The sequence below is a fragment of the Paenibacillus sp. NPDC093718 genome (assembly GCF_050279985.1).
Classification (GTDB): Bacteria; Bacillota; Bacilli; order Paenibacillales; family Paenibacillaceae; genus Paenibacillus_AQ.
The window spans coordinates 230,686-461,371 of the sequence record NZ_JBNNUS010000005.1; the positions used below are offsets into that span (position 1 = coordinate 230,686).

At 50.3% G+C, this 230,686-nt stretch carries 193 protein-coding genes, 1 pseudogene and 1 riboswitch (2 of these 195 running past the window's edge); of the genes and pseudogenes, 138 read left to right on the forward strand and 56 right to left on the reverse strand.

Annotated features, from left to right (window positions below; all coding sequences use genetic code 11):
- The 9 genes from ACQKPA_RS16840 to ACQKPA_RS16880 form a co-directional block, all read left to right on the forward strand.
- Positions 1 to 218: the end of a carbohydrate ABC transporter permease gene (locus tag ACQKPA_RS16840; protein WP_427493739.1), read on the forward strand. It extends 694 nt beyond the left edge of the window; the window shows 218 of its 912 coding nt (coding positions 695–912); the start codon falls outside the window, past its left edge; the stop codon is at positions 216 to 218.
- Positions 219 to 228: 10 nt separating this feature from the next.
- Positions 229 to 1,689: a gluconolactonase gene (locus ACQKPA_RS16845; RefSeq protein WP_427493740.1), complete on the forward strand. Its 1,461-nt coding sequence runs from the start codon at positions 229 to 231 to the stop codon at positions 1,687 to 1,689.
- On the forward strand, positions 1,670 to 2,290 hold the full coding sequence (locus ACQKPA_RS16850; protein WP_427493741.1) for a YIP1 family protein: 621 nt from the start codon (positions 1,670 to 1,672) through the stop codon (positions 2,288 to 2,290). The genes ACQKPA_RS16845 and ACQKPA_RS16850 overlap by 20 nt, the downstream gene beginning before the upstream one ends.
- Before the next feature lie 14 nt (positions 2,291 to 2,304).
- Positions 2,305 to 4,881: a DUF5696 domain-containing protein gene (locus tag ACQKPA_RS16855; RefSeq protein ID WP_427493742.1), complete on the forward strand. Its 2,577-nt coding sequence runs from the start codon at positions 2,305 to 2,307 to the stop codon at positions 4,879 to 4,881.
- The gene (locus ACQKPA_RS16860) at positions 4,878 to 5,777 is read left to right on the forward strand and encodes a carbohydrate ABC transporter permease (RefSeq protein ID WP_427493743.1); all 900 of its coding nucleotides are present in this window, start codon (positions 4,878 to 4,880) and stop codon (positions 5,775 to 5,777) included. The genes ACQKPA_RS16855 and ACQKPA_RS16860 overlap by 4 nt, the downstream gene beginning before the upstream one ends.
- A gap of 43 nt (positions 5,778 to 5,820) precedes the next feature.
- A complete protein-coding gene (locus ACQKPA_RS16865) occupies positions 5,821 to 6,816 on the forward strand; it encodes a carbohydrate ABC transporter permease (protein WP_427493744.1) in 996 nt (331 codons plus the stop codon).
- 269 nt (positions 6,817 to 7,085) lie between these two features.
- A complete protein-coding gene (locus ACQKPA_RS16870; RefSeq protein WP_427493745.1) occupies positions 7,086 to 8,102 on the forward strand; it encodes a glycosyl hydrolase in 1,017 nt (338 codons plus the stop codon).
- A gap of 151 nt (positions 8,103 to 8,253) precedes the next feature.
- Positions 8,254 to 10,812 carry a beta-mannosidase gene (locus ACQKPA_RS16875; protein WP_427493746.1) on the forward strand — a complete coding sequence of 853 codons (2,559 nt, stop codon included), beginning with the start codon at positions 8,254 to 8,256 and terminating at the stop codon, positions 10,810 to 10,812.
- Between the two features lie 340 nt (positions 10,813 to 11,152).
- Positions 11,153 to 11,695 carry an alpha/beta fold hydrolase gene (locus tag ACQKPA_RS16880; RefSeq protein ID WP_427493747.1) on the forward strand — a complete coding sequence of 181 codons (543 nt, stop codon included), beginning with the start codon at positions 11,153 to 11,155 and terminating at the stop codon, positions 11,693 to 11,695.
- A 353-nt stretch (positions 11,696 to 12,048) separates the two neighbouring features.
- Here ACQKPA_RS16880 and ACQKPA_RS16885 read toward each other — a convergent pair whose 3' ends face one another.
- The 3 genes from ACQKPA_RS16885 to ACQKPA_RS16895 form a co-directional block, all read right to left on the reverse strand.
- Positions 12,049 to 13,869 (reverse strand): ABC transporter substrate-binding protein, encoded by a 1,821-nt coding sequence (locus ACQKPA_RS16885; RefSeq protein ID WP_427493748.1) that lies wholly within the window; start codon positions 13,867 to 13,869, stop codon positions 12,049 to 12,051.
- Positions 13,870 to 13,948: 79 nt separating this feature from the next.
- The gene (locus tag ACQKPA_RS16890; RefSeq protein WP_427493749.1) at positions 13,949 to 15,457 is read right to left on the reverse strand and encodes an ABC transporter permease; all 1,509 of its coding nucleotides are present in this window, start codon (positions 15,455 to 15,457) and stop codon (positions 13,949 to 13,951) included.
- A gap of 13 nt (positions 15,458 to 15,470) precedes the next feature.
- A complete protein-coding gene (locus ACQKPA_RS16895; RefSeq protein ID WP_427493750.1) occupies positions 15,471 to 16,913 on the reverse strand; it encodes an ABC transporter permease in 1,443 nt (480 codons plus the stop codon).
- A gap of 147 nt (positions 16,914 to 17,060) precedes the next feature.
- On the opposite strand from ACQKPA_RS16895, the gene ACQKPA_RS16900 reads away from it, so the two are divergent.
- From ACQKPA_RS16900 to ACQKPA_RS16955, 12 genes are all read left to right on the forward strand, one after another.
- On the forward strand, positions 17,061 to 18,803 hold the full coding sequence (locus ACQKPA_RS16900) for a dipeptide ABC transporter ATP-binding protein (protein ID WP_427493751.1): 1,743 nt from the start codon (positions 17,061 to 17,063) through the stop codon (positions 18,801 to 18,803).
- Between the two features lie 330 nt (positions 18,804 to 19,133).
- Positions 19,134 to 19,769, forward strand: a complete 636-nt coding sequence (locus ACQKPA_RS16905; protein WP_427493752.1) for an SGNH/GDSL hydrolase family protein — start codon at positions 19,134 to 19,136, stop codon at positions 19,767 to 19,769.
- A gap of 310 nt (positions 19,770 to 20,079) precedes the next feature.
- Positions 20,080 to 21,201: a sugar ABC transporter substrate-binding protein gene (locus ACQKPA_RS16910; protein WP_427493753.1), complete on the forward strand. Its 1,122-nt coding sequence runs from the start codon at positions 20,080 to 20,082 to the stop codon at positions 21,199 to 21,201.
- A 144-nt stretch (positions 21,202 to 21,345) separates the two neighbouring features.
- A complete protein-coding gene (locus ACQKPA_RS16915) occupies positions 21,346 to 22,836 on the forward strand; it encodes a sugar ABC transporter ATP-binding protein (protein ID WP_427493994.1) in 1,491 nt (496 codons plus the stop codon).
- Positions 22,833 to 23,828 (forward strand): ABC transporter permease, encoded by a 996-nt coding sequence (locus ACQKPA_RS16920; protein WP_427493754.1) that lies wholly within the window; start codon positions 22,833 to 22,835, stop codon positions 23,826 to 23,828. The genes ACQKPA_RS16915 and ACQKPA_RS16920 overlap by 4 nt, the downstream gene beginning before the upstream one ends.
- Before the next feature lie 235 nt (positions 23,829 to 24,063).
- Positions 24,064 to 24,519: an acyl-CoA thioesterase gene (locus tag ACQKPA_RS16925; RefSeq protein WP_427493755.1), complete on the forward strand. Its 456-nt coding sequence runs from the start codon at positions 24,064 to 24,066 to the stop codon at positions 24,517 to 24,519.
- A 50-nt stretch (positions 24,520 to 24,569) separates the two neighbouring features.
- Entirely contained in the window at positions 24,570 to 25,568 is a 999-nt protein-coding gene (locus tag ACQKPA_RS16930) for a Gfo/Idh/MocA family protein (RefSeq protein ID WP_427493756.1), read from the forward strand.
- 128 nt (positions 25,569 to 25,696) lie between these two features.
- On the forward strand, positions 25,697 to 26,773 hold the full coding sequence (locus ACQKPA_RS16935; RefSeq protein WP_427493757.1) for a fatty acid desaturase: 1,077 nt from the start codon (positions 25,697 to 25,699) through the stop codon (positions 26,771 to 26,773).
- Positions 26,774 to 26,867: 94 nt separating this feature from the next.
- On the forward strand, positions 26,868 to 28,001 hold the full coding sequence (locus tag ACQKPA_RS16940; RefSeq protein ID WP_427493758.1) for a sensor histidine kinase: 1,134 nt from the start codon (positions 26,868 to 26,870) through the stop codon (positions 27,999 to 28,001).
- Complete coding sequence (locus ACQKPA_RS16945) at positions 27,998 to 28,600, forward strand: response regulator transcription factor (protein WP_071221199.1); 603 nt, start codon at positions 27,998 to 28,000, stop codon at positions 28,598 to 28,600. Before ACQKPA_RS16940 ends, ACQKPA_RS16945 begins: the two co-directional genes overlap by 4 nt.
- A 352-nt stretch (positions 28,601 to 28,952) precedes the next feature.
- Entirely contained in the window at positions 28,953 to 30,173 is a 1,221-nt protein-coding gene (locus ACQKPA_RS16950; RefSeq protein ID WP_427493759.1) for a cation:proton antiporter, read from the forward strand.
- An 81-nt stretch (positions 30,174 to 30,254) separates the two neighbouring features.
- Positions 30,255 to 30,743, forward strand: a complete 489-nt coding sequence (locus ACQKPA_RS16955) for a cation:proton antiporter regulatory subunit (RefSeq protein WP_071221197.1) — start codon at positions 30,255 to 30,257, stop codon at positions 30,741 to 30,743.
- A gap of 215 nt (positions 30,744 to 30,958) precedes the next feature.
- Here ACQKPA_RS16955 and ACQKPA_RS16960 read toward each other — a convergent pair whose 3' ends face one another.
- The gene (locus ACQKPA_RS16960) at positions 30,959 to 31,705 is read right to left on the reverse strand and encodes a class I SAM-dependent methyltransferase (RefSeq protein WP_427493760.1); all 747 of its coding nucleotides are present in this window, start codon (positions 31,703 to 31,705) and stop codon (positions 30,959 to 30,961) included.
- Positions 31,706 to 32,177: 472 nt separating this feature from the next.
- On the opposite strand from ACQKPA_RS16960, the gene ACQKPA_RS16965 reads away from it, so the two are divergent.
- The 13 genes from ACQKPA_RS16965 to ACQKPA_RS17025 all read left to right on the forward strand — a co-directional run bounded on the left by ACQKPA_RS16965 (position 32,178) and on the right by ACQKPA_RS17025 (position 49,008).
- Positions 32,178 to 33,362, forward strand: coding sequence for an acyltransferase (locus ACQKPA_RS16965; RefSeq protein WP_427493761.1), 1,185 nt, complete (start codon positions 32,178 to 32,180; stop codon positions 33,360 to 33,362).
- A gap of 156 nt (positions 33,363 to 33,518) precedes the next feature.
- A complete protein-coding gene (locus ACQKPA_RS16970; protein ID WP_427493762.1) occupies positions 33,519 to 34,211 on the forward strand; it encodes a response regulator transcription factor in 693 nt (230 codons plus the stop codon).
- A 30-nt stretch (positions 34,212 to 34,241) separates the two neighbouring features.
- Positions 34,242 to 35,450: a sensor histidine kinase gene (locus ACQKPA_RS16975; RefSeq protein WP_427493995.1), complete on the forward strand. Its 1,209-nt coding sequence runs from the start codon at positions 34,242 to 34,244 to the stop codon at positions 35,448 to 35,450.
- A gap of 245 nt (positions 35,451 to 35,695) precedes the next feature.
- Entirely contained in the window at positions 35,696 to 36,019 is a 324-nt protein-coding gene (locus ACQKPA_RS16980; protein ID WP_427493763.1) for a hypothetical protein, read from the forward strand.
- Between the two features lie 191 nt (positions 36,020 to 36,210).
- Positions 36,211 to 38,472: a PQQ-binding-like beta-propeller repeat protein gene (locus ACQKPA_RS16985; RefSeq protein WP_427493764.1), complete on the forward strand. Its 2,262-nt coding sequence runs from the start codon at positions 36,211 to 36,213 to the stop codon at positions 38,470 to 38,472.
- Positions 38,473 to 38,531: 59 nt separating this feature from the next.
- Positions 38,532 to 38,873: a hypothetical protein gene (locus tag ACQKPA_RS16990; RefSeq protein WP_427493765.1), complete on the forward strand. Its 342-nt coding sequence runs from the start codon at positions 38,532 to 38,534 to the stop codon at positions 38,871 to 38,873.
- Positions 38,874 to 39,049: 176 nt separating this feature from the next.
- A complete protein-coding gene (locus ACQKPA_RS16995; protein WP_427493766.1) occupies positions 39,050 to 41,008 on the forward strand; it encodes a copper amine oxidase N-terminal domain-containing protein in 1,959 nt (652 codons plus the stop codon).
- A gap of 221 nt (positions 41,009 to 41,229) precedes the next feature.
- Complete coding sequence (locus tag ACQKPA_RS17000; protein ID WP_427493767.1) at positions 41,230 to 43,545, forward strand: helix-turn-helix domain-containing protein; 2,316 nt, start codon at positions 41,230 to 41,232, stop codon at positions 43,543 to 43,545.
- Between the two features lie 188 nt (positions 43,546 to 43,733).
- The gene (locus ACQKPA_RS17005) at positions 43,734 to 44,654 is read left to right on the forward strand and encodes an ABC transporter permease (protein ID WP_427493768.1); all 921 of its coding nucleotides are present in this window, start codon (positions 43,734 to 43,736) and stop codon (positions 44,652 to 44,654) included.
- 12 nt (positions 44,655 to 44,666) lie between these two features.
- The gene (locus ACQKPA_RS17010; RefSeq protein WP_216534668.1) at positions 44,667 to 45,527 is read left to right on the forward strand and encodes a carbohydrate ABC transporter permease; all 861 of its coding nucleotides are present in this window, start codon (positions 44,667 to 44,669) and stop codon (positions 45,525 to 45,527) included.
- A gap of 60 nt (positions 45,528 to 45,587) precedes the next feature.
- Positions 45,588 to 47,138, forward strand: a complete 1,551-nt coding sequence (locus ACQKPA_RS17015) for an extracellular solute-binding protein (RefSeq protein WP_427493769.1) — start codon at positions 45,588 to 45,590, stop codon at positions 47,136 to 47,138.
- 29 nt (positions 47,139 to 47,167) lie between these two features.
- Positions 47,168 to 48,223: an amidohydrolase family protein gene (locus tag ACQKPA_RS17020; RefSeq protein ID WP_427493770.1), complete on the forward strand. Its 1,056-nt coding sequence runs from the start codon at positions 47,168 to 47,170 to the stop codon at positions 48,221 to 48,223.
- A gap of 428 nt (positions 48,224 to 48,651) precedes the next feature.
- Positions 48,652 to 49,008: a Rieske (2Fe-2S) protein gene (locus ACQKPA_RS17025; protein ID WP_427493771.1), complete on the forward strand. Its 357-nt coding sequence runs from the start codon at positions 48,652 to 48,654 to the stop codon at positions 49,006 to 49,008.
- A 584-nt stretch (positions 49,009 to 49,592) separates the two neighbouring features.
- Here ACQKPA_RS17025 and ACQKPA_RS17030 read toward each other — a convergent pair.
- The 4 genes from ACQKPA_RS17030 to ACQKPA_RS17045 all read right to left on the reverse strand — a co-directional run bounded on the left by ACQKPA_RS17030 (position 49,593) and on the right by ACQKPA_RS17045 (position 51,969).
- Positions 49,593 to 50,141 (reverse strand): hypothetical protein, encoded by a 549-nt coding sequence (locus tag ACQKPA_RS17030; protein ID WP_427493772.1) that lies wholly within the window; start codon positions 50,139 to 50,141, stop codon positions 49,593 to 49,595.
- A gap of 179 nt (positions 50,142 to 50,320) precedes the next feature.
- Positions 50,321 to 50,863: a chromate transporter gene (locus tag ACQKPA_RS17035; RefSeq protein ID WP_009589696.1), complete on the reverse strand. Its 543-nt coding sequence runs from the start codon at positions 50,861 to 50,863 to the stop codon at positions 50,321 to 50,323.
- Positions 50,863 to 51,432, reverse strand: coding sequence for a chromate transporter (locus tag ACQKPA_RS17040; protein ID WP_427493996.1), 570 nt, complete (start codon positions 51,430 to 51,432; stop codon positions 50,863 to 50,865). Before ACQKPA_RS17040 ends, ACQKPA_RS17035 begins: the two co-directional genes overlap by 1 nt.
- Before the next feature lie 54 nt (positions 51,433 to 51,486).
- The gene (locus ACQKPA_RS17045) at positions 51,487 to 51,969 is read right to left on the reverse strand and encodes an Lrp/AsnC family transcriptional regulator (RefSeq protein ID WP_427493773.1); all 483 of its coding nucleotides are present in this window, start codon (positions 51,967 to 51,969) and stop codon (positions 51,487 to 51,489) included.
- A gap of 499 nt (positions 51,970 to 52,468) precedes the next feature.
- On the opposite strand from ACQKPA_RS17045, the gene ACQKPA_RS17050 reads away from it, so the two are divergent.
- The 6 genes from ACQKPA_RS17050 (at position 52,469) to ACQKPA_RS17075 (ending at position 65,734) form a co-directional block, all read left to right on the forward strand.
- The gene (locus ACQKPA_RS17050; protein ID WP_427493774.1) at positions 52,469 to 53,509 is read left to right on the forward strand and encodes a CapA family protein; all 1,041 of its coding nucleotides are present in this window, start codon (positions 52,469 to 52,471) and stop codon (positions 53,507 to 53,509) included.
- 480 nt (positions 53,510 to 53,989) lie between these two features.
- The gene (locus tag ACQKPA_RS17055; RefSeq protein ID WP_427493775.1) at positions 53,990 to 60,040 is read left to right on the forward strand and encodes a phosphodiester glycosidase family protein; all 6,051 of its coding nucleotides are present in this window, start codon (positions 53,990 to 53,992) and stop codon (positions 60,038 to 60,040) included.
- A 232-nt stretch (positions 60,041 to 60,272) separates the two neighbouring features.
- Positions 60,273 to 60,599 (forward strand): antibiotic biosynthesis monooxygenase, encoded by a 327-nt coding sequence (locus tag ACQKPA_RS17060; RefSeq protein WP_339222277.1) that lies wholly within the window; start codon positions 60,273 to 60,275, stop codon positions 60,597 to 60,599.
- Between the two features lie 38 nt (positions 60,600 to 60,637).
- Positions 60,638 to 61,633 (forward strand): Gfo/Idh/MocA family protein, encoded by a 996-nt coding sequence (locus ACQKPA_RS17065; protein ID WP_427493997.1) that lies wholly within the window; start codon positions 60,638 to 60,640, stop codon positions 61,631 to 61,633.
- Positions 61,634 to 61,967: 334 nt separating this feature from the next.
- The gene (locus ACQKPA_RS17070; protein WP_427493776.1) at positions 61,968 to 64,904 is read left to right on the forward strand and encodes a family 10 glycosylhydrolase; all 2,937 of its coding nucleotides are present in this window, start codon (positions 61,968 to 61,970) and stop codon (positions 64,902 to 64,904) included.
- 206 nt (positions 64,905 to 65,110) lie between these two features.
- Positions 65,111 to 65,734 (forward strand): TVP38/TMEM64 family protein, encoded by a 624-nt coding sequence (locus tag ACQKPA_RS17075; protein WP_427493777.1) that lies wholly within the window; start codon positions 65,111 to 65,113, stop codon positions 65,732 to 65,734.
- Between the two features lie 9 nt (positions 65,735 to 65,743).
- Here the strand turns inward: ACQKPA_RS17075 and ACQKPA_RS17080 are convergent, their stop codons facing one another.
- Together ACQKPA_RS17080 and ACQKPA_RS17085 are read right to left on the reverse strand one after the other, a co-directional pair.
- Entirely contained in the window at positions 65,744 to 67,417 is a 1,674-nt protein-coding gene (locus ACQKPA_RS17080; protein WP_427493778.1) for a PH domain-containing protein, read from the reverse strand.
- A complete protein-coding gene (locus ACQKPA_RS17085) occupies positions 67,410 to 67,892 on the reverse strand; it encodes a PH domain-containing protein (RefSeq protein WP_427493779.1) in 483 nt (160 codons plus the stop codon). Before ACQKPA_RS17085 ends, ACQKPA_RS17080 begins: the two co-directional genes overlap by 8 nt.
- Positions 67,893 to 68,134: 242 nt before the next feature.
- Here ACQKPA_RS17085 and ACQKPA_RS17090 point away from each other — a divergent pair, with 242 nt between their 5' ends.
- Both ACQKPA_RS17090 and ACQKPA_RS17095 read left to right on the forward strand, forming a co-directional pair.
- A complete protein-coding gene (locus ACQKPA_RS17090; RefSeq protein ID WP_427493780.1) occupies positions 68,135 to 69,085 on the forward strand; it encodes a helix-turn-helix transcriptional regulator in 951 nt (316 codons plus the stop codon).
- Positions 69,086 to 69,139: 54 nt separating this feature from the next.
- Positions 69,140 to 69,646, forward strand: a complete 507-nt coding sequence (locus ACQKPA_RS17095) for a GyrI-like domain-containing protein (protein WP_427493781.1) — start codon at positions 69,140 to 69,142, stop codon at positions 69,644 to 69,646.
- Positions 69,647 to 69,785: 139 nt separating this feature from the next.
- On the opposite strand, the gene cpaA is transcribed toward ACQKPA_RS17095, so the two are convergent.
- The 5 genes from cpaA to ACQKPA_RS17120 all read right to left on the reverse strand — a co-directional run bounded on the left by cpaA (position 69,786) and on the right by ACQKPA_RS17120 (position 74,734).
- Positions 69,786 to 70,271 carry a capreomycin N-acetyltransferase CpaA gene (gene cpaA / locus ACQKPA_RS17100; protein WP_427493782.1) on the reverse strand — a complete coding sequence of 162 codons (486 nt, stop codon included), beginning with the start codon at positions 70,269 to 70,271 and terminating at the stop codon, positions 69,786 to 69,788.
- A gap of 152 nt (positions 70,272 to 70,423) precedes the next feature.
- Positions 70,424 to 71,248, reverse strand: a complete 825-nt coding sequence (locus tag ACQKPA_RS17105; RefSeq protein WP_427493783.1) for a carbohydrate ABC transporter permease — start codon at positions 71,246 to 71,248, stop codon at positions 70,424 to 70,426.
- A 1-nt stretch (position 71,249) separates the two neighbouring features.
- A complete protein-coding gene (locus ACQKPA_RS17110) occupies positions 71,250 to 72,203 on the reverse strand; it encodes a carbohydrate ABC transporter permease (RefSeq protein ID WP_427493784.1) in 954 nt (317 codons plus the stop codon).
- 88 nt (positions 72,204 to 72,291) lie between these two features.
- Complete coding sequence (locus ACQKPA_RS17115; protein ID WP_427493785.1) at positions 72,292 to 73,599, reverse strand: ABC transporter substrate-binding protein; 1,308 nt, start codon at positions 73,597 to 73,599, stop codon at positions 72,292 to 72,294.
- Between the two features lie 202 nt (positions 73,600 to 73,801).
- Positions 73,802 to 74,734: a helix-turn-helix domain-containing protein gene (locus ACQKPA_RS17120; protein WP_427493786.1), complete on the reverse strand. Its 933-nt coding sequence runs from the start codon at positions 74,732 to 74,734 to the stop codon at positions 73,802 to 73,804.
- 180 nt (positions 74,735 to 74,914) lie between these two features.
- On the opposite strand from ACQKPA_RS17120, the gene ACQKPA_RS17125 reads away from it, so the two are divergent.
- On the forward strand, positions 74,915 to 76,114 hold the full coding sequence (locus tag ACQKPA_RS17125; RefSeq protein ID WP_427493787.1) for an acyltransferase family protein: 1,200 nt from the start codon (positions 74,915 to 74,917) through the stop codon (positions 76,112 to 76,114).
- Between the two features lie 132 nt (positions 76,115 to 76,246).
- Here the strand turns inward: ACQKPA_RS17125 and ACQKPA_RS17130 are convergent, their stop codons facing one another.
- Complete coding sequence (locus ACQKPA_RS17130) at positions 76,247 to 78,514, reverse strand: helix-turn-helix domain-containing protein (RefSeq protein WP_427493788.1); 2,268 nt, start codon at positions 78,512 to 78,514, stop codon at positions 76,247 to 76,249.
- 362 nt (positions 78,515 to 78,876) lie between these two features.
- Here ACQKPA_RS17130 and ACQKPA_RS17135 point away from each other — a divergent pair, with 362 nt between their 5' ends.
- The 13 genes from ACQKPA_RS17135 (at position 78,877) to ACQKPA_RS17195 (ending at position 97,674) form a co-directional block, all read left to right on the forward strand.
- Positions 78,877 to 79,767 carry an ABC transporter permease gene (locus ACQKPA_RS17135; RefSeq protein WP_233355163.1) on the forward strand — a complete coding sequence of 297 codons (891 nt, stop codon included), beginning with the start codon at positions 78,877 to 78,879 and terminating at the stop codon, positions 79,765 to 79,767.
- 15 nt (positions 79,768 to 79,782) lie between these two features.
- A complete protein-coding gene (locus ACQKPA_RS17140; protein ID WP_427493789.1) occupies positions 79,783 to 80,664 on the forward strand; it encodes a carbohydrate ABC transporter permease in 882 nt (293 codons plus the stop codon).
- A gap of 33 nt (positions 80,665 to 80,697) precedes the next feature.
- Positions 80,698 to 82,317 (forward strand): extracellular solute-binding protein, encoded by a 1,620-nt coding sequence (locus ACQKPA_RS17145; RefSeq protein WP_427493790.1) that lies wholly within the window; start codon positions 80,698 to 80,700, stop codon positions 82,315 to 82,317.
- 607 nt (positions 82,318 to 82,924) lie between these two features.
- Complete coding sequence (locus tag ACQKPA_RS17150; protein WP_427493791.1) at positions 82,925 to 88,045, forward strand: choice-of-anchor I family protein; 5,121 nt, start codon at positions 82,925 to 82,927, stop codon at positions 88,043 to 88,045.
- A gap of 165 nt (positions 88,046 to 88,210) precedes the next feature.
- Positions 88,211 to 88,579, forward strand: coding sequence for a hypothetical protein (locus ACQKPA_RS17155; RefSeq protein WP_427493792.1), 369 nt, complete (start codon positions 88,211 to 88,213; stop codon positions 88,577 to 88,579).
- Positions 88,580 to 88,812: 233 nt separating this feature from the next.
- Positions 88,813 to 88,979: riboswitch (FMN riboswitch) on the forward strand.
- A 135-nt stretch (positions 88,980 to 89,114) separates the two neighbouring features.
- Positions 89,115 to 90,095, forward strand: a complete 981-nt coding sequence (locus ACQKPA_RS17160) for a DMT family transporter (protein WP_427493793.1) — start codon at positions 89,115 to 89,117, stop codon at positions 90,093 to 90,095.
- 203 nt (positions 90,096 to 90,298) lie between these two features.
- Positions 90,299 to 90,841, forward strand: coding sequence for an RNA polymerase sigma factor (locus tag ACQKPA_RS17165; RefSeq protein WP_427493794.1), 543 nt, complete (start codon positions 90,299 to 90,301; stop codon positions 90,839 to 90,841).
- Between the two features lie 62 nt (positions 90,842 to 90,903).
- Positions 90,904 to 91,905: a hypothetical protein gene (locus tag ACQKPA_RS17170; RefSeq protein ID WP_427493998.1), complete on the forward strand. Its 1,002-nt coding sequence runs from the start codon at positions 90,904 to 90,906 to the stop codon at positions 91,903 to 91,905.
- Positions 91,906 to 92,446: 541 nt separating this feature from the next.
- On the forward strand, positions 92,447 to 93,412 hold the full coding sequence (locus tag ACQKPA_RS17175; RefSeq protein WP_427493795.1) for an ABC transporter permease: 966 nt from the start codon (positions 92,447 to 92,449) through the stop codon (positions 93,410 to 93,412).
- Positions 93,413 to 93,424: 12 nt separating this feature from the next.
- A complete protein-coding gene (locus ACQKPA_RS17180; RefSeq protein WP_427493796.1) occupies positions 93,425 to 94,297 on the forward strand; it encodes a carbohydrate ABC transporter permease in 873 nt (290 codons plus the stop codon).
- 47 nt (positions 94,298 to 94,344) lie between these two features.
- Complete coding sequence (locus tag ACQKPA_RS17185) at positions 94,345 to 95,970, forward strand: extracellular solute-binding protein (protein ID WP_427493797.1); 1,626 nt, start codon at positions 94,345 to 94,347, stop codon at positions 95,968 to 95,970.
- Positions 95,971 to 96,080: 110 nt separating this feature from the next.
- Entirely contained in the window at positions 96,081 to 96,881 is an 801-nt protein-coding gene (locus ACQKPA_RS17190; protein WP_427493798.1) for a Nif3-like dinuclear metal center hexameric protein, read from the forward strand.
- A 118-nt stretch (positions 96,882 to 96,999) separates the two neighbouring features.
- Entirely contained in the window at positions 97,000 to 97,674 is a 675-nt protein-coding gene (locus ACQKPA_RS17195; protein WP_427493799.1) for a GntR family transcriptional regulator, read from the forward strand.
- 78 nt (positions 97,675 to 97,752) lie between these two features.
- Here the strand turns inward: ACQKPA_RS17195 and ACQKPA_RS17200 are convergent, their stop codons facing one another.
- The gene (locus ACQKPA_RS17200) at positions 97,753 to 98,526 is read right to left on the reverse strand and encodes a sporulation protein (protein WP_427493800.1); all 774 of its coding nucleotides are present in this window, start codon (positions 98,524 to 98,526) and stop codon (positions 97,753 to 97,755) included.
- Between the two features lie 230 nt (positions 98,527 to 98,756).
- Here ACQKPA_RS17200 and rlmD point away from each other — a divergent pair, with 230 nt between their 5' ends.
- From rlmD to ACQKPA_RS17215, 3 genes are all read left to right on the forward strand, one after another.
- A complete protein-coding gene (gene rlmD / locus ACQKPA_RS17205; protein WP_427493801.1) occupies positions 98,757 to 100,358 on the forward strand; it encodes a 23S rRNA (uracil(1939)-C(5))-methyltransferase RlmD in 1,602 nt (533 codons plus the stop codon).
- Positions 100,359 to 100,635: 277 nt separating this feature from the next.
- Positions 100,636 to 101,211: a 50S ribosomal protein L25 gene (locus ACQKPA_RS17210; protein WP_427493802.1), complete on the forward strand. Its 576-nt coding sequence runs from the start codon at positions 100,636 to 100,638 to the stop codon at positions 101,209 to 101,211.
- A gap of 203 nt (positions 101,212 to 101,414) precedes the next feature.
- Entirely contained in the window at positions 101,415 to 102,119 is a 705-nt protein-coding gene (locus ACQKPA_RS17215) for a DNA alkylation repair protein (protein WP_427493803.1), read from the forward strand.
- Between the two features lie 63 nt (positions 102,120 to 102,182).
- On the opposite strand, the gene ACQKPA_RS17220 is transcribed toward ACQKPA_RS17215, so the two are convergent.
- On the reverse strand, positions 102,183 to 102,611 hold the full coding sequence (locus tag ACQKPA_RS17220; protein WP_427493804.1) for a GNAT family N-acetyltransferase: 429 nt from the start codon (positions 102,609 to 102,611) through the stop codon (positions 102,183 to 102,185).
- A gap of 346 nt (positions 102,612 to 102,957) precedes the next feature.
- Here ACQKPA_RS17220 and erm point away from each other — a divergent pair, with 346 nt between their 5' ends.
- The 8 genes from erm to ACQKPA_RS17260 all read left to right on the forward strand — a co-directional run bounded on the left by erm (position 102,958) and on the right by ACQKPA_RS17260 (position 110,032).
- A complete protein-coding gene (gene erm / locus ACQKPA_RS17225; RefSeq protein WP_427493805.1) occupies positions 102,958 to 103,824 on the forward strand; it encodes a 23S ribosomal RNA methyltransferase Erm in 867 nt (288 codons plus the stop codon).
- Positions 103,825 to 103,951: 127 nt separating this feature from the next.
- On the forward strand, positions 103,952 to 104,329 hold the full coding sequence (locus tag ACQKPA_RS17230) for a MerR family transcriptional regulator (protein WP_427493806.1): 378 nt from the start codon (positions 103,952 to 103,954) through the stop codon (positions 104,327 to 104,329).
- On the forward strand, positions 104,326 to 104,646 hold the full coding sequence (locus tag ACQKPA_RS17235; RefSeq protein WP_427493807.1) for a thioredoxin family protein: 321 nt from the start codon (positions 104,326 to 104,328) through the stop codon (positions 104,644 to 104,646). Before ACQKPA_RS17230 ends, ACQKPA_RS17235 begins: the two co-directional genes overlap by 4 nt.
- Positions 104,647 to 104,787: 141 nt before the next feature.
- A complete protein-coding gene (locus ACQKPA_RS17240; RefSeq protein ID WP_427493808.1) occupies positions 104,788 to 105,465 on the forward strand; it encodes a CPBP family intramembrane glutamic endopeptidase in 678 nt (225 codons plus the stop codon).
- 100 nt (positions 105,466 to 105,565) lie between these two features.
- Positions 105,566 to 106,570, forward strand: coding sequence for a phosphotransferase family protein (locus tag ACQKPA_RS17245; protein WP_427493999.1), 1,005 nt, complete (start codon positions 105,566 to 105,568; stop codon positions 106,568 to 106,570).
- Between the two features lie 267 nt (positions 106,571 to 106,837).
- On the forward strand, positions 106,838 to 107,224 hold the full coding sequence (locus tag ACQKPA_RS17250) for a MerR family transcriptional regulator (protein WP_427493809.1): 387 nt from the start codon (positions 106,838 to 106,840) through the stop codon (positions 107,222 to 107,224).
- Positions 107,211 to 107,951: an SDR family oxidoreductase gene (locus ACQKPA_RS17255; protein ID WP_427493810.1), complete on the forward strand. Its 741-nt coding sequence runs from the start codon at positions 107,211 to 107,213 to the stop codon at positions 107,949 to 107,951. The genes ACQKPA_RS17250 and ACQKPA_RS17255 overlap by 14 nt, the downstream gene beginning before the upstream one ends.
- Before the next feature lie 152 nt (positions 107,952 to 108,103).
- Positions 108,104 to 110,032 carry a PAS domain S-box protein gene (locus ACQKPA_RS17260; protein WP_427493811.1) on the forward strand — a complete coding sequence of 643 codons (1,929 nt, stop codon included), beginning with the start codon at positions 108,104 to 108,106 and terminating at the stop codon, positions 110,030 to 110,032.
- A gap of 176 nt (positions 110,033 to 110,208) precedes the next feature.
- On the opposite strand, the gene ACQKPA_RS17265 is transcribed toward ACQKPA_RS17260, so the two are convergent.
- From ACQKPA_RS17265 to ACQKPA_RS17280, 4 genes are all read right to left on the reverse strand, one after another.
- Positions 110,209 to 111,921 (reverse strand): cellulase family glycosylhydrolase, encoded by a 1,713-nt coding sequence (locus tag ACQKPA_RS17265; protein WP_427493812.1) that lies wholly within the window; start codon positions 111,919 to 111,921, stop codon positions 110,209 to 110,211.
- Between the two features lie 352 nt (positions 111,922 to 112,273).
- A complete protein-coding gene (locus ACQKPA_RS17270; RefSeq protein WP_427493813.1) occupies positions 112,274 to 115,750 on the reverse strand; it encodes a stalk domain-containing protein in 3,477 nt (1,158 codons plus the stop codon).
- Between the two features lie 173 nt (positions 115,751 to 115,923).
- Positions 115,924 to 116,889, reverse strand: a complete 966-nt coding sequence (locus ACQKPA_RS17275; protein ID WP_427493814.1) for a proline dehydrogenase family protein — start codon at positions 116,887 to 116,889, stop codon at positions 115,924 to 115,926.
- A gap of 82 nt (positions 116,890 to 116,971) precedes the next feature.
- Positions 116,972 to 117,805, reverse strand: a complete 834-nt coding sequence (locus tag ACQKPA_RS17280) for an AraC family ligand binding domain-containing protein (protein ID WP_427493815.1) — start codon at positions 117,803 to 117,805, stop codon at positions 116,972 to 116,974.
- A gap of 117 nt (positions 117,806 to 117,922) precedes the next feature.
- Here ACQKPA_RS17280 and ACQKPA_RS17285 point away from each other — a divergent pair, with 117 nt between their 5' ends.
- The 8 genes from ACQKPA_RS17285 to ACQKPA_RS17320 all read left to right on the forward strand — a co-directional run bounded on the left by ACQKPA_RS17285 (position 117,923) and on the right by ACQKPA_RS17320 (position 128,183).
- A complete protein-coding gene (locus ACQKPA_RS17285) occupies positions 117,923 to 118,240 on the forward strand; it encodes an ArsR/SmtB family transcription factor (protein ID WP_427493816.1) in 318 nt (105 codons plus the stop codon).
- A gap of 66 nt (positions 118,241 to 118,306) precedes the next feature.
- Positions 118,307 to 118,789, forward strand: coding sequence for an SRPBCC family protein (locus ACQKPA_RS17290; RefSeq protein WP_427493817.1), 483 nt, complete (start codon positions 118,307 to 118,309; stop codon positions 118,787 to 118,789).
- Between the two features lie 129 nt (positions 118,790 to 118,918).
- Entirely contained in the window at positions 118,919 to 119,926 is a 1,008-nt protein-coding gene (locus ACQKPA_RS17295) for a C45 family autoproteolytic acyltransferase/hydolase (protein ID WP_427493818.1), read from the forward strand.
- A 374-nt stretch (positions 119,927 to 120,300) separates the two neighbouring features.
- A complete protein-coding gene (locus ACQKPA_RS17300; protein WP_427493819.1) occupies positions 120,301 to 121,002 on the forward strand; it encodes an ABC transporter ATP-binding protein in 702 nt (233 codons plus the stop codon).
- Between the two features lie 10 nt (positions 121,003 to 121,012).
- Positions 121,013 to 121,228 (forward strand): hypothetical protein, encoded by a 216-nt coding sequence (locus tag ACQKPA_RS17305; protein ID WP_427493820.1) that lies wholly within the window; start codon positions 121,013 to 121,015, stop codon positions 121,226 to 121,228.
- 140 nt (positions 121,229 to 121,368) lie between these two features.
- The gene (locus tag ACQKPA_RS17310) at positions 121,369 to 124,320 is read left to right on the forward strand and encodes an FtsX-like permease family protein (protein WP_427493821.1); all 2,952 of its coding nucleotides are present in this window, start codon (positions 121,369 to 121,371) and stop codon (positions 124,318 to 124,320) included.
- A gap of 280 nt (positions 124,321 to 124,600) precedes the next feature.
- Complete coding sequence (locus ACQKPA_RS17315) at positions 124,601 to 126,343, forward strand: ABC transporter ATP-binding protein (RefSeq protein WP_427493822.1); 1,743 nt, start codon at positions 124,601 to 124,603, stop codon at positions 126,341 to 126,343.
- Entirely contained in the window at positions 126,324 to 128,183 is a 1,860-nt protein-coding gene (locus tag ACQKPA_RS17320) for an ABC transporter ATP-binding protein (protein WP_427493823.1), read from the forward strand. The genes ACQKPA_RS17315 and ACQKPA_RS17320 overlap by 20 nt, the downstream gene beginning before the upstream one ends.
- Before the next feature lie 578 nt (positions 128,184 to 128,761).
- Here the strand turns inward: ACQKPA_RS17320 and ACQKPA_RS17325 are convergent.
- From ACQKPA_RS17325 to ACQKPA_RS17340, 4 genes are all read right to left on the reverse strand, one after another.
- Positions 128,762 to 129,682, reverse strand: coding sequence for a class I SAM-dependent methyltransferase (locus tag ACQKPA_RS17325; protein WP_427493824.1), 921 nt, complete (start codon positions 129,680 to 129,682; stop codon positions 128,762 to 128,764).
- Between the two features lie 203 nt (positions 129,683 to 129,885).
- Positions 129,886 to 130,014, reverse strand: coding sequence for a hypothetical protein (locus ACQKPA_RS17330; protein WP_427493825.1), 129 nt, complete (start codon positions 130,012 to 130,014; stop codon positions 129,886 to 129,888).
- Positions 130,015 to 130,162: 148 nt separating this feature from the next.
- Positions 130,163 to 130,459, reverse strand: coding sequence for an epoxide hydrolase N-terminal domain-containing protein (locus ACQKPA_RS17335; protein WP_427494000.1), 297 nt, complete (start codon positions 130,457 to 130,459; stop codon positions 130,163 to 130,165).
- 28 nt (positions 130,460 to 130,487) lie between these two features.
- On the reverse strand, positions 130,488 to 131,879 hold the full coding sequence (locus ACQKPA_RS17340; protein ID WP_427493826.1) for an MFS transporter: 1,392 nt from the start codon (positions 131,877 to 131,879) through the stop codon (positions 130,488 to 130,490).
- Between the two features lie 116 nt (positions 131,880 to 131,995).
- Here ACQKPA_RS17340 and ACQKPA_RS17345 point away from each other — a divergent pair, with 116 nt between their 5' ends.
- The 20 genes and pseudogenes from ACQKPA_RS17345 to pepT all read left to right on the forward strand — a co-directional run bounded on the left by ACQKPA_RS17345 (position 131,996) and on the right by pepT (position 153,298).
- Positions 131,996 to 132,907 (forward strand): LysR family transcriptional regulator, encoded by a 912-nt coding sequence (locus tag ACQKPA_RS17345; protein WP_427493827.1) that lies wholly within the window; start codon positions 131,996 to 131,998, stop codon positions 132,905 to 132,907.
- Positions 132,908 to 133,004: 97 nt separating this feature from the next.
- A complete protein-coding gene (locus tag ACQKPA_RS17350; RefSeq protein WP_427493828.1) occupies positions 133,005 to 133,982 on the forward strand; it encodes a cupin domain-containing protein in 978 nt (325 codons plus the stop codon).
- 278 nt (positions 133,983 to 134,260) lie between these two features.
- Positions 134,261 to 135,037, forward strand: a complete 777-nt coding sequence (locus ACQKPA_RS17355) for an ABC transporter permease (protein ID WP_427493829.1) — start codon at positions 134,261 to 134,263, stop codon at positions 135,035 to 135,037.
- Positions 135,034 to 135,834, forward strand: a complete 801-nt coding sequence (locus ACQKPA_RS17360; RefSeq protein ID WP_071223555.1) for an ABC transporter permease — start codon at positions 135,034 to 135,036, stop codon at positions 135,832 to 135,834. Before ACQKPA_RS17355 ends, ACQKPA_RS17360 begins: the two co-directional genes overlap by 4 nt.
- A gap of 15 nt (positions 135,835 to 135,849) precedes the next feature.
- Entirely contained in the window at positions 135,850 to 136,836 is a 987-nt protein-coding gene (locus tag ACQKPA_RS17365) for an ABC transporter ATP-binding protein (protein ID WP_427493830.1), read from the forward strand.
- 102 nt (positions 136,837 to 136,938) lie between these two features.
- The gene (locus ACQKPA_RS17370) at positions 136,939 to 137,439 is read left to right on the forward strand and encodes a DUF3995 domain-containing protein (protein WP_427493831.1); all 501 of its coding nucleotides are present in this window, start codon (positions 136,939 to 136,941) and stop codon (positions 137,437 to 137,439) included.
- Positions 137,440 to 137,644: 205 nt separating this feature from the next.
- Positions 137,645 to 139,615 (forward strand): tetratricopeptide repeat protein, encoded by a 1,971-nt coding sequence (locus ACQKPA_RS17375; protein WP_427493832.1) that lies wholly within the window; start codon positions 137,645 to 137,647, stop codon positions 139,613 to 139,615.
- A gap of 219 nt (positions 139,616 to 139,834) precedes the next feature.
- The gene (locus tag ACQKPA_RS17380; RefSeq protein WP_427493833.1) at positions 139,835 to 140,584 is read left to right on the forward strand and encodes a methionine ABC transporter ATP-binding protein; all 750 of its coding nucleotides are present in this window, start codon (positions 139,835 to 139,837) and stop codon (positions 140,582 to 140,584) included.
- 4 nt (positions 140,585 to 140,588) lie between these two features.
- On the forward strand, positions 140,589 to 141,287 hold the full coding sequence (locus ACQKPA_RS17385; protein WP_427493834.1) for a methionine ABC transporter permease: 699 nt from the start codon (positions 140,589 to 140,591) through the stop codon (positions 141,285 to 141,287).
- A gap of 57 nt (positions 141,288 to 141,344) precedes the next feature.
- On the forward strand, positions 141,345 to 142,181 hold the full coding sequence (locus ACQKPA_RS17390) for a MetQ/NlpA family ABC transporter substrate-binding protein (protein WP_427493835.1): 837 nt from the start codon (positions 141,345 to 141,347) through the stop codon (positions 142,179 to 142,181).
- Between the two features lie 450 nt (positions 142,182 to 142,631).
- Positions 142,632 to 142,742: pseudogene (locus tag ACQKPA_RS17395) on the forward strand (LacI family DNA-binding transcriptional regulator); the annotation flags it as partial.
- Positions 142,743 to 142,835: 93 nt separating this feature from the next.
- Complete coding sequence (locus ACQKPA_RS17400; protein WP_427493836.1) at positions 142,836 to 143,660, forward strand: substrate-binding domain-containing protein; 825 nt, start codon at positions 142,836 to 142,838, stop codon at positions 143,658 to 143,660.
- Between the two features lie 119 nt (positions 143,661 to 143,779).
- Positions 143,780 to 144,955 (forward strand): Gfo/Idh/MocA family protein, encoded by a 1,176-nt coding sequence (locus ACQKPA_RS17405; protein WP_427493837.1) that lies wholly within the window; start codon positions 143,780 to 143,782, stop codon positions 144,953 to 144,955.
- A 53-nt stretch (positions 144,956 to 145,008) separates the two neighbouring features.
- Positions 145,009 to 145,968 (forward strand): ABC transporter permease, encoded by a 960-nt coding sequence (locus ACQKPA_RS17410; protein WP_427493838.1) that lies wholly within the window; start codon positions 145,009 to 145,011, stop codon positions 145,966 to 145,968.
- Between the two features lie 37 nt (positions 145,969 to 146,005).
- Positions 146,006 to 146,863, forward strand: coding sequence for a carbohydrate ABC transporter permease (locus ACQKPA_RS17415; protein WP_427494001.1), 858 nt, complete (start codon positions 146,006 to 146,008; stop codon positions 146,861 to 146,863).
- Between the two features lie 53 nt (positions 146,864 to 146,916).
- Positions 146,917 to 148,518 carry an extracellular solute-binding protein gene (locus ACQKPA_RS17420; RefSeq protein ID WP_427493839.1) on the forward strand — a complete coding sequence of 534 codons (1,602 nt, stop codon included), beginning with the start codon at positions 146,917 to 146,919 and terminating at the stop codon, positions 148,516 to 148,518.
- Between the two features lie 11 nt (positions 148,519 to 148,529).
- Entirely contained in the window at positions 148,530 to 150,896 is a 2,367-nt protein-coding gene (locus ACQKPA_RS17425; protein ID WP_427493840.1) for a glycoside hydrolase domain-containing protein, read from the forward strand.
- A 73-nt stretch (positions 150,897 to 150,969) separates the two neighbouring features.
- On the forward strand, positions 150,970 to 151,095 hold the full coding sequence (locus ACQKPA_RS17430; protein WP_427493841.1) for a hypothetical protein: 126 nt from the start codon (positions 150,970 to 150,972) through the stop codon (positions 151,093 to 151,095).
- Positions 151,092 to 151,799 carry an MBL fold metallo-hydrolase gene (locus tag ACQKPA_RS17435; protein WP_427493842.1) on the forward strand — a complete coding sequence of 236 codons (708 nt, stop codon included), beginning with the start codon at positions 151,092 to 151,094 and terminating at the stop codon, positions 151,797 to 151,799. Before ACQKPA_RS17430 ends, ACQKPA_RS17435 begins: the two co-directional genes overlap by 4 nt.
- A 266-nt stretch (positions 151,800 to 152,065) precedes the next feature.
- The gene (gene pepT / locus ACQKPA_RS17440) at positions 152,066 to 153,298 is read left to right on the forward strand and encodes a peptidase T (RefSeq protein WP_427493843.1); all 1,233 of its coding nucleotides are present in this window, start codon (positions 152,066 to 152,068) and stop codon (positions 153,296 to 153,298) included.
- Positions 153,299 to 153,391: 93 nt separating this feature from the next.
- On the opposite strand, the gene ACQKPA_RS17445 is transcribed toward pepT, so the two are convergent.
- On the reverse strand, positions 153,392 to 154,276 hold the full coding sequence (locus ACQKPA_RS17445) for an AraC family transcriptional regulator (RefSeq protein ID WP_427493844.1): 885 nt from the start codon (positions 154,274 to 154,276) through the stop codon (positions 153,392 to 153,394).
- 191 nt (positions 154,277 to 154,467) lie between these two features.
- On the opposite strand from ACQKPA_RS17445, the gene ACQKPA_RS17450 reads away from it, so the two are divergent.
- A complete protein-coding gene (locus ACQKPA_RS17450; protein ID WP_113056501.1) occupies positions 154,468 to 155,766 on the forward strand; it encodes an alpha-glucosidase/alpha-galactosidase in 1,299 nt (432 codons plus the stop codon).
- 174 nt (positions 155,767 to 155,940) lie between these two features.
- Positions 155,941 to 156,285, forward strand: a complete 345-nt coding sequence (locus ACQKPA_RS17455; protein WP_427493845.1) for a hypothetical protein — start codon at positions 155,941 to 155,943, stop codon at positions 156,283 to 156,285.
- Positions 156,286 to 156,353: 68 nt separating this feature from the next.
- Here ACQKPA_RS17455 and ACQKPA_RS17460 read toward each other — a convergent pair whose 3' ends face one another.
- The gene (locus tag ACQKPA_RS17460) at positions 156,354 to 157,607 is read right to left on the reverse strand and encodes an ATP-binding protein (protein ID WP_427493846.1); all 1,254 of its coding nucleotides are present in this window, start codon (positions 157,605 to 157,607) and stop codon (positions 156,354 to 156,356) included.
- A 241-nt stretch (positions 157,608 to 157,848) separates the two neighbouring features.
- On the opposite strand from ACQKPA_RS17460, the gene ACQKPA_RS17465 reads away from it, so the two are divergent.
- The 12 genes from ACQKPA_RS17465 (at position 157,849) to ald (ending at position 173,273) form a co-directional block, all read left to right on the forward strand.
- A complete protein-coding gene (locus tag ACQKPA_RS17465) occupies positions 157,849 to 159,666 on the forward strand; it encodes an ABC transporter substrate-binding protein (protein ID WP_427493847.1) in 1,818 nt (605 codons plus the stop codon).
- Positions 159,667 to 159,769: 103 nt separating this feature from the next.
- Entirely contained in the window at positions 159,770 to 160,780 is a 1,011-nt protein-coding gene (locus ACQKPA_RS17470) for an ABC transporter permease (protein WP_113056503.1), read from the forward strand.
- A gap of 1 nt (position 160,781) precedes the next feature.
- On the forward strand, positions 160,782 to 161,618 hold the full coding sequence (locus ACQKPA_RS17475; RefSeq protein ID WP_071223543.1) for an ABC transporter permease: 837 nt from the start codon (positions 160,782 to 160,784) through the stop codon (positions 161,616 to 161,618).
- Positions 161,619 to 161,626: 8 nt separating this feature from the next.
- The gene (locus ACQKPA_RS17480; RefSeq protein WP_071223652.1) at positions 161,627 to 162,637 is read left to right on the forward strand and encodes an ABC transporter ATP-binding protein; all 1,011 of its coding nucleotides are present in this window, start codon (positions 161,627 to 161,629) and stop codon (positions 162,635 to 162,637) included.
- A complete protein-coding gene (locus ACQKPA_RS17485; RefSeq protein WP_427493848.1) occupies positions 162,624 to 163,424 on the forward strand; it encodes an ABC transporter ATP-binding protein in 801 nt (266 codons plus the stop codon). Before ACQKPA_RS17480 ends, ACQKPA_RS17485 begins: the two co-directional genes overlap by 14 nt.
- Positions 163,425 to 163,685: 261 nt before the next feature.
- Positions 163,686 to 166,118: a PAS domain S-box protein gene (locus ACQKPA_RS17490; protein ID WP_427493849.1), complete on the forward strand. Its 2,433-nt coding sequence runs from the start codon at positions 163,686 to 163,688 to the stop codon at positions 166,116 to 166,118.
- A gap of 55 nt (positions 166,119 to 166,173) precedes the next feature.
- Entirely contained in the window at positions 166,174 to 166,839 is a 666-nt protein-coding gene (locus tag ACQKPA_RS17495) for a response regulator transcription factor (protein ID WP_427493850.1), read from the forward strand.
- A gap of 215 nt (positions 166,840 to 167,054) precedes the next feature.
- Positions 167,055 to 167,177: a hypothetical protein gene (locus ACQKPA_RS17500; protein WP_256720554.1), complete on the forward strand. Its 123-nt coding sequence runs from the start codon at positions 167,055 to 167,057 to the stop codon at positions 167,175 to 167,177.
- A 6-nt stretch (positions 167,178 to 167,183) separates the two neighbouring features.
- Positions 167,184 to 169,181: a methyl-accepting chemotaxis protein gene (locus ACQKPA_RS17505; protein ID WP_427493851.1), complete on the forward strand. Its 1,998-nt coding sequence runs from the start codon at positions 167,184 to 167,186 to the stop codon at positions 169,179 to 169,181.
- 153 nt (positions 169,182 to 169,334) lie between these two features.
- Positions 169,335 to 170,255 carry an AraC family transcriptional regulator gene (locus tag ACQKPA_RS17510; RefSeq protein ID WP_427493852.1) on the forward strand — a complete coding sequence of 307 codons (921 nt, stop codon included), beginning with the start codon at positions 169,335 to 169,337 and terminating at the stop codon, positions 170,253 to 170,255.
- 107 nt (positions 170,256 to 170,362) lie between these two features.
- Positions 170,363 to 171,868 carry an alpha-glucosidase/alpha-galactosidase gene (locus ACQKPA_RS17515; RefSeq protein ID WP_427493853.1) on the forward strand — a complete coding sequence of 502 codons (1,506 nt, stop codon included), beginning with the start codon at positions 170,363 to 170,365 and terminating at the stop codon, positions 171,866 to 171,868.
- A gap of 286 nt (positions 171,869 to 172,154) precedes the next feature.
- A complete protein-coding gene (ald, locus tag ACQKPA_RS17520; protein WP_427493854.1) occupies positions 172,155 to 173,273 on the forward strand; it encodes an alanine dehydrogenase in 1,119 nt (372 codons plus the stop codon).
- Between the two features lie 144 nt (positions 173,274 to 173,417).
- On the opposite strand, the gene ACQKPA_RS17525 is transcribed toward ald, so the two are convergent.
- Both ACQKPA_RS17525 and ACQKPA_RS17530 read right to left on the reverse strand, forming a co-directional pair.
- Positions 173,418 to 174,110 carry a pseudouridine synthase gene (locus ACQKPA_RS17525; protein ID WP_427493855.1) on the reverse strand — a complete coding sequence of 231 codons (693 nt, stop codon included), beginning with the start codon at positions 174,108 to 174,110 and terminating at the stop codon, positions 173,418 to 173,420.
- A 193-nt stretch (positions 174,111 to 174,303) separates the two neighbouring features.
- Positions 174,304 to 174,864, reverse strand: a complete 561-nt coding sequence (locus ACQKPA_RS17530) for a DUF1273 domain-containing protein (RefSeq protein ID WP_071223534.1) — start codon at positions 174,862 to 174,864, stop codon at positions 174,304 to 174,306.
- Positions 174,865 to 174,989: 125 nt separating this feature from the next.
- On the opposite strand from ACQKPA_RS17530, the gene ACQKPA_RS17535 reads away from it, so the two are divergent.
- On the forward strand, positions 174,990 to 175,865 hold the full coding sequence (locus tag ACQKPA_RS17535; RefSeq protein ID WP_427493856.1) for a DUF6612 family protein: 876 nt from the start codon (positions 174,990 to 174,992) through the stop codon (positions 175,863 to 175,865).
- A gap of 158 nt (positions 175,866 to 176,023) precedes the next feature.
- Here ACQKPA_RS17535 and ACQKPA_RS17540 read toward each other — a convergent pair whose 3' ends face one another.
- Entirely contained in the window at positions 176,024 to 177,049 is a 1,026-nt protein-coding gene (locus tag ACQKPA_RS17540; RefSeq protein WP_427493857.1) for a DUF4871 domain-containing protein, read from the reverse strand.
- Entirely contained in the window at positions 177,046 to 177,564 is a 519-nt protein-coding gene (locus ACQKPA_RS17545) for an RNA polymerase sigma factor (protein ID WP_427493858.1), read from the reverse strand. Before ACQKPA_RS17545 ends, ACQKPA_RS17540 begins: the two co-directional genes overlap by 4 nt.
- 154 nt (positions 177,565 to 177,718) lie before the next feature.
- On the opposite strand from ACQKPA_RS17545, the gene ACQKPA_RS17550 reads away from it, so the two are divergent.
- A complete protein-coding gene (locus ACQKPA_RS17550) occupies positions 177,719 to 178,222 on the forward strand; it encodes a hypothetical protein (RefSeq protein WP_427493859.1) in 504 nt (167 codons plus the stop codon).
- Between the two features lie 42 nt (positions 178,223 to 178,264).
- Entirely contained in the window at positions 178,265 to 178,780 is a 516-nt protein-coding gene (locus tag ACQKPA_RS17555; RefSeq protein ID WP_427493860.1) for a mismatch-specific DNA-glycosylase, read from the forward strand.
- A 138-nt stretch (positions 178,781 to 178,918) separates the two neighbouring features.
- Here the strand turns inward: ACQKPA_RS17555 and ACQKPA_RS17560 are convergent, their stop codons facing one another.
- Together ACQKPA_RS17560 and ACQKPA_RS17565 are read right to left on the reverse strand one after the other, a co-directional pair.
- Entirely contained in the window at positions 178,919 to 179,773 is an 855-nt protein-coding gene (locus ACQKPA_RS17560; RefSeq protein WP_427493861.1) for a 1,4-dihydroxy-6-naphthoate synthase, read from the reverse strand.
- A complete protein-coding gene (locus ACQKPA_RS17565) occupies positions 179,770 to 180,480 on the reverse strand; it encodes a futalosine hydrolase (RefSeq protein ID WP_427493862.1) in 711 nt (236 codons plus the stop codon). Before ACQKPA_RS17565 ends, ACQKPA_RS17560 begins: the two co-directional genes overlap by 4 nt.
- A gap of 187 nt (positions 180,481 to 180,667) precedes the next feature.
- Here ACQKPA_RS17565 and ACQKPA_RS17570 point away from each other — a divergent pair, with 187 nt between their 5' ends.
- The 7 genes from ACQKPA_RS17570 to mmsB all read left to right on the forward strand — a co-directional run bounded on the left by ACQKPA_RS17570 (position 180,668) and on the right by mmsB (position 189,761).
- Entirely contained in the window at positions 180,668 to 181,267 is a 600-nt protein-coding gene (locus ACQKPA_RS17570; protein WP_427493863.1) for a TetR/AcrR family transcriptional regulator, read from the forward strand.
- 225 nt (positions 181,268 to 181,492) lie between these two features.
- A complete protein-coding gene (locus ACQKPA_RS17575; protein WP_427493864.1) occupies positions 181,493 to 182,500 on the forward strand; it encodes a substrate-binding domain-containing protein in 1,008 nt (335 codons plus the stop codon).
- Positions 182,481 to 184,424 carry a cache domain-containing sensor histidine kinase gene (locus tag ACQKPA_RS17580; RefSeq protein ID WP_427493865.1) on the forward strand — a complete coding sequence of 648 codons (1,944 nt, stop codon included), beginning with the start codon at positions 182,481 to 182,483 and terminating at the stop codon, positions 184,422 to 184,424. The genes ACQKPA_RS17575 and ACQKPA_RS17580 overlap by 20 nt, the downstream gene beginning before the upstream one ends.
- Positions 184,421 to 185,638, forward strand: coding sequence for a response regulator transcription factor (locus ACQKPA_RS17585; protein WP_427493866.1), 1,218 nt, complete (start codon positions 184,421 to 184,423; stop codon positions 185,636 to 185,638). Before ACQKPA_RS17580 ends, ACQKPA_RS17585 begins: the two co-directional genes overlap by 4 nt.
- A gap of 293 nt (positions 185,639 to 185,931) precedes the next feature.
- Complete coding sequence (chvE, locus tag ACQKPA_RS17590; protein WP_427493867.1) at positions 185,932 to 187,017, forward strand: multiple monosaccharide ABC transporter substrate-binding protein; 1,086 nt, start codon at positions 185,932 to 185,934, stop codon at positions 187,015 to 187,017.
- Positions 187,018 to 187,059: 42 nt separating this feature from the next.
- Positions 187,060 to 188,592: a multiple monosaccharide ABC transporter ATP-binding protein gene (gene mmsA / locus ACQKPA_RS17595; RefSeq protein ID WP_427493868.1), complete on the forward strand. Its 1,533-nt coding sequence runs from the start codon at positions 187,060 to 187,062 to the stop codon at positions 188,590 to 188,592.
- A gap of 2 nt (positions 188,593 to 188,594) precedes the next feature.
- Positions 188,595 to 189,761 carry a multiple monosaccharide ABC transporter permease gene (gene mmsB, locus ACQKPA_RS17600; RefSeq protein WP_071223521.1) on the forward strand — a complete coding sequence of 389 codons (1,167 nt, stop codon included), beginning with the start codon at positions 188,595 to 188,597 and terminating at the stop codon, positions 189,759 to 189,761.
- Between the two features lie 81 nt (positions 189,762 to 189,842).
- On the opposite strand, the gene ACQKPA_RS17605 is transcribed toward mmsB, so the two are convergent.
- The 5 genes from ACQKPA_RS17605 to ACQKPA_RS17625 all read right to left on the reverse strand — a co-directional run bounded on the left by ACQKPA_RS17605 (position 189,843) and on the right by ACQKPA_RS17625 (position 192,638).
- A complete protein-coding gene (locus tag ACQKPA_RS17605; RefSeq protein WP_427493869.1) occupies positions 189,843 to 190,094 on the reverse strand; it encodes a hypothetical protein in 252 nt (83 codons plus the stop codon).
- A gap of 27 nt (positions 190,095 to 190,121) precedes the next feature.
- On the reverse strand, positions 190,122 to 190,571 hold the full coding sequence (locus tag ACQKPA_RS17610) for a hypothetical protein (RefSeq protein WP_427493870.1): 450 nt from the start codon (positions 190,569 to 190,571) through the stop codon (positions 190,122 to 190,124).
- Positions 190,568 to 191,446, reverse strand: coding sequence for an ATP-binding cassette domain-containing protein (locus ACQKPA_RS17615; RefSeq protein WP_427493871.1), 879 nt, complete (start codon positions 191,444 to 191,446; stop codon positions 190,568 to 190,570). Before ACQKPA_RS17615 ends, ACQKPA_RS17610 begins: the two co-directional genes overlap by 4 nt.
- Positions 191,436 to 191,822: a GntR family transcriptional regulator gene (locus ACQKPA_RS17620; RefSeq protein ID WP_427493872.1), complete on the reverse strand. Its 387-nt coding sequence runs from the start codon at positions 191,820 to 191,822 to the stop codon at positions 191,436 to 191,438. Before ACQKPA_RS17620 ends, ACQKPA_RS17615 begins: the two co-directional genes overlap by 11 nt.
- A gap of 222 nt (positions 191,823 to 192,044) precedes the next feature.
- Positions 192,045 to 192,638, reverse strand: a complete 594-nt coding sequence (locus ACQKPA_RS17625; RefSeq protein WP_427493873.1) for a M15 family metallopeptidase — start codon at positions 192,636 to 192,638, stop codon at positions 192,045 to 192,047.
- A gap of 173 nt (positions 192,639 to 192,811) precedes the next feature.
- On the opposite strand from ACQKPA_RS17625, the gene ACQKPA_RS17630 reads away from it, so the two are divergent.
- Positions 192,812 to 193,339 carry a hypothetical protein gene (locus ACQKPA_RS17630; protein WP_427493874.1) on the forward strand — a complete coding sequence of 176 codons (528 nt, stop codon included), beginning with the start codon at positions 192,812 to 192,814 and terminating at the stop codon, positions 193,337 to 193,339.
- Positions 193,340 to 193,668: 329 nt separating this feature from the next.
- On the opposite strand, the gene ACQKPA_RS17635 is transcribed toward ACQKPA_RS17630, so the two are convergent.
- The 3 genes from ACQKPA_RS17635 to ACQKPA_RS17645 all read right to left on the reverse strand — a co-directional run bounded on the left by ACQKPA_RS17635 (position 193,669) and on the right by ACQKPA_RS17645 (position 196,774).
- The gene (locus tag ACQKPA_RS17635; RefSeq protein WP_427493875.1) at positions 193,669 to 194,850 is read right to left on the reverse strand and encodes a MalY/PatB family protein; all 1,182 of its coding nucleotides are present in this window, start codon (positions 194,848 to 194,850) and stop codon (positions 193,669 to 193,671) included.
- Between the two features lie 33 nt (positions 194,851 to 194,883).
- Complete coding sequence (locus ACQKPA_RS17640) at positions 194,884 to 195,807, reverse strand: AEC family transporter (protein ID WP_076323014.1); 924 nt, start codon at positions 195,805 to 195,807, stop codon at positions 194,884 to 194,886.
- A 247-nt stretch (positions 195,808 to 196,054) separates the two neighbouring features.
- Positions 196,055 to 196,774: a 3-ketoacyl-ACP reductase gene (locus tag ACQKPA_RS17645; protein WP_427493876.1), complete on the reverse strand. Its 720-nt coding sequence runs from the start codon at positions 196,772 to 196,774 to the stop codon at positions 196,055 to 196,057.
- A gap of 170 nt (positions 196,775 to 196,944) precedes the next feature.
- Between ACQKPA_RS17645 and ACQKPA_RS17650 the strand changes: the two genes are divergently transcribed.
- Positions 196,945 to 199,077, forward strand: coding sequence for a class I SAM-dependent methyltransferase (locus tag ACQKPA_RS17650; RefSeq protein WP_427493877.1), 2,133 nt, complete (start codon positions 196,945 to 196,947; stop codon positions 199,075 to 199,077).
- 169 nt (positions 199,078 to 199,246) lie between these two features.
- On the opposite strand, the gene ACQKPA_RS17655 is transcribed toward ACQKPA_RS17650, so the two are convergent.
- The 4 genes from ACQKPA_RS17655 to ACQKPA_RS17670 all read right to left on the reverse strand — a co-directional run bounded on the left by ACQKPA_RS17655 (position 199,247) and on the right by ACQKPA_RS17670 (position 201,914).
- The gene (locus ACQKPA_RS17655) at positions 199,247 to 199,969 is read right to left on the reverse strand and encodes a peptidylprolyl isomerase (RefSeq protein WP_427494002.1); all 723 of its coding nucleotides are present in this window, start codon (positions 199,967 to 199,969) and stop codon (positions 199,247 to 199,249) included.
- 304 nt (positions 199,970 to 200,273) lie between these two features.
- A complete protein-coding gene (locus ACQKPA_RS17660; RefSeq protein ID WP_071223510.1) occupies positions 200,274 to 200,666 on the reverse strand; it encodes a hypothetical protein in 393 nt (130 codons plus the stop codon).
- A gap of 92 nt (positions 200,667 to 200,758) precedes the next feature.
- Positions 200,759 to 200,935: a hypothetical protein gene (locus ACQKPA_RS17665; RefSeq protein WP_201259445.1), complete on the reverse strand. Its 177-nt coding sequence runs from the start codon at positions 200,933 to 200,935 to the stop codon at positions 200,759 to 200,761.
- 280 nt (positions 200,936 to 201,215) lie between these two features.
- The gene (locus tag ACQKPA_RS17670; RefSeq protein ID WP_427493878.1) at positions 201,216 to 201,914 is read right to left on the reverse strand and encodes a hypothetical protein; all 699 of its coding nucleotides are present in this window, start codon (positions 201,912 to 201,914) and stop codon (positions 201,216 to 201,218) included.
- Positions 201,915 to 202,257: 343 nt separating this feature from the next.
- Here ACQKPA_RS17670 and ACQKPA_RS17675 point away from each other — a divergent pair, with 343 nt between their 5' ends.
- From ACQKPA_RS17675 to ACQKPA_RS17685, 3 genes are all read left to right on the forward strand, one after another.
- Positions 202,258 to 203,709 carry a SulP family inorganic anion transporter gene (locus tag ACQKPA_RS17675; protein ID WP_427493879.1) on the forward strand — a complete coding sequence of 484 codons (1,452 nt, stop codon included), beginning with the start codon at positions 202,258 to 202,260 and terminating at the stop codon, positions 203,707 to 203,709.
- A 195-nt stretch (positions 203,710 to 203,904) separates the two neighbouring features.
- Positions 203,905 to 205,821 carry an ATP-binding protein gene (locus ACQKPA_RS17680; protein ID WP_427493880.1) on the forward strand — a complete coding sequence of 639 codons (1,917 nt, stop codon included), beginning with the start codon at positions 203,905 to 203,907 and terminating at the stop codon, positions 205,819 to 205,821.
- A gap of 149 nt (positions 205,822 to 205,970) precedes the next feature.
- Positions 205,971 to 207,860, forward strand: a complete 1,890-nt coding sequence (locus ACQKPA_RS17685) for an ATP-binding protein (protein WP_427493881.1) — start codon at positions 205,971 to 205,973, stop codon at positions 207,858 to 207,860.
- A gap of 94 nt (positions 207,861 to 207,954) precedes the next feature.
- Here the strand turns inward: ACQKPA_RS17685 and ACQKPA_RS17690 are convergent, their stop codons facing one another.
- Positions 207,955 to 208,194, reverse strand: a complete 240-nt coding sequence (locus ACQKPA_RS17690) for an NHLP leader peptide family RiPP precursor (RefSeq protein WP_071223505.1) — start codon at positions 208,192 to 208,194, stop codon at positions 207,955 to 207,957.
- A 72-nt stretch (positions 208,195 to 208,266) separates the two neighbouring features.
- The gene (locus ACQKPA_RS17695) at positions 208,267 to 209,220 is read right to left on the reverse strand and encodes a hypothetical protein (protein WP_427493882.1); all 954 of its coding nucleotides are present in this window, start codon (positions 209,218 to 209,220) and stop codon (positions 208,267 to 208,269) included.
- 236 nt (positions 209,221 to 209,456) lie between these two features.
- Between ACQKPA_RS17695 and ACQKPA_RS17700 the strand changes: the two genes are divergently transcribed.
- Entirely contained in the window at positions 209,457 to 210,119 is a 663-nt protein-coding gene (locus tag ACQKPA_RS17700; protein WP_427493883.1) for a general stress protein, read from the forward strand.
- Positions 210,120 to 210,196: 77 nt separating this feature from the next.
- On the forward strand, positions 210,197 to 210,508 hold the full coding sequence (locus tag ACQKPA_RS17705; protein ID WP_427493884.1) for a hypothetical protein: 312 nt from the start codon (positions 210,197 to 210,199) through the stop codon (positions 210,506 to 210,508).
- A 232-nt stretch (positions 210,509 to 210,740) separates the two neighbouring features.
- Here ACQKPA_RS17705 and ACQKPA_RS17710 read toward each other — a convergent pair whose 3' ends face one another.
- Positions 210,741 to 211,850: a GNAT family N-acetyltransferase gene (locus ACQKPA_RS17710; protein WP_427493885.1), complete on the reverse strand. Its 1,110-nt coding sequence runs from the start codon at positions 211,848 to 211,850 to the stop codon at positions 210,741 to 210,743.
- Between the two features lie 194 nt (positions 211,851 to 212,044).
- On the opposite strand from ACQKPA_RS17710, the gene ACQKPA_RS17715 reads away from it, so the two are divergent.
- The 3 genes from ACQKPA_RS17715 (at position 212,045) to ACQKPA_RS17725 (ending at position 215,278) form a co-directional block, all read left to right on the forward strand.
- A complete protein-coding gene (locus tag ACQKPA_RS17715) occupies positions 212,045 to 213,493 on the forward strand; it encodes a potassium/proton antiporter (protein ID WP_427493886.1) in 1,449 nt (482 codons plus the stop codon).
- A gap of 206 nt (positions 213,494 to 213,699) precedes the next feature.
- A complete protein-coding gene (locus ACQKPA_RS17720; protein ID WP_427493887.1) occupies positions 213,700 to 214,173 on the forward strand; it encodes a Dps family protein in 474 nt (157 codons plus the stop codon).
- 199 nt (positions 214,174 to 214,372) lie between these two features.
- The gene (locus tag ACQKPA_RS17725) at positions 214,373 to 215,278 is read left to right on the forward strand and encodes an EcsC family protein (protein WP_427493888.1); all 906 of its coding nucleotides are present in this window, start codon (positions 214,373 to 214,375) and stop codon (positions 215,276 to 215,278) included.
- 113 nt (positions 215,279 to 215,391) lie between these two features.
- Here ACQKPA_RS17725 and queF read toward each other — a convergent pair whose 3' ends face one another.
- The 6 genes from queF to ACQKPA_RS17755 all read right to left on the reverse strand — a co-directional run bounded on the left by queF (position 215,392) and on the right by ACQKPA_RS17755 (position 219,395).
- Complete coding sequence (gene queF / locus ACQKPA_RS17730) at positions 215,392 to 215,889, reverse strand: preQ(1) synthase (RefSeq protein WP_009591586.1); 498 nt, start codon at positions 215,887 to 215,889, stop codon at positions 215,392 to 215,394.
- A gap of 67 nt (positions 215,890 to 215,956) precedes the next feature.
- Positions 215,957 to 216,748: a 7-carboxy-7-deazaguanine synthase QueE gene (queE, locus tag ACQKPA_RS17735; protein WP_427493889.1), complete on the reverse strand. Its 792-nt coding sequence runs from the start codon at positions 216,746 to 216,748 to the stop codon at positions 215,957 to 215,959.
- Positions 216,741 to 217,232 carry a 6-carboxytetrahydropterin synthase QueD gene (gene queD / locus ACQKPA_RS17740; protein ID WP_071223496.1) on the reverse strand — a complete coding sequence of 164 codons (492 nt, stop codon included), beginning with the start codon at positions 217,230 to 217,232 and terminating at the stop codon, positions 216,741 to 216,743. Before queD ends, queE begins: the two co-directional genes overlap by 8 nt.
- Position 217,233: 1 nt before the next feature.
- Entirely contained in the window at positions 217,234 to 217,905 is a 672-nt protein-coding gene (gene queC, locus ACQKPA_RS17745) for a 7-cyano-7-deazaguanine synthase QueC (RefSeq protein ID WP_113056545.1), read from the reverse strand.
- 279 nt (positions 217,906 to 218,184) lie between these two features.
- Positions 218,185 to 218,889 (reverse strand): AIM24 family protein, encoded by a 705-nt coding sequence (locus ACQKPA_RS17750; RefSeq protein ID WP_427493890.1) that lies wholly within the window; start codon positions 218,887 to 218,889, stop codon positions 218,185 to 218,187.
- Positions 218,890 to 218,942: 53 nt separating this feature from the next.
- Positions 218,943 to 219,395 carry a cell division protein ZapB gene (locus ACQKPA_RS17755; protein WP_113056547.1) on the reverse strand — a complete coding sequence of 151 codons (453 nt, stop codon included), beginning with the start codon at positions 219,393 to 219,395 and terminating at the stop codon, positions 218,943 to 218,945.
- Between the two features lie 220 nt (positions 219,396 to 219,615).
- Between ACQKPA_RS17755 and ACQKPA_RS17760 the strand changes: the two genes are divergently transcribed.
- From ACQKPA_RS17760 to ACQKPA_RS17785, 6 genes are all read left to right on the forward strand, one after another.
- The gene (locus ACQKPA_RS17760) at positions 219,616 to 219,771 is read left to right on the forward strand and encodes a hypothetical protein (RefSeq protein ID WP_427493891.1); all 156 of its coding nucleotides are present in this window, start codon (positions 219,616 to 219,618) and stop codon (positions 219,769 to 219,771) included.
- Between the two features lie 128 nt (positions 219,772 to 219,899).
- Positions 219,900 to 220,460 carry a hypothetical protein gene (locus ACQKPA_RS17765; RefSeq protein ID WP_427493892.1) on the forward strand — a complete coding sequence of 187 codons (561 nt, stop codon included), beginning with the start codon at positions 219,900 to 219,902 and terminating at the stop codon, positions 220,458 to 220,460.
- Positions 220,461 to 220,738: 278 nt separating this feature from the next.
- On the forward strand, positions 220,739 to 221,470 hold the full coding sequence (locus tag ACQKPA_RS17770; RefSeq protein ID WP_427493893.1) for a hypothetical protein: 732 nt from the start codon (positions 220,739 to 220,741) through the stop codon (positions 221,468 to 221,470).
- 113 nt (positions 221,471 to 221,583) lie between these two features.
- Positions 221,584 to 221,982, forward strand: a complete 399-nt coding sequence (locus ACQKPA_RS17775; protein WP_427493894.1) for a helix-turn-helix transcriptional regulator — start codon at positions 221,584 to 221,586, stop codon at positions 221,980 to 221,982.
- A 324-nt stretch (positions 221,983 to 222,306) separates the two neighbouring features.
- On the forward strand, positions 222,307 to 223,239 hold the full coding sequence (locus ACQKPA_RS17780; protein ID WP_427493895.1) for a stalk domain-containing protein: 933 nt from the start codon (positions 222,307 to 222,309) through the stop codon (positions 223,237 to 223,239).
- 11 nt (positions 223,240 to 223,250) lie between these two features.
- Positions 223,251 to 226,487 carry a DUF5704 domain-containing protein gene (locus ACQKPA_RS17785; protein WP_427493896.1) on the forward strand — a complete coding sequence of 1,079 codons (3,237 nt, stop codon included), beginning with the start codon at positions 223,251 to 223,253 and terminating at the stop codon, positions 226,485 to 226,487.
- A 257-nt stretch (positions 226,488 to 226,744) separates the two neighbouring features.
- Here the strand turns inward: ACQKPA_RS17785 and ACQKPA_RS17790 are convergent, their stop codons facing one another.
- On the reverse strand, positions 226,745 to 227,848 hold the full coding sequence (locus ACQKPA_RS17790; RefSeq protein ID WP_427493897.1) for a YheC/YheD family protein: 1,104 nt from the start codon (positions 227,846 to 227,848) through the stop codon (positions 226,745 to 226,747).
- 291 nt (positions 227,849 to 228,139) lie between these two features.
- Here ACQKPA_RS17790 and ACQKPA_RS17795 point away from each other — a divergent pair, with 291 nt between their 5' ends.
- The 3 genes from ACQKPA_RS17795 to ACQKPA_RS17805 form a co-directional block, all read left to right on the forward strand.
- Positions 228,140 to 229,285, forward strand: a complete 1,146-nt coding sequence (locus tag ACQKPA_RS17795) for a glycosyltransferase family 4 protein (RefSeq protein WP_427493898.1) — start codon at positions 228,140 to 228,142, stop codon at positions 229,283 to 229,285.
- Positions 229,286 to 229,367: 82 nt separating this feature from the next.
- Positions 229,368 to 229,928 (forward strand): WIAG-tail domain, encoded by a 561-nt coding sequence (locus ACQKPA_RS17800; protein WP_427493899.1) that lies wholly within the window; start codon positions 229,368 to 229,370, stop codon positions 229,926 to 229,928.
- A 177-nt stretch (positions 229,929 to 230,105) separates the two neighbouring features.
- Positions 230,106 to 230,686: the 5' portion of a glycosyltransferase family 2 protein gene (locus ACQKPA_RS17805; RefSeq protein WP_427493900.1), read on the forward strand. Its footprint extends 277 nt past the window's final position; the window shows 581 of its 858 coding nt (coding positions 1–581); it begins with the start codon at positions 230,106 to 230,108; its stop codon lies beyond the right edge, outside the window.

The following is a 230,686-nucleotide window of genomic DNA, read 5'->3' on the forward strand; positions in this document are numbered from 1 at the left end:
TCCAGATCCTGTGGGGGACCGACGGCAACGGCTTTATTTATAGCGAGCAGCTTAAGACCCTGCACTATGCATCCAATCAGATCATTCTGGGCGGCATTTCCCGGGCCGGCGCAGGCGCAGCTGTGGCAGTCATCCTGATGAGTGTGCCGATTGTTCTCTTTCTGTTCTCGCAGAGCCGGATTATCGAGACGATGGCCACATCCGGGATGAAGGATTAGGGGGGATCATATGTCAGCGAAAAAATGGTTGCTATCTCTCGCGGCGGTCTCCCTGCTGCTAACCGGCCTGGTGCCGGGGAGCGTCTCCGCTAGTGCTCCGTATGAGAGCTATATCTACAACTATTGGGAAGAAACCGTTGCCGTGCCTGCGGCCTATATGCCGGTGCGCTCCGTCACGGGGAAGGACCTGGGCATCGGAGAGTTTCAGGACCCCAGCGATATGCATGTGTCAGGGGCCGGAAATATCTATGTGCTGGACAGCGGCAACAAGCGAATTGTTTGCCTGGACGAAACGTGGAACGTGATCCGGGTGATTGATTCTTTTAATAATGAAGGAAAAGAGGACGGCTTTGCCAATCCTTCCGGCATTTTCATTGACGGCGACGAGCAAATCTATGTTGCGGATACGGAGAATCAGCGGGTTGTCGTGCTGACGGCGGAAGGGTCGCTTGTGCGAATCATTGAGCAGCCGGAGTCGGATGTTCTGCCTCAAGGCTTTCAATTCATCCCGCTAAAGGTGACGGTCGATGAAGCCAAACGGATATTCGTTGTGGCCCGCGGCGTTTACGAAGGCATTATGCAGTTTGAGGAGGACGGCGCCTTTCTCGGCTTCGTCGGAACGATTAAGGTGAAACGCGATTATGGGGATTATTTCTGGCGGTTAGTATCAACAAAAGCCCAGAAAGCCCAGATGAGACTGTTCATTCCGACTGAATTCTCCAATCTGGATATTGACGGCAAAGGGTTTGTCTATGCCACGAATATCGATGTCGGATCCAAAGAACCGATTAAACGTCTCAATCCGTCAGGTGAGGATGTGCTGAAACGCTTTGGCTACTTTCCGGTTGCCGGGGATATTTATTATCGGACAACGGTAGGCCCTTCCAAGTTCGTTGATATTAAAGTGCTTGGCGACGGGATATACAGCGCACTGGATTCTACCCAGGGACGCGTATTCACTTATGACGAGACCGGGAATCTGTTGTACGTCTACGGCGGTATCGGGAATCAGATGGGGGTGTTTAAGACACCGGTGGCGATTGAACAGCTTGGAGATCATCCGCTTGTCCTGGACCGGGGAAAGGCAGCCATCGTCATGTTCGAGCCGACGGAGTTCGGGAAGCAGGTTAACCTTGCTGTCCGCCATCATTACAGGGGGGAAGATGCGGAGGCAGAAAGGTACTGGGAGCGCGTGCTTCAGCTCAATGCCAACTATGATATTGCTTATATCGGCATCGGAAAAGCGAAGCTCATGAAGGGGGAGAACAAGGAAGCCCTTCGATATTTTGAGCTGGGCATGGACCGCAAGAATTATTCCGTTGCCTATAAACGATATCGCAGAGAGGTTATGAAGGAGCATTTCGGCACCTTTTTATCGGCTGGAACCGGGGTAGTGCTGCTCTACGCGGTCTATAGAACGGTAAGATACCGAAAGCAGAGGAGGGCAGAGCATGAAGCAGGATTATCTTAAATTCCCCCTTCATTTGATCGTTCATCCCTTCGACGGGTATTGGGACCTGAAGTATGAGAACAGGGGACGGCTCGGAGTTGCTTATTCCGTACTGCTGTTGGTGGTTATAGCCATGATTTTGCAGCGGCAGTATGCGGGATTTCTTGTCAATTACAATGATCCGAGGACGCTGAGCAGCATCGACGAACTGATTTATATCGTGCTCCCGTTCTTCCTGTGGTGTGTGTCCAACTGGTCGGTCACCACGCTCATGGGCGGGGAAGGGAAGTTTAAAGAAATCGTCATGGCAAGTGCCTATGCCTTGATTCCGATGGTCCTGATTTACCCGCCCATGACGCTGGCGAGCCGTTACATGGTCCAGGAAGAGACCGTGTTCTACTATCTGCTTACGACGGTCGCTGCGATCTGGTTTATCGGGCTGCTCTTTGTCGGCACGATGACGGTTCATCAGTACTCGGCTAGCAAAACGATCGTAACGATTTTTCTGAGTCTGATCGTGATGGGCATTATCGTATTTCTGGGCACGCTGGTTCTGAGCATGATGCAGCAGATTTACACGTTCGTTGTGAACGTTTACCGAGAGATCATATTCAGGCAATAGAGGAGGCCGCAACCGTGAAAAAAAGAAAATGGCTGTACACGGTGCTTGCATGTACCGTTATAACGTGCATTGCTGCGGGCTTTCTGATCTACGTGAACCGTGGAGCACCGGCGGTGGACGTGGCTGCTTACCGTACCGCGGCGGCCGAGCCGGCGCAGGGCAGCGAGCTCTCCCCCCTGAACGATACGACAGGCGGCATGCCGGGCATGCATCTGGTAGCGGAGACGGACGCGCTTGCCCTGTACTATCACCCGGAAACCACCGAGGTGGCGGTACGGGATAAGCGGAGCGATACGGTATGGTACAGCAATCCGTCAGACCGGATGGAGGACGGAATTGCCTCGCCTTATGAGAAAGAGGTGTTATCTTCGCAGTTGACGCTGACGTTCCGAGATCAAATCGGTACGCTTGAAACCTACCCGAATTACACGTGGAGTGTCATGAACAAGAATTTCACAGCGGAAAGCTTGGACAACGGAATCCGGGTCACGTATACGCTGGGTGATGTATCGCTCGGGATCGATGCGTTGCCGAAATACATCTCGCAGGAAAGATTGCAGGAGAAGGTTATCAGTAAGCTGGATGAATCGCTGGCCAAGTACGTGCAAGCGAGGTATTACCCTTTGAAAGATGACCCTGGTATGCTGGAGCGCCTGGATGACCAGATCAAGAAAGAGCTGGTGCTGAAAAAAATGCTGGGGGCGTTCGAGCAGGCCGGCTACACCGCAGAGGATCTTGCCTTTGATAACGAGGCGGGTGGGGGAGCCGCAGCAAGCGCCTCTTCGAAACCGCAGTTCAAGGTTCCGCTGGAATACCGGCTGGAGGAGGATTCGCTCGTCGTTTCGGTACCGCTTGACCAGGTAACGGAAAGCGAGAATCACCGTTTGCGCAGCGTGGAGCTGCTCCGCTATTTCGGCGCGGCAGGCACGAAGGATCAGGGATATATGCTGGTGCCGGATGGAAGCGGCAGCCTGATTAAGCTGAATAACGGCAAAGTGAAGGAAGAGCAGTATGTGCAGCGTATATACGGCACAGATCCGAATAACAACAGCGGCAGCCGCGGGCAAGTGGCCGAGCAGGCACGGATGCCCGTGTTCGGAATGAAGAGCGGTGACCGCGCCTGGTTTGCCGTAATTGAAGAAGGCGATGCCATTGCGAGTGTGTCCGCCGACATCGGCGGGAAGCAGAACTCGTACAATCATGTATTCAGCAGCTTTGCCGTGCGGGGCGAGGATATGCTGGAGCTGTATACCGGCAGCACGATTCAGGAGATTCAGCTCTTGAACGATAAGCTGTATACCGGGAACCTCTCGGTAAGATACAGCTTCCTTGAAGGCGAGGATGCCAGCTACTCAGGCATGGCCCGCTTGTATCAGGAAACACTCGTGGAAGATAACAAGCTGGCTCCCCTGGAAGAAGCGAAGAGCATCCCGTTCTATCTCGATATGCTGGGAAGCGTGGATAAACGGAAATCCTTTCTGGGCGTACCTTATGATGCCGTCGACTCGATGACCACCTTTGAGCAGGCAGGCGAGATCGCCGCTCTTCTGAATGGAGAAGGCATCACCAATCTCCGAATGCGCTATCTCGGATGGTTCGGCAAAGGCGTTCATCACAAGACCCCGGTGAAGGTAAAGACCGATCGCGTGGTTGGGAACGCCTCGGAGCTGAAGGCCCTGTCCAAGCAATTGAAGGATTCCGGCGGCGGTTTGTACCCGGACGTTGCCTTCCAGCACGTCTACCATGACGATGGGGCGTTTACGCCGTCATCCGATGCCTCCCGTTTTGTGACCAGGGAAACGGCAGAGCTACATCCGTATGACCGGAACACGAACCGGATGGATTCCTACTATGGTACGTACAACTTGATGTCGCCGGCGAAGCTGCCCTATTACGTGGACAAATTTGCGGGGCAATATGAGCGGTATGACATTGGGGCCGTGTCATTGCGGGATTTGGGCGATGTTCTAAGCTCCGATTACCGGGTGCAGCGGGTTATTTTCCGTGAAACCGCTAAGTCTATCGTGACCGATCAGCTGAAGAAGCTGCATGAGGCATACCCGGACACGATGGTTTCCGGCGCCAATGCTTACAGCTGGGCATACGCCGACCACGTGATCGATGCGCCGGCGTCGAGCAGCGGATTCGGGCTGACGGATGAAGTAGTGCCGTTCTATCAAATGGTCATTCACGGATACCTGGATTATGCGGGGGCAGCGGTCAATAACCTGAATGAGCAAAATTTGCGCAAGCAGCTCCTGCAGTCGCTGGAGTTCGGATCGGCTCCGCACTTCCTGTGGTCTTATGAACAAAGCTCGAAACTGAAGTACACGCGATTCGATGACATGTACTCCACGCACTACAAGGACTGGTTCGACGAGGCGGTTTCATTGTACCAAGAGCTGAATGAGGTGCTGGCACCGTTCCGGACACAGCGGATGCTGGAGCATAAGCGGCATGCCGACGGGGTGGTTGAAGTGAGGTACGAGAACGGCGCCTCGATTCTGATCAATTATACCGATCAGGCGGTCGAGGTTAACGGGATCCTTGTGGAACCGCAAAATTATGCTGTAGGGGGTGACCGGGCATGAAAATGAGATTGTCCCTGACCCAGAAAAGATCCATGCTCGGCCTCCTCTTTATCGCGCCATGGCTGATCGGCTTCATCTTTTTGTTTGCGGGGCCTCTGTTCCAGTCCATTCTGTTCAGCTTCAGTAAATTGAGCATTTCCCCTACGGGTTATGAGCTGGATCCGGTTGGATGGAACAATTTCAACACCGCGCTGTTCGTGGACGCGAATTTCAATCGGATCTTAACGGAATCGATTCTGGGCATGGTGGTGGATGTTCCGCTTATCTTGTTCTTCAGTCTGTTCTCAGCCATTCTGCTGAATCAGAAATTCAAGGGGCGAGCCCTGGCCAGGGCGATTTTCTTCCTGCCGGTCATTCTGGCATCCGGGGCGATTTCGGCAGCGGAAACCTCGGGTCTGATCAATCTGGTCGGAAACGCCACGGTGGCGGAGGAGCTCGGGCAAGCTTCCGGGCAATTTAATGTGCTCTCGATGGTGCGCATCTTAACCGAGGCCGGGTTCCCTATTACCGTAACCGAGTATATTATCGGGGCCGTCATGAGGATCTACGATATTATCAGCAGCTCGGGCGTTCAGATTCTGATCTTTCTTGCCGCCCTGCAGGCCGTCCCAGGTTCAATGTACGAGGTCGCGAAGATCGAAGGGGCTACCGCTTATGAATCGTTCTGGAAAATCACCTTTCCGATGGTGAGTCCGCTCATCCTGACAAACATGATTTATACCATCATCGATTCGTTCGCGGACAGCACCGTGACCCGAACGATTTATGAGACGGCTTTCAAAACGCAGAATTTCGGGCTCAGTGCCGCGATGGCTTGGCTGTATACCATCGTTATCAGCTTGCTGCTGATTATTATGGGGATCATCGTCTCAAGGAAAACCTTTTATCAAAACTAATGGCTAAGAGATTCCTGACGGTACAGGAAAAAAGGAGGTCCGTATGGCATCGATTCGGGATCGCTCGGACGAAACGGCTCAGGAACGAATGAACCGGTTCAAGAACAAGGCGCTGCCTATTCTGTGGGCGGTGTTCCGCTACCTGCTGATCATCGGCATTACATTTATCATCATCTATCCGATCATCTCCAAGTTCTCTGTCGCGTTCAAAGACAAACAGGATATTTATAATCCAACGATTTATATGATTCCGGTGCATTTCACATTGGATAATTTCAAGATCGTGCTCGATTTGCTGGATTATTGGCCGCTGCTGCTGAACACGATGATTTACGTATTCATCACGATGCTGCTGACCACGATGTCGACCGCGCTTGCCGGGTATGGCTTTGCCCGGTTCACCTTTCCGGGCAGCAACCTGCTGTTCGGCCTGGTGGTGCTGACGATTCTGATCCCCATGAGCACGCTGATGGTACCGATGTATTTGCATTTTCGCAGCTTCGATATTCTGGGGCTGGTTCACTTATTTACAGGAAAAGAAGGCATCAACCTGCTGAACAGCTACTGGCCATCGATCATTACTTCGGCAACGGCCACCGGGCTTAAGGCCGGACTATTCATTTATATCTTCCGTCAATTTTTCCGGGGGCTCCCGAAGGAGATTGAGGAAGCGGCGTTGATTGACGGTGCAGGCGGGATTAAGACGTTTTTTGCAATCATGCTGCCCAATGCGATTCCGCCGCTCATTACGGTGACCCTGTTCTCGTTCGTCTGGCAGTATAACGACACCTTCTACACCTCGCTCTTTATGAGCGAGCAGTCGCTGATGCCGCTGAAGATCGCTTCCCTGCCCGCGGACGCGAACCAGTTTCTCCCGGCGCTGATGGGACTCGGTTCATCAGCCAAAGCCGATCCGAACTATGTGGCACTCGTAGTGGACACGGGGATATTGTTGGCCATTCTGCCGCTCATCGGATTGTATTTGTTTGTGCAGCGCCATTTTGTGGAGAGCGTGGAGCGTACCGGTGTTGTCGGGTAGTGGCTGCTGCAGGACAGGTGGTTATGTCGCAGGATAGATGTCGTGTTACAGGATTGACGTTATGTTACAGGATAGATGTCATGTTGCAGGATGGATGCCATGATGCAGGAGAGATGCCGTGTCGCAGGATAAGCGCGGTGCGTGAGACAGGTTTTGTGCTTGTCTGATAGGTATGCCGCAGGAATCGGGCTGTGCCATTTGTATGACGGATGAAGGAAATCTGTAGGATCTTTCATCCATACGGCAATTACAGGACAGGAGTGAATCGCATGACAAAAGCAAGCAGCACCCGCTTTGAGGTCCAGCCGAACCTGATCAACCCGGCCGCTTCCGATCAGGCCAAACGGTTAATGGGGTATTTGTGCAGCATCTACGGCAAACGGATGCTGACAGGGCAGCAGATTGGTGTTGTATCCACGCCGGAGTTCGATATGATCCACGAGGTCACGGGAAAATACCCTGCCGTCGGCGGATTCGATTTTATGAATTACTCCCCTTCACGGGTGGAGCGCGGAGCCGAGTGTCAGGACACGGATCTGGCGATAAAGTGGTGGAATCGCGGCGGGATCGTGACCTTCTGCTGGCACTGGAACGCCCCGAAGGATTTAGTGGATTTGCCGCCGGATCGGACCTGGGGCCGAGGCTTTTATACCAATGCGACAACCTTTGATATCGCACGGGCAATGGCGGAGCCATCATCGGAAGAGTACGGCCTTATCATCCGGGATATCGATGCGATCGCTGCCGAGCTCAAGCATCTGCAGGATGCCGGCATTCCGGTGCTGTGGAGACCGCTTCACGAGGCATCGGGCGGTTGGTTCTGGTGGGGAGCGAAAGGCCCCGAGCCTTGCATCGCGCTTTGGAAGCTGATGTACGAGCGCATGACATATCACCACGAATTGAACAACCTGATCTGGGTATGGAACGGGCAGCACAAGGATTGGTATCCGGGCGATTCTTACGTCGATATCATCGGAGAGGACATTTACCCGCCTGCCCGGGATTACGGTTCGCAATCCGAGCGGTTCCGCACGGCTTTATCGTATACGGATACGGCAAAAATCATTGCGCTGACCGAGAACGGTGTCATTCCCGACCCCGATCTCATGCTGGAGGACGGATGCCCGTGGGCATGGAATTGCACGTGGTATGGAAACTTCGTGTTCACAGAAGAAGGAATTAAACGGAGGTATTCAGAAGAGTATACGGATGAGCAGCAGCTGATCCGTACCTATCATCATCCGTTTACGGTCACACTGGATGAGCTTCCGGATTTAAAAGGCTGAGCGGCTTGCATCTGACAGGGATGCAAGCATAAGCTCGCAGTTAACCTAAGCATAGAGTGGAGATCAAGCTGATGCGCGGAGAAGCCATATCTGTATGGAATATGACCCGATCCGCATCAAATAAATATATAGAGATGGAGAGACTACTATCATGAATAATAACGTTATGACCTTAAACCAATGGAAATTCAAAGCGTGCGACGAATCCGAGTGGCTTCCGGCCCAGGTGCCGGGCTGCGTACATACGGATCTGCTGAAAAATGACAAAATCCCGGATCCCTTCTACGGAACGAATGAGCATGACCTGCAGTGGATCGACAAGAAGGATTGGGAGTATGAGACGACATTTGATCTGGGTCCGAATCTGAGCGCCCAATCCCGCATTGAACTCGTATTTGACGGCCTGGATACCTACGCGGACGTATTCGTGAACGGAACGAAGGTGCTTTCCGCGGATAATATGTTCCGTTCATGGCGGATCGATGTGAAATCGCAGCTCAAGGATTCAGGAAATGTGATTAAGATCCGCTTCCGTTCTCCGATCCAGGAGGATCTGCCGAAGCTTGAGAAGCTCGGATATCCGCTGCCTGCTTCGAATGACCAGTCCGAGGTTGGCGGGATGGGCGACCAGAAAGTGAGTATTTTTGCCCGGAAAGCGCCTTATCATTACGGCTGGGATTGGGGACCGCGGTTTGTGACCAGCGGAATCTGGCGTGAAGCCCGGATTGAGGCTTGGTCGGAGGTGCGAATCGATGACTTGTTCATCCGTCAGGATGAGGTTACGGCTGACATGGCTAGGGTTACGGCGGTAGCTGCAATCGAAGCGGGACAACCTTGGCAAGGGGTGCTGCGCGTAACCGCAGGCAGCCAGGTTTGGGAACAGCACGTACAGCTTGAAGAAGGCCGCCACTCGGTTGAATTAAATCTTGCGATTGTGGAGCCGAAGCTGTGGTGGTGCCGCGGCCTGGGCGAGGCTCATCTGTATTCGTTCCATGCCGAGCTGTTGGAAGCGGAACGTGTCGTTGCAGAGAAAAAGGTTAGAACCGGTCTGCGCAGCGTGAAGCTGGTTCGGGAACAGGATAGTCGCGGCACTTCCTTCTACATTGAGCTCAACGGCACGCCTGTGTTTGCCAAGGGGGCGAACCATATCCCGAATGACAGCTTCATTACGGAAGTGACGGCAGAGCGCTACCGTCACGAAATCGCATCCGCGGCGGAATCGAACATGAACATGCTGCGCGTATGGGGTGGCGGTATTTATGAAGAGGACGTGTTCTACGATCTGTGTGATGAATATGGAATCATGGTATGGCAGGATTTCATGTTCGCTTGCAGCATGTATCCAGGCGACGAGGCGTTTCTGGAGAACGTGCGGCTGGAAGCGGAGGAGAACCTGGTCCGTCTGCGGAATCATCCGAGCATCGTGCTCTGGTGTGGCAACAACGAGATTGATTCTGCATGGGCGCATTATGAAGAGAAAGGCGGCTGGGGCTGGAAGCAGGATTATACCGAGGAACTCCGTGAGAAGATCTGGAGCGACTACGAAAAGGTATTCCACGAAATTCTGCCTGAGGCTGTAACCGGTTATGCACCTGGAGCGGAGTATTGGCCATCATCCCCGTTGGTATCGCTCAGCCATGATAAGGACCAGCATGCCAATCCGTCCACAACGAGCGGAGATATCCATTACTGGGGCGTATGGCATAATACGGAGCCGTTTGATAACTATAATGTTTATGTCGGCCGGTTCATGAGTGAATACGGATTCCAGTCCTTCCCGGAACCGAAGACGGTCCGTACCTACGCCGAAGACGGCGATATGGAGCTGGAGTCGACGGTTATGCTGGCGCACCAGAAGAACGGTGCCGGCAATCGCTTGATCAAGACTTACATGGATCAATATTATAATGAGCCGAAGGATTTTGAAGCTTTCCTGCATATGAGCCAAATTCAGCAGGCCGAAGCAATGAAGATGGCGATTGAAGCCCATCGCCGCAACAAACCGTACTGCATGGGCACGCTGTACTGGCAGATGAATGACTGCTGGCCGGTCGCTTCGTGGGCGGGCATGGATTATCTCGGCAGATGGAAGGCGCTGCAATATGTGGCCAAGCGCAGTTTCCGGGATGTGAGTCTGTCGATCGAGTCCAAGGAACAAGAGATCATCGTCCATCTCATATCCGATATTTCAGAAGCGGTTCAGGGCACGCTGAAGATTCAGTTATTCGATTTTAACGGAAAAGAGCTCTATATATCCGAGCAGCCGATCCGTGCGGAAGAGCAAGCGTCACTCGTCGTATTCCGCGCGGTGGCCGATGAGCTTCTTGGCGGACATGATGCATCCGAGGTCGTGCTCCTGGCGCAATTTCTTCAGGATGAAGACGTGATTGACAGTAAAACATTCTATTTCGTGAATGACAAGCATCTTCGTCTGCACAGCCCGACCATCAGCATAAAAGAAGTCGAGGGAAGCGACGGCACGACGTTTGTGCTGGAGAGCAACGTGCTTGCCCGCCACGTATGGCTGTCCTCGGAAGCGGAAGGCTTCTACAGCGATAACTTCTTCGACCTGATTCCGGGCATCCCAATGACGGTTTCCTTCAGCTGCCGAGATAACGGAGAGCAGGCATTCGTACTTGGCAAGCCGGGCCAGGTCGAGGTTCGGTCCATGGCCGATTGTATTGACCCGGCGATGGTGCTGGCGGTTTAATTCATCGTGCAACCATTCGCTAAAAAGAGCCGCCCCTTCCACCAATTCTGGTGGAAGGGGCGGCTTTGTTTGTCTTTAATGGAGCCATGAATTTGATGCTAACCATTTCTTTGTTGGCTTCATCATAAGCGGGGGATCCCGGGGGTTCGACACCTTGATCACAATACCTCTATGTGATCAAGGGTATGCCAAGGGTTTCTGATACGGGTCGCATGGGGTCGGATGTCAGCAAACGAAAAGAAGTCCGGCACGCTGCTATCAGTTATTCTAGGTTGGTACAAATCAAATCCTGTTGGACATGCTCATACCCATAAGCAAAGATCGGAAAGGAGGCCAGATCTTGAAAAAACAAGTTTTGTTCATTCATAGTGCCGGCCCGCAAGGCCTTCGCCAAGGAAGCAGCGGATTGATCGCCCATTTACAAGATCAGCTGGGTGAAGCTTATCATGTCTTATCTCCCGGCATGCCGGATTCGGATTACGCTCTGTGGAAAGCGCAGTTAGCCAGTGAAATCGAGGGACTGGATGAGGAGGTTACCCTCGTAGGCCATTCCCTAGGCGGCTCGGTGCTGCTGAAATATCTCTCGGAAGAAGGCTGCAAGCGAACCATCTCTGGACTGTTCTTGATCGCAGCCCCCTATTGGGGCAAGGACGGCGATTGGCAGAACGAAGAATTTGCGCTGCCGAAATCTTTTGCATCCAAGCTACCGTTTATACCGAACCTATTTCTATATCACAGCCGTCAAGATCCAGTAGTACCCTTCGCGCACGTTCAGCACTACGCAAAGCAGCTTCCCCAGGCCGTCACCCGGACATACGAGGGCGAGGATCATTACTTCCGAGAGGGCTTGCCCGAGCTTGTAGATGATATCAAGCGTATATAAAAAAGGACGACATTAGCTGCGCGTGGCTAATCATTCGTCCTTTTGGTCTTTAAAAAGCAACTTCGACTATGCTTCCAAAGTCAGCCCGTCCATGCCAGACTTCAGCGGAGAAGGCGGAATGATTCTGGAGAAGCGAAGCGGGCTCCTTTGCCACCGGATTTCTACATTTAGAAAATCCATTCATGGAAATCTGGGGGCAACAGAGATCGGAAGAATCATCCGCATGCGGAGCGATGCAAAGAACTACCCCCATTGCGATGCTATGGGAGCCACCCAGAAGTTAAGCGGCCGTCCATATAAACCTCGCATCAAAAAAAGACGACATCAGCTTTTCGCTAATGTCGTCCTCTTTTTTACTTGCTCCCTTTATATGCGTTCAAGAATTCCTTCACCTTCGCCGGATCGGCCACCAGCTCGTTGCCGGTTTTTACGATTGGGCTGACGGTGGAGTAGGCTTTGATTTTGTTATTGTTGTAGTAAGTCAAAATCTCATCCTGGTTGATGGAGTAGAGCACCGCTCTTCTCAGATCATCGCTTGTTGCCACATCACGGTTCTTCGTGTTGAACAGCAAGTAGGATACGGCGTTGCTCTCGATCGTTTGCAGCTTCAGCTTGCTGTCGCCTTTAACCACATCGTATTTCGTTTCAGGGACGCCGTAGTACAGGTGAATTTCGCCGCTGCGCAGTGCGGAGAGCGTGCTGTCCGCATCCTTGATAAAGCGAACTTTCACTTGCTCGATTTTCGGTTCGTGCTCCGTGCCCTTCATGTAGCCAGGGTTTTTGAAGAAGGTGGCTTCATAGTCCGTTTTGGAAGACAGGATGTACGGACCGCTGGCATACAGCGTATTGTTGTATTTGTCGCCTTCGGTTACCGTGTTTTGGTCACCGTAAGGGATGTCTTTGTTCACATCGAATTTCTCAACGTCATACGTGTTAATGGATTCCACTTGTTTCTTCGATACGATACCGGCCGATTGGTGAGCCAGGTAGTTCAATACTTGCGGGAACGGCTCGGTGGTCGTCAATTTAATGACTTGGTACTTACCGTCTTTGGTGCTTGCTTGATTCTTGTCATCGACGAGAGAAGTGATCTTGGTATCCAAGCCGGCTTCCAGAGCATCCTTGACGCTTTCGCTGCCGCCGGATACTTTGGTGTTCTCCAGTGCGCTCAAATCCGTTACAGCTTCAACCGTATTGATGTGCTCGTGAAGCGTGTAGGTACGATGATCCGGTACCGAATTTTTGTCTTTGGCTCTGTTCATGGAGAAGATGACATCGTCGGCGCCTACGCGCTCGCCGGAATCTTCAGCTTTTTTGTTCGTGATTTTAGCAAAGTTAATGTCGTCTCTAAGAATGAAGTAATACTCCGAGTTGCCTTCGCCAATGGCATGGTTATAAGACAGCGATCCTTCGGATGTGATCTTGTCATCATCGGTCAGGTTGATCAGACGTACGTTCATGTTGGTGTTGATGATGTTGATGGAACCGTCATTACCCTTGATTGGATCAAGAGAAGTCAGTTCAGAGATTGATTGGGACAGAATCAGCGGCTGCGTAGCACGCTTGGATTGGTCTTTGAAATCAACGGCTTCCCAAGGAAGGGAACGGGATTTCGAAAGACGGACGGAATTCTCGTCCAGGACATCCTTGTTGAACGCTTGGCTCTTCAAGGAAATGTACAATGGAGCGATATAAGCTTTGTCCGTTACGAGACGTTGCTCCAGCTGCTTGTAAGTTTCAACAGCGTCTTCTGGCGTTTGTGTAGCCGCTTGGTCGATCAGCTTGTCCACTTCTTCGTCGGACAGGATGCTGTAGTCGCCGCCGGTTTTGAACAGGGAACGAACGGCATAGTCAGGGTTACCCGTAACGGTAGTCCAGCTGGACAGCGCGATGTCGTAGTTGCCGGCATCCTGCTGTGCCTTGAAGCTGCCGTAGTCCGGCTGCAGATTCAGCTTCACGTTGAAGCCGTTCTTTGTGAGCTGGTCGCGAATGATGTTGACATCCGATTCGTTAGAGCTCATGCCAAGCAGCTCAATATTAACAGCAGATGTATCCGTGGCTGTATCCGCTGGTTCTTGCTGATTTTGCTGTGCATCATCTTTGGTTGTTACGTTGCATCCGGCCAGTACGATGACTAGCGAGAGAAACAGTAACAGCAAGGAACTCTTTTTCATTAGTGATACCCTCCTGAGTTGTATATATATATAATATTTTTTGAAACCGATAGTTAGTGTGCCAGGGGCACGTAAAGCATTAATCCAGCTTAGGATCCAGGGCATCCCGCAGTCCGTCGCCAAGGAAGTTGAAGGACAGGACAAGCGCGATGATGGCTAGACCCGGATAAATGGCCAAGTAGGAATGCGTCTCAAGATACGTGCTTCCGATCTTCAGGATATTCCCCCATTCCGGGATGTGCGGCTCAACGCCGAGACCCAGATAACTCAAGCTGCTCGTCGAGATGACGGCTGCACCGATGGTAAGCGTGGATTTGACAATCATGGGTGCAAGCGAGTTAGGAACGATATGCTTGAATATAATCGAAAAATTGCTGGAGCCGAAAGCTCTGGCCGCATCGACATATTCAAAGGTGGAGACCAGGAGCACGTTCGCCCTCATGGTTCTCGCATAGGTCGGTATTGCGCCTACGCTGAGTGCCAGGATAAGGTTGACAGTGTTGGCTCCGAATGCAGCAATGATCGCAATAGCGAGTAAGATGCCCGGAATGGCGTACAGCACATCCAGTAAACGCATGATGATGTTATCGGTATGGCGGCCATAGTAGCCCGAGATGGCACCGAGAACACCGCCGATGACAACCGGGATCGCCGTAGAGGCAAATCCGACGATCAGCGAGATTCGGGCTCCAAATACGATTCGGGAGAACAAATCCCGGCCGAAGTTGTCCGTACCAAAAGGGTACACAAGGCTTGGCGGCTGCAGGATGGCGCTATAGTTGTTATCGATCGCAATGCTGTAATCGAAGGTAAACAAACTGGTTACCGACAGACAGAACAGGAAGATTACAAAGAACAGTCCGGACATGGCTGTCGAGTTGGCCGTAAGCTTCACCCATACATCGCCCCAGCGGGTCATCGCCGGATTGCCGTTCTTGCGTATCTTCGCAAGCAGGTTGATGCCGAGCACCAGAGCAAAAATATTGCCCGTTACCGCAGTCAGAATGACCGGAAAGGCAAGCCAGGTCAATGCGGGATGCGTATAATTCGCTTTGACGTACCTGGCAACGAGTATAAGCGCGATCAGCTGAATGACGGCAATAACCATAAGCACGGCCATCGCCGGAAGGAACGTATTCGAGACGTAAGGCTTGAACAGGTTCAGCGCCGATATCGCGATGACAAACAGCTGGGTTAACAGCATGTAGACGGCAATCGTATATTCAGGAGGCTTCTGCTTTTTAATCAGATTGAAACCGAAAGTGACGGTAAACAGATTTCCCGTGACAATACTCAGCAGCTGAATGTAACCCAGGATCCTCGTTGAGCGCCGGATTTCTCCCTGGCTTTGAAGATCTCTTCGGATCAACAGCGTAATGATAATCTGAATGATGGTAAACAATGCATATACCGCAAAGGCGGTGAACACCCACGGTTTAATGGTTCCCCCAGTGAAATCAAAGCTGTTCAGAAGCAGGATCACCGTTAAGGTCAAAGAAATAACCCATGTGAAGCTGGCTTGACTGTACTCGTGTGAGGATTTCAGCTGGTGTTTGGTTTCTTGTTTAGAAAGAAGCTTCTTGATCATGAGTACACCTGCTTTAGTATTGTTTCATCTTGGATCTGATCCGTGGATCGAAGAACGCGTACAAAATATCAATGATGACGTTCACCAGCGATATGGTGATGGCGGTGTAAACCACGCCGCCCATAATGGCCGGGATGTCAGGGATGAATTGTTTATCGACGATGTAGCTGCCGATTCCGCTGATGTTGAATACCTTCTCCGTAACGGCAGAGCCGCCGAGCATTCCGCCGAACTGAAGTCCGATGACCGTAATGATCGGAATGATGGCGTTGCGGACAGCATGCTTCATCAGAATGGTGCCCTTGCTGAGCCCCTTCGCTCTGGCTGTGATCATGTAATCTTCATTAATAACCTCCAGCGTAGAGGAGCGCGTCATTCTCGCTACCGAAGCGGTAAGTCCTGTACCGAGCACGATCACCGGCATGACCATGGACAACCAGTTCTCCGGATTAAAGGTGGCGGGGAGCCACTGCAGCTTGATCGAGAAATTCAGGATGAAGATTAGTCCCTGCCAGAAGTTTGGAATGGACAACCCGATCAGCGCGATAAACATAAACGTATAATCAAAAAACGAATTCGGTCTCGTAGCCGAGATAATCCCGATCGGCAATGCGATCACAATCGCGATAATCAGGGAAATGACCGTAAGCGTCAGCGTAATCGGGAACTTTCTGGCGATGCTTGTAGTAATCTCTTCATTGCCCGAGAAGGATTTGCCGAGATCGAAGTAGGCGATTCCTTTAATGTTGTTCCACAGCTGCGTGAGATAGCCCTGATCCAGTCCGTGCATTTTGTTAAAAGCCGCGATCTGTTCCGGCGTTGCCGTCTCGCCCAGAATATTGGCTGCAGGGTTGAACGGCGACAAGTGGAGAATCGTAAAGACGAGCACCGCTACCCCGAAGATAACGAAGACCGTCATCACGAGTCTCTCCAGAATATATTTCAGGTAAGGGTTGCTGTACAAAAAAATAAGGATGTACATCAGCAAGCCCGGAATAAGTGATATAATGAAGAACAACGGATTCTCGATGAGAGAACCAAACGTATCGGCCATGGTCAACCGTTTTCGGTTGTTCAGTTTCAGTTCCCTGACAGTCCGTTCCTTAAGGACTTCCCGGAACCTTGCTTCTACGATATTGTCGACTTCCTGCCGGAGCTGCCCCTCATTGACTTTTTGCTTGAAAAAGTCGTGCTTGCGCTTCTGCTGCTCCATCATCTCGGAGCGAAGGGCCTCCAGATATCCGGCAGCCAGCATCTCGCTGCGTATGCGGTTCTCAGCCGCCGCGTAGTCGTCCTTATTTCTCTGAACCAAATAAAATAGGAAGACCACGAGATTCACGGGCGCTCCCAATAATAATAGTAAGTATCTATAAGAAGGATTCAGAAGGATCTTACTGTATGTGCTGCTAATCAAACCTATGAGTCTGTTTGGTCTTGCTGCTTCTGTCCCCCCCATAAGCTGCCTTTCCTCCTTGTTTCAAATTGCATTATTCCGAGTGATATAGTATATTTTATTTTAGCCTATTTTAAAAGTCAATAGATTATAAGAGTTGTAGATCATATTACTTTAATGACATAAATGCATAATGGCAGGTGAGCAGAGTTGGAACCGATATTGCAGGTTAAAAATTTGAGTGTAGCCTTTCAATCCCGTGATTCAGAATTTCACGCGGTGCGTGGGGTCAGTTTTGAAGTGAAGAAAGGGGAGACTCTCGGGATCGTTGGAGAATCCGGGAGCGGCAAAAGCGTCACGGCCCGCTCGGTCATGCGGCTGCTGCCTTCCCCGCCTTCTTATATGAAGGATGGGGAGATCCTGTTCCTTGGCCAGAACCTGGCGGAGAAAACCGAGAAAGAGATGGAGAGCATCCGCGGACGCGATATCGGGATGATTTTTCAGGATCCGATGACCTCGCTTAATCCGACGATCCGAATCGGGGAGCAAATATCGGAGAGCCTGGTGAAACACCAGAAGCTGTCCAAGCAGGAAGCGAAGCAGCAGGCGCTTGAGATGCTGAAGCTGGTCGGCATACCGAACAGTGAAGCGCGTTATAACCAGTACCCGCACGAGTTCTCGGGGGGCATGCGGCAACGGGTCATGATCGCCATCGCGCTGGCGTGCAGACCTGCGCTGCTGATCGCGGACGAACCTACAACGGCGCTTGACGTAACGATTCAGGCCCAGATCCTCAATCTGATGAAAAATATGCAGGAGCGCTTCGGTTCTTCCATTATATTGATCACGCATGACCTCGGCGTTGTCGCAGGCATGTGCGACCGCGTGGCGGTGATGAAGGACGGCGTGATCGTCGAAACGGGAACGACGGAGGAAATCTTCGAGAATCCTCAGCATCCCTATACTTTGAAGCTGTTAAACGCGCTTCCACGTCTGGACGAGAAGAAGAAAGCCAAGCCGGCGCCGATCATCGTGCCAAGCACGGATTACAAGGGACCTCTGTTAGAGGTTAAGTCCTTGAAGCAGTATTTTGATATGGGTAAAGGTAATGTGCTTAAAGCGGTGAATGATATCAGTTTTCACATTCAGGCTGGGGAAACGCTCGGGGTTGTCGGGGAATCCGGCAGCGGAAAATCGACGACGGGACGAGCCATCCTTCGCCTTCACCAGCCAACCGGCGGAGAAGTGCTGTATCAAGGAATGTCCGTAAATCGCCTTTCTACTTCGGAAATGAAGGCTATGCGGCGCCATATGCAGATGATTTTCCAGGATCCATATGCCTCGCTCAATCCGAGATTGAAGGTGGTGGACATTATCGGCGAAGCGCTCGATGTTCACAAATTGACCGGCAGTAAGCAGGAGCGGAAAAAACGGGTCGAGGAGCTGCTGGATATGGTCGGATTGGATCCGGCCTATGCCACGCGCTATCCGCATGAATTCTCCGGCGGTCAGCGCCAGCGAATCGGGATTGCCCGGGCGCTTGCGGTGGAGCCGAAATTCATCGTGTGCGACGAGCCGCTCTCCGCGCTCGACGTGTCGATCCAATCGCAGATCGTGAAGCTGCTGGAGGAGCTGCAGCATCGTCTGGGCTTGACCTATCTGTTTATTGCGCACGACCTGTCGATGGTGAAGCATATCAGTGACCGCGTTGCCGTTATGTATATGGGCAAAATCGTGGAGCTTGCTGAAAGCGAAGAGCTGTACTCCAATCCGCAGCATGATTATACGAAGTCCTTACTTGCGGCGATTCCGGTACCCGATCCGAAGATCGAATCCAAGAAGAAACGGGTACTGCTGGAAGAGCGCACCGGTGAGGACAAATATAACCTCGAGCATTCGGAGCTTGTGGAAGTATCGGAAGGCCATTGGGTGGCCATGCCAACCGGAGCTTAATGGAACCATAACAGAACCTGTCCCGACTTTGGGGCGGGTTTTTATATGAGGAAATAAGAATAAACTTAGAGGCTTACCATCCTGATCTCGCAAGAAAAGCTTCCGCTTAAAGCGGTCTGTCTCCTGAGAATATACGTCGATACACGTTTTTCTCTTCCAACGGGCCGTGCCAAAAAATTCGCTCATAAATCAACGATTTGCATGGTACATAAAAAGGAATTGAGCCCTGCATGGCAAATATTTAATGCTAGGAAGCGTTCTCACGAGAAATGAGCCTACGGATTTCCAATTGTACGTACATTAGCAACATACCGATGAGGAGGAAGTGGAATGAATCGTTTGCAGCAAGGGGATGTCGTATTATTTCAAGGAGACAGCATTACGGATTGCGGTCGTGACCGGAACTTTTCCGGCAGCTTGGGGAACGGATACCCGCTATTGATCGACTCGTTGTTCGGCATGAAATTTCCTGAGTTAAACGTAACCTTTTTGAATAGAGGGATCAGCGGAAACCGGGTCGTCGACTTGAATGCTAGATGGCAGGAGGATTGCCTGGACTTGAAACCGGACTGGGTATCCATCTATATCGGAATCAATGACACTTGGCGCCGGTATGATAGCGGGGACCCGACAAGCACCGAGGATTACAAAGCCGGCTACCGTAAATTGATCGAACGCACCAAAGGGGCGCTTGACGCCAAGCTGATTCTGGTTGAGCCGTTCGTGCTGCCGCATCCGGAGGATCGGAGAGTTTGGCGCGAGGATCTGGATCTGAAAATCACGGCTGTTCGTGAATTAGCAGTGGAATACGGGGCGCTGCTGGTGCCGCTGGACGGATTGTTCGCTGCGGCGTCGGCGCGCCGCGAAGCTGCCTTCTGGGCTCCTGACGGCGTGCATCCGTCACCGGCCGGACACGGGCTAATCGCAAAGGCTTGGCTTGAAACGATGGGTGTTCGTTTGGATTAATTCAGATATCAGCGAAAAGCAGAATGCAATGCTGCAGGATAAGCTTGATGAGCTGATCGATTAGGAAGGGAAAAGAGCTCGGAGGTGAATCACTGCCTTCCCGAGCTCTTTTTTTGATAGGATTTGCACGGGATATGAAATATGGGCGCGCCGCTGCCGATACATATCAAAATAACTTTCATTTTTTTAGCCTATGTGGTGTAATGCATTAAAGCGGAAAAATAATGGTTGACGCCTCCTATTAAATCCTATAGGATTACTTGTATTAATTAGTATAGTCCTTTTAACGGAAAACAGGGGGAGAGAGAACATGAAAGGCAGTAAACATGTAAGGAAATTAACCGCGCTGGTGCTTGCGTTTATGATTGTCTTAACCGGTTGTGCTGAATCGGGTAGCGGCGGCGGTAGTGGAGCAGGCAATCTGGCGGACAAGGTTGAGAACCTGCCTGCAGGCATTGCCGATAAGGATCCGGTGAAATTGATGGTCGTCCGGAAAATCGGGGGCGATGATCATACGGCGCAATTTTTGGCAGGCGCGAAGCAGGAAGGCGAGGCTCTCGGGTTTAAGGTAGATACCTTCTCGGCGAACGGGGATTCCGCCAAATTCCACGATGCGATCGCCCAAGCCATTGACAGCGATTATGATGGATTTATCATTTCGCACGGAGACGATCCTGCATCCGTTCAAGACGTGAAGAAGATTACGGATAAAGGAATTCCTGTCGTCACCTTTGACTCCTTGCCTGAGATTGGCGACATTGCAGGGGTAACCCAGACGTCGCAGGATGATGAGCAGCTGGCGAAGCTGGCACTGGACAAGCTGGTTGAAGAGCAAGGGCCGGAAGCCAACATCGTCTATCTCTGGGTAGATGGATTCCCGCCGATGGTACGACGGAATGCCGTATACCAGGAAACGCTGAAGAACAATCCGGGCATCAAGGAAGTGGAGCGTTTCGGCGTGGCGAGCGACCAGACTTCGCTGGAAACGCAAAATGCGGTATCCGCCATCCTGACGAAGTATCCGAAGGGCGAAATCGATGCGATCTTCGCAACCTGGGATGCTTTCGCCATCGGCGCAGCCAGAGCGCTGGAAGAAGCGGGACGCACCGAGGTTAAGATTTACGGCATCGACGTATCCAACGCGGACCTGGAGCTGATCCAGAAGCCGGACAGTCCTTGGGTAGCTACCGCAGCCGTAGATCCGAAAACGATCGGCGCGATCAATGTCCGTTTGCTTGCTAAAAAGATTGCCGGTGAGGAAACGCCTGCCACGGTCAATCTGGAGCCTGTATTGATTGAGCGCTCCAGCCTTGAGGGTGCAGCCGAAGCGGTCAACATGGTCAACCTGGCGGATATTATCCCTAGCTGGGGGACGAGCACCGAATTCGAAGAGGACTGGATGAAGGCGTTGAAAGACGCAGGCGGCAAATAAACAGCATTATTCATACAGGCGCTCTTGTCGGTCATCGATAAGGGCGCCCTATCCTATTTGAAGGGAAGAATACACTTGCGAAGCGTTATGGAGCCAACAACTGCCACATCGACCGACGTGTCGGGTGCGGCGCCCTTACTTCACATGAAGCATATCTCGATCTCTTTTCCAGGCGTTAAGGCGTTAATCGATGTGGACTTTCAGACGGTCGCAGGAACAGCACATGCCTTGATCGGCGCGAATGGCGCAGGGAAATCTACATTAATGAAGATTCTATCGGGTGCTTACAACCATTATGAGGGCGAGATCTGGATCGATGGGAGCAAGGCAGACATCCGTTCCCCGAAGGAAGCGAAGGATCTGGGCATTCAGATCGTCTATCAAGAGGTGGATACGGCGCTCATTCCGAACCTGACGGTCGGAGAGAACATTATGCTCGACCGGACGGTTCACGATATGGGCAAGCAGCACTTGATCCGCTGGAAAGAACTCCATCGAGAAGCCGAAACGATTCTTGCACGGATGAACATCCGGGTTCCCGGCAAGAAGCTGATCTCGGAGCTGACGCTGGCGGAGAAGCAGATGGTGCTGATCGCAAGAGCCGTCTCCAAGCAGTGCCGGATTTTGGTGCTCGACGAGCCGACCGCGCCGCTCAGCCACAGCGAGACAGATCAGCTGTTCAAGCTGGTGCGCAAGCTGAAGCAGGATGGGGTCGGCATTATTTTCATCTCGCACCGGCTGCCGGAGCTGTATGAAATCTGCGATGATATTACGATCATGCGGGATGGTCAGCTGGTGAAGAGTGACCGCATTGCGAATATCGATCAGCCCAAAGTGGTGGAGTACATGCTGGGCTCCAGGATGGAGCAGCAGTTTCCCCATATCGAACGAGAGATCGGCTCCGTCTGCTTCGAGGTGAAGAACATGTTCGACCCAGGCAAAATCAACGGTGTTCACCTGCACATTCGAAAAGGGGAGATCGTCGGTCTGGCCGGACTGGTCGGGGCCGGGAAAACGGAGCTGTGCCGGGCGATATTCGGAGCATCCGACACATCAACCGGCGAGATCACGCTGAACGGGAAAAAGCTTCGCATCCGCTCGCCGCATGATGCCGTCTCGCATGGCATCGCGCTGGTCCCCGAGGAACGCCGACGCGAAGGCGTCTTCGTGGAAGAGCCGGTGTCCGTCAATTTAACGGCTGCGGTGCTGTCCCGTTTTTCCAGATTGGGATCCTGGCTTAGCTTCGGCAAGGAAAAGCAGGCGGCGAGGGAGATGATCGAGTCGCTCGGAATTAAGACCCCGAACGAGCGGGCCAGAGTGAGAAACCTGTCCGGGGGCAACCAGCAGAAGGTGGCAATCGGCAAATGGCTGCTGGTCGACGCGGATGTGTATATTTTTGATGAGCCGACCAAAGGGGTTGACGTTGGCGCGAAGCGGGACATTTTTCATCTGGTGGCGGAGCTGGCCAAGCGGGGGAAATGCGTGCTGTACGCCTCCAGCGAGCTGTCCGAAATCGTTGGCATCACGGATCGGGTGTATGTGATGTATGACGGCGGCATCACGAAGGAGCTGACGACGAAGTCATCCAGCGAAGAGGAACTATTGCTTTACTGCACAGGAGGCGGGTTAACATGAATACAGCAAGACCAATTAAGGAGAAGCCGGCGGCTAGTTTCGCTTTTGATTTTCTATATAAATACGGCACGTTGATTACGGTATTCGCACTTATTCTCGTGTTCGGGACCGTCGCCGACAACTTTTTGAATACAAGCAACATAATCAACATACTCCGTTCGATCTCGATCGTGACGATTATTGCCGTGGGACTGACCGTATCGCTGGCCGTGGGCGGCTTTGACCTGTCTGTTGGCTCAACGGCTTCCCTGGCGAACGCGCTGGTCATTTCCATGTTCGTCTGGCACGGGCAAAATATCGGCATCGGCATCGGCCTCACGCTGCTGTTCTGTCTAGCCGTCGGGCTGATCAACGCGTTTCTGGTCATCAATTTCAAGATCGACGACATGCTGATGACCCTGGCGACGATGTTTATCTTCCAGGGCATTGCCTTGACATATACCCGGGGCGCTACCATTTCCCAGAATATGATCCTGCCGAGCGGAGATTTCGCCACCGGTAAAATTCCGGCGGTGTTTGAGAAGATCGGGCAGGTGCCATGGATCATTATCATCATGGTGCTCGTGGTCCTCGTGGTCCATCTGTTCCTGACCTATACCAAACACGGACGGTATATGTATATGATCGGAGGGAACCGTGAAGCGGCGGCTTTATCCGGGATTCCGGTGAGCAAATACCGTTTGATTGCATACCTGGTCTCCGCATTGTTTGCCGCCATCGGCGGGATTATCCTCGGGGCACGCGTCATGACGGCCGAGGTGGGCTCCGGCGGCCCCTATCTGATGGATGCCGTCGCTGCAACCTTCATCGGATATTCCGTATTCGGAGCCGGCAAGCCGAACGCGCTCGGGACCTTTGTCGGCGCCGTGTTGATCGGTATATTGCAAAACGGTCTGATCATGCTGTCCGTGCCGTATTTTGCGATGGATATCGTGAAGGGCTCGGTGCTGGCGTTGGCGCTTGCCTTAACTTACTATAAGAAGAGACATTGATGGCTAAGAGGCACGTATTTTGATCCAGCTTGTTCCATTCCTTCTTATCAAGACCATCCCTCCAGTGATTCTGCTCTGGAGTGGGTGGTCTTTTTTCATGGGCAGCTGCATTCGGGCAGGTTATCCATGATTTGGTTATGTAGTTGACGGACTCAACTTGTATTGACTATCCTTGTAGAAGACTGATTATAATTGTACATACATTTGTCTCTTATAAAGAGAAAGGGGACTCATCATGAAAAAAACAACCTTCATACAACCGGATCCCAAGGCTTGGCTGGACACGTTTCACTTTGAAATTCCGATAAAGATAAGGTACTGCGAAACGGATATGCTGGGTCATGTCAATAACGTCAGTTATTTCATGTATTTTGAGCAGGGACGCATTGAATATTTCGAGAACCTGGGATTGACCGAGGAACTGTTCAGCGAACAAAAGGTGTCGGTGGTTGCGGATTTGGAATGCCAGTATCTTGCTCAATTGTATCTGAAGGACCCGCTTAAGCTTCATGTCCGGGTGGCTGAGATCGGACGTTCCTCCATGGACGTCCAGTATGCGATCGTGGTGGACGGCACCTTAAAGGCGGCCGGTCGCGGAACCATTGTGCTCATCGATACCGCGTCAGGCAAGAGCACGCCGATTCCGGATTCGGCACGCGAGCGGATTTCGACTTTTGAAGGATGGATGTAACGAAAATTGAAAGATCACTTACTATTAGATAAGAAGGGAAGGGATTAGGGATGAACATCCGTTTTGCCGTGATCGGCACAAACTGGATTACCGAGCGGTTTCTTCAAGCTGCTCTGGAGACGGAAGAATTTATTCTTGCTGCCGTATACTCCCGTACAGAAGAGAAGGGCAGGGCTTTCGCGGCCAAGTACGCGGACCCCAAAGTGTACACCGATCTTGTAACGATGCTGCAGGATGACGAGATTGACGCGGTGTACATTGCGAGTCCGAATTCCTATCACGTCGATCAGGCGATATTATGCATGAATCACGGGAAGCATGTTCTTTGCGAGAAGCCGATGGCTTCTAACGCAGCCGAAGTGTCCGCCATGATTGAAGCAGCGAAGAATAACAACGTTCTGCTCATGGAAGCCTTGAAGTCGACGTTGATGCCGAATTTCAAAACCGTCAGGGACAACCTGTACAAGCTGGGTCCGATTCGGCGTTATTTTGCAAGCTACTGCCAATACTCGTCCCGTTATGATGCGTACAAGCAGGGGACGGTACTGAATGCGTTCAACCCTGAATATTCCAACGGTTCACTCATGGATTTGGGGATATATTGCCTGTACCCGATGGTCACCCTGTTCGGTAAACCGGACTCCGTCAAAGCTTCCGGCTATATGCTATCCTCCGGGGTTGATGGCGAGGGCAGCCTCTTGTTGTCCTATCCTGAGATGGATGCCGTGATCATGCACTCCAAGATCAGCGATTCCTATGCCCCAGCCGAAATCCAGGGCGAGAACGGCACGATGATCATCGACAAGATCAATCAGCCGTACGATGTGAAGATTCACTACAGAGACGGCACCATCGAAAACGTCACCCAGCTGCAGACCCATGAATCGATGTATTATGAAGCCCGGGAATTTATCGATTTAATCCAATGCGGCGAACGGGAAAGTGCAATCAATACCCATGCCAACTCACTCATTACGGCTGAAATCATGCAGGAAGCCAGACGCCAGGTAGGACTGCGGTTTCCGGCCGATGCCCGCACCGATATATGATATTTGTCATACTCCCGAAATGACGTTTATGACTACGACACGCGTGACATCCTATCTATAATTAGATTAGACAAGTGCGTGACAGCTTCACAACGTCCTTGCGCTTCATTTCGAGGAGGAAGACAACTATGGCTAAACCTGATAACAAACTATCCAGCTTGAAAAAGAACGTTGCCCCTTATGAAGAAATTGACACAAAGGCGAGTATAGGTCAGCTTTTCAATACACTGGTTCCCTTGATATTGCTATGGTGTGCAGCCTATTTAAGTTTATCCGTATCATATTGGCTAACCATGCCCATAGCGATTATTGCATCGGGCTTTGTTGTTCGGACGTTTATCATATTCCATGACTGTTGTCACGGATCTTTCTTTAAAAGCCGCCGGGCGAACAAAATTCTCGGCACGATTACAGGCGTTATTACATTGTGCCCTTACGAACAATGGAAGAACACGCACGCGATTCATCACGCGACGAGCAGCAACCTCGATAAGCGGGGAATCGGCGATATGTGGGTATTGACCGTTGAAGAGTATGGGGCCGCTTCCTTTTGGCAGCGTCTATACTACCGGGTTTACCGTAATCCGATTGTGATGTTTGGACTGGGTCCTATTGCTATTTTTCTGATAACCTACCGTTTTAACCGTAAAGGTGCGAGACGCAAGGAGAAGATCAGTAACTATATAACGAATATTTCGATTGTTGCGCTGTATGCATTGCTGTGCTGGGCGATTGGATGGCAGGCATTTCTGCTCGTTCAAGCTCCTATATTCATGGTATCAGGGATGCTTGGCATTTGGTTGTTCTATGTACAGCATCAATTCGAAGAAACGTACTATGAGCATGATGAAGAGTGGAGTTATATCAATGCAGCCGTAGAAGGCAGCTCTTATTACAAACTTCCGAAGGTCCTGCAATGGATCACGGGTAACATCGGCTTCCATCACGTTCACCATCTTAGCCCGAAGGTTCCCAATTACAACCTGGAGAAGGCGCATGAAGCCGCTCCTCCGCTGCAAAAGGCAACAACGATTACACTGAAGACCAGTTTGAAGTCTATACGTTTCCGTCTGTGGGATGAAGAGAAAAAGGTGTTTGTCACGTTTAGGGAAGCAAGGAAGTCGCTCCGTAAACCGCAGGAATCGGTATTGGCGAAAGCCGAGAAGAGCCTGGCGAGCAGCAGACGCAGAGTGCAGGGCGAGTAATTCCTTGCGGCTACGAGGTTATAATAGGAATGAATAAGAATACGCGTTAGGCAGAAATAAGGACGAAGCTTGAACCGATAGAAGGTGGGACTCCATGCAGAAATGGTATCAGATATTTCATAAAAGTACGGGGCTGAGCCCTTATGTATGGGTCGTCTTCTACATCCTTCCGTTCTATTTCATCTTCCGGTCGACCTCTACCTCTCAGGTCGTCTTCGGCACTCTGATGATTGTGATGTTCTTCGCCTTCTATGTGCTTTCATTTCTGGCCAAAGGCTGGCTCGTCTACTTCTGGACGAGTCTGCAAATTCTAATATCGATTACGATGTCAGTGGTGTTCGGGTATGTTTATTTCTCGTTGTTCCTCGCATTTTTCATCGGGAACATCAAGAATAAGGCCGGATTTATTACGCTGTATTCAATCCATCTGGTCACGACCATCATTACGGTCAATTATGGATTATTAACGCGGAATCCGTTTTTTATCACACAGCTGCCATTTATGCTAGTCAGTGTAGTCGGGGTTATTCTGCTGCCCGTGACGAACTATAACCGGAATAAGAATGATCAGCTGCAGGGTCAGCTGGAGGATGCCAACAAACGAATTTCGGAACTGGTGAAGCTGGAGGAACGTCAGAGGATTGCCCGCGATTTGCATGATACGCTCGGACAGAAGCTATCTCTCATTGGCCTCAAAAGTGATTTGGCCGGTAAATTGATGACGCAAGATACGGAAAGAGCCCAGGCCGAGATCAACGATGTACGCCAGACGGCCAGAACGGCACTTAAGGAAGTGCGCGAGATGGTAACACGGATGCGGGGGACCCGGCTTACGGATGAAATTTTCCGAATTCAGCAAATTCTAAAGGCTGCCGAGATTGAATTAACCTTTGAGGGAACGCTGGAGCCGGAAAATCTGTCGTTAATGAATGAAAATGTGATCAGCATGTGCCTGAAAGAGGCCGTGAATAACATAGTGAAACATAGCAATGCCACGGCTTGCTCCATTGTGATCGAATCCACGGATACGGATCTGGTTGCGAGGGTGAAGGACAATGGAACAGGGTTCGTGACCGATGCGAGAAACCGCGGCAATGGACTGCGGGGAATGAGAGAGCGGCTTGAATTCGTAAACGGAAGCATGGAGCTCACTTCCGGCGAGGGGACTACGCTGGTCCTACGTGTACCTAATGTGCTCAGAATGCCGGATAAGGAGGCGGGAATATGATCCGAATTGTCATAGCCGAAGATCAGCGATTGCTGCTTGGAGCCCTGGCCTCACTGCTTGATCTGGAAGAAGATATGCAGGTGGTCGGGACGGCAGGTAATGGGAAGGATGCCGTACAGCTTGTCAAACTTCATAAACCGGATATCTGCATCATGGATATTGAGATGCCGATGATGAACGGACTTGAAGCGGCTGAAGAACTAAAGGGCTCTGGCTGCAAGGTGATGATCTTGACGACCTTTGCCCGACCGGGGTATTTCGAGCGTGCCGTGAAGGCTGGTGCCAACGCCTACCTCCTTAAGGACAGCCCGAGCGAGGAACTGGCGGCATCCATTCGGAGCATTATGGCCGGCAGACGAATATACGCCTCCGAGCTGGTGGATGAAGCGTATTCCGGTGAAGAGAATCCGCTGACGGAGCGGGAAAAGGAAGTGCTGGGCCTGATTGCGGATGGCAAGAACACGAAGGAAATTGCCAATCAGCTGTTTATTACAACGGGTACAGTGCGGAATTATATTTCGGTTATTCTTGATAAGCTTGGCGTCAGCAACCGGATCGAAGCGATTACGCGTTTTAAAGAAAAAGGTTGGTTTAAATAATCATCTGAAAATAGCCGGAAGCCCCGTGGTTGCAGCCACCGGGCTTCTTTTTTTGTGTGGATTAAGAGAAAGGGGTTGGCCAATCTTCGCGATATATGTATTTTTTTACCTGGCATCGTATGCATTATTATGTATAAATATTCATTCTCTTTCGTGTGGTAAAGTATGTGGATATAATTTATATTTTTTGGAAACCATAAAATCACTAATAGAATTAAGCCTGTACATTATGGAGTAAATATAGCATCTATTGGGTTATCAAGCAAGAATGCTGCTGTTACTTGTAAATCTATGCATTTTTATGTATAATAGAAATGATTGCCAGAAGTCAAATTTGAAGAGGAGGTCTTCTATGGACCATATGATGTTTGAGGTTGGAACTGCTCTGATTCTGGTTGCTATAGCCTCCGTAATTGCTGGAAAGCTCAAGTTCTCGATCATACCGTTCTTGATTGTGCTCGGGATGCTTGTAGGTCCCCATGCACCAACGATAGGGATTCTTGACTTTAAGTTCATCGAGAGCCAGGGGATCATCGATTTTCTGGGACAGATCGGTATTCTATTCCTGCTCTTTTACCTTGGTCTTGAATTTTCCGTTCAAAAATTGATCAAATCCGGAAAAAACATTGTGGTAGGCGGAACCGTATATGTAGTATTGAACTTCGTACTGGGTGTGGCTTACGGTTTCGTGATCAATATGCCTCTGTACGAGACGCTGATCATTGCAGGGATGCTGTCGGTTTCCTCCAGCGCCATTGTCGCTAAGGTGCTCGTGGATCTGCGGCGCACAGGAAATGCGGAGACGGAACTCATTCTCGGCATGATTTTGTTCGATGATATTTTTCTTGCCGTGTTCTTATCGATTATGTCGGGACTGCTGTTAGGCGGGGCTACATCGATAGGGGCAACCATCATCTCGGTTTGCATTTCCATAGGTTACATGTTGTTGTTCTTTGTTATTGCGAGAAAAGGCCCGCCTATACTTAACAAATTGCTGAATATTACGTCCAGCGAGATTTTCATTATCGTTGTTTTCTCATCGATGTTCTTTATTGCCGGGTTTTCGGAGACACTGCACGTAGCCGAAGCGATCGGCGCGCTGTTGTTCGGACTGGCTTTATCGGAAACAGATCATAGCGAACGGATCGAGCAGCTGGTCATTCCTTTCCGTGATTTTTTTGGAGCTATCTTCTTCTTCAGCTTCGGTCTGGGTATCGACCCGACCACGCTTGGGAATGCGTTATGGCTTGCTTTAGGCGCCGTGGTACTGACTATTATCGGCAACCTGGTCGCAGGCATGATAGCGGGTCGCAAGGCCGGACTATCGCATAGATCGTCGCTTAACATCGGATTGACCATTATGGCTCGCGGGGAGTTCACGATCATCGTTGCGAATCTGGGACTCGCCGGCGGACTGTCCGCTATGCTGAAACCATTCTCGGCCCTCTATGTTCTGATTCTTGCGATTCTCGGTCCTCTTCTAGCCAAGGAGTCAAAACGTATCTACCGCGGAGCGAATAAAATATTCAAATGGAGCGAGCCTGTGGAGAAAGTAAAAAAAAGGAAGGCGTAAGGCTGCTGGGCTGATTTACTTTCTTCCAACTAATCTATATAATCTAGAGATTGAATTAACCCCAGAACGGAGGATTTTCACATGAGTATTATTCGCGAATCTGATCTGCCGGGTATCGGTAAGAAATTCCTTATTCAGGCGAGATCAGGGGATAAGCTGGTTATTGTTATTCATGACGATGGCCGTAGAGAGCTGTACCATTTTGAAGATGACGATCCTGAGGAGACCATCTCCCAGATTACATTAGAGGATGATGAGGCTAGACAAATCGCCGGCATCATCGGCGGCATGACGTATAAACCGAAAGCGCTCGAGACCATCGAGGTGACACTCGAAGATCTGATCATCGAATGGGCGCGTATCGAGCCGCATTACAAATGCGTGGGACAATCCATTGCAGGGCTTCAGGTTCGTCAACGTACAGGTGCTAATGTATTAGCGATTGTGAACAAGAAAGAGCAGAAGATCAATCCGGGTCCGGACGACATCCTGACAGCGGGATCGACGCTGGTGCTTGCGGGCGAGCGCAAGCAGATCAAGCAGTTGAAAGAACTGCTGGTTAACGGCTAATATTGCTCCTTCGTGGATGCGAAGATAACCATACTGAAAGCAAGCTCCTCCTTTTGTGGGGGGCTTGCTTTTTTATGTGGAGGGCAACCTATTCATCAAAGGGATGATATCCGAAGCTGTTTTGCATAAGAAAAAGCGCCAAGGGCTTCGGCCCTTGTGCGCTTTTTATGTTTACCAGCGGGATGCTGCGGGTTATGGATTGCCAGAGGGGCCGGTTATTTCCGGGCCACTATCATAAACCGGGCGGAATTCGTCCGGATTCCCCGATCTGTGCGATGGTCTCTGATGAACTGCTGCAGGATACGAAAATCCGATTCCTCCTGTCCAAATCCGGGGATAATGGGCGTGTGCTTCAGCAGAAAGATAAGATCCTCTTCACGTTCATAGTATTCATCCGCATCGTATTCGGCATATTGGATATTGCGGAACCCGGCAAGCCGAAGTTCCTCCATATATTGATCCTTTAAGGCACCGTCTTCACGGGAGGATTGTCCTCTGCCAAAGGCTTGAGCCAGATTGGCTTTATCAGATTCGCGAACCTGCTGCGTCAAAAACACGCCATCCTCTTCCAGTACTCTTCCCACCTCTGATGCACGGAAAGGGGAATGTCTGCATGAGATCAAATTGAAAAACGCCTCCGGAAATTGAAGCGACTCTGCATCCATCTGCATAAAGCGTACATTCGAAGCCGCAGCCTTCCGTTTATTACTCTGGGCAGTCTCTATCATCGAATGGGAAAGATCGATTCCAACCAGCAGGGCTGCTTTGTCGGCGATGGACAACAAGCTCTCTCCACCACCAGTGCCGATATCAAGCACAACATCGGATGGTTCACATAATTTGCCAACCTCATCGTAAAAATCCCACTCCACACCCTCCGAGATACATCTGAGCTGGCTGAAGTCCCAGCCGTTTAAGGCTCCTACGATATCATAAAATGATTTGTATTCCTGTGATTTCATATATATTGTTCACCTTTTCAATTGAGATAAAATGGGATGCTGAAAACAGATCGTCTCTTATTCGTTCGTAGCCAGTTACTGTGATTCTGGCTAGGCCCGGTCCAGTATTATAGACCGGGCCTAACTACTTCGAACGGCAAGGATCCTAATCAACATCCAATTCACCCCAATTCTGAAAGATTATTTTTAAGAGATAAGAAAGTATAAGCTTCAGAGGCTTACCATCCTTATCTCGCAAGAAAAACTTCCGCTATACGCTGTCTTCTGAGAAAGTCCGTCGATAGATGTTTTTCTTATTGTAAGTCCAAGGATTCTTCATGATCAAGGAGAATTTTATTAGGAGGAAGGACCATAATCTTAAGCAAATGATAAGAATTTGGAAGTATGGCGTTAAGAACTGTCTACTATACTTGATGAGTCTGTTTCGCAAGGAACGAGAATAATCGGATTTTAAAGATGAGAGGGTACTGTCATGAACAAATTAAAATCTTTATCAAGGGAACGTCTTCCCGAGCTGCAATTGGTACGCGCATTCGCCATCATCGGCGTGCTGTCCGTTCACTCCACATCGTATGCCGTATCTGCGATGACGGATTCCAGATACTTTTTTATGTACAATTTCATGAACATCTTCATGAAATTCGGAACGCCGACATTTATATTTTTGAGCAGTCTGGTACTCTTCTATAATTACTATGACCGTCCCACAACGAAGAAACTGATCAGCGGATTTTACAAGAAAAGACTGCTGTATATTATCATTCCATATACGCTGTTCTCCGTGTTCTACTTCGCGCTGCTGCACTATTTATATTATCAGGGGAGGCCGTTCGGTGAGACGATGGAGAGCTTTGTGCAAAAGCTGTTGACGGGCAAAGCGTATACGCATCTCTATTTCGTCTTTATCAGCATTCAGTTTTATGTGCTGTTTCCGCTCGTATTGTGGTTGTTCAAGAAGATGCCGCAGCTTGCAAAATGGGCGATACCGATTGGACTGGTGATCCAGTGGACGTTTATACTAATGAATAAGTACTATTGGCAGGTGCCGAATAAGGGAAGCTGGGCCTTGTCCTATATAGCTTACTTCATGCTGGGCGCTTTTATCGGCATCTATTATCCGAAACTGAAGGCCTGGTTTGTCATCAGCCGTGCCAATGCACAGCCTTACCGTATCGTCGCTTGGACGATGCTGTGGATGGCATGGGCAGCTGCCGGTCTCGGGCATGTATACATTTATTACAACAGCCGGCTGCATGGAACCGGGTATAATTCAACGCTGTATGAGCTGCTGTGGAATATGCATACGTACTTTGGGGCGCTTGTCCTGCTCCAGTTCGCCATTTTGTTCTACCGGGCAGGAGTACGTGGATGGACGCGGGCGCTGGAAAGACTGGGGGCCGTGTCCTTCGGGATATATCTCATTCATCCGTTCTTTTTGCTCGTCTACCGTGAGTTTCCGCTAACTACGGGGAATTCAATGCTGACCCATCTGTGGTATGCAGGCGGTTTTGCGGCAGCATTAGGCTGTTCATGGATCGTCGTAGAATTGACGGTTCGATTTATACCAGGCTCATGGGTGATATTCGGTAATATTCCGAAGGCGAAGAAATCGGTTAAGCCAGTCGATTCGCCATCTGTGCCGCTTTCCGGTTCATAGTCTGTTACGTTAGCAAAAAAATGGATGCATACCTGACGAGGGCATGGCCGTGGCGAAGAGAAACCAAAACAGCAGCAACGCACAGTCTGCACATCCATGGTGCAAGACGACGTAAAAGGCGTAATGCTGACTGCCGCTTTTAATCAAGGAGGAGCCATGTCTGGAGTTACGATATTAATGGTTGATGATGAAACCGAAATTTTGAAATTGATGGAGATTTACGTCAGAAATGAGGGCTACACGCTGCTCACCGCATCTCACGGCCTGGAAGCGCTGGAGATTCTAAGAACCCATAAAGTGGATTTGATCATCCTTGATGTCATGATGCCGCAGATGGATGGCATTGAGGCATGCATGAGAATTCGGGAGGAGAACAACACGCCGATCATCATGCTGTCTGCCAAGAGTCAGGAGATTGACAAGATCGCCGGACTCAGCATCGGCGCGGATGATTACGTGACCAAGCCGTTTAGCCCGCTGGAATTGATCGCAAGAATCAAATCGCAGCTCCGCCGATACAAACAGCTGAACAACAGCTCGGTGAGGGATGAGAACGAAATCCAGATCGATGAGCTGGTTATTAATGTCGCTTCCCACCGGGTAGCTGTGGCAGGCGTTGAGATTAAGCTGACGCCCCGCGAATTTGCTCTGCTGCATATGCTGGCCATCAATCGCGGACTCGTGCTTAGCATGGACAAGATTTATACCGAGGTGTGGAACGAACCGTTCATGGAATCGAAAAATACGGTCATGGTACATATTCGCAAGCTGCGCGAGAAGATCGAGAAGGATCCGCAGCAGCCAGTATATATTAAGACGGTGTGGGGGATTGGCTATAAAATAGAGTAAACTTAAGCAGAGGTGACTAACTTGAAAATAATGAAGCTTCATAGCATCCGCCTGAAGATGCTGCTTATGCTGCTTGCCAGCATCGGCATCACGGCCGCCCTGCTTATCATACTCTACGCATTAAGCACGCTGATACTCTCTATTCCGGCCATCAAGCCGCCGCTCGTCTGGATCATTAACAACATTGGCTCGGATCCGGTTATGCTGGTTGCGGGCATTATTCTTTTTTCGGTCAGCTATTATGTGAGCACGAAGTGGTTTGTCCTTGATCTGCAGAAGATTCAGACCGGTCTTCAGGACATCACGTCGGGGCGATTCGATTCCAGAATCGAGCTCAAATCCCAAGACGAATTAGGCGTCGTCGCTTCCAGCATAAACCGCATGACCGATCAGCTGAACGTTTATCTGGAGGAAATCAGGAATGGGCTGCGCGAGATTGCCAAGGGGAATTTCGACACCGATATTCCGGTTCAGTCAGGCAGCCAACTGGGTGAGGTGGCCGAGAGCATCAACCAGATGAGCAGGCAGCTTCACCAATCCATTCTGGAGGAGCGTAACGCGGAGAAAACAAAGAATGATCTGATTACGGGAGTTTCCCATGACTTGCGGACGCCGCTTACATCGATACTGGGATTTCTGGAGGTTATCGAGGAAGACCGGTACCAGGATGAAGTGGAGCTGCGGTATTACGTGAATATCGCTTATGAGAAAGCGCAAAATCTAAAGAAGCTGATTGATGATCTGTTCGAATATACGAGGATCAATAACGGGCTCCCACTGGATATCCGGGAGATCGATATGGCTCAGTTCATGAGACAGCTGATCGAGGAATTCGTGCCTGCCCTGGAGAAGTCCGGGATGGAATGCAAGCTTGCGGCAGAGGAAGGCCTCTTTATTCGGGCAGACGGCGCCCAGCTCGTCCGGGCTTATGAGAATTTGATATCCAATGCGATCCGTTACGGGGAGTCGGGCAAAAGGATCGACATCGCCGTCCGCAGCGATGGCAATCAGGTGAGCATCAGTTTCACCAACTATGGCGATCCGATTCCGGAGCGGGATTTGCCTTTCATCTTCGATCGCTTCTACCGCGTGGAGGCTTCCCGTTCGAAGCAGACCGGGGGCACCGGCCTGGGACTGGCGATCACAAAAAGTATCGTGGAGGTCCAGGGCGGCGAAATCCGGGTGCGGAGCGACCGGCAGAGGACAACTTTTGAAACGCGGTTTCCTAAAGTTGTATAGTTGCTGTTTCTTCAAACTTACCGCGCGGTGGTTTTCTGCCTTTGCATAGCAATAGAGGAAATCCAAGCGAACGCTCCCTCGAAGGGGGCGCTTTTTTTATAAGACGGAAGTCCCCGCTTGCTTCTGAGAGGTCCAAATAGAATTGTTCAGTTTTATTTAAGCATTCGTTAAGAACTTGGATCACTGATTGATAAGATGTGTTCCTTATACTTTCCTTCAGGAACGTACATAAGGAGGCAGTCGGGATGGGATTCATACATCATGCGAAACGGAACATGAGGCTTACGATGGCATGGCCGGCAATCATTGTGCTGGTTGTTGGTGTCATATTACTATCGGGATGCGCAGAGTTCAGAATATCCCGCGAAGATACGCAGATTGAGAACCGATCCACTCAGGGGATGGCAACAGCAAGCAATGGAAGCACGTCAATGACTCCAGCATCGTTTCTCGGGCAGTTATGGGGGGACATATCGGACGGGGTGAAAAACCGCACCAGAAAAATGACAGGCAGGCAAACGCCGAGCCGTACTCTATCCGAAGCAAGTTGGCGTATGGAGGTACGATAATGCGGAGAAGACGGCTAATTGTGAATTTGCAGCAGAAATCATTTTAACGATAATCTTTCGTGAATGTACATTTGCAGTAAGAGATTGATAGACTCCTTTCCTGGAAGGGAGTTTTTTGTTTTGATTTTGGAACAGTTTGCCTTATAATAGCGTTTACATTATATAGGCTTGTATGGGAGAGGATGGTTTCTGTGAGTTTACGCGTATCGATTCGAAAGCGACTATTCATCGGAATAACGGCAGCCGTCTGTATTTCACTTGTTGGGCACCCAACTCAGCGGACACAGGAGAGCGCACATGTCGTATTCGCTGATGCTGCAGAAGCTGGGGGCTTTACATCCGGCCAACGAGTTACGATTCAGCAGAAGGCTGTTTTATTTCCTAAAGCGCTTAGTAAGAATAGCCATCTGACAAATCTTAAAGTGAGCTATTACGGCGCCAAGGGGGAGAGGCTCCGGCTTACCTCCGTGAAGGGTGAATTAGCCTTTATCCAATCCGATTCCCGGGGAGACTTGTGGCTCCCGACATGGTATGTTTCCAAGGAAGCTGCCCAAGTGAAAGAAACTTTCCCGCTCTCGCTTCAACTACGCAGCAGCGGCAGTATATATCTTGCTCCTGGAAGCGCGATGAAATGGCCGGTATCCCAAACCGGAACGTCGCTCATCGCCGTAGCGCAGTGGAAGGACTGGTACGGGGTCATGGTCGCACCTTCCAAGTGGAAGGAAGACTACCGGATCTACCGCCCAGCAATGATGTGGGTACAGGGTAAGGACACGACAGCCAAGAAGGCGATGCCTGAAGCGCTATTAGGTGGGGATTCGGGAGTACCGACGGATGTGGTGCGGAACTTGACGGAGTTTCTTTTTAAGAAAGGGACTCCTTCTTCATACGTGAAAAAGCTGCTCGGCGAACCGCAGGTGAGGGAGACATCGCGGAATCAGGAGATGAGCTCCAATAAACCGATGATACTCGGCGAGACCTGGAGATATGAGCAGCGTGATGCCCATTATACCGTGACGTTCTCCCCATCCGGAAAGCTGACGTCCAGCGAGTGGGTGATCCCTGGGACAGGATCCTTTGAACGGTGTTACAGTCCTGGCGATGATTACGAGTTTACCTATCGTTTTGCCGCCGTGCCGCCTCAAAAGACGATTGAAGCCGAACCCGACTGGCGAAATCAGGGCAATCTGAATTTTACCTTCCTGCTTGAGGCAAGCGAGGACGTCCTGCTCCTCAAGGGGGATGATGGCGGATACAGCGGGATGCACGATAATTCTTCCCTGTATGCGATTGACCGCAGCACCGGCAAAAAGCTGTGGCAGGAGGATGCGGGATTTGGCTGGTATACGGCTGTCACGGATAAGGAGCGGGAGCATGTTACCATGTACTCGGCCTATAACCCGGAGGTTAAGGATTATGCAGCCCGCGTGCGGCATATCCGATTGTCGGATGGCAAAGTGATATGGGAGGTTAAGCCGAAGAATGAATTTGGCCTGACAATGACGGCTGCGGCCGATACGATCATTCTGGACGAAGCTTTGAATATGAACGAAACCAAAACCGAAAGCGTGCTGAGCGTGCTGGACCAGGAAACCGGAAAACTGCGTTGGAAAAAGACATTGTCCGGCGAACACCGCTTGCTGAATGCAGGATCGGGTGATACGTATGTGCTCGTCGAGCAGAACGGACAGCTTACCGCTTACGATCCGGTCACCGGCAAAGCGGCATGGAATGTAAAGGTCGGTAAGAGGGCTATGGACGATCCGACTCAAGATCCGTATTTTATCGGAGGGTATCGCTACAATCCGGTATCCCCTGCGGATATGACAACAAGATGGATGCTGCTTGGCAAGGAATGGGTTCTGCTCAATACGGAAACCGGGGCGCGCGAAGCCGTGTATCCGGCCTATGAGATGGAAAGGTTCGAGGTGCTGAATGAGCGGTATCTATTAGTGCAGCGTGCGCTGAACGGAGAGTATTTCAGCGGGGCTACCGCTTACGAAAGCGTATTGTATGACAGCCTGGAAGATAAGGAATTATGGACCGTGAAAGGCAAAGCCGCCCGCGGCGTCATCGAGGAAGAACGGGTCTATCTTACCTTGAACGGCATTCCGGCAGCGATAGATATAGAGAGCGGCAGCATCCTATGGAAGATGGAGACTACTTCCAAAGCGGGCGACGATCTGTCCCATCTGGTTAGCAGCAGCTACGGGATCCTGGATTCGTACCTGCTGGTAAGTTTGGAAAGCGATCTCGTGGTGCTGAACAAGGAAGACGGCAGAAGCTTGGGCAGATTGCATAACGTGGTCACCGGCAGCGTTGATTTGCGAGAGGTTTATACCAAGAACGGTGCGTTGAACGTAACGGAACGGGAAGTGCTCGTCGGCACGGTCAACGGAGCCTTTATTCGTTATGATGCCAGAGCTTTAAAGGAACGCTTGGATGAGCTGTAATAGCTGTTAGCGATAGATGATAAAGACCGTAGGGAGACGTCCGCAAAGGAGGAAGACTTATGGGCAAGAGGCTTAAGATAACAGGGATTCCGATCATCAGCCTATTGTTGATCCTATGTTTGGGCTGCGGCAGCAAGCAGTCGGCCAGTTATGCGTCTCTGTTAAAGTACGATGATCAAGAGTATATCGGAAAAGGCATTGAGGATGCCGAGGCTTTTGCGGAGGTGGATTTGACCTTGGCGGGCACGATCCAGAAGCGGCTCGAACCGGATCAATACCCGGATACGCATTTATCATCGAACGAGCTGCCGGAAGGCACGGAAATCTACGTAGTCGATGATGATATATTGGTGGCTTTGCAGGAAGGCCGAAGGTTCAAGGTGTTTGAGCGCATGGAATAAAATGAATGGATGGATAAGCGTCCCTGGCGTCTGGCGACAGATGCGGGGGCGTTTTTGGTCTTCTGCAATCTTGCAAATTTTGATATTGTTTCATTTCTATAGAATGGTATAATATTCCTGGTTCGAATGCACTAGATTTGAAAGACTTACATTCTGACAAGAGATGAGGTTCATTCATGTTTAAGAAAATGTTGGTTCTGCTGTTGGCTGTTTGTGTGATGGTTCCCACCGTGGCCGGGGCAGCTTATGGGGAGTCGGGCAAGGCAAGCTCGAAGATTGCAATGCTATTGCCTGATGGCACACCCTTGATGGAGGATGGCACGGTCTGGGTTACGTACAGCCGCCTTCCAATCAACCAAATCCCGATTCCGATGGGTGGAGATCTAAAGTTCATCGCAGGCTCTAGCGGATATGGATTCGGCGTTAATAACGCTGGTGGACTCGTTACGTGGGGGGAATCGGGATATCAGGCTGTAGCGGGTGTGAACCATGTGAAACAGCTTGGACAAGGTTACTGGTTGACCTCTGACGGCAATGTTCATCGCATGGTTAACTCCAAGCCGCAAGCGGTAAAAGGCTTTGAGGGAATAAGCGTTTTTGACGAGAGTAAGGGAATTATCGGCGGCGTTACCCAGTCGGGAACAATCTTATATCACAATAGTGCCTACTCACCGGAGCCTGTGACTCTGGGTCAAGCAGCGGACGTGAACGCGATCCGTAAAATCAAGGTTGCCGGCGATTACGCGGCTATTTTATACAATGACGGAAGACTTGTACTGTTCAGTACGCTTCGAATCAATGGCAGCACGACGTATCTGTCGCAAAACTTGATTCCTGACGGGGCTGACATTTCTTTTGGGAAAGAACAGAAACTGATTTTCGTTAAAAAAGATGGAACGGTGTGGAATGCGAGATTGGATGTATTCACGCAAACCTTCGAGATGAGCCCGCTGAACGGGATCAGCGGAGTGAAAGAGATTGTGGGAATCGAAGGTTCCAAAAGCTTTTTCGCCAGGTTATCGGATGGTACTTGGACGGAGTATGATAGTGGACAGCAATACGATGTGACGGTACCGAGCATTACCGGCGTCACGATTAAGGTATCGAACAGCAAGCCGAAGGTGGGGAGCTCCATCACGCCAACGGTTGAATTTCAGTACAGCAGCGGAGAGAAACACAAGATTCCGGCGAATATGATCTCGTTATCGGTAGATAAGCCCCATCTGATCAAGGCAGGGGATAAAGGCACCTATAAAATCATGGGTGTGGGCGAGGCTACGCTGACGGTGGAAGTTGCAGGCAAGAAGCAATCGGTGAACATCGTTTCTGGACTTGGCAAACCATTGGGGAATGCCAAACAGGAGAAGGGGATTACTTACCTGCCGTTGAAGCCGGTGTTTGAAGCCATGGGAGGTTCAGTTCAATATCAGGCTGCTTCCAAAACCTTTGATATTACCGTAGGACAGACCGAGATTACCGTTAAGGCAGGAAGCAAGCAAGCGAAGATCAACGGCAAAACCGTGAATATGAAAGGCGCTCCGATCCAGAGCAAAGGGGAGACGCTCGTATCCGCGGATCTGTTGATCGCAGCGCTGGGCGCAAAACTGAAATGGGACGCATCCAAACAGCAAATGACCGTGACGCTGGGTGCGGCACAATTCGTTGTAAAGGGCGAGCCGAAGAAAGCAACGAGCAGCGGTAACACCGGAAACTCAGGGAAGAGCAAAATGTCATCGGTCCCTGCAACCGGAAGCATGGCTGGTTGGAGGCTGCTAAAAGGCCATGAATATGATAAATCCTTGCGGATTTATTACCAATACAAGAATGGCATCCTGTCAACCAAAACGGAGGATATCCGTAAGGTGGATTTGAATAAAAAGGTGACTTGGACGGATGATTACGGCCGCAAGCATACCAATACCGTCCGTGAAATCTACTCTCTGTTTACCCTTTCGAATGAATATACCTCTGAATGGCTCTACAAGAAATTCGGTAAGCTTTATGAGGATTGGCTGCTAAGCTCCTTGGTAGATGCTGCTCGTATTGTTGAGCAATATCTGCAAGAGACCGGCCAGATGCCGAGTTATGCGCCCAATGTGACCCTGACGCCGGATGCGGTATTTAAATACGAGTAAGTGCACACGAGCAAGGAAAAAAAGATATTCTCGTTTCTGATTAAGGGCCAGGATATTCCTGGCTCTTTTTGCTATGGATGCAAACATGTCCGGTAAACGTCATTTCTGTGCAAACTCCATGCATGGAAGTTGCGGCGAATATTATAACTTACATCTAAATATAGTAGACGTAAATGCAAGCCTTGTTTACTTGCAATTTAAAATAACAAGGGGGGACACTCATGAATCGCAGGACAACGCCTAACCGATCTCCTGAGCCGGGGGGGCCTGATTCTCCGCCTCCCAGAAGGCACACCTTGTTTTGGAGACTATTCGCCAACTATTTTCTCCTCATTCTCATTCCCGTGATTGTTGCGTCGGTTCTCGCTCAGGTGCTGGTCGTTCGCATTATTGAAAAGGATGCCGAGCGTTTCAATCAAGTGATGATGAATCGCTTCTCCGAGCAGACGGACACCGAGCTGCAATCCTTGAAGACTAGCATGATTAATATCCTCAGCACCTCCAGATTACGGAGCGTGCTTCTGGCTCCCATGGCCTCTTCGCCGGATAGCCTGCTGCTTCCGGAATTGCTTCATTCCCTGCGGGAGCAGCTGCAGCAGCTGGAATCCGATGATTTGGTCGAGAGGGCGTATTATTATTTCGTTCACCAGGATTTGATGATCGATGCCGAAACCTACACGAATAAAGCGTATTATTTTCGTTCCCGCTATCCCCAGGATTTGAACCGACGCCATCAGCTGGAAGCCGAATTATCCGGCAAAAAAATGATGGATTTCATGGATTCCCCCGCCTCATTGACAGCTGCCATGAGCTACCCGTTTAATACGGCGGCCCCTGAAGTCTATCTCCTGGTCGAAGTGAAACGAGACAAGCTTGAGGAGCAGATTCACATTCCGGAGAGCTGGGTTACGGGCACGGCGATTGTAGATAATGGGGCCAAAGTGATCGCCCAGAACGGACTGACTGAGCAGGACCAGCTTGCTCTGCAGCAGCGAATACGTACGGACGGCACTGCTTCGCAATTCACGATATCGGACAAGAGGGGGTTGTCCTTCATGGCCTCCGGCTTCGATCAGTCCTGGCATTATATCAGCATGATCGACTTAGGCACATTGATGAAGCCGGTCTATATGACCCGATGGATCTGTTGGTTGTTCCTCGTATTCTTCCTTCTAGTCGGCGCACTCGCCTCGTATTATTTAAGCCGGCGATTATACCGGCCGATCCGTGAGATTAAGGATGGGTTGAAGCTGCATCACGCTCCGAATGGGGAAGTCGGCCATGAAGGAAACGAGTTTGATGCCATCAAACGTTATTCCCAGTTCATCATGACGGAGAATAAAGAGCTGTACCAGATGGTGAACGGGATGCTGCCGATCGTGCAGGAGCAGTTTTTCACGAAAATCCTGCTGGGGCAATACCGGGATGCCTTATCGATTGAGTACTACGCCAAGGAGATTGAGTTTGCTTACAGCTACAAGGCGGCAAGAACCGTCCTGTGTATCTCTTTCCACTATGACCGGTCGGTTTACGACTCGACATCGGAATCCGCCAAGATCTTTTTGCTGACCGAGCTGAAGGACAAGATTCTTCGGCTGGCACCCGGCATGGTCTGGATCTGCCAGACAAGGCCGGATCTGATGGCATGCATCGTGGAGCATGGTCACATCACGGAGGGCCAGGGTCATCCTGAAAAAGTAGCGGAGCAAATTCGGCACATTTTCCTGGAATACGGGGCTTATTATAAAGCGACCATCGGGATCGGAAAGACCGTTCGTGCCATGGAAGAGCTGCACCAGTCTTATGAGCATGCCCTGGCCATGCTGAAGTATCGGGGGCTGCATTCCACCGTAGAGATTTGTGGCAGTCAGCCTTCCCGGGAGCTGCAGCAGTGGGATCCTTTCCTATCCGTGCAAGAGGTCCAGCGGATCCTCAATCAGTACAAAACCCGTGAGTATGACAAGCTGCTTCATTCTGTGCTTGCTCTGCTGGAGGAGGGAAAGGGCAAGGATGCAACAGCCGTGCAGATGAAATATCTGCTTGCCGATGTGCTCAACACCTGGATTCGGGCGGTGGAATCGGAGCGCAATGAACTCAACGTTCCGTATTACTCGGGGCTGTTCGAACGGATGAATCGCTGCATGACATGGGACGAGCTTACGTGCTGCTTTACGGAGATTCATGGTTTTCTGTTTCGGAAGCCTGCTTCCAGCAGCCGGAGTCAACAGTTTATGGAGATTCTGGAGTACATTCATAAGCATTACGATCAAGAGCTGTCGATCGAGCATTTTGCCGGGATGATGAATATGTCCATCGGGCATTTCAGCCGGACCTTCAAGGAGGAGGTCGGCGAGAAGTACGTGGAATATATTGCGAAATACCGGCTGATGAAGGCGAAGCAATTTTTGCTTGAAACCGATTTGAAAATTGACGAAATTGCTGAGAAGGTCGGGTATTGGGGCCGAAATTCTCTGATTCGGGCTTTCCGCCGATACGAGGGCATTACACCTGCTAAATACAGGAGCTCCCACCATTAGGAAAGAGACTGCATTTTTTTCTGAAGTCTCTTTTTTTGCATGGACCCAAGCGGAAAGCCTTGTGCCACGGGGGTTGCAAAAGGAGTGTCTCCAGGAAAAGATGCACGCTTTACGCGAAAGAAGGACGGCTCGTATAGTGGGGACAACAACAAACGAATGTAAATGCTTTCAATCGGAGGTGAGGATTATTGGCGCAGCTATCACGGATCGGCTATGTTCTGAGAAAGCATAAAGCGTTGTACTTGCTGATGCTGCCTGGCATTTTGTATTACTTGATATTCAAGTACGCGCCGATGTACGGCATCATCATCGCCTTCCAGGATTATTCGATCGGCCGGGGCATTTTGGGAAGTGAATTTGTCGGACTCAAGCATTTGATTGAATTTTTCTATGTCACCCCCGATGCTTGGAAGCTGATTCGCAACACAATCATGCTGAATGTGTACGATCTCCTGTTTCATTTTCCGGCACCGATCATTCTGGCGATCCTGTTCCATGAGCTGAAGAGTAAATGGTTCAAAAGGTTCGTGCAAAATATCAGCTACATGCCGCATTTCCTGTCCACCGTCGTTATCGCGGGCATTCTCGTGACCTTCCTGTCACCGACCACGGGCGTCGTGAACCATCTGCTCGTTAAGCTGTTCGGTATTGAGCCGATCATGTTTCTGGGCATGCCGGAATGGTTCCGGACGGTGTATGTGGGCTCCGAAATATGGCAAAAGGTGGGATGGGGTACCATCCTCTATCTGGCTGCGATTGCCGGCATCGATCCGACGCTGTATGAAGCGGCCAAGATGGATGGGGCGAACCGGTGGCAGCAGGTCCGGCATATTACGTTCATCGGCATGGTGCCGGTCATGATTATTCTGTTCGTGCTGTCGCTCGGCAATTTCATGGAGGCCAGCTTCGAGAAAATCCTCTTGATCTACAACACGATGAATTATGAAACCTCGGATGTCATTAACACCTTTGTGTACAGGCGGGGCATCCTCGATGCCGATTTCAGCTTCGCGACCGCGGTCGGCCTGTTCCAGTCGGCGATTGGCTTCATTCTGGTCGTTGCGGCCAACCGGATTGTACGCAAATATTCGGAGACCAGCCTGTGGTAAGGGAGGTGCGTGATGAAAAAACAGGAAAGCTTCGCCTCGAAGCTGTTTGACGTATTCAATGTCTTGTTCATGATTGTGCTGATCATTGTGATGGCCTACCCGATGGTGTATGTATTCTCGGCTTCCATCAGCAACAATGCCATGGTCGCGAGCGGGGCGGTGCTGCTGTGGCCAAAAAAAATTACGCTCATCGCCTACGAGCAGCTCATCTATAACCCCGATCTCTGGGTGAGTTACTGGAATACGATCCGGTATACGTTCCTGCATACGGTGCTGACGCTGATTGCGACCTCCGCGATGGCGTATCCGCTTGCGAAGCGATGGCTGCCCGGTCGGAGAGTGATTCTGCTGATGGCGGCTTTCACGCTTCTCTTCAGCGGCGGCATGATTCCAACCTTCCTGATCGTTCAGAAGCTGGGGATGCTCGACACGATCTGGGCGATCGTCCTCCCTTCCCTGATCAGCACATGGTATTTGTTTATTATGCGGACATTCTTCGAGGCGCTGCCGGAGGAGCTCGAGGACGCGGCTGCCATCGACGGGTGCGGATCCCTTCAGATTCTGGTGCGGATCGTTCTGCCATTATCCGTGCCCGTCATGGTCACGATTGGCCTGTTCACGGCCGTGAATCAATGGAACTCCTTCTTCAGCGCTTTGATCTATCTGAATGACCGGGAGATGTACCCGCTGCAGATCATGATGCGCAACATCCTGATCGCCGGCACGAATGTTCAGGGCGAAGGGGACCTGACGCATCTGGAGACGTTGAAATACGCCATGATCATGATCGGGACGCTGCCAATTCTGTGCGTTTATCCGTTTATCCAGAAATATTTTGTACAGGGCACGATGATTGGCGGCATTAAGGGGTAGTTATGGATTCCACGCTAATCCATTTCTATACGTTGTGATGATAAAAAAGGAGGTTAGGAAATGAGGCGAAAGGGGTTCAGAACAGCGCTTGCCATAATTCTGCTCTGCGCGATGCTGGTTACGGGATGCACCGGCGGGGGCAAGGATGATTCGGGGACGTTAAGCCCTGACAAACCGGTTACTTTTTCATGGCTGGTATACGACCGGGTGGAGGGCAAGGTTCGGGATGACTGGGAGATTTTCAAAGAGATTGAGGCCAAGACGGGCGTCAGTGTGAAGTTCCAGATCGTAAGCCAGGAAGGACTTGAGGAGAAAAGGCAGATCATGATTGCGACGAACACGGCCACGGATTTTATCCAGGTGCCGACGCAGGACGGCCGGGAGCATGGGCCGGAGAAGGTGTTCCTGAACCTTAATGATTACTTGGATCGGGCACCGAATCTGAAAGCCTTTTACGAAAAATATCCTGAGGCCAAGGCGCTGGCAACGGGCACGGACGGGGGCCTGTACACCGTACCCGTACTGGAAGGGGATGCGGAAGGCAAGGGCTTCAACTTTATCTGGTATGCCCGCAAGGACATCATGGATCAGCATGGGATACAGGCACCGACCACGGTGGATGAATTTTATGAGTATCTGAAAACATTGAAGGAGAAGGTTCCGGATTCCTATCCGCTCATATCTAACGCCATCGTTGGCGATACAGGGCTGTATACGACCTTCGGGCGTATCTTTACCGGCATTAGCGGTTTTTACAACCTGGATCCAACCACGGATCAATACGCATTCGCGCCGTATCATGAGAATTATCAGGATATGCTGGTGTACTTGAATAAGCTGTATGCGGAAAAATTGCTGGATCCGGAATTCTCGCTGCTGACGCAAGCGCAGTGGGAGGAGCGCATACTGACGGGCAAATCCTTGGTGACGTTTTTCTGGAAGGCGGATCTTGAATCCTTGGTTGCCAAGGCGAGAGGAGCCGGTACGGCGGAATATGAGCTGGACGCGATTCCATCCTTTGCCGCCGAAGGGATCAAGAACTATCAGTTCTCCCGTCCGGTCGTTGGCACCGTCGGCCGAGCGATATCGGCCAAAGTAAAGGATAAGGAGCGTGCCGTGCAATTCCTCGATTATTTGGTCAGCGAAGAGGGAACGAATTATCTGTCCTTGGGCATCGAAGGCAAAACGTATACGATGGAGGACGGCAAAGCGGTATACAACAAGGAGTTTGGCGAATCTCCGTTTAATGCGCTGCGCAAAGACTGGGGCGTATGGTATGACCTGATCACGCTGAATAATGCCAAATCTCGTGAGGTGTGGGAGCGCGGGTTAAGCGAGAAAAGCAAGGTTATCAATGCAAGGTATGAGCAGTATATCGTCCCTGCACCGAAGCAGATCGTCAAGACGGAAGAGGAGCTGGAGCTCGAGAAATCGAAGCTGAACAATTTGAATAAATTCCTTGAACAGAAGGTGACGGAGTTTGTAACCGGCAAAACGCCGATCAACGATTCCACTTATCAGCAATTTATTGACCAAGCGAAGAAACTCGGCTCCGACGAACTTCTTGCCATGTATAACACCGCTTATACGCGCACATACGGCGGCAAGTAATTCTTAATGGAGATTGGGGGAATCAGGCAATGGACGATACCAAAATTATCGATGTCGACGTTCATAACGAGCAGGACGACAGGGCGCTGCTGCCATATCTGCAGGAGCCCTGGCGCTCCCGGGTAGCGACATCCGGCATCGGTTATGCAGGCTCAGGGTATTACTCGCCGATCGGCGTGATGAAAAAAGACTCGATCCCTCCGGGGGGAGGCAAGGCCGGCTCCGATCCCGATTATATGATCAAGCAGCTGATCGAAGGCTACAATCTGGATTATGCCGTATTGACGGGCGTCGTATACAACATCTCCTCCACGCATGATCCGGATTATGCGGCGGCGATATGCTCGGCTTATAACGATTATCTGATCGCCGAGTGGCTCGGCAAACATAAAGCGTTCAAAGGCGCAATGGCAGTAGCCACCCAGGACCCGCTGCTGGCGGCACGCGAGATCGATAGGATCGGCGGCCATCCGGATATCGTAGAGGTGATGATCTCCAGTGCGGCGAGGGCGCCGCTGGGTCAGCGCCACTATCACCCGATCTACGAAGCGGCGTCGCGCAATGGCCTTCCGGTCGCGATCCATCCGGGAGCGGAAGGCGGCGGGAGCTCGACGGCTCCCACCGCGGCCGGCTACCCGACCCGCTACATTGAGTGGCACACCTGCCTCTCCCAGATGTTCATGGCACATCTGGTGAGCATGGTATGCGAGGGCGTATTCGTGAAGTATCCGAACCTCAAGGTCGTTCTGGTTGAAGGCGGAGTGGCCTGGTTGCCGGCCCTGATGTGGCGGCTGGACAAAAACTACAAGGCGCTGCGCGCAACCGTGCCTTGGTTGACGAGAATGCCGAGCGAGTACATCCGGGATCACTGCTACTTATCGACGCAGCCGATTGAGGAGCCGGACAATCCGCAGCATCTCATCGATCTGTTCAACATGATTGATGCCGAGAACATGCTGCTCTATTCCAGCGACTACCCGCACTGGGACTTCGACTCGCCGGGCCACATTTTACGGGGGCTGAAGCCGGAGGCGCGGCGGAAGATTTTTTATGAGAATGCGAAGCGGCTGTATCGGCTGGAATGAGGGAACGGAAGATGCCGGGGGCTGATGAAGCTGGTTTTGGATAACTGAAAAGCAAACTTGCTGTACGAAGCAGGCATGCATGTTCGAGGTTGGCTTGCACGATCGAAGCAGGCTTTGCATGATGAAGTTGGTCAACGATCAAAATTGGGATAACTTTGCTGTGTATGAATAGCAATTCAAGGTCGACGATTTGGCTATCTGAATGGAACAGACTAAAGTCGAAGTGAGTATTTGGACTAATGAATATAACAATGTGGACTGGTAAGTGTCGTAACTCGATTGACCGGAAGTAATGGGAATTTGACTGGGTTAACTAAGATACTCTGGATGAATCGCACCAGGTGAAATGCAATCTCATTCAATGAACTGGCAAGAGGTGAATAACAATCAGAACAACTAACAGGCATTGAAGGCAAGGAGGTGCATGTATGGCGGTACATTACGTGCTGGTGGAGGAGGACGTTCCGGAGGGTGAGCACAAAGTCGTAAACATCGAGGGACGCGAAATCGGCATTTATCGGGTCAACGGCGAGTATCATGCGATTCTGAACTACTGCCCGCATCAGGGGGCGCCAATCTGCGCAGGACTGGTCTCCGGTACGACGCTGCCCTCGGAGGTATACGACTACGAATACGGCCGGGCAGGCGAGATCGTCCGCTGTCCCTGGCATGGCTGGGAGTTCGACCTGCAGACCGGCAAGTCGCTGTTCAGCGACCGCATCCGGGTGAAGAAGTATAAGGTGGAGGTCCAAGAGGGCAAGATCGGGGTGGTGATGGGGAGGTAGCAGGCGGGGAGTTGAAGGGATGTAATTAATGAGGCTGCAGGTATTATTACTAGCCATGAGCACTTAAGTTACTTGTGTCAGCTTCAGATTTTAACGGACCCTAGATCCGTTATTTAAGATCAAAACTCGATTTTTTACAATATACCGGACTACAGATCCGCTATTGTGCGAATTACGGGTGCCAATACCAATAAAAACAGCAAATAAGGTCCTCTGTGTCCGCTAAAGCTACCAAAAGGGCTATTTTGTACAAAATAAGGTATTCTGAGTCCGTTAGCAAGTCCTAACGACCATAGAGCAAGGGGACTTCGGGACATCTTGAATGATATGGCGATTGTATTTTTGGAAGTTCGGTTCACAGGTGATTTTCTGCTCATTGCTCTGTTGTCTAAGCGGGGCGAATAAGTACGGTGCTTAGTCCGGGGCATTCTTGGATGGTTCTCGATTGAAAAAAGAGCGAGTATGGTGGGAGTGAGTCCCTCATACTCGCTCTTTTGGTCATGACGATTTTAGAGAACGGATTAATGTTGTCCGAAACAAGATTACGCTAGCATATTGGGTGCTCCTCTTAAGAATGAAATACACTAATGTTCAACCGGCTTCATAGATCTGGCGACTTCAATCATTTGTTCCTTAGTCAAAACGACGCTGCTCATTTCAATGTAAGTATCACCTTGAATCCATTTCAGAAAACCGCCATTCTGTTCTTTAGTGGCCCATGACTCAAATCGCGCTTCGACATCATCCCATGTGACCAGTTCGCCCCTAGAATCAAATGTAAATGTACGCTCTTTTTGTTTGGTTGAGCTGGTGTTATTTTTGATATCTATGTTTGTAATGGACTGAGTGAACCTGTAACCGTACGCTTTATGTTGTTCGACTCCCATTAAATAAATAGATCCAGACATATCAAAGTAACTAAATCTGGTTAAGGTAATTTTTTTCTTGCCGGGTTTATACGGATAAGGCACTGGGATGTCCAGTTTCCAATCGGTCTTCGGCAGTTGAGGCGCATAAATAACAAAATCAGTGTCTTTACTGAGCTGGTGCAAAACTTGATCATCTGCAAACGCCGACTGCGCTAATCCAAACAAATGCAGGACACACATTAGGGCTAATGCGATCTTCTTCATCTTCTGTTTTTTTCCTTCATACTGGAATGTTTATCCTAGTTTTACCACGCTCAACCGATTTATCCTTTCGTATATAACACGAGGTTGAAATAAAAATAAAAGACTACGGTATTCCGTAGCCTTCTCTCTAGATAATCTATTCGTGACTGCAAGTAAATTTACTGAAACAGAATCCCTCCTCACACCACCTGCGACAGCACCAAGCCCCCGTAAGCGAATGCGGCCAGGATCACCAGTGCCGGGTGGATCTTGCGGATGTTCATGGCCCAGAAGGCGACGGCGGCGATGCCGAGGGATTGCAGGAGGCCGATGGAGATGACGGAGCTTTTGCCGATCTGCCAGGTCAGGGTCAGCATCATGATGGCGATGACCGGCTGAACCAACAAGGTCATGCCTTTGACCACGGGCGACGTGCGGTATTTCTGTAGCAAATTTAGCAGCCAGATGAGCGCTACCGCGGAAGGGATGACCGTCGCCGCGAGGGCGAGGGTCATGCCCATCCAGCCGGATACGCCATACCCGACAAAAGCGGCAATTTTGGTGGCGATCGGTCCGGGAAGCGCGTTGCCAAGGGCAAGCATGTTGGAGAATTCCGGATCGGTCAGCCATCCGTGATTGGTGACGATCTCCTTGTACATGAGCGGGATCGAAGCGGGACCGCCGCCATAACCGAGCACGTTGGAGACAAAAAAGCTGATCAGCAGCTGAAGCCATTCTTCCATCAGGCGGACCCCTCCTTATCCCGTCTTTGTTTTTTGAGTTTGGCTACGGTTCTAAAATGCACGGTGCCATAAGCAAGGAACAGCATAATGACGAGGGCCGGATGGAGCTGGAAACTCTCCAGCAGGAGAAACGACACCACAAAAAATCCGATCCCGGCGTAAATGCCAAGTCCCTTCACGGCCTTCTCGCCGAATTCGTAAGCCATCGTGCCCAGCATCACCGCAATGACCGGCGTAACGCCGGCAATCATGCCCGCCACCACTTTGGAGCTGCTGAGGAACGTCACAGCCGACAGCAGCGCGATCATCGCGATGCAGGTCGGGAGGATATGCGCAAGAACCGCGACCACCGCGCCTAGCACTCCTTTTTCCCGGTAACCGAGATAGGCCGCCATCTTCGTGGCGATCGGACCCGGGAGCGCATTGGCCAGAGCCAGCACCTCTCCGAATTCATCATCGCTGAGCCAGCTGTAACGAACGACGGCCTCATGCCGGATCAGCGGAATGACCGAAGGACCGCCGCCGTAGCCGAGTATGCCGGTTCGGAACATGCCGAACGTTAATTCAATATATGGATTGCTATTATTATCATGCAAGGGTAGGAGTCCTTTCTGTCGAGAGAGTTAGAGTCGGATGCCCATTCGGCTTTTATAACGCTTGATTAAGATCTGCGTGTCCACGCTGGTTATGCCCGGAAGCGGGTATAGCTTCTCATTTAAAAACATTTCCATTTCCTTATGATCGGTAAAAAGTCCGTGCATATGCAGCTTACTGGGACCGGTCATATGATACAGGCTGGTGACATATGGCTCGTTCTCCAGTGTGTCCGCCACCTGCTGCAAATATTTGGGCTCAACCTCCACATTAAAAAAAGCGGACACCGAAATTCCCACTTTCTCCGGATTAATGACGGCCGCGAAGCGCTCAATGACGCCGTCATCGATCAGGGCATTGACCCTGGCCTGTACCGCTACGCGGGACAATCCAATCTCCTTGGCCAAATCCGTGTACGAGATTCGCCCGTTCTTGCCGAGGATCGCAATGATTTTGCGGTCCGTATCATCAATCTGGAGAGACGCGTTCTCACCGGAAGAATGAATATTCATGGGCTGCAGCTCCTTTTGTTTTACTTATATGTAAGGCTTACCTCATGTAATTATTACAAAACGTAATTAAAGTTGAATTTACACTTACGATACGTTTAAATATATAAGCGAATTACGATGTTTTCAATATAATTTGCAAAAATTGAAACTTTTTCTTCGCATTTCAAGTCTAAGGCTATGAGTAGATAAAGATAGATTTGATTTATTTAGATGTTGATATGCCTCAATGGAGAAGGCGGCATGATTCTGGAGAAGCGAAGGGTCCCTTTTGCCCCTGCTTTCAACCGCTTTGATCCGTTATAAAAAATTTGGGGATGACAAGGGATCGGAAGAATAATCCGCATGCGTAGTGCTGAACGGGCAAACTGGGTAGAATCCGTTTTTAATTCTATTAAATGGTTCGTTTGATATAAATACCCTTTTCTATCAATTTATGATAGGATAAACATGGTAAATGACTAGCTTCTTAGAAGTTCTTATTTGGAAAGGCGGCATGGAGATGAAGAGATTATTTTGCCTCATTCTGGTTTTCGTTATGCTTCTCCCGGTCAGCATTGTTTCGGCAGCGGGCACAACCACTGAAGCCAAGTCGAAGAGTAAACCGATAGATCTTGTTTTTGCAGGTGACATTCTGTTAGACGGCTACGTGGGGAACCAGATTGATAGATTCGGTAACCTATATCCTTTTAAGAAGGTAGCCCCCATCTTGAAAAAGGCGGATATGGCGTTTGCCAACCTTGAGACGCCGGTCTCCATTCGTGGCAAGGCTGCGGATAAAACCTTTGCCTTCCGTTCGAAGCCGGACACGCTTCAGGGCTTGGTCTATGCGGGAATCGACGGCGTCACACTGGCGAACAACCACATCCTGGACTATGGCCAGCAGGCGATGCTGGATACGATTACCCATCTGAAGCGCCAGAAGATCGGGTACACGGGAGCCGGGCGCAATATGGACGAGGCCTTCCAGCCTTACGTGAAGAACATTGACGGAAAGAAAATTGCGGTGCTGGGCGTCAGCCGGGTGCTGTCGGACAATTCCTGGATCGCGGGCAAGAACCATCCGGGCGCTGCTTCCGCGTACACCATGGAGCCGATGCTGACCCATATCAAGAAATCGGCAAAGACCAACGATTACACAATCGTGTACATCCACTGGAACGAGGAATTCGCTGATTATCCGGAAGAATATGCGCGCACGATGGCCAAGAAGATGATCGACGCCGGTGCCGACATCATTATCGGATCGCACAGCCATACGTTGATGGGCATCGAATATTACAAGAACAAACCGATTTATTATTCGCTCGGCAACTTCGTGTTCAACCGCTCCACTAGGGGCGGGGACAAAACCTTGCTGTCGATGATGGTTCATGTTGAGATTCAAGGCTCCAAGATCACGAGCCGGATTACGCCGGTGAAGATACTCCAAGGCCAACCGAATCTGATGGACAAGAAGTACAACAAAGAGATCATCGCGAAACTGAACAAACTCTCCTATAATGCAAAAATCGATGCCAACGGCAATGTCAGCAAAAAATAATAGGGAATCTTGAAAACAACTGCGGCTATAAGCTGCGGTTGTTTTTTTTGTGCGCTCTTGGAAGGGTCACCGTAGAAATAAGTCGGAAACTGGCGACGAGGCGTTTGTTTTCATTCCCTGCTTTCGACAAAAGCTGCGCTTACGTCATCCGACCGGAAATTCCTGCCGAAAAAATAAAATAAAATTTTATAAAATGTATTGTAATTTAAAATAAAATTTCAATATGATGAAGGGAAGAAGACGGGTTAATTTCATTCGTCGTAAGCGGTAAATACGGATCGGCAGCATACTTTTTTGCAGCCCTTCCAGCTAATGACTGAATGTAAAGCCGATAGCGGCAGAGTTAACTTCGTCTTAACACAGATTGGAGGTGGAATTAACAAGCGAGCGTTATACTCCCGAGTAGGTCTTTCGTTCATGAGCGGACTTACAACCGAGAGGAACCAGAGTCCAAGCAGAGAGAAGGAGGAATTCATGTACATGTTAAGGAGCAAAAAGAGAATAGCATCGCTGCTCAGCGGAGTGATGTTTCTATCGCTGCTGTTTCCCGCAGGACAAGCTGCTGCCGCGGATCCAGCCGCCGCCGCGTCATCGATTATTGATATGCGGCAGATGGAGATCGGGCCGGGGGCTACATATACGTGGGCCAATATGCAAAAGGGCAGTGGCGAGCAGAAGGTCCATATGGTGGAGTTTGATCCATCGCAAGGAAATCTGGAGCTTCAGCCGGGTCTCACCGATGGCAAAGTATATGGCATGCAGGGAGTCAGCAAAATGGCATCCGATGCCGACAAGGCAGGCAATCGCGTCATCGCCGCGGTGAACGGGGACTTCTACGATATGTCCACCGGAATTCCGCTCGGATTGTTCATGGGGGGCGGGGAGCTGTTGACGGATCCGCCCAGCGGCCGGAACGCCTTTGGCATTAAACAGGACGGAACGAGCCTCTACGGCAGTCCGAAATTAACGAAAAACGTGACGATAGGCGGCGCAGTCAGCAGTCTGTCCTCTATCAACCGTCTAAGAGGGACGGACGCACTTGTTCTTTATACCGAAAAATTCAATGCCACCACGATGACCAATAATCTAGGAGACGAAGTGATTCTGGATATCGTGAGCGGCAGGGTCGCCAGCGGGGAGACCTTGAAGATGAAAGTCGTTTCCGTTCTTAAGGATCAGGGAAATTCGCAGATCGGCCCAGGCCAAGTGGTTCTGTCCGCTTCGGGCTCGCAGCGAAGCAAGCTTGCCGGGCTGAAGGCAGGGGATGAAGTGACGGCAAGTTTTCAGCTGGATAACGAGTGGCAGGACGTCACGATGGCGATTGGCGGTACCGTGATGCTGGTCAAGGATGGCGTCGTGCAGCAGCATACCGATCCGGCTGTACACCCGAGAACGGTGGTGGGCACCAAAGCGGACGGCTCCGTTGTGCTGTTCGAGGTTGATGGTCGCCAGCCGGGGTTCAGTGAAGGGCTTAACTACATCGAGCTTGGCGAAATGCTGCAGGAGCTTGGCGTAGTGAACGCACTGAACCTGGATGGAGGCGGTTCGGCCACCTTCGTTGCCCGCCTGCCGGGAGAAACGGAGCGCAAAGTGCTCAACTCGCCGTCGGACGGCGGGGAACGCAAAACGGCCAACGGCATTTTGCTGGTGAACAAGGCGCCAGAAGGAGCAGCGAATAAACTCGTTGTAGCGCCCACGCTGGAAAGAGTGCTGACCGGTTCATCCGCTACCTTCAAAACGGCGGCCGTGGACCAGAATCTGCATCCGGCGAAAATGACGGAGGCTACAGTTTGGAGCGTTGATCCAGCCTATGGGACAATCGACGGCAGCGGGACGTTTAAGGCAGGCAACCAACCTGGAGTGACCGAGATATCCGTACAATCCGGTAATCTGACGGGTAAAGCCGCATTGGAAGTCGTTGATGAGCTTACTGAGCTCAAGTTCTCCGACGTCGTGAAGACCTTCTCCTCCGGCTCGACCGAGACGCTCAAGGTCACGGCGCTTCGCAATGGTCAAGTGGTACAGGCCGACAATAGCCGTTTGGAGTGGCGTACCGAAGGCGATATCGGGACGATTGACGGCAACGGTACGTTTACCGCCACGGACAAGCAGGACGTCAGCGGCAAAATCTTCGTGAAGTACGGTCAAATCGAGACCTCAATCGAAGTAAACGTCGGTCTTCCGCCGGTCATGATCGAGGATTTCGAGAACGGTCTTAGCCGATACAAACCAAGTGCCGGTGCACAGTTCAAGTCGACCAAGGTATCCATTGAAACGGATGAGACCTATATTCGTTCCGGGAATGGCGCCTTGAAGCTGGAGTATGATTTTACCGGAATGACCGGTACCTCCGGTGCTTATCTGCAGACGAACGGCACCGCGGACAATATCGAAATTCCGGGCTATCCGGAGAAAATCAGCATGTGGGTCTACGGAGACGGTAATGCGCACTGGCTTCGTGCCCAAATTCGTGACAGCAAGGGCGCGATCCCGCTTGATTTTACCGATCAGACGGTCGGCGTCGATTTCAAGGGATGGAAGTATCTCGAAGCGTCCGTACCCAAAGGAAGAACCCTTCCGCTGGTGATGGACATGCCGGTTCGATATATGGAAACACAGGCCGCGAAAAAAGACGCCGGTGCCATCTACGTGGACGAAATTCGGGCGTTGTACGGTCCGGCCAACGACGATATCGATCCGCCGGTTCTGAAGAAATTCTCACCGGCCGAGGGTGCGGAGATTACAGAGAACATGCCGATCATTACCGTGTATGCCGAGGATGCAGGTTATGATCCTGTGGCGCACCCGGGAACGACGCTGATTGATCCGGATAAAATCCGATTCTATCTGGATGGCAGCTTGGTACAGCATACTTTGTATCCGCCTGAAGGGAAAATTCATTACACGCCGAATGTTCCACTCGCCGATGGCGTTCATCAGGCGAAAGTCACCGTCCGTGATCTGTCGGGTAACCAAACGACCCATGAATGGAACTTCACCGTAAATACCGGTGCAGCCAAAGTGGTGTACAATACGCCGGATATGATTTATGTTGGCGGCAGTTACACGCTGGATATCGGCGGTGTGAAGACATCCCAAATCCGCAGCGGCCATGTCGATTTTCAATTCGATCCCACCAAAGTGGAGAATCTGGAGCTCATACCAGGGGATAAGCTGAGTGCATCCCAGGTTAGCGCGAGCATCGACGGTTCAACAGGAAAGGTGAGAGTGACCTGGAAGGACATTCATACCGCATCCCTTCAAGATACGGATTGGATCGGCCAAATCCGGTATGACGTGAAAAAGAACGCAACCGGCAGCAGCATCATTTCGCTTACGTCCGGGGCGGTATCCTTCTCCGATACGGGCAATACCGAATTCTCGTTCTACGGTCTTCCGATAGAATCGCAGATCGCAACGCATTATGCGCTGAGATGGAATGAGGAGGGAACGGTACAGGGTTATGAAACCGAATTTAAAGTGACCGATGCCCATGGTCAGCCTGTGGAAGGCGTACAGATCTTAGCAGACGAGGCAGCGGTGGGCACAACGGATGCTGCAGGTATCCTGAAGACCGTGGCGCTGACGTCCCAGGTCAAGACGTATACCGTGCAGGCCGTGAAAGGCAATCAATACAGTCCGGCCTTGGAGTTTAAGGTTTCGCCGCTGGCTGGAAGCCCGACACCGTTCAACATCAGCGTAGGCATGGGCGAAGATCCAACTACGACGCGGATGCTGAACTGGCACACGGACCCGGCAACGGATGGGACCGTCGTGGAATTGGCCAAGCGGTCCGAATTTACGGATTTCGATGCGCCGAACGTCCAGAAGTTCAATGGTGCCAGCGAGCTGTACCATACCTTGGATCTGGGCACGGTCCGCGTCCATAAAGCGACGGCAGCTGGTCTTGAGCCTGGCACGGAGTATGTTTACCGTGTCGGCGATGGACAAGGCCATTACAGTGCACAAGGCTCGTTTAAAACAACGGAGGTTGCGGGAGATACAACAAAATTCTTGTATTTTGCGGATTCCCAGGCATCCACCACCAAAGAGTTCGAGCTGTGGGGGAATACGATCGACAAGGCGGCTGCCGAGCATCCGGACGCCGAATTCATGGTCCATGCCGGGGATATGGTGGACAAGGGCTTCCTGGAGGAGCAGTGGAACTATTGGTTCGATGAAGCTCAGAAGCATTTCCTGAATACGACGTTAGTGTCGGCCATCGGCAACCATGAAGTGATGGGGACGAAGGAAAACGGGGACTTCCTGGCTCACTTTAACCAGCCGGGCAATGGCTTGGATAGCCTGAAAGGAACCAACTTCTCTTTTGATTACAAGGACGTTCATTTCATTATGCTGAACAGCGAGTATCAGCTGGAGGAGCAGAAGAAGTGGCTTCAGCAGGATCTGGCTAATAATGATAAGAAATGGACCGTCGCGATGTTCCATCGCGGGCCTTACGGCAGCATTTACGACTCCGCCGAGGTACGCAGCCTGTGGGCGCCGGTGCTTGAGGAATCCGGCGTGGATCTCGTGTTAAACGGGCATGATCATATTTATATTCGCTCCTACCCGATGATGGATAACCAGATTGTTGCGGAAGGCAAGGGCACGACTTACGTCGTGGCGGGGTCGTCAGGTCCTAAATTTTACTCCCACACGGAGCGTGGCTGGCATGAGGTGGTCGACGAAGAGAAGACCCAGATGTATGCCTCTGTGGAAGTGAAGGGAGACGAGCTTCATTTCGTAACCAAAACGCTTGGCGGACGCGTCGTGGATGAGTTTACGCTGACGAAGCCTAATCCGGAACAGATTGTTGTGAATTCTGACGAGCTGACGCTCGCCGCTGGCGAAAGTCACGAATTGCAGGCTGCGGTGAAGCCGAGCCGAGCTGAACGAACCGTGGTATGGTCCGTATACCATTCCGAACCGTCGGATGACGTCGTCAGCGTATCCGCAGACGGCATCGTGACGGCTCAAGGTCTGGGCAATGCCGTTGTCAGAGCGACCAGCACGGCGGCACCGGATGTCTATACAGACGTGAGTATTACGGTAGACCGAATCCCGAACGGCAGCATCGAATCGATACGCTTAAGCGGCAAATCCGAGCTTAAGATCGGGGATACGGATAAAACGGTTACGGAGGCCGTTTATACCGACGGCAGCCGTATCCGTTTAATCGAAGGCATTACCTATGCGAGCAGTAAGCCGGATGTAGCTTCCATTGATGAACAGGGCTCGGTACGAGCTTTGTCAGAAGGGGCGACCGTCATTTCGGCAACCTACGAAGGGTTTAAGTCGGAATATGATTTGAAGGTGACTACCCGGGGTGGAGGTAATCCCGAGCCGGGACCAGAGCCGCCGGTTAAACCACCGGTAACACCGCCAGTAACGCCGCCGGTGACACCACCGTCAGGCAGCATCACCTTATCGGCCAGCGAGCTTGCTGCTAAGCTGTCGAACGGGCAAGTAACCTTGTCGGTGGATGGAAGCTTTACGGATATCACGCTGCCAGGGAATGCAGGAGACATACTCAAGGATGGTTCGATCCACCTTGAAGCAAAGAATTTGTCCCTAACGATCCCAGTCGAAGTGCTTCGCCAACTGGGCGGCCTTGCAGATGCTGGCCAGCTTGAGAAGGGCACGATAAAACTGAGTGCCGCCACATTAACGGAGGCCGAGAAGAAGCAGCGGATCGCCCAAGCTGCCCGCGTTTCCGGTGCGAAGCTGACTTCAGCGGGAGCCATGCTGGAGTTCGAGCTTAGACTTACGACAGCGGATGGCAAAGTTCACAGCTTAACTGAATTCGATCGTCCGATCATGCTGGAACTTCCGGTATCTTCAGATGCTAATGGCAAAAGAATCTCCATGTACTATTTATCCGGCAACGGAGAGCTGGAGTATATTGGCGGTGTAAACAAAGACGGCCGAATGGCTGCGGGAATCCGCCATTTCAGCGCTTACGGTTTGCTGGATTATGAGAAAACCTTTGCCGATGTTCCATCTTCGTTCTGGGCCGCGGAAGTGATCGGCGATTTGGCGGCGAAGCAGCTCATCGAAGGCGTCAGCGTGGACCGCTTCGCACCGGCTCAGCAAGTGACCCGGGCGGAATTTGCGGCGATGCTGGTTCGTCTGTTGGATCTTAAGGCAGAAGGTCCTGCGCCGTTCGCCGATGTAGCATCAAGCAAATGGTACGCCGAGGCCGTGTCAGCAGCTGCTGAGGCAGGCATCGTGAACGGAACCGGTAAAGACCGCTTTGCGCCCGACGCTCCGATCAAACGTCAGGAAATGGCGGCGATGCTGGTGCGTGCTTATGCCCACGCGATGAAACAGCAGCAGGAGAACATCAGCGCGGGAAGTGGATTCTCCGATCTCGCCGAGTCTCCGGACTGGGTTCGGGAAGCGGTAGAAACCGCGCATGCCCTCGGTTTTGTTCAGGGCCATACGCCGAGCCGCTTTGAACCGGAAGGCCTGACCACGCGTGCGGAAAGCGCTCAGGTCATCTACAATCTGTTGAATAAGCTGAAGTAAATTCTAGAAGGCAGAATACCGCTTCTCTTCTCCTGTAGACCATCGCAGTAGAGAGAGGCGGTTTCTTTTTTTAAGACTAACCACGGTCTATCTTTTCATGACATATATGTCGAAAGACATTTTTCTTACAGGTTAAAGAATGGCGGAAGTTCCGATATAATGATTACATGGTCAATGAGTGAATGTAAATCGAAGTAATGGCTAATCTGGTAACCGGGAAGAGGGGAAGAGGATGACGGAATACGCGAACACGCCGAAGCCGCCGTATTATGCCTGCATTTTTGTGTCCAAGCGTACAGAGGGTGACCGGGGTTATGGGGCGATGGCCGATAAAATGGCAGAGCTCGCAGCGCAGCAGCCTGGCTATTTGGGGGTGGAGTCTGCCCGGGATGAGGGTCTCGGGATTACGGTATCGTACTGGGATTCCCTGGAGGCCATTCGTTTATGGAAGGAGAATGCCGCACATCAGGTAGCACAGGAACGGGGAAAGAACGAGTGGTATGAAAGCTTCGGCTTGCGAATTTGCAAGGTGGAGAGGGATAGCTTCTACAAGCTTTAGGCAAGGCCATTCAAGGATGAGGATGAGGAGGAGTAATGATGAGGCAGAATCCGGGCAAGATCAGATGGGGAATCATGGGGACAGGCTGGATTGCGGAGCAGTTTGCAGCCGATCTGGCGTATGTGGAGAATGCTCAGTTTGTGGCCGTGGGCTCACGTACGGCAAGCAGTGCAGGTGAGTTTGCGTCCAAATATGATATACCGCAGGCTTATGGCAGTTACGAGGAGCTCGTGAGGGATCCCGATGTCGATGTTGTGTACATAGCGACTCCGCATCCGCTGCACCGGGAGCATGCCTTACTGTGTCTTCAGGCCGGCAAAGCCGTCCTGTGCGAGAAACCCTTTACGATTAACGGGGATGAACTGGAGGAATTAGTGGCGGCTGCACGGGAGCAGAAGCTGTTCCTGATGGAGGCCATGTGGACGCGTTTCCTTCCGCCGATCCGGCAGGTCCGCGAATGGCTGAACGACGGACTTATCGGCGATGTTCGGCTGCTGAAGGCCGATTTTGGTTTTCGGAGCGGCTGGAATCCGCAGGGCCGTTTGCTGAATTTGGAGCTTGGCGGCGGCGCGCTGCTGGATGCGGGGGTTTATCCGGTATCGTTTGCATCCATGGTTTTTGGAACCGAGCCGGAGAAAATATGGAGTACCGCACATATCGGCGAAACGGGCGTCGATGAGCAGTTCTCGGTTATTCTATCTTATGAATCCGGCAAGACTGCTTCGTTAAACGGGGCGATCCGGCTAGGATTGACGAATGAAGCTTATATTTATGGCACAAACGGGTATATTCACATTCCGTCCTTCCTGAATGCGACATCTGCTTCGCTTCATGTTGATGGCGAGGAACCGGTGGTTGTTAAGGATGATCGTCAGGAAAAAGGGTATAGCTTCGAGGCTTACGAAGTGGGGCAGTGTCTGCTGGAAGGGCGGCTTGAGAGCGATGTGATGCCGCTTGATGAGTCGCTTGCGATTATGAGGCTGCTGGATCAGATCCGGGGGCAGTGGGGACTGAAGTATCCTTCGGAAGGTTAAGCCGTGACGCTGATTTTCGGCCTTTTTGAATACGTGAACTGAATGAATCATGAAGCCAATACGGGGGATTGTCCCCTGTTGGCTTCTTTTTTGTGATTCCTACGTCATGGACAGCTGAAATTCCTGCCTGATTTATAAAATTATATTTTATTAAAACTATTGAAATTTGAAATAAAATTTCAATATGATAGAGATAGAGATGAACATGTATGTACAGACCATCACGATCATCTACTCTAGCAGATCGATAGGAGGTGAGCTGCAGCCGATTTTGCTTGGAATTGGAATTCAGTTTGGATAGCAAGCACTCATACTAAAGGGAGTGAATTCGTGAATGATAATCAAAAGGCGTGTCTATCGAAGTAAGTCGATCCTATCCATGACGCTGGCGTTAGCCGTGATGTTCAGCTCTGCTGTTTCTGCTTGGGGTTATTCCGTTGATGAGTACGCAAGCACCGGAGAACCAGGGGCGATCGTTATGGAGGATTTTGAATCGATAACAAATTTGTCCGCATCCTCCGCAAGGGGAAAGGCCCAGTTGGATGTAGTGGGGTGGCCGGAGCCAATCTATTACGGACATCACGCTGCAGCTTTAACTTATGATTTTGTGGGCAGTGAATCCGGCACCTCGGCGGCTTATCTCAACTTCAAAGACCCGGACGGTTCTACCGGCAGAAGCGTCCCCGGTTCACCGACTGCACTCGGTTTATGGGTTTACGGCGATGGCGGGAACCACTGGCTCCGGGCCCAGCTTCAGGATTCCTCCGGCGGCAAGCATGCCGTGGATTTAACGTCTACCTCCGGTTTTAGCTGGAAGGGCTGGAAATACGTCAAATTTAACGTTCCCTCTACCATCAAGGCTCCTCTCAAAGTGAATCAAATCTATATCACCGAATTAAAAGATACGAATAAAAACAAAGGCACCGTTTACTTCGACAGGCTGTCCGCATTCTATACGGGTTCCCCGGTGTACGGGCTCGACATTGGCGGGCTGACGCCCATGGGCGTTGGAGAAACGGTGAAGCCCCAAGTATATGCAACCTATGAAGGACATACGGAACCTGCATTATTAACAACCGGCGTGAAACTCACCAGCAGTGACGACAACATCGCTACTGTGACAGGCGCTACATACGACACCATTGAAGCATTGGCGCCGGGAACGGTAACCATAACGGCTGAATACGGAGATGCACCAAAATCTCAGTATGAGCTTCATATTACGCAGGAGGTGCCAGCCCCTGAAAAATTGCTGTTATCTGGGCCGCTGCATATGGAAACCAGTCTTACCGGAAAAATGAGAACCAGTGTGGTTTACTCCGTATACGGAAACCAGACGGATCCTGTATGGCTGACTGAAGGAATTAGCTATGCAAGCGATCAACCGGGCGTTGTATCGGTAGATCAAGCTGGTCAATTGACCGCAGTTTCTGCGGGAACGGCAGACATTACCGCTTCGTACCGCGGAGTAACCGCACAGCATGCCATTACGGTGACGGACCCGGTTCCGGTTCTGCAGAGCATCGAACTTCAAGGTCTTACAGCGGTTACGGTTGGAGACTCCTTCGAGACGGCGGTGTCCGCAACCTACTCCTGGATGGAGGAGCCGGTGATTATAACGGAAGGTGTTACGTTTACCAGCAGTCATCCCGATGTAGCCGTTGTCGATGATAAAGGAGTGGTGTCCGGCTTGAAGATAGGTTCCGCTAGAGTAACAGCCACATTCCAAGGAAAGACCAGCTCACTCTACATTACGGTGAATAAAGCTTCGGAGCATCCGAAAGCCGAGATGAGAGCGGCGTGGATTGCAACCGTCGACAATATTGACTGGCCCGCCAAAGGAGTCACCGATCCGGATCAGCAGAAACAGCAGTTTATCAGCCTGCTTGATCAGCTGGAGGATGCTGGAATGAACGCGGTCATTATGCAGATCAAGCCGACGGCGGATGCATTCTACCCGTCCAATTACGGGCCATGGTCAGAATGGCTGACGGGAGTTCAGGGCAAGGATCCGGGGTACGATCCGCTGGCATTCCTGCTGGAGGAAGTCCACAAGCGGAACATGGAGTTTCATGCCTGGTTTAATCCATACCGCATCAGTCTTCAAGGAGACGTTAACAAACTTGTGGCAGATCACCCGGCCAGGCAGCATCCGGACTGGGTCGAAGAATATGGAGGCAAGCTCTATTTCAACCCGGGGATACCGGAGGCACAGCAGTTTATTATTGACGGCATCATGGAGGTCGTTCGGAATTACGACATCGACGCCGTGCATTTTGACGATTACTTCTACCCGTATCCCGTAACCGGCGTGGATTTCCCGGATACGGACACCTTTAACCAATATAAAGGCTCCTTTACGAACAAGGGCGATTGGAGAAGGAACAACGTCAATCAATTCATTCAGAACGTGAACGAAGCCATCAAGGCCGAGAAGAGCTACGTGAAATTCGGCATCAGCCCGTTCGGTATCTGGAAAAATAAATCCAGTGATCCGACCGGCTCTGAAACCAATGGCCTTGAGAGTTACAATGCCATCTATGCCGACTCGAAGAAATGGGTTGAAGAAGAGTGGATCGATTATATCACGCCTCAGATTTATTGGAACATCGGTTATTCCGCTGCCGCTTACGATAAGCTGATCGATTGGTGGAGCGGGATCGTGTCCGGCAAGAACGTTCATCTATACAGCGGACAAGCCGTATACAAAATCGGGTCGAATGCCGATTGGTCCAATCCCGAAGAGATGCCGAACCAGATCCATTACAACCGCAATTTTGAGGAAGTCCGGGGCAGCATGTACTTCAGCTCCAAATGGTTTAAGGATAATGCACTCGGATTTACGGACAGGCTGAAGAACGATCTGTATCGATATCCGGCATTGATCCCGGCGATGCCTTGGATCGATTCGGAAGCGCCGACAGCGCCCAAGAAGCCTAAGGCTGATCACGAGCAGGATGGTGTGAAGCTAAGCTGGAGGTCGACAGATGACGAGACGTATTATGCGGTCTATCGTTTTGATGGCAGAGGCGCCGGCAGTGTTCAAGATTCGTCGCATTTGTTAGGAACTCTCCGAAAAACCGACGATAAGACGCAATTCTTTGTGGATCATACCGCAGCGGAGGGACAAACCTACACGTATGTTGTGACGGCTGTCGATCGTCTGCATAACGAGAGTGCTGCAAGCAAACCGGTCACGGTGAAAGTGAAACATCGTGGTAAGCCTGGAAAGCCTCCGGTGAATCCACCGGGGAAACCGAGCAAATCGTGAGTTTACATGCGCGCCTAGAATATTATCCATACTAGTTAACGGCTGGTTTACTTCCCTAGCAAGACGTCACTTTAGAGAACGGACTGGCCCGCATCAGAAAAAAAGGGACATCCCCGGCTTATAGCCTTGGGATGTCCCTTTTGCTGCTTGTTCCAATGGACATGCTGCGTGATACAATAGGTGCATTACGACCTGGAGTGTGGTGTATGTTCAAGAAATTAGGAATGGCATTAATTTATGCAGCCATAGGTAGTCTTGTTTACTTTTATGGCGATGCCATATTGGTATGGATTCGATCGACAGACAGTATGACGCTGATCATGTTCATGGCTGTCATCATGGCCTTGTTTCCGGTGATTCCTTATCCTGTGGTAGGAGGGGTAATCGGTGCCGCCCTCGGGCCGGTCATCGGAGGAATCGTCACTTGGGTCGGCTCTACCGTTGCTTCCATCCTCATGTTTATGTTCATCCGTTACGGTTATCAGGAATGGGGCGACCGGGTGCTTTACCGTTATAACAGGCTGGGAAAAGTGACAACGATGTTTGAACGGAACGCCTTTATGACCATCCTGTTTACCCGGTTGATCCCGTTTATTCCTTCCATTGTCATCAATGTGTACGCGGCTCTCAGCAAGGTAACGTTCGCATCATACAGCATCGCGTCCGCGCTAGGCAAAATCCCTGCCATGCTGCTGTTCTCGATGGTAGGCGATCATCTGATGACCGACCCTTCCCACATCGTTATAACCATTGGGGTATACGGCGTATTTCTCGCGATAACCCTGCTGGTTTACCGGTTGTCAGGCTTTGGCCGTTCAGGAAGAACGTAGGGCGAACGGTTATAGCTGCTCAATGGACGAGGCGGGACCACTCCGTTCTACAGATGCGGAGGCCTCGCCCTTTTTCTTTTGGAACCAAGCCCGAACCGCCTCGATCTCTCGCTGATCCATGCCGTTTAAGCTTTCATTGATCTCGCTGAATATCATCTTCACTTGCAGAGACAGGAGCCCTCTTCTTCGCTGTCTGCGGGTACCGCTGACCTCCATGGCGATAATCTGCGGCCGCCGTATATACCTGGTGGACATTGCAATGAAACGGCTGCGGATCGTCAGCTGTTTGTCCGTTACATTAAGTCCGGAATCCCGGTGCGAAAGGAGTCCCCAAGCTAACGCGAGCGGAAGGAGCAGAAGTGACAACAAACCGAGTTTGTCAAAATACCAAATGCATGCGCCACTAACTATCGCGGCAAAAGCCAGCTTCCACCGCAGGTACATCCATTTTGCGCGGGGCGGCGGCGAAGCGGTAACGGACTGAGCGCTGAATTGAGGCGTAACCCGTTCCAGCAGTGCGGGAATATCTCCGGTTTTCAGCAGAGGATGAAGCATGAAATGCTTCTCGGACTCTGACGTAAGCACATGAACCTTCACTTCGGCGTAACCGAACCAGCGCCGGAATACGCCTTCTTTCACGCTAATGGCCAGCACTCGTTCGGGAGAGAAGAGCAGTCGTTTTCTCTCCAGCAGACCGCAGCTGACCGAGATTTGTTTTCCGATCCGCTCGACGGTAAATCCCGCATATTTGATCGTGTAGAGCACGGCGGAGAGCAGCCAGGATATGATGAGCGCCAAAACGGCAATGCCGATCCAGCTGCCGGGCAGCAGCTTCCCTGCCGATTGAAACAGTGATTGGTATATTTGATCCGGGAGCAGGTCATCGGCAAAAGATACAATACCACCCACAAAGGCTAAAGCCAGTGACAGGTTGGGCGAGGAGAGCGCGGCAATGAGCAGGCGTCCGGAGGATAGCTGGAGCAGCGTGCTGCGTTCCTCTCCTGCCGTGATTGGATCGCTTGCGTTCTTTCTGCCAACGATGCCTGAATCGGACTCCCCCAAAAGATCGCTTCCGTATCCCATGTTATGATGCGACGGTTGAACGGATTCGTGATTTTCTCGGGATTCCGACGGTTGAACAGATGGCCTCTCGCTCGGAGCGGGAAAGCTCTGAGCGGATGAGTCGGAACTTTCATGAGCTTGGTGAGCCTCCCGTTCCGTCTGCCTTGTTCGGGTTTGCTCGCGCAGCCAGCGCTGCAGCCGTTCGCCTTCGCTATTGGTGACGGCAGGCAGTATGCCGCCGCCTTCCGTTTTGCCCGGTGTTTCGATTCGGACCTGGGTAAGTCCCAGTATGCGCTGCAGCAAGGGCTGCTCCATATTCATGGAATGAATGCGGCCTGTATAGATGGACAATTCCTCACGGAACAGAACGCCGCGGCGGATGAGGATTTTATCTTCTTCCAACGTATAGACGAAGCGTTTCCACTTCAGATACCCGTACAAAAGCAGAAGCGAGACCAGGATGACGATGGCGGCGGACAGCCAGTACCAGGGGATGTCCCGCAGCGATTTTCCGTTAAGGAATTTGATGGATACCAGGGCGGCTATGGGAATGAGTGATTTTACGCTGCCTACGAGCGGGAACAGGATGAACAGGCGGTGAAGTCTTGTCGGTTCATTCATCGTGATCCACCACTTTGGCCAGCTCGCCGATCTGTTTCTTCAGTTCCTCTGCTTCTTCCAGCTTGAGCGCCTGAATGACATGAGTCGTTGCGGCGGTAACGACCTTTACCTTGGCTAAACCATATTTACGAAGGAGCGGCCCCCGCTCAAGCTCCACATGCTGTACACGCGTTATCGGGACAAGGGTGTCACTGAGCCAGATCCAGCCGGAGCGAAGCTCCAATTCTTCCTCGCTTACCTTGAAGCCGAATTGTTTGTAGGTGAAAGAGGGCACGGCCCAAGTAAACCAGGCTCCGAGCACCAGAAGGCCGATGGTGATCCAGCCCGGTATCAAGGTCCACCCGAATATAGCGGCGATGATCAGATAAGCTACAGCAGCGAGCAGGATCACTCCATCCGTAATGAAACCCGTGATGCGGGAGATCGTTACGGAGTCCGGGTGACATCTGCGCATGGCGTCAAGTCGATTGTCCATATGTATGTTCCTCCTTGATGTTACAGATTCGAGCAGTTTTTGCATTTATATGTACGTCTACGTTGCTCGGGAAGGATTCGTTTCATCCCGTCTCCCGACTTGCTTGCCGTGCTTATCATTGTAGCATAACAGGCTAACGAGCAATTGAACCTGACCTAACGGTTGCATGAACACATGCCGAATCTGTTAAGCTTGAGTTAAGGAAGAACTTGAAATGATTGAGAATGAAAGGATCGCATGCAATGAAAATAGACCGGCTATTAGCCATAACCGTCCTGCTTCTGAACCGGGGGAGACTAAGCGCCAAGGAGCTGGCCGATCGGTTTGAAGTATCAAGCAAAACCATATATCGCGATATGGATACGCTTTGCCAAGCCGGGATTCCGATTGTGGCCCACCAGGGAATATCCGGCGGGTTTGAAATTATGGAGCATTATATGATCGACAAGTACTGGCTGTCCGCTGAGGAGATGAGTACGCTGGTTACAGCCGTTAAAGGGATGAGCAGCGCACTGGAGGACCAGCAGATGGGCATACTGCTTGAGAAGGTAAAAGCGCTGCTGCATAGGGTAGAGCAGGGGCTTGGCGATGAATATCGAAGGGAACCGGTGGTCATGGACTTTCAGCCTTGGGGACAGCGTCAAGGACTGAAACCCGCCGTGGGCTTGCTCAAAAAGGCTATTCAAGAAAAGCGCAAGGTCGTGATGGAGTATATCGATCATCAGGGCAATGCGGAGCGAAGAACCATTGAACCGGCATCCCTGATTCTGAAGGGAAATATTTGGTATGTACAAGCCTTTTGTCTGGAGCGGGAAGACCATCGCCTCTTCCGGTTGTCGCGTATGCAGGATATCACGTTGCTGAGCGAGACGTATGAGCCAAGACCATGGCCCGGCAAGGAGCGATTGGAGTGGGATTCCTCTTGGTCAAGCGCGCTGGAGCAGGAGACTGTGCTGCTATTCGAAGCTGCCGCGCGTCAGCGGGTGGCGGATATTTTTCCGCCTGAACAAGTAACCGTCAACCTGGACGGTTCCTTACGCGTTCACGTGTTATACAAATTAGATGAGTGGTTTTACGGCATGATTCTAAGCTTTGGTGATCAGGTTCTGGTTGAGCAGCCGGGCGAAGCGGCGGAGGAAGTGAAGCGAAGAGCGCAATTGATTATGCAGCGCTACGATAACCAGGACAGATAGATGTCCACGTTACCTCTTTAGAATAGAGATATATTCTTTTTAAGGAGGATACACATGAGTAACAGCAATCAGAATCAGAGTGAGCGATTTATAGAGGTTAGACCCGCCATGTCCATTCAGGGTGTCGGCGTTCGAACGACGAATGAAGCGGAGGCAGGACCGCAAGGCAAGATACCGCCGTTATGGGACCGGTATTTCCAAAGCGGTTTGCAGACACAATTATCTGAAAAGGATCAAGCCATATATGCTTTGTACACCGATTACGAAAGCGACGCATCCGGGGAATACACCTTGATTATCGGCAACAGGATAGAGGAAGACGTGGCTGCTGCAGCTTCTTCGGAGGAACTGAAGCAGGCGTCCGTCCCGGCAGCCAAGTACATGGTATTCCGGACAAGATGTGGCCCTTTGACGGAAATTGTCCCAGAGGTGTGGTATGAAATTTGGAGTTACTTCCAATCAGCCGAACAAAGGACGTACACGGGCGATTACGAACGCTATGACATGCGGCAATTTGATCCTGCGAATACTGTGGTGGACGTTTACATCGCCATTGAATAACGGTTAAAAATCGGCAGACGGCTCCAGTGCTTGGAGTGGAACCAACTATTCTTTGGGGGATATGGCCTAATCCGGGAATAAGCAATATTGACAATAACAAACTAGAGGGTGATTCCGCAGCGGGATCACCCTCTTTTTTTCACAATCCGGAGTCCGGCATCTTGACCATCGTTATGAACGTAGTACCGCCCTGATCAAACGATGTTACCTTCGAGAAGCCCAGCTGGGTATACAAGCGAATGGCTCGTACATTGAATTTGGCAACGGTCAGCCGAAACGATTGGCGATTGTGAATTTCAGCGATCGATGACAGCACGAACGAGAGGAACTCTTTTCCCCGGCCTTGCCCGGTCGATTCCGGTTTCATGCCAAGTCCGAAATCCAGCAGATCCTCGTCATATGCACCTAACGGGATCGCAATCGGAATTTGGGCAGATGAGCCTGTACAGCAAAAGCCGAAGAGCTGCCCTTCCTCGTCCAGTATGGCGTAATACGAACACTCCAGAAGTTCTTTCCGAAACTCCTCAACCGGCTCGCTGTTGTAGAAGTCATAGGGAGGTTCATAGCTCCATTGTATAATTTGATCGGCATACGTTTCGGTCATGGCCGTGATACGAAGAGGCATGATTCTCATCCGTTGGGTTTGTTGATATAGGTTTCTTCTATTCCCCTATATTTCGATTTGGAAACGTAAAAAACCTTCTCTTCCACGTACATGGCCGGGCATACGCCCGGTCCATGCTGAGAAAGAGAAGGCATCCAATCCGAAGGTCCAGCTTACTTAAACCCGGTCAACGCCGATCCCGATTTCATGAAATACTTCTGTCCGAAGAAATAGATCAGGATCATGGGAATAGCCATGATGGTAGAAGCTGCCATCAGTTTCTCCCACTGCGCCCCGTGGTCCTGCTGAAAGCTTTGCAGGCCAACGGTGATGGTCCATTTTGCTGAATCGTTCAGATAAATGAGCGGGCCCATGAAATCCACGTACGACCATACAAAAGAAAATAAAGCGACGGTGGCTAATGCCGGTTTCAGGATCGGCATGATGATCTTGACATATATTCGCAGCTCCGAAGCCCCATCGATCTTCGCTGCCTCGGACAATTCGGTCGGTACGCCAAGCAGGAACTGCCGAAGCAAAAAGATGAAGAACGGTGCCCCGAAGAATGCGCCGATGATAAGCGGCATGATCGTATTGACCCACCCGAGCTTGGTGAAGATGATGTACTGCGGAATTATCTGCACTTGCGCCGGCAGTATCATGGTCGCCACCACGATGGTAAAGATGATGTTCCGGCCCTTCCAAGGAATGCGGGAAATCGAGTAGGCAACCAGCGGTGCAGAGAATAGCTGACCGATGATATTCACCATACAAATCAGAAACGTGTTCATCATATAGCGGGTAAAGGGAATGGCTGAAAGCGCATCTTTATAATTGGACCACTGAAACGTCTCCGGGAAGATGCTCGGGGGGAACTCGAGTATCTCTTCCGGCGTCTTCAACGAGGTCATCACCAGCCATACGAATGGGAACAGAAAGATCACAGCGAATAGAAGAAGGACCAAATGCGGTATGATCACTCGCAGCCTGACAGCCATATTAATCACCTCCGTAATAGACCCAGCGGCCTGACGTTTTTAACAGGATGAACGTAATCAGCAGCACAATGATAAACAGAATCCAGGCGAGCGCCGAGGCATAACCCATCTTTAGAAAGACAAAGGCTTCCTGGTACAAATTGACCGCGTAGAACAGCAGCGATTGCTCCGGCCCGCCCAAAGAGCCGCTTCCGTCCACCTTGCCTCCGGCCAGAATATAAGACTCCGTAAAGATTTGAAAGGCACCGATCAACCCCATGATGAGCTGAAAAAGGATGATGGGGGACAGGGCAGGGACCGTGATCTTCCAGAACCGGTACCACCAGTTCGCTCCGTCCACCTGAGCCGCTTCATAATATTGCCTCGGCACGCCCTGAAGGGCGGCCAGGAAGATTAATGCGCCTGCACCTGATCCCCATAGGCTCATCAGGATAAGAGACGGTTTCGTATAACGGGGATCCAGCAGCCACGCCGGGTCTGTTAAACCCAGGGTACGAAGTGCCATGTTAACCAAACCGAAGTCGGGGTTCAGCATCCATGTCCACAAGAGAGCGCTTGCAACGATCGGTATGACGGATGGAAGGTAGAAGATGGTACGGTAATAATTGATGCCTTTCACTTTGAAATTGAGCATCATGGCAATCAGCAGTGAGACGGCCAGCGTGATCGGCACGGATATGAACGCCATGAAAAAGGTGTTACCGAGCGACTTATAGAAGCGGTCATCCGCAAAGATTAACTCGTAATTCTGAAGCCCTACCCACTTGGGAGGGCTGAATAAATCGTATTCGGTCAGACTCAGGTAGAGCGAACCGAAGAACGGATAGACGGTAAAAGCCAGAAACCCGATGATCCAAGGAGAGGCGAACGCCAGGCCAAGATATACATAATGACGCTCCTTCCTGGACCAGCCCGATACGCGTTTTCGTTGATTGGCTGCTGTGGAGACTCTCATCTTCGCGATTCTCCTTCCTCTTTAAGTTTTTTTTAGTATGCAGCTCCGCCCTATATATCACTGCATTGGACGGAGCCTGCTTAGTTCATCATTTCACCAGGGGCTGTATCTTTGCCTTTACCTTGTCCAAGCCTTCTTCCATGCTGACGGTGCCTCGGAGAATAGCATCATATTGCGCGCTGAATTCCGTCATGTACTCATTCGCGTAGGAAGAAGCAGGGAAGGACTTCAAGTTTTCGCTTCCCGAATAGTCCAGGAATTCCTTGAACCCGGGCACATCCTCATAGAGTGGATTGGAGAAGGCAGAGTTCCTCGTCGGGAGATTCCCAAGGGCAGCCGTAAATTCGGCCATTTGCTCCGGCTCGGTCATCCATTTGATGAATTTCCAGGAAGCGTCCGGGTTTTTGACGCCTTTCGGGATATAGAATACGCTGGTGGACACATTTCCGGAGTTTTTAAATTCCGGGTTGTTCTCATCATAAGGAATCGGGGCAATGCCATAATTCAGATCAGGCGCATATTGTTTGATGAAGGTGGGCAGCCATTCACCGTCAATCGTCATCGCATACTTGCTCGAGAAGAACGGATTCTGTGCCGACATGTATTGCCCAAGTCCGGAAGAGAATCGATCCAGATTATCGGAACCGTATTGATCCCAGATCTCCTTCGAGAGCTTAATAGCCGATTGGATCCCGGGATGGTCCGGCGTCACCTGCTGCGTCGCTTCATCATAAAACGATCCGTTAAAGGCATAGCTGAACGTATACGCATCCATGCCGGGCCACAGTCCGAGCCGCTGGAGGCGCCCGCCATCTTCGACGATGCTCAGCTTTTTGATATATTCTTTAAGCTCGCTTATTGTTTCCGGTGGACCGTCATAGCCAGCTTCCTGCAATATATCCTTGTTGTAGAACAGCATGGATACGTGCATGGCCGTCGGGATTGCATACGTCTTGCCTTCATGCTGGGAAGAGCTTAAGGCAGCCGGCACGAAGTCCTTAAGATCGACGCCATCCTTCGCGATATAATCATCCAGCGGCATCATGGCGCCGCGGAGTCCCCACGGCACGACATTTTGTCCGAATTGGGATGCGATGTCCGGAGGATTGCCCCCGGTGATCGCGGTAAGCTGTTTCTGGTAATCGCTTTGGGATAAACCTTTCACTTGAATGTCGGGATTGGCCGAGTTCCACTTGGCAATCAATCGTTCCAATGCTTCCGCTTCCGGTCCGGTCCATCCGTACCAGAAGTCGAGTGTTACGGCATCCTGGGCAGGTGGATTATCGGATGGCTTGTCACCATCACTGCCTGATTGCGGCGCATTACCGCCTGAGCATCCTGTTGCGATAGAGATCAATAGAATAAGGCTCCAGATCCAATGTTTCTTCTTACTCATTCCTCTTCCTCCCCTTGAGCTATCGTGTACAATCCGTGTACGTAATCAAAGTTCTATTAATTTCCCTCCCCAAAACAGTTGACTAAACAACTGGCCCTGATCCAGTTATTTGTAAGAATTATGGATATCGTAGCATGTAAAAAAATCATTTCATTTCACTATCGTGTTCAAAAATAGGATTATCGTATGGCATTGTAACGTTCTATTTGATCGCTTGTTTACGAAAGTCGGTGGGGGAGATGCCCGTGTATTTTTTGAAGATTCTGCAAAAATAGGAGAGTTCATTAAAACCGGTGGAGTAGCAAACATCCGTGACGGTTAACTCCGGCTGCTTCAGCATCATCATGGCCTGTAGAATCCGCAGGTCGGTGAGATACCGGTTGAATGTTTTGCCTGTCCATTCTTTGAAGAGGATGCAGAACGTGGACCTTGATAAATTCGATAGGGTGCATAGATCATTTATATTCATATCTTCCTGGTAGTGGTTATGGATGTGATCAACGACTCTTGTCATGATTCCCCGGTATTTCTCAGACTTCTCGAATCCTTCTCGGAGCAGTTCACCGTTGACCTGCCGTACCAGAATCGAGAGGAGGATAAGCAGCTTCGCCTTGAGCGAGATTTGAAAAAAAGGGGTTCGTCTCTCGTATTCAATCAGCATGTCCTTCAAGACATTTTGGACCGTTACGTCGGTAACGCTGTCCAGCGTAATTTTGGCCTGGGTGTTCATTTCCTTGCGCAAAAAGTATTCCAGAAACGCCACATCGAAAAAAGCATGATCTGTTGGCATTTCCTGAAATCTCTCGTTTACGAAGGCAGGCATAAATTCGCATCCGTAAATCTCAATGTCCTCATCGGGTGAAATGCTGACACTGTGCAAGGTAAATGGAGGTATAACAAAAATATCGCCCTTGGAGATCTCGTAAGCCTGTTGATTGACGGTGTGTTGGAATGCCCCTTTCGCCACATACCAAATCTGAAAATAATCATGACAATGCGTCCATAAGCTCTGTTGATAGGTCAATTTATACATTTTGCACGGAAGACCTTCCAACATTTCCATCTTTGAGTTAAAATAAACGACACCTGATCCAGTTAGTTCTTCAAGATCCACCTGACTCCAATAAATACTCATTGTTTTACCCTCCCCTATTGATTTCCTTCATTTAGGAAAACGCTTTCAATTTATTGATCAGCCATTTTCCTAAAGATGATTATCCCTGAAAAACGAATCGTGTACAGCATTCCTCTTCCTGCCCTTTGAAATATGTTTCGCATTCGCAAACATCCTATTTCTAGGGGACGTGGGGTTGTTATGAAAATTGTATATTTGGATGGTTTGAGAGGTTTAGCTGCCTTGATCGTGGTCGTATCTCATTTTTTTCAGGTGTTTGCACCGTCGGTTTTTGAGGGGAGGAAGGAGATCGAGCATTTCGCTATCGAGGGGATTGCCGCGCGAACACCGTTCAATCTGCTGTTTAACGGCAACTTCTCGGTCTGTCTGTTTTTTGTGTTGAGCGGATATGTGCTCAGCTATCGATTTTTTCAAACCGGGGACAGGCTCGTCATTTATTCGTCTGCCATTCGCCGCTATTTTCGTTTGGCCGTACCCGCCTTGGTGTCCGTTTTGCTTGCTTATCTGATCCTCGTGCTGGATCTCGGAGCGTACGACAATATACGCGGAATGACGTTATCTTCGATGCCGGATCCGTTTGCTGCTGACGCCAATCTGTTGGTCATGCTGAAGGAAAGCCTGGTTCATACCTTTTTCACGTATGGATCGCAATACAATCCCGTGCTCTGGACGATGACATACGAGCTGTTTGGATCATTTCTGATTTTTGTTATACTAGTCACTTGTGGCCGTCATGGGATTCGTTATGCCGTTTATGCCGTCCTTATCTGTGTATTCATCGATTCCTATTACCTGGGATTTATATTGGGCATGCTGCTCAGCGATGTAAAGAATAGCGGGAGGGACTGGCTGGCATCTATCCAGCGGCCCTCGATCCATATCCTGCTTCTCTGTATCGGCATTTACACAGGCTCCTATCCCTATGTCGCGCCGCAAGGAACGATTTATTCGCTTCTTCAATGGGGAGCTTCCGATTTTAATTTCTTTGTGTTCTATCATGTTATCGGATCCTCCCTCATCTTAGGGGTCCTGTTGAATTCGAACCGAATGCAGACGATATTCAGCCACAGGTTATTTGCTTATTTGGGTAAAGTCTCTTTTTCGTTGTACCTTGTGCACTTCACCGTTATTTGTTCGCTAGGGAGCTTTATATTTCTGTTTCTTAGCCCGCTTCTAACCTATGGCTCCAACGTGCTGCTTACAACGATCATCACGTTCCTGGTTATCGCTGTCACGGCCCATGGGTTCTACAGGCTGATTGATGCCCGAATTCTGCTCTGGTTGACGCGGTGGAACAAGCGGCTGTTCCCTGCTCAGAAATTAAGGGGACAGGGACATAGTGGGCGAGTACAAACGGAGCAGACCATGAAGGCCGATTAAATCAATACAGATCCATTTACCTCAGCGTGTGGGCGAAAATAAAACGAAAAAACCTTCTCTTCCGCGTACATGGCCGGGCATACGCCCGGTCCATGCCGAGAAGAGAAGGTTTTCTTATGTCACAGCAGCAATTCATGATCCGCTGGCATGGGTCTGCACCACATGCTGCCTGCGGTATGCGCCCGGCGTCATGCCGACGGCCTTCTTGAACGTCCGGTTGAAGGAGGTAATGTTGAGGTAGCCGACACGCTGGCTGATCTCATTGACGGTCAAGTCCGTGCATGCCAGCAGTTCCTTCGCTTTGTTCATACGGATGCCAAGCAGATGATCGCTGAAGTTAAGACCGGTCTTCTCCTTGATATAGACGGAGAGGTAGGCGCTCGACAGGTTCAGCTTGGCTGACAGATAGTCGAGAGACAGATCATCGGCATACTGGTTATGGATAATGTTCATGAACATGGCGATGAGCGGCTCTTCGCCAGTATCCTTTTTCTTGCGAATGAGGGCGCAGGAGGCTTCGACGAGCTGACGGAATACCCCCTGATAATCGGTTAAACAATGGCATTCTACCAATCTTGTGCTCCACTGCTTCAAGGATTGGACAGATGTTTTGTCAATCTGGGCCGTCTCCATGTAACTTAGAATCTTGGAAGCGACCGAATCGGCGAAGAAACGGAATTGCGAGATGCCTGCCTCCTTGCGCAGCATGGCTTCGAGCGCCTGATCGATGATTTGCAAGGAACGGCTGTCGCTGCCGGACTGCAGTGCATCAAGCAGTCCTTTTTCCTGAGACGGGCTTAGGTTGACAGTGTTTGGAAGGACCCGCTGCTTGGTTACGATCTGTGATTCCTCCAAGAGATGTGCCTGTGCGGTCAGTCCTTTGACCTGATGGTAGGCTTGATTGAATTCGGACGAATGGCTCACTTGGGAACTGACGGCGATGGTGACAAGGAACAATTCCTTTTCCTCATTTAACATATCCTTAATTTCCTGCAGCAGTTCCTCCAGGCGGGCGGCTTCCTCCCGTTTAAAGATGGATACGATCTCATTTTTTTCGATCTGGAACGTATGGGATCCCGGATAGCGTTCTGCCGTGATCAGATGAATATGCTCCAGCATATGGCGGACTGCCTGATCGGTCTGGAGGGGGAGCTCATAAACTGGATTCATTCGGAAACGGATATGATACAGAACCACGATGAAACTTCCGTCATCCGACAGGAAATCCTCCCACTCGCTAATATCGGTATTGATGCTCTTCAACTGACTGATATAAGAGTAACTGGTTAGAACGGATTTATGCTTGTTCATGCGCTCCCGTATTTCTTCCTTCTCCCGGAACAGCTCTTGAATCCGGTTCTGGATCAGATCGTATTCGGTGATGCTTCCGGATTCCGGCATGGATGAACTGTTGGCTCTGTTCAGCACGGTTGTTAAAATCTGCTTCACCGGCTTGTGCAATCTGCGACTGAGGAACAAGGAAGCGGCAAGGGCCACGCCAAGCGACAGGCAGAAGATGAGCAGCAAACCGCCGGTTAACCGGCTCAACTGCGAAGAGACATGGCTGTAAGGCACGGCCGAGACATAGGTCAGTCCGTCGGACCCGGCTTCGGCAAAATAGTAAGTTCCATCTTTGAGCACGGCCTTCTGTCCGGCTTCAAACGTCGGAAGCTGATCTTGGTTCATGGAGCCCAGCGTATAGAGCACTTGGCCTTCGTCATTCAGAATGGCGAGTGCACGATCATCGGATTCGCCGAAGAAGGACTGAGCGGCCTTGTCGATATCGATAAGGGCAATGACCTCATAAGGACTGTCCGGCTGCTTGTAGACAAAAGGCATCAGTGTTTTCTCGGACAAATCGTTGTTGATTCGATAAGTTGCCGCAGGGAGGAGCATGAAGGATTCCTGATGGCCCTCGTAGCTGCTCCAGAACGAATAAGGATACATCGGGCTTGCATAGGAACGATTGAACATATAGGAAGCATCGCTGCTTCCGGATTTGCTCAGTACAAAATCAAACTCCCGGAGATAAATCAGGGTGTCCTCCAGAAAGAACAGCGGGTTATAGATATCGCTCCGCATCTGCATCATCACATCTCGTGCCTTCAAGTAATTGACTTCGTTTCCGGCCTGGTGGCGAAGCTGATTATTGAAGCCGATTAATTCGGATTGATTGTATATTTCGAACATTAATACCTGCAGCCTGCTGAATTGGTTGTTGAACCGCTCTGCCGTATCGTGAACCGCCTGCTGGCTGGTATCGATGATTTCTTTCTGCAGGCTGGTCTTAAAGAGTTGGAAAATGACCATATAGAACAATCCGAATAACACGATGATGGCCAGAAAGCTCAGAAAAATTTTAAAGAATACACTGCGGCTTTTATGTCTGATCCAATTCACAGCCTTCCCCCCTTTGTATTTTTCTGACGTCCAAGGTTTCACAACATTATATAGGACAAGTGTTAAGGCTTGTGCCCGATTCATGTTAATCGTTCGTAAAAAATGGATAGTCAATATTTTAGATTTTAAGCAATGCTTTAGGAAAATGGCGCTTCTGCCCATCCATCCAATGAAAGGCGAGACATCATTAAAATGGTCAATAGCCCTAATGCGTTCGGGTCGTTTATGATGCAGACGTGGACCTTGGGACACACGAAGACGCATAGACGAAAGAGGGGGGATTGCCGATTTTACAACGTCATCTAAACACCGTGGAAGCGCATTCAAACATTCGCAGGAAAAGTGCTTGGCGAAGATGGATGATGCAGGTTCGCAGAAACTGGCAGCTTTACGCTTTATTTGCACCAGTTCTGTTATACTTCATTGTATTTCATTATGTACCCATGTATGGCGTCCAAATTGCATTTAAGGACTTTATTGCGAACAAAGGGATCATGGATAGTCCATGGGTAGGCTTCAAGCATTTTGAACGCTTTTTTGACAGCTTTTATTTTTGGCGCATTATCAAAAACACGATGGGCATCGGGTTATATGAGCTGGCGGTCGGATTTCCGATTCCGATTATCCTGGCATTGATGATCAATGAAGCCAGATCGGGCCGGTTCCGCCGATTTGTACAAACCGTAACTTATGCACCCCATTTCTTATCTACGGTGGTCGTCGTCGGCATGATCATGATGTTCCTGTCGCCGGTCAGCGGCCTGGTCAATTCGATTATCACCTCCTTCGGCGGAGAGCCGATCGCTTTCATGACGGAGCCCTCCTGGTTCAAGAGCATCTACGTATGGTCCGGCGTGTGGCAGGGTATGGGCTGGAGCTCTATTATCTACTTGGCGGCACTCGCCGGGATTGATCCGCAGCTGCATGAGGCGGCCAAGGTGGATGGAGCAGGCTGGTTCCGGCGAATATGGCATATCAATCTGCCGGGCATTGCTCCAACGATGACCATTCTGCTGATTCTGAACATCGGTTCCGTTCTGGGCGTCGGCTTCGAGAAGATCTTCCTGATGCAAAATTCACTCAATATGGAAGCGTCTGACGTCATTGCTACGAATGTATACCGGAGTGGTATACTGGGTGCCCAGTACAGCTTCTCGGCTGCGGTTGGCCTGTTTAACTCCGTTGTAAACTTCATCCTGCTGATTACCGTAAACCGGATCGCCCGAAAAGTCAGCGAGAACAGCCTATGGTAAGGAGGAATGATGCGTATGCCGCAAAGCCGAAGTGAACGAATAGCCGGAGTATTTATTTACATTATACTATCTTTTATCACGCTCCTTGTACTGTATCCTTTATTTTTTGTGCTTATTGCTTCCATTAGTGCACCCGAAACGGTCATGCGAGGGGAAGTGTGGCTCTGGCCCAAGGAGCTGTCATTTGTCGGATATGAGCGGTTGTTTGCCAATTCGGAGCTTATGCGAGGATTTCTGAACACCTTGCTCTATACCACGACGGGAACGGCGCTGAATGTTCTGATGACCATTGCGGCAGCCTATCCGCTCTCCAGAGTTGATTTCAAAGGTCGACATGTATTTACACTAATCATTGTCTTTACCATGTTCTTCAGCGGTGGGATGATCCCCAATTACTTGCTGGTGAAGGAACTGGGAATGCTGGATACGATTTGGGCCATCATTATTCCTTCGGCCGTATCGGTGTGGAACATTATCATCATGCGGACCTTCTTCCAAAGTTCCATTCCGAAGGAAATGCAGGAGGCAGCGTTCATCGATGGGGCGTCCAATATGCGGGTACTGCTGCGGATTGTGCTGCCGTTATCCGGACCGATATTGGCCGTGATGGTGCTGTTCTACGCCGTGGGTCACTGGAATTCGTATTTCAGCGCGCTGATCTACTTATCTGATCGTGACAATTATCCGATGCAGCTGTTCCTGCGCGAGATTCTGGTCCAGGGACAAATGCAGGAGATGGTGGATATCAGTGATGATTCACTGGCGCGAAGCCTGATGGACGCGGAAGCCATCAAATATGCGGCGGTCATTGTGACGAATCTGCCAATGCTGCTGCTGTATCCGTTCCTGCAAAAGTATTTTGTGAAGGGTGTTATGATTGGTGCAATTAAAGGTTGATTACGGATATTTCATGAGGAGGAATTGAATTTTATGGTGATGAGAAAATGGACTTCACTCACATTGGCAGCTGTACTGGCAGCCGGATTGCTGGCAGGCTGCGGTAGTAAAAGCGGGGAAGGTGCAACGGATAAGGGTGAGACGCCGCAAGCCAATTTTAACGAGACCGGCATGCCGATTGTGAACGAGCCCCTCGATCTGACGTTCTTCACGGGCAAGTCGCCATCAAACGGGAGCAAGTTCGAGGAAACGCTCGTATGGAAAACCTATCAAGAGATGTCCAATGTGAATGTGACCTGGAACCTCATTCCATTCGATACCCTGACCGAGAAGCGGAACTTAGCGCTGGCAGGTGGAGATTATCCGGATGTATTCTACTCCGCAAGGGTCAGCTCCGCAGAGTTAACCCGTTATGGGGAGCAAGGAGTATTTATACCGCTGAATGATCTGATCGATAAATACGCACCGAATTTCAAAAAGCTGATGGAAGAGTACCCGGATATTCGAAAAGGGCTGACGATGCCGGACGGCAATATTTATTCCCTGCCTTCTTTCTACGATCCTGCGCTGCTCTCCATGTTGATTGGTACACCGATTTGGATTAATCAGGAGTGGCTGGATCAGCTCGGGATGAAAGAACCGCAGACGACAGAAGAATTCTATGCGTATTTGAAGGCGGTAAAAGAAACCGATATAAACGGTAACGGAAAGCATGATGAGATTCCATTCGCTTCAGCAGGCATTACCGGAATCATCGATCACTTGAAAGGCTCTTGGGGACTTGGCACAAGCGGACTTGGCCATAAATTGGTGGACATAGATCCGGACACAGGGAAACTGCGCTTCACCAAAGCTTTGCCGGAGTATAAGGAAATGCTCCAGTTCGTAAACAAGCTGCACCAGGAAGGACTGCTCGATAAGGAGATCTTTACGATTGAGGGCGGCGCATTGAATGCCAAAGGGCAAGAGGGCCTGCTCGGTGCCACAATTGTGCCGAATCCGGAGATGGTGATGGGACGCAAAGAATACATCGGGCTCGGGGCGCTTAAGGGACCGCATGGTGATCAGCTCTATTCTCACGTCAAAGTGCCGATGGTTCACGTAGGTGCATTTGCGATTACCGATAAGAACCCGAATCCGGAAGCAACGATCCGCTGGATGGATTACTTCTACGGGGATGAGGGCGCCCAGTTCTATTTCATGGGTAAAGAAGGCGAGACATTTACGAAGAACGCTGACGGCCAGCTGGAATATGTGAAGGAGATTACGGAGAATCCAAATGGATTAACGCAGGATCAGGCGTTGGCCAAGTATTTCACTTGGCTCGGGGGCAGCTATCCGGGCTTTGTACGGGAGCAATGGTTTAAAGCCTCGGAGACACGACCTAACGCCATGGCCGCAGCCGAAAAGGCAGAGCCGTATGCCGTGAAGGAGATCCTGTACAATTTTAACTTTACATTGGAGGAAACGGACGTCATGACCTCGATTGGTAAAGATATCGAGGATTACGTTAAGGAAATGGAAGCGAAATTCGTGAACGGCTCGGCCTCGTTCAGCCAATGGGATGAGTATGTGAATACACTCAACAAGATGGGACTGGACCGCTACATGGAGGTTTACCAGGCCGCTTATGAGCGCTACCAGGCGGAGTAAGCGGAAACGATGACAATCGAAAGACGCGGTACGGGGAGATCCCGTATCGCGTTTTTTGCTACTCCAAATAATTGGTGAAATATGCCAAAAGAGGTGATAAGATCATATTAAATGACAACCAATTTTGGGGAATTACATCACTGAGGGGAGGGAGTGTCAAACGGGTGAGAATCGCGTTTATCGTATTGGGTGTCTTTAAAGGATTAACTCATTGGTTTTTGAAGCCGAGGCGGAGATATACTTCCAATAACAAGGTTGAATGGATGGTTGAGCGGTTGATTCAGGGCTTTTTGATCATGTGGGCCATCCTGTTCATACGTTGGGTTATTTTGATCAGCATAGCAACAATGAGGCATTTTGGAATCATTGATTAAAGGCGATGAGGATGCTGGTACTTGTTCTGATAAGTGGAGTATCACAATACATATGAAGGTGATTTCAAGGTTGGCAGGTAGCTAGTATACAGCTGCCGCTTATAGAAGCCCGGCATAGCTGTCGCGGCTTTTTTGCTGTTTGACGTCCATTTTACACAATCCGTGACCTTTATTGAGGATGCGTTAACACTTCTTTCTTACACTTGGAATTAAATAAGGATAGAAGAGGGGATATGGAGTTGAAGCATAAAAGCATGAAAGTAGTCTCGCTGTTGATGGCGGCGGAAATCACGATGGCCTCCCTATTTTCGGCAGGCACCGTGATGGCTGAAGAGGGACAGGAGATACTCCAAACGACCAGCGCGGAAACAGCCTCACAAGATGCAGCTATCGCTGCCGTTGATTTCGGTATTACCGATAAGATTTTTCCGGATGCACATGCAGAAGAGGCATATACGGTAACAGTTGATGTGTATGGTGGACAAGCACCCTATACCTTCTCGGCGACGGGATTACCGGAAGGCTTGGACATTACGTCCGATACAGGATCTATTACGGGCACGCCTGCTGCTGGACAAGAGGGTGAATATACGGTTGAGGTAACGGTGCAAGATAGTGCAGCCGTACCTGCAATGGCTCAGTCACTTGTGAAATTACAAGTATTGGGAAAACGCCCTGATCCGGTGGCTGACAATATGACCATGAAGATGATCGGGCATTATTCCGTAGGTACGTCCAACAAGGATGGCGGCGTTGCGGAGATTGTAAAATACAACAAAGATAACGGGAAGCTCTATTTGGTTAATGGGTCAACTCAGCCGGCAAGTCTCGAAATCGTGTCGCTTGGCGCTGACGGCAGCTTGGTTAAGGACAAGCAGATCAATGTAGAAGTTTTGGCGGGCACGGACGGTTTCCGGTATGGGGACCTGACCAGCGTGGATGTGAACACCAAGACGAAGCAGGTGGTGGTCGCTGTTCAAGAGCAGGATCATACGAAAGCCGGCAAGGTTCTGGTACTCGACTATGACGGTGGCTTGATCGGATCTTATGAAACCGGCATCCAGCCGGATATGGTCAAGTATACTTCCGATGGGCGTTATATTCTGACAGCGGATGAAGGCGAGCCTCGTATGAAGACCGCTCCTGATCCTGAAGGAAGCATTACGATTATCGACACCTTATCAGACGAAGTAAGTCATCTGAAGTTTGATGACCCGATGATCATTGACGATCAGGTACATATTCGCGGACCTGTGGAAGCGGACGGGCAAATTCGCAGCACCGGAACCAAGGATGATGCGATTCGAGATCTGGAGCCCGAATACATCTCGTTGTCTGAAGATGAGCTGACGGCTTATGTCGCCTTGCAGGAGAATAATGCAATCGCCGTGGTTGATATCGCCTCGAAGCGTATTCAATCGGTCAAGGGACTCGGGTATAAGGACTTCAATCAACCGGAGAATCAGCTCGACCTCCTGAAGGATGGACAAATCAAGTTTGAGAATGTTCCTTTCTACGGGATGTATATGCCGGACGGAATTGCGACCTACAGCGTGAACGGACAGCAGTATATTCTGTCTGCGAACGAAGGCGATGCAACAGGCTGGGATGAGCGAAGCAATGAAAGTAACATTGGCAAAATGAAACCTAATCTGGATCCGTTGTCTCCGGCTGCTCAATTTCTAGCAGACAAGGGAACCACCTACGACAAGGTTGAAGTTGCCAGCGATATGGGCAATGAGGGACTGTATCTGTACGGAGGTCGTTCATTCTCCATATGGGATGCAGCCGATATGTCCCAGGTATTCGACAGCGGTAGTGATTTTGAGAAGATTACGGCCGAGCGCTTACCGAATCATTTTAATGCGAGCAATGACAAAACCGATCTGGACAGCCGCAGCGCCAAGAAAGGTCCGGAGCCCGAATATGTAACGGTAGGTAAGGTAGGACAGAAGACGCTGGCTTTTGTCGGACTGGAGCGCATTGGCGGCGTCATGACGTATGATGTAACGAATCCATCCGACCCTGCGTTTTTGAACTACATCAATACACGGGATTTTAACGGCGGGATTGAGTCGGATTCCGGGCCGGAGGGATTGGGCTTTATTCCGGCTGCGGACAGCAAGACAGGACGGCCGCTGCTGCTGGTCGCTAATGAGGTCAGTGGAACGGTGGCGCTGCTGGAGCTCCAGGTGACCAAAATTACGCTGGACAAGACATCGCTGAAGCTGAGTCCAGGCGGTACACCGGAACCATTGCAAGCGAGCATTGAGCCGATCCAAGGCGGCTCAACCGAGCTGACTTGGCGTTCCTCCAATGAAATGGTGGCTTCCGTGGATCCAACCGGTCTGGTCACGCCGGTCTCCGCAGGTGAGGCCGTGATCACCGTCTTGAGCAAGGATGGCTATGGGTCGGCGGAAGTACAGGTTAAGGTAACGGATGGTTCGTCGGAAGGCGAACCATGGAAGTTAACGGTGATGCATACCAACGATACCCATGCACATCTGGCGGAAGTGGCCAGACGAGCCACGCTGGTTCAGGAGGTCCGCAGCGAGGGCGGAGACAGCCTGCTGCTGGATGCAGGGGATGTCTTCTCCGGCGATCTGTATTTTACCAAATGGTTTGGATTGGCCGATCTGGCCTTCATGAACTATATGGGTTATGACGCGATGACGTTCGGTAATCACGAATTCGATCAAGGCACCAAGACGCTTGCAGATTTCGTGAGCAAGGCGCAATTCCCGCTTGTCAGCGCGAATGTGGATCTTAGTCAGGATGCTAACATTTCGCACCTGATTCGTAAGCCGGAGGTGATCGATACCGATCAGCCAAAGACGACGGCAAATAACGGAGTATATCCATACGTGACATTGCTGGTTGACGGCCAGAAGGTAGGGTTGTTCGGCTTAACGACCGAAGATACGGCGGAAACATCCAGTCCGGGTAAAGACGTCGTTTTTATGGATGCGGTGACTTCTGCACGAGCCGCGGTGGAAGCGATGGAGAAGGAGGGGCTTGATAAGATCATCGCGCTGTCTCACCTGGGTTACGCTAAAGATCAGGCGCTGGCCGAGGCCGTCGAAGGCATCGACCTCATTGTCGGAGGCCATACCCATACAACGCTCAATGCACCGGAAGTGGTGACGGACAATCAACACGGTACACCAACCGTCATCGTGCAGGCGAATGAATGGGGCAAGTTCCTTGGCCGGGTAGACCTGCAGTTTGACAAAAACGGCGTTGTTCTCGTTGGCGAAGGTGAACTCGGCGGCAAGCTGATTCCGGTAGACAGTACGGTCCAGGAAGACACGCAGGCCAAGGATATGCTGGCTCCTTACAAAGCGGAATTGGAAGAACTGATGAAGCAGGTTATCGGTACTGCAGGAGTGGCGCTTGATGGAAAACGCGAGAATGTCCGCTCCAAGGAGACAAACCTGGGCAATCTGATTGCGGATGGCATGCTGGCTAAAGCCAAAGAGCTGAAAAACGCCGATATTGCCCTAACGAATGGCGGAGGTATCCGCGCCGCCATTGATGAAGGTGAAATCACGATGGGCGAGCTGAGAACAGTGATGCCATTCGGGAATACGCTGTTTGTCATGGATGTCACGGGACAGCAGCTGAAAGACGGGCTGGAAAACGGAATAGGCGGTGCCAAACTGGCGGATCTGCCAGGAAAGTTCCCGCAAATCGCCGGGATGAAATTCAAGTGGGATCCTAGCGCTCCGGCAGGCGATAAAGTGTTCGACGTACAGATCATGAAGGACGGAAGCTACAAACCTCTCGTATTGACCGAGACGTACCGGATGGCAACGAACAGCTTTGTGGCCAAGGGCGGGGATGGATATAAATCCTTTGCCGATGCGATTGCCGAGGGAAAGTACAACGAGGATCTGGGTTACCCGGATTATGAAATCTTCATGGAATATGTGAACAAGCTGGGCGGTAAGGTTACGCCTAAGGTCGAGGGGCGAATTACGGAGCAGAAGAAACCGGCGAATCCGGGTGACGGCTCCTCACCGGGATCAGGTTCAGGATCAGGCGGTTCGGGAGGCGGTTCTGTAACACCGCCGGTATCTCAGCCTACCCCTCCTTCCTCAGGCGGAGAAACTTCATTGCCGAACGTAATGACAGGCAAGGATCTGATTATAAACGCTGCAGGCGGAGCAGTGGACCACATTACGGTGAAAGAAGAGGCATGGAAGAAGGCAGTTGCCGGATTGTCTGCCAGCGGGCAGCAGGAACTGATTATTCGGGCTCCGGAGTTGAACCGAGCCGCCGAGCTATCCCTTTCGGCAGCAGGTCTGAAGTTGGCCATGGAACGGAATTCGAATACGACCCTGGTGCTGGAAACCGCACTTGGCGCCTTCCGTCTTCCGGTAACGGCTCTACATTTGGATGAGGCTTTGAATCCGGCACAAGGCTCCGGCAGCATCCAAGTGAAAATATCCGTGACCCCGGTTGGCAGTAGTGTGGTGGATGCTATGACAAGCAAGGCAGCTTCCATGGGCGCCTCGATGGCTGCGAACGGAGCGCTTCAGTTTGGCGTAGCGGTTGGAGCACCAGGCGGAGAGCAAGAATTGAAGGATTTCGGGAAGCGTGTAATCAGCCGTATCCTGCCGCTGCCGGCAGGGACAACAGCAGCTCCGAATTCGTTCACTGCTGTAATTTATGATGCAGATGCGGGAACCTTCCGGTTTGTACCGGCTGCCGCGACGACATGGAACGGTAAACCGGCCATCGAAGTGAAGCATGCTGGAAACGCCATTTATGGACTGCTGCAGTACAAGAAAACCTTTACGGATCTAAACGGCCACTGGGCGAAAGCGGAAATTGAATCCATGGCCTCCAAGCTGCTCGTGAACGGAGTCAACGCCAACTCGTATGCACCGGGCAAGGTGATCACACGAGCAGAGTTTACGGCTATGCTGGTCCGCGCGATGGGACTTAGTCCGGTCATCGAGAGCGGAGCATTTAAGGATGTCCAGGATGACGCCGCGTATGCCGGCGAGATCGGCGCAGCGTTGCGTTACGGCTTGGTCGAGGGCGGCACCAGCGGTGCCTTCTCGCCAAATGCCAGCATGACCCGAGCGGAAATGGCTGTCATGATCACTCGGGCCATGGAGGCGGTAAGTCCGACGGACCTGCCGAATCAGGGTGCAAATGCCGCTGCCGGATTCAAGGATCATGCATCCATCCCGGTCTGGGCGGCTGCCCATGTAGCCAGTCTTACTGAACAAGGCATTGTGCAGGGCGACAATCATGGTCATTTCGGAGCACTCGATTCGGTTACCCGCGCACAAGCGGCACTTGTTCTGAAACGTACTTTAGCTGCATTGAAATTTATGAACTAAGCAAAACAGGAATTCATTAGAAGTATTAGACCGTCCTTAAGGTTGCTGAAACCTTAAGGGCGTTTTTTTATACCAATGTCCATAGCGAGCGGTTAAAGAGAAGTGCTCTGGTATCCGATAATATCCGTAAGTGTTAGAATAACGATGGGATAAGGATGTGAGTTCATGCGCATTGCGTCTGCATATACTTACTGGAGTCAGGTGAAACGGATGGACGCCGAATCAGCCCAAGGAGGGTTTGAACAGCTGCTCCAGAAGAGCAAGAAGGAAGAAGAGAATAAGGGAAAGCTGGTAACCGTAAGGGAAGGCGGTTATTTGCGTCAGTATATGGTTCAACCGGATGGGAGCAAAATGCTGTTAAGCGAGACGAAGCAGCACGAGAGTGAATCTGCCGCCAGTTCAACAGATTTATCGATGTCGTTGCCTCGGGCAGGCGGAATGAGTCATAATACCAAGGACGCTCTCGATCTGCTATGTCTACAGGCTGGAGCGGTCGGCACCCGTTCTAGCTACAAGGTATTCGATATCACCTAAAATGAATAAATACCAAAAAATCATACTGGTAACAAAATGATACTTGCTGTATAATTCTCAGTGAGTATTGGTTGAACGTGAGATTTTTCATTGTATTCCATTCTAATTTCGTTTATTTTGAAAATAGATGTATTTACATGAAAGGATTCATGCTATAATTTCAATACATCAACTAAGCTTATAGGAATTATCGGTTAATCAGAATGATTGCATGACAAAAATAAAACATGAATATGGATCTTCGGGGTAAGGTGAAATTCCTAACCGGCGGTGATGTTTCGTTCCAGAGTGAACGAAACTCAGCCCGCGACTCGCTGCATTCTGGCACGAACAAGTATGCAGCGACTGACTTGGTGCAATTCCAAGGCCGACGGTAAAGTCCGGATGGGAGAAGATCAAAGATGAGTTTGCCGTGGATGCGAAATTTTCCATTCGGGCGCAGGCTTATTTGATCAGCCCCCGTAACGTCGACACATGTCGATGACGGGGGCTTTCTGCTAGTAAGACCTCCGTATTCAAGACAGGAGAGGGCAAGATGAGTAATATGAATACTGGAGTCAAGGTGAAACCCTTTGGTTCCAACGCACAGGCAAGTCGACGTTTTAAGGGAGGGTTCTGGCTCGTCGTTTTGGGAGCCGCCCTGTGGGGCGTAGACCCGTTATTCCGGGTCATTCTGCTCAAGAATCTGACTTCGGCTCAGATCGTTTTGCTGGAACACATCATTATTTCTTTGATCGCAATCCCTGTATTGTGGAAGAACCGCGAGGAGCTAAAAGGCCTTGGCTGGAATCATGTCGGCGCACTGCTGTTTATATCCTGGGGAGGATCGGCATTGGCTACCGTATTGTTTACGATGGGGCTGTCGAGCGGCAATCTGAATGCCGTCCTGCTGCTTCAGAAGCTGCAGCCGCTGTTTGCCATTATTTTGGCCAGCCTGCTTCTGAAAGAGAAGCTTCCGCGTCATTTCGGGATACTGCTCATCATCGCATTGGCGGGCACGTATTTACTGACCTTCGGTTTAACCTTGCCGATTGGCCATTGGAACGAGTTTATTCAAGTTGGCAGCCTCTTGTCCTTAGGCGCAGCAGCGCTGTGGGGCGGTTCAACCGTCATGGGACGCCTGATGGTAGGCAAACTCAAATACGAGACGGTAACCTCGCTGCGCTTCGTGCTTGCACTACCGCTTCTAACCGTCATTACATGGAGCGAGGGGGCAGCCTGGAATATGCCGGCCTGGAATACCGGGGCATTTGCCTTGGTATCGCTGAACCTGATCGGCCAGGCATTGCTGCCGGGGCTCCTGAGCCTGCTGGTTTATTATAAAGGATTAACCACAACCAAAGCCTCTGTGGCAACACTCGCGGAATTGAGTTTTCCCATGGTGGGCGTGCTCATTAACTGGATCGTATTCCAGCAAATCGTGACAGGTCCTCAGCTTCTGGGATTCCTTCTGATCTGGATCGTGCTGTTCATCATATCCAGACAGCAATCCGAGGCTTCTCCACAATTACAGTAATTTCATTAGTGTTTGCAGAAAAGCCGATCCGAATTGGATCGGCTTTTTTGTCGTTACAAAGTTATTCCAATGGGCCTGCCTTGCGAAAGGATCATTTTTTTGAAAGATGTGTAGGGTTTTCGGAATTATAGGTGTCTTATATAGTAGCACCTGATCTATGGCTTGGTTAACCAAAGGAGACGGTTATTAAGGGGGGAGGATCCATGGAGGATCGAACATTGCTGGATGGGCTTGCGAAGAAAGATCCGCGATGTTTTGAAGCATTGGTTGACCGCTATTCACGCTACATAGCCGCGGTGGTCGCTAAGGTGGCAGGCGGGCGGTTTAATTCCTACGATGTGGAGGAAATAGCCGGTGATGTCCTCGTTAAGCTGTGGACAGACGGGCACAAAATTATCCTGCGCGGAGATAGTCTCAAGCCTTATCTGGCCATATCCGCGCGTAATCATACTTTGAATGTTTTGCGAAAAAGACAGCGGGTCATTGAATCCGAATTGGAAGATGATGCGGTTTCTTGTCCTTCTGCAGAGGCATTGGCTATTCTGCGGCAGGAGAAGGAAGCGATTAGCGGCATGGTCCAGGATATGGGGGAACCGGATCGCGAAATCTTCATCCGCAGGTACTTCTATTTGGAGAAAGTCCGAGATATTGCAAGCAGGCTGAATATGCAGGAGAAAGCCGTCACCGCCCGGATCCGCCGGGCAAAGGATAAACTGCGCATTCATTATGAAACCGAGAACCCGTAGGATTTTCTATATGGACCGTGTCTATAGGAATGAAGCTTCAAATCGATAGCGAAAGGGGATGGATGCAAGTGAAGCGGCGAATTGTAGATATCATGGCCAATATCGACAATCAGGAGCTGGAGGATCTCCTCCTTACGGAGGAAGAGGAACGCGAGTTGACGCAGAAGATCGATATGGAACGAATCAAGAGCAATGCGATGAGCAAGATTCAAGAGGAGGAAACGATGGTGTTTAAAAACAGGAAAGTGAAAAAATATAAAGCCAGCATCGTTATCGCTGCCGCGATGATTATGATACTTAGCACGACCGCTTTTGCGAGTCAATACATGGATAGCTTGAAGCAGTTCTTCGGTCAATCCGCGTCCATTGCGGAAGATGAACGATCACCCATACAAGGGACGGATACGGTGTCCGGGGTGACCATGAATGTTGAAGAAGGAATATATGTCGGCAACAGCGGCTATTTGGTGGTCAGTTTCATGAAAAAGGATGGTACGCCGTTCCCCGCGGGTGTTTCGATACCCGGACTTGAGCTGAAAACGGAGCATGATGTGAATTATATGGTGGGGCAGCAGCTTCTTGACGGTAACAAAAAGCTTATCGCTGTATTTGAGATGGATGCGATGAATGACCTCGACGGGCTTAAGGCACGGATCACAGCTGATCGAATCACGTCAGCGGACAACACCCAAGCCGTTGAAGGCCCTTGGGATGTACAATTCACCATTGCACCCGGCAAGCAAAGAGAGCAGAGTCTGAATCTGGCGATCAATGAGGGTGAGGAGGCACTGTCTCTCAACACAATTAGTGTCTCTTCCATCGGTGTAGCTATCGAAGGCAAACGTACCGACGGTGAGCTGGATAAACTCCCGGAATATACGCCGGAGGTTAAGGTCATCGCCGCGGACGGATCCGAAATGATGCTTCGTGTTAGTTCGACGAGTACTACAAAGAGCGGGTTTCAGTGGCTGTATAATCTGGACAGCAAGAATAACCTCGTTTTTCTGGGAGATGTGGACATCAAGAGCATCAGCATTGACGGCAACGTGACGGAGCTGAAGTAAATATAAAGCTGGCAGGGGCAGGGGGGACCTCAAGGGCAGAAGCGATGACTTCTGCCCTTTATACATGAAGAGTACCTCAGCAAGAATGGAATACAAAAGCCGTAGAGTTTCGGGCACAGCCTGAAAACGCTCACGGTTTTTTTTGAGGCCTGGGATCTAAATTTTATTAATGAGAAAAAAATGTATTGAAATTGTGGAAAACGTCCATTACAATAAAACCAACTACCATACTAGTTATACTAGTATGGTGAAGTGTGACACTCTACATAAGTGGGAGAAGCAGTTGGATCACTCTGTTAGTCTAACGTTCAAGATACGGGAGTCTATTTTTTAAATGAATATGTAAGCGCTTAATATTGGAGGGGGGATCAATAGAAGGGGGGATATTACCCTGCCGTAACGGTTGCAGCCTGCTTATAGCCATAATAAATGAAAACGATTTCTTAGGGTTATTGAATGGAGATGGATCATGAAACACGGCCGTATTCCATGAATGAAGAAGTATGAGAAGAGGCCATACGGATTGGAGTGAATAACGTCGATGGAGCCAAAAGTTGCAAATCATTCCCTGCCAGCCGTGAAAGCGGCCAAGAAACCACCCAAACTTAAAACCGTCGCTGTCCTCATCCGGAAGGATTGGCAGCTGTATTCTCTATTGATTTTACCGGTGATGTATCTGCTCATTTTTAAATACGGACCGATGATTGGCAACGTGATTGCTTTCAGGCGGTTTATGCCCGGAGGCAGCATCTATGGGGAGAAATGGGTAGGACTGCACTATTTCAACATGTTTATCCATGACCCTGCGTTCTGGAACGTGTTCAAGAACACCCTGCTGCTCGGTGCGTTGTCCCTGCTTTTTACGTTCCCGGTCCCCATCATCTTTGCACTGCTGCTGAATGAGGTGAAGAGCAAGCGGTTCAAGAAATTCGTCCAGACGGCTTCCTATCTCCCACACTTTCTGTCGATCGTTATCGTTGCCGGGATGATCCTGCAATTAACGTCGGTCAACGGCTCCGTTAACTCGCTCGTGGAGTTCTTTAATGGAGAGCGAATCAATTTCATGCAGCGGGCCGAGTGGTTCCGGACGATCTATATCTCTTCAGAAATCTGGCAAGGCATGGGCTGGGGCGCGATTCTGTATCTGGCCGCATTAACGACGATTGATGAATCCCTGTACGAGGCGGCCAGGATTGACGGGGCCAACCGCTGGAAGCAAACGCTGTTTGTCACGATTCCCGGCATCCTGCCAACGATTGTGACGCTGCTGATCCTGAATATGGGAGCGTTCCTGGCGGTAGGATTCGAGAAAATATTGCTGCTGTACAATCCGGTCATCTATGAGACGGCCGACGTCATCTCGACTTACTTGTACCGAGTCGGTCTTGTATCCAACAACTTCAGTTATGCCACAGCCATTGGACTGTTCGAGTCCGTGATCGGACTTATATTGGTCTTCTCCGTGAATGCGATCTCGCGAAGACTGACGGATCGAAGCTTATGGTAAGGAGGGAGCTCAATGAAGGAGTCAAGATCCTATAAGGCGTTCAAAGTGTGCAATGCCATCATTCTGCTGTTCGTTGTTTTCATCACGCTGTACCCCTTCCTGAACGTGGTCGCTCAATCCTTCAGCGGCGAGGCGTACATCAATTCAGGGAAGGTGAACCTGATTCCCAGGGGCTTTAATATCGATACCTACAAAACCGTGACCAAAGACGCCATGTTCTGGACGAATTACAAAAACACCGTCGTATACAGCGTGGTCGGCACCGCGATATCCATGTTCTTAACGACGATTTTTGCTTACGCCTTATCCAAGAAAAGGCTGGTAGGCCGGAAGTTTCTAACGATGTTTGCCGTATTCACGATGTTCTTCAACGGAGGGCTGATTCCGAACTATGTGCTCATTAACAGCTTGGGCTTCAGCAACTCGATCTGGGCCATCGTAATCCCGGGAGCCATCAGCATATATAACATGCTCATCATGAAGTCCTTTTTTGAAAATATGCCGGAAGAGCTGGAGGAAGCCGCGGCCATTGACGGCCTGAACACCTATGGCATGCTGTTTCGGATCGTGCTGCCCTTAAGCAAAGCGGTCATCGCGACCATGGTTCTCTTCTATGCCGTCGGACACTGGAACTCCTGGTTTCCGGCCTTCCTGTACCTGGATCAGAAGGAGCTCTTCCCGGTCACGATCTATTTACGCAACATGATAGCGGGCGCAACGGGCGTGACTTCCGCGGGCGCCACCTCGGCCGATAACCTGACGCAGATATCCGCCAATATCAAATCGGTGACCATGGTGCTGACCATTTTGCCGATATTGACGATTTATCCGTTCGTGCAGCGTTATTTCGTAACCGGCATCATGCTGGGTTCCGTAAAGCAATAGGACCATCCGCAGGGACATTTTATTGATAATATGGGGGGAATGAGAAAGTGAAAAAGAGTCATCGATCGTTTGCTGACAAAGCTTTATTGATATCATTGATTGTTGCGGTATTGGCGGCGTGCACCGATAAAACAGGCGGCAAAGAGGCCGAAATCCAGGATAAGGGCGCCATGGAAACCTACGCCGTGGGCGATACGTTCAAGGCGACGGAGCCGTTCGATCTGTCCATCCTCTACAGTGACCAGCCGGCGTATCCTTACAAGCAGGACTGGATGCTTTTTGCTAAAATAAAAGAAATGACTAACGTGACCTTGAAGCCGACGATCGTGCCGATGAGCGATTACAGCCAAAAGCGCAGTCTGCTGATCAGCTCCGGCGATGCGCCGCTGGTCATTCCGAAGACTTACCCCGGGGAGGAATCCGCGTTCGTGGCTTCCGGTGCGATTCTTCCGATCAGCGATTATATTGATCTGATGCCGAACTTCAAGGACAAGATCGAGAAATGGGACATGGAAAGCGAACTGGAAGGGCTCCGCCAGGAGGACAAAAAATACTATGTGCTCCCGGGCCTCCATGAAGCGGTGTGGCCGGACTATACGTTGATCGTGCGCACGGATATTTTCGAAAAGCATAACATCGCAATTCCGACGACCTGGGATGAGCTGTATACGGCCATGAAGCAGTTGAAGCAGGAGTACCCGGACGTTACGCCGTTCTCCGACCGGTTCAAATTCAACAGTACGCTGAACATCGCGGCTACAGGCTTCGGCACCAAAGGCGGATGGGGCTACGGCAGCGGACTTACGTATAAGGAAGATACGGATGAATTTGTGTATACGGCGGCAACGGATGAATATAAGGACATGCTGGCCTACTTCCACAAGCTGGTGGACGAAGGGCTGCTGGACAAAGAGAGCTTTACCCAGGATGACGATCAGGCCGTGCAAAAGTTCGTGACCGGCAAATCCTTCATCATTAACGGCAACTCCCAGACCGTGGTGCAGCACCGCAATGATATGGATAAAACGCTGGGCGAAGGCAAGTATGCGATCAGCAAAATCACGGTTCCCGGCGGCCCGGCAGGCCAGCTGATGTCCGGCAGCCGACTTGAGAACGGCGTGATGATCTCTTCCAAAGTGAAAGAGAGCGAGCATTTTAAAGCCATCCTGCAGTTTATCGACTGGCTCTATTACAGCGACGAGGGACAGGAATTTACGAAGTGGGGCGTCGAAGGCGTAACGTATACCAAGGAAGGCGGCGTACGCAAGCTGATGGACGACATTAACTACAACGGACTGAATCCGAAGGGCACGAAGGATCTGCGGATCGAGCACGGCTTCTCGGGCGGCGTATTTGCGTACGGCGGCACGACCGAGCTGCTTCAATCCATGTTCAGCGAGGAAGAGCAGCAGTTCCAGAAGAGCATGAGCGAAACAAAAACCGTCGTGAAGCCGGAGCCGCCGATTCCGTACTCGGTCGAAGAACGCGAGCGAGTAACGCTTTTGAGCACGCCGCTGAAGGACTATACGGATCAGAACACGCTGAAGTTCATTCTGGGCGACCGCGATCTTGCCGAGTACGACAAGTTCGTGAAGGAGCTGGATAGCCAGGGCGTGGGACAATACCTGGAGATTGCGAATAAGACTTATAAAAAATATAAAGAGCAACAATAACCAACGGATCGACAGGCTGCCGTTTCTTTATGGAAAGGCAGCCTGTCTGGAGGTTCGGACGGTCGCGATGATCCATCCTGCAATGTTGACGACAAGGAGGTTGTTCTAAATTGAGTGTGACCGTTCAAGACGTAATCAACCGATTAACAGAACCAGCGGGACGCTTTGAATCCACGGTGGACAGGGTTGTAGCCGGAAGCACGGATGCCAACGTTCACGGCATCGTCGTCACGTTCGCCGCCTCGTTTTCGGTTTTGCAGAGAGCCGTGCAGGCCGGAGCAAACCTTGTGATCACCCATGAGGGGATCTTTTACAGCCACCATGAGGATGGAGTGGATGGGATGCAGGCGAGTTCTGTCCACCAGGATAAAATAGATCTGATCCAATCCGGCAATCTGACGATTTACCGGTTTCATGATGCGCCACACAGGTATGTTCCCGATATGATTACACAGGGATTGGTTCATGCACTCGACTGGGAACCATATATCGATACGTACCTTCCTACAGCTGCCCTAGTCACACTGCCCGGAGAACTGACAGTTCAGGAGATTGCAGAAGATATAAAAAGAAAGCTGAATCTTCCGTATCTTCGTTATGTCGGGAATAGAAGCGGAATATGCTCCAGAATCGGCATAACCGTCGGCTACCGTGGCGGCGGCGCGCATGCCATTCCCCTCTGCGTGAATGAGCGCTTGGATCTTCTTATCGCGGGCGAAGGCCCGGAATGGGAGACACCCGAATATATCGGCGATGCAGCGGCGCAAGGCCGGAACCCGTCCATGCTTCTGCTTGGTCATGCCGCCAGCGAGGAGCCCGGTATGGCCTGTGCGGCCAAGCTGCTCCGCGAGCTTTTTCCGCAGATTCCCGTACATTATATACCGCCCGTGCCCTTGATTCAGGTAATATAGAGGGAGAAATAACTTCAACAGTATCGGAAGAGCCATCCAAATAGGAAGCGATGCGTCAGCCGAATCTTATAACGTAAGCAAAAAGAACATTGAGCATAAGAGAAAGAGGTAACGACATATGTCAACAGAGCAAAAGATTAAAGGCTCTACCAGGGAGTATTCCTATCAGCTGCTGAAAGACCGGATATTCCATCTGGAGCTGGAGCCGGGTACGAAAATCTCGGAAAAGGAAATTGCGGATGAATTGAATGTCAGCCGAACGCCGGTCCGGGAAGCGTTCATGAAGCTTGCCGAGGAGGAACTGCTCGACATTATTCCGCAAAGCGGGACAATCGTATCCCGTATTAATCTCAGGCATGTTGAGGAAGGCCGGTTTATCAGGGAGAAGATCGAGAAGGAAATCGTGGCGCTCGCCTGCGATTTTTTTCCCGAAGAGTTCCGTTTCCGTCTGGAAACCAATATTGCGCTTCAGGACATATGCGCGGGAAACCATAATTTTTATAAGCTGTTTGAGCTGGACGAGGAGTTCCATCAAATTCTGTTTGAGGGTACGGGCAAAGAACGGACCTGGAAGATGCTGCAGCAACTGAATATTCACTTCAACCGTCTGCGGCTGCTTCGCCTGTCCAAAGACTCCAACTGGGAGCATATCATTTCGCAGCATAAGGAAATGTATCAGCTGATCGTCCATAAACAAGCGGAGCAGGCCATGAACGTAATGGAGCGTCATCTGCGTCTTGTCGTTGTGGAGCAGGATATTTTACGCGAGAAGTACCCGCATTATTTTATTTAATAAGCTTTATTTAAAAAGAATGACCCGCAGGAGAGTCACTTGGGATCAAGTGACCTGCCTTGCTGGCCATTTTTTTCATTAGATTGATCTGCGGATAACACGGTCAAGAATTTGGGCCACATGGGATGGTCCTTGCTCCAGATCCTGCTGATCCAGGGTAACCCAGGAGTGCTGTTCATCCATATCAAGGGATCGCTGGAGCCAGCCTGATACCCCTCTGCCTCTGCGGTCGACTTCGACCAGGACGGAAATCCCTTCCTGCTCCGGATAAAGAATCAATTCAAGCTCTTTGATATGGCCGGCATAAGAGGAGCCAGGATAAAATTCAATTTCTTGCACAAAAGGAACGCCCTGGCCTAATCTCGGGTGATATTCGCAGGTGGCCATTTTGAAGCTGAAGCCAAGTCCTTCCACGGCGTCAAAGACAACGGATGCGCCTTCGTTCGGTTCAACGTCGATAAAATCACGGTCCTTCGGATCGATGGCATTATCGATATCAAGGCCGGTATGGATCCATACCGGCTGCCGCGAAATGGTGAGCGGCGTTTCCAGCGGCAGGGCAAAAGAAAATGGTATTTCCTGTTGATCGCCAGGCTTTAACGTGAGGCGGCTGGAGACATTGATTTTGGCAAGGGTATAGGATTCTATGTACTTCTTGTCGTCGCTTTCCCTGGTATATTCCGTCATCACTTTCAAGTAAATACGGTCGACCGTCTGCTCTACGTTTCCTCCTTTAATGTGAATGACGCCGCGTACTTCTTCACCTGGATAATAGGAGGATTTTTCGAGATGCGTATCGATCTGGGCTGCTCCAATTCCTACACTGGCTAGCATTTTGTTAAAAAACGACATAAAAGATACCTCCAAAAGAGAATGTATGATAATGGAATTATACGCTGAAAGATCGCCTCTGGTTTCCGAATTGCAAAAATATTTTTTGCGGTTTTACGCAGTGAAGATATTGACGCCTAGGAAGCTGAAGAATACCCATGAAATCAGGAGAAAGAATACAGCCCGTTAGCATTCGCAGGTTCGGCATGGTATATTGGACTCGATACCATTAAGGATGGAGCATTCAAGGCATGAGCGAACAACGACGTTCCGGACAAGGAACCAAAAACAACAAATCAACGGCATACGGAAAGAAGCCGGGTGATAGGGCGGCAGCGAACCAAACAGGGGCCAAGCCGGCTTTTAAGCGCGAACATAGGAAGAACAAGGATTCGTTATCGGCTTCATCGTATTCGAAGGCGAAACCGTCCGATAAATATAAGCAAGGAGTACGCGGGCCACGGCCTTCATCCGGACGTGAGCACGCGGATGAGCTGCAAGCAGGCGACATTATTGTCGTTACGATCAAACGGCTTGGCATTAACGGTGAAGGAGTCGGCTATTACCGCCGCAAAGCGGTGTTTATTGACGGAGCGATCACGAACGAAGTTGTCAAAGCCGAGGTGAAAGAGGTCCAGCCTAAATTTATCAAGGCACAGCTGGTAGAAGTGGAGAAGCGTTCGCCTTACCGGATTGAACCTCCTTGTCCGGTTTTCGGCATCTGCGGCGGCTGCCAAATTCAGCATATCTCCTATGAGGGACAGCTGCAGGCTAAGACGGATATTGTGCGTGAGGCGTTCAGCCGGTATGCAGGACGGGACGATGTAAAATTTAAGCCGATCCTCGGCATGGAGCACCCATGGGATTACCGGAACAAAGCGCAGCTGCAGCTGAAACGGAAGGGCAACGAAGTGATCGCAGGGCTCTATGAAGCGGACAGCCATACGATTGTGGACATTAGCGGCTGCCCGATTCAGCATCCGAAGGTGAATGAAGCAGTGGAGAAGGTCAAATCCGTCCTCGAAGAAATGCGGATTCCGCTGCACAAGGAGAATGGAAGCAAGGACGGCGTACGGACGATTGTGGTTCGCCATGGCTTCCAATCGGGAGAGATTCAGGTGACGCTGGTCACGGCCGGAAGCAAGCTGCCAAGGCAGGACGATCTCGTTCGCATGCTGCGCCTTACCATTCCGGAGGTGAGCGGGATTTCACTCAATATCAATCCGAAGAAAACCTCACTCATCTTCGGAGACCGGACAATCTCGCTGTGGGGAGCCGAGAGCATGCAGGAATCGCTGAGTGACCTGCAATTCTCGCTGTCGCCCAGAGCGTTCTTCCAGCTGAATCCGCAGCAGACGGTCAAGCTGTATGAGTCGGTCCGGGGGGCGGCCGGATTGACGGGGAAGGAAACCGTCATCGACGCCTACTGCGGAACGGGTACGATCGGCCTATGGCTTGCGCCTTATGCTCAGGAGGTGCGCGGCATCGAGACGATCCCCGAAGCCGTCGAGGATGCCAAGGCCAATGCGCAGCGAAACGGACGGGCTAATGCGAGCTTTCACGTCGGCCAGGCAGAGGAACTGCTGCCGCGCTGGGTCAAGGAGGGTTTGAAGCCGGACGTCATCATTGCTGATCCGCCGCGTACCGGCCTGGACTCGCGTTTCCTGGAGACGGTGCTCCGCACCAAGCCGAACCGGTTTGTATACGTATCCTGCAATCCCTCGACCTTGGCGAAAGATTGCAAGGTGCTGCTTGACGGCGGTTATGAGCTTGATTGGGTGCAGCCGGTCGACATGTTCCCGCAGACAAGCCATGTGGAAGCGGTAACGCTGTTGGTCAGGAAAGACAATTAAATGGGAGATATTGCAAAGAGGGGCGAAAGAGATTCCAGCCCGCTTCGGTCGACAACACACTTTTTCTATGATATGGTAGCAAGTAATTAGGCATTTCGTTCCCTTGGGACGAGGTGCCTTCTCGCATATTTATAGCCGTTTTACATTTAATGTCTATCTGGAGGTGATGCAATGGTGCTCCTGATTTCCCCGCTACGGGGGGAGAAATCCGTAGTTCATTATGGACGATCGATGGAGAGTGCACCCAAATAACGATAATCTGAGGAGTGTTGTTGAGATGAGAGTGAATTTACGAGCAGAAACGCGCGCCGCGATGAACAAAACCGGATTGAAGCAGCTTCGTCTTTCGGGACGAATTCCGGCGGTTGTATTTGGCACAGGGGAAAACAATATGATGATTCAACTGTCCGCCAAAGAATTCGGCAAATGGGCAAGGAACGGCAAAGGAGGAATCCTTGAGCTTCGTTTTGACGATCGGGAGCCGCTACCGGTTTTGCTGGAGTCCGTTCAGCGTGATCCAATCACTCGTGAATACATTCATGTCGACTTTTTACGCATCAATATAAATGAAGTGGTTCGGACGAGAGTAAATCTCGATTACATCGGCACCGCCAAGGGAGCCAAACTTGGAGGCGTCGTCCAAATTCAAAGCACGTTTATCGAGATTGAGTCTTTCCCTGACCGTATTCCTGCCATCATTCCTGTAGATATCAGCGAACTGGAGATCGGGAATTCCTTACACGTCGGGGATCTTAAACTGCCCGACGGGGTCGTGCCGATCTCATCGGCAAACGAACTGCTTGTGTCGGTGGTGACACCGAAAGTCCAGGCGGAGCAACCGGAGGCTATGTAACTTCTGCTGCCGGCGATTACTTCCCGATACTCCATCGGGAAGCGATCGCCGGTTTTTTGCGTAAAACCTTGAACAGAAGCCGAACTTTCCATCAAATGAGACTAGGCTTGGCCTTCAATATTATTGTACACTCAAGTCATGTGAACTGCGGCTGCCGCTTATTCGGCAGCTGCATACTAAGCCAATGAAGGAAGTGTCGAACCATGAATGCAGAATCCGTTATGGCGGAGCTTGAAGCACTCGGCAAGGAACGGCTCAGGAAAATGTATCTGTCCAATGGGGCGCGTGAACCGCTCTTTGGCGTGGCGACAGGCGCCATGAAGCCGATGGCCAAGAAAATTAAAATCAATCAGCCTCTGGCTGAGCAGCTATATGCCACCGGGAACTACGACGCCATGTACTTTGCCGGCATCATTGCAGACCCTAAAGCGATGACGGCAGCGGATTATAATCGCTGGATGGATGCGGCCTATTTTTATATGCTGTCCGATTATGTGGTTGCCGTAACGTTGGCGGAGGCAGATATTGCGCAAGACGTTGCCGATCAATGGATCGCAAGCGGCGAGGAGCTCAGAATGTCGGCGGGGTGGAGCTGTTACTGCTGGCTGCTCGGCAGCAGACCGGATCGTGAGTTCCCGGAGAGTAAAATCTCGGCCATGCTCGAACTGGTGGAAAAGACCATTCACGAGTCTCCGGACCGAACGAAATCCGCAATGAATAATTTCATGTACACCGCAGCCATATCCTATTTGCCGCTTCATGATAAGGCGGTTGAGACCGCAACGGCCGTAGGACCGGTAGAAATGAAGCGGGACAATAAGAGCAAGTTCCTGAACGCTTCCGAAAATATTAGGAACGAAGTCGAGAGAGGGAAACTAGGTTTTAAACGCAATTATGTGAGATGTTAAACCATGTTTTTAATCGGCAGGTTTGATGGAGGAACTAAAGAAGGCGGTGTTTGCTGCCTTCTTTTAAATATCCTTTTTCATATAGTAATGCGTATGCCGTCCGGCATTCTCGATCTTGCCATATACCTCATACCCCTGCTTGATGTAAAAGTCCAAGGCTTGGAAGCTCAATGTATCCAATTTAACGAACTCGCATTGCTTATCGATTGCTATTTTTTCCGCCTCGTTTAACAGCTTGGTGCCGTACCCCGATTGACGGAAAGGTTCATCCACGAGCAAGTAGTGGATCTCCAGCCAGTTCCAGCATATTTCCCCCACAATTCCGCCCAAAATTTGACCGTCCGCATTCCTCAACAATACGTTGACTTCCTGATAACGACCCTTTAAATCGTCTGGGAAGTGCTTCAGATTATACTTAATCATTTGGTTCCTTACGTAATTTATGTCGGCGCTGTTTGATTCTGCAGTTTCATTAGTGAAATAGATCTCCATATCGGTTTGCTCCTTCTAGTATGTCAGATTACGGGTATTCATTAGGATTCGGAACGGTTTATTCCAACTTTCTCAACATACCATACCCATCCCTAGTACTGATGGTAAAGAACCCTTTAAAAAGAAGACTCCCATGAACCAGGCAGGCGCCCATGTTATACTGTGGTTGTTATTTGATCCGTTTCATCTAAGGGAGGATTGTCTTTACATGTGTTGCATCGCATTCATACGTATTCGTTAATGAGGGTACAGAACATCTAAATCCGTCCATTTTCATGTAAAAATGCGAAGGATTATTTGTGCTGTGCCTTTTTCATTACTATACGAATGAATGAGGTGCTTTTTTGTGTTTAAACATAATAAAAATAGTCGGAAAAAGCTGAAGAAACCGTCTAATTTTTCCGCTCAGCATTTATTAATCAGCAACCGGCTGATTCATGATATGATCGATTTGGCCCAGATCCGATCCACCGATACCGTTCTCGATATCGGGGCGGGGACAGGGGCATTAACTTTTCCGCTCGCAGAGAAAGCGGCACATGTGATCGCTATCGAGACAGACCCGGCTTTTATTGATAAACTGTTCAACAAGATAAAAGATGGCAGCAACATTCGCGTTAAACCGTCTGATTTCCTGGAGGATCCTCTTCCGAAAAGTCCGTTTGCCGTCGTAGCGAATATTCCGTATTCGATCACCACAGCGATCATGGCGAAGCTGCTGGATCATCCCGGCGTGCCGCTGCAGCGAGCCGTGCTGCTTGTGGAGAAGGGGGCAGCCAAACGTTTTACGGCAGTTCCTGTTCAAGATCCGCGTATCTTAAGCTGGAGGATGCATTATGACATGCGGCTCGTGCGGACCGTATCGCCTCAACATTTTGCGCCGCCTCCCAAAGTGGATTCCGCTATTCTAATCATCAACCGGAGGAAAAAGCCGCTCATTGCCACGCAGCATCAACCGAAGTTTAGAGCGCTGGCAGCCTACGGATTGCGGGACTCGAGGCTGCCGTTATTCGCGTCTCTGGCGGGCGTGTTCACGCCTCCTCAGATTACGAAGCTGGTCCGAGTGCTGGGGGTGGATCGAGAGCTCCCCATCGGCCGGCTGAACGAAGAGCAGTGGGGGACTGTATTCCATACGATGCTCCAGCATGTACCGTCGAATCGTTGGCCCAAATTTTCTGCAAGCTCTAAAGGCAAAGCCAAGAAAAGAGAATAACATCGATGGGGGTATCCGTCGTTTCTAACACGATCATTAATAAAATATTCGCAGAATTCGCTTGACCCTGACACTAGTGTCAGGGTTTACAATGAAATCGAATCGTTCATCCAGGAGGCGAAAAAGCATGAAAATCGGAGAACTTGCAGCCCGTACCGGCGTCAGCATCCGTTCGCTTCGATACTACGAACAGCAAGGATTGCTTATGCCGGTTCGCAGCGAGAACGGATACCGGGAGTATTCGAATCTCGCAGAAGAACAGGTGCGTACCATCCAGTTATATTTGAATTTGGGATTGTCCACCGAGCAGATCGCGGGTTTCCTGCATTGCGTCTTGAAAAATAAAGAGGCGTTCTGCGCGGAAGTGTTCCCGATTTTTCGTCAAAAAATTGCAGAGATCGATGCGCAAATCCACCAGCTGAACCATATCAAGATGAATCTGGAGGAACGCATGCAATCGATTCTGGAGGAACGAGAATCGGAAGAAGCGGAGGAATGCAAATGAGTTTACCACGAATAGATGCAGCCAGCTTTCAAGGCTCGATTAAACAGAATGGAGTCACGCTGGTTGAATTTGGAGCCAAATGGTGTCCGCCGTGCAAAGTGCTGCTTCCCATTCTGGAAGAGCTGAGTCAGGAAGAAGCGGGTCGCCTGGAGGTCTATCAGGTGGATTGTGACGAATCCCCGGAGCTTGCCGCTCAATTCGGTATTATGTCCATGCCGACGGTGATCGTGTTTCATAACGGAGAACCGGCAGACAAACTGATTGGGCTTCGGCCTAAGAGTGTGTACCAAGCCGCGCTAGGCCGTTATGTATCATAGAATCGAATATGGATGATTGAGCGAAAACGCCTCTGATGTTTGATGACACAGGGGCGTTTTCTATGGAGGTAGAGGGCATTATGCGCCGTGTATCGAATTCTTATATAGCAACCGTAATACGCTGCCGAAGGAGATACTTTCATGAGATCAAGAAGGAAAATCGTTTCTCTTCTGACCATCATCGTACTAAGCTGTCTTGCCATGAGCTTGGTAGACGCGGTGATCCGTCCGGATTATGCTGTCAAATCCGCCATCAAGATCATCCTTTTTCTGACATTGCCGATTGGTTACGCCATGATCGCCGGCGGGGTACCGTTTCGCAGGCTGTTCACCTTCGAGAGAAAAGGCCTCCTGATGTCCTTGCTGCTGGGATTCGGCGTATTCACTATCATACTTGGCGGATATTTTTTGTTGAATCCTTTATTTGATTTCACCAACGTAACAGGGGCTTTGCAGGACAATATGGGAGTGAATGCGGGCAATTTTGTGTTTGTAGCCCTTTATATATCGATTGCGAATTCACTGCTGGAGGAGTTCTTTTTCCGCGGGTTTGCTTTTTTCACACTGAAGGAGCAGGTCGGACGACGGTTTGCTTATCTGTTCAGTGCCGGGGCCTTTGCCGTGTATCATATTGCGATGATGTCCAGCTGGTTCTCGGTAGGACTGTTCCTGTTGTTAATCGCGGGTCTGGTTGTCGCGGGCCTACTGTTTAACTGGTTGAATGAGCGCAGCGGCAATATTTACGCATCCTGGATGGTCCATATGTTTGCCAATCTTGCTATTAACTCCATCGGATTTATGCTGTTTGGGATCATCTGATAATAGGATTTTTTTGCGGATAAGTATATGCCGGTAAGGCGGTGGAAATTTTAAGGAGGCGTTTTAACTGACAACAGAGATCTTTTTCTCTACCAACCCCATCGGTCATGTAACGGATGAGCAGCTTCAAATCATGCTGGGCAGACACAATCTAGGGAACCTCATTTCAGCTGAGAAAACGTCTAAGGGAGTAGGAAATCAGACGTTGTTCATTAACTCGAGCAGAGGAAGCTATGTATTGAAGGGAAATCCCCTTTATGCAGGGCAGTTCGCTGAAGAGAAATTTTATACGGACTATTTGCATGAATATACATCACTGCCTTTATCGGCCCCATATCTGCTGGATGAGTCCGTCGATATTTTCGGCTGGAGGTACGCGATCATGCCCCGTCTTCATGGCGTACATATGAACGATCCACAATGTAGAGCAAGTCTTGGCGCAGCGGATCACATAGATATTGCCTCTTCAGCAGCCAATATTTTAAATGAAATGCACGGCTGGAAAGTGGATCAGTATGGCGAGCTCGACCCGCAAACACAAAGGATCCGCCCGTTTGAGGGATCTTATAAAGAGTGGCTCTACAACCGGATTCGGTTTTGGTTACAGGATGCCAAGCAATATTCCCAGATCACGCCAACCGATACGGAATGGGTTGAAGAGGTGCTGCGTGCCTCGGCGGATGAGTTCGATAAGCAGTGCACCCCCACTTTTGTTATGGGGGATTTCAAGGCAGAGAATATGCTGGTAGCGTATGATACGGTTCGTCAGGAGTGGCGAATCAGCGGCATTTTTGATTTTACGACCGGATATTTTGGGGATGGAGTTGCGGATTTGCCCAAGATGGTGATTATGTATTGGGATTTCGAGGAACAGGAAGTAGCCCGGCATTTTGTACAGATGTACTTACAGGGCTCTGCCATTAAGGAAGGCTTTGTTGATCGGTTTAGGGTGCATATGCTCCATCAGCGTATACTGGATTGGGGATGTGCCAAAGCGATTGGTGCAGTCACTTGGGATCCGCAGCTTGCTTTTTCCGAATGGGCAAAAGATTATGTTTATGCCATGGACTACTTGAGATCGTGGAATGCATCATGTACTGAGTAAACAACCTGAAGAATCGTTAGGTCCCGGGTAATAGGGCAGAGCAGTCATTACAGACTTAAGCTCTGTTTTTTTTTTTAGATATCAGAAAGTATAAACTTCGAAGCATGGCCTACCATATATCGCTAGAAAAACAACATCTAAACGCGGTCTGTCTTCGAGAGTACGTCGATAGACGTTTTTCTTATATGCTAGTGGATTTGCGGATTGACCTTCACATGATGTGATGGTTTACAATGCGGTTAACCGAATGAAAAGGAGCTGCTGCGTGTGCATATTAGTGAGTTGTCACGTAAAACGGGCGTAAGTTTGCGTTCCTTGCGTTATTACGAGGAGAAGGAACTATTGTCTCCGGACCGTCAGCATAATGGCTACCGTGAATATAGGGAGACGGATATCGAGCGGGTTCGGCTGATCCAGATGTATTTTAGCCTGGGATTGACGGTGAAGGAGATTATGAGTTTTTTCCAATGTGCGTTTGATGAGCAGCCCAAAATCGAATGTCTCCCGAATGCGATTGAGGTGGGGAAGCGAAAGCTGGATGAAATCCAGCTGCAGATCGAGCTGCTGAAGCAGGCGGAAATCCATTTGCAGGAGAACATTACGGCATGGGTGGCTATTTTGGACAAGGGGGACCGGCGTAATGAACAAGGTTGACGGACAGGTTGTGAAGCGAGTTGCTGTCGTGACGGGGGGCAACCGCGGAATAGGAAAAGAGATTGCAAGGCAGCTTGCTGCCAAAGGACTTCAGGTGATCATTACATCTCGGGACGAAAGGAAGGGGAGGTTAGCTGTCCAGGAATTGCTTGCGGTCGGGCTTCATGTAAAGCTGCAGGTGGCGGATGTCCATGAAATCAACGATGTGGCCCGGATGATGGAGAGAATACAGTCAGAGTACGGCCGTCTTGACGTGCTGGTGAACAATGCCGGGGTGATTTTGGACCGAGGGGTTTCTGTGCTGGATGTAGAGGAGTCGGTCGTGCGCCAAACGCTGGAGACGAATTTTTTTGGTGCTTTGCGAATGACGCAGGCGGCGATCCCTTTGATGAAGAAGCATCATTACGGGCGTATCGTAAACATCTCTTCCGGTCTTGGCGCCTTCGAAATAATGCAGGATGGTTACGGTTTAAAAGGGTCGTCCTCGGCTTACCGTATCTCCAAAACGATGCTGAATGCGTTAACCTGCCTCGTCTCGCACGAGGTAGCCGGTACCGGCATAAAGGTAAACGCGGTTTGTCCGGGCCGGGTTCAGACCGATATGGGCGGTGAGGATGCTCCGTTAACCGTTGCCGAAGGGGCTGACACGGCTGTGTGGCTGGCGACGATGGAGGATGATGGACCTAGCGGGGAGTCTTTTCGAGAGCGGCAGCGAATCGCTTGGTGATGTGGTGGGATTTTCGCTATGCAAGGGATGACGTCTATTGTTTGGGTTACCGATGGATGACGCTGCTAATGATTAGCAATATAAAAATACTCTGAAAAAGCCCCATTTCGAAGATGCTGATGTATAATAATCGGTATCAGGAGGTGCAGAGTATGAGTGATATCAACATTTTTGGCCATCAGGCTTTGTTTGAACATGTCTACAAAAGTGCTCCAATTGGCATTGCCCTGGTTACGATAGAAGGAAATTGGATCAGCGTAAATCCTGCGGCTTGCAAAATGTTTGGCTTGACGGAGGAAGAATTGATGTCACAGCCGGCAACCGATTATATTTATTCTGATTGCATTAACAATAAAGATAAGCTGTTTCAATCCTTGGATGAGACGTCCTCAACCATTTCGGTGGAAAAACAATTCGTGCATAGAGACGGCCGTGGCATCTGGGCATCGATGCATGTTTCTATGGTTCGTGACGAAAAGGATCATACTCCTTTGTTTTTCATTTCGCAAATTGTTGATATTACCAACAGCAAGGTTGCCGAGCAAAGGCTCCAGGAGAGCATTGAACGCTACACCTCGCTGAAGAAGTATAACCATGATGCGATCATTTCCTTTAATCTGGAGGGAAGGATCATTAACGGGAACCAGATGGCAGAGCAGCTGACCGGTTTTAAAATTCCGGAATTAATTGGAACCAAGATTTCGAATTTGATCGGTGAACGTCATCTTGCCCGTATACTCTCTCCTACAGCCGATTTCGTTGCTGTCGAGAAAGCTATAAACGTTATCCATCACAAAGATGGACATACGGTTGAAGTGCTCGCTACACTGGCACCCATTGTCATTCATAACAAGAATGTGGGTTTCTATATTATTGCCAAGGACATGACAGAGCAGAAGAGGCTCATCATCGAGAAGGAAGCAGCCGAGAAGACGAATAATGCCAAAAGCGAGTTTCTGGCGATGATGAGCCATGAGATCCGTACGCCGATGAATGGTGTGATCGGGATGACGGACCTGATACTTGAAACAGAGCTTGATGAGGAGCAGCGGGATTATGTACAGATCATTAAGAAAAGCGGGACAACCCTTCTGAACATCATCAATGATATTTTGGACTTTTCAAAAATCGAATCGGGCAGAACGGAGCTGGTGGAGGAAACATTTAACCTAAGAACGGCTTTGTCCGAGACATTAAACCTGATTCTTCCGAAGGCGCTGGAGAAAAATATTGAGGTAACCACATCCGTATCTTCGGACGTTCCGAATAAGGTTTACGGGGATGTGACGAAGCTGAGGCAGGTCTTAATGAACCTGCTTAGTAATGCGATTAAATTTACGCCTAATGGTGCCGTCTCCATCGCTGTGCAGTGTGTCGAGAACCAGGGGAACTCGGCCCTTATCCAATTCTCCGTTACGGATACAGGCATAGGCGTGCCGAGTGAGAAGGTTGCGCAGCTATTTGAACCCTTTTATCAAGTCGACCATTATATGACCCGCCAGGTGGAAGGGACGGGGCTGGGGCTGGCGATCTGCAAAAAACTCGTTCAGTTGATGGGCGGAGATATCTGGTATGAGAAGAATCAGAACCAGTCGGGGTCTGTCTTTACGTTTACGGTTGATTTTTCGTTTAAGTCGAATGATGGCAATCAACAGGAGAATGGGGCCGTCCACGAGAATCACTCCTTAGGAAACGATCTGAAAATTTTGATTGCCGAGGACAATGAGGTAAATCAGTTAGTCCTCAAGAAAATGATTGAGAAGTTGGGATACAATTCGACCACCGTCCAGAATGGACTCGAGGCGGTTGAAGCCTTCGAGCGCTATTCGTACGACCTCGTGTTCATGGACATTCAGATGCCCTTCATGGATGGAACGGAAGCGGTCCGGCTCATAAAAGAATCGGTTACATCCGAAAAGAAGCCTTATATCGTGGCCGTCACGGCCCATGCGATCAAGGGCGATCGCGAGAAATATTTAGGGATGGGCATGGATGAGTATGTAAGCAAGCCTGTCAGCATGAATGTGATCTCGGACATTATCGATAAGTTTGTGGCTGAGCGAGATATGTCTCAAGCCTAAACAGATGAAAGCTCAAGTGATGTCGCTTGAGCTTTTGTTCATTCTAATTGGAACCACATCGCATCCAGTTTGCAGCTGCTCATCTGCCGTCGCGTGTATGAGGGGTGCAGCCGTAGTGAATGCAAAACGGCCTGCGGGAAGGCTCCCGACAGGCCGTTAATGTTATATAAGATGTCCTAAGAGGCGTTACCGGTTACGCTGCTTCCGCTTTTCGTAAGATTGTAGGTGATAACCTCACCGCTCCAGAAATGGAACTTGAGGATCACTTCTCCGTCTCTGACCTCACTAAAAAAGGTAGGCTTGAGCTTGATTTCACCGGTCGAGTAGGAAGGGGAGAACGTATATTCAAACTCTTTGAAGGAGGTCCAGTCCTGCGGTCCTGCATTGCCTCCCGTCGCGTATACCGCCTCCATCGTGGCTAGCTGATCTCCGTTGAATGTCGTTGGAATGCTGAACGAATCGGTTGTACCCTGCGTGTTACGCAGCTCAGGCTTATCATGGAAGATGACCCTGAAATTCCAGTCCGCACCGCGGTTGAATTTGGCCGTCAATACAGCATTCACGCCGAATTGGCCGGATGAAGTCAGTCTGGTCAGCAGGCTGGATGTAAACGTGATCGCATTTCCGTTAAGCGTATAATCCTGCCCGGCAACTAGCAGCTGTCCGTTTGTACGGACTTCGGTTAACGTGTTGCCGTTTAAGTTCAAAGGGATGCTCTTATTCTGGATGGCAGCTCCTTTTTTTACGAAGACCAGATCGGTATCAGCCGTGGAAGAGCGCCCGCTCCAACCCGCCTTCATGATGTTGTACAGCTCCGGATCGGACCAGGTAAAAGCGGTTCGCTTAAAGTGCTGGCCGTTGTCCCATAGCATATGGGTAATGTTCTTCTGTTTGAGATAATAGGTTAGATACTCGAAGAACTTCAGTTTCTCTCCCTGCTCAATGACTCCCGTGCTCTGATCGAAGCCAAGAAGTCCGTATTCACCCAGGATGACAGGAATCCCTCTTGCGATAAAGGTGTTATACACATTGTTGAATGTTTGATCGATATCGTTCCGGGTAACCGTCTCAAAACGGGTATAACCCGCGATGTTCACACTGAACGGCCAAAATCCATAATAATGGACTGTGGCAATGAGATTGGAGTCATTCAGCTTCGTCATGGTGTTATATAGTTCGTTCATTCTCTCCTGGGTTGGAGAGGCCTCCAGGGTAGATAGCACAAGCGGCCGGGTTGCGTTGCGTGCTCCAGAGCCGCGGACGATCTGATGGAATGACACATGAAGTTCATCCAGCATCTGAAATGCTTTCTTCTCATCGGTGGTCCCGCCATCCGAGAAACGAGGTTCATTGACGCTTTCAAACATCAGTTTGTTGGAATGGTTCCGGAAGCGATGGGCAACTTGAGTCCACACGGCGTTGTACTTGGCAACGACCTCATTGCGATTGTTCTCCATATGGCTAATCCAAAGCCAAGAATCGTGATGGACATTGATCATGACATATAGATCGGCTTTAAGCGCCCAATCGACAACCTCCTCGACGCGGTCCATGTAAGCAGCGTCGATGGTATAGTTCGGCCCGCTGCCGATATGGTTGTTCCAGGTTACCGGAATGCGGATGCTCTTATATCCCTGTGCCGCGATTTGGTTGATCAAAGCTTTGGTGATGCGCGGATTCCCCCATGCTGTTTCGTCTGCTCCCACGGCGTCCAGCGAATTGCCAAGGTTCCAGCCGGGCTGCATATCATTGACGAAGGCTTGGGGATTTTTCTTTGGAGACCTTGAATGTTCGTTTTTCGCAGCGGATGCAAAGGATGGGAATAGTGAAAGGACCAGAACAGCGATAAGTGCCAAGGAACATAGGGATTTCTTATTCAGGTTTATCATTAGCAGCTCCTTTTGTAATGAAAGTTGTAAATCGATGTTTTAACTAGAGTGACTTCGTGTGAGGTATCTGTCGGGTGTTGAGGTTCTAGTTGTTACGAAAGGATTCAGAGCAGACGTTCACCTCCAATTATATATTGAAAGCGCTTTCCTGTTTATAAATTATCATATTTTCCCATTTGGAAGTACCCGGACAATTCGTCATAAAATCATGTGAAAATTAGTTATAAGATGCAGGTAGTTCCAGGAGTGGGGCTTGGTGGAGGAAGGGGTGAAAAAAGAGCTGTTCCCCATGGTCAAATTTGACCGGAGGAACAGCTCTTTATGTTAGAGAAGGTTGGTATTCTACCTTCGACTAAGGTTTTTTAACTAATACAAGCGTTTTGGATGCTTCGGATAAAGGTGTTGCGGATGGAGCACTCGAAGCGATTTTCTTGTCTTTGGACAGCACGGACAGGACATAAACGGCATATTCCGTATTGTCTTTAATGTCTTTACCGAAGGCATCTTTGGCAGGGATTTCAATCAGAGCCGAGATATCTTTGCCATCGGGTTTTATTGTTGCGTTTTTATCCTCTTTGGCAGCGGCGTCCGTTGCTGCTTTAAGATTGAAGGTCTTGATGTTATCTTTCTCTACAAACAATAGGCGGTAAGCCGTAATGCTGCGCTCATCGATCGCCTTCTTGAAATCGACTTGAAGCTTCCCGCTTGCATCCAACTTGGCTGTAACGCCCGTTGCTCGGGTCGGATTCGGGATCGTAAACACATCAGAAGAATCGGACAGAGTATTGCTGGTAGAAACAGTGCCATCGGCAACAGCCAGGATGAATACACTGTACTTTTGGCCAGATGCAATGACTGCACCATTGACGTCTTTCGTTGTAGCCTCCAAGTTTTTTACATATTGTTTCTGGCTGGAATCGACATTAACTATTGTGTAGTTTCCAAGCGGTACATTATTTGCTTCAAAATCGCCAAATTTTTTGTTGGCTGGTACCACCATGATTCGATATTCTTTAATGCTTCCTGTAGCGGCCGAGAATTTGACTACAATATCACTGCCATTCCCGTTGGTGCTTTCAATCCCGGCATATACATCCGAAGGAACCGTTACAGCGGTACCCGTAAGCTTAATCGGCGCAGATGGTGCCGACAGGGCACTGCTTGTTGAACCATTGTTGCTTACGGACAATACGAATACTTGATAGTCCACCAAATTGCGAATTGGCTGACCTTCAACATCGTTTGTTCCAGGTCTCAGAACGTTATTGAAATTGTCGCCGACCGGTACACGATCAAAGTTGCCAGAAGCTACACTGTTAGCTTGATTTAAATTAAAATTACCAGCGTTTTCTTGCTTCACGACCATGATACGGTATTCCTTGATGTTGGATTCATTCGCAGCCTTGGTAAACGAGACTTTCAAGTCGCTTGCGTTATTGTTGTCGCCTGCATCAGCAACCGTAACGTCCTTTACGGCTGCTACCTGGGTCACGCCTTGAATCGTAACGGCATTAGAGACCGATGATAGAGCATTGCTGTAATTCGAATAGCTGTTGCCTCTAGATAAGACGTACACGCGGTAGCTTAAACCTCTTTGAATGAGATCCCCGTCGGAATCCTTGGTCGTGCTAGTCAAATCCCGAGTGATGGTGCCGCCGGTTTTGTTAACCGTGGTGTAATTCCCGTTGTTGTAAGCTTGCGACACGTTCAGGCTTTTGTTTGACTTCACGACGAGAATCCGGTAATGATCGATGTAGCTTTCGCCATAAGCGGGACTGAAGGCGACTCTCAGATCGCTTCCGTTTCCGTTGTTGCCGTTCAGTGTCAACGTTGGCGTAGAAACAGGGTTTACATTCTGATTGTTTTGCCCAAGCGTAATGGATGCATAATCGGACAATGCATTGTTATTGGTCGAATATCCTGCGGACAGGACATAGACGCGATAGCTGACGCCATTGCGAATCAGCTCTCCGTCGATATCGCGACTGCTCGAATTCAGCACTTGCGTCATGTAGTTGCTGCTGCTGTTGTTCTTGCTGATTTGCGTATAATAATAGCTGTTTAAGTAGGTTGCTCTGTGCAGATCAAAATAACTATCGGATGATTTTACGACGAATACCTGGTAATGGCTAATATTCGATTGATCGGACGGGCGGTAGAATGACACCTGCAGATCACGTCCGTCATTGTAGTTGTTCACGTCGGTGACAGACAGGCTGGTAACCGCGCCCACATTGTAGCTGGAACTCAAGATGATGGAGCTTGATGGAGCGGACAGCACGTTGTTATTGGCGTTATTGTTGTCAAAGGCCATGACGAATACGCGATAGTACACGCCGCTACGAATCGTGGCTCCATCCACATCTCTGGCACCCGATGCAAGCGTCAAGTTGTTAATGTTATTGCCGGTTTTGTTGACATGGGTATAGTAGTTGTAGCTGGAGGCGGTATTGGCTTTACTTAAGTTGAAGCTGTTATAATTGCTGTCCTTTACGACAAACACGCGATAAGAGTGAATGTTGGATTCGTTGGAAACCTTGTTAAAGCTTACGCGAAGATCACGGCCATCACCGAAATCAGCGATATCCGTCACCTGGGTAATGAAAGGAACCGTTGAATTACCCGTGCTGAGGGTGATTGAAGACGAACCTGAAGACAGGTTGCTTGCAAGTACGTTCTCATTGCTGCTCACAGACTGGACGAACACGGTGTAAGCGACTCCGCTGCGGATAAGCTCCCCTGACGTATCACGAGCGGAAGAACTCAGCGTCGTGGACAGCGTTGTATTCGTCGTGCTGGTTTTACTTACCGTCGTGTAATTTTGGCTTTGAACGGATTTGGCAGCCGCCAGATTAAACTTGGCAGCATCCTTCGTTTTTACCGCAAACACGCGATAGTTGGTTACATTGCTCTCATTCTGGGCACGCGTGAAGCTGACCTGCAGATCACGGCCATCTCCATAGTCGCTCACATCGCTTACCTTCACGTTGGTTGCCCCGTTTACTGAATTGGTGTTGGTCAGCGTCAACGACGGCGAAGCCGAGGAAAGGGCATATGTGCCGCCTGTTTTGCTGACTGCCAATACGTAGGCTTTATAAGCCTGGTTATCGCGGATCAGATCATTATCCACATCCCTTGAGCCCGACGTTAGGGTCAGCGTCGGATCCGAGCCGGACGGGTACACCGTTGTGTAAGCTGCCGAGGACACGCGCTGTGCCTCAGATTGGTTTAACGTCTTGGACTGCTTTACAATCATCACCCGGTAATGTGAAATTAAAGACTCGGTGGATGATTTGGAGAAGCTCACCTGCAGATCGCGGCCGTCGCCGGCATTACCAATGTCCCGAAGCGTCACATAATTTACAGGCACGATACCGGTATTATTTCCGCCGCCTGAATTGTTCGTTGTTTTGACGGTGACCGTTTTCGTTTTGGAATTCCAGCCGATTTTTTGGCCGAGGGCTTCACTTACGAAGCGTACCGGCACCATGGTATTGCCTTTTAAGTTTTTCGCCGGAACATCCAGCGCTACCGTCTTGTTATTGATGGTGGCCGTCTTGGAGTTGATTTTTAGAATGACGGTTGTGCCATCCTTGGTCGCTGTGACGGTTTTCGTTTTTTGATTCCATTTAACCGATGCATCCAAGGCTTCGAAGATGGATCTCATCGGAAGCATGACGCGTCCTTGGATCATGACAGGTGCTTGAGGCGTATACAGCTTGACGCCGTCAATCAAGACGCTGATGTTCACTGCCGCCTGTACCTGCGATTGGAATGTCATGGGGATTAACAGTATAGCTGCTAGCAAGGCAGTCCATATTCTTTTCACACACTCAACCTCCTGAAATTTAGATTTGTTATTATTTTCCTCTACAATATGACGCATTGGCCTAGAATAAAGTTTCAACTATAACATCGGCAATCCGAAAATATTTTTTAGTACCTGGTCATAAAAAAGAAAGAAACAGCGTGTTTCTGCCGTTTCTTCCCTGCTGATGTTGATCAATATTGTTTAATTGTATCGGTGCCGCCCAGGATCGACCGGGTCACTGCATCATATATATTCGGCGGGTGCTCGGCTATCCGGTGGCACAGGTACAGAAACCATTCTTCACCGTAAGTCAGATAAATCCGAATAGGGAAGCCGTCAGCTTTCATTTGTCTGGACAGGTCCGGACGTATGCCATACAGCATTTCAAGCTCGATGGCTGAAATGCGATACATTTCGTTGCTGGTCATATGCCGCAGGATCCTTTCATCATGGGTGGCGACCGATACGGGCCTGCCTGCTTGAACGCATAAATCCACCATTTGTACATACCTCGAAGTCAGCATCTCCGAACGGGGAATATAGTGCCCCTCTTGTTCCTGATAAGCGCCCTTCACGATGCGGATCGTGCCGGAGCCGTCGCTAAGAATTCTTTCGAGATCTTCCATCGTTCGCGGGAGCTGCGCTTGCAAAGTAATACCGACATTCGTGTATTGGGCCGAAGCTTTTCTGTACAGTTTAAGGATGGCATCCGTTTTGGCGGATTCCTCCATACTGATGACCAGCTCCAATCCAGCTTCCTCGGCTCGGCGAGCCAGTTCAAGAAGATGCCGGTATGCCAATTCCTCGTCTACCGATAATCCGATGTGGGACAGGTCGAGTGAAATGCGGGTTCCTGTCCTCTGTTCCGCACAAGCTTCAATTAACTTAGTAAACTCCAGGAAAGCCTGCGTGCATTCCGCCTCGGTCAGCGTGTTCTCCCCGATATACTCCAGCGAAGTGCGATAACCTTTGGCGTCCAGAGCATCCCGACATGACAAACCTTGTTCCAGCACATCGCCCGTGACAAAACGCTCTGCTGCACGCAGCAGGATCGGATACCATTCGGCGGATTGCTGGACGTACTGTTTGAGTTGCAGGTTACGGGCGACTGACTTCAAAGCGTCGGCAAAAGCCGCATCCGTTAATGAATCGTTCAAGTTAAACACCTCGTTTGATTAAGATCTTCTGTGATTCTATCAACGTATAGGCGAGGGGGTCTTGTATAAAATTGCGGTTTGTTTAAGATGTCGCTGCTTTTGCATACCGAAGAGGCGTTGTCCCTACGCACCCGGCAAAAGCTCTCGTGAAATGGCTCTGATCGTAAAACCCGGTCTCCACAGCAACGTCGGCTATGGCTTTTCCTTGAAGTAACTGCTCTTTGGCGTAATTGATGCGCAATAAATTCTGATAAGCGTGGGGAGCTAGATGATAGGATTCTGCAAACATCCGAATCAGGTGGAATTTGCTGACTCCGGAGATGCCTTGCAGAATATCAAGTGTAATGCGATCTTTATAATGATGATCCAGATACTGCTTCACTCGGAGAATAGCCGGGGATTGATGAGCGCTGCCGCTAGACGCCAAAGCGGCTTCCTCTTGAAGGAGACCCGTCTCCCGCATGAATGTCATAAGCACGGACTCCACTTCGAGGGGAGTGGCATTTTGCTGAAGCAGTGTCCTGCAGGAACGGATCAGATAACGGGATCGTTCGTTTTGATATTTCGGATGCAGGATGGGCACATGGGGTTGATGGTACTTGGAATCATAGTCCGAAGAGGTTTGACCGAGCCACCGGGGATGGATAAAAATCATCGTGTACTTCCAGTTTGCAGGATTCTCGGGATGACAGGCATGAGGGAGCAGCGGCGGAAAATGCACAATATGCCCCTGGGCAGCCTCAAATCGTTTCCCGGCCGACCATACGCGGGTGGCTCCCTTTTCAATGAGGCCAATGGAAATTTCTTCGTGAAAATGCTTCTTATAAGAAAGATTGTCTATAGTATCGCATTCTTTGATTTCGAGAAACGGCAGGTCAGGATCACGCAAAAAAGTGATATCGGGCATTTCCGTCATTCCTTTCCTTCAAACATCAATAGATTCATTATAAGGAAGGCGTTATGTTTGTTCAAAGATCCGTCCATATTTGTATATAACTTTACAGAAATATAACTATAAAGTAATATAATAAACATGTTGAACGATAACCTTTTTGAAGTATTGGCAGAACCGAATCGCAGGACGATATTGGACTACCTGCGCCTGAAAGAGTGCACGGTGGGCGAGATTGTAGATCTCATGCAGCTCAGCCAACCAGGCGTATCCAAGCATTTGCGCATTTTGCGAGAAGCCGGTCTTGTCTCGCTGCGGAAAGAGGCACAAAGGCATGTGTACAGCCTGAATGCCAAGCCTCTGGAGGAAATCCATCACTGGCTGGAGCCTTACCGGCAGTTCTGGACGAATAAGCTGGATGATCTGGAGAGGCTGCTGGATGAGGATGAATCTCCTTAAACATCCTAATGTAGTTTGATTGGAAGATCCATTTTTGAATAAAACATTACTAAGGAGGATGAAAAAATGCTGGCAGTAGTACAGCAAGACGAGTTCGGAACGACCGTCCGATTGGAACGCCGCCTGAAGCATTCGGTTGAGAAGGTGTGGTCCTATCTGACGGATAATGACAAGCTCACACAGTGGTTCTCGGAGCTGAAGGTGGAAGATTTGTGTCAAGGCGGAAGAATTACATTTGACTTGCAGGATGGAACGTTCGAGGAATTTGAAATTACGGATTATCGGGAGTTATCGGTACTGGAGTATACGTGGGGAGAGGACCGGGTGCGTTTTGAGCTGCATCCCGAGGCCGAAGGCTGTCGTCTGGTACTGATCGAGACGATAACGAAAATTACGGATCATACACCGAAGGATATTGCCGGTTGGGACGTATGTCTGGACGTCATTGAAGCACTGCTGGATGGCAGAACGCTTGAATCGCGCAAGGACGCCTGGTCGGAAAAATACGAGCAATACGTTCAAGTATTTAAACAATTGCCGCGTGAATAACAATCTGCTCCGACCCAGTACGTAAACATGCCGGGTCGGAGCTTTTTTATTGGAAGATGGATGAATTGCATCTATAATCGGGTTAGGGATATATTCCCATATGGAAACCGCTTGGGTGGAGGGGTAAAAATGCCGGATTACACGGTACACATCTTGCAGCTTAGAGAAGATAACTATCATAATGGGCTAAAACTGGGTCGCCGTCTGCGAAATCAACCGATATTAAAAGCTTTCGAAGCGGTCACCAAGCCGGAGATCGACACGGAACAACTGAAGAGCATTTATAATGAGTTTGCCCCGCAGCTGTTATCGGAGCTTGAAGGACTGGCGGAAGGCTTGGAAATGCCTTTTTCCAAAGCCGCAGCGCTTCTCGGCGGATATGACGTCCCGAAAATCGCGGCCATGGGCTGCTCGGCAATGATCACCGCTTCGTATTACGTAAGAAATTACGATTTTACGCCTGCGTTTTACGACGGTTATTTTACTGCCGCTCAAGCCGATCAAGGGTTGGCAACCGCAGGCTATAATTTACAGGCATTAGGCAGGCATGACGGGGTAAATGAAAAAGGGCTTGCTGCCGGGCTGCATTTTGTCAGCTTTGACGGATACCAGGCGGGCCTTTCGCCATGGATCGGTGTTCGGATGATATTGGAGTCATGCGGTACAGTAGAAGAAGCGTCTTACATGCTTCGCCATATTCCCCATGCGGCTTGTTATAACTATTCCATAGGGGATGCACGAGGGAACATGGCCGTTGTGGAAGCAAGTCCGGATCAAGTGATTACCCGTGCGGGCGGGGAGGCGGCGATCGCCTGCGTTAACCATTATGAGGCTTTGCCGGGCAAAAACAGGCCATCCATCGAGCATTCCCTTCGGCGTAAACGTTATATCGATAGCTTGGATGCTGAACAGTTAACCCAAACCGAGGCTTTCGGTTTGTTTAAGGACCGAAAGTCCCCGATATTTTTTACGGATTACGACGATTTGTTCGGAACGCTGCATACCTTTTCGTACTCCTTCGAAGAAGGAAGGGTCATGACTTCGCTTGCTCAGGGCGACGTGCTCGATTTTTCGTTCAGGGATTGGGTCGAAGGCAAGGATCTTCAGGAAGCGATACTGACCGGGCATATCGATTAACAATAAATCCATCAGAGAAGCGCTTCTTCTCAGACGAGAAGCGCTTTTTTTGTGCTGTTCGGGCTCTTTCGAATTTGGAACATTCTGTGACATTGCCATCGCGGGGGAGGCTGCGTTTTCTTTGGCCGATTTGTTTGTGCTACACTGATTTTAAAGGATCATTTCATTGAATGAACGTCAGAAAACAAGGAGTCTAACAACGATAAACACACAAATACTAGGTATAGCACAATCACGACACATGCCGAAGGTCGTATCCAATCACGATGAACGGCTCAACGGCTAAAGCACCGGATAAGCCCCCTTTTGGGTTACATTAGTTTACATAACGATTCAAGCCGATTTTGCAACCATGAGTTGGGAGTGGAGTACACATGGCTTTTGTGAGCATGAAGGATGAATATAAGCGCTACCGAATGGGAGAGACCACCATTGTAGCCAATGATGGAATCAGCCTAGAGATTGAAAAAGGCGAGTTTGCGATCATTGTCGGTCCCAGCGGTGCAGGCAAATCCACGGTGCTGAATATATTGGGCGGCATGGATACGGCGGATAAGGGACAAGTACTCGTGGATGGAACGGATATCGCCAGGTTTAACAGCAAGGAGTTGACGAGCTATCGGCGCAATGACGTCGGATTTGTGTTTCAATTTTATAACCTGGTTCCCAATCTGACGACAAAAGAAAATGTGGAGCTGGCTTCGCAGATTTCTCCTCGGGCCCTGGATGCGGAGCAAGTATTGCGGGATGTCGGCCTGGGTAATCGTCTGAACAATTTTCCGGCACAGCTGTCCGGAGGAGAACAGCAGCGGGTAGCGATTGCCAGGGCACTCGCGAAGCAGCCGAAGCTGCTTCTCTGCGATGAACCCACGGGTGCGCTTGATTATCATACAGGGAAGCAGGTGCTTAAGCTGCTCCAAGACACTTGCCGCCATACCGGAACGACGGTTATCGTCATTACGCATAATTCTGCCCTGACGCCGATGGCGGATCGGGTCATCGAGATCAACAATGCCAAGGTCCGAAACATGGTTTTGAATCGGAACCCCGTTTCTGTAGACAACATCGAGTGGTAGGGAGACACATATGATGAAGAAAAGAGCGTTGTGGACTGATATTTTCCGGGAAATATCGCGGACAAAAGCGCGGTTTCTGTCCATTTTTGCCATTATTATGCTCGGCGTCGGTTTTTTTGCGGGGATAAAAGCCACGGGTCCAGATATGCTGGACACAGCGGATCACTACTATAGCGATTTAAAGCTGATGGATCTTAAAGTTCAGTCCACCTTGGGTCTCGAATAAAGCGATATCGAGAAGCTGAAGCTGATTGCCGGAGTAGATGAGGTGCAGACGTATTTCTCGGTGACAGCGGGCGGATCGCGAAGGTCCTCTCCTATGACCCAGGAAATAATCTGAATCAATACGTGCTTACAGAAGGTCGAATGCCGGAGGCCACAGGAGAGATTGTCATCGACGCGGGAGATCGGGGGAACGAATTTAAACTGGGGGATCAGATTACCTTTACCAATCCGGATCAGGAAGTCGATCTCAAGAAAACGTTTGACCGCCTCACTTATACGGTCGTGGGAAGGGCGAAGAGTCCGCTGTTCATCAGCAGCATGAGTCGGGGAACGAGCGGCATTGGCAAGGGGACTGCGGATGTGTTCGCCATTATACCGGAACAGGACTTTAAGCTATCTGTATATACGGAAGCCTACCTGACATTCCAAAACACAGCTGCATCAGCTCCCTATACGTCTGAGTATGACGAGAAGATCAAACGGCACAAAGAAGCGGTAGAACTGGCACTAAAGATCATGCCGCAGGAGCGGCGGCTGGCAGAGATTCGTGCCGAGGGGCAGAAGAAGCTGAATGAGGCCTTGGACAAAATCAAGGAGGCCAAGAAGCAGCTGACCGATGCGGAGCAGGAGTTAAAGGAAGCGAAGATCAAGCTGAATGAAGGAGAGCAATCCTACCACGATGGCGTGAATAAACTTCAAACCGAGCTGGCACAGGGACAAGCCAAGCTGGATGTCGCGGCAAAAAAGCTTGCCCAAGGCAGAGCGGAGCTGAAGCGGAATCATCAGCAGTTGGAACAAGGTCAGTCCCAGCTTAAGACAGGTCAAAGTCAACTGGATCAACAGAAGTTGGAGCTTGTGCCAAAGCTGGCACAAGGGCAGCAATTGGCGAGGGCGCTGCAGCAAATCTCCGGTTTAGATCCGGAAGACATACCGGAAGAACAGAGGCAAGAGCTGCTTTCAGCGGCTCAGGCAGCAGATCCGAAACTGGGAGCAGCCACTGCGGGTTACATGGAGGGAGCATTGGATGGTGCTGCTTTGCAAAAGGCTGTTTCTGCGTTCCAGAGCGGTTTAAACGAAGCTTCGCTGCAGCTGGATCACGCTCAGCAGAAGCTGGATGCAACCCGGGCACAACTAAAAGAAGGAGTAGCCAAGCTTCGGGAAGCCGAGCGTCAGCTCGTGCAGGGTGAAGCTTCGTTGAAGCAAGGAACGGAGGAGCTTGCTGCTGCTAAACAGGCAGGGGAAGCCAAGCTCGCGGATGCGAAAGCGGAGCTTAGCCGTGGACAGGAGAAATACCAGGAGGGGCTAAAGAAATTTAGTGAGGAAAAAGTAAAGGCTAAGCGGGAAATTGCCGATGGCGAGAAGGAAGTGGCGGAGGGACAGAAGGAGCAGGATCAGCTCGAGCTGCCCAAAGTCTACGTCATGGACCGCAGCGTCAATCCGGGTTATACCGAGTACAGCGATAATGCGGACCGCTTATCTTCCATAGCTACGGCATTCCCGGTCTTCTTTTTCCTGATCGCCGCCCTCGTCAGCCTGACAACGATGACTCGGATGGTTGAGGAGCAGCGGCTGCAGATCGGTACCTTGAAAGCACTCGGATACAGTAACCGGGATGTGATGAAAAAATTCCTGGTGTATTCGACGCTGGCCAGTGTTGCGGCCTCAGCAGCCGGACTGGCTATCGGCTTCACCTTGTTTCCCGCTATTATCTATGATGCTTACGGCGCTTTATACAATCTGCCGGATGTGAGAACGCGATTTTATCTCAGCTACAGCATCATCTCGATCATCGTGGCCGTGCTCTGTACGACCATGACCGCTTTTGTGGCGACGCGGGTGGAACTTCGAAGCAACGCTTCGGTCCTGATGCGTCCCAGAGCGCCCAAGAACGGATCCCGCATATGGCTGGAGCGAGTGCCTTGGGTGTGGAACCGGCTCGGCTTTATCGGGAAAGTCACGGCACGTAATCTGTTCCGCTACAAGCAGCGGATGTTTATGACCGTCTGCGGCGTTGCCGGCTGCACGGCTCTGATTCTGACCGGTTTCGGTCTCAAGGATTCCATTGGGGATATCGCGCCGCTGCAATACGGCAAGATTATGCAGCATCAGGCGACCGTTGTATTTCAAGAAGATAACGGCGACAGCGGTATGGCGGAGGATTATAACCAGCGTATCGAGGCTATGCCGGACATTACAGGAATCCTGAATGTGACGCAAGAGGCGATGACCGCGACAGCCCCCGGAGTGAATGCCCAGGACGTGAGTTTGTTCGTGCCGCAATCTCCGCAGGAGATTGATTCGTTCATCGTCCTGAAACCCCGTGGGCAGGAGCAGACGCTGTCGCTCACGGATGACGGTGCGATCATTACCGAGAAGCTCGCCAAGCTGTTTGATCTCAAGATGGGAAGTACTTTCACTGTCCAGAACAGCGACAAGGATCCCTTTGAAATACGTGTAGCCGGGATAACGGAGAACTATGCCATGCACTACGTCTATATGACGCCGCTGTATTACGAAGAGATTTTTGATGCAGCGCCGGAAGTGAACAGTCAATTGCTGGCGTATGACAACAACGGTCATAATCCGGAGTGGGAAGACCAGCTTGGTGAATCGTTAACCGCAAGCGATCGGGTGGCAATGATCAGCTTCACGAGCGGAGTAAGCGATGCCTTCAGCGATACGATGGACAGCATGAATGTCGTGGTGGTTGTCCTGATTGTATCCGCTGCGGCACTTGCCTTTGTCGTGCTGTACAATCTGACGAATATTAACGTATCCGAGCGGATACGGGAGCTGTCAACGATCAAGGTGCTTGGCTTCTATGATAAGGAAGTAACCATGTACATTTATCGTGAAAATATGATTCTGACCGTGCTGGGGATCATAGCGGGCAGTCTGTGTGGCGTGTTCCTGCACCGGTTCGTGCTCCTAACCGCGGAAGTGGATGCGATGATGTTCAGTCCCGCGATCCATGAAATCAGTTACGGCTATGCGGCACTGCTGACGTTGTTGTTCTCGGCCATTGTGATGGCCTCCATGCATTACAAACTAAAGCGGATTGATATGATTGAAGCGCTGAAATCGGTGGAATAGATATATGTTTCAACAAGAGAGCCCTATTCGAGAGGAGACAATCCTGAAGAATAGGCTCTTTTTTTTCATCTCCTTTGCAAAGCTTCCTGCACAAGCCAGGAGTTGCGTTTTGGAATGTGAATTCCCGTGATATTTTTAATCAGCCGGTAAGTTCTAGGAGAAAATATATTATAATAGACATATCCAGCTTCTTGTACGAACTAATATTGCTACTACATGAAGACCAGTGGGTAATTGATGGTAGAACATGATAAAGGTCTTCAGCCTCGGAGGAATGCATATGGAAATGGTCTTCTCGATCTTGAAAAAGTACCGCGTAGCAGCGATTGCGGCACTGGTAATGATGCTGATTGAGCTCACTGTTGAGCTGATTCAGCCGCTGCTCATCTCTAAAATCATTGACGACGGCATTCAGAAACAGGATTTGTCCGTTGTATGGATGTGGGGAGCCGTTTTAACTGGAAGCGCTATTATTGCCTTTATAGCGGGGATATCCAGCTCTTTTTTTGCGGCGCATACGAGTCAGGGACTCGGCTATGATCTGCGTGATCAGCTGTATGAAAAGGTGCAGTCCTTCTCTTATTCGATATTTAACCGGTTTGCTACCTCATCTTTGATTACCAGACTTACAGGTGACGTCACCCAGATTCAGGATACGGTGTTCATGGGCTTGCGGTTTATGACGCGCGTTCCGCTCGTTGTGTTGGGAAGCATCATCATGGCATTGGTGGTGAATGTGAAGCTGGGCTTGCTGCTTGTCCTTACCGTGCCATTATTGTTTATTTTTATCGCTTGGATTATGAAGCGGGCAGCGGATGCGTTTCGCCATGTACAGCAGCGACTGGATGCGGTAAACGGAGTCATTCAGGAGAATCTGACCGGCATTCGGTTGATACGCGTATTCGTACGCATGGGTCACGAAATTGAACGCTTTGCCCGTATCTCTGGCAAGCTGATGAGCACCACGGTCTCGACCTTGCGATTAACGGAGACAACGATGCCGTTTATTCTTCTCATTATGAATGCAGGGATCATGGCGGTCCTGTGGTTCGGCCGCAAAGACATCGCGTCCGGCAGTGCCAGCGTCGGCGAAGTGGTTGCCGTAGTCAATTATTCCCTGCGTTGTATCGGTGCCATGTCCGCCCTGTCCTGGGTTGTCGTTGCCTTTTCCCGGGGACGCGCTTCCGCACAGCGGACGCAAGAGGTGTTAAAGACGGAAGAGGATGCAGCAAGCGCGAGCAAGGATAAGAATACAAAGGTTCAAATTCAAGGAGGCGTGAAGTTCGAGCAAGTGAGCTTTAGCTATCCGGGCAGCGACATCGCCGTGCTGACGGATATTTCTTTTGAAGCGAGGCCCGGAGAGCGGATCGCGATTATGGGAGCGACAGGTTCCGGCAAATCTTCATTAGTACAGCTGATTCCGCGGCTTTACGAGGAAGAGAAGGGAACAGTACGCGTAGACGGAATGGACGCGAGATCGATTGATGAGGTAAATCTGCGCAGCAGCATCGGTTATGTGCCGCAGGAAGTGCTGCTCTTCTCCGGTACGGTCCGGGAGAACATTGCCTGGGGACGCGAGGATGCTTCCATGGAGGAAATTAAAGAGGCGGCGCGCAGAGCGCAAATCCACGATACCATTGAGCATCTGCCTAACGGTTATGACACGATGCTGGGCCAGCGCGGGGTCAACTTGTCCGGCGGACAGAAGCAGCGCTTGTCCATTGCGCGGGCTCTCGTGCGAAAGCCCGCCATCCTCATTCTGGACGACAGCACCAGCGCCCTTGACGTCCGAACGGAAGGCGCTCTGCTGGATGCCCTGAAGGATTTGTCCTGTACAACGTTTCTGATCACGCAGAAGATCAGCTCGACCACTTCAGCTGATTTGATTCTGCTGCTGGACGATGGGCGTTTGATTGGAAAAGGGAACCACGAAGATTTGATGGAAAGTTCCTCTCTATATCGACGCATCTATGAATCCCAATACGGAGAGGAGGCGCAGCAGCATGCTCAAGGCATTCACTGAACCGTTTCGTCATCCAAGACCGAAGATCGATCTTGGCAAGAATAAGGATGGCGGTCAGGGCGGCAAGCCAAAAGCCAAGGCCAAAAACTGGTCGGGCACCCTCTCCAGAATATGGGCTTATCTCGCCCGCCGCAAAGGCAAGCTCGCACTTGTACTGCTGATGGTGTTGATCAGCTCAGGCCTTGCGTTGCTAGGTCCCTATCTGCTTGGCGTCGGCGTGGATAGATTTCTGGATGATGTACGTAATCCGGAAAGCTCCATCGACTCGGCCTGGTTGTATTTTCTCGCTGGCTTGGCCGCCGTCTATGTTCTTCAGGCTTTAACTACTTGGCTGCACAACGTCTGGATGATCGGCATCGCGCAAGAGACGGTGTACCGGATGCGGATGGATCTGTTCACGCATCTGCACCGACTACCGATCCCATTCTACGGAAAGCGCCAGCAGGGCGAGATTATGAGCCGTCTGACGAATGATATCGAGAACGTGAGCTCAACGCTGAACAGCTCAGCCATTCAAATTTTCTCGAGCGTGTTGACCTTAATCGGCACATTAACCGTCATGTTATGGCTTAGTCCGCTCCTTACGCTGCTGACATTCCTGGTCGTGCCTCTAATGATGATGGGGATGCGCTGGATTACCAGGCGGACCGGTCCCTTGTTTAAGGAGCGTCAACGCAACCTGGGGGATCTGAACGGTTATATTGAAGAAACGCTGTCGGGGCAGCGGATTATTAAGGCTTTTTCCCAGGAAGAACGGGTGGTCCGCGAATTCGATGAGCGCAATCAACGGATTCGTCTGTCGGGCTTCTGGGCGCAGAGCATATCAGGCTTCATTCCGAAGCTGATGAACGGGCTCAACAACTTGAGCTTTGCGATCGTAGCGGGCATCGGCGGCATCATGGCGATCCAGGGACATATTACAATCGGCGTCATCATTATATTTGAGAGTTATGCAAGGCAGTTTACGAGACCGCTGAACGATCTCGCGAACCAATGGAATACGCTGCTGTCTGCCATTGCGGGGGCGGAACGCGTATTCGAGGTGCTGGATGAAGAAGTTGAAGCGAAGGACGAAGGAGCTGCTGTCACGCTGAAGAGCGTGGAGGGCGCGGTGAAGTTCGACAACGTCTCGTTTTCTTATGAGAAAGACGGAGACACACTGGAAGGAATCAGCTTTGAAGCGAAACCCGGCGAAATGATTGCGCTGGTCGGTCCGACCGGTGCGGGGAAAACGACCTTAATTCAGCTGCTCTCGCGGTTTTACGATCCGGACAGTGGAAGGATTACCCTCGACGGGCGGGATATTTCTTCGATCCGCAGGGAGAGTCTACGCTCGCAGATGGCTTTTGTGCTGCAGGATTCCTTCCTCTTCCAGGGCACGATCCGTGAGAATATTCGCTTCGGAAGACTGGATGCCACCGATGAGGAAGTGGAAGAAGCCGCGAAACTGGCCAATGCCCACTCGTTTATCGTGCGGATGAAGGATGGTTATGACAAGAAACTCAAGCCTGACGGCAGCGGCATCAGTCAAGGCCAGAAGCAGCTGCTTGCAATCGCGAGGGCGATTCTGGCTAACCCTTCCATGCTGGTGCTGGATGAAGCGACAAGCAGCATCGATACCGTAACGGAAATCAAAATCCAGGAAGGATTGCAGCGATTGATGAAAGGGCGGACGAGCTTTGTCATTGCCCACCGTCTAAACACGATCCGCTCGGCGGACCGCATTCTGGTGCTCAAGGATGGACGCTTATTAGAGCAGGGCTCCCATGATGAGCTGCTGAAGCAGGGAGGATTCTATAGCGACCTGTATTACGGCCAGCTGAAACGGGCGGCGATGTAACAACATGGCGCAGACACCATGATAAGGGAGTGTACCTCTCCTCTGGAACCACTATCATCAATTGTCCGAACTGGGTTCCCCCAAATAAGGTTCCTGGTATAGGGCATAGTTGGAGCCGAGCGTCCCATACCATTTGGAATATCGCATTAGGCATAATCAAAACCACCGGAGAGGCTTTAAGCCAAGCAGGGCTCCGGTGGTTTTTTTGGGTATTCGGATTTTATGATTTTCACTCATTCGTTGACAGTGGTTCCGTTAGCTTCCACTTTTTGCGCGATTTGAGCTTGTTTACTTACAACCGTTCCGTTATTTAGCCGTTTGCTGCCAACAGGCCCCTTTTGGGCCAATTAACGGATCCTGTCACTATAACCGGGGTAAAGTCCACGTTTCAGGGGCTTTATTGGAACCGGTGTCATCAATGGCCGATTTATGACTGCGGCCCCACTCTCTCCGACCCGTATTCGTCTTCGTTTGTACCACAAGGTTTTGGAGCATACCCCAATAAACTATGGACGAGTACTGAAGCTTCATCCCCTTGCGGAAGAGAGAAGTCAAGCTCTTTCCGCCCTCATCCGTGATTATCGGGAGGACTTGACAGCCAAGCAATAGTTAACGTTGTCGAATGCCGTTATTTTGTGATCAGGCTGCCTCTCATTATAGGCCTGAAACAGCTCCCTTGTAATCTCGGAAGGAGTTAGATGCTGGTAAATCAACAAATTAGCCTCTTCCAGCAATTGCTCCAGCTCCGCGTAGGAATAGCCTGCTTGCATGGGTTCGCCCGCACGCATGGCCATCATGACCTGCTTCTGCGCCCGTTCACCCGCCTCCGGGGTAAGCGTAAGCTCATCGGGATAATCAAAGACAAAGCTGCTGCCGCTGGGGACCAGCCGGGCAATGGACGACAACAGCTGCTTGAATGCATGTTTTGGCAAATAATAACTGATTCCGAGCAAGCTGCTGAAGCTGATTCGTTCCGGGTCAAAAGCTGGGCAGGCTGCTAAACGGCTTGTCCAGTCCGCTTCTAAAAAGTCTGCGGCAATGCAGTGTAGATTCGCCGGCTTGGCCAATGGGAGAGCGGATACGCGCCTTTCTTTATCCGCTGCCGTCACGGGATGATCGATCTCGAAAATACGCAGCTTTTCAGCCCACTCCGGCTGTCTGTAGGCGAAGGTGTCGTAGCCGGCTGCAAAGATTAGATACTGTTCGGCTCCCAAGCTGGCGGCAACGGCGAGTGATTGCTCGGCAAATGCTGCTCTCCCGAGTGGAGAAGGAGACAGCTGATAATCGACTACTTCGCGTAGCGCCTGCTCCTGCGAGCCGACAAACGACGGCCGGAAAAAAGAAACTGCTTGGGACATGTTGAAGGCTATCTGCTCGTATTCCTGATCGGTTAACAGCTGGATGGCGATGGGATCGTCAAAAATTTTCACTTGATTATGCTCGGCGTGATACGCCCGCGAAAACGCGCTGACAAGAGCAGTCAGGCTTTTCTTTTCCATGATGGATCACCTCTTATCCGTTGTAGCATGGCAAAGCCCGGCAGGATAAGACTTGACTTTCATGTAAATTTATGGTATAATGAAACTGCTGAAATAGTTAAAATTCACATTATCGCCATATTTGATAGGCGTTTTTTTATTTTCTCCTAATTTTGGATGGGCTATCTGGTAAATAAGGCACCCGAGTGGAGCGATTGGATCGGCTACTTGGAGAATCCGGGAGCCACCAGCAGTGACGAAAACCAAGGGACTGCCCCAAAGGTCCATTGACCAGGGACAGTCCCTTGGTATGTTGTTGTAAGACGCTGCGAGTACTTAATCCATTTCTCCAATCGCTGCTGCCCCCAACGAAAGATATTCGAGGACAAAGGCGACTGCTATGCTTTTCCGGGGTCGCCTTTGTCCCTCGGCTACTTCTTCGATTTTCAGACTATTTTATTTCCTCTAACTTTTTATCCAACTCGATTTTCTCAGGTGTATTTAATTAAGCCAAGTAAAAGTATACAGACGAGCTGATGATCCCGCGTGGACGTGCAGGATATGAATGTTCGCCCCATCGATCGTAAAAGTATACTGCGGAAAGCCGGATAACCGGGCTTCGTGTTTGCGCCAATCGTACGAGGTCCGCCAATAGTCCGCCAGCTTCTTGAGATAGTCGAACGGAACTCCGTAATTCCAGCCTTCATCAGCCAATTCGTCAGGCCGACGGGTTCGGGCTAGACGGTCTCGAAGGTCGTCGAGCTCACCTTGCGGAATCTCGATATAAAACGGTCTGATTTCCGTATCGTATAATTCTGGGCAATCCTCATTTAGAGCCTGCTGCTTGAATCTTCAGCCTGCGCTGCCCCGCCTTGCCAAATTGCAGCATAAACAGCAGAAGAACTCCAGCTTGCAAGGCAACCAGGACGATATAGATGTTGCTGTAGGTGGAGGCACCCTGGAACAGGTTCAGCGGATTCCAGGAGCTGCCGGCGCCAAGATCGACGGCTTTGCCGTACACCCCCGTGGCAATCGCGCCGGACAGGAAGTTAAGCAGCGAGAACAATCCCATCCCGACACCGGTTTGCTCTTTGGGCAGCGACAATGAGATTGTCTTGGAGAGCGAGATTTGCATAAATATTTGACCTACATTGCCGAAGACCAAAATCAGCGCAATGAGGTATGGCGATACGCCCGCGAAAGTGGACAACAGGGCGAAACAGAGCAGAAGCAGGGTGGACGCTGTATAGAACAGATAACGCGTTCCCTTGGTATCCGCGAGCTTGCCGCCTCTTCCGCCGAGTATGGCCGCAACAACGGCTCCCGGCACCATAACAAATCCGATCCATCCCGGAGCCAAACCGTTAATATCCGCCAGCAGCTGCGGAGTAAGAAAAGGCAGGGCGTAACCGACACTCATGATGAATATGCCAAGGACCAGACCGACCGAATAGCTTTTGTTGCTGAATAAACGGGGCTGGACAAAAGGCTCTTTAGCCGATCGAATGCGAAGGAGGAACAACAGGAGCAGCATGAAGCTGCCTACGCCGAATATCCATCCACTCTGCGTCACCGCAAGGAGCAGCAGCGCAACCGTTCCGGCGAGAAGGCCGCCGCCGAGCCAATCGATTCGTCCACCCTGACCTTGTTCGTTGCCCAAATATTTGCGGTACAGCGGCAAGGTAACAAGGATCAACAGCGGGATGCAGAAGAGCCATCTCCAATGGAACACGCTGACGATCAAAGCCGAGACTACCGGCCCAATCGCGCTTCCGATGGCGAGTCCGGTGGCGGTTATGCCGAGCGCGCGGCCCCGGCTTTCCGCAGGGAAATAGCGAACGGGAATGATCATGGCGGTTGCCGGAATGACGGCTGCCCCCGCAGCCTGGAGGATCCGCCCCAGCAGCACCATCCAGTAGGCTTGTGCCGACAATCCTGCAATGGAACCGACTAAGAAGAGAAGCAAACCGAAAGTGAGCAGATTTTTGAGTTTATAGGTGTCGGCCAATTTTCCATATAGAACAGAGCCTATGGCATAAATCAGCATGTAAATCGACGATACCCAGCTGACCTGGGCAAAGGAAAGCTGGAATTGCTTGCTGATTTCCGGAAGCACGATATTAAACATCGTTGCGCTCATCGATGAGAGAATCATCGTAAAAGCCAGGATGCGTATTAATTTTTCAGCCGATGGTGGTTGTTGCTGATGTTCGTTCATGTGATTTCCCCCTTTCTTTTGGTTACGATTTATTCTACAATCGATAGTTAATAAATAAAAATATATATTATGACATATATTCATATACTAAAGGATATCAATGGAGGAGGAACATCGTGGAACTGCTTCAGCTGCATTATTTTCAGACGGTGGCCAGAATGGAGCATATGACCAAGGCTGCGAAGGAACTCCGAATTGCCCAGCCTGCGCTCAGCAAGACGATTGCCAGGTTAGAGGAAGATTTGGGGGTACAGCTGTTTGATCGGCAAAATCGGCAAATCAAGCTCAATTCATTCGGGAAGGCTTTTCTGAAAAGCGTGGATACGGCATTATCAGCGCTTGAGGAAGGGAGGAGAGAGGTGTCGGATTTGGCAGGTATGGAGCGGGGCAGCATCCGCATTGCAACGACGGCACTGCCTCGGCTGTCCAAAGCATTGGGAGCTTTCCGTGCGCGATATCCTGATGTGAATTTCCGCATTATCCAGATTCCGCCTGACTCGATGATGGAGATGGTACAGATGCTGGAGAATGGGGAAGTTGATTTATGCTTTGCGGCAGCGGCATTGGATGATGACAAGTTTCGGGAAATCCCGGTCCTCCATGCCGAGGTGTTCTTGGCGGTGCCCCACGGTCATCGATTGGCGGGCAGGAAGAACATTTCCCTTCAAGACGTTGCGGGAGAACCCTTCATCGAATACAAGGAAGGCCACCCGTTCCGAAAAATGAATGACGAGTTCTGCCGATTGGCTGGGATCAGCCGGGATGTCGTCTGTGAAGTGGATGAACCTGCCGCTTTGGGAAGTCTGGTAGCCGCCGGGCTTGGAGCCGCATTTGTACCCGGGTGCAAAGGGGATGAAGAGCCGCCGTACGCGATGGTGCGTATCGAGAAACCTTCCTGCTACCGGACCTTCACTCTAGCGTGGCTGGAGCAGCGATATTTATCCAAGGCCGCAAGAGAATTCCAGTCATTCCTGGTAGACTATTTCGGCGAGTTTCAGGAGCCGATGATTCATAGGGACGTGATCTGACAGGTCACGTCTTTTTCCTGTTCCGGCGATTCCCTTCTACATAGGCCGGGCCTTCTACGCATACAGATAGATCAAGAACTTTCAAGGGAGGAACACGATGCTCGATCCAGTACTGACATCTCCGAATTTGAAGCTGTTTGCGGACTCGAACGACACCTTGAACTATAAACGCGATGCGGGAAATTACATAACCCAGGTGTTTGAAAACCAGATGCCGGCCATTGCCACAGGATTCTTCAACGTTCATATGACCAAAGGGATCATCATCCAGCCCCATTGGCATACAAATGTGAACGAGTTGGTGTTTGTCATCAGTGGAGAAGTGCTTACTTCCGTATTTAATCCCTTCACGCAGAAACTGATGACCTACAAGCTGAAGCCGGGACAGGTATCCATGCTTCCGAAAGGCTGGTTTCACTGGATTTTGACGCTGAGCGACAAAGCCCATATTCTGACCATATTCGATCAGCCGACGCCGGATATCGTATACGGATCGGACTTCCTGAGGCATATTCCGAAGGAAATCTTGCATATTGCCTATTGCGTGAATGAGGAGGATTACGCCAAAGCGGTTGCTCCGCTGAAGGAAACGGTCATCTTGGGGCCTCCGCCGGGCTGCGGCAAGCGGGACGATCATGCCCCCTACGTTGAATCGATTCAGCAGCAGCCATTTGCGTTTAATGCACAGCAAGCTTCGCCGCCTAGCTATTATGGATATGCACCACCGCCATCCTATCCATCGTATCCATACAATTATCAACAGGCGAGGATGCAGCAGTACGGTGTTTCCCCATCGTATTCCCCTTATTCACAGCCGCCTTCTTATCCGCCGCAAGCTTCCTTCTCGCCACCCTATGCGCAACCGGCACCCTATGCGCAACCGCCACCCTATGCGCAACCGGCACCCTATGCGCAACCGGTAACCTATTCGCAGCAGGTACATCAGCAATCGCCATTCTTCCAGCCGCAGCCGTTCCAGCAGCTTCAGTATCTGTACAGAACGAGTCCGGATCCAGAGCCAGTCTCTAGCCGTGGTCCTGAACCCGATACGGAAATTGGGCGAGAGGGTCAGTGACACCATAAACTAGTCACCATTTGTTGGAAGTATAAGATGATGTTTCTTGAAAATTTCATTACACGACAACGAAGTCTTCAAACTCCTTCGCGGTTGGTTTCGAAACCGGCCCGGGAGGAGAAGGCTTCTTTTTGTTTGCCGGATCGCCCGCACGATTTACCTTCCGAAAAAAGCCTTGCCTGATCTGGAACGTTCTGGTATGCTATTGTCCTTCTCTCATTTTCGCCTTGTCTGAAGTGGATGGGTCTGCCATCTAAAATGCTTATCGGAGGTGCTTCATGCTTTATTTCACATTGGCTTCCAAAGCCTATGCCCGCAATTTGCAGTACCGCGGAGCCCACATGGTGCACAATATCGCCAGCGCGATGTTCGGCTTCATGTATGCCTGTATCTGGATTGGTCTCGGTGCAGACTACGCGCTCGGAGAATACGGAACGCAGGGAATGGTCGGATATATCGCCTTTACGCAAGCTGCGCTCTGGGTTTCCAGTTTCGTCACGAATGGCCTCGGCATTCCCCAAGCCGTGCGAACCGGCCATATCTCTCTGGATTTGATGCGTCCCGTTCATTTGTTCAGTCATTTGATGGCCAAGGAATGGGGGCAAATCGCCTACCAATTCGTTTACAAATCAATCCCGATCTACCTGGTGTATTACTTTGCCTTCTCGCTGCATTTGCCCGGAAAAGCATCTACCTTCCTCTATGTTGCCATTGCGCTCGCAGGTGCCGCCTATTTATCGATCTGCATCAACTATCTCATCGGCGCATCCGCATTATGGACAACGGAATCGTCTTGGTTGTATTGGGGCAACCACGCGATGATCAATCTTCTTGCAGGCTTCTTCATTCCGATTGAATGGCTGCCGGGCTGGCTTCAGACGATGGCCTGGTGGTCGCCGTATCCTTATCTGCTCTATGTGCCGACCCGAATCTATCTGGGTTTTGATGACGTTTCCTATCTATGGGGGACACTCCTATGGTGCGTGCTGCTCACGCTGGCCAGCCTGCTGGCTACAGGCTTTCTAAGACGGAAAGTGGAGGTGCAAGGAGGATGACCACAAGATCCTGGCTATCTCTGTACGCGCTGCTGATCCGCACCAGCATCAAAAGCCGCATGCAATACAAATTCAATTTTATCCTGGCTTCGTTTCTGGCGGCGCTGATCCAAATTTCTGAATTTCTTATGGTTGCTATCGTGCTCTACAAGTTTGGGGCCATTCAGGGTTGGTCCATGCATGAAATCGGGTATTTGTTTGCCGTTATGACCTTATCGAAGACGCTCTACCGGACGTTTGCGGATGAAGTGCACCATCTTGAACACTATCTGGTCAACGGGGAGCTTGACCAGCTGCTGACTCGTCCCATGCCGGTACTGCTCGCGCTCATGCCGCAGAAATTCCGGATTATGCTGGGCGAAGTGCTGCAGGGCGGTTTTCTGCTCTGGTGGTCGCTGCATGGCATGATGGCGGCAGGGCAAGTCGGATGGAGCGCGGTGCCGCAATCGCTTTATATTATCGTCACGGGGGCCGTCATCCTGTTCTCGATCGGACTCGCGACAGCCACGTTCGGTTTTTGGACAACCCGGATCACCGAGCTTCAAAATATTACGGAGGACGCGGCCCGGACGGCAGCGCAGTATCCGCTCACGCTGTATCCCAAATGGATGTCGTCGATCCTGCTGATCGTGGTCCCGGTCGGTTTAGTCAATTACATCCCGTCATTATACATACTGCGGGGCGAGCTCGGAGTTTGGGTGCTGCCCGCATTGGCTGGAGCGGCTCTGGTATGTCTCTTCTTAAGTCTGAAATTCTGGCAGTTTGGTTTGACCAAATATCAAAGTACAGGGAGCTAAGGGAGGAACGCGTCAATGATTGAAGTCCATAACATTCGCAAGGAGTTCAAAACGCCGGTTGTGAAGGAGGGACGCTTCTCCGGGCTGCGAACCCTGTTTACGCGAGAATACCGGACGAAGGAAGCCGTGAAGGGGATCAGCTTTCAAGTGGAGCAGGGGGAATTCGTCGGTTACATCGGACCGAACGGGGCCGGCAAATCCACCACCATCAAAATGCTGACCGGCATTCTCCACCCGACCTCGGGTCACGTATCGATCGGAGGCATGAATCCGCACAAGGAGCGGCGCAGCGTCGTGAATAACCTGGGCGTCGTGTTCGGTCAGCGGAGCCAGCTGTGGTGGGACCTGCCGGTGAAGGATTCCTACGATATTTTGGCTAAAATGTACAGCGTGAATCAGGCGGACAAGGAGCGCAGACTCGGACAGTTTGCCGAATTGCTGGATTTACGCGCGTTCTGGGAAACGCCTGTACGCAAGCTCTCGCTCGGGCAGCGCATGCGCGCCGACCTCGCCGCCGCGATGCTGCATGATCCGGACGTGCTGTTCCTGGATGAGCCGACGATCGGTCTCGACGTGAACGCCAAGCGGAATATCCGTCATTTTCTCAAGCTAATCAATGAGCAGTTCGGCAAGACCATACTGCTTACGACGCATGACATGGATGATATCGAGCAGCTGTGCAATCGCGTGATGGTCATTAACAACGGCGAGCTGTCTTATGATGGAACAGTAAAGTCTTTACGGGACACCATCGGGCTGCCTACCGTGATCACCGTCACTTTCCGCGGTCCTTTTGCCATTCCCGATCAATCTTTACGCGAAGACGGTCTTTCCGTCCCGATTCGGGTGACAAGCACGCTGGATAACACCGTCACCATTGAGGTGAACCGCCGCGAGATGAATACGCTTGATATTTTTAAAGAGCTGGGCCGCTGGGGCGAGCTGGATGATATCGATATGGAAGATCCCGATTTCGAAGATGTGATTCATAAGGTGTACTGAACAGAGTCAAGAGCGGGCTCCACCGCATATTTAAACAAAACTTAAACTTCAAGTCACCTCAATGCTCTTTTCGTTAAGTATGATGAGCTTGAGGTGATTGACATGAATCATTCAAGAATGAAGAAAGCCGGGTATACGGCTTGTTTTGCCGCCGTTCTGTATGCTCTTCCCCATTTCTGGTGGGGACTTGGCATCGGGTTTGCATTCCCGGGGGATTTCCAGGAAGCGCCTGATGAATTTTGGACGCATGTGATCGGTTACTGGGGAATGGGGACGCTGGCCTTATTGGCAGCCGTATTCGCGCTTGCTTTTGCCAGGCCGTGGGGGCTGCGCTTACCGAAATGGATGTTAACGATTCCAGCTGCCATTGGTTCTGTTTTGTTGTCATTATGGGGATTTATCTACTTTGTTCTGCAGTATTTATTAGCGGTTGGCCGCGTTCAGTCAGCACCCATGTATGCCACTCAAGATGCAAGTCCCATGGCGGCGTGGGGATACTTCTGGTACGCACTCTTCCTGATCTGGGGAATTTCACTGGGTATTGCAGCCTACTATGCGGGAAAAGTACGTAAGCAGAATAAATCAAATGGTTTCACTAAATAACGCATGTAATCTTTTGGATTGGACATTTTTGGTAACCTTGTACAATATAATAGGATACACACCTGAAGAGGAGCCTGAAGGGTTCCTCTTTAATTTGGGTGCAAATGGACATAGAGGAAGTATAATATAGAGGTGAGAGGAAGGAGTCCTCTGCTCTAATCATACGAGCCCAAGAATAACATCTACATACAAAGGATGAGCCACCATGAAGTTGATGAAGCGGATCTGGTTCCGTATCGGTAACCATTACAGGAAGAAGCGGGATTATGAACAAGCCCTTAAATATATGAGAAAAGGCGAAAGTGCCATTACCAGTTTCAATGATAAGCTGCACTATGCGGAACTGCTGCACAACAGCGGCCATTCGGAAGAGGCCGTAGCTTATTTGGGGCGCGTGATCGATACGAGCGGAAGCCATCGCGCTTATGAGCGGCGAGCTCATATTTTGCGTGAGCTGAACCGGGAGCGCGAGGCCATTGAGGATTTGAATGAAGCGATTCGGTTGAATGCCGACAATTATATGAATTGGTATACCCGGGGGATTGCCCACAAGGATTTGAACCAATATGATGAGGCGATTCGGGATCTGAAGGAAAGCATTAAAAGAGAGGACGACAGCACGGTTATTTCGACATACTATGAGCTGGGCATGACCTTTTACGAGAGCGGCAACCCCGCGGAAGCGGCGCATTATTTTCGCTTAAGCATCCAGCAGCCGGAACGCGCCATCCCGATGTATTATTACATGCTGTCCATATCGCTGGATTTGATGGATCATGTGCAGGAAGCCGTGGGTGTTCTGCAGGACGGAATCCAACTGGCCGATCGGTATGAGGCGGAAGCGGATGGCGGATATGCGCTGTTCGCAGGCAGCACCAATTACAGTTATGGGGCATTCCAGACGTTTCAGCGGCAAGTGCGGGAGGCGTATTCCTTTCGGAAATCCATGGCGGACCTGTACGTGCAGCTTGGGGATATGGGACAGGCCGAGCACTATCTGTCGGAGGCCATTGAGCGGTATCCGGATTCATACGAGCTTTACTTAAAGAGAGCGGAGGTCTTTAACCGGTCCGGTAACAAAAATGCGGCCAAAGCGGATTTGGAGTGGGCGATTGAAACGGCGCCGGACGATTACCGGGCGTATTTCGATTTGGCCCGGATCTATCGCGAGGATGGTCTGGAAGATCAGGCCTACGAGCTGATTTCGAAGTTGTATGCAAGACAGCCGGAATCCCCGCTGGCCTGCTATTGGATGGCCGACTGCTACTATCGGCTGGGTCGTCAGGAGGAGGCGCTGGCGATCAATGACAAGCTGCTTAAGCTTGAAAATGATGATGCACCCAATTATGTGCAGCGCGCCGATATTTACATGGAGTTGAATGATCTGCCATCTGCGGAGCAGGCTTTGAAGGAAGCAGCCACGCTTCAGGACGGGACCGAAATCCGCAACAAGCTGAGTTATGTGCTTTATCTTCAGGGACGTAATGAGGAAGCGCTGCTTGAGCTGCAGGAAGCGGTTAAGCAGGAGGAGTCCTTCTCCGAGCATCCGACGTATTTGGCGGCCAGCGGGCATATCTATAAGGAGATGGGCATGTGGGATCTCGCCATCGATGCTTATTCCCAGGCGATTCAGGCGCATCCGTCGAATCCGAGATTTTACGAGTTTCGTGCCGTTTGCTTTGTGGAGACCGGACAGCTGGAACGGGGATTAGCGGACTGCGCTCAAGGGCTCAGTTTGAACCCGGGGCAAGGCAGCCTCTACAGTCTGCGAAGCGGAATCTATTATTCGATGGCGGATTATGCGCGGGCGAAGGAAGATACGCTGCAAGTGCTGGAGCTTTCGCCGGGTCATCCGGGCGCTTATTTCAGACTGGGACAGATTTATTACAAGGATCAGGATGAGGATGCGGCATTGGCTGCATTTGACGAGGTACTGAGGCTGGTTCCCGAGCATGCCGACAGCTATCTGTACAAAGCACATATTTATTACGGCCAGTTCGAGCATGAGGATGCCATACAGGCGATCGTAAACTGGAGCTTGCATCTTCAGAAGGAGATGCCGCCGGCGGACAAAATCCAAGCCATCGAAGGTTTGGAGGGTTTTGAGGAAGGTTTGCTGGATAAGGCGGTAGAACGGTTAACGGGCATGTATGGGCATCAGCTTTATTTGTCCTGAGTCCGCTGGTAACCAGCAGAATCATGTAATCCTGCACTCACCCTGTAAGTCCGGTGCTTATGTAGGGATGCGTTGATCACGAAGAAGTTAGAGTCCGCCAAGAAGTGGTGTCACATTTTGTCTAAAATTATGGTATGATTCAATAGTTGTTGCAGCATAACATGCTCGCAGGCTGCATAGCCAAGCGGGCTTTCTTCATGTGCAAGGAGGGGGATTATCATGATCTCACTGCAAGAGGTCAGTAAAAGCTTTGGCAGCGGCAGTGACCGTTATCAGGCGATAGACGCTGTCTCTCTTCATATTGAGGAGGGAAGCATACACGGAATCATCGGCACGAGCGGAGCCGGAAAATCGACGCTGCTGCGCATCATGAATGTACTGGAGAGACCGGATTCCGGCCGAGTCGTGGTGAATGGTCAGGAGCTGACCTCCCTTGGGGGCAGGGAGCTTCGGGAGGCGAGAAGATCGATTGGCATGATCTTTCAGCTGTTCCAGCTGGTCAGCAACCGGACGGTATGGGGCAATGTTTCGATGCCGCTTGAGCTGGCAAAGGTACCGAAGATCGAACGGGCGAATCGTGTCCAGGAGGTTCTGCGTTTTGTCGGACTTGAGGATAAAGCAAAGTCGTATCCGGCTCAGCTAAGCGGCGGGCAGAAGCAGCGGGTAGCGATTGCCAGAGCATTAGCCAATTCGCCGACCGTCTTGTTGTGCGATGAGCCGACCTCTTCCTTGGATCCGCAGACAACCGCAGACATTCTGGAGGTGCTCCGGCATATCAACCGAACGCTGGGGGTAACCATCGTGATCGTTTCCCACGAGATGGACGTGGTGAACGACATTTGCGACCAGGTGTCGGTAATGGAGAATGGACGTCTGAGCAGAACGTACCGCAATCAGCTAAGCGATGGAGAGACTTCTCGGGGTTCCGGATCTTCAATGGATGGTCCAGGGAAAGTGGGGGATTGTTAGTTCCATGAATGACATCATTCCATATTTAAGTGATTATTTCGCCTATGTCCTGCAGTATCAGAGTGAAATCTGGCGGGCGATTGGCGAGACGTTCATCATGGTGGGCATATCGATTGCTGCCGCTGTAATACTGGGTCTTCCGGTCGGAACACTGCTATTTTTGTGCCGAAAAGGCCAGCAGTATGAGAATCGCCTGTTATTCTCTATTCTGAATGCCTTGGTTAACGTCATACGGTCCTTCCCGTTCCTGCTTCTGGTTGTCATTATGATACCGGTCACGAGATGGATCGTCGGCACTTCCCTCGGGACGCTGGCCGCTGCGGTGCCTTTATCCGTCGTTGCGGTGGCTTACTATTCAAGGCTGGTAGAGCAATCCTTGCTGGAAGTGCCGAAGGAAGTGATGGAGGCGGCCGCTTCCATGGGGGCATCCACACTCCAGATGATATACAAATTCCTGTATGTAGAGGCCCGCTCGGGCCTTGTGCTCGGGCTGACAACATCTACGATCAGTTTTATCTCGTACTCCACGGTGATGGGGATCGTGGGCGGGGGCGGCGTCGGGGATTTCGCGATCCGCTACGGGTACCAGCGATTTGAGGGAGAGCTTATGTCATTTACGATCATCATTATGATCATTCTGGTACAGTCCATCCAGTTCGGCGGGAACCTGGCATCCAGGCTGCTGGATAAGAGAAAAGTTTAATTCTGTTTTTTTGAACGCATGCACACCGAATATATTTTAACTGGAGGTAACCAAACGATGAATAAGAAATTAATGCTGCTGATGCTGACCCTCTTGCTGGTGCTGGCAGGCTGCGGACAGCAGCCTGCCAAGGACAAGGCTTCGGAGAGCGCTGCACCCGATGCCGCTGAAGAAGTTACAATAAAAGTCGCAACGCTCATTCCGCCAATGACCGAGGTGCTTGACCTGGTGAAGCCGATGCTGAAGGAAGAAGGCATCAACCTTGAAATCCAGATCTTGTCCGATAATGTGCAGCCGAACAATGCGCTGGCCCATAAAGAGGTAGATGCGAACTTCTTCCAGCATGTGCCGTACATGGAAGAGTACAATGCGAACAACGGCTCGGAGCTGGTTCCGGTCACGCCGATCTATAATGCCGTTTTTGGAGCCTACTCCAAAAAATATAAGACCATCGAAGAGCTTCCGGACGGTGCAAGCATCGCGATTCCTAACGACCCTTCCAACATCGGCCGATCCCTGGTGATGTTCGAGAAGAACGGTCTGATTAAGCTGAAGGAAGGCGTCGGCATTCAAGCGACGCAGGCGGATATCGTGGAGAATCCGCACCAATACAAGTTCACCGAGGTGGATCTGCTGATGCTGGCCCGAACCCTTGACGACGTCGATATGGTTGCCATGACGCCGGCGTATGCGAAACCGCTGGGACTTACCCCTAAGAAAGATGCTCTCGTAACCGAAGGCAACGACTCCGATTTCACCATTACGCTGGTGGCTCGTAAAGATAATGTGGATTCCGAGCCGATTCAGAAGCTTGCCAAGGCGATGACCAGCCCCGAAGTGAAGAAGTTCTTCGAGGAGAACTATTCCGAGATCGCGCTGCCGGCTTTTGAATAAGACGTAGGTATAGATTTTTTAATGATCCTTGTGTTCCTGGTGACCGCTCCCGAGAGGGGCGGTTTTTTATTATATATAGGTCAGTTTTCGAAGGATCAGGAGATGCTTTTGAGAATAGTTTTTTTAGAGTCCAAAGAACGGGACCTCAAAACTCCTTGAGGATGGGTTTACGCTAAGCCTGTCCCTTTTTTTGATTAGGGAGGTGGACAGCTGAAGTTGAGCTCATTGTTATCTCAATATTAATTTTGGGCCCAAATATCACACAAAAGATTTACTGTCAATTAACAAAAAACTCTTTGACAGCAACTAAAACCGGCTGTTATCATGACTGTAGGAAGTTTATGGGTTTGGGGCAAAAAAACTCGGATTTTGGGTACATATATTTCTGGACTGGTTTTCTGATCGCGGATTGAGAGAAAGGAGAGTTACATTATTGCTACTTTAAAGGATATAGCAAACCATGTTGGAGTATCGATCTCCACGGTATCGCGTGTCATCAATAACGATACGAGCCGGCACATCAGTCAGGCCACCCGCACCAAAATTGTCGAGGCGGCCAAAGAGCTTGGCTATGCCCTCTATGAATCCGAGCGGCCGTCTCTAAAGAAGAGTAATCCTCCACAGACAAAAGGATATCGTCAGATTGGCTGCATCGTGTCCGTTACGCAAAACAAGTATAACCATCCTTATTTCTCGCCGATTTTGCAGGGGATTGAGACGAAGCTGTCCGAGCTGAACAGCGTGCTCACTTATGTGCTCACGATGGATGAAATCAAGGGTGAAGGGGCGATGAACAAGCTTGCACAGGATGCCCAGCTCGATGGCATGATTATCATCGAGGGGATTGACCCGAATGTTTATGAATTTATCAAACAAACAGTTCCCTCGGTTGTAGGTATCGATATATCCGATTCAACCGTGCCCGTGATTCTCTATGACCGCGTGGCTGCTGCGAAATCGGCTGTACAACATTTGATCGAACGGGGGCATCGCCGGGTCGGCTTTATCGGCGGGGCGGGACTGACCGGGGATCTCGAGCGGGAGAAGCGGTATCGCGGTTACCGTTATGCTATGGAGGAAGCGGGGCTGGACATTGACCCCCGGCTGGTGGTGAATACAGGCTGGGATGTCAATAACAGCTATACACTTGTTTACGAGCTTCTAAATCTCCCGGAGAATGAACGGCCGACCGCCATGTTCGCTGCGAGCGATATGATGGCGATTTCCGCCATGAGGGCGGCGGCGGAGCATGGGCTTCATGTTCCTCAAGATGTGGCCTTCGTGGGATTGGATAACATTGAGGTATCGCAGTACACCTCTCCTCCGCTCTCCACCGTTCATATTCCCAAGGAGGAAATCGGCATGATGGCCGCCAAGGTGCTGATCGATCAAATCGAGGGCAAGAATCCATTGCCATTCAAGCTGTTTGTGCCTTATCAGTTGATGCTGCGGCAGTCTTCGGACTATTTTCGGGAGTAGAAAGAGTGTACATATAAATTATTGAGGTGCTAGTAACGGTGCCTCCTCTCTTTTTATACCCTTATTGGAAAATCGGATAGGAGTTTGGGGCCAAAAATAATTGGCGGAGGAAGAAGTGAATGAATCAAATTCGACTAGGAATCATTGGACTTGGCTGGAGATCGGGTTTTACGAAGTATTGGCATCAGCCGAATGGGAGATCCATCGTCGTAGCAGGTGCGGATATCGATCCCCTCAGACTAGCCAAATTCCAACAAAATTTAAACCCCGAAGCGGAGGTTACCCTGGATTACAGAGAGCTGCTCCAGCGGAAAGATATCGACGCGATTGTGATTACAACCCCCGATGACAGCCATGATGAAATTGCGGTCGCAGCGCTGCAGGCCGGAAAGCATGTGTACTGCGAGAAGCCGTTATCCATTACGGTAGAAGGCTGTGACCGGATATTGACGGCTTGGGCTCAGTCAGGAAAACATTTCATGATTGGTTTTAATATGCGCTATATGAATATGTACCGCACGATGAAGGAGATTATTGACAGCGGTGAGATCGGGGAGGTGAAGTCGGTATGGGTCAGACACTTCGTCGGCTTGGGAAGTGATTACTACTATCACAGCTGGCACGGCAGCTCAAGGAATACAACCTCGCTTCTGTTGCAGAAGGCTTCCCACGATATCGACCTGATTCACTGGCTGACCGGGCGATATACAAAGAAAGTAGCCGCTTTTGGCGGGGTTGATTATTTTGGCGGAACGAAGCCGAATGAGCTTACATGCCCGGAATGCAGCGAGAAAGCGACTTGTCCCGAATATCGTTCCGGCCCGCTTGTGCAATGTGCTTTTCGTGAGGAAATTGACGTGGAGGACAACAGCATGGTGTTAATGGAGCTGGATGGGAGCATCAAGGCCTCGTACATGCAGTGTCATTTCACACCTGACTATCAGCGGAACTACACCATTATCGGCACCGAGGGCCGCATCGAGAATGATGAGGTCGCACAGCGGGTTTACGTCAAAACACGAAAGTCCCAAACCTGGCGCGATCTGTCAGACAAAATTTACGAGATTAAGAAAGCCGAGGGTTCGCATAACGGAGCCGATCCGATCATTTGCGAGGATTTTCTGGATATGATTCTGGAAAATAAGGAGCCCATCGCTGAACCGATCGCAGGCCGCATGAGTGTAGCGGTCGGCGTAGCCGCAACGGAATCGATGAGAAAGGGAGGCCAGTTAGTGCATGTAAAGGAACCGGAGCCCTGGATGCTTGGCCAGAAGAGCAACATATTCGGAATATGATCGACATGTCGATAGAAGCATTGCTCCAACAATGCTAGGAAGGGGGTTTCTTAGTGAATACAGAACCTGTCAGGCGAACAGAGGCTCGAGAAGCCGTGCCCGCGAGGTGGAGGGCGTTTCGCCGAACATTCCGTAAAAATTGGGAATTATATTTGCTCATTACTCCTGTCGTTCTTTATTTCTTCATCTTTGATTACCTGCCGATGTACGGCATACAGATCGCATTCAAAAACTTTGTAGCGGCCAAGGGAATATGGGCCAGCGAATGGATCGGGTTTGATCATTTCGAGCGTTTTTTTAACAGCTTTTATTTTGACAGATTGATTCTGAATACACTCGGCATCAGCTTGTACCAGCCAGCCATCGGGTTTCCGATTCCTCTCATCCTGGCACTCTTGCTCAATGAAGTAGGCAACAGGGATTTCAAGCGTTTTGTCCAGACGGTTACATACGCTCCCCATTTCCTATCAACGGTCGTCATGGTAGGACTCATCATCATTTTTCTCTCACCTCAGAACGGCATCATTAACCACCTTATCACCTTTTTCGGCGGTGAACGCATCTCATTCATGACGGAACCTGGATGGTTCAAATCGATTTATGTATTTTCCGGTGTATGGCAGGGCATGGGATGGAGCTCCATCATTTATCTTGCGGCGCTCGCCGGGATCGATCCGACGCTGCACGAAGCGGCTAAAGTGGATGGAGCCAGCAGGCTCCAGCGGATCTGGAAGATCAACTTGCCGGGTATTATGCCAACCGTCGTCATATTGCTTATTTTAAATGTCGGGCAGATCATGGGCATCGGCTTTGAAAAAATTTATTTGATGCAGAACGATCTGAATATCGAGAGCTCTGATGTTATCTCCACCTATGTGTATACACAGGGGATTCTGGGTGCACAGTACAGCTTCTCTGCCGCCGTCGGCTTGTTTAACTCCTTGGTTAACCTGATGCTGCTCGTTCTTGTCAACCGAATCGCCAAAAAAGTCAATGAAACCAGCCTATGGTAAGGAGGGGATCAGGGTGAAGGAATCCGTCCAGGATCGTATGACACTCATGGTTATTTATATATTGCTTTCTATTATCCTGCTGCTTGTGCTGTATCCGCTGATTTTTGTCGTCAGCGCCTCGATCAGCGATCCGCTCACCGTATCGAGAGGAGAAATGTGGCTGTTTCCGAAGGATTTGTCCTTTATCGGCTACGAGCTGGTATTTGCGAACAAGGAAATATGGACCGGCTATGCGAACACGCTTCTGTACACGCTTGTGGGGACCGCAATCAATCTGGTCATGACCATATTTGCAGCCTATCCGTTATCACGCAAAGACTTCGCGGGTCGGAATGTCATCACGGCTTATATCGTATTCACGATGTTTTTCAGCGGAGGCCTCATCCCAACGTATTTGCTCGTGAAAAATCTTGGGATGATCAATACGATGTGGGCGCTGGTCATTCCGGGCGCGGTATCGGTTTGGAACATTATCATCATGCGGACCTTCTTCCAAACCTCCATTCCGAATGAGATTCAGGAGTCGGCCTCGATTGACGGCTGCTCCAATATGCAGACGCTGTGGAGAATCGTGCTCCCTCTCTCCATGCCGATCATCGCGGTTATGATTTTGTTTTACAGCGTGGGGCACTGGAATTCCTATTTCAACGCACTCATCTATCTGAATGATCGGGATAAATACCCGCTGCAGCTGTTCCTGAGGGAAATCCTGATCAAATCCCAAGTGGATCAGATGGCCGGAAGCATGGATTTATCGGTACAGAAGCATCTGATGGAGGCCGAGGCGATTAAATACGCCATCGTCATTGTGGCCAATTTGCCTGTGCTGCTGCTGTATCCGTTCCTTCAAAAGTATTTTGTCAAGGGTATGATGATCGGCGCTCTCAAGGGTTAGAAAACGGCTCTTGTTTCGCAATATATTTTTGAAAAGTGGAGGTCTGAGAAAAGATGAGGAATCATTTCAAGCGATTCGCTTCAATCCTGCTTACAGGCGTGTTGACCGCAAGCCTTGCAACTGCCTGCGGCAGCGGAGGAAAGCCGGCGGCGGAGGAGCAGCCCAAGCAGGAAACGGCTGTAAACCCCACAGGATTTCCGATCGTGGAGGAGCCCATCAAGCTTACGTTCTTCGCAGGTAAAGCCGCTTCGGCTCCTGCGGATTGGAACGCGCTCCAGGTATGGAAGGAATATGCCAAGCAGACGAACATCGAAGTCGATTTTCAACTGACGCCTGAAGAGAGTCTGGCGGAGAAGCGGAACCTGGTGCTGTCCGGCGGCGATTATCCAGATGCCTTCCACACTGCGCGGTTGTCTCCGAATGATTTGATGAACTTTGGAGGCCAGGGCATTTTTATTCCGCTTAATGATTTGATCGACCAGTATGCACCTAACTTCAAGAAGCTTCTGGAGGAGCATCCAGAGGTCAAGAAAGGATTGACGATGCCCGATGGCAACATCTATTCCTTCCCGACGTTCTATGACCCGAACTTCAAATCGGTGCTTATTGGAACGAAGCTGTGGTACAACCAAGCGTTTCTTGACTCGCTCGGCATGAAGGAGCCTGAAACGACGGACGAATATTATGAATACTTGAAGGCGGTCAAGACCCAGGACCCGAACAAGAATGGCAAAGCGGATGAAATTCCGTATGCCGCCAGCGGCATCGGATCCTTGCTTGATGAACTGAAGGGAGCGTGGGGTCTAGGAAACCGGGGAAATATCCATGGGCGGGTGGATATGGATCCGCAGTCCGGTAAGCTCCGGTTTATCCCGACGGACCCAAGATATAAAGAAGTGCTGGAATACTTGAACAAATTGTACAAGGAAGGCCTCATGGTTCAGGATATTATGACCATCGAAGGTCCCCAGGTGAATGCGCTTATGGATGAAGGGCTTGTCGGTTCCGCGGAAACGAACAGTCCGCATGCGATTGGCGGCGTAACGATCGAGCATTTTGTAGGGGCTCCAACGCTTAAAGGACCTTATGGCGACCAGATTTTCTCAAGAGCGCGTTCTCCGCTGATCGATATCGGAGCTTTTGTCATCACCGATAAAAATCAGCATCCGGAAGCGACGGTACGCTGGATCGATCACTTCTACAGCGAGGAGGGCAGCAAGCTGTTCTTCATGGGCGTGAAGGATGTCAGTTATGTAGAGAACCCTGACGGTTCGATTGAATATACCGAGGAAGCGCTGAAGGAGCAATCGAAATTCGTGTCGTGGGCAGGCGGGTTCTACCCGGCGATGCTAACGGACAAAACCTTCAAGGGCGGTGAAGCGAGCGAGCAAAGCATCGCAGCCGCGGCGAAAGTCGAAGGCCAGTGGCCGGAGGAGGTATGGCCTCAGTTTACGTATACCCAGGAGGAGCTTACCCAATTTACGCCGCTTCATACGGACATCAATAAGTATGTCGATGAAATGAGGGCCAAATTTGTTGTAGGTGATGTACCGTTCAGCGAATGGGATAAATATGTAAGCACCATTGAGAAAATGGGATTGTCTCAGTATCTTGAAATCTACACAGCCGCGTATGACCGGTACAAGGCCGAATAAGGAGGGAGGGCATGATGATGTGGAAAAAGGCTTGCTTGTCTCTGCTGACGGTGATGCTGCTGTTGACGTCTTTACTGCCCGGTTCAGCCGCGGCTAGCCAGGGTGCTCTGTTCGATATTTGGGTACCGACCAATACGGAGAAGGTGATGCGGGATCAAGCTTTTCCGGGCAGGCCGAATTCCATCATTCGGATCGGAGCCGCACGCAACGAATATGAGAGCGGCCAGGTCATCGTGAAGGCCAATCAAGCTTTACGCAAGCTGCAGGTATCCATGAGCGATCTGAAGCTTACGGATGGAAGCGCCAAAATCGGCAAAGAGCATATTCAATTGTTCAAACAGCATTACATTGAAGTAAAGACTTCCACAACGCCGGCCTATCCGAAAGGCTGGTATCCGGATGCCTTGATCCCTTTAAGTGAGCAGTTGGAAGTTGCGGAAGGACATAATCAAGGGATCTGGTTCAAAATCTATGTGCCTAAAGGACAGCATCCAGGTACGTATACTGGAGAATTGACGCTGCATGAGACAGGAAATCCGGTCCGAATCCCGATCGAACTCACCGTATGGGATTTCGAGCTTACCGATGAGAGCCATGCCAAAACCAATTTCGGGGTCTGGGGTGGACCGGTTCAGGAGGCTCACGGCAATGTCGTGGGCGAGGAGGCATGGAAGTACATCGAGAAGTATTACTACGCATCCGTTGAGCATCGCCTGACGCCGGGATACTTGCCGATTCCGGACTCCGACATCGACAGCTACGTTGAACGAGCGCCAAAGTATGTAAACGATCCGAGAATATCCGCCTACCGCTTGCCGTATTATCGGACAGCTGACGGCCAGCCGGATATACAGCGGAACAAGCAGCTGGTGGATCGTTTAAGGGAGGCAGGCTTGCTGTCCAAAGCGTATTATTATGTGTCTGAGATCGATGAACCGAATCGAGATAAATATGCCCGTGTGAAGCAGATCAATGAAACTCTCGAACAGGCGGCTCCCGATGTTCCGCATCTGGTTACAATCCAGCCGGTCGATGAGTTAATCGGGGATGTGGATATTTGGGTGGCGGATATTGAAAAGTTCGACAAGGCTTTCACCAAGGAACGGCAGGCCGCCGGCGATTCGGTCTGGTGGTACACCTATGTGAAGCCGAAGCATCCGTTTCCATCTTATCATCTGGATGACGACTTGGTCGGAACGCGGCTGTTAACCTGGATGCAGCGCGATCATGGCGTAGAGGGCACGTTATATTGGGCAACGACCCAGTTCCAGAAGTATGATGCCGCACAGAAAAAATACGTGAGCCGTGATGTATGGACCGATCCGCTGGCATTCCCGGGGGCGAACGGCGATGGATATTTATTTTATCCTGGAACGGAAGTAGGCGTCGATGGCCCGATTGGAACGATCCGTCTGGAGGTTCTCCGTGAGAGCATGGAGGATTACGAGTATCTGTGGCTGTATGAACAGAAACTGCGCGAAGCGGCCTCTAGGCTGGGCGTAGTAGAATCCTTCCCTTATCGGGATGCGATGCGTCCATTCTATGACCGATTGTATGAGAACATCAAAACCTTCGAAGAGAATCCCGAGAAGGTGATGCAGGTACGAAGCGAGATCGCTCAGGAGATCGTTACCGCTTCGGAGGGGGCGCCGGTATTGGTTACGGTCGGCAGTGAAGCGGACGGAAGCCGTGAGGTTTCGATCTATGCGGAGAAAGGCTCGAAGGTTACGGTGAACGGACTTCAAGCGCCGAAAACCGCTGAGGGAGAGAAGCACGATCAATTTTCGCTAGTGCTAAGCCTGGACCCTGGAGCCCACGAGCTGGATATCGTCGTGAGTAAGGACGGATCATCCAAAACCGTGAAACGGACCCTTGTCGTATATGAAACCAATGCTCCGTATACGGTCGCTTTAAACGATGCCGAAACCGAAGAAGCGATCAACCGCTTCACATCCCAGACGGTGGATACCGATCTCGCCAATGTGAATGTCACCGAGGGGACCTACTCCATGAAGGCTGTGTTCCCGGCAAACGTGAATTTTCCGAATTTGCGGTTGTTTGACGCAGGGAAAGGATTCAAGAGCAGCGATTGGTCGGCATTCGAGACGCTGGAGTTCGACGTGTTCAATCCTGGCGAGACGGTCCAATTCTATGTCAAGTTCCATCAGCTGGACGGGAAAAGCGATGATACCTTCATGCAGTATATTCGTGCAGGCAGCGGCGAAACCGTCCGCATTCCGCTTCGGCAGGTGAATTTGGACCTCAGCCGGATCAAAGGCATTGAGCTTTGGATGTGGCGCCAGTCGGAACCGATAACCTTGTATTTTGACAACTTCCGGTTCACTTCCGCCGCGCCTCAGGATCCAATGACACCGTGAGGCAGGTGTGGCTGGCACGAAAACAATCGGGTCAGTCCCTAGCAACTCCATTTTGATAAAAAGAGGGGAAAGGATGAAGCTGACTTTTCTGGGGACGGGGGCTGTGGAAGGAATCCTTCCCCGTTCTGTGACTGCCGGACGTGCGAGAATGCCAGGGAAACCGGCGGACGTAACAACCGGAGACGGCAGAGCGTCTTGATCAATGACAATCTGCTCATCGATTTGGGGCCGGATATTTTCGCTTCCTGTGCCGGGCTGGGCATTTCACTGCGCGACCTGGACTGCTTATTGATCACCCACAGCCATCTCGATCATTTCGATTCCGTTAATCTGGTACTGCGGGGCAAAGCATTTCGTTTGGCAACCGAGCTGCCGGAGCTGACGATGCTTGCAGGACCTTCCGTTTGGACGAAATGGGAAAACTCCGGAGGGCATGACCAGGTGGCGGGGATTCAAAGACATCTTATTCATCCGGGGCAAACGGTTCGGCTGAAGGAATATTCGATTACGGCGATTGCCGCTTGCCATCATTTGCGGATCGGAGATGCGATGAATTATCTGATCGAAGATGGGAAGGCTTCGCTGCTATATGCATCGGATAGCGGGTATTATGAAGAAGCCGTATGGGAATCGCTGAAGGGACACCGTTTTGACGCCGTTGTCCTGGAAGGGACGATCTGGAACCGTCCTCCCGGCAAAGAGCACCTAAATCAATCGGACTTTGGCCGAATGGTGGAGCGGCTGAAGAGCATCGGGGCCATCACCGATCAGACGCAGCTCATTGCGACTCATTTTTCCCATCAATCCGTTGGTCCGCATCATGAATTGGCGGAAGAGGTCGGTCAGTTCGGCGCACAGTGTGCTTTCGATGGACTGACGGTTCATATCCTTCCTGATCAATAGGGAGGGCAGGCGTTTCTAACATATTCTAAACGAAAGACGGTATCTGCAGATACCGTCTTTCTTGTTCTTTTCGTGAAATTGACCTGGGCGGCGGCGACTGGATATAATGATGGATGATTAAGGAAGGATGCCTTGCTAGCAGGACACGTATAGTGAAGATTATCGGTATAGAATACAAAGAGCCGTACATCCCATCCGCAGCAAGTCCATATGCTACGATATGGCGGTGTAAAATCGGAAAAAGACATGATAGGAGTTGAGAATTTATGAAAAAAGAAGTAATCGACAGACTCATTACCTATGCACAAGTGGATACACAGTCAGACGAGAACAGCAATACCTGCCCTTCGACACCGGGACAGCTGACACTGGGTCAGCTGCTGGTGGACGAGCTGAAGGAAATCGGCATGCAGGGCGTAACGATGGATGAGAATGGCTATGTGATGGCCACACTTCCGGCAAACTCGGATAAACAGATCCCGACCATCGGCTTTTTGGCACATATCGATACGGCTACCGATTTTACGGGTGCCGGTGTCAAACCGCAGATCGTCGAACAATATGACGGACAGGACATCATTCTGAACAGAGCGCAGAATGTGGTGCTCTCCCCGCAGGATTTTCCGGAGCTGAATGGCTACAAGGGACATACACTCGTTACAACGGATGGCACCACCTTGCTTGGAGCTGATGATAAAGCGGGAATTGCCGAGATTATGACGGCGATGGCTTATTTGATCCAACACCCGGAACTGAAGCACGGTAAAATCCGGGTTGCTTTTACGCCGGACGAGGAGATCGGGAGAGGACCGCACAAGTTCGACGTGGAAGCCTTTGGGGCCAAATACGCATATACGATGGATGGCGGACCGCTCGGGGAGCTTCAATACGAAAGTTTTAATGCGGCAGCGGCGCTGGTCACTTGCAAAGGGAAGAATGTCCATCCCGGAACGGCCAAGGGCAAAATGGGCAACGCGGCGAAAATTGCCATGGAGCTGAACAGCATGCTCCCCGCGGAAGAAGCGCCTGAACATACCGAAGGTTATGAAGGCTTCTATCATCTCACTTCCATCGAGGGTGATGTAGAGCTGACCGAGCTTCGTTATATTATCCGCGACCATGACCGGGAGCTTTTCGAAGGAAGAAAGGCCAAGCTGGCCTCCATTGTGGAGGAGCTTCAAAACAAGTATGGAGCCGAGCGGATCATCCTCCAGATGAAAGATCAGTATTACAATATGCGTGAAAAAATCGAGCCGGTCAAAGTAGTGGTCGACATCGCCCAGACAGCAATGGAGAAGCTGGGAATCAAGCCGATCATCGAACCGATCCGCGGTGGCACCGACGGTTCTCAATTGTCGTACATGGGCCTGCCAACACCCAATATTTTTACGGGCGGGGAGAACTACCACGGGCGGTATGAGTATGTATCCGCGGACAATATGGTACTGGCCGTTCAAACGATTATTGAAATCGTGCAGCTGTATGAGGAGCGAGCTTAAGTCAAATCTTTTCAAAAAAAGCTGCCGGCAGGAATGCCGGCAGCTTTTTCGTGTGCTCTGGTTCGACCCGCATTAGGTATCTTGACTGTTAGATCATGCTTTATTAGAGCCTTTCTCCAGGCTGTATTTATACTCGCTTGGGGTCATGCCTGTCCATTTGCGAAACTGCTTGGAGAAATAGAGTGCATCATTGAAACCGACAGAGGAAGCAATCTCATGAATGGAGAAGGACGATTTCATGAGCGACTTGGCTTTCTCGATACGTACCTTCATGAGATATTGCATGGGGGACATGCCTGTATGCTGTTTGAACATTTTGGACAGATGTGCCCGGTGATAGCCAAGCGTCTTGGCCATCTGATCAATGGAGAGCTGTTGATGATACTGGGTCGAGATCCATCTCTCCGTCTGCCTTACCCCTCGCTCGATATCAGGCACGTCATTGGAGTTGGACGGAAGATGCTCGCGGTTTAACATCGCCAGCTTATGGAGCAGTAATCGGAGCCACCCGGAAGCCTGAAGATCCTCAAGCCAGGGGTGATCCGATTGGTTAAAGCCCAGACGGAGATGACGGTACATGTCGATCAGCGCCCTTAGCTCAGCTTCATCCGTGCAGTGGATAATCGGTTTAGCCGGCGTAACACCCATGTCGGCCAGCAGCATCTTGGTGCCTTTTTCTTGTAATGCAACCCAGTTATAGTGCCAGGGGTTCCGATCATCGGCTTCATAGCTGAAAAGAACACCGGGAAGGATCACGAAGGTATCGCCTGCCTGGCAATGATGTACGATGCCGGCACATTCGAAGATGCCTTGGCCTGTCAAGACGGTGTGAATGAGGCAGTAATCATGAATGATCGGACCGATTTTGTGGCGTGGTATGGGAGTTCCCTCACCGCTGAACAGGATGTTCAGGTCGTGACCACCCGGTGAAGGATTCATACCAATCGTGTAGAGCGTATGGTCTGGCAAAATGGACATGCGCTATCCCCCCTTAAACGTGTGCGAGATCAATCGATAAAGTGGATGTTGAGTTAGGGCTAGCTTACTCAATGAAACAACAAATGTCCATATCGCACTTGTTTTGCTCCATATTCAAAAAAGACCGATTATCATATAGTTAGTCTTGTAAAAGCGTATTAATTCATGGAGTTTAGGGAGGGAATTAATTGATGTCTAAGATTACATTTATCGGAGCAGGAAGTACCGTATTTGCCAAGAATGTCCTGGGGGATTGCATGCAGACCCCGGCTTTGCAGGGATTTGAACTTGCTTTGTATGATATTGACCCGATCCGTTTGAAAGATTCGGAGAACATGCTGAATAATATAAAGAAGACCAGCGGCAGCACCTGTGTCGTCAAATCATACAGTGACCGCAAGGAAGCTCTTCGCGGAGCAAAATATGTTATCAATGCCATCCAGGTCGGAGGATACGATCCGTGTACGATTACGGATTTTGAAATTCCGAAGAAGTATGGACTCAGACAGACGATTGCGGATACCGTGGGAATCGGCGGGATTTTCCGTAATCTCCGCACCATCCCGGTCATGCTGGATTTTGCGGCCGATATGCGGGAAGTTTGTCCACAGGCGCTGTTCTTGAACTATACGAACCCGATGGCGGTGCTGACCAATGCCATGAACACGCTGGGCGGCGTACAAACGGTAGGTCTGTGCCACAGCGTACAGGCTTGCATTCCGCATCTGTTCGATAATCTGGGGATGGACAAGGAAGGCGTGCAGGCCAAAATCGCCGGCATTAACCATATGGCATGGCTGCTTGAGGTAACGAAGGATGGCGTAGACCTGTATCCGGAAATCAAGAAGCGCGCGGCCGAGAAGCAGAAGGAGAAGCATCATGATATGGTTCGTCTCGAGATGATGCTGAACTTCGGTTACTACATTACGGAGTCGTCCGAGCATAACGCCGAGTACCATCCATATTTCATCAAGCGTAACTATCCGGAGCTTATTGAGCGCTTTAATATCCCGCTGGATGAATATCCACGTCGCTGTGTGAACCAAATCGAGGGATGGAAGGCGATGCGCGAGGATCTGGTCAACAACCAGGATCTGAAGCACAACCGCTCCCATGAATATGCTTCCTACATTTTGGAAGCGATCGAGACCAATGTTCCGTTCAAAATCGGCGGCAATGTGATGAATACGGGACTGATCACGAACCTCCCGAAGGAAGCTTGCGTTGAGGTTCCGTGTCTGGTCGATGCCAGCGGCGTAACCCCGACCTATGTCGGCGATCTGCCTCCGCAATGTGCCGCGCTGAACCGCACCAATATCAATACCCAGCTGCTGACGCTGGAAGCGGCAGCAACCGGCAAGAAGGAGCATATCTATCATGCGGCGATGCTCGACCCGCATACGGCTGCCGAGTTGTCCATCGATGACATCAAGAGTCTGTGCGACGACCTGATTGAGGCGCATGGAGACTGGCTCCCTAAATACCAATAATGCCGAATGAATGAACGATTGTAACGCAAGGAGCAGGAAGAATTTCCTGCTCCTTGCTTTTTTTTGAGGCGCACTTGACTAACCGATGTTACACTAAACCTAATGATAACCCGGTTTTGACTTTCTCTGCCCTATATGTAAGTAGTTATAAGGAGAGGTATAAGGAGGGGCGGAATGAAGCTGAAGCTATTCATTGGCTTGCTGTTGCTGCTTACGACCGGATGTGCCGGGGATGTAACGGTGTTTGAGTCCGCAGTTTATTCGCTGGAAGACGACAGGATTGCCGTGGACTGCTCCGACGAAGTGAACCGTAACCGGAAGAACCACACGGATGAGGGGTACCACTGTGAGGCGCTGGTCACCGAAGCAACTTCCCTCAAGGAAAGTGGAGGAGGTACGATCAAGCTGGAAGAACTAAAGGACGGCGATCTTATTCGGATCACATTAAGAAAGCCGTTGAATATAAGCAAAAACCACAGAAGTTTTGCAGCAAAAGAAATATTATTACTGGATCCATAAAAGAGAGACGCTCTGGTAACTACAGCGGCGTCTCTCTTTATCGTTAACGGATTGCGTGCGGAAATTACCTATGGATTTATATTGGCGTGCGGGAGCGTGATGAGAAACACCGTTCCGGATCGTGGCGAGCTCCGAACCGAGACACTTCCATTCATGGCGCGGATGGCTTGATAGGAGAAGGTGAGACCAAGTCCGGTGCCGCTCATTTTAGTGGAATAGTAGATCGAACCGAGACGGCTCAATTGCTCGGGCGTCATGCCGATCCCGTTATCCTTGATTTCGATGGATACCTGTTCTGCTTCTTCATAGATGGTGATGTGGACCGTGCCTCTGTCGACGTCTTTACTGGCCTCAATCGCATTCTTAATAAAGTTGACCAACAGCTGCTTGAGCTCCGCCGGACTGCCTAAAATGTAGATGGGGAGCTGAGGGCAATCAGCGCTAAGGGTCACGTTGCTCATATTAGCATATGAAATCATGAGCTCGACGACAGACTTGATCTGGGCCGAGAGCTCGATTCTTTGCTGAAACGGCAAGTGTGGTTTGCTGATCGAGAGATATTCGGACAAGATTTGCTCGGTTCGGCGAATTTCCTCCATGCTGATTTCCAGAAAACGTTCGGTTTTTTCCTGAGGGAACGTACCGCTCTTAATCAATTGCAGGAATCCAAGAACGGTGGTCAGCGGATTGCGGACCTCATGGGCAAGGGATGCGGCGACATGATTGACGGCTTCGGCTTTCTCATTCTGGATATACCGCAGATAAAGCTCTTTGTCGGATACGGATTTGTTAAACAGGGTAACGAGAAGCCATATTCCGAGCGAGTTATGAACAGGCATGGCTAAAATATTAAAAAGAAAGTAATTCATGATGTAATCGGGTTTGGTTATATAGAGCAGCAGGAGCGGAAGGACAGAGAAGCTGATGCCGGCTATAAAAATGATCCATAATTTGTGTTTGCTTCGGTGATACAGGAATGACAGCAGAACGGACAGCGGGAACGTAAAGATCAAGATAATAATGGCGTCGGTCATGCCGGATCCGCCAATGTACAACCTGTAAATTAGAAATTCCACGAGCAGGATTGCCCCAGTTAGGAACCCTCCGAACAGCATGCCGAAGAACATAATGACATACCGCACGTCAAAGATCAGCCCGCTTTGAACGGACGAAGCAAAGGTCATGGACAGCAGCATGCACAGCGAACAAATGACAATGATGAAATTACGGGAATAGTTGACTGTCAGTTTTCTGTAATAGATGTTGTATGCGACAAAAGGCATCAATGCAAACAACAACTGCAGCAAAACATCTTTAATCACAGGCAGTAGGCCCACCCCTTTGAAGAGTATCGGATCGTCCGCTAGATTACCTTGTCCATTCAAGTTCGACGTCAATTGGAAAAATCCTTGAGGCTTGAATAAAAATAACAAAATTTATTCGTACTCAGATGGAGTGGAGGAACATATAAATCTATCAAGAAAGCGCTTGCATACAACCGTGTTTGTCCCGGATACTCAGCACTTAAGTGAGAACACATTTCCATGAATGGAGGGTTCACAAGTGAAGCTGAAGACCGTTCTGAGACCCATGTTCATTCTTTTGTTGGCCGCGTCTTTTTTTGCTGCCGGATGCCAGAGTGTAACGCCGCCGACAGCATCAGATCCGCCGCCCAAAGAAAAGGTAAACACACCCGGAGGCAGTGATGAGCCGGCACCGCAGGGCGATGCGAAAGCGACGCCGAGAAATGAAACGCTTTACGTGAACGGTTTGCAATGGGGGGCACCTACGAATTTTAACCTGCTCAGCGGAAACCCGGCGTTTCCGATTAACTACGGAAACTCCAGAGAACTCGTCTATGAAACCTTGTTTATGGTCAATCAGCTGACAGGCGAGTTAGAGCCGCTCCTGGGTACCAAGTATGAATGGACCGACGATCTGACCCTGAAGATCGAATTGAACAAGGATGCCAAATGGAGCGACGGCAAGCCGTTCACCTCCGATGATGTCGTCTATACCTACCAGCTCGGCAAAAAATACGACATTAACTGGAGCAGCTTCTGGACCTACATCGAGGACGTAACGGCAGACGGGCCGCAAACGGTGAACATCAAGCTGAATAAAGACAATCCGAACAAATTGACGGTGCTCGACAGCATCGAGATTATGCCGATGCTGCCTAAACATGTATGGGAAGAGGTCGAAAAGAAAGCCAATAACGACCTTGCCACCATTCGTAAAGAAGTCAACGAGGACCCGATCGGAACGGGGCCTTACAAAATGTATTTTTACAATGATCAGAAGATCACGATCGTACGGGACGATAACTACTGGGGGCAGGCACTCTTTGGCAAGCTGCCGGCTCCCAAATATATCACCCACGTCATCTATAAAGACAATGCAGCGGGTGATCTGGCATTCAAGAGCGGTCAGGTCGACGTATCGCAGCAGTTTATTCCGCAGGTATGGAAAATGTGGGAGGGCGGGGCTCCGGTTAAAACCTATATCAAAGACGCTCCCTATTATGTGCCCGGCTCCATGCCATCGATCTTCTTCAACATGACGAAGGAAGGTCTCAACAATGCGCATGTCAGAAAAGCGATCGCTATGGCGATTGATTACGGCAAAATTTCGGAGCTGGCCATCAGCGGCTACTCGGCACCAATGGAGCCGTCGTTGACGCTGAATACGGAGGCCGAAGCGAAATATGTAGACCAGGCGGCTATCAAACCGCTCCAATGGACAACGGATGTGGATGCGGCCAATGCGCTGCTCGATTCCATCGGCGCCGCGAAGGGGAAAGACGGCATCCGTGTCTTGAACGGAACCCGCCTCGGTCCGTTTGAAATCGAATGTCCATACGGCTGGTCGGATTGGAATGCGGCGCTTGAGATTGTTGCCCAGAATGCGAAGGCAATCGGTATCGAGATTCGAACCAAATTCCCGGAAGCGCCGGTATGGACCAATGATCTACAGACCGGCAAGTTCGATATCATCATGAACACGCCTGCCGGCGGAGTCAGCCCAAGCCAGCCGTGGAACCGCGCTATGACCATCATGTACTCCAAGGGCGTTTCGCCAATGGGCGAGATGGCATTCTACAACTGGGGCCGGTATAAGAACGATCAAGCCGATGCCATCATCGAGAAGATTCCAACCATTACGGACGAAGCTGAATTGAAAGCGCTCTACACTGAATTGACCCAAATCTGGTTAAAGGATATCCCATCGATTCCGCTCATGTATCGACCTTGGGTATTCGATACGGTCAATGAATCCGTATGGAAGGGCTTCCCGACCGAAGGGGACGGCAGCAACATACCGCCTCAAATTTCGATGGATGGAGCCGGTATCAAGTCGCTGTATCAGATTCATAACTGATGGATATAACTCATTGAACCAAGACCTATATTGGCGGATCTGCACCCCTGATATAGGTCTCTTTTCCACCAATTTCAGGGTGTGATCCATGGGGGTGAGCTGCTTGAGCGTTTACGGAAAATATATCGTCAAGAAGTTCTTCTGGTACTTTCTGACGCTGGTGATTGCGGTCACGCTGAATTTTCTGCTGCCCCGGATGATTGAAGGGAATCCGGTGAGCATGATTGTGTCTGAGATGACGCAGGGGATGACCGACAGCGATACGATCAAACGGGTTTATGAGACGTTTCTCGTCGAGTTTGGAATCGACAAGCCTTTATGGGAGCAGTTCTTCATCTATCTAAAAAATTTGGCAACAGGCAATCTGGGCACTTCATTCGGCCTATATCCGAAACCGGTAACGGAGATTCTGGCCTCGGCGGTTCCATGGACGATCGGGCTTCAGCTTCCGGCCATTCTGGTTGGCTGGCTGATCGGGAACGTGCTGGGCGCCGTTGCGGCTTACCGCAAAGGCGTATTCGATAAAGTGATATTCCCGGTGGCCTTGTTTGTGAATTCCATTCCTTTCTTTACCCTAGCCATTATTATGCTGTATGTATTCGCCCTGTCCCTGAACTGGTTTCCGCTGCACGGGGGCTACGATTACCAGATGGTGCCGTCACTCAGCTTTGAATTCTTCGCTTCCGTACTTCGGCATCATACGCTTCCATTTCTATCGATCGTGCTGGTTACGATTGGCGGCCAAGCCATTGGCATGCGGGAGATGTCCATCTATGAGCTGAATTCGGATTATGTACTTTACAGCAAACTTCTCGGGATACGGGACTCGAAGATCGCCAGGTATGTATTCCGAAATGCGATGCTGCCCCAGATCACGGGATTGGCGTTATCTATCGGTACGATGGTGGGCGGTTCGCTGATCTGTGAAATCGTATTCAGTTATCCGGGAATCGGAACCTGGATGTTCACGGCGATCCGTCAGCTGGATTATCCGTTAATTTCGGGCTGCACCCTCTTGATCGCCCTGGCTGTGCTGCTGGCCAACTTTACGATTGACCTAATCTACGGCTGGATCGATCCACGAATCAAGGCCGCTCAGATGGAGGATCAATAATATGAACAGTTCCTTTCGCATATTGATCAAATCGCCAAAGTTTATGTTCGGAGCCTGCATGCTGCTGGCTATGATCGGGATGGTGCTGATCTACCCGCTCTTTAACCGCAACGATCCGCTGGAGATGATCGCCCTGGCGTACCAGCCGCCGGATTCGAAGCTGCTGCTGGGGTCGGATAACTTCGGCAGGGATTTATTCCTTGAATTGATCTACGGCATTCGGACCTCCCTGCAGGTTGGGCTGATTGCCGGCGTATTTGCTACTGTGATTGGTCTTGTGATCGGTTTAGCCTCAGGTTATATCGGAGGCATGATTGATAATCTGCTGACCGCCATCACCAACATTTTCATCGTGATACCTTCCTTTGTCATCCTCATTCTGATCTCGGTCAGCATCGATTCGCGCAGCTCGTTTGTCACGGCGGTTATCATTGGCATTACCAGCTGGCCCTGGACGGCCAGGGCCGTACGTGCGCAGACCTCCTCGCTGCGAAACCGGGATCACGTAAATATCGCGAAAATATCCGGGTACAGCACGCCGCGCATTATCATCTCGGAGATATTGCCGTACATCGCTTCCTATGTTGTCATGGCGTTTGTGCTGCAGACGGCATCAGGTATTCTGTCCGAGGCTTCCATCTCGATGCTGGGGCTGGGACCGTACAACACGATTTCCCTTGGCATCATCATGAACTGGGCGCTCGTATTTGAAGCACCGGTTGCCGGCGCGTGGTGGGCCTTTATCCCGGCGGCGATCTCCATCGCCATCATCACCTTCTCCTTGTACATGATGAACACCGGCATGGATGAGATATTCAATCCGAAGATTAGGAGCTGATGGGTGTCGTGAGCACAAATATACTGGAAGTGAACGAATTGAAGACCTATTACCGTACCCGGTTGAAGGAGCATGTCTATGCCGTAGACGGCGTGAGCTTCTCGCTCGAGAAGGGGAAGACGCTTGGCATTGCCGGTGAATCCGGCTGTGGCAAATCGACCCTTGCGCTCAGCCTGATGGGTTTCTATTTTCCACCGCTGCATTATGGCAGCGGCTCGATTGTCGTGAGCGGCACGGACATTATGAAGCTTGGCAAGGAACAGCTCCGATCCCAGGTGTCGGGAAGAGAGATATCGTATATCCCGCAAGCAGCTATGAATGCCCTGAATCCTACGCTCAAAATCATTCATTTTGTCGAGGATATTATGAAGGAGCATCGCCCTGAGCTGAACAAGAAGCAGGTGTGGGATATGGCGGCGGAACGGTTCGAAACCTTGAACTTATCAACCAAGGTGCTGAACTCCTATCCGAACGAGCTGTCAGGCGGCATGAAGCAGCGGACGGTGATCGCAATCTCCACCATTCTGAATCCCAAAGTGCTGATTGCGGACGAACCGACCTCGGCGCTGGACGTAACCTCGCAGAAAGCGGTGATCAAGCTGCTGAAAAGTTTGCTGGATCGGGGCTATATTCAGTCTCTGGTATTCATCACGCACGAGCTGCCGCTGCTTTATCACGTAACGGATGACATCATCGTCATGTATGCAGGGGAGATCGTGGAGCGCGGAACCGCAGAGCAAATGATTTTTGACCCGATACACCCGTATACGAAAAAACTGATGGGTTCCATCATTGTGCCGGAGGAAGGCATGAAGGGCCATAAGCTTGCCGCCATTCCGGGGACCCCGCCCAATCTGAAGAACGTGCCGGAGGGCTGCCGGTTCGCCGACCGCTGCTCCTATGTGCAGGATGCCTGCCGGAAGGGCAAGATAACGAGCCGGACCGTGGAGGACCGAATGTATCGCTGCATCGTGGAACCGGGTGTGCTTAAGGAGTGGTATGCAAATGAAGAGGAATGATGTCCTGATTCGGGGAGAGCATCTCACAAAGGTATTCGGTTACGGGAAGCAGAAGACAACCGCCGTGGAGGATGTCAGCTTTACCTTTCATGAAGGCGAAATCATATCGATTGTCGGCGAGAGCGGAAGCGGCAAAACGACACTGGCGAAAATGATCATGGGCCTGCTGAAGGAGAGCAGCGGTACGATCGAGTATATGGGCAAGCCAAGGCAGCTGAAGCGGCACAGAGATCGCAAGTGCTATTGGAAAAACATTCAAGCGATCTTTCAGGACCCGTTCTCTTCGTTCAATCTCTTCTACAAAGTCGAGAAGCTGCTGCTCGATTGCATCAAGCTGCAGGGGGATAAACTGACGAAGGAGGAGCAATTCCGCAAAATGAAGGAAGCGTGCTCCTTCGTCAATCTGAAATTCGAGGAGCTGCACAATAAATACCCGTTCGAACTGTCCGGCGGGCAAATGCAGCGCCTGATGATCGCCCGGATCTTCATGCTTCATCCGAAGCTGCTGATTGCGGATGAGCCGACCTCCATGGTCGACGCATGCTCAAGGTCTACGATACTGGATATGCTCTTGAAGCTGCGGGATGAGAACAACATGACGATTATTTTCATTACCCATGACGTAGGGCTTGCCTATTATGTAAGCGATACGCTGTATATTATGGAACAAGGGAAAGTCGTGGAGCGGGGGCCGGCGGAGGAGGTTATCTTGAATCCGCAGCATCCTTATACCCAGCAGTTGATTTCCGATGTGCCCAAGATCCACTCCGAGTGGGATTTGGCATGAGCGATGTGAACGATGGAAATCTCAAGAGAAAAGCTCGAAGCGTAACGCCGCTTCGGGCTTTATTTTGTTTCCGTTTATTTTCGCGGATAGGACACTTCGAATCGCTGCGTAAAATTTCTCTATTCTTGATCTTCGCATTTGTGAAGGATCTGCCGATAAATGATATGGCTGCCATTTGATTCATCCGCAGCTCGCATTCGGTATACCGCAAGGCATCTGACATGACTGCGTGTATGCTTCATAAGGAGACCACCAAACATCATGTGTACTTACTTCTTGGGGGCAACCATTTTGGTATTAGTCGCCCTCACCATTACATTCTGGATTTTTTTGTTCAAAAGCGCATATCAGCGGAAGTTAAGCCATCAGGCCTTGGACATGGCCGAAGGCAGATTCCGCTTGCTTGATGATATGCTGCTTACGCTTGATGTTGGCATTTGGTCATACGATTTCGCCACAAGGAGTATCCAGAATACTTCTTTGGCTTTTCATAAAATCACAGGTTATTCACATCGTGATTTCACAGTCGGCCTTTCCTGGGAAACGCTGATCCATCCGGAGGATATGGCGCTGTTTCGATCCTTGATTGACAAACTTCGACAAGGTGACGCCGTTCATACCGAATACCGCATCATCCACGCGGAGGGCGAAGTACGCTGGGTTCAAGTGAAAATGATTCCGACGATGAATGAAACCGGTCAAATCGTCCGGACCGATGGCATTGCCATTGACATTACCACCCGCTTTCGCATGGAAGAGGCGCTGTATGATATTACGGAATGCAAGAAGATGGAACAGGCGCTCAAGGAAAGCGTGAACCGGTATCGCAGGCTGGTGGAGTTATCTCCTATTGCCATTGCAGTCTGCAAGGACCGCAAGCTCATGTACGTGAATCCCGCCGGACTTCGGATCCTTGGGGCGGCGGGTCCTGAGAACATCCTGGGTACCGATCCTTGGGACTGGGTGCTTGATCCCTATGAGGAGTGGGCCCGCAAACGGCTCAGGCAGCTGATTCGGACAGGGAAAGTTGTTGCCGAAGAACTATCCGTAAGGCGGGTTGACGGAGAGCGGGTCGATGTCGTGGCGACGGCCCTTTATGATGCGGAATCGGACACGATTGAAGTTTTTTTCGAGGATATAACCGCCCGTAAATCGGCGGAACGGGCCCTTATGGAGAGTGACCGAATCAACCGCCATATCCTGGATATCGCTCCGGTTGCGATGTTCCTGCATTCCGATTTTTCTTATATTTATGCGAATCCCGCGGGCTTTTCCTTATTGGGCATTACGGATATCGCACAATTGGCGAGTACTTCGCTCCAGGATATCATCCCTGCGGATCAGGTTGAGTTCGTGATTTCGGAGGTTGAGCATGTGTACGAAAGTGGGAATACCTCGGAGCTCGCCGGGAACAAACTGGTCCGGCTTGATGGAACGATCATTGATATTGAGGCCATTACCACGCCCATCCCATATATAGGACACAATACGGCTCTTACCATTATTCGGGATATCACAGAGAAGAAGCGGGCGGAACGGGAACGGATTGCGGCAGAAAGGCTTGTCCGAGAGAGCGAGGATCTGTATTTCAGGCTGCAGATGAGTCTGGATCAATTCTCCTCCGATCTTTTCGGGATGGTGAAGATCAGCGAATTGAATGCCCGGATCGTGCAGGAAATCAAGAAGGTACTGGAGACGGATCGGGTGAGCCTCATCCAGATCAACCACCACAGCCTGCATATCAAAATCCAAGGGGGCGATAAAGATCCGCCACAAGGGGTGCTGCATGCGATCCATACATGCGGTCCTGAGCATATTCCGTTCTGTAAACTGTTTGAGATGACTGACGGATATTTTGTCAAGATTGGAGAAATGAACGGGGACAGCAGCATTGTCTGTATTGGCGGCGAGGTTCCCTTGCTCCTGATTCAGGCCCAAAAAATATGGCTGGAGACCATTACACGTTATGCGAGTGTTCTGTACGATAACTTCCGCGTTATTGAGGATTTGACGAGGGAGCTGGAGAAGCTGGGTTCATCCCAGCAGATCATGCCCCTATGGCTGCTGCGACTGATGCTTCATTTATCCGAGAATGAGCGGAAGCGATTGTCCCAGGACCTTCACGATGCCGCGCTTCAGGAACAGATTATATGGTACAGGAAATTGAATCAGATTACTTCGGATCATGAGCTGCAGGAGGATTTGCGCCCGCAGCTGGAGGAGATTGAGCAGGGGCTTCTGGATGTCATTTATCAGATTCGAATTACGTGCAACGAGCTTCGTCCCCCGCTGCTGAAGGAGGAGGGGTTGGAACGTTCGCTTGAGGCATTGTTTGAATTCACCCAGCTACGCACCAATTATTCCATACAATTCGACTGCTCAAACTTCGATGATGATATCAGTGACGACCATTTGATCGGACTGTACAGAATTGTCCAGGAGCTGCTGGCCAATGCAACGAAGCATTCCAACGCGACGGAGGTAAAGCTCCGTTTGTCCACCCAGTCGGATGAAGTCAACCTGAGTTATGAAGACAACGGGATTGGGATCGACCCCAGCCAGCAATCGGACCAATTCAACAGCATGGGGATCGGCGGCATGAAAGAGCGAGTCAGAAGCATGAACGGCAAAATCCAGTTCGACTCGTCGGATAGCGGAGGGTTGGCTGTCTATATATCCATAACGGCACGGTAAATTTACCGGAAGTGAAGGCAGGCAAGATACCAGACTGAAGGAGTCATGACTGACGATGATCGAAATTTTATTGGTGGATGACCATCCCTCGGTAATGGAGGGAACCAAGGTGCTGCTTGAGCAGGAAAAGGATATGTTCGTTAAGCTTGCCAATACGCCGGAGCGGGCGCTGGAGCTGGTGAGAACGCTGCATTTTGACGTGATGCTGATTGATATGCATATGCCGGGCATGAACGGAATTGATTTGGCCAAGCAGATCCTCCGGATTGCTCCGGACGCGGTGATGCTGATTTATACGGGCTTTGAAGTCAGCAATCATTTTAATTTGATTATGGAGGCCGGACTGGCTGGTTTTGTCTCGAAAACGTCGGGCAAAGAGCAGCTGGTAACGGCTGTTCGGTGTGCGCTGCGAGGGGAGGTCGTTCTGCCGTTGACACTCGTGAAGCAGCTCCGCCGCGTTACCGCAAATGGTCCGGAATGGATAGCAGGCGCGCCGGCAGCCCAGTCTATAACCGATAAAGAATATAGTATTCTCAAGGAAATCGCTCGCGGAAAGAGCAACAAAGAGATTGCGGGGACGGTGATCATGAGCCAGCGTTCACTCGAGTATTGCTTAACCAATCTCTTCCAAAAGTTGAATGTGAAGTCACGTATAGAAGCTGCACTGAAGGCAAAGCAAATGGGAATCCTCTCGGATTCGGATTTTGTCCAGATGGGCTGATAGACTAATTCTCTTTCCGATTCAGAAGATGAAGCATGCATCCCGCGACTTGTTTTGAGGCGAATTCGCTACCGTTCGACAATAATCGCAGGGCAGCCCGCAAAATTCTTGCGTGAGCACGCAAGAGAATTTCGGTTACGAAAGGTATGTAAGTGTATATGCTTATCTTACTGGATGGATATAGTCTTTAAGTAGGAAGGGTGGTTGCTTTCGGCATGACAAAGGACCTATTTGAATATGGTGTCGATGATCTCTTGTCACCGGAAGAGATTGAGGAAGTTTTGGCGCAGCTTGAAGAAGAGTGGAATGAATTTAACAGCCGGAAGAAGCGAGGGTGACTTATAATGAAACGATGGAAATCTTTGAAAGCTCTGTTGGCAATGAAACTCCAGAGTCGTATGCTGCTTATCATTTTGGGGTCGATCACGATTTTTCTAGCTGTCATGATGACTTATATCAGCATGACTACTACGGAGGAGGCTCTGGATTCGGCCAAGACGCTCGCGGTGACAACGAGTGAGAAGATTGGCGCGCTTGTACAAGCAGAGCTGGACGATGTCATGAACTCCGCACGTACATTGGCTGTAAGCTTTGTTGGAATGAAGGAGAGCGATACCACAAATCGCGCAGCCGTGAATGAAATATTGAGAAGAAATTTGGAAGACAATCCCTCCTGGAAAGGGATCTGGACCTTATGGGAGCCGGATGCCTTTGACGGCCAGGATAACGAATACAGAAACAAACAGGGCAGTGACCAAACGGGGCGAATGATGTCCTACTGGGCAAGAACGGAATCCGGATTGGAACGTTCCGTCATCGAGGATTATGAGCACGAAGGGGAAGGTGACTTCTATCTCCTGGCGAAGAACAGCGGCAAGGAAATCATTATGGATCCGTACGTCTTCAAAGTAGGAAACGAAGATGTCATGATGACATCGCTCGTTGTTCCGATTATCGATAACGGAAAGACCGTCGGCGTGGTTGGCGTCGATATTTCCCTGGCACATTTGCAAAGCATAATGGAGCAATTCCGATTGTTCGATACGGGTTATGCTCATATTTATTCGAATACCGGCGTGATCGTAACGTCGCCGGAGGACGGAGTGATGGGGCAGACGCTTGAGAAGACATATCCTGGCAAGACGGTTCCTCTTATACTGGATGCGATTCGGAAAGGAGATGTCTATACCGAGGAAGATGCCGAGCTGTACAAGCTGTATACGCCGATTAAGACTGGATTGACCGAAACGCCATGGTCTGCCGCTATCATTATCCCGATGGATGAGATTACGGCGAAGTCGGATGCACTGATCATCTCCATTATCGTTGCTGGTGCAGCCACCTTGGTAGCTATGGCAGCTGTCGTAGTCCTGTTAACGAGATCCATCGTGAAGCCACTGGGCGTTTCCGTTTCCATCGGCGAGTTCATGTCGAAGGGAGACTTCACGCAGGAGGTTCCCGCGGCTTATCTTCGCAGAGCCGACGAGATCGGCACGTTGTCCCGAGTATTCGCGCAGCTGCTGGAGAGCATGCGGGAGATGATCGGCAGAGTGAACATGAACGCATCATCGGTAGCCGCCGCTTCACAGCAGCTGTCAGCCGGTGCCGAGGAACTGGCCGTTGGGAGCAGCAATCAGGCTGAATCCGTGCAAACCGTCAGTGAATTGTTCCATGAATGGTCGAATGCCATCAATTCCGTTGCAAGCGACGCCTCGGCAGCATCCGAGCTTGTAAATCAGACCTCCGGCATTGCAACGGAAGGCAGCGGCATCGTCCAGCAGTCGGTGGAAGGCATGAACCGGGTACGGGAGCAGGTTGCCAAACTCGAAGCGGACTCCCAGCGGATTGGCGAGATCATCGAGGTCATCGACGATATCGCCAAGCAGACCAACCTGCTTGCCCTCAATGCCACGATCGAGGCTGCTCGTGCCGGCGATCAAGGAAGAGGCTTCGCTGTGGTGGCGGATGAAGTGCGCAAGCTGGCCGAACGTAGTGGTGGGGCCACAAAGCAGATCGCCGATATCATCAAGGGCATGCAGAAGAATACGGCCGACAGCGTGGAGGCCGTGAATCAAGGCGTTATCCACACGGAAAAAGCCGGAGAAGCCTTTGCCTACATTACAAGCATGGTGAATGAATCGGCGGGCAAAGTGATGGATATTGCAGCCGCCAGCGAGGAGCAGGCAGCCCAGGCTGCCGAGGTGGCAACCGCCATTGAAACGATATCTTCGTCGACGGAGGAAACGGCGGCTACAAGCGAGGAATCGGCTGCAACGGCACAATCGCTAGCCGAGCTTGCCGAAGAGCTGAACCATACCGTATCGGCCTTCAAAATCTCGTAGCACCACTGGCATATTGATGATAAGCTTGGCCTAAGGGCCAGGCTTTTTTTCATGCAAGGAAGTGGAGATTCTGTCTTCCGTGAAGGACGTCGATCGACGGTTTTATTATAATTTGAATGCCGTACTGCTCGGACGAAGGGAGGAATACGTGTTGTGAATGGCAGCTTGTTTCAGCAGATGTTAGAAGAGGGGGATTACGTCCCGCGCTTTTACGCCTATTACTATAAGCAGTGGATGGATTATGAAATGCCTTACCATCAGCATGATTCAACCGAAATTATGTATATGATCTCAGGGGTATGCCGGATTGACGTGAAGGTAGGCGATACGGAAAAGAGCCTCACGCTGAAAAAAGGGGAGTTTATGGTACTGGATGCCGATGTCCCGCATCGGTTAATCGTTGAGCAGACGGTCTCCTGCCGAATGCTGAATGTGGAATTCGGGTTTATGGAAACTGAAGGAAGGGCACTTTCCCTTAGGCAGATTGCCCGGGAGGAGCAAGAGGTGTCTTTTCTGCTGAATCGGCCGTTTCCCTACTTGGTGTTAGTGGATCAAGAGGAGGTATATCCGGTGTTAAGGAGCCTCGTCCTTGAACTTGACCAAAGAGGGACTGAGGGCAGAATGATGACGCATATGCTGTTTATTCAGCTGCTTGTATGCATCGCCCGGCTGTATGATGAAAGGGAACGCAGCGAAGTGCAGCAGAGCGAGTTCTACATTAAACGAAGCGTCGATTTCTTGCATCAGAACTATGACCGTAATATTCAGGTGAAGGACGTTGCCGCCGAGGTGAATCTGCATCCCGGCTACTTGCATCGAGTATTCCGCAGAGGGACGGGCAGAACAATAACCGAGTATCTGACCATGATTCGAATGGAAAAGGCCAAAATGCTGCTGGAGCAGACGGATATCCCCATTCATGAAATATCGGATTACGTGGGTGTTGGCAGCAGGCAGTATTTTCATATGTTGTTCAAGAAGTATACGGAAACCACGCCGGTGGAATATCGGCTGCGGAAGGACCGCAATGCCTGGAAATACGGTGATCCGGATGCCGGAGCAGATAAGAAGTGAGGATTTTTGACTCGGAAGAGTTCAAGAGGTCATGATTTTGATAACGCTTTCCACCGCTCGATTGCTACAATAACTACAATTAATTTTGCTGCTAGGGAGTGGATAGAATGTCATTTAAGGTTGCTTTTATCGGAGCGGGAAGCATCGGCTTTACCCGGGGAATTCTGCGTGACTTGTTGACTGTACCGGAGTTTAGAGATATCGAGGTTGCTTTCACCGACATCAGCCAGCATAACCTGGATATGGTCACGGAATTGTGTCAGCGGGACATTATCGAGAACGGGCTGTCGATTGCGATTCAGTCCACCACGGATCGACGACAAGCTCTGCAGGATGCCCAATATGTCATCTGCACCATTCGCGTGGGTGGATTGGAGGCGTTTCGCACGGATGTGGACATTCCCCTGAAATACGGCATCGATCAGTGCGTAGGCGACACGCTCTGTGCAGGCGGCATTATGTACGGCCAGCGGGGAATCCCCGAGATGCTGAACATTTGCCGGGATATTCGCGAGGTGAGCGCGCCTGATGCACTGCTGCTGAACTATTCGAACCCGATGGCTATGCTGACATGGGCATGCAATCAGTATGGCGGCGTTCGGACGATTGGTTTATGTCATGGCGTGCAGCATGGACATCACCAAATCGCCGAGGTGTACGGTTTAAAGAAACAGGAGGTCGATATTGTCTGTGCCGGAATTAACCATCAGACTTGGTATATTCAAGCCTCGCATCAAGGCAAGGATTTGACGGCTGGACTGCTGGAAGCGTTCGAACGGCATCCGGAGTACAGCAGGACTGAGAAGGTTCGCATCGATATGCTGCGACGTTTTGGGTATTACAGCACCGAGTCCAACGGCCATCTAAGCGAATATGTTCCTTGGTACCGTAAACGGCCGGAGGAAATTACGGAGTGGATTGACCTCAGCAGCTGGATCAACGGAGAGACGGGCGGATATTTGCGAGTCTGTACCGAAGGACGCAACTGGTTCGAGACGGATTTCCCGAACTGGATGAAAGATCCGGCTATGGAGTATACGCCGGAGCAACGGGGAGAGGAGCATGGCTCCTACATTATTGAAGGCTTGGAAACCGGCCGGGTATACCGGGGCCATTTTAATGTGGTGAATGAGGGCATTATCTCCAATCTGCCGGATGATGCCATCATTGAGGCGCCGGGTTACGTGGACCGCAACGGCATATCCATGCCGCAAGTAGGGAATTTGCCGTTAGGGCCGGCTACGGTGTGCAATGCAAGCATATCCGTGCAACGGTTAGCGGTTGAAGCGGCGGTTCACGGAGATGACAAGCTGCTTCGTCAGGCGTTTATGATGGATCCGCTGGTCGGTGCGGTATGTAATCCGAAGGAAATTTGGCAGCTGGTCGATGAAATGCTGGTAGCCGGCGAAGAATGGCTCCCTCAGTACGCGGCTTCGATTGCCGAAGCGAAGGCACGTCTAACATCTGACAATCTGATACCAACCCGTTCGTATGAAGGAGCAGCGAGACTCAAGGTGAAGACGGTGGAGGAGATGCAGCTCGACCGGGAGAAGGCGAACAAAAACGCAGGTGAATCCGACAAAGGGAAGGATCGCGAAAAAACGTTAAGCTGATTGCGCATTAACGAAGGTGTCAAACAACAGAAATACATAGAGTTTCATGAATGCGTTTAATCTAAACACTTTGGATGAGGATGATATAACGGACAAAAATCCGTTATAATCCCTCTGTCAGAAGTGTTTTTTTCTGCATGCAGTTCATCTTTCACCTGCATATACTACGGATACATAGATATAAATTCGGATGGACAATCCCTGACCTTAGACAGGTACACAGTTTGGGTAAAAATGGTTACAATTCAATTAGATAGGCAAAGCTCACCATTAAGGAGGCATGGGGATGATAATCGGGGTTCCCAAAGAAATCAAAAATAACGAAAGCCGTGTAGGCATGACGCCGGGTACGGTCGTCAGTTTCAGGAATGCTGGGCACGAAGTGCTTGTTCAATCCGGGGCAGGCCTTGGGATCGGTTTTACGGATGAAGCTTACAGAGCGGCTGGAGCCAAGGTGGTTGCATCGGCTGCTGAAGCGTGGAAAGCCGAGATGGTTGTGAAAGTGAAGGAACCCCTGCAAGAGGAGTATGAATACTTTCAAGAGGATATGATCCTATACACGTATCTGCACTTGGCCCCCGAGCCCGAACTGACCAAAGCACTGGTTGATCGTAAGGTAAGTGCCGTTGCTTATGAAACGATACAATTGACGGATGGCAGCTTGCCGCTTCTGACACCGATGAGTGAAGTGGCAGGTAGAATGTCCATCCAAATCGGGGCGCATTTCCTGGAAAAAGCACATGGCGGCAAGGGTGTCCTTCTAAGCGGCGTACCTGGGGTCGCACCGGGTAAGGTTACCGTTATCGGCGGCGGCATCGTTGGCACCAACGCGGCAAGAATCGCGCTGGGTCTCGGTGCGGACGTCAGCATCCTCGATATTAATCCCGGCCGACTTCGTCAACTGGATGATCTTTTCCAAGGGCGGGTCAAAACGATTATGTCCGATCCGTATCATATTGCGGAAACGGTGAAGGCCGCCGACCTTGTCGTGGGCGCGGTATTGATCCCCGGTGCAAGGGCACCTCGCCTCGTAACGGAAGAGATGGTAAAAGAGATGAGCCGGGGATCGGTCATCGTGGATGTGGCAATTGACCAAGGAGGCTCGATCGAGACGATCGACCGGATCACCACGCATGATAACCCGACCTATGAAAAGCACGGTGTTATTCATTATGCCGTAGCCAACATGCCGGGCGCCGTAGCCAGAACCTCCACCCTGGCACTGACCAATGTAACGGCACCCTATGGTTTGAGAATAGCAAGTAAAGGGCTCCGCTCTGCCGCTCGTCATGATAAAGCGCTTGCCAAGGGCATTAATGTCATCGACGGCAAGGTAACCTATGAAGCGGTTGCGGCGGCTCATGGTTATGCGTATACCAGCATTGACGATTATTTGCTGGCATAGAGATAACAAGTATTAAGCATGCAGAGCCATTTTTCATAAATTAGACACGATACCGGGGTTATGACGTAAACCTTAGCGGTGCTTTCGTTGGCCGCCGTGGACAAAGCTGAAAAATGGCTTTTTATGTTGGTTAGACGCCTTCGCCTAGTTCAACATGAACAGGAGCTGATGCAGTTCCGTTTCCTTCAAATGCCTCCACTCCCCCCGTTCCAGCTGATCCAGTGTAATATTCATAATCCGAACACGCTCCAGCTTCAGGACTCTGTACCCCAAGGCTTTACACATTCTGCGGATTTGCAGATTAAGGCCCTGTGTCAAAATAATACGAAATACATCTTCGCTTTGCCTGTTAACCTTGCATGGTTTGGTTATGACGTCCAGGATTTCAACGCCTTGAGACATCGCTTGCATAAATTCGTCCGTAACGGGTTTGTCCACGGTCACCACATATTCTTTCTCATGGTTATGCTCCGAACGCATCATTTTGTTCACAATATCTCCGTTGTTCGTAAGTAAAATCAAACCCTCAGAGGCTTTATCCAACCTCCCAATGGCAAAAATGCGCGATGGATAGTTAATAAACTGAATAATGTTTCCCGCCACATGTTCTGCTGCCGTACAGACAATACCGATGGGTTTATTGAGAGCCAGGTAGACCGCTTCGCTCTCATTATGAGGAATTTTCTTTCCATCTATCAACACGATATCGTGCAGCTCAACGTTCGCCCCTTTTTCACACACCTTGCCATTGATTGTAATGCGTCCGGCTGCAATCAATCGGTTGGTTTCTCTGCGCGAGCAATATCCCGTTTCGCTTATGTATTTGTTTATTCGCATGCTCCACCGCTTCTCCTGTGTAATATTGCTACAGGTTCATTTTAGTTAGTACACCTTCTCTTTTCCTTGATCTTTGTGAAATGTGGCATGCTCCAGCTGGGGAGATTCGCCAGCCGGAATTCCTCAAGCGGATCCAGTTGGGATGATAACAGCTCTTCTGGCGGATCGAAGTGATAACCGGGGAGCAGCGAGCCTAGTAAAAGTCTTGCGACATGTTCTCTTCGTCTGCAACAGCCTGTATCTCCTCCGATCCGATGCTGATAAAGCGGTAGCCGTCGGCTGCCTGCTTCTTCAGGGCACGCTCTTTGATGAACTTGGGGCTGGCTTCGCCGTTATCTTCGTCATATACGAGCAGAATACCATCGGTCTTGCGGAGAAGCAGATCATCTCTGGCCGTAAACTGCCATGGCCCCTGATAAGGGCCCTTGCTGACGGGTGCATAGAAGTCTACCCCCTTCATCACTTCCTGAAAATAAGCTTTTTTATCGTCGTTCCATTGCTCCTCGGGATTCTGGTAGGCCGTCAGAATGGAGCATTTCAGGTTGGGGTATTGGGACTTTAGTTCGATAGCCGCTTCGATGGCCCACAGGTCCACGCCATATTGGCCGGGCGTGATGACCCACTGGAGGCCTTCCTCAAGCAGTGGAACCAGGCGGTTGGCAATCGCTTTACGTATATAAGGTATGCCTTGGTGTTTGTTGTTATAAATACCGAGCTCATGGGCCCGATATCCGGTAATCAGAATGTTTTCCAATCGAGCACGCTCCCTGACAAAGAATAGGTCTAGTGTACCTTTTTCGGAAATTTTGATCAATCGATGTTACAAATCGTATAGAATGGGGAAGTAACTCGGAATACATATTTTAGGAGGAAATTCGATTGAAGAAGTGGACAGCAGCATTACTAGGGGCAATTTTGGTTATGAGCATGACAGCATGCGGCAAGGACAACAAAGCAGCAGACGACGCCGCAACGCCGCCAGCAACAGAACAAGGGACGACTCCTTCGACAGAGACGCCAGCTAAAGAAGAACCGAAGGAGGATGCTCTTCCGACTGCTGACGAGCTTCTTCAGAAATCGGCTGAAGCTTCCCAGAATTTGAAGAGCTTTGCGATGAAAGCCGATGTTAAACAGCATATCGTGGTTGAAGGCGAAGAGAAGCAGGAACAGGATGTTAATATGTCGCTTGATTCGGAACTTACGCTCGAGCCGGTGGAAATGATGCAGAACGTCGTGATGGATTCTCCGGAAGGCAAGGTCGAGATGAAGCAGTATATAACGGAAGACGGTATTTACATGCTCATGGATGGTCAATGGATGAAGGTTCCGAAGGAATCGGAGCAGGAGATCCGCGATAGCCTGGATCCAAGCAGTGCGAGTCCGGAGCAGCAGCTGGAGCAGTTCAAGACCCTCGCTAAGGACTTCAAAGTTACGGAGGACGGAGACACATACGTCCTGACGGCGGATGTCTCCGGCGACAATCTGAAGGAGCTTGCCAAGTCCATGATGAGCCAAGCGGGCAACGATCCGCAGATGGAAGCCATGATGGATCAAATGGATATCAAGAGCATCCATATTATTTATGGCGTACAGAAGGAATCTTACCTGCCTGCAACAACCGATTTGGACATGGTGATGGCAATGGAAGCCGAAGGTCAGAAGGTATCCTTGGATATGAAAATGAAGAGCACCTACTCGAAGCATAACGAAATCAGCAAGATCGAAATGCCGAAGGAAGCATTGAACGCGAAATAATGCTGTTTGGCAGATGATATGAGAGGAATATAAAATGACGATATTCCTCATGAAAAAGGCTGCCCCAATTCTGTAGATGCCTACAGACCGGGGCAGCCTTATCTGATGATGGACTTCAGGCTCGGAATAGAAGTTCTGATAGTTAAGGTGGTGAAAACTTAGTCCTGAGGTTTATCGACTTCCACAATGACGCTGCCGAACAGCTGACCGTTAATGGAGACCATAATGCGCCATAGTCCTGGCGAAGGTAGCAACATGGAGGTTGGTATCGCTGCATCGGCACCGTTATGAGGATAAGGACTGATACGAGTTTTAAATATATCAATGATCTCGGTCGTGTTTCTTTTTACCGCCGTTATGTGCAAGTCACCCTTCAATTCCTCGTCACGACCCCAGAAGTGCCACATATATTTGTTGGGTTGCCCAGCGATAAAGCCCGGATCAATAAAGCCGAGACGCCCTTCGATGCCTGTCATTTCAGTGGGAGGATATTTTGAGGAAAGCATCGCCTCCACCGGGTCTTCAGAAGCAGCCGAAACGAAACTCGGGCTCGGCTCCCAGCTGCTGTCCGGCACATCGACCACGATATCGCCGTATTTCTGCTGATCCACCATCACGTCGAAACGCCATAAACCTGCCAGTGGTATGCCAAAGCGGGAGACAACGCGGGTTGATTTATCGTAAGCCATGTCTCTGGTAATTCTTGTCTCAGGAAGCTCCTCCAATATCATTCCAGTATCTCGGTGAGTGGCTAATATACGAATATGCTTGCCTTCAAGTTCTTGAATAGGCAATTGAAGAAACCATACGGCGCCGGCCGGAGAGCCTGCGGCATAATCACCACCCTGGACCGCCTGGAGTTTATCTACTCCCGCCTCCGTGTACACGTTGCGGGGAGCCCAATCGGCAGCATTTCCCCAACCCTTGATCGGGATCAGCTGTTGAATCACGGGTGATTCCCGCCATCCCCATGCCACCACGATTAGAAGAAGCATGAACACACTTGCGGTCATCATACGCAGACGTGTTGGAGACTTCCGTTTTTTTCTGCCCATCCTTACAGAGCCGTTAGCAGCGTTGTTTAATACTCTGGATTTCATCTCTTCGGTGAACATCGGCTCGTTAAATGGAGAAGAAGCGAGTTCTTGAATCCAATCGGGCTGCAGCTCTTGTTCGGTCTTCACTGGACATCCTCTCCTTTCAACATCATTTCCATTCGGGCACGAGCCCGGTGCAGTCTGGATTTGATTGTTCCTTCGGATATGCCGAGCAGTTCCGCTATTTCTTTTCGCGGCAGCTGGTAATGGGATTCAAGGATCAACACCTCCCGGTATTTGGGCGGCAGCTCCAACACGTACTTCCAAATCTGCGAGACAGCAGCAGCATCCATAAACTCTTTTTCAGCGGAAGGTTCTGTCTGCTTGGAAGTGATCCAGCCGGTTAATGATACCCTTGTCATATAGGAAGACTTGAGATAGTTCAGGGAAAGATTGCGGGTGATGGTTAACAGCCATGTTTTGACAGAGCTTCGGCCCTGAAAATCATTCCAGTGCTTAAATGCTCTCAAGAACACGTCCTGACTGATATCGTCAGCCGCCTCTTTGCGTTTCGTTAGGAAGAATGCATAGTTCCATACGTCCTGGCCGAAGGACTCCATCCAATCATTCAGCACGGTGCTCGCATCATTCACGGCCACCATAGATTTAAGGTACTCCAATAACATCACCTCGAATATTAGACAATCGAATAACGGATCGGTTCCCGAATTTCCCGCAAAATATTTGAAACAATTTAATCTGCAAATCGTTGTATGAATAACAGGTATGCAGGAATCGAGGAAGGGGAGAAGACCTATGCATTTATATTTTAAGGATAACTTTTTTAGCTCGGGTATAACAGATATTATGGATAGGGAAGGCAGCGTCATTGGAAGTCTGGATTTGAAGAGCGCTTTCGGTTCCTCGCTGGACGTGTATAACGCTTCGGGAGATCAGGTATGCAGCGGGTCGTTTCGATTCTTCTCGAACAAATGGAATATTACTGGCGGCAATGGGGAAGAACTGGGCCTGCTGCGCATGCGGATGAGCTTTTTTACGAAAAAATTTGAATACGATGCGGGATCGCGAGGCGTATACGAGATCACTTCGCCTGCTTTTTCCAATGAGTATGAAATAACGGATGTTGCCGGAGGGGGCATCGCCCGTTTTTCCCGCATTAGCGGCTGGCTTCAAGCCGGAGCCTATCAGCTGCAGAATGAGAGCGACGTTCTCGGTGACTGGGAGCTCGTTGCCGTCGTGATGGGGATTCACCAGATACGCAAACGCAACAACAGCGCTGCCGCATCGAGCTCTCATTAAGCTCAAGGGAACCCCGGTTAGATGATGAGAGGAGGAAGCAGGATGGACGAAGTCAGCGACCATCTGGATTATGGATTGACTCTTGTATTTATCGGTTTTAATCCGAGTTTGCGATCCGGGGAGGTCGGTCATCATTATGCGAACCCTCGCAACAATTTTTGGAGGATACTGCATAAATCCGGTTTGACCCCGCGCTTATATGAAGCCGCTGAGGATGGAGAATTGCTTAAACTAGGGTACGGATTTACCAATATTGTAGCCAGGCCCACCAGGGGTGCCGAAGACATAACCCGCGAAGAGTACAGGCTCGGAAGAGAGACACTGCGGGAGAAGCTGGCCGAGTACAGACCGGAGGTTGCCTGCTTTGTCGGCAAGGGCGTGTATACCGAATTCAGCGGGAAAGCCAAGGCGGATTGGGGAATTCAGCCGGATTCCGTCATTGACGGCGTCCGTGAGTTTGTAGCTCCTTCTTCCAGCGGACTGGTGAGAATGCCCATGGATGAGATTATCGGAATTTATCGGCGATTGCATGATTTTATATCAAGGAATGAGTACTGAACAGGAGTGTACGGCAAAAGCCATCTATGGGGGGACAATGAAAAAGAGGAACGTCCAGGAGGCCCGGTTGTCGGGCTCTTGGTGCTCCTCTAATGAATATAGAAAATATAAGCTTTCAGTGAAGCTTAGGCTGCCGTATTACGGACGCTTCAGCAGCGCAGGATCAATCCTCGGCACAAGCCCTTCATCGGCTGCGCGGTTCAGCAGGGCTGAAATCGCGGCATAGCCATCTTCGCCCAGCTCCGCGGTAAATGGATTGACGTACAGTTCGATGTGAGCATCGGCGACATCCGGGTCCATTTCCTGAGCGTGATGGAGGACATAGGCCCGAGAGTCCTCGGGATGTTTCCAGGCATATTCGACTGAGGAGCGGATCCAGTTCGAGATGCTTGCCAGATCCAGCGACCTGCGGGCCACAATCGCTCCCAGAGGAATAGGCAGATTGGTATCGGACTCCCACCAGCTGCCCAGATCCGTCATCATCTTCAATCCATAAGACGAATAGGTGAACCGTGCTTCGTGAATGACAAGCCCGGCATCAATCGCTCCATCCCGGACAGCCGGCATAATCTGATCGAACGGCATCACCACGATTTCGCCAAGCCCTCCGGGTACGTTCTGTGCGGCCCACAGACGGAACAACAGATAAGCTGTGGAGCGCTCGCTTGGAACGGCTACCCGCCGGCCGGACAAATCCGCAGGGCTGTCAGGAGTTTTACCATCCGTCAGCTTGTCCGCTGTCAGAACGAGCGGCCCGCATCCGCGGCCAAGTGCTCCTCCGCAGGGCAGAAGGGCATATTCATCCAGCACCCAGGGCAGCGCGGCATAGGATATTTTTAAGATATCATGTTCTCGATCTTCGGCCGCCCAGTGATTGGTGATATCGATATCCGCATAGGATACATCCAGCTTGGGGGCGCCTGGAATCCGTCCGTGAACCCAGGCATGAAATACAAATGTGTCGTTGGGGCAAGGGGAAAAAGCGATTTTCATCGTAACACCTCCGGTAGTAATGAACTTGCGGTCTCAAGCGCCTGCAGCGCCTCCTTGATCTTCCATGCACTGCGGTCCCGCGGGCCGACCTGATTGGATATGGACCGGATTTCAAGCACGGGCACACCGACTGCAGCGGCAGCGGTGGCCACGCCGAAGCCCTCCATCGCCTCGGCTGCGGCTTTCGGCACCCGATGGAGGAGACGTGCAGCCGTTGCGGCTGTTCCCGTCGTGGTGGAGACCGTCAGCACAGACCCGAGGGTTACGGGAACGCCAGCATATTGTAAGGCCTTCGCGAGTTTGCGGGCAGAATCCGGATGTGCCTGCACCCGATCCGTTCCGAAGCCGAGCTCCCGGACGCTGCTGAAGCCGTCTTCGGTTTCGGAACCGAGATCAGCGGCAATGATGGTGTCCGCAATGACGATGGAACTAACCTCAGCACGACCGGCAAATCCTCCGGCGATACCTGCGCTGATAACCCAATCATAGGTGCCTTGAACCAACTGGCGGGCAGTCGCAGCAGCTGTTGCCGCTGGGCCGACTCCACCCGCGATGACATCAAATCCGTGAGCATTGTTAAGCCCGCGTTGCACGGCTTCTTTTTCAGCATCAACCGCCGTGACAATAAGTACGCGTGTGGAAGACGGGTCTTGCGAGTTATGTGACTCGGTTATATCCACCGAGTTGGATTGGGTATGTTTCTGCATGTTATTTATCTCCTTCTTGGCTGTAACGATAAACATCGTTATCCTTTTACGTTATAACGTTCTTGTGGCGATGTAAAGTCTCGTGCATGTTAAGACTGGACTTTATCTGTAGCAGCAACTTTCCGATATAGAGTATAATGGACGGTAACTTACATACATCATGAGTAGATTCGGAGGTTGGATAGCTTTGCGTAAGAAGGGTGCGAACGGACAAGAAAGCCGGGCTAGACTACTGATTGTCGCTGCTAATGAATTTGCAAAGTCAGGATACCATCAGACCAAGATCAGCACCATCGTTTCTCGGGCTGGATTGACGCAGCCGTCATTCTATTTGTATTTTGAGAGCAAAGAAGCCGTGTTCAAGGAGCTGGTGGAGAAATTTCGAGCTGAGCTCAAGATCCTGCTCGAGGGCAGCAGATTGGAAAGCGGAATCGATGAGGATCATGTGACCGGCCGTTTGCAGAGCGTGCTGACAGGGTTGTTCGCGTTTCTTGGCAAAGACCCGGATCTGACGCAAATCGGTTTTTTTATTGGGGATGACGCGGTGATCGTAAAGTCGGAAATGGCAGCCATGATTGAGCAAAATCTGAAAGCTGAGCAGCGGGACGGGTACTTTGACGGTGATTCCGATATGCATATCGTTGCGGAGTGCTTGGTCGGTGTCATTGAAAGACTGACCTCCCAGCAGCTTCTGACAGGCCAGCGGACTCCTGAGGATCTTGCGCGTCACGTGGTGAGTTTATTTATGCACGGTATCAGCATTTATCCGGCTAAGCGGGTTACATAAGGCATTGAAATTCAATGTTCAAAAATAAGATAATTAACATATCAGAAACAGGCTGCAACATGGTTAGGTTTAACTGTGGACGGTCTGTTTTTTGCTGCCGGCCATAGCCAAATTTTAGCAAGGGTTTGATCTTTTTCAAAGAATTGCAGTATATTCATTATACGTTATGTAACCGATTGCAACTGAAGATGGCGAACGAAGGATCAAGGATCGGGGGACTTATTCATGAAGAAGATGATGCTGGTGTACGGTGCGCTTCTATTGGCTTTTCTCACCTATGTCTTCATGTACAGGCTGGAGGACAAGCGTTCTTCCGCTTGGGAGGAGGGCGGCCTGCACGGCAGCATTGGTGAGAATTATGTCATGGTGACTTTTCAATCCGGCATGGAATACTGGAAAAATATTCTGAAGGGCTTCGAGGATGGAGGGGATGCGCTGGGCGTAACTGTCGATTATCGCGGCTCTACACAATACGACGTGGAGGAACAGATCACTGTTCTGGAACAAGTGATTGCCAAAAAGCCTGCCGGTATCGCCTTGTCGGCCATCGATTCCAAAGCGCTGACGTCGACGATTAATAAAGCCGTGGATGCCGGGATCCCCGTCGTGCTGTTCGATGCGGATGCGCCTGACAGTAAGGCCTATTCGTTCCTGGCAACCAACAATTACAACGCTGGCGTTGCGGCCGCGGACAAAATGGCGCAGCTTCTCGGCCGGGAAGGGGAAATCGGGATTGTTACCCAGCCCGGGCAGCAGAATCATGATGACCGTTCCGAAGGCTTCAGGGACACTTTAGCGCAGCGATATCCGGGCATGTCCGTGGTGGAGATCAGGGAAGGCAAAGGGGATACCCTCGTTGCCAAAGAGGCTGCTGCCGACATGCTGGTTAAGCACCCGGATCTCAAAGGGATCTTCGTAACGGAGGCCAGCGGCGGAATGGGCGTGGCGGATGCCGTTATCGGCGCAGATAAAGCAAACCGGATTACCATCATCGGATTCGATACGAATAAAGGGACGCTGGACCGGATTTCCGATGGAACCATCGCGGCAACGATCGCTCAAGGGACGTGGAATATGGGCTATTGGTCCTTGCAGTATTTGTTTCATCTGCATCATGGTCTTACCGTACCGGCCCCGACGCTCGGCAATGACGTGTCTCCGCTTCCGACAAGGGTGGACACCGGGATTTCCATTGTGACCCGAGAGAATGTGAATGATTATTATGCAAAATAGAAACAGAGCGGAATTCTGGCGCGAAGGCATCTCGCGGTGGCTGCGGTTCGGGGATTTGCCGCTGAGATACAAGCTGGTCATTTTGTTCCTCATGGTTGGCATCCTGCCCTCAATCGCGCTGGGTGTCCTCGTCAATTGGACGGTTAACCGCATTGTGGATCAGCAGGTAACCTCGAACACGATTCAATTGATCGGAAAGGTCAATCAGACCCTGGACAATGATATGGAGAATCTCCAGAACATTACGTATTTGATCGGATTTGATCCGCGCACGGAACGATTTCTGGATGGGGAAATCCAAGGGGACAAGCCAGCCGTTGGAACCGAAGATACGGGTAATTCCGGCCCGCGAACGGCCTCGGTCAAGCAGGACAATGCGGAGAATTATGAGATTAAGCGGTACCTTCAAGGCTTCACGACGCTGTACCCGGAAATCGCCTCTATTCTTCTGGTCAATCGCGAGGGAGAGTATATCAGTAACGAAATGTACGCACGCAGTCCGGCAAGTTTGACGGAGGAAGAATGGTACCGCGAGGCTGTTTTAAATGAAGGTATTTTTACCGTGCTTGGCCATCCGGCTGAGCGTAATGTCACCACCCATGTTCATTACGGCAACGAGGAGTTGGTATCGGTCGTTCGCTCGATTGTGGATCCGGATACGAGGGAAGTAACCGGTGCGGTATTGATCGATTTGAAGCTGCGGGCAGTCGCGAGAGCGGTCCGGGATGTCACGCTTGGAAAGAGCGGATATTTGATGGTGGCAGAGGCCGGCGGCTCCAGCATCTATGCTCCGGAGGATTCCATCATTCCGTCCATTCCCCCCTCGTGGTTTCCGGAAGAGGACAGCGGCGCCTTGATCCGCGAGGTGAACGGGGAGCGTCTGCAATTGATATACGGCACCTCCTCCTTTACCGGCTGGCGGACGATCGGCGTATTTCCAACCAGCGAATCGGTGTATGAGGTCCGGGAGATTCGTTTTTATATGATTTGTTTCTTGTTTGTGGTGTGTTTGTTTGGGGTTGCGGCATCCTATACGCTTTCACAGTCGATATCCAGACCGATCTGGCAGCTCATGTCCTTCATGCAAAAAGCCGAATCCGGGGATTTGACGACCCGTTACTGGGGAAACCGGCAGGATGAGGTGGGTATGCTTGGCCGCAGCTTTAACCGCATGCTTCTACAGATTCGCAAGCTGATGAAGCTGAGCGAGCTGCGGGAAAAGCAGAAGCGCGAAGCGGAGCTGCGCAGCCTGCAGGCTCATATTAAGCCGCATTTTCTGTACAACACACTGGATACGATTCATTGGATGGCCCGCAAGAAAGGAGCGGACGATGTATCGGATCTGGTGGAATCCTTGTCGAGGCTGTTTCGGATCGGGCTCAGCAAAGGGGATGATATTATTCCCATGTCCGACGAATGGACGCATATCAGCAGTTACCTGCAAATACAGAAAACGCGATACCGCGACAGGCTGCAGGTTGAGATGGAGCTTTCGCCTGAGGCTGAGAAATTGTACGTGCTGAAGCTCTTACTGCAGCCGATCGTGGAAAACGCGATTTACCACGGCATTAAGGCCCGTAGAGGGCCTGGGCGAATTGTCATCAAAGCCCAGGTGAACGGAGACGTTCTTCTCCTTAGCGTCCAGGATAATGGGGCCGGCATGTCTTCTGATCGGCTGGAGGCGCTTCGCAAACAGCTTGCCGACCCGGTAACGGCCATGGAGGCGCCCCCGGGAGAAGGGCTGGGCGGAAGCCGAAGCTACGGCATGCTGAATGTGCAGGCACGTATCAAGCTAACGTTCGGCGATGAGTACGGTATCACGATTGACAGTACAGAGAACGAGGGAACCACGGTGGTGATTACGCACCCGCTGGTGCATGCCGTTCCTTCGTCCTCTGATCATGATGGGAGAGACAGGTTATGAAGAAAGCGTATCAAGTCTTGATTGCCGACGATGAGCCGATTATCCGCGAAGGCATTCGGGATGCGGTCGACTGGGAGGCACTCGGCATGGAGGTGGCTGCCGAAGCGGAGGATGGCGAAGAGGCGCTGGAGCTTGCGCTTAGCCAACCGATTGACATTATGCTGGTCGATATGAATATGCCGTTCCTGGACGGCATCGGGCTTATGAAGCGGATGAAGGAAGAACGTCCCGAATGCCGGTTCGTCATTATTACCGGCCATGACGAATTTGCTTATGCGCAGGAAGCGATCCGGCTCGGGGTTAAGGATTATATATTGAAGCCGGTGAATGCGGATCACCTGATCCAGGTGCTCAGCAGCGTTCGGGATGAGCTGAACGACCATCAAATCCAGGAGAACTACCTTAAGAAGGCGTCCGAGCAAATCGAGAAGAACATTCCGCTGCTGCGGGAACGGTTCTGCCTCGAATGGATGCATGGCCTGCTGGATGAGGAGGAGGCGCTCGAACAGCTGGAATTCCTGGGACTGCCGCCTTGCCGTCCATCCCGAATCGGCATCGCCAGATGGACGGAGATGACAACTCCGCAGCCTTTGATGAAGGAAAGCGACCGGCAGCTGTATCTGTTCGCGATGGAAAATATAATCGCCGAGCTGTTTCATCCCGCGCCCTGCGTTTTGTTCCGGGATCACACCGGATGGATCGGCATCTGCTGCTGGGGAGTAGCAGATTCGAACATTGGGGCCGATGCCGAGCGGCTGATCCAGAAGTACTTAAAGCTGGCCGTGAATGTGCATCTGGAGCCTGTTTCGGAAGGAGCGGACGGCGCGGTTGCAGCTGCCTATGAGGCTTGCCGGGAAGGGGTGTTCAAGGAGGCGCAGCTCTCTCCGCTGGTACGGCGGGCTCGTCAGCTCATCCAGGAACAGTATGCCGTTCGGGAGCTGACGCTGGAATCTTTTGCCCAGGCCCTGCAGGTTTCGCCCGTCTATCTGAGCCGGATGCTAAAGAAAGAACTGGGCACGTCTTTTATCACGCTCATGACCCAGACGAGGATTCAGAAAGCGATCCAGCTGCTCAACTCCACCGAGCTGAGCATTCTGGACATCGCGGAGCAGGTAGGGTATGACAGCCAGCATTATTTCAGCACGGCTTTTAAGAAGGTAATGGGGGTATCGCCGAACCGTTACCGCAAAGGGGCGACGGTTCAGGAAGAGTAGGCGGTTGAGTGACGGCCAGAGAGTCTCTGTTTTGTTGGGATAACCAACAAAACAGGGGCTTTTTTTATGCGGGCAACCGCTTGGGGCATGCTGTGAACGAAGCCGGAACGTTAAGCAGCTATGCACACTCGCGTGAATCCCAGAACAACAAAAGTATGAAAATTATAAAAAAGGTTGTTTTCGTGGAAAGACCCCTCCACCTGATGGGATGTATCCTTTTTAGTACAGAGAGGCTTTTCGAACCTTCGGTTGTAAGCGCTCTCGATTCCATTTTTCGGAAAGGGGAACTACCGATGAAGAGAGGATTGCCAGGATTGCTGATCGCGGTGCTGCTCTTGGCCCTGACGGCCTGCAACCTCGCCGAAAGCCAAACCGGCGATGCAAAGAAGGGATACGTCGGCCTTGCAATGCCAACGAAATCATCCGAACGCTGGGTGGCTGACGGAAAGAACATGGAGCGGCTATTTCAGGAAAAAGGATATAAAACCGATCTTCAATTCGCCGAGGACGTGATTGAAAACCAGATTTCCCAAATCGAGAACATGATAACGAAAGGTGTCGACGTCATCGTCATTGCTTCCATTGACGGCAACACGCTGACAGACGTGATCAAGAAGGCTCATGATCAGGGAATTAAGGTTATCGCTTACGACCGGTTGATTCGAAATACCGAGCATTTAAGTTATTATGCGACCTTCGACAATTTCCAGGTCGGTGTTCAGCAAGCATCTTATATTGAAGAGAAGCTTGGCCTGAAGGAAGGGAAGGGGCCGTTCAATATTGAGCTGTTCGGCGGATCGCCGGACGATAACAATGCTTACTTCTTCTATGACGGCGCGATGTCCGTGCTTAAGCCTTACATGGATTCAGGCAAGCTTGTGGTTCGGAGCAAGCAGACTACGATGGCCCAGATTGCGACTCTGCGCTGGGATGGGGCTTTGGCCCAGTCGCGGATGGATAACCTGATCAGTGCCAACTATTCGAGCGAAAATTTGGATGCGGTGCTGTCGCCTTACGACGGGATCAGCATTGGCATTATCTCTTCGCTCAAGGGAGTAGGCTACGGGACGACGGCCAAGCCGCTGCCGATCATCACGGGTCAGGATGCGGAACTGGCTTCCATTAAATCGATCGTGGCCGGTGAGCAAACGCAGACGGTGTTCAAGGACACGCGCCAGCTCGCCGAACAGGCGGTCAAGATGGCGGAGAGCGTGCTGAAGGGAGAAGAGGCCGAGGTCAATGATACCGAATCGTACGATAACGGCATCAAGGTCGTGCCAGCCTATCTGCTCCCTCCGGTATCCGTTGATGCTTCCAACGTGGAGAAAGAGGTTGTGGAGACGGGCTATTATTCCAAGGAAGAAATCGGATTGAAATAGTCTTTAGGCAGCGAACACGAAACGATAGGAAGGTGAAGCCAGATGTCAGAGTACATTCTTGAAATGCGGAATATTACGAAAGCGTTTCCCGGGGTGAAGGCGCTGGATAACGTGAATCTGAAAGTTCGCGAAGGCGAAATCCACTCCCTGTGCGGGGAGAACGGAGCGGGCAAATCCACGCTGATGAAAGTGCTGAGCGGCGTGTATCCACACGGCTCATATGAGGGAGATATTTTGTTCAAAGGCAGCGTCTGCCAATTTAAAAATATTAAGCAAAGTGAAGACCTGGGCATCGTCATCATCCATCAGGAGCTTGCGTTGATCCCGTATCTGTCGATTGCCGAGAACATTTACTTGGGGAACGAGCGTGCCGAGAAGGGCATCATGAACTGGAACGAGACGATGATCGGAGCTAAAGAGCTGCTGGATAAGGTGGGACTCAGCGAAAACCCGAACACGCAGGTCGGCAGCATTGGCGTCGGCAAGCAGCAACTGGTCGAAATCGCGAAGGCCTTATCGAAGAAGGTGAAGCTGCTTATTCTGGACGAACCGACGGCGGCCCTCAACGAGGACGACAGCGAGAACCTGCTCGAGCTGATGCTGGAATTCAAGAAGCAGGGAATCTCCTGCATCCTGATCTCCCATAAATTGAACGAGGTGTCGAAGGTATCGGATTCCATTACGATTTTGCGCGATGGCCAGACCATCGAAACGCTCGATATGAGAGGCGGCGAGGTGAACGAGGACCGGATCATCCGCGGCATGGTCGGCCGGGATTTGACAAACCGCTATCCGGAGCGGACACCAAAGATCGGGGAAGTCATTCTGGAGATTAAGGATTGGACGGTGTATCACGAGCAGCAAGCAAGCCGCAAAGTAATTGATAAAGTTAATATGAATATCCGCCGTGGAGAAATCGTGGGCATTGCCGGGCTGATGGGTTCCGGCCGGACCGAGCTGGCGATGAGTGTTTTCGGTAGGGCATACGGCAGGAATATTACAGGAACATTGTGCAAAGACGGGAAGGAAATCCGAAATCAATCTATTACCGAGGCGATTGAAAACGGCTTTGCTTACGTGACCGAGGACCGCAAGGAATACGGACTGATCCTCATGGACGATATCAAACGCAACATCTCGCTGACCGGACTGTCCAAGCTGGCAAAGAATATGGTCATTGATGAACGGGAAGAAATCCTTGTGGCGGAGGATATGCGGAAGAAGCTTAAGATCAAAACGCCGAACATTCTCCAGAAGACGGGAAACCTCAGCGGGGGGAACCAGCAGAAGGTTGTGCTGAGTAAATGGATCTACGCCGAGCCGGACATTCTGATTTTGGATGAGCCGACGCGGGGGATTGATGTTGGGGCCAAATACGAGATATACGCGATCATTAACCAGCTGGCGGATGAGGGCAAGGGCGTGCTTGTCATTTCCTCGGAGCTGCCGGAGATTATAGGGATCTGCGACCGGATTTATGTCATGAGCGCGGGACGGCTGACCGGAGAAGTTAGCAGAGAGCAGGCTTCGCAGGAAACCTTGATGAGATACATGACCAAGAATGGAGGGGCTTAAGCATGGAGACACTCAAAAAAATGTTCAAAAACAACATCCGCCAATACGGGATGATTATCGCCCTTGTTGTCATTATGATATTTTTCCAGATTATTACGGGCGGACTGCTGCTGGAGCCGATCAACATCACGAACCTGATTCTCCAGAACAGCTACATCCTCGTATTAGCCATCGGCATGGTGCTAGTCATTATTACGGGTCATATTGATTTGTCGGTCGGTTCGGTAGCCGCGTTCGTCGGTGCGGTTGCAGCGATCATGATGGTCGATATGCAGCTGCATCCCGTCATTGCCGTCATCGTATCCTTAATCGTCGGCGGCCTGATCGGAGCTTGGCAGGGATTCTGGGTGGCTTATGTGAAGATACCGGCCTTTATCGTAACCCTGGCGGGCATGCTCTTGTTCCGCGGTCTAACCATGATCGTGCTGGAGGGCCAATCCATCGCGCCATTTCCGGGAGGCTTCCAGAAGCTGAGTTCCGGCTTTATTCCGGACTTCGGTAATACCGGCACCAATCTGATCGCCATTCTGGCGGGTATCGTCTTTACGGTGATTTTCCTGATCAATGAGCTTCGCGAGCGAAAATCGCATAAAAAATACAACTTCGAAGTTCTGCCAAACGGCTTGTTCCTCTTGAAGCTTATCCTTATCGCGGCGGTGATCAATGCCTTTACGTTCATGCTGGCCAGTTATGCCGGCCTCCCGAACATTCTGATTCTGCTGTTGGTGCTGATCATCATCTATTCCTTCGTGATGAACAAAACCGTGATGGGCCGTCATATTTATGCGCTCGGCGGCAACGAGAAGGCGGCGGCGCTGTCCGGCGTGAAAACCAAGAAGGTCACGTTCTGGGTATTCGTTAATATGGGCGTAATGGCAGCGATCTCCGGGTTGATCTTTGCCGCCCGCTTGAACGCGGCGACCCCAAGAGCCGGGACGAACTTTGAGCTGGATGCCATCGCGGCGAGCTTCATCGGCGGCGCATCGGCTACCGGCGGGATCGGTACGGTCTTTGGCGCCATTATCGGCGGTCTTGTCATGGGCGTGCTCAATAACGGAATGTCGCTGGTAGGTCTTGGCATCGACTGGCAGCAAGGCATCAAGGGCCTGGTTCTTCTCGCGGCGGTAGCTTTCGATATTTACAATAAAAAGAAGAGCAGCGCTGCTTAATTCAAAGCGATGTAAATGATAAATGGCTGACTCCGGAGCAGATATGCTGCTATCCGTGAATCAGCCATTTTGGCGTACATATTACATTTTGATCGTAACTCTTCGCGTGATCAGCCGAATCAGAATAAGTGCAATCAGGATGACGATCAGGGAGCCTGCAAGAGAGACCGGCAGCGTAACGGAAAAGTCTGTCGTGACCGGCAGCCACTGTTCCCATATGGAAGCCAGCTCGAATTGCCACAATGCGTCCATGAAGCCGATCAACACGAGGGCTAGTGCGATCCACCCCAAGCCGCGAATCCAGCCAAACCGGTAAAACCCGGATCCAATCATCCATCCCATCAAATAGTAGATAAAGATTTAGACGCCATAGGAGACAAGTATCAGCAGCCAGTTGTTATCGAACTTCTGCAGCAGCAAGGTGCTGCTGGCATCATGGGAGGTAACCATCCCGATGATCCAATTGACCAGACCCACTACGACTGGAAAGGCCAATGATAGATAGACGGCCGCCAATGCGGCTCCCTTAAAGAAATCCCTGCGCGTAATCCCGTGTCTCACATAATAGCTCAGAAAGCCGTAGGCCGAAATGATGCCGATGACGAGCATAAATCCTTTGGTAGAGCGGTAAGTGATAGAGAAGAAATCCTCCTCTGCGATTCCTGCGCGAACATTGACACCCATGCTGGTACCGATGCCGACTCCAATATTGATCAGCAGCACTACAAATAGAAATCCCAAGGCCCAACTGCCTTGATGAAAAAACATGTCCGTCGATACTCTGGTTACGGCAGATGACGTCTTTTTCATGCGGAATATTCCTCCCCCGTCAGATGGATAAACAAGTCCTGAAGCGAGATCGGCCCGATCTCAAGTCCCGCCCGGTGTGCGGCCAGCTGAGCTTCCTCGCTTAATTCTCCATAGACCATGACGGCTTTGGTAGAACCGAGCTGCTGCACGGTGAGCACCTTCATACCCTGGATGAATTCATCTACCTTAGCCGCCGGGCCCGTAATGGAAACGCCTCGGGATGTGAGGCTTTCATAATCGTCTTGCAGCACGAACTGGCCTTTGTGAATGATAATGACTTCTTCGAACAGATAATCCATCTCCGAAACCAGGTGGGTGGAGAGAATGAATGTACGGGGATGGCGCTCCTGGTCTTCCAGCAGCTCCCGGTAAAAAAATTCGCGTGACGGCGCATCCATGCCGAGATAAACCTCATCCAATATGGTCACCGGCGAGCGGCTGGCAAGTCCGATGCATACGTTAAAAGCGGATTGCATCCCTTTGGAAAGCTGCTTCAGCTGTTTATCCAAGGGCAAATTGAATTTGCGTGCAAGCTCAAGGGCATATCCGGTATCGAAATGGGGGCGGTGCCTGGCTGCCGATTCAATCGCTGCCTTGACCTTGTCGGTCTCGTCTTTATAGTCGATATCGTAGATGAAGGAGACCTCCTTCATGATTTTTGCATTTTCGAACGGCTGCTCACCGCCGACCGTAACCGATCCCGATGAGGGTTCACGAAATGAAGCAAGAACAGACAGAAGCGAGGTTTTGCCTGCTCCATTCCGCCCCAAGAGACCATAAATTTTGCCGGCCGGGAGATGAAACGAAACATTGCGGACGGCTTCGAGGTCACCATATACCACCGATAGGCGATCAAGCTGAATATCAAGATTCATGGACGTCACTTACTTTTAACTGGGTTATGATGTGGAAAAGCTCATCCGTGGATAAGCCGAGTTTGTCTGCTTCCTGTACCATAGGCACCACATAATGTTCCGCAAATGCACTCTTTCGGGTCTGGAGCAGCATTTCCTTGGCCCCCTCTGCAACAAACATGCCGACACCTCGCTTTTTATAGATGAGTCCGGCATCAACCAGCAGGTTGATGCCCTTTAATACCGTGATGTGATTGATTTTGTAAAATTGGGAGAGCTGCGTCGTGGAAGGAACCTGTTCACCTTCAAGCAGTAGATCATTCACGATCTGGTCCTCGATCTTCTCCTTGATCTGGATGAACAGGGACTTATTATCTGGGTGTACGGTACCGCTCAATAAGAATCACCGCCTTGCTTTCATGTCCTGTTAAGGTTATATACTTATATATATGACTATATAACAAAAAGGTGAATCGAATGTCAAGCATTTGGTTGGATGTCACGAATCATCAAGAGCGTTGGTACAGAATAACGTCAAAAATGCCGACCAGAACGATCTGGTCGGCATTAATCTAAACGGTGATGCGTAAGGTTTGACGGACATGCGCTGCTTAGCCGTTCACTTTGCTTCCAAAGTTTCGGAAGCGTCCATGGGAGGGAGCTTTCCCCGTTTCAAATCACGGATCGTTAGTCCAAAATCGATCTGCAGATGCGGATAATCCGGAAAGTTGGCCCAATCGCCGCCCCACTGGAAGCCTAATTCTTTGGCAATCTCCACAACTTCCATCCAGTCGGCCTTGCCGTTTCCGTTCCCGTCATATTCCATATCCCAGATAACGGTGCCATCCTTTAGTCTTAGCGCAAAATCAATCGCAAGGCCATAGTTGTGGAGGGATTCTCCAGCCTTGGCATTCGTCACGATGTCGCCTTCGGTGCTGCGGCCCTGATTGTAGATTCGGGTCTGCTCCTCATGGCTGCGGTAACCGTCCGTTATGATAATCGTGATTCCTTTTTTCTTCGTGAGACGGACAAGCTCATTCTTTTGCTGTAATACATAAGGGTGGAGCTGGGTGATTTCAGGGGTTTCTTTGCTATTAAAATCAAAATCGAGATCGCTGATGAATCCCGGTATGGCGGTTTGCAGCTGCATGTAAAATATGGCGAGTAATAAGGCAGCAATTAGGAAAAGTGTCGTTTTTTTGCGTTTGATCATGCGGACTCTTTAATCTACCTACTTTCATATGATGGCTTACTCTATTATATCGGCATCCGGCCCCCTATTCCAACAGACGTGATCTTCCGACCAGATATCGACATGAATAGCAATCCATGGTTTATCGCATCCTATTTATAAAATGGACGCTATCCGGAAAAGGGGGACATGCAATGAATAATATTCAAAATATGTCGATGAGACTCAACCAGCTATCGGGCCAATTGACCGCTGCAGCACAAAACGGGGGAATGAATGAAGTCGGGATGATCGTAAGCCAGCTCAGTCAGATCCAATCCGAGCTTCAAAGCGCCCAGGCTGCGGTTACGCCTGAAACTTCTTCTGCCGTTCGGCAGGAACTGGTGAATTGCCGAATGGTCTTGCATGGGATGATGAACGCGGTGCAGGATATCCGAACAGCTACAGCGGAGCAGTACCGCCAGGTACTGGGCGATAACAAAACGGCATTCGAGCAAATGGACGAGACAACGCAGCAGAGCGAGTATGCCGAAGCTTATCAACATCGTCAGCTGTTCCAGCAGATGGACCAAGTCAGCCAGCAGCTTCATCAGCTGGATGGTTCGATGCTGGACGCGGGTTATCAGATGGAGCGGGGACAGGTGGCCGGCGACAGTCTGAATGGAGCCGTAACGATGGAGGGGCTGACTTCTGGTACAGACGACAACGGAAGCATGATGTAAGACTGCTCGATCGTATGGACGGAACAGGATAACAGGTTTACTACAATGATCAAAGCTGACAGATCCGATTCAGATCAGTTGCGTGAACCAAGCTGGAGAGCCGACGGATTGGTTCTTTGACGGGGTTGTCATGATCTCGGATACCGGGGATTACCAGATCGCATTTGCAGTAGCATACCACGCAAAAATATGGATCCAGCCAAACGACCATGTTACTTGGAAGCAGCCGGCTTCATGCTGATTTCATCTAGGCAGGGTTCGAAATTTTGCAAGCAATAAAAAAGGAGCTGCGCGTATAGCGCGGCTCCTTTTGTGATTGAGCTTATGTCTTATGCTTTCCGCCATTCCTCGATGGCTTTATGCAGGCGAGACAACGCCTCCTGAACGGTGGCGCGCGTGCAGGCCAGGTTCATGCGCATGAAGCCCTCGCCTTCCTTCCCGAAGGCCGCCCCGCTGTTTAATCCAAGCTTCGCCTCTTGAACCAGGAAGCGATTTAAGTCCTCGTGGGACATGCCCATTCCACGGAAATCAATCCACAGCAGGTAAGTAGCCTCCGGTATAACCACCTTCAGCTCGGGCAGATGCTCCTGTGCGTAATTCGCAACCAGCTCCATGTTCCCGCGGATATAAACCAGGAGTTCATCCAGCCATTGTCCGCCCTCACGGTAAGCGGCCTCGGTGGCGGCGGCGCCCATCGGTGTAATGGAGCCGATGGCGTAACGGTTCAATATTTTGCGGAACTTGCTGCGCAGCTGCTCATTCGGGATGATGATGTTCGCCGTGTTAAGACCGGCGATATTAAACGTCTTGCTTGGTGCGGTACAGATGACGGAACGCTCGGCGGCATCCTCGGACAGCGCGGCGAATGGCGTATGCGCACCGGGTTCAAACAACAGATCCGCATGGATTTCATCGGATACGACAAGCACATCGTATTGCTGGCAGAGGGAGGCCAGACGATCCAATTCCGCTCTGGTCCACACCCGTCCCACCGGGTTGTGCGGACTGCACAGAATGATCATTTTGACTTTGCCGGTAGAAAAACTCTTCTCCAGGTCCTCGAAATCCATCGAGTAATCCCCCTCTTCGCTTAGAAGAAGCGGGTTATGCACCAGCTCACGGCCATGGTCCTGAACGACGCTATAGAACGGCGGATAGACCGGCGTCTGGATGACAACTTGATCACCAGGCTCGGTGAACGCATCCACGATAAGACTGAGTGCCGGAACGACACCCGGACAGAATTGAATCCACTCCTGCTGAATGCTCCAGCTGTGGCGTTTCTTCATCCAGTCGCTAATCGCTTCACGGTAAGAGTCGGACGGGAACGTATATCCGAAAACGCCATGCTCCACCCGTTGATGGAGCGCCTTGATAACGGCAGGCGGCGCGGCAAAATCCATGTCAGCCACCCACATCGGAAGCGCATCCGGCACGCCGAAGACGGTGGGAACATTATCCCACTTATGACAGTCGGTACAGGTTCGGTTTATCGCAAGATCAAAATTCATATGTAAATTCCTCCTAGCAAAGATGAGTTAGCGTTAAGCTACAAATTTGGCTAATGTGATTAAGCCGGTAATTGTAATTACGTTTAGTATGGTCGATATAAGGACAGTTTGTGCAGCAAAATCAGGCTCATTCTGATATTCTTCCGCTAGAATGGATGAATTTACGCCAACCGGCATGCCTGAAGCAATGATGAGCGCTTGAGCCGGGATGCCCTTTAAGCCAAGCAGCAGCACGATCAGAATGCCGATGGCCGGCGCGACCAGGAGACGGAGCAGAACGCTCAGGTAAACGTCGAGTCGCCGCAGACGGAGCGGATATTTAATGATCTGTGCACCGAGCGTCAGCAGGGCAATTGCTACCATGGACTGGTCCGCATACATCAACGGCTGCGAAATAAAGACCGGAAGCGGCAGCGCAAGGGCATGCAGCACAATGCCGATGACGAGGGCATAGGGAACGGGCATTTTCAAGAATCCGATGATGGCCTGTTTGTATAATCCTTCCGTCTTGGCTCCCTGAATGGAAATAACTCCGTACGTGAACGTAAGGAGGCTCTGAAAAGACATGATGAGCGCTTGTACGGAGCCGGCCATCGGATCTCCCTTGAAGGCGAGGTCATTGATCGGAAGGCCGTAGTTTCCCGAATTGTCGAGCAGAAGGCTGTTGGTAAAAGCAGCTCTCATCCCCCGATTGAACTTGCGCTGTTTGGCAACCAGCATGCTGATCAGATAGAGTACGCCGATATAGAGCGCATAAAATAAGGCCACCATGCCCAGGAGCTGCGGCGACATCTTGGACTCGTACATACTCATAAATACGGCAGCAGGCGTAATGTAGTAAAAATTGATTTTGGCGAGTGTGTACAAATCGAGCTTAAAAGCATATTGCATAATAATGCCAAAGCCTATCAGGACAAAGATGGGAAGTACCACTTCAAGTAAAATATCGGCGATCATGCTGTTGTCATCTTCTTTCCATGAGTGTAGCTTAAGGTAAATATCTGGCTGTCGTATGACGCCATGTCATTATATCATGACAAAGGATTGTTGACACTTGATTCCGTATGGAAAAAAGAACAATTGTTGCTGGTCGTGTTACGGTCGCTATAGATCCAGGCTGTACACAAAAAGGGTGCTCCCTTGGCCGATGACCAGGGAACACCCTTGAATGGCTATAGCAATAGGTGCGTTTGTCGACGCGCCATTATTGCGGGTTGGTTGTCCAAATCCCGGCGGATTTGACAAATACGCGCTGCGGCAGCTTCAGCGCAGCGAGTACAAGCTCAGCCACGTCTTCCGGCTGCATCATCCGGTCCTCGTCGCCGATCTTCAGGCCGGCATTGACGGCAAGATCCGTGTTCACGGTGCTTGGGGTCAGTGCGGTCACCCGAATATTGTGTTTGCGGACCTCCTGGAGCACAGCTTCGGTCAGTCCCATAACGGCAAATTTAGAAGCATTATAGGCAGAGCCTGTGGCGAATCCACGCTCTCCGGCCGTAGAAGAGATGTTGATGATATCGCCCTTGTTATGCTCGATCATGCCGGGCAGCGCTGCGCGCGTCATGTAGTAAGTCCCCATCAGATTTACGTCAACGATACGTTTCCAGGCTTCAGGCTCCATTTCCAGCAGATTGCCGAACTGGGCAATGCCCGCATTGTTAATCAGAATGTCCACCGAGCCGAGCTCCATGTTTACCGCTGCAAAAGCAGCCTCTGCCTCGTTCTGCACGGAAACGTCGGCAACTGCAGCCACGGCTCTGACACCATATTGTTCAGCAACCAGGGCGCTCAGCGGCTCCAGATCAGCTGCCGTACGGGCGACAAGACCAACGTGCACGCCTTCCTTGGCAAGAGCAATCGCCAGAACACGTCCAATCCCTTTACCTGCACCCGTGATGAGGGCTGTTTTATTTTTCAGGCTCATGTCCACTCACTCCTTCACATCAATAAAAAATATGGTTTCGTTGACCAGTATACCCTGTAACAATGGCTACTACCAAATGCTTGCATTCCATCGACAGGAATTTGTTATAATCGTAGCAGCGAAAAAACGTAACGTGTTCATTATTATTTCAGGAAGTGGAGGAACAATCTATGCTGCACGCGCTGGATATCATAACCGCTTTTCGGCAGGGGGATGAAGCGGCTGCCAAGAGGCATCCATGGTTAATGAAACTGGTATCAGCCGAAGAACGAATCGTGAATCTGGAACGGATTACGTCCATTGGCCAATTGGCCAATGCCAACCCCGTGCTCGATTATGTAGAACGTACATTAAAGATACTGGATTCGCTGCCTGTTTCCTATTGGATCAAAGAACTGCTGGAAGAAGTACTGGTGTGGGCGGAGACGGCCAAGGGCGGAACGATGCGGGATCGCCTTCGCTGGCAGCAGTCGGGCATTAACTTGTTCCTTCATAATATCGGGTCTGCCCAGCTATACGAGAGACATATGCGGGACAGCAATGGGACTATGTCTCCGCATGAGGAGATGGTCCATACACTCATACTTACCCATGGACTGCTCGGGCAACACATTCGCGGGGAAGTCGCTTTTGAAGAGAACCTGCCGCTGCATAAGCTTACGGAGGAAGGACGGCTGACCGCAGATGAGTTGATCCGGCTGCTAATCCCCTTGAATCACTGCATCATCGGCGGTGTATCGGAGGAGCTCTGGCATTCCGTTCAGGAAGAAATAACCCAGCTTATTCGTAATCTTGCCGAAGGGACCGTACCGGATCGGTGGACTTACGAGGAACGGCTGCGTCGTCTTCGATCCGTTTCGATTGCCCGCGGAGAAGACTTCGATAAGCAGCTTCACGGGATTCGTGAGCAGTGTGATCTGTCAGCTGTTCTGCATGGATTTCAGGATATGACGCTCTGGTACGTGGAAGCCGCCCTGCAGGATTTCTCGTTGGAAGAATTCGTGAAGGTTCTTCTGCTTGCTCTCCATTCGGAGAAGCGGGACACGGATCAGCCGCTTGCGGAGGGGCAGGGGGATCGGCTGCTGCCGGATTCGGTGAACCACTTAAGCTTTGAGCCGCTGATGAACGATATGTATTACGATTACAAAGGCGTCAAGAAGCTGAACGTATATAAGAAGAGAATGATTGAGCAATATTTGCGCCAAACGGATTGGGCGTCTTGCCTTCATGGGTCGGTGATGGCCAACCCGCATCTGAGCCACCGGATCGAACGGAAGCCGGAGCTGCCGGATACGGTATTTTTTACCTTCGAATTCTCGCAAGCGGCGGAGAAATTAATTGAATTTTGCATCGAAGCGGAGAAGTCGCCGCTCTATGAGAAAGCGGTCCTGCTCCTGTTCGACCTGTTCGGCCTGCGCCGCGACGCCTACGACAGATTTCATAACGAAGAGAGTTATTTGAGCGATATGAACAGCACGGGAGATTACAAAAAAGTGATTCTGGATTATATTACGGGAACGGCGGTGCTGGATATCGGGCCCGGAGGCGGTGTGCTGCTAGACCTGATCGAGGAACGGCTGCCGCAAGCGTGTCCGGTCGGGATCGACATCTCTTCGAATGTGATTGAAGCGCTGGAGAAACGTAAACGTTTGGAGCACAAAGCATGGGAAGTGATGAAGGGGGATGCGCTGAATCTCAGGGATTACGTGGAGCCGGGGAGTGTGGATACGGTCATTTTCTCCTCGATCTTACATGAGTTGTATTCGTACATTGAGACGGATGGTTCACGCTTCAATACGGCGACCGTGGAGGCAGCCTTGCTCAGTGCCTATGATGTGCTTGCACCCGGAGGCCGCATCATTATCCGCGACGGGATTATGACCGAGCCCGAGGATGCCTGGAGAAGAATCCGCTTCCTTGAGACCGACGGTATGGAATGGCTGATCCGATATGCCTCGGATTTCAAAGGGCGGGTCATATCATACGAGCAGCTGGCCGAGGCGGAAGTGCGCATGCCCGTGAACGATGCAATGGAGTTCCTGTACACCTATACTTGGGGCGCTGAAGCTTACGTTCATGAAGTGCAAGAGCAGTTTGGCTACTTTACGCCTACGCAGTATGCAGAATGTATACGCAGGACGTTAGGTCCTGAGGCGATCATCCGCGTGCAGCAGCATTATCTGCAGGAAGGATATGCCGAGGCATTGGCTGATCGAATCGAATTCATGGATGAAGATGGGAAGCCGGTGAGGCTGCCTGACAGCACTTGCTTGTACGTCATCGAGAAGCCGGCCCATTCCTAGAAGAGACAAAAACAGGCTGTAACTTAAAAAAAGAGACCCACACGCTCTATTCAGCGTACGGGTCTTGTTTTGTTGTGTCGTTAAACCTGCCGGTATGCCTGTATTCACAAGTGATCCGGGATGTGCACCAATGCACGAACTTGCAAGGCAGTGCTTATCCGAAAAGATGCTATTCCTGCTTCTCGGGGTCCGGATAATCCTTGCCGAGCGTATCAACCGTCACTTTCTTCATGACGGGAACCTCAAGCGGTTTATCCATCTGATCCCGCTCCAAGCCCACGATTTCCTCTGCGGTTTCCATTCCTTCGATCACCTTTCCGAAGGATGCGTACTGAGCATCCAGCGAAGGTGCATCCGCAACCATAATGAAAAATTGCGATCCGGCGGAGTTTGGATCCTGCGCCCGGGCCATCGATAATACGCCTGTCGTATGCTTCAGGTCATTCTGAAAGCCGTTGGACGTAAATTCGCCGGGAATAGCGTAGCCGGGTCCCCCCGTTCCGTTACCGTCAGGGTCGCCTCCCTGAATCATGAAGCCGGGGATGACGCGGTGAAAGCCTGTCCCATCGTAGAATCCTTGTTCCACCAGGGAGATGAAATTGTTCACCGTGTTCGGCGCAACCTCCGGATAAAGTTCAAGCTTTATCGTTTTGCCGTTCTCCATCTCAATGGTGACGATAGGGTGGCTGGCGTTCGGGTCGGGCACGTTCTGCTTAACTTCGGTTTCCTTCGGCGGTTCCGCTTCGGGTGCTGTTGCCCCGGTCGTCGAGCCCGTTCCGCCGCCTGCGCCGCTTTCGGCTCCCTTGTCATTCTGACCGCATGCCGTCATCACGAGCAGCAGCGCAAGGATGACGAATAGGGCGGGCATCCAGCGTGTTCTGCGTTTCAACATCATTGATTCCTCCTGTTATTCCTTATCAAGCCTTAAGTATTTAATCTGTATCATATTTTATCACAGGTTGGACAAGTACTGAAAATCGAAAAAGGTGAGTATACATTAAGAAAACGTTATCGAAGAAATGTCACAGAGGCAAGACCACGTTTGGAGAATGTTGTCCTTGCGATTATAGAATCGATTCAGCTTCACTGAAGCCGATGATCGAGTGGGGTTCAGCTTTGCATTCCATAATCAAAAAATAAGCCTCCGGACTTGTCGCAAGTCTGGAAGCTTGAGGAAAAAAAACGTTTAACTGTCTCTACTTCACCGGGAATATGCCCTCCACTTTGTTTAAAGGGAGCAGAATCCGGGAACGGTTTTTATCCTTGGCGAGCAATTCAATAAAGTCGGCTCCGATTCTGACCAGACGGATCCGGTTAAAGGCACCACGGGTAGAGAAGGTGGTCCGCACGCCTACCAGCACCGTTTTGCCCGGCGGCTTGACATCAAATACCCGAACCGAGTTGAGACTGGACGGCACAAAGAGCTCGCCTTGCACCTTGATGAAATTTTTCGGGAATACCCGCTGCAAACGTCCGGGTTCTAAACCGGTGTTCGGTGCGTTGACTTCTACCAGATGACCGGTTAAAGAGGCCAGCCGCTGCTGCAGCGTGATTTTATGTCCGCAGGGATGGATCGGCAATCCTTTCATATCAGCATCATCCTTCCAGGGTCGTATGGTGTAGTGTATGTTGGAAGGTATGACATGGGTGAACGTAGAGGTTACATCTCCGGTGTGAGGGATCAGGAAGATGAAGAGTTTCCGCGATTGCTCGTTTCACTGCCATCCGGCTTCTCGTGTTTGATGCTGTCGGGTATCGGGATACTGTCCGGATATGAATCCTCAACAAACAGACCAAAATCCTCATCAATGTCGCGTTCGGTCACTAAACGCGGGTTCTCGTCAGGATGCTTCTTCATCGGCTGTTCCTCCTATTAAATCTAGTCTTTGAAATGGTTGGCTAGTATAAGAACTGATAGCTCGACCCATACTGTTTTACTATAAAAGATGTTGTATGGGAGGCATAGGCATGGAAAGAAAGGGAAACATATTAACAGCACTCATATGGGGTACCTTGATCGGCATCCTGCTGTGGATGTCATTTCTCGGCTGGCTGGATATCATATTCGGAAAATAGAGGATCATACCCATACAAGTATAAGACCCGCCTTCCTATTAGGAGAGGCGGGTTTAGCAGGTTTAGTCGTCCTCACCATGGCTGCCGTTTAGTAGATCGGTACCGTGCATCTGTTCCGTCGGCGGGGCAGCTGGGTCCACCGGACTGTTAGCGGCTATTGCGTCCGCATCCGGTACATCCTCCAGCGGCTGGTACTCATCTTCTTCGGACGGGTAATTCGTAAAAATGTCCTGATTTAAAAACGCAGTTCCGCTGCCGGTTAATGAAGCGTCAGCTGCAAGCCGCCGCTCTGTATCGCCGGAGTATTGACCGATAATTTCGTCTCCGGGGCGAGAAGGGGGCTCACCTTCGACGGCTCGCCATTCCCGATCCGTTACATCATCTGCGACATCGCGAATGTAAGTTTCATCGACTGGTCGATCCCGTTCGATCCGGTCTGCTTCAGCCAGTCCCGAGGAGGAAAAGCTTCTCTCGTCGGCAATGGTCCGCTGATCGGGATCGGCACCGGTCGCTTCCCATGCATCGATGGCACTGTGATCCGGGTTCAAACGTTCTTCCGGTTTCGCATCCGCAGGCGCAGCTTCATTCTGATCGTAGGCGATGTGGTCTGCGTCTTCGCTGCTAAGGCTTTGCTCCGTGTAGGTGTTGACGTCTCTCAGATCATCTTGTGGAATCATATCCGTATCCTCGACTCTCCGTTTGGCCTCGAATTCCAAATATGTTAAATCTGCCAGCGTATTACGGTTATTTTCGTCTCGCATATGGTCCATCTCCTTCCATGAGCTCAAATACAATAGGTTTCTATACTTCGACTTTACCCGCTGAATCAAGAATGAATCGTGGATTCCTTCAGGTTATGATAAACCAAACAAGTTTTTATCTTTCCCTGTCATTTGCCTTATTATGAAAATTTTCAACTTGGAAAAATGGACGAAATTCAAGACAAACGGGAGAAAATGAATGATATCGTGGGATAGGTTCCTAAAATTGAATAATGAAATTTTGAAATGATCCCGTTATAATCGAAAAAGTGATTATCGGACCAGGACAATTCTGAGAGTGGATTGTCAAACCAATACAATAGAACAGGAAGTGATCAGGACTTTGTTTCAATGGATTAAACAAGGCTTCTTTGGCAACTCGCGCAGGGATATTTTGTCAGGATTGACGGTAGCGTTCGCTCTCATACCGGAAGCGATCGCATTTTCCATCATGGCGGGCGTCGATCCCATGGTTGGACTCTATGCCTCTTTCGTGATAGCAGTCAGTATTTCATTTTTTGGGGGCCGTCCCGGCATGATCTCCGCAGCAACAGGGGCCATGGCGTCATTAATGGGACCGCTCGTGGCGATGCACGGGATCGAGTATTTGTATGCGGCAACCATTCTTACGGGTATTTTGCAATTGTTGATGGGGGCACTCAAATTCGGGCGGTTTATTACGTTTGTTCCCCAGCCGGTCATCACCGGATTCGTGAACTCGCTGGCCATCATCATATTTCTGGCCCAGCTTCCGAATTTCAAGGGCGAGTCGTGGCCCATGTACTTGATGGTCATCGGAACGCTGCTTATTATCTACTTGCTGCCGCTGGTTACCAAAGCGGTTCCGTCGGCGCTTGTTGCCATCATCGTGATGACCATCATCGCGGTGTGGTTCAAAGCTCCTGTGCAAACGGTGGGCGACATGGGCAACATTACGCAGACTCTTCCGTTCTTCCACATTCCGAATGTAACCATTAGTTTGGATATGATCATGACGATATTGCCAATATCTCTGGCTCTTGCTGTCGTCGGGATGACGGAATCGCTGCTGACGGCGTCGCTCGTGGATGAGATGACGGAGACCGGCAGCGACAAGAACCGCGAAATTCGCGGTCAGGGTGTTTCCAACGTGATCACTGGTTTTTTCGGCGGCATGGCCGGCTGCGCCATGATCGGACAGACGGTGATTAATGTGAAATCGGGCGGTCGCACCCGGTTATCAACGCTGGTGTCCGGTGTGTTCCTGCTGTTTCTCATCATTGTGCTCGGCGATGTCGTGAAACAAATTCCGATGGCAGCGCTTGTCGGGGTTATGTTTATGGTTTCCATCGGTACGTTTGAATGGGGATCGCTTCGCACGCTTCACCGTGTTCCGCTGGGTGATGCCATTGTCATGCTGGCAACGGTAATCATCGTGGTGGCAACGCATAATCTGGCCATCGGGGTCATGATCGGAATTATTTTAAGCGCGCTGAATTTCGGCTGGAAAATGGCAAAAATCCATGCCGTACCGCATGTGCAGCCAAACGGTACGAAGGTATACGAAATCCGGGGACCGTTATTTTTCGGAACGATGATGTATTTTGTAAACCTGTTTGATGTGAATGAGGACCCAGAGCAGGTCGTGATTGATTTTTCCAAATCCCATGTATGGGATCAGTCAGCCACGAATGCCATTTCCAAGGTATTGAATAAGTACAAGGAAGCGGGTAAAGACATCAGGCTTGTGGGGTTGAACGATGAAAGTCAGCGGATGGTTGATAAAGTCGGCATTGCTTCAAGCTCCACGCACTAGAGGTGTAAGGGATTGCTTTTAACCTTAGGGTTAAGGGCGATCCCTTTTCATTTGCCAATATGTAATAAAAAATTTACAAACGGAACAGACGTTTCATGTTATATTGATTGTAAATGAACACGAAGTTTGTCGAATCAGCCGGACGGAGAAGATGCGGACTTTTATTGACTATAGACGGTTAGAGGTGCTGACTAGATGAAGGATATGCCCAAATCCATATTCCTGCTTCTGCTGGTGGTACCGTTGCTGCTGATTATATCGACCATATCACCGGGAAAATCGGACGCAAAGAGTCCTCAAATCGTGATATCCGATTGGCAGTTTATGTGGGATAGCGAACAACAGGAGGTTGTTTCGCCGGTCAACCTGCAGGGACGAAGTTGGTTGGCGGGAATACCAGACAAGAAGGGACCCCCCGAGTCAGATGGGGTGTATTCAGCATGGAATCGTTTTACTTTACCGGCTCTCCCTTGGAAACATTCGGCCATCATGATTGACCGCATCAAGGGACAGGATGTTTTGGCTTTCTTGGAGAATGAACAGGTGTATGAAGCCAAGCGAGACTATATGTACACGAATCATTCTCTTCTGCTTCCGGTTTATCCGGATGATGCCGGCAAGACCGTTTATATATGGACGAACGGCGTCAGGGATATGACGTTAGGCATCGAAGGCGATATTATACTTGGCGAATATGAGCATTTGCGTGGAAGCTTTATCAAGAATGACCTGGAAGATTTCATATTGGGCAGCTCGTTTCTGTTTATTGCGGTGGTCATGTTCTTTTGCTGCTTGTTCCTTCCGAAGCATACGGTATCCAGCTGGCTGTCGCTTAGCTTGGTTATTCTGGCAAGCGGGGCTATGCTTATTACGTATTCACCGTTCCTATACACTTTCTATGGAGATCTAGGCAGCGTGTGGGTCTCAGTGTTTGATATTTCACTCTTCGCCGTACTGCCGGCGCTGTATTACTATTTTGAGAATATATATGGTCCCGGTCCCTATCGAGTCATTCGCTACTGCCGAAGATTTCAAATAGCCTATTCCGTCATATGCCTGATATTTCTAGTTGCCCATGTGGTCAGCCATCATTCATTTTACGAGATCTACTATTTGGTTTCGGTGAAGATCCTGGGTATTCTGATTATCCTGCAGATGCTGCTGCTGGTCGGTACTACGATTCTGTATGCTTCCAAGCGGAACAAGGACGCTTATATCTTTTCTGTAGGCTTCGGGATAATGGCGTTAGCGACGCTCGGAGATCTGCTGGCTTTTTATTACCATGACGGGCAATATCATTTCTTTTTATGGAAGTGGGGCATTATCGGAATGATTGTCTCCTTGATCGTCATGCTGGGCCGTAAATTCGTCCGCAGCCATGAGCAAGTGCTGCAGTATTCCAGGAAACTGGAGATGTTTAATAATGAGCTACAGCGATCGGAGAAGATGGAGATCATCAGCGAGCTGGCTGCCTCAGTAGCACACGAGGTTCGTAATCCACTGCAAGTGACACGCGGCTTCATGCAGCTTCTGGCACAGAACACCAAACAGGCGGAGAAGGAGTATTTCGGCCTGGCGCTGAAGGAGCTGGACCGGGCTTCGGGAATCATCACGGATTTCCTCACGTTTGCTAAGCCTGAATTGGAGAACGAGGCCAAGCTGAATGTGTATGAAGAGTTGAAGCATGTAAAAGGCATCCTGCTGCCGCTTGCCAATCTTAGCGGGGGCTCAATCGAGCTGGATAACGCGAAGGAATTATTTATGACAGGTAATTCTTCCAAACTCAAACAAGCAATGATTAATATCGTCAAGAACAGTATAGAAGCACTGGATGGAGAAGGGGTTATTCGCATATGGGCCTATGCTAAGGGAGAAGAAGTGGTCATTCACATCAAAGATAACGGCATCGGAATGGATGCTGCGGATCTTGAGAGACTAGGCGAGGCTTACTTCTCCAATAAGTCCAAAGGGACGGGGCTCGGCTTGATGGTTACCTTTCGAATCATCGAAGCGATGCATGGCACCATTCATTTTGTTAGTGAAAAGGGCAGCGGGACCGAGGCCATTATCCGCTTTCCGGCCGTACCTGCTACGGAGGAAGGGGAAGTATAAATGGAAGAGAGATGCCATACCGGTATCTCTCTTTGTTATATCTATAATAGAAAATTTTATCATTTTTCCGAATATTAGAAGGTGGAAGGTTTTGTTGCATCGAATAACACAGTAAGAGTTTCACTCATTATAATGTTTGAGGTGCGTCAATGAAGTCTGGATGGAGAATCGCTGTGTTCCTGATCATCGTTTTTACTTTAAGCCAGGGGCTCCCCAGGCTTGTCTTTGCCACCGAAGAAACGGCAGTTCGTGCAGCGATTAAGGAGTGGAGAATCCTCTGGTCGGAGTCCCGGGGGATACCGGAGAGCGTGCCCGTCCATATTAATGATTGGATGGAAACTTCGGCCGGTGATGCGAAGCCTTTTAAGCCGCATACTAAGGCATCCGCGTGGATTCATATGAAGATTCCCGAGATCGCATCCACATCCCCTGGCATTTTGATTGACAAGCTCCACGGACAGCAGGTTGCGGTTTATGCGAACCAGGAGAAGATTTACGAATCTACCCGAACGTACAATTATGAGCTTAATTACATCTTGCTTCCTCTGAATCAGAGCATGCTCGGCAAGGACCTTCACATCTGGCTGGAGACCGCTAGAGATCATGTGACGATTGAAGGAAAAATCCTTGTCGGCGATTATCAGGACATGTTTAATCGGTTTATCAAGTCGAATTTAATGGACATCATTCTTGGGAGCGCCTTTATATTTATCGCATTGGTGATGTTGATCTGCGCTATTTTTCTGAATAGAAAATATTTGGTCGCCGTATTATCCCTTTCTTGCATTATTTTATCTGTAGGCATACTGGTGTTTACATACTCCCCGTTTCTTTATACGATTTTTAATCAATATGGCAATATTTACACTCACTTATATGACATCTCATTATTTATCTTACTACCTTCGTTCAGTCTCTTTTTTGAAACCATCTTTGGACCCGGCTGGAAGGGCTTGCTGCGCAAACTCCGCAAGTTCCAGATATTTTACTCGCTGTTTTGCGGGTTGTTTCTGATTGTTAATCAATGGGCTTCGAATCAATGGTTCGATCTGTATTATTTCTTCTCCGTTCATGTTATGGGTGTTGTGATGATCGTTCAATTTGTATTGCTGGTCGGAAGCTCCATGTATTATGCCGTTAAGGGTAATAAGGACGCTGTTATTTTTAATGCAGGCTTTGCGGTCTTCGCAGTTGTGGGCTTAAGCGAGCTGCTGCAATTTTTCCTCACCCGTGGCAGCTACAATCTCTTCCTCTGGAAATGGGGGATTGTCAGCTTCATTATTGCCTTGATTGTCATTCTCGGACGGCATTTTGCCAAAAACCACGAACGGATTCTTCAATACTCCAAGGAGCTTGAGATGTTCAACAATGAACTGCAGCGATCGGAGAAAATGGAGATCATCAGTGAGCTTGCAGCATCGGTTGCGCATGAGGTTCGTAACCCGCTGCAAGTTACGCGGGGATTCCTGCAGCTTCTCACTGGAAAAGCCCAAGCCACGGAACGCGAATATTTGGATTTGGCTCTGGTGGAATTGGACCGTGCATCCGGCATTATTACGGATTTCTTGACCTTTGCCAAACCGGAATTCGGCAAAGACACCGTGCTTCGGGTTTCGGAGGAGTTTAAGCATATCGAAGGCATACTTGGTCCGCTTGCCCACCTCCAAGGAGGCAGGATTACCGTTGATATTCCGGAGGATATTACGATTCGGGGGAATTCCTCGAAATTTAAGCAGGCTTTTATCAACATTGTTAAGAATAGCATCGAGGCGCTGGGCGAAGAGGGATTGGTTCATATCCGCTGCTATCGCCAGCAGGACCAGGTATTTATTCATGTTGTAGACAATGGCGAAGGGATGGAGCCGGATGTGTTGGCACGGCTGGGGGAGCCTTATTTCTCCAACAAAACCAAGGGCACGGGGCTTGGCCTGATGGTGACCTTCCGAATTATCGAGGCCATGAATGGAGGCATTTATTTTACGAGTAAAAAAGGAGTGGGGACGGATGCTGTCATTACGCTTCCAGCAGCTGGCGAATAATTCGCTAAGCTGCGGCAGCGCTTTGACGGCGATCGTCCCCACTCTTTGTGCCGATTACATCTATTTATGAAATATCCAAGCTGTTATGTAGTCTTTACCAGATGGCTTTTGCTTTGGCTTCTGACTTGATCACGCCTGATGGATTCGGAGGAATGACCAGATACAGCTCGTTAGGGTTCTCTTCAAGCGTTCGAATCTCGATGTGGTCGGGAATCCGTACTCCAAGAACTTCCTTGATGGCGGATTTCGGATCGCTAAGCAATTTTGCCTTAAAGCTAGGATCCTCCCAGGCTTTTTGAATCAATTGTGTTTGAAAGATGGCTTCTGTCGTCATAAGAATCACCCTTTCAAATAAATTGGTTGTTTTTTACTCTTAAAGGATACCATGGAACAAATATAAAATCTATTATTTTTTGCTTAGAATAGACAAGTAATAGTTTAATCCGCCAAAAGAAAGGGTTTCTTTACTGTTTTCGATATGATTCGCTTCGGCTTGAAGCTCGTCCACCATCGTTTGATGAAAGGAGATGAGATGGGGGGCGTCTATATCTATCGATAAGAGATGGGCATGGGTCGCTGCGGCAATGTCTGCATAGGGCTTCAATACATTGTTGATATAGATAGCTTCTTGAACTTCGGTCAGCGTCAGATTTGTGTCGCGCGGTCGTCCCAATTCCGATTTAATGAGAGACAGCAGGCAATTGTAGCTGCCATCTGCAAGATCCTGCTTCCAATCGGTCCAATCGTCCATCATCTGCAAGGTAAGCAAAACATGGTTCATCACATCATTCGTTTGTGGAATGAGTCCTGCTTGATCAGATAAAAGCAATGCTGCCGTGCTTCCCAGCTTTACGGGAGCTGCCTTTTTTGCAACCATGGTAGGGTTGTGCTTGAAGTAATCATCCTGGGTTTCATGGATAACGCCTTCCGACCATTCATGCGTGTAGTTTTTGAAATAAGACCAGAAGTCGGAGTTTGCCGGAAAATAGGGTTGATAGGATGTAAGAAATTCGTAATACAGCAGGTTAGCAAGTGCGAGATGATGTTTCGAATCTGTGGAAGACTGACTGTCATGGGGCGAGTCCATTATGTCGTCTTGAATGAAGTAGTACAACATGCCGATAATGTTGGCCGCTGAGAGGTGTCGGTATACATCGGCGGGGAGTTCGGTCAGTTCTTTCATCCAGAAAGGAAGCAGATAACAAATGTAATTTTTGGAACTGTCCTGCTCGAACACGTCAAACTTTCTCAAGTAGGCAAGACCGATTTCATTCAAGGGAGCAGGGAGCTCGGATAACCTTGCTTCGCAGACTGCGAATGCGGCAGCAAGATCGTCCTCGAACGGCTTGAACCAGTTCATGGAATCACCAACCCTATTCTATTTTTAAGGTACAAGTGCTTACTTGCTATATTAACATGAATATTCAAAAAGTTAAATATTACCAGTCCTATAAACTGGATAAATATGAGATTCCTGATGCTGTGGGGAGGCCTATTACAGACGGTGCTTCGGATTTTTTTGTTTGATTATGGCGACTGGCGTTTAAGTTAGGAATGTACAGCGATAACCGAAAATGACCATTAGGAGGAATTCATATGACTCAGAAAATTGTAGGAGCTTTTCGGACGGAGCAGGAAGCAACCCGGGCCATTGAGGAACTAAAGCAGCAAGGTTTCAGAGCCGATGAAATCTCTGTCATTGCCAAAGATCGCGGAGAATCTTCTCATATTCAGGAGGAGACCGGCACCAAGGCACCTGAGGGGTTGGCATCCGGTGCGGCTACAGGCGGTGTACTAGGCGGTGTAACCGGATTGCTGGCCGGCTTAGGTGCATTGGCCATTCCAGGCATTGGTCCGATCATCGCGGCTGGCCCGATCGCAGCAACCCTTACGGGAGCAGCCGTTGGCGCCGGCGCGGGCGGATTGGTAGGTGGTCTGATTGGCCTCGGAATTCCGGAAGAGCAAGCCGAGGAATATGGGGGCTATGTAGATGAAGGCCATATTCTGGTCATGGTGGATGCAGATGAAACGAACGGTGGCCGGGTATATGATATATTCCGCAGCAATAGCGCCCTTAATGAACATCATTACCGTGAGGAAGGTACCTATAGCGGTTCCGGTGCGCCGGTAGATTCACGCTCCGAAGCAGCGGCTGCCACGGAGGATGCGGTTCCGGACCCTAATCTGTATCAAGGTTATGGTGATGGTAATGGCGGTGCCATAAGTCCGGAGCGGGATGAGATCTCGAAGAGACGGTAAAGGTCATTTATAGATATGGATTAACAATAATAAACCGCCCGGGATGAACCGGGCGGTTTATTTATGCGCGTTAGCGAGTGTTTAGCGCTTACTGCTCTGTCTTTGCGCTCCCCTCGGCCCGTAACCGGGACCGCCAGGACCGTGCCCGTGTCCGGGACCACCAGGACCGCCTGGATGCCACGGACCCGGACCGTGTCCCGGTCCGCCAGGATGCCATGGGCCATGTCCATGCCCGTGTCCAGGAAATCCGTGACCGGGATATCCCGGATAAAACGGAGGGAAAGGATAGACCGGATAATAAGGTGGATAGTATGGATAAGGATAGAACGGGTATCCGGGGAAGGGCCCTGGAATACCCAGGATTGTTTGGGATTGCAGGCCTCTTTTAGGATGATGACTCAAGCCATGCACCTCTTTCTATCAGATAGGTTATTTCATCCTATGTAGAAGCGGAGAAGAAGGGCACATATCCTGTTAAAAATAGGCGAACGACCATCGATGGTATGAATAGCAGCGGTATGTACTGTCGGGTAATAAATTCAGATCTATAACCTAGCAAATAAAAAGGGTGCAAATGACCTTCCCGCTAGGGGAAGGATCAATGCACCTTCAGTATCTGCGTCAAATATATTGAAGACCCGCTGTGTATGGAAGAGGGACAGGTTCAAAGGTTACGCTTCCGTTAGCCCGGTAAGAGGATTCCGGATCAAACAGGATCGAGAGCAAACCCTCATCATCCAGTTCCAATACTTCATTGTTCAAGGCAAGACGGTAAGGACCATGCTCGCCATCTGCCTGAATCAACCCCTCAGGCAGCGCGGGAGCCAGCTGACGGAGCAGTTCCGGGCCGCTAACCAAATACACGGTCCCCTCATTCTGAATATATTCAGGCTTGATGCCGGCAGATTGGATTAACGCTGCCAGCTCTTTATCCTGCCAAGGCAGTGGAACGGTTAGCTCTGACAGGTTGAAGGAGGAGATCGCCTCGGCTATGACCAGCGCAGCCGCTTCAGGGCTTCCCCCCCATTCTACAAGGGTAGATTCTCTCGAAGGAGTCATCACAGCTCCGGGTACGGCGATGATGGCAAATGCAGTCAACACGCCGTCTTCTTTGGCAACAAGCACCTGCTGTTCAAGGCGGATTACGTTGGAGTAGGCGCTCGCACCCAGCAGCTTGTTAAGCTCCGAAGCCGTGGTAACATAACCGGCTTCCCGCTGTTCCATTAGCCTTTGAAGGTGGAATAAATCCTGCGGCTGCATTGCCCGGATGCGCACATGTTTTCCCGTTACCGCCCGTAAGGGCTCAATGACGGCCCTGTCTAGACGGAACCGGAGTGCCCGGCCGAACAAACGGCTGCCTGCCCGGGTATACAGGGATCTGCCGCCAGAAATAAGGATTAAGGATGCCCCCGAAGCTTCGCCATGACGGATACACTGTTCGAGGAGACTGCCTGCGAGTCGCTGACCCCGGTATTCCGGATCTGTGCAGACGGAGCCGATGGAATAGACATTTAAACGAGCACCGCGAGTTTGAATGGTAAATGGTACGAATCCCATGAATGAAACGAGTTTCTCTTGATCCCATGCACCGTAGGAATGGCTGATTCCCGGCGAGAATATCGGAGGAAAGGATACCCCCATAGAAGGCTGTTCCGGCTGCTTCAGAAATATACGGTCTGACAGCTCAACAGCTTGATGTAGTTGATCGCTTTTCATAATAGAAATGTTCACTCGATTGACGCCTCCCCTATGTATGTCGCTTGTTACCAGTATAAAGTCATTGGGCGTGGAATTTCCAGTAAACGTTTGCAAATTTATTGTCTGTCCAGCTCCGCCGTTAATCTTTGACCGATGGAGCACTTACTGTGTGCGAGGAAGCGATGATTTTCGGGTAATATAATGTACGAATCTGACGCACCGGAGGGATGAGCTTGCCAAGTTTTGTTGATTCCATGATTTTATTATGCGGCGCCTTGCTAGTGACAGGTGTATTGACCACAAAATTTTCTTCTCGCTTCGGCATGCCCGCCCTGGTGCTGTTTATTGCCATCGGGATGATTCTCAGCCGCTTCATTTATTACGATAATGCGGAGCTCACACAGCTGGTCGGCATATTTGCGTTGATTGTCATATTGTTTCAGGGCGGGATGCAGACCGATTTCAAAGAAATCAAGCCGGTTATGGGGACGGCCATTTCACTTGCAACGATAGGTGTCTTGCTGACAACGGTTGTCGTCGGAATATGCGCTGCATTCATTCTGGATATTTCGTTACAAGAGGGGCTGTTAATTGGCGCGATTGTTGGTTCGACGGACGCGGCGGCCGTCTTCTCGGTTCTCGGCGGCACGAATTTGAAGAAACGGATTCGAATGACGCTGGAGGCTGAATCCGGAAGCAATGATCCGATGGCGGTATTTCTAACCGTGTCCCTAATCGAATGGATCGAATACCCGGAACTGAATTTGATTGGTCTTATTTTTTCGTTCGTAATGGAGATGGGACTGGGTCTGGTTGTCGGTGTTCTTATCGGAATGCTGGCCGTATATGTGATCAATCGCATCAATTTCGATTCCTCGGGTTTATATCCCGTAACGGCATTGGGATTCGCCGTGATGACTTATGCTGCTGCCGCTTGGCTTGGAGCCAGCGGTTTGCTCGCCGTTTACGTTATGGCTTTGCTGCTCGGCAATACCGAGCTGACATACCGCAAGACGATTCAGGCATTTAACCAAGGTTTCGCCTGGATGATGCAGATCGTCATGTTTGTGCTGCTCGGGCTGCTTGTTTTCCCGAATGAGCTGTCGGAGGTCGTATGGCAAGGGCTGTTATTGTCCCTGATTCTCATATTTATGGCCAGGCCGATCGGCGTGTTCAGCAGCCTGTTGTTTACCAAATTTGACATGCGGGAGAAAATATTAATTTCATGGGCGGGCCTTCGCGGGGCCGTACCGATCGTCCTGGCTACATATCCCGTTCTGGCAGGAATCAAGCACGGAGAATTGTTTTTTAATGTCGTGTTCTTTGTTGTGTTGACCTCAGCGGTGATCCAAGGCACCACGATCTCTCCGCTCACGCAAATGCTTTCGCTGGTGGAGAAGGATAAGGGCAAAGCACCGACTTTATTAGAGTTAATGGCTCTTGGAAAAACGGACTCCGAGATCAACCATATTCTGGTGGATGGGGAGATGCCCATTATCGGCAAGGAGATTCAGCAGCTGAATCTGCCGGACGATATCCTCTTTACGGCTATTATTCGGGAGAGGCGTATCATTACGCCTAAGGGGAGTACGGTCATTGAGGCAGGGGATACTTTGTATGTGATGAATCCCAAGCAAAAGCGGAAAGAAATGAAAACGATCCTGGGGTTGTCTTAGGCTTTTTTGCAACTGGAGAATATGATGCCCATCATAGCAGTTGATCTTAAAAATAAATTAGGATAGGTATAAATAGGAGGTAATTTCTTCATCCTATCTTCATCTGTTAAGTTTCCGATTCCCTTTGCAAAAGAGACAAGAATCTGTTATGATTAATACAAGGATTTAGAATAAGTCTAAATACAATAATAAAGGAGACGATATAGATGAGTAACTTAACCCAACAAACACAAGGAACGACAACCAATGAACTTCAACAAATTTTGAACACGCAGGTAGCCAACTGGAGTATGCTTGGCGTGAAGCTTCACCACTATCACTGGTATGTGAAAGGTCCTCAGTTCTACATGCTGCACGAGAAATTCGAGGAACTGTACAACACAGCAGCTGGTTATGTGGATGAGCTGGCAGAGCGTATGCTGGCCATTGGCGGCAAACCGGCAGCCAGTATGGCGCAATATCTGAACCTGGCCACGCTGCAAGAGGTTTCTAATGAGAACACGGCTGAACAGATGGTCGGACAGCTGGTTGCGGATTTCGAACAGCTTGCCGGTGAACTGAAGGCGGGGATCGAAGCCGCAGATCAAGAAGGGGACGACGCTACATCCGATCTGTTGACCGGCATGGTCAGCGACGTACAGAAGCATACCTGGATGCTGAATGCCTTCTTGGGTAAATAATTTCACATCTGTATGCTTGCCGTCGCATAACGGATTGCGAAAATAAAGAGTGAGATCGACCTGATTGGGGTTGCTCTCTTTTTTTTGTTAACCTTGCGTGTGATGTTGTAAGATTAAATTTGAAATTTATTGCGTCTTTCTTCAATGAACTGCGTATACAGTTTATAGTTACTTTTAATGTTGAATAGGAGTAGTGAGGATGACAGAGATGGAATCACGACAACAGCTGGAGTCGCAGCTTCAAGAGATTTTGAAATGGGAGAAAGAGCAGAAGGATGTCATGTTCTGGGAGAAGCTCGGAAGAATCCCTTTCATGCTGCTGGATCGCCTCACGCCCAAGGCTGTTCAAGAGAAAATCGGAAGCGCCTTGAATGAGGTAGGCGGATTTATTCAGAGTGGCGGGAAGCATCTGGTTCGCGAGAAGTCGGTTATGAACGTTCTGGCACAGGCAGCGGGATTGGACGGTCCGAATGCGGTTTCCGGCCCTTCCGTAAAGTCCGCTCAGGAGGAATCCATAGAAGATGAGAACGAAGTGGAGGTGGCGGCGACTTCCGGGCTTACGCTGGCATCTGCCGCGAAGTTGCCGCTCCAAGTCATGGATACTGCAGCGGATACGCTGACGGTAAAACGAGTCAAATTCGCCGCAGCGCAAGGAGCAGCCACGGGAATCGGGGGCATATTTACGATTGCGGCCGATCTGCCGATGGTGCTTGGTCAATCGCTCAAGGTGCTGCAGGAGATGGCGCTTTGTTACGGTTATGATCCGAACGATCCCCGGGAGCGGGTGTTTATCGTGAAGTGCTTGCAGTTTGCATCTGCCGATATCGTGGGAAAAAAAGCGGTGCTCGAGGAACTCGCCACTTTTGATGATGAACAAATGACAGAGCAGGTATTCTCACAACTGCAGGGTTGGCGTGAAGTCGTTCAGTCTTATACCGATAACTTCGGGATGAAGAAGCTGTTTCAGCTGATTCCGATAGCCGGGATTGTATTCGGTTCGATCAGCAACAAAGGGACGATCAGCGATGTGGCCGAAGCGGGGAAAATGCTGTATAAGAAGCGGCGTCTGAATTACCGGCTTAAGAATATGGAATATCCCCTGTAATCGTTTAGTCCTCCTGATAAAATGACAAATAAAGGGTTGCCCACCTTAGGTGGGCAACCCTTTTCATCATCATTATGGAAAATAGAACTGACATCATTCAGGAAAAAGGCTACCTATCGGTTGTCCACTTTTTCCGGATAGAGATCATGATTCATCAGACGGTTCGCAGCGATCTCCTCGTATTTGGTCCCCGGACGACCGTAATTGCAATACGGGTCGATGGAAATGCCGCCCCGCGGGGTAAATTTGCCCCATACCTCGATATATCTCGGATCCATCAGTTTGATGAGGTCATTCATGATGATGTTGACGCAGTCCTCATGAAAGTCCCCATGATTGCGGAAGCTGAACAGGTACAGCTTCAAGGACTTGCTCTCCACCATCTTGATATCCGGAATGTAGCTGATGTAGATAGTCGCAAAGTCCGGCTGCCCTGTAATCGGGCATAAGCTTGTAAATTCGGGACAGTTGAATTTGACAAAATAGTCGCGGTAAGGATGCTTGTTGTCAAAGCTCTCCAAAATGCCGGGATCATATTCAAACGTGTATTTCGTGCCTTGGTTGCCGAGCAGGGTAACGTCTTCCATTTCTTCTTTTTGTCTTCCAGCCATATAAGGTAGCTCCTTTATTAAAATGAATAAATGCTCAATAAGGCGTAGCGAATTTTTTATGATACCGTCACACGCCGCGTTTATTGCCCCAAACGAGGGTGTGCAATTGCGGCAGGACACGCACATCGTTCAACCGATCGGATTGCATGACGGCATCGACAAGCAACTCGTATCGATCCAGCAGATGGGAGACCAGCGAAGTGGTATCGCCTGTACCTACATCGGGATTACCGGTCTGCAAATAAAACGGCACGTTCGGGTATCGCTCATGGACCGTTTCCGCATAGCTTAGGTCTTTATCGTCAAATACGACAACCTTGAGGCTGAAGGATCTGCCGGGCGCCCGAGCGGACAGCCTGGAGACGATATCATCGAGCTTGCCCCAGTCCGTATCCATACCTGAGCTTGGCGGCTTGGGGGAGATGGTGACCTCATCAATGTCATTCAGCCAATCCTGCCAGCGTGAACCTTGGGTCTCCACGGCAACGGTAATTCCATGTCGGTGCAGCTCATCCACAAGCGTGCCGAGCTGCGAGAGAAGAGCGGGATTGCCGCCGGACAGGGTGACATGATCGAAGCGCTCACCGCCCAGCCGGTACAGCTCTTGCCAGATTTCGCCCGCATTCATGCGCGAAATGGTGTCCTTGGCGGATCCGTCCCACGTAAACGCGGAGTCGCACCAGGAGCAGCGATAGTCGCAGCCCGCCGTACGAACGAACATGGTCTTGCGGCCAACGACCATGCCTTCACCTTGAACAGTAGGACCGAAAATCTCCATCACGGGAATTGGACGGTCCACTGCTATGACCGGGGAGGAGGCAGTTGAATCGTTCTCAGGCTGTACATGTACGTTATTCATCGATCATCCACTCCCGTCTGACCTCAGCGTAACTGGTCGGCGTCTCGAACAGGCGGACGAATTCGGTTCGTGTGCCTTGTTGCTCGTGCGATTCTCTGCTGCGGAGGGATTCTTCCATTTTTTCAAACAGCCAGACCACCATGTTTTCCGCTGTTGTGTTCATTGGCGGCAGGGTCTCGTTCAAGTAACGGTGATCCAGATAAGGCTCAATGTCCGTTTTCCAGCAATCCTTAATGTCCCCGAAATCCACGGTGATGCCCACTTCATTGGGAGTACCGCTGATACCAAAGACCACTTTGTATGTGTGGCCATGCAGGTTCTTGCATTTTCCCTCATAGCAATGCAGATGATGGGCAGCATCAAAGGTAAACTCCTTGGAGACAAGCACCCGCTTCCGATGGTAACGCAGGCTTCCGGCATCGATGTCCTCGCCAAGCTTTTGCAGATGCTCTACAATGCGGAAAGCCCCGGGCTCGCGGCTCATATCAGACGCCCCCTTCGGATACACGATTACGGCGCTGCATATAGTTATCGAGCCCTGCTTTTCTCAGCTTGCATGCAGGACATTCCCCACAGCCGTCGCCCTTGATGCCGTTATAGCAGGTTAATGTATGGTCGCGAACGTATTCGAGCGCATTCATCTGGTCTGCTAGCTCCCAGGTTTCCGACTTGTCGAGCCACATAAGCGGCGTGTGAATGACGAACGGGTAATCCATGGCCAGATTCAGCGTAACGTTGAGTGATTTGATGAAGCTGTCGCGGCAATCGGGATAACCACTGAAATCCGTTTCGCATACGCCCGTGACCAAATGTTTGGCGCCGATGCCCTTAGCCAGCACAGCGGCAAAGCTAAGGAACAGCAGGTTCCGTCCCTCCACAAACGTAGTAGGCAAGCCGTCGCCTTCGGCAATTTCGATATCGCTGCGCGTCAGCGCATTCGGTGCCAGCTGATTAAGCAGGCTCATATCAAGCACGGTTTGCTTCACGCCTTGTTCCTTGGCGATCTGTGCCGCGCATTCTATTTCAAGCTTATGGCGTTGGCCATAATCAAAGGTTACGGTTTCCACTTCGGCGAAGCGTTCCTTCGCCCAGAACAGGCAGGTGGTGCTGTCTTGACCACCGCTGAAAACAACGACCGCTTTTTCATTTTTAAGCATAAAAAAACCTCTCATCCTTCATATTTTAAGAACAGCCAAAAGGGCTGAACCTGTAGAAGAAAGAGAAGTTCATTGAACTGAATCCGTAAAAAAACAAGCCTTATTCTTAGGGTGCAGCACCGAATAAGACACGATAGTTTTTTATAGAGGGAGTTCACGAACCTCTCCCACACACCGCGATAGGCGCATGGATTGTCTTCTGTTGTCCTTTTGTGACCGTATGGGATGTTAGAATCCAGCATGCAGTCTGATTACGCCCTCCATTATAACACGGCCCGATTATTTGATAAACACTCCGCCAAAGGGAATTGCTTCCCGCAGAAAACGCTTGATGATGCCCTCATCGTTTAGTTCGTCCACGAGTCGCTGATTCTGGCGCCCCGCTTGAAACAACACGTAACCGTCACCGGTCAGCTTCCAGTGGTAATTCATATGCTGGCTGGCCAGATGATTGCCGTATACGGTCAGGTCCAGCTTGGCCGCTTCCGGATAGGCGATGATGCTCCCGGCGTCCACATACAACGGCTCGGTAGGATGCAGCTTGACTTTACATACCGGACCCTGGGTCAAAATGCCGATGCTGCCATTTCCGGAAAACTTCATCTTAATCGCGTCTCGCGTGACCAGCATGTTTTTGATCTTAAGAATTCGTGTCTGCATCGTAACATACTTGGTATAAAAGAAAACATGCCGAAAATCATAGAGCATGTCCTGTTCGCCTTCCAGCTCAATTTCATGCATATTGAAGCCTGGCGGGAGCGCAGCCGTAAACTGACTGGGCCCTGTAATATCGGCACGAATCAGTTTTTTCTTGCGGTATATGCCTTTTACGTTCATGAGACGGTCGCTGCGTCCGGAGGAGGGCCCCCGATAGGCAACGATTTGGTCAGGATGGAGGACATGGGCCGTGTCCTCTTCAGTCAGGGAGAACGTAACCGCTTGTCCCGCTCCGCTGCCGGCTGCATCTTCCATTCGGATAATCATGGCCGCGCCTCCTTTTGCCTGGTTGGATGGTAGGGATCTGGATAAAAGCTTGTCTATTTAGAACGGTTTGTTCGGCGCATGCCGAATCGCAGGACGCGAATGATGACAAAGTATCCAGCAGCCAATGCAACGGCGGTGATCGCCACGGTCTTTATACGTTCCGCCCCGCGATTTCGTGCGGCTTCAGCCTCTTGAAGCTGGCTTACCATTTGGGTTAATTGCTGGTTCTGCTCCGCGAGATTAGAGTTCTGCTCCGCCAGGGTCAGATTTTGCTGCTGCAGCCGTTCGGAAGCGATTCTGGCTTTATCAAGTTCCTGCAGGGCTTGGTTATAGTTGCTCTTGAGCTGGTTTATTTCATCGGGCAGTCCGGAGAACTGCTGGATATTATCGTACAAATTATTAAAGTAATTGGCGCTGGCGGTCCGTCCACCGGCCGGCAGCGCGATCCCCGCCACCAGCAATATGAGAGAAAGTTGAATTAGCTTGGATTTTGTCGGCTTATGCAAGAGGGACCACCACCATTCGATTATTTATAGTAAATACGAATCAGATTCCGACAGGTTTCTATTAATATATTACCCACATTTGCGATGGAAGTGAATCTATTAGCAGGCCAAGTTGTTTAATTAGCTCCAGTAAAGGGTAATGTATGTAAGTAAGCGCCCAACAAGCCATCCCATACGAATGATCATAAAATGAACTAACAGATAAAAGGAGATTACAATCATGATGAAGGATAACGATGTGAAGAAAATTATGATTACAGTGAATGGAAAACCCGTGGGTAACGGATTATTAATTGATAAAGTAACGTACGCTCCCATTCAACGTACATCAAGACATATGGGAGATAAACCCGTTTCGGCAGCAGAAATAGGTTAATAGACCCCTGTATAGTGAAATCAACAGCCTTTAAAACCCGGAGAACGTCTCCGGTTTTTTTGCGTTTAATTGCGAATGGAACTTAATTCTTTTGCATATGAGTTTGGCATAAAAACGCAGCGAATCCTATGAAATACACGGCGGCAGCGACGGAGCCGGAACAAGAGCGTGGAGCATCCTCATCATCTGGAGCTTCAGATGCCAAGACTGCCTCAACGGTTCAAGTCGATGGTCAGGTGCTGCTGAAGCTATTGAAAAATCCGATGAGTGCTTTAAATATGCGGGGAGATCAAACGGGTTTAATCTACGGCTTGATCGGAATGGCTTCCAGCATCATCGGGTTTTGGTTGTTTGGCCTTGGATTTAGGCAGCTTATCTATTCCGGCTTGGGCATGGTGTCGGCCTTGCTAAGTAATTTCGGCATGGGGAGCCGGGCGCTTTTACTGGGGTTGTTTTCAACCGTCATTTTATTGGGTTCCTTCTGGTTTACGGGCAATATGGTTACGAAGCAGAAGCTTGACTTGAAGGAATTCATTGCGAAGATCGGTTCTTTTCAGCTGCCGTTCGGGGCGGCGCTTATCGTAAGCGGATTGATCAGCTTCATGTCGTTAAAGCTGGCATTCCTCATCCTTGTATTTGCTTTAATGACCGGACTGGCAGCGAACAGTGCAGCCGTTATCGAATTGTAACGCATTGGATCCAGCCAATGGATGAAATTTTTAGGGATTGCTTTAGGCATTTATGTTTTATTATTTGCCATTGTACAGACCGTTTTATTGTAGAAATAAGTCAATTCCGAGTCAGTAAAAGACTTTCTTGTCCGACATCTGACAAAAATCAGTTTATCCAAAAGACCGCAGCTGCTAGGGCTGTGGTCTTTTTTTGTCGAATTCATATTAAGAACATATGTTCCGTGACAGTAAGATGTCCATCTGTATTGGTACATTATTAGAAGAAGAGGAAAGAGGTGGATGTATTGCAGTCTGGCTTGTTTTCGGATTTTACATGGAGCCACAGCCATGTATTCGCTGGGGGCACCAGTCAGGTCTTTCTGCTGATCGAGTGGAGGGCTGGTGTGTTAACGCAAAAAAAGCAGTCTCATGGCTTTAATCAACGCATGGCTGAAGATGTCCAATTACACCTTCAATTAGGGGAACGCGTTCAAGTGGAACATATGTATGGATGCCATGGCGAGATATTGAATGATCGCAACATTTCGTTGTCTTTAGGTTCATTGTCGGAAGGGAGATCCAAACAGCTGGTTCTTGAGCTGAGTGTCGGAGCCAGGCAATCAGGGGTGTATCCCATTATTACCGCTCTATGGACCTATATGGATGTTCAGAAGCAGAAGGTCGTCTTGCAGCCGTCTCGAACGATTCCGCTTCAATTTAGCAATCATACGGCATTGAAATACCGGAGGGCAGATGATCGCGTTGAGAAGGTGCTGAAGTTATACCAGAATGCTTCCATTCTGGAGCAAGCAAGAAGAGAGCTGGAACGGGGGAAGTTGGCTCGAGGAGAAGAAATGATTCGTAGACAGGCAGATGAGATGCTTTTATACGCAATCCGATTTCGGGACGCGGATTATTTGAGGGAGGCAGAGACCCTTTATCAACTAATTGGATTGTATCTGGATACATATCGGCAATTATCTTCTGAAAATGCGAACAGGAAGAGGGACTTTAGACTTAAAGATTAACTGGAATGAAGAATCTGTATATAAAAAAGGAAAAATGATTTCAGGGTCGAATGTACTATTTAGCAGTCAAGAAAAATATGTCTAATTTACTAGAAAGATAGGGAGAATGCCATATGACAGACCGACTGATCCGACTAATGAGAATCATTACCCTTGTACAAGCAAGACCAGGTATACTGGCTCGAGAGCTTGCCGAACGCTGTGGAACCAGCGAAAGAACCATTTATCGGGATATGGATGCCCTCAGCGCCATGCATATTCCCATCACTCACCAAGGCCGAGGCCGAGGCTACACATTTATCGGGCATTTTGCAATGTACCCGCTTGGTTTAACGGAAGAGGAGGTACAGGCGTTATTTAAGCTATTGACCATATTGGAGCAAATCAAACCGATGCTGCCCGATGAATTTGAAAGCGCTTATGAGAAGGTATTGGCTGCTGTATATAAGCAAAGCGCGGAAAAAGCAGAAATTCAGGCCGGGGACCGGGATGAATCCTCCATCGGTTTATAACGGTACCACTACGTGTAACAATTAAACCTCGAACGAAAGGACACATCTTCATGTGACTATCGTCGAGGTTTTTATTAGTTTATGGGGAATTAATTATTCTCATGTGGAGATGCGAATATAGTAGTAAATTAGAATCAGGATAGGAATATTATACCAAAATAGATGATTATATGATAATATAACTATAATTTCTCTCATTCATCCAAAAATGTCATCGATGTGTAATTGTGAGAGACGGCGGTTGATGTCCCTAAGCAAGGGCGTAGGAAGGAGATATGGAGCAATAGCATAGGTTTATTCCACAACTTGTATAGGAGGATATTCATGAAGAAAGAGGTAACTAACAAGGTAAGAAAATGGAATATAAAGCTATTGGTTATAGCTTTGATTAGTATGACATGGCTCGGGTTATACGATCCTATTCCTGTTGAGGCAGATAGTGCTGTTGGAGGTCCTAAATTAGCAGTTTTGGTGGATGGAAGAAAGGTGAAGTTTCAAGGCGGAGATCCTGTCTTTGAAAATGGCCGGGTGCAAGTGCCACTCAGAGGTATCGGTGAAGCTTTAAAGGCAGAAATCGGCTTTAGTGGTAAAACTGTTACTTATATGAAAGATGGAAAATCGATTGCCCTTACCTTAGGGAGTAAAGAGGCCATTGTAAACGGTAAAAGTGTCACTATGGATACGGCTGCTAAAGCTGTTAAAGGGCGCACTTATGTGCCATTAAGATTTGTAAGCGAGAATCTTGGAGTACCAGTAAACTGGGATAAGGTTGGTAATTGGGTTTGGATTGGTTCAAAGGAAGTTCCAGATATAACGGAAGTAGCGAGTGTGAAAAAATCGAATCTGAACAATGATTTTGTGAAAATGTTTGGATCAAAAACGCACTTGATAGATGGGAAAAAGGATGTTCGAATATTTACTATTGATGATCTGCCATTAAGAATAGATCGATTTATAGTTTACGATTTATGGCCAGTGATGTTCGGAGATTACCAATCAATTAGAATCCGATTTGATGCAGGACTTGGCCCAATCTACTACCTACAACAAGGAGAACTTCCTCGTTATCGAAATTCTGCGGATCCGATTAAGCAATCAGATAAAACGATTATTCGAACCTATAAAACTACTAGCGAGTATGATCAAATAGTCAATAATGATATCAACTATAATCAATTCAATCTAAATAAAGCTGAATATATTGGTTTTCAGATGGGTACAGAATCATTAACTTTGCTTAAGAATCCTTTTAAGTGAATGGTAACCATATGGGAAAAAAGAGAATTCTTTATGTATTAATAATTATGTTGACTATAAAAGTTCTTATTATTCAAAGTGTCTATGCTGCTCTTCCTACAACACCGAAGCCAAGCAATCGCAATGTACATTATTTTGTTGGAATGTTTACTTATGAGATTTGGCGCTATTCAGATGGACAAACTTGGACGCCGGAAGGATACGAGAACCAACCAAATAAATCTATGGATTTTCCGTATTCATTCGATATTCCTAACCGAAAGATTAAAAGTGTATCTGTAGAAAAATTCAATCCTGATATGACTGATCCAGATGGTAGGGATCTATATTTTCGTTCTCGTTATCAGCAAGAAACATGGGATCAGAGGGTTCCGAACGTTAGTAAAAAATATACGCCTACTATTAAAGGGAATATTGGAGGATTAGGAACGGACAATGTATCTTTTAATGTACATGTCATAGGAGATTTAAAAGCAGATGATCCTCTTGAGACAACTAAAGAAGAGCAAAATGTGAATGTCAAAGGGCTCCGTTATTACTTCCCGATCCTTTTCACAATCGAACTAGAACCCGAAGTAGGTAACGCCATTATAAAACATTACACAACTACAGGTCGTTCGCTGAACGGTACACCGGGCTTTACAGACCGTGAAGAATTATTAGAGAAGAACAGTCCATACTTTTTTACTCATACTCCTGGGAATGCAGATTATACATATGTTGGACACAAGAAAAGCACTGTCTCAGCCCCGAGTGGTGGATCAATAACACCTGGTGACCCTAACCGGTTTACTTATGATGGCTCATTCCCGACATATTATCTATTTTTTTACTATGAGACCGATAAACCGCCTCCCAACCCTGACCCACCTGAGGCCTCTTGCACGAGACCTTCTCCAGGGACGAAAATGAATGGTCGTTACATGGATCCGGTGGTCACAGCGAAGATTCTCGCTGACCAGCGTGGAAGTGAACGTTTTGATGTTTTGCAAGGAATACCGACGTCTGAAAGTTTATATGGTAATATCTTGGCTCGCAATTACCTGTATCAGAATACATTTGTAAACATGACAGGTGTCTGTTCCTTTAAAGTGAATGTAGAAAAAACATGGACCTTGTATTGGGACCCAGGAAAACCAGGACCAAATGATCCAAGCGGTAATCCTACAACGGTTCCTGATCCACAACAAGCCGAGGAGAAGGTAACGGAACGATACACCGTGGAAAGGCCATATTCTTACTGGGTGATTGATAATCTCGAAGTTTATAAGATCGATCAGGGGATTCTAAGGAATTACGCACTACCAGGTGAGCAAATTACAATTTATCCGCAAGGGTACCAGCCACCTCAGTTTACAGCCAGTGCATCTGGAGCGTTTTATCCTCCATCCCCACCTGATCCCATTGTAGCTCCATCAGGCTCTTACGGAGGAAATTCATATAAGACAAAACCTTCCCCGCCAAGTGAGAATCTGCAGAGTGTAGCTGAGAATGCTGTAGAAATAGTCGAGGTCACGAATGACTCTCTAATTTTTAACGGATCTACCATTATGAATTCGAATCGAACACCGGAAAAAGGGCCTACACCGGGCAGTATCCCCGCTCCCACACATATTAGTGACAATGTGCTGTACAAGCCCAATAATTTGATTAGTAGTGATAAGGTTAACAGGGCAAATACAACAAGCGCAGGTACAATTCAATATGGTTTATTACCCGGCAACATTAATGGCGGATCTAATCAATCATTTCCGATTCACGCCATTAACACCGTCACCGTCCATACGCCGGTAGTCAATTATTCGTCGGTGACGGATGATCAGGCCCACAATCAGAAGACGACCCCGAACCCGAACCGCTCTGCATTCATCTTGGATCGGCCGTTTACGGTTCGCATCCCTACCTCGGGTCAGCATCGGAACATCCAGGGATACGGAGACCGGGACTATGCGAAGTATGTAAGATCGAAGCAGGTGTATTTTCCGTTCGATGTCTACAGCAGTGACAGGCGCACCTTTTATCCAAAAGACACCTGGATTACAATCCCGACGGCTCAGCTGGACACGGAGTTTTTCCTGCCGGTATGGGTGGATGAGGGGGATTATCAGGTATATTTCCGTACGATTGCGGAGAACGCTCCATCCGAATTCACTACGCAGCCCAGCGCGAACCTGGATTTGGCTCACCATGTGGCTACGGATATAGAACCGGTTGAAGTGATCGGTCGCGTATATGATTTCCATATCACGGATATTGCCGATTATAACTGGGAGACGGTCTTCCGCAAACAAAAAGGGAATTCGGCGCCAAGCGGCGCATCCTATTGGACAGGACTTCGCGATATTGACGGTGGAGCACGCGGGAACGTGCTGCCGTATACACTTCCCATCGCACCGGGCAAGCATCCGGCACAGGGATATAAGAATGCGGCCGTAAAGACAGGCTACCATTTCAAATTCGATTTGAAGACGAAGGGCAATATGTTTGGTTTACAAGACGGCATTTCAATTACCCCGAGCTTTTATTTTGTTAATCAGGACGGCAGCGGACGGCAGCCCGTTGATCTGTATTACCACAGCGGAAACCGGAAGTTCATTCGGATCGGTTCCCCGCAGGATACGGAGAAGCGTTATGTCATCCTGAATGAAAGGCTGCGCAATGTTCCGCAAGACGAGCTGAAGGATACCGCTTCGTATTTGTACAACCGCGGCGGAGCCCCGGCGGGAATGTCCGCGGCAGCCTACATGAAGCAGTACTTGGAGAAGATCAGCAAAAGCAAGACCTGGGTAGGTCGGCTCGACTGGATGCTGCTTCCATTCGAAATACGCACACTGATCGGTCCGAAGTCAGGATTGCCAGCCTCCGTTGACACGGAGCGGGCCAACGCGGCTGTACAGCGCTGGTATGGTGAATACAGTCTTCCTGCCGACGTGTATGTGGTGAAGAAAGGAATCGACCTGGCCGCTTATGGACGGACGAACCGCCTGGACGAGAAATCCTCGATTTTTCTCAAAAAAGGGTATATCGTGGTCAATTTCAACATCGAGACGATCCGGGAGGGCAATACGGCCAAACCCCATTTGCAATATATTCATGGCCCACTCATGAATCAATGGCAGCTTGAAGGGTACAGCCGCACGTATAACGATCCGTATGGTAAGCGGTTTTCTCTGATGGACGGGGATGTCATACTCTATCATGCCGATCAGTCCAGCAAAGGGGATTTTAAATCTCAGGTGCCTCATTAAAGTTTTCACCTGACCTCCTTATGCTAAAGTGGATGATCCCTAATCCTTACCCGTAACAACACCAAAACAGCCACGCCTGAGTATTCTCAAAGGCGGTGGCTGTTTTTGGGTTGTGCTCGCTGTGCTTGCAATGAAAAAGCTCTGTTGATTCACGGCTACACTGTTTACTAGAGGATTAGGGTTCGATACAGACAAGGGGCGGTGTATCCCGTATCGGGATCAAACCGTACGCGTCAACGCCAACGCATTCGGCTTATCTAATACGAGGGCCAGGCATCGTTATCGTAGAGATGGCGGACAAAAGCCATCGGATTCCGATACGAGTTCTTCCAGGCCTCTCCCATCCCGGCCTCCAGGAAACCATACCGTTGATCGCAGCCGTTGCACTCAATGAAATAGAGCCTTCCATCTTGGGTAATACCGATATCCAGTCCAAAATCGGCAGCATACGGAATAAACAGGGACAGGATGCGGGCGATATGCAGTGAGAATTCCGCAATACGCTCGAGGGTTTCTCCAACAGGGGCATTCGGCATGCAGCGTGTTAGAATGTCCGGTACCTGATAGGCGGAGCCCCCCTGCGCGATGTTGGAGACAAAGGTTTGAGGCGGCGAGGTTTTGGCGAACATGCCCGCGATTTCCCAGCTGCCGCTGCCTCCCCGCTGCACGGTGACCCTGATGTCAAAGGGACGCCCCCTGTATTCTGCCAGCGGGATGCGCTCCTGTGCCAGAAAGGGCGCACGTCTGATTCTCTGGTAGATTAGCGGATGAAGCTTTCCCTCGGCCAATGTTACAGTTCTCCATCCTTTAGCCGAAGGGGAGGAGCGGGAATACGTCAGTTGGCTGTGACCGGAACTGCTTTTTAGCCGCATAATGCCGATGCCGATGCTGCCGCTGCATGGTTTTAAAACGAGGTCACCATGTTGGCTTAACATGGATCGAATGGAGATGGGCGTAGCCTTTACCGTATGCGGTAAGGCATTCGTTAATCCCGGATCCTGTTCCAGCATATGGTGTATCGTATCCTTGCCGTAGCGCGTACGGCCGTTAAACACAAAGATTCCTTGTTTGATCAGATCGTCGATCCGCTTGAGTTCACGTCGGTTGTGGTAGATGGCGCGCATATGGATGGCGCGCGGAATGGGAATGTGGACACGGCGGTACCCGGATGGAATGGGTATATATCCTGTCGCCTTTCCGGTATCCAATGAAATATGATGAATGGTAAAAAAACAAGGAACCAGCCCGTACATGGCAGCGGCTTCTTCATAGTTAGCCAGTGATTCAGTGCCGATTCTCCCGCTGGAAATTCTGCGATACGTGTTGTTGTTGAGCAGAATGCCGACAAATTCCGGATGCATGGTCATCCTCCTTGTTACCACAGATCATGGAGTCTTTGTACCACATCGTATGCAGGAGGAAGTTTGTCCCGGGTGGACGGGTGTCGCCCGTGGTTGGCCTATTCTTTATCGTAGATTAGTCACCAATAACCCCTGATTCGGTATATGTTAAGGTATCCGGCCATACACATGACAGGGATGCGCTTTTTTGAATTAGGGCAATGAAACACTGCTGGTATCAAGGGGATGGGTACCTATGATATATCAGTAGGGGTTTTTCATATAGATAAGTTGTGAGAAGGGTGTGGAGTTATGGGTTTGCGGAAGGTGGCCGTTGTGACGCCGGGGTCTTTTGTGATTCCTTCGGGGAGGAGCAGCTCTGTCGAGCGTGTAGTGGAGCAGACCATTCCATTGGCACAGGGAGCCATGGATGTGCGCATATTTGGAGTGCTTGGAAAAGGACTCCCTTCTAAAGACACGATCAACGGCGTTCCATGTTACCGCCTGCCATCGGGAGCGAATTATTATCCTTCCCTGCTGCGGAGGCTTCAAAAATGGAGACCGGATATTATCGAAGTACACAATCGCCCGCTGTTAGCTCAGCGTCTGAAGATGCATCTCCCCGATGTAAAGACTGTACTTAATCTCCATTCCAATACCTTTATATCGCCTCCGTATATGAGCGAGCAGCGGTTTGGGAACATTGCCAGATGGATGGACGGCATCGTGGTGAACAGCCGTTTTTTGCTGGAAGATATCACGATAAGGCATCCGGAGCTGTCGGATAAAATTACGATCAATCATCTCGGAGTCAGTCTGGAGCATTTTACCCCGCCCTTCAGCCCGGCAGCCAAGGCATTGCGGGAAGCCCGACTTGCTCATTACGGATGGAGCGGGCGGCGCATCATCCTGTTTGCCGGACGACTTATTCCGGATAAAGGCGTTCACCATCTGCTGGAAGCACTGCCGCAGATCATCGATAAGCATCCGGATGTACTGCTGCTCATTATCGGGAGTGCCGGATACGGATCGGATCGCGAAACCGCCTATGTGCGGGAATTGAAAAAAGCTGCAAGACCCTACCAACATTGGGTAAACTTTCGCCCCTTTGTGCCATACCCGGCTATTGCGGATTGGTATTCGCTTGCAGACATCGTGGTTGTTCCGTCTGCACCTAGGGAGGCGTTTGGACTCGTGAATGTCGAAGCCATGGCAGCAGGCGTGCCGGTCATCGCTTCAAGTGCCGGAGGAATTCCGGAAATTGTGGAAAACGGAGTGACGGGATATTTGGTGCAAAGCGATGATTTTCCAGCCGGACTTGCGCAGCGGATTAACAATCTGCTGCAGGACGAAAATCTCCGCAGACAGATCGGAATGGCCGGTCGCGAAACGGTGCGGCAGCGCTTCAGATGGGACCATACGGCCGAGCGTTGGGTTCATTTGATGCAAACCATCTGAGGATAACCGATGGAACAGTGGCAGGCGCCCCCCTTGCCGAATAGGATGAAGTAACGATTAGAAGCAGAGGAGAGAGCCGACAGTGAACAAAGCCAGAAGGATCACCAGGGGAAGAGGGAAGAGACCGTACCGGCGATATCCTGGCCGTCTCAAGACATCCGCGTACAGAACGGGCATTGATCGTGGCGGTACGGCCGAGTATGAATTGGCCGATGATACGATTGGCGCGGCTCATCTTCGACATCGCAGTGTAAGAAGCGAGGCGATTGAAGACTATTCTGTATATAGCATTCACTTATCCCCTGAATCGATTACTTCCTCTAAAATTGCAAGCCATTCGGTGGACTTGGCGCATTTGAGCTTTAATCCGGTACAAGGGATGCCTGACAGGCCGTTAATGCAGCAGTTTGGCGATATACCGTTCGTGTTTCCTGAAGGCGTGGACACCATCGATGTTGCCGTCTCACTCCAGTCCCCTTATGCCGATGGAAATTATGTCATGGTGGTATCATGCAGCGACCCCGGGTTTCAAGCGGGGGTCAAGTCACGGAATGAGCTTCAGGCGATGGTCGGCATCACAAGGTCCGCAGGCAATCCGCTTGCAGCCGGATGGTTATCATGGATAGCAATAGGCGGGCAATAGAATCGTAAAAAAGGGCAGGGAGTATACTCCCCGCCCTTTTTGTATGTACAGATAGCGGATGGGGATAAGCGTTGGGGCGAAACCGTACATATGCCGTTACGGTGAAGAAGAGCAAACATACAATAGGATAGATTGCCAAGGAGCAAGTGACCGTTACAAGGGAGGAGGAGTGCAAGTATGCGCAATGTGCAGCGGTTAAGGTCCCGAAGAAGGTCGGTTTCTCGGCATCCTTCCAGGGAATCGTTGCAGCCACCCGCTATTCCTACCGCCTACCGTCCTATGGAGCCACAGATTCCACGGGAGAATCATCCCCATCCTTGCGTGTCTGTCATTATTCCCGCTATGAATGAAGCCGGTAAGATTTCCGCGGTCATAGCAGAGGCGCGGGCGGTTCATCCCGAAACAGAGGTTATCGTTGTTGCGAACGGGTGCAAGGATCAGACCGCAGCTGTCGCAGAACGGATGGGAGCCAAGGTGTTGTCTTTTGCGGAGCCACTGGGACACGATGTGGGACGAAGTGTGGGCGCAGAAGCAGCTAAAGGGCGAATTCTTCTTTTTACAGACAGCGATATGGTGATTCCCTCCGGTGAGTTAAGGCCTTTCGTGCAGGCAGTTCAATCCGGCGTTGACGTGGCCTTGAACGATTATACCGGCCCTATCGAACGGCAGCCGGTTCACCGGGTTATTCTTGCGAAATATACATTAAATTCGATGCTGGGAAGATCTGATTTGCGAGGCGCGTCCATGACAGCTGTGCC

Coding starts and splice junctions, on each gene's coding strand:
- ACQKPA_RS17365 (WP_427493830.1), top strand. CDS start 135,850: ATGATTGAAGTCCATAACATTCGCAAGGAGTTCAAAACGCCGGTTGTG.
- ACQKPA_RS17160 (WP_427493793.1), top strand. CDS start 89,115: ATGAGTAATATGAATACTGGAGTCAAGGTGAAACCCTTTGGTTCCAAC.
- ACQKPA_RS16995 (WP_427493766.1), top strand. CDS start 39,050: ATGTTTAAGAAAATGTTGGTTCTGCTGTTGGCTGTTTGTGTGATGGTT.
- ACQKPA_RS17585 (WP_427493866.1), top strand. CDS start 184,421: ATGAAGAAAGCGTATCAAGTCTTGATTGCCGACGATGAGCCGATTATC.
- ACQKPA_RS17775 (WP_427493894.1), top strand. CDS start 221,584: ATGACAGACCGACTGATCCGACTAATGAGAATCATTACCCTTGTACAA.
- ACQKPA_RS17290 (WP_427493817.1), top strand. CDS start 118,307: ATGCTGGCAGTAGTACAGCAAGACGAGTTCGGAACGACCGTCCGATTG.
- ACQKPA_RS17260 (WP_427493811.1), top strand. CDS start 108,104: ATGAGTGATATCAACATTTTTGGCCATCAGGCTTTGTTTGAACATGTC.
- ACQKPA_RS17580 (WP_427493865.1), top strand. CDS start 182,481: ATGATTATTATGCAAAATAGAAACAGAGCGGAATTCTGGCGCGAAGGC.
- ACQKPA_RS17750 (WP_427493890.1), bottom strand. CDS start 218,889: ATGATTATCCGAATGGAAGATGCAGCCGGCAGCGGAGCGGGACAAGCG.
- ACQKPA_RS17390 (WP_427493835.1), top strand. CDS start 141,345: ATGAATAAGAAATTAATGCTGCTGATGCTGACCCTCTTGCTGGTGCTG.
- ACQKPA_RS17690 (WP_071223505.1), bottom strand. CDS start 208,194: ATGACGACAGAAGCCATCTTTCAAACACAATTGATTCAAAAAGCCTGG.
- ACQKPA_RS16885 (WP_427493748.1), bottom strand. CDS start 13,869: ATGAAAAAGAGTTCCTTGCTGTTACTGTTTCTCTCGCTAGTCATCGTA.
- ACQKPA_RS17155 (WP_427493792.1), top strand. CDS start 88,211: ATGCGCATTGCGTCTGCATATACTTACTGGAGTCAGGTGAAACGGATG.
- ACQKPA_RS17235 (WP_427493807.1), top strand. CDS start 104,326: ATGAGTTTACCACGAATAGATGCAGCCAGCTTTCAAGGCTCGATTAAA.
- pepT (WP_427493843.1), top strand. CDS start 152,066: ATGAAAAAAGAAGTAATCGACAGACTCATTACCTATGCACAAGTGGAT.
- ACQKPA_RS17150 (WP_427493791.1), top strand. CDS start 82,925: ATGGAGTTGAAGCATAAAAGCATGAAAGTAGTCTCGCTGTTGATGGCG.
- ACQKPA_RS17385 (WP_427493834.1), top strand. CDS start 140,589: ATGAATGACATCATTCCATATTTAAGTGATTATTTCGCCTATGTCCTG.
- ACQKPA_RS17305 (WP_427493820.1), top strand. CDS start 121,013: ATGATGAAGAAAAGAGCGTTGTGGACTGATATTTTCCGGGAAATATCG.
- rlmD (WP_427493801.1), top strand. CDS start 98,757: ATGAGCGAACAACGACGTTCCGGACAAGGAACCAAAAACAACAAATCA.
- ACQKPA_RS17655 (WP_427494002.1), bottom strand. CDS start 199,969: ATGTTGAAACGCAGAACACGCTGGATGCCCGCCCTATTCGTCATCCTT.
- ACQKPA_RS16975 (WP_427493995.1), top strand. CDS start 34,242: ATGAAGCTTCATAGCATCCGCCTGAAGATGCTGCTTATGCTGCTTGCC.
- ACQKPA_RS17660 (WP_071223510.1), bottom strand. CDS start 200,666: ATGAAAGGATTGCCGATCCATCCCTGCGGACATAAAATCACGCTGCAG.
- ACQKPA_RS17670 (WP_427493878.1), bottom strand. CDS start 201,914: ATGCGAGACGAAAATAACCGTAATACGCTGGCAGATTTAACATATTTG.
- ACQKPA_RS17180 (WP_427493796.1), top strand. CDS start 93,425: ATGAAGGAGTCAAGATCCTATAAGGCGTTCAAAGTGTGCAATGCCATC.
- ACQKPA_RS16890 (WP_427493749.1), bottom strand. CDS start 15,457: ATGATCAAGAAGCTTCTTTCTAAACAAGAAACCAAACACCAGCTGAAA.
- ACQKPA_RS17500 (WP_256720554.1), top strand. CDS start 167,055: ATGACAAAGGACCTATTTGAATATGGTGTCGATGATCTCTTGTCACCG.
- ACQKPA_RS17515 (WP_427493853.1), top strand. CDS start 170,363: ATGTCATTTAAGGTTGCTTTTATCGGAGCGGGAAGCATCGGCTTTACC.
- ACQKPA_RS16845 (WP_427493740.1), top strand. CDS start 229: ATGTCAGCGAAAAAATGGTTGCTATCTCTCGCGGCGGTCTCCCTGCTG.
- ACQKPA_RS17140 (WP_427493789.1), top strand. CDS start 79,783: ATGCCGCAAAGCCGAAGTGAACGAATAGCCGGAGTATTTATTTACATT.
- ACQKPA_RS17430 (WP_427493841.1), top strand. CDS start 150,970: ATGAAGCTGACTTTTCTGGGGACGGGGGCTGTGGAAGGAATCCTTCCC.
- ACQKPA_RS17645 (WP_427493876.1), bottom strand. CDS start 196,774: ATGAGCCTGAAAAATAAAACAGCCCTCATCACGGGTGCAGGTAAAGGG.
- ACQKPA_RS16865 (WP_427493744.1), top strand. CDS start 5,821: ATGGCATCGATTCGGGATCGCTCGGACGAAACGGCTCAGGAACGAATG.
- ACQKPA_RS17725 (WP_427493888.1), top strand. CDS start 214,373: ATGACAGAGATGGAATCACGACAACAGCTGGAGTCGCAGCTTCAAGAG.
- ACQKPA_RS16895 (WP_427493750.1), bottom strand. CDS start 16,913: ATGGGGGGGACAGAAGCAGCAAGACCAAACAGACTCATAGGTTTGATT.
- ACQKPA_RS17795 (WP_427493898.1), top strand. CDS start 228,140: ATGGGTTTGCGGAAGGTGGCCGTTGTGACGCCGGGGTCTTTTGTGATT.
- mmsA (WP_427493868.1), top strand. CDS start 187,060: ATGTCAGAGTACATTCTTGAAATGCGGAATATTACGAAAGCGTTTCCC.
- ACQKPA_RS17685 (WP_427493881.1), top strand. CDS start 205,971: ATGAAGTCTGGATGGAGAATCGCTGTGTTCCTGATCATCGTTTTTACT.
- ACQKPA_RS17145 (WP_427493790.1), top strand. CDS start 80,698: ATGGTGATGAGAAAATGGACTTCACTCACATTGGCAGCTGTACTGGCA.
- ACQKPA_RS17495 (WP_427493850.1), top strand. CDS start 166,174: ATGATCGAAATTTTATTGGTGGATGACCATCCCTCGGTAATGGAGGGA.
- ACQKPA_RS17605 (WP_427493869.1), bottom strand. CDS start 190,094: ATGATTGGATCCGGGTTTTACCGGTTTGGCTGGATTCGCGGCTTGGGG.
- ACQKPA_RS17310 (WP_427493821.1), top strand. CDS start 121,369: ATGCCGGAGGCCACAGGAGAGATTGTCATCGACGCGGGAGATCGGGGG.
- ACQKPA_RS17445 (WP_427493844.1), bottom strand. CDS start 154,276: ATGTCCATTTTGCCAGACCATACGCTCTACACGATTGGTATGAATCCT.
- ACQKPA_RS17455 (WP_427493845.1), top strand. CDS start 155,941: ATGAAGCTGAAGCTATTCATTGGCTTGCTGTTGCTGCTTACGACCGGA.
- ACQKPA_RS16850 (WP_427493741.1), top strand. CDS start 1,670: ATGAAGCAGGATTATCTTAAATTCCCCCTTCATTTGATCGTTCATCCC.
- ACQKPA_RS17625 (WP_427493873.1), bottom strand. CDS start 192,638: ATGATCAAACGCAAAAAAACGACACTTTTCCTAATTGCTGCCTTATTA.
- ACQKPA_RS16860 (WP_427493743.1), top strand. CDS start 4,878: ATGAAAATGAGATTGTCCCTGACCCAGAAAAGATCCATGCTCGGCCTC.
- ACQKPA_RS17065 (WP_427493997.1), top strand. CDS start 60,638: ATGAGGCAGAATCCGGGCAAGATCAGATGGGGAATCATGGGGACAGGC.
- ACQKPA_RS17000 (WP_427493767.1), top strand. CDS start 41,230: ATGAATCGCAGGACAACGCCTAACCGATCTCCTGAGCCGGGGGGGCCT.
- ACQKPA_RS17295 (WP_427493818.1), top strand. CDS start 118,919: ATGCCGGATTACACGGTACACATCTTGCAGCTTAGAGAAGATAACTAT.
- ACQKPA_RS17120 (WP_427493786.1), bottom strand. CDS start 74,734: ATGAGTATTTATTGGAGTCAGGTGGATCTTGAAGAACTAACTGGATCA.
- ACQKPA_RS17360 (WP_071223555.1), top strand. CDS start 135,034: ATGACCACAAGATCCTGGCTATCTCTGTACGCGCTGCTGATCCGCACC.
- ACQKPA_RS17505 (WP_427493851.1), top strand. CDS start 167,184: ATGAAACGATGGAAATCTTTGAAAGCTCTGTTGGCAATGAAACTCCAG.
- ACQKPA_RS17070 (WP_427493776.1), top strand. CDS start 61,968: ATGATAATCAAAAGGCGTGTCTATCGAAGTAAGTCGATCCTATCCATG.
- queD (WP_071223496.1), bottom strand. CDS start 217,232: ATGAGCCGCGAGCCCGGGGCTTTCCGCATTGTAGAGCATCTGCAAAAG.
- ACQKPA_RS16875 (WP_427493746.1), top strand. CDS start 8,254: ATGAATAATAACGTTATGACCTTAAACCAATGGAAATTCAAAGCGTGC.
- ACQKPA_RS17765 (WP_427493892.1), top strand. CDS start 219,900: ATGAAATACACGGCGGCAGCGACGGAGCCGGAACAAGAGCGTGGAGCA.
- ACQKPA_RS17085 (WP_427493779.1), bottom strand. CDS start 67,892: ATGGACAATCGACTTGACGCCATGCGCAGATGTCACCCGGACTCCGTA.
- ACQKPA_RS17240 (WP_427493808.1), top strand. CDS start 104,788: ATGAGATCAAGAAGGAAAATCGTTTCTCTTCTGACCATCATCGTACTA.
- ACQKPA_RS17565 (WP_427493862.1), bottom strand. CDS start 180,480: ATGCAGAAACATACCCAATCCAACTCGGTGGATATAACCGAGTCACAT.
- ACQKPA_RS16925 (WP_427493755.1), top strand. CDS start 24,064: ATGAAAAAAACAACCTTCATACAACCGGATCCCAAGGCTTGGCTGGAC.
- ACQKPA_RS17375 (WP_427493832.1), top strand. CDS start 137,645: ATGAAGTTGATGAAGCGGATCTGGTTCCGTATCGGTAACCATTACAGG.
- ACQKPA_RS17420 (WP_427493839.1), top strand. CDS start 146,917: ATGAGGAATCATTTCAAGCGATTCGCTTCAATCCTGCTTACAGGCGTG.
- ACQKPA_RS17525 (WP_427493855.1), bottom strand. CDS start 174,110: ATGCGAATAAACAAATACATAAGCGAAACGGGATATTGCTCGCGCAGA.
- ACQKPA_RS17695 (WP_427493882.1), bottom strand. CDS start 209,220: ATGAACTGGTTCAAGCCGTTCGAGGACGATCTTGCTGCCGCATTCGCA.
- chvE (WP_427493867.1), top strand. CDS start 185,932: ATGAAGAGAGGATTGCCAGGATTGCTGATCGCGGTGCTGCTCTTGGCC.
- ACQKPA_RS17720 (WP_427493887.1), top strand. CDS start 213,700: ATGAGTAACTTAACCCAACAAACACAAGGAACGACAACCAATGAACTT.
- ACQKPA_RS17255 (WP_427493810.1), top strand. CDS start 107,211: ATGAACAAGGTTGACGGACAGGTTGTGAAGCGAGTTGCTGTCGTGACG.
- ACQKPA_RS16930 (WP_427493756.1), top strand. CDS start 24,570: ATGAACATCCGTTTTGCCGTGATCGGCACAAACTGGATTACCGAGCGG.
- ACQKPA_RS17105 (WP_427493783.1), bottom strand. CDS start 71,248: ATGGCTGTCAGGCTGCGAGTGATCATACCGCATTTGGTCCTTCTTCTA.
- cpaA (WP_427493782.1), bottom strand. CDS start 70,271: ATGCCTCTTCGTATCACGGCCATGACCGAAACGTATGCCGATCAAATT.
- ACQKPA_RS17450 (WP_113056501.1), top strand. CDS start 154,468: ATGTCTAAGATTACATTTATCGGAGCAGGAAGTACCGTATTTGCCAAG.
- ACQKPA_RS17780 (WP_427493895.1), top strand. CDS start 222,307: ATGAAGAAAGAGGTAACTAACAAGGTAAGAAAATGGAATATAAAGCTA.
- ACQKPA_RS17025 (WP_427493771.1), top strand. CDS start 48,652: ATGGCGGTACATTACGTGCTGGTGGAGGAGGACGTTCCGGAGGGTGAG.
- ACQKPA_RS17355 (WP_427493829.1), top strand. CDS start 134,261: ATGCTTTATTTCACATTGGCTTCCAAAGCCTATGCCCGCAATTTGCAG.
- ACQKPA_RS17425 (WP_427493840.1), top strand. CDS start 148,530: ATGATGATGTGGAAAAAGGCTTGCTTGTCTCTGCTGACGGTGATGCTG.
- queF (WP_009591586.1), bottom strand. CDS start 215,889: ATGGCTGGAAGACAAAAAGAAGAAATGGAAGACGTTACCCTGCTCGGC.
- ACQKPA_RS17230 (WP_427493806.1), top strand. CDS start 103,952: ATGAAAATCGGAGAACTTGCAGCCCGTACCGGCGTCAGCATCCGTTCG.
- ACQKPA_RS17125 (WP_427493787.1), top strand. CDS start 74,915: ATGAAAATTGTATATTTGGATGGTTTGAGAGGTTTAGCTGCCTTGATC.
- ACQKPA_RS17170 (WP_427493998.1), top strand. CDS start 90,904: ATGCAAGTGAAGCGGCGAATTGTAGATATCATGGCCAATATCGACAAT.
- ACQKPA_RS17475 (WP_071223543.1), top strand. CDS start 160,782: ATGAACAGTTCCTTTCGCATATTGATCAAATCGCCAAAGTTTATGTTC.
- ACQKPA_RS16935 (WP_427493757.1), top strand. CDS start 25,697: ATGGCTAAACCTGATAACAAACTATCCAGCTTGAAAAAGAACGTTGCC.
- ACQKPA_RS17020 (WP_427493770.1), top strand. CDS start 47,168: ATGGACGATACCAAAATTATCGATGTCGACGTTCATAACGAGCAGGAC.
- ACQKPA_RS17550 (WP_427493859.1), top strand. CDS start 177,719: ATGCATTTATATTTTAAGGATAACTTTTTTAGCTCGGGTATAACAGAT.
- ACQKPA_RS16990 (WP_427493765.1), top strand. CDS start 38,532: ATGGGCAAGAGGCTTAAGATAACAGGGATTCCGATCATCAGCCTATTG.
- ACQKPA_RS17665 (WP_201259445.1), bottom strand. CDS start 200,935: ATGAAGAAGCATCCTGACGAGAACCCGCGTTTAGTGACCGAACGCGAC.
- ACQKPA_RS17575 (WP_427493864.1), top strand. CDS start 181,493: ATGAAGAAGATGATGCTGGTGTACGGTGCGCTTCTATTGGCTTTTCTC.
- ACQKPA_RS16870 (WP_427493745.1), top strand. CDS start 7,086: ATGACAAAAGCAAGCAGCACCCGCTTTGAGGTCCAGCCGAACCTGATC.
- ACQKPA_RS17200 (WP_427493800.1), bottom strand. CDS start 98,526: ATGTCGTTTTTTAACAAAATGCTAGCCAGTGTAGGAATTGGAGCAGCC.
- ACQKPA_RS17320 (WP_427493823.1), top strand. CDS start 126,324: ATGCTCAAGGCATTCACTGAACCGTTTCGTCATCCAAGACCGAAGATC.
- ACQKPA_RS17555 (WP_427493860.1), top strand. CDS start 178,265: ATGGACGAAGTCAGCGACCATCTGGATTATGGATTGACTCTTGTATTT.
- ACQKPA_RS17060 (WP_339222277.1), top strand. CDS start 60,273: ATGACGGAATACGCGAACACGCCGAAGCCGCCGTATTATGCCTGCATT.
- ACQKPA_RS17405 (WP_427493837.1), top strand. CDS start 143,780: ATGAATCAAATTCGACTAGGAATCATTGGACTTGGCTGGAGATCGGGT.
- ACQKPA_RS16910 (WP_427493753.1), top strand. CDS start 20,080: ATGAAAGGCAGTAAACATGTAAGGAAATTAACCGCGCTGGTGCTTGCG.
- ACQKPA_RS17095 (WP_427493781.1), top strand. CDS start 69,140: ATGAGTAACAGCAATCAGAATCAGAGTGAGCGATTTATAGAGGTTAGA.
- ACQKPA_RS17035 (WP_009589696.1), bottom strand. CDS start 50,863: ATGGAAGAATGGCTTCAGCTGCTGATCAGCTTTTTTGTCTCCAACGTG.
- queE (WP_427493889.1), bottom strand. CDS start 216,748: ATGAATAACGTACATGTACAGCCTGAGAACGATTCAACTGCCTCCTCC.
- mmsB (WP_071223521.1), top strand. CDS start 188,595: ATGGAGACACTCAAAAAAATGTTCAAAAACAACATCCGCCAATACGGG.
- ACQKPA_RS17715 (WP_427493886.1), top strand. CDS start 212,045: ATGAGCTTGCCAAGTTTTGTTGATTCCATGATTTTATTATGCGGCGCC.
- ACQKPA_RS17265 (WP_427493812.1), bottom strand. CDS start 111,921: ATGATAAACCTGAATAAGAAATCCCTATGTTCCTTGGCACTTATCGCT.
- ACQKPA_RS17110 (WP_427493784.1), bottom strand. CDS start 72,203: ATGAGAGTCTCCACAGCAGCCAATCAACGAAAACGCGTATCGGGCTGG.
- ald (WP_427493854.1), top strand. CDS start 172,155: ATGATAATCGGGGTTCCCAAAGAAATCAAAAATAACGAAAGCCGTGTA.
- ACQKPA_RS17010 (WP_216534668.1), top strand. CDS start 44,667: ATGAAAAAACAGGAAAGCTTCGCCTCGAAGCTGTTTGACGTATTCAAT.
- ACQKPA_RS17760 (WP_427493891.1), top strand. CDS start 219,616: ATGATGAAGGATAACGATGTGAAGAAAATTATGATTACAGTGAATGGA.
- queC (WP_113056545.1), bottom strand. CDS start 217,905: ATGCTTAAAAATGAAAAAGCGGTCGTTGTTTTCAGCGGTGGTCAAGAC.
- ACQKPA_RS17215 (WP_427493803.1), top strand. CDS start 101,415: ATGAATGCAGAATCCGTTATGGCGGAGCTTGAAGCACTCGGCAAGGAA.
- ACQKPA_RS17030 (WP_427493772.1), bottom strand. CDS start 50,141: ATGAAGAAGATCGCATTAGCCCTAATGTGTGTCCTGCATTTGTTTGGA.
- ACQKPA_RS17195 (WP_427493799.1), top strand. CDS start 97,000: ATGTCAACAGAGCAAAAGATTAAAGGCTCTACCAGGGAGTATTCCTAT.
- ACQKPA_RS16965 (WP_427493761.1), top strand. CDS start 32,178: ATGAACAAATTAAAATCTTTATCAAGGGAACGTCTTCCCGAGCTGCAA.
- ACQKPA_RS17370 (WP_427493831.1), top strand. CDS start 136,939: ATGAATCATTCAAGAATGAAGAAAGCCGGGTATACGGCTTGTTTTGCC.
- ACQKPA_RS17050 (WP_427493774.1), top strand. CDS start 52,469: ATGAAGAGATTATTTTGCCTCATTCTGGTTTTCGTTATGCTTCTCCCG.
- ACQKPA_RS17175 (WP_427493795.1), top strand. CDS start 92,447: ATGGAGCCAAAAGTTGCAAATCATTCCCTGCCAGCCGTGAAAGCGGCC.
- ACQKPA_RS17610 (WP_427493870.1), bottom strand. CDS start 190,571: ATGAAAAAGACGTCATCTGCCGTAACCAGAGTATCGACGGACATGTTT.
- ACQKPA_RS17350 (WP_427493828.1), top strand. CDS start 133,005: ATGCTCGATCCAGTACTGACATCTCCGAATTTGAAGCTGTTTGCGGAC.
- ACQKPA_RS17485 (WP_427493848.1), top strand. CDS start 162,624: ATGAAGAGGAATGATGTCCTGATTCGGGGAGAGCATCTCACAAAGGTA.
- ACQKPA_RS17630 (WP_427493874.1), top strand. CDS start 192,812: ATGAATAATATTCAAAATATGTCGATGAGACTCAACCAGCTATCGGGC.
- ACQKPA_RS17075 (WP_427493777.1), top strand. CDS start 65,111: ATGTTCAAGAAATTAGGAATGGCATTAATTTATGCAGCCATAGGTAGT.
- ACQKPA_RS17300 (WP_427493819.1), top strand. CDS start 120,301: ATGGCTTTTGTGAGCATGAAGGATGAATATAAGCGCTACCGAATGGGA.
- ACQKPA_RS17790 (WP_427493897.1), bottom strand. CDS start 227,848: ATGCATCCGGAATTTGTCGGCATTCTGCTCAACAACAACACGTATCGC.
- ACQKPA_RS17280 (WP_427493815.1), bottom strand. CDS start 117,805: ATGACGGAAATGCCCGATATCACTTTTTTGCGTGATCCTGACCTGCCG.
- ACQKPA_RS16960 (WP_427493760.1), bottom strand. CDS start 31,705: ATGAAATCACAGGAATACAAATCATTTTATGATATCGTAGGAGCCTTA.
- ACQKPA_RS17700 (WP_427493883.1), top strand. CDS start 209,457: ATGACTCAGAAAATTGTAGGAGCTTTTCGGACGGAGCAGGAAGCAACC.
- ACQKPA_RS17380 (WP_427493833.1), top strand. CDS start 139,835: ATGATCTCACTGCAAGAGGTCAGTAAAAGCTTTGGCAGCGGCAGTGAC.
- ACQKPA_RS17650 (WP_427493877.1), top strand. CDS start 196,945: ATGCTGCACGCGCTGGATATCATAACCGCTTTTCGGCAGGGGGATGAA.
- ACQKPA_RS17285 (WP_427493816.1), top strand. CDS start 117,923: ATGTTGAACGATAACCTTTTTGAAGTATTGGCAGAACCGAATCGCAGG.
- ACQKPA_RS16980 (WP_427493763.1), top strand. CDS start 35,696: ATGGGATTCATACATCATGCGAAACGGAACATGAGGCTTACGATGGCA.
- ACQKPA_RS17415 (WP_427494001.1), top strand. CDS start 146,006: ATGACACTCATGGTTATTTATATATTGCTTTCTATTATCCTGCTGCTT.
- ACQKPA_RS17220 (WP_427493804.1), bottom strand. CDS start 102,611: ATGGAGATCTATTTCACTAATGAAACTGCAGAATCAAACAGCGCCGAC.
- ACQKPA_RS17210 (WP_427493802.1), top strand. CDS start 100,636: ATGAGAGTGAATTTACGAGCAGAAACGCGCGCCGCGATGAACAAAACC.
- ACQKPA_RS17315 (WP_427493822.1), top strand. CDS start 124,601: ATGGAAATGGTCTTCTCGATCTTGAAAAAGTACCGCGTAGCAGCGATT.
- ACQKPA_RS17080 (WP_427493778.1), bottom strand. CDS start 67,417: ATGAATGAACCGACAAGACTTCACCGCCTGTTCATCCTGTTCCCGCTC.
- ACQKPA_RS17560 (WP_427493861.1), bottom strand. CDS start 179,773: ATGAAAATCGCTTTTTCCCCTTGCCCCAACGACACATTTGTATTTCAT.
- ACQKPA_RS17015 (WP_427493769.1), top strand. CDS start 45,588: ATGAGGCGAAAGGGGTTCAGAACAGCGCTTGCCATAATTCTGCTCTGC.
- ACQKPA_RS17545 (WP_427493858.1), bottom strand. CDS start 177,564: ATGGTGGCCGTGAATGATGCGAGCACCGTGCTGAATGATTGGATGGAG.
- ACQKPA_RS17045 (WP_427493773.1), bottom strand. CDS start 51,969: ATGAATATTCATTCTTCCGGTGAGAACGCGTCTCTCCAGATTGATGAT.
- ACQKPA_RS17635 (WP_427493875.1), bottom strand. CDS start 194,850: ATGAATTTTGATCTTGCGATAAACCGAACCTGTACCGACTGTCATAAG.
- ACQKPA_RS17135 (WP_233355163.1), top strand. CDS start 78,877: ATGCAGGTTCGCAGAAACTGGCAGCTTTACGCTTTATTTGCACCAGTT.
- ACQKPA_RS17115 (WP_427493785.1), bottom strand. CDS start 73,599: ATGAGTAAGAAGAAACATTGGATCTGGAGCCTTATTCTATTGATCTCT.
- ACQKPA_RS16920 (WP_427493754.1), top strand. CDS start 22,833: ATGAATACAGCAAGACCAATTAAGGAGAAGCCGGCGGCTAGTTTCGCT.
- ACQKPA_RS17090 (WP_427493780.1), top strand. CDS start 68,135: ATGAAAATAGACCGGCTATTAGCCATAACCGTCCTGCTTCTGAACCGG.
- ACQKPA_RS16915 (WP_427493994.1), top strand. CDS start 21,346: ATGAAGCATATCTCGATCTCTTTTCCAGGCGTTAAGGCGTTAATCGAT.
- ACQKPA_RS17340 (WP_427493826.1), bottom strand. CDS start 131,879: ATGAACGAACATCAGCAACAACCACCATCGGCTGAAAAATTAATACGC.
- ACQKPA_RS17325 (WP_427493824.1), bottom strand. CDS start 129,682: ATGGAAAAGAAAAGCCTGACTGCTCTTGTCAGCGCGTTTTCGCGGGCG.
- ACQKPA_RS17055 (WP_427493775.1), top strand. CDS start 53,990: ATGTTAAGGAGCAAAAAGAGAATAGCATCGCTGCTCAGCGGAGTGATG.
- ACQKPA_RS17785 (WP_427493896.1), top strand. CDS start 223,251: ATGGGAAAAAAGAGAATTCTTTATGTATTAATAATTATGTTGACTATA.
- ACQKPA_RS17680 (WP_427493880.1), top strand. CDS start 203,905: ATGAAGGATATGCCCAAATCCATATTCCTGCTTCTGCTGGTGGTACCG.
- ACQKPA_RS16940 (WP_427493758.1), top strand. CDS start 26,868: ATGCAGAAATGGTATCAGATATTTCATAAAAGTACGGGGCTGAGCCCT.
- ACQKPA_RS17640 (WP_076323014.1), bottom strand. CDS start 195,807: ATGATCGCCGATATTTTACTTGAAGTGGTACTTCCCATCTTTGTCCTG.
- ACQKPA_RS16970 (WP_427493762.1), top strand. CDS start 33,519: ATGTCTGGAGTTACGATATTAATGGTTGATGATGAAACCGAAATTTTG.
- ACQKPA_RS17165 (WP_427493794.1), top strand. CDS start 90,299: ATGGAGGATCGAACATTGCTGGATGGGCTTGCGAAGAAAGATCCGCGA.
- ACQKPA_RS16905 (WP_427493752.1), top strand. CDS start 19,134: ATGAATCGTTTGCAGCAAGGGGATGTCGTATTATTTCAAGGAGACAGC.
- ACQKPA_RS17615 (WP_427493871.1), bottom strand. CDS start 191,446: ATGAATCTTGATATTCAGCTTGATCGCCTATCGGTGGTATATGGTGAC.
- ACQKPA_RS16950 (WP_427493759.1), top strand. CDS start 28,953: ATGGACCATATGATGTTTGAGGTTGGAACTGCTCTGATTCTGGTTGCT.
- ACQKPA_RS17490 (WP_427493849.1), top strand. CDS start 163,686: ATGTGTACTTACTTCTTGGGGGCAACCATTTTGGTATTAGTCGCCCTC.
- ACQKPA_RS16955 (WP_071221197.1), top strand. CDS start 30,255: ATGAGTATTATTCGCGAATCTGATCTGCCGGGTATCGGTAAGAAATTC.
- ACQKPA_RS16945 (WP_071221199.1), top strand. CDS start 27,998: ATGATCCGAATTGTCATAGCCGAAGATCAGCGATTGCTGCTTGGAGCC.